Genomic DNA, 176,300 nt, shown 5'->3' with positions numbered 1-176,300 from the left:
TCGCAATAGCTCCTGCACAAACCCTACCTATAGTTTCTCTTGATGACGATCTACCACCACCTCTATAATCCCTTATCCCATACTTTTTGTAATAGGTAAAATCTGCATGACCAGGTCTAAATTTGTCCTTTATATAAGAATAATCTTTTGACCTAAAATCGCTATTATAAACCAACATACAAATAGGTGTGCCAGTAGTTTTCCCTTCAAAAACACCACTTAAAATTTCTACTTCATCTTTTTCTGCTCTAGGAGTGGTAATTTCACTCTGCCCAGGCCTTCTTCGATCCAATTCTCTTTGGATATCCTCTTTTGATATTTCAATATTTGGAGGGCATCCATCAACCACTACACCAACAGCTTTACCATGGCTTTCGCCAAAAGTTGTGATTTTAAAAATTCTACCAAAACTATTTCCTGCCATTTAAAACTCCGTAACCTCACCACCATTAATTCTTCTATGCTGTTTACTATTTATGTCGAGCACTATTGTCGGTTCTATCAATCCCCTATCATCATATCCATACCCTTCCCAGAAGCCAACAATATATTCATCAATAAATGAGATATTTTTAATCCATTTACAACTCTTATACCCCCATAAATTGGGTATGACCATCCTTACAGGGCCGCCATAATCAAACTCAATCTCATCATCATCAACATGAATGGCTAATAAAATCCTTGGATTAGTCAAATCCTCTGCAAAAACAGTAGTGTTATATCCGCCATAACTTTCGAAATAAACAAATTTAAAATCATGAACACCAAGATATTTAATAAAATCACTCCAAAGTACTCCTCCCCAGTTTGCTCTTACAGACCATCTACTTACTGATGTAAGTCTACAATTAATATATTTTTTCTCAAAAATATTATACAAATCTAAATAGTTAAAAGTTAACCTGTTATCTTTGAACGTTACATCAAAAGTATAATTTTCCTTTTCAGGAACCGACTTTAAACGCTCTGCATTAAAAATTGGCGTTCCAATATCTTTTAAAAAGCTCATAACTTACTCATACTTAATAACATGTGCTAATTCTAAAGTAATTAAACCATGGCCAACCATTTTTTCAATTTCAGGTAATATCTCATCAATCTTTTCAGGCGTATCCACAACCTCTACAATTATAGGCAAATCATTTGAAAGTGCCAGAGTCCTTGAAGAGTGAATAATTGAACTTCTACCATATCCATAAATCCCTCTAATGACAGTTGCTCCAGAGATCCCCTTTTCTCTACATAAACCTACAATCTCTTTGTATAGAGGTTTCCCTTCGTATTTATCATCCTCTCCTATAAAAATCCTCATTAATTTTTGTGTGCCTTCCAGTTTCTTAGTCATAACTCACCTCAGAACAATCTTGATACATATATACCAAAAAATGCAGCAAATAGCGATAAAAATAAATTTAAAAACATATTTAATAACCCGAGGATGAAAGCCCCATCTTCAAACAAGTGTATTGTCTCTACAGAAAAGGTGGAAAACGTTGTAAAAGCACCTAATAACCCAACCCCTATAAAAAATCTAACATTATCACCTAAAACAAGCTTTTCAACTGACAAAGTGTGAACAAAACCTAAAATAAAAGAACCAGTTACATTAACAAACAAAGTCCCAAAAGGGATCATATTTCCCAAAACTATTGTAAAAAACTTTGAAAACAGATATCTAAGAATGGCTCCTACAAACCCACCTACACCTATTAGAAGAATTTTCATTTGATTCCTCCTAAAAATTGGACTATATAAAATCTATGACAACTAATCAACTTGTTTTTATAATAACAATTGTAGCCTTTATCTTAAATTTACCTTTTGGAATTTTAAGAAAAAATTATAAAAAGTTTAGTGTAGGATGGTTTGTATGTATCCATGCACCAATCCCAATCGTTGCAATATTAAGAATCTCAACGCACACTAATTGGAGATATATTCCCATCTTTCTAATATCTTCTATTTTAGGACAAATAATAGGTGCAAGGTTACCAATAAATTTTAAATCAAAAAACACCAATATTACTTAATAAAATTTTTTAGTATATCTATTAATAAGCTGCCTATAATTATAAAGGCAAATATGTTTCTAAGATAAATAAGAACTCTTTTAGCCTTTTCACTACTTTTGTATCTATTAATAAAATAAATCATAGTAACAAGGATAAAAAATGAACCTGATGTTATACCAAAAGAGAATAAAAACTGATATTTGATTTTCGATAATTCATGGAATTTCCCTATCATAAAAACTGTAAAATTTATTAAAAATATTGGCAAACTAGGGTTAAATAAATAGTTTGATAAAATAAATAAAAAGTCAAAAAATTTCTTATTACGCTCTTTTATAATAAATTTAAATTTTTTATTGAAAAATAGTACAAATACTAGCAGCAAGATCGCAAATATTTGTAAAGGAACTCTAAGTTTAGGATTTATTGCAAAAGGTGAAATACCATAAAAAACAATAGCTACATATAATCCATCTAAAAAAGAAGTGAAAAAAGCTAAGAGTATACTATAACCTAACCCCTTATGGATTGCTCTGTCATAAATATAAAGACCTACAACACCAATTGGGAAATAAAAAATTAAACCAGATAATATTCCAAGTAGATAAAACTTCATTTTGTAAATGATAAAATATATTTTCTGATGGCTTTATAGGCTAATTCTCTATGTTTATAAATAGTATTAATAATTTGATAAGCTTCTAACAAATAATCTTTTATCGCATTTATAAAAGAGGTTTTTTGTAATTTAATTGGATGTTTGAGTTTATAAAGAATTACGTATTTTATAATTTTACCAGTTGCGCGATAATAAAGATTCATTAATGTCTCAACACCAAATCTTGATTCTCTCATTTCATCTAAAATTGGTAAAACATCTCTTCTAAATACCGCTCTTTCCCCAGCTAACGGTTTAAAAGGGTTGAACATTGCATCAAACCTATTTTCAGCAGGATGACCAATGACCATATCAGCTTCATTATTTAAAATGGGCTTAACTAGCTGTTTAATATATTTATATGAAAAATTGCACAAATCTGCATCTACAAATACTATAATTTCATTACTGGCTTTTGAAACCCCTTCTGCCATGCAATAGCCTTTTCCCATATTCTGAGGTAAATCTATAAATAAAAGCTTTTCATCATTTATAAATTGTCTAATTAACTCTGAAGTCTTATCTTGAGAGCCATCATTAACAACAATCAACTCACCAACAATTTCACAATTTAAAATCGCTTTAATAACAGAGGATATAGTTCTCTCCTCATTATAAGCACAAACAATAGCTGTAACTTTTTTAATCATATGCTCTTCTCCAAAACAAATAAACTATGATGATATGATTAATTTCTTAAATAAAAATTCATATACTATTTATTTTTTGTTATTTTTCTTGCTTTAACAATAAAAGCACTATGATTATAAATCCACATTTCAGGTCTCACTGATAAGCCATCCACTTTCCAAGGTCTTTTCATTACCTCAAAAGTCTCGATCAAATCAAACATTGAAGAGTTTTTAAGCTCATCAACAAAATTCTTAACCTGCAAAATTGTAGGAAGATAAGCTACAATTATCCCTCCTGAAACTAACCCATTATCACAATGCTTAATTACATGCCAAGGCTCTGGTAAATCAAGGATTATTCTATCATAAACACCGTCAAAACCATCATATACATTGCCATGAATAATTCTATGATTAGCAGTATATTGCAAAAATTCTCTTATTGTCTCTTTTGCCATATCGATAAAATCTTCTCTTACTTCATAAGTACACAGCTCACCTTTATCTGCAAGCGCTCTCAAAATAGCAATAGATAAAGCTCCCTGTCCTATTCCAGCTTCTAAAACCTTTAGACCAGGATATACATCAGCCCACATCAAAATCATTGCACTATCTTTTGGGTAAACTATTTGTGCTTTTCTTTTAAGATGCATAACATAATCGATATAAGTAGGGGAAAAAACCTTGTACTTAAAACCTTTGTTAGTTTCAACTATTGAGCCATCAGTTATATCTACAATACTACTATGGTCAATAAAACCGTATTGAGACGAATATCTCCCACCTACCTTTAACTTTATCATTTTGGATCTATCTTTTTCATCAATTAAAATAACAAAATCACCATATTCAAACTTATTATTTTTCATCCCTCACCAATCTACAAAAAGAGCATACTTCATGGAAAGATTCCATACCGCATATTTTACAATTTTTTAGCTCAATATCACCCTTTTCGTTATTCTTATTTTTCAATCTTTTCATAAGTTTTTTAACATATTGTAAATAAAAGAACTGCTTCGTCCCCACAATTTTCTCTTCTATAAGATTTAACGCATCTTTATAAACCAAGCTTGTGGCACCCACACTTAAAGGGCATTCGTCCAATATATAATCAACTTTATTTAAAAAAGCAAAAGAAGCGATTTCTTGCTCTGTCAATCTAATAAGAGGCTTAACCTTCTTCTTCAACATTTTACCTTCAGCTGGTAAAACAGGTAGCTGCTTTTCCAAATATTCATCATTCCAGTGTAAAATATTACCCAACAACCTTGATGCCTCATCATCTAAATTATGCCCTGTTGCTACCACATCAAAATTATAATCATATGCAATTTTGTTAAAATAGTACCTTTTTACAGTCCCACAAACTGAACATTCTGGTCGTCTGCTTTTTTTAGAAAGCTCTGGGATTGGATAACCCAACTCATTTAAATCAACTATAGTATATTTTAAATTATTTTTCTCTGCAAAATTTATAACTTTAGTTTTTGATTTTTCGGAATATTCATCTATGCCAAGATTTATATACATCCCTGTTACATTATACCCAAGCTTACTTAAAACTAACCATAAAACAAGACTATCTTTACCTCCTGAAACACAAACAAGAATTTTATCTTTTCTACTAAACATTCTGAATTCTTTTATCGCCTTTTCAACCTGTCTAATAAAAAATTCATTAAAATGTTCTTTACAAAGTTTTATATTGTGTCTTTTTAATTTAATTACAGCTTTGCCCTTACATATTTTACATTTCATTTAACCACCACTCACAACAGAAATAATCTTTATTTTATCTCCATCATTTAATATGTCGTCTTCGGTAAGAAGTTCATCATTTCTCACAACAATCACACTATTTTCTTTTAAATTTAGCTCTTTGAAAAGTTGCTTAACTTTTTTTACCTGCACCTCTGTTGTTTCCCCATTACTAAACTCAACAGTTATCATTTTCACCCTCTACTGCTTAAAATATTCATTTCGATTGTCGCTTATAGAGTATAAGATTGAGAATGTCAATTTTTATCAATTGAAGATATAGCCTTTATAAAATCATTGTAAAACTGCTTATCAGAGTAAACTCTCACACTTTTATTATGATTCAAAATCTTCTCTACCAATTTTTCAACATTATTAGCTGGATATATATTCTCTTTTGGAATAATTTCTGGTAATACTCCCACATCAGATGAAACAACTGGAACACCCACTGCCATTAATTCAAAAGCTACTCTACAAATAGCTTCTGACCCGAGTGAAGCCACAACTCCTAAATCAAGTGCAGACATACAATCAACAATATCCTCTCTAAAGCCAGAAATCCGAGAAATATCCTCTATATTATAATTTCTAATCATATTCTTTATATCATCAGTTTTAATGTTTGTATCAAAACCTATCAAAAATAACCTTATGTTTTTTATCCCTTTCTCAAGATATATAATAGATATTGCTTTTATTAAATTCTCGTGCCCTTTTACATAATCAAATCTTCCAACAATTCCAACTACATAATCATTATCACTAAAACCAAATTCCTCTCTTACCCTTTTCCTCCCTTCCTCAGAATAACGAAATTTCAAAGTATCTACTCCTCCATAAATTGTCTTTACTTTATTTTCTGTCAGCTTCATTTCTTTAATATAAACACTTTTTAAGAAATCTCCCGAGGTAACAACCAAATCTGTGCATTTATCATGCAAAAACTTATTTATAAAATCTGTTTTAGGTTTTCTTCTATCACCTCTTACCCTAATTAAACGATAACCATTTGAAAGAAGCCTTTTTAAAGCACAGTACCAAAAAAATTCACCTCTATGGCAAACAACCCAGTCAGGCTTGAATTCTTTTATAAAACTATTAAATTTACCAATATTTTTTATTATCTGCATAGGATTATTTGAATTAAACGGTAACTCAAATATTTTTAAACCATATTCTTTAGCTTTTAAAAGTGGGGGTGAGCCTGGTAAACCCGCAACTATAACATCATGATTGTTCTCTACAAGAACTCTTGACAAATTAACGGCATACCAGGCTGTAGCATTATACCATCTAACATTTATTAGCTGTAAAAACTTCATCAAAAAATTTTAATCTGCCTGCTTTCTTAAATAAGTTGGTATTTCCAACTCCTCTTCATCAAAATCACCAATACTTCTTAAACTTTTATCCATGCTTTTTATAGTTTTAACTCTTTTCATAATATTAGTAACTTCTTGACTACCCTTTTTGATATATTCATCAATATTAACGGTTTTTTCCTCGCGAACTTTTCCAAGCCCAGTAGCTACAACTGTAACTCTACATTTCCCTTCTAGCTCAGGATCTATTACAACCCCTTTAAAGATATTGGACGTTTCACCAGCAGTTTCATAGACAAGTTGAGCAATATTTTGCACTTCAAACATTGTAATATCAGCACCACCAGTAATATTGATTAATATACCCTCAGCTCCTTTAATATTTGCATCAGCAAGTAAAGGACTGTTTAAAGCTCTTCTAGCTGCTTCAACATCCCTATTTTCACCACTTGCTTCACCAATACCCATTAAAGCCATCCCTTTTGAACTCATAATAGATTTTACATCAGCAAAATCTACATTTATATAGCCACTACTATTTATAGTATCTGAAATCCCTTGAACCCCTTGCCTTAAAACATCATCTGCTATTCTAAAAGCCTCTACAAAAGGAGTATTTTTATCAATAACATCAAGTAGTCTATCATTTGGAACAACAATATAAGTATCAACATGATCCTTTAAAAATTTAATCCCCTGCTCAGCATATTCATTCCTTTTGCGCCCTTCCCAGTAAAAAGGTTTTGATACAACTGCAACAGTTAAAGCTCCTAAATCTTTTGCAATACTTGCAATAACTGGTGCAGCTCCGGTACCTGTACCACCACCCATACCAGCAGTTATAAAAACCATATCAGCACCACGCAGCGCTTCTTCAATTGCTTCTGCATCCTCCACAGCAGCTTTTCTACCTATTTCAGGATTCCCGCCTGCACCAAGACCTCGCGTAAGCTTAGTCCCAAGCTGAATCTTAACAGGTGCAAGATTATTCCTCAAAACTTGCTCATCAGTATTAGCCGCAATGAATTCCACACCTTCAATCCCTGCTCTTATCATATTGTTGATTGCATTACCACCTGCACCACCTACACCAATTACCTTGATAACTGCTCCACTTTTGATTTCTTCAAATTCAAACATAAGCTCACCCCCATATTTTTTTTAAAAAAACTCTGAAAACCAATTTTTCATTCTTTCTAAAACTTTATTAAAAACTCTTTCATCATTCCCTTTAGATATTTTCTCCCCTTTAAAATCATTTTTTGCTGAATAAATAGCCAACCCTACACCAGTTGCGTATATTGGATCATCAACTATATCAACTAACCCACCTATATTTTGAGGTTTACCAACTCTAACTGGCATTTCAAAAATTGTAGATGCTAATTCTTCTATACCTTCAAAATTTGAAATCCCACCTGTTAAAACTACTCCACCACCAATCATTTCCACTAAATCATTCTTTTGTAATTCCCCTAAAAACATTTGAAAAATTTCTTCTGCTCTAGCTTGCAATATCTGAGTTAAAACAGCTCGAGATATTTTGCGAGGTGGTCTTCCGCCAACAGAAGGAACTTCCACATAATCATCGTCCATTATTTTATCCAACCAAACACACCCATGAAGTTTTTTTATCCTTTCAGCTTCAGATTCTGGCGTATTCAAACCTATTGAAAGATCTCTTGTAAAATTGTTCCCACCCAACTGCAATACCGCGGTATGATGAATCGCACCCTTTTTAAATACAACCATATCCGTTGTACCGCCACCACCATCAATTAAACAAACTCCAATCTCTTTTTCATCATCACTTAAAACTGCTTCACTAGAAGCAAGTTGCTCTAACACTATGTCGTTTACAGAAATACCAGCTCTTTCACAGCTCTTCATAATATTTTGTGCACTGGTAACAGCACCTGTCACAATATGCACATCAACTTCCAACCTAACACCACTCATCCCTATTGGATCCTTTATTTCAGACTGCCCATCCAATATAAACTGTTGAGGAATAACATGTAAAACTTCACTACCAATAGGGATATCCACTGCAGAAGCAGACTCAATAACCCTTTCCACATCCTTTTTCGTAACTTCCCTATTTTTTACAGCAATTATCCCTCTCGAGTTAAAACTTTTGATATGGCCACCAGCAATACCAACTGTTGCATTTCTTATCTGCAAACCACACATCTTTTCTGCTTCTTTTACAGCTTGTTTTATAGACTCCACCGTAGCATCAATATTGATTACTACCCCTTTCCTCAAACCTGTACTTGGAGCTGTACCTACTCCTATTATATCGACACTTCCATTTTCATTTTTTTGTCCAACAACAACACAAATCTTAGTAGTTCCAATATCAAGCCCAACAACTATATTTTCAGCTTTCACGTTTCACCCCGCTAATGTAAATTCTATTTCTCAAACGTATATCTGCATAATCAAAATCTTTGTAACCCTTATCCAATATCTTTTGTAGATAATTGAAGTTAGCTACAAAAACATTATCTTCATAAAACCCCTTAACTGGTTTCCCATTGTATTCAACGACAAAATAAGATGGATAAAGTAAATACTTGTAATTTTTATCAACTTTAGAAAATATATTAGCGAATTCATCAAAATAAATATTATCTACATTACCAATAACTTTTACCCTGTTATTATCACAATTAGTTCTTAAATTTGAACCATCTGAAAGGTAGAAATAACATTTTCCATTTTTTGAGAATTTAAAGATAGCTTTCTTTTCATATATTTTAACAACGATAGTTGAAGGGTATCTTTTGGTTATTAAACATTTGGTAACCCAAGGATCTGACTCAACAAATTGAACATCTTCAATATCAAAAATATTTTTATCTAATAATCTCTTAAGTTCTTTTTTAACGACCTTTGTATTACTGTTAATTGCTCCAATAACTTCAATTTTACGAACTTTGAAGAAACTACTATTTGTAAATTTATTTACTCCTATAACTAATATTACAACTAAAATTGTAAAAAATATCAGCTTAACTAACTTTTTCATTAATCCCCTTTTATAATTTTATCTATCAGCTTCTCAAAATCATAACCCGCTTTTTTAGCTGCCTTTGGTAATAAACTTGTTTCAGTCATACCTGGTATAGTATTCACTTCCAACAGGAAAAACTCTTTTCCATCATATATATAATCTATACGGCACAATGACGAACAACCAATCAAATCAGCTACTTTTAATGAAATATTGTTTAATTTATCTGTTTCATCTACATTAAGCCCAGTTTCAAAAATGTATTCAGTCATCCCTTTGGTATATTTTGATTCGTAATCATAGAAACCCTTTATAGGCTTTATATAAATAGTGGGAAGAACTTCGTTATTTATAATTCCTACTGTAAGCTCTTTCCCTTCTATAAACCTTTCAATTAAAACTCTAGAATCATATTTTTTTGCCTCACTGAATGCTTTTGAAAATTCATCTTTACTTTTAACAATTGAAATTCCTATTGTGGAGCCTTCTCTAGCAGGCTTTACAACAGCTGGTAAAAATCTTATATCTTTATCATTTTCACAAAGATAATAATCTGGCGTTTTAATCCCAACCGACTGAACTAAGACTTTTGTTAAATGTTTATCATAGGCAATAGCACTTGCAGCTACACCTGCACCATTATATGGAATACCCAAAACTTCAAGCAAACCTTGAATTGATCCATCCTCACCATATTTACCATGCAAAGCGATAAAACAATAATCGGGTTGTGTTTCCCTAATTTTTTTATCAACATTATTATCAACATCGATTAAAAAAGCATCATACCCCAAATTATCAAGAGCCTGTTTCACTGCTTCTCCAGTTTTTAATGAAACCTCTCTCTCACTTGATAACCCACCACACAAAACAGCAATTTTTCTATACATTCTCTTTACTCCTGAAATAATCTGCAATTTTGTAAGATAATTCTGTTATATTCCCTGCTCCAAGAGTAATAAAAACAACCTTTTCATCATTAAATATTTCTAAATCAAAAATTTTATCGAAATCAGCAATGTAATATACATCCTTTAAACCTTGCATTTTTATTTTTTCCACTAAAATGTCTGAACTTACACCTTCTATTGGTGCTTCACTGGCTGCATAAATATCTGTAACAATGAGAATATCTGTATCATAAAATGATGATGCAAATTCATTAAGCAAAGCTTTGGTTCTTGTGTATCTATGAGGTTGAAATATTGTAACAATTTTATAGTCTGGATATAGAGAACGAACACTTTGCAAAGTTGCTTTTATTTCGGTAGGATGATGTCCATAATCATCAATGACAACACGTCTTTCATCTTTGTATCTTATGGATAATCTTCTTTCAACACCTTGAAAATTCTTAAGAGCCTCTTTTATTACGTCAAAGGTTATACCACATTCTATAGCAACTCCAATGGCACCCAATGAATTTAAAACATTATGAATACCAGGAGTATTTAAGTGAATTCTTCCTAACTTCTCACTAAAATAGTAAACATCAAAAGTAGAAATATAACCATCTTGAATAATATTATCAGCTCTTATATCAGCAGATTTCTTAAATCCATAGGTTTGAAATCTCTTTTCGATACTTGGTATAATATCAGTCACATTCTGATTTTCTATACAGAGGAGATTAAGACCATAAAACGGAATCTTATTACAATATTCTATAAATGCTGATTTTATATCCTCTAAATCTTGATATACATCCAGATGTTCCAAATCTATATTTGTAACTACATTAATTGTAGGATACAAAAGTAAAAATGATCTATCACTTTCATCACTTTCACAGATAAAGTAATCCCCTTTTCCTAATACAGCATTTTGTCCAGAACTATTTAATCTTCCACCAATTACTATCGTTGGATCTAATTTTGCTTCTATGAAAATATGCGCAATCATCGATGTTGTGGTAGTTTTACCGTGACTACCTGAAACCGTAATAGACCTTTTTAACCTTGTTAATTCTGCAAGCATCTCACCACGTTTTATTACAGGGATATGACGATCTTTAGCTGAAATTAATTCTGGATTATCTTCTTTTATTGCAGATGAATATACTACCACATCAACATCTTTCACATTCTCAGGGTTATGCCCAATAAATACCTTTACGCCTAAATTCTTTAATCTTTTAACATTTTTATTCATAGATATATCTGATCCTGAAATTTCAAAGCCAAGATTATGCAAAACCTCGGCTATACCACTCATCCCTATGCCGCCAATACCTATGAAATGAATCTTGTTGACTTTACCAAACATCTTATGCACTTAAGATCTCCTCACATATAATTTCAGCACTCTTTAACCTTTTTATAGAGAGTAAGTTTTCTCTGTATGTTGAGTAGTCTTTTTCTATTTTATCAATAGTTTTAATCATTGATTCTTTAGACAAATCGTCCTCGGTAATAATCTCCGCAACACCCTTTTCCTTTGCATGTAAGGCATTGTAAAATTGATGGTTATCCGCTGCAATTTTTAAAGGGATAAAAATCCCAATTCTTTTTGAATACATCAATTCAAAAACTGCCCCAGCTCCTGCTCTACTAATAACAATATCAGACCATTTATACGCATCCACCATATTATCTATAAAAGGTTCTATCTTTATATTATCACCTTGATCAACTCCGTTTTCTTTATAAAAATTGACAGTCTCATTGTAGAGTTTTTCTCCAGTTTGGTGATAAATAGAATACCCTTTATTCAATAAGTCTTTTGCTATTTCTGAGACAAATTTATTAATGATTCTGCTTCCTTGACTACCACCAACAATCAAAAGATGTTTTTCAAAATTCTCTTTTGCTTCAATTTCATAAAACTCTTTTCTAATGGGATTACCCACAACTATAGCATTTTTAGGAGCAAATTTAGTCTTCTCAAAACTTAAAAATACTTTTTTTGCAAACTTACTAAAAAACCTATTTGCTATACCCATTACAGAATTTTGTTCATGAATATACAAAGGATTTCTTTTCAATATAGAAACAATACCAGTAGGCACTGATGCAAATCCACCTAACAGAATAACAATATCTCTTTTATCTATTTCTTTAAAGACTTTAATACTCTCTTTAATTATTGATAATAATGTTTTAATTTTCCATGTAATGTTTTTTCCTTTAAAAGCATAAATGTTTTGCTCATAAAACTTATATCCAAATTTACTCAAAATTGATCTATCTATACCTCTATTTGAAACCATAAAAAGGAATTCTACACCTTTATCAGTCAGGACATTCGCCAACGATATACCTGGAAACAGATGCCCGCCTGTACCACCACCAGCAATAACTACTTTCATAGCTGCTCCTTTTTACACCTTAGCACAATTCCAATCATAAAAAGTGACATCATAACAGAAGATCCTCCATAACTTATAAACGGCAATGCAATCCCTTTTGTTGGAAATAAGCCAGTAGACACAAAAAGATGTATAAGTGCCTGCAACATAAACATCAATCCAATCCCAAAACAGAGCAATCTTTTAAATTTATCACTTTCACTATCAGCAACCCTTTTTATTTCTAAAAACAACATCAAAATTATAAAGAGCAATATTAGACTACCCAAAAATCCAAGTTCTTCAGAGATTATTGAAAAGATAAAATCTGTATGAGCTTCGGGTAAAAAGTAAAGTTTCTGGCTACTATTACCAAAACCTTTTCCAAAAAATCCACCACTACCAATCGCTATTAAAGATTGAATCAACTGATATCCAGGTCCATGATAATAGCTCCAAGGGTCAAGAAAGCTTAACAACCTTTCTCTGTGATAACCACTAAATAACAATACTATTGCTGGTGGTACTGAAAAAGCTACAATTCCTAAGATATGTTTTATACTAGCACCACCGATAAACATCAGTATAATAGAAATTGCCATTATTAGAAAAGATGTACCATAATCAGGCTCAACCAAGATTAAAGCAGATAATATACCCAGCAAAATCATTGCTGGTAAAAATCCCTTAAAAAAGTCTGAGATTTTATCAGATTTTTTATCTAAGTAATGTGCAAGATAAACTATTGAAACAAATTTAGCCAATTCACTTGGTTGGAAATTTATAAAAGGCAGTTTTATCCATCTATGAGAACCATTTACTGCACTAAAAAAGAATACAGACATAAGTAAAAACAAAGTAACAAAATACAAAACTGGGACTACTTTTCTATAAAAATTTATAGGGATATTATATGCTAAAATCATCAAAACCATACCAAGTAAAACTGCTATAAACTGTCTAACTAAATAATAATAATCTGGTTTATCCCACCTTTGAGCCTGAATTGAACCAACATTATAAATATAAAGGCAACCTATAATTATCAAAATGATTGTTAACACAAAAACATATATCCTTTCGTCGTATTCTCTGTTTAATCTATTTGCTGGCATATTCATCCACCAACTTTTTAAAATATTCACCTCTTTCTTCAAAGTTGTTAAACTCATCAAAACTTGCACAACCTGGAGAAAGTAAAACAATATCGCCACTTTTTGCTAGTTCAGTACTTGTATCAAAGGCTTCTTTAAGCTTATTAACCAATATTTTTTTCTCAAAATCTATCTGATCATAAATATTTTTTGCATCTCTACCAAAGCAAACCACAGCCTTACATTTCTTTTTAATGTCATCGTTTAATTCACTAAAGTCACCATCTTTGTCCAAGCCACCAAGCAATAAAATTATTTTACCATCCAGCCCTTTTAGTGCTGTTTTAGTGGAATCAACATTTGTCCCTTTAGAATCATTTACAAATAAAATACCATCAATTTCTCTAACAATTTCACATCTATGAGGTAAACCCTTTAAATCTTCAATTAAGTGGGTAACATCCCCTTTTAGCTCATAAAAATTATTTACAATTTCTAATGCAAAGCTGAGATTCACCAGATTATGTTTTCCAACTAAAGGGAAATGATTAACATTTATATAAAAATTTTCAAAATATAGGACATCACCTTTTAATTTTGGATAATCATTAAAATCAGTATCAATGCATAAATCATAATTTGCAATATAGCTTGTTATATCTTTACCAACTACGAAGAATCCATCATCTTTTAAAAGCTCAGACAACCTTACTTTTGATTTGAGATAATTTTCAAATGTTTTATACCTATCTAAATGGTCAGGTGTAATATTTATTATTACTCCTGCATCTAAAAATTCCCCTTTTCTCATCAAATCAATTTGAAAACTTGAAAATTCCACAACAAAATAATCAAAATCATCAAATATTGCATAGCCAAGTGGATATCCTATATTTCCACAAGCAACACTTTTGAGCCCAATTTTGTTTAAAATCTGTGATGTTAGAAATGTGGTAGTCGATTTACCATTGCTACCTGTAATTCCTATAAATGTTTTGTCTTTAACCAAATTAAATACAAGTTCATATTCACTTATAACTTTAGATTTATTATTGACATTTAGTTTTTCTATATTTAATCCTGGACTTACAACAACCAAATCAAAATTTTCATCATCAAAATCAGCAGTTGGCTTAAAACCATCTTGTTTATCATCAAATATAGCTATATTATCAACTTTTAAAATTTCTCTCAGTATTTTCTCAGCACTTTTACCGCTTAAACCATAACCTACTATCGCTGCTCTCATTTATCACCTTAGTTTTAATGTACTTAATGCAAGCAAAGCCAACAAAAATGAAACAATCCAAAATCTCACTATAATCTTAGGTTCAGACCACCCTTTAAGTTCATAATGATGATGAATAGGTGCCATTCTAAATAATCTTTTACCTTTTGTAGCCTTAAAAAAACCTACTTGCAGAATGACAGACAACGTTTCAATTACAAATACACCACCAACAATAGCTAACACGATTTCCTGCTTTACAATAATTGCCACTGTACCAAGAGCAGAGCCTATTGATAAGCTTCCAACATCACCCATAAAAACAGACGCAGGAAATGCATTAAACCATAAAAATCCAAGTCCAGCACCAACCATACTCCCACAAAAAATAGCTAGCTCACCTGATCCAGCTACATAAGGGATATGCAAGTAATTTGAAAACTTAATATGTCCAGCCAAATATGTAAAAAGTATAAAGGTACCAAATGAAATTACAGTTGGCATAATTGCCAACCCATCCAAACCATCTGTTAGATTTACAGCATTAGAAGTACCCACAATTATGAATACTGCAAACAAAATATAAAAATATGATAAGTCTATTATTAAATGCTTAAAAAATGGGAAATATAGCTTTGTAGCAATATTTGACTTATCTACCCAAATAATCAGAATTGTAGTTGTTACTGCAACTACTACCTGAGCTAAAAATTTGCTCTTAGGGGATAACCCCTCTGGGTTTTTCTTAATAGTTTTTATATAGTCATCAAAAAGGCCTATTGCTGCAGTGCAAATAAAGACATACAACACAATCCATACGTAATAATTCCTAAGATCTGCCCACAACAACGTTGACACAACACAGCTTAATATTATCAATAATCCTCCCATGGTGGGTGTGCCTTCTTTCTCCTTATGCCTTTCAGGCTCATACCCTTTAGTTTTTTGGGAAATCTGCAGTGTCTTCAATTGTTTAATAATTTTTGGTCCAAATACAATGGCTATTATAAAAGAGGTAATTATTGCATAAATTGTACGAAACGTTATGTACTTAAAAACATTAAACAGTATAAAATGCTCACTTAATGGATACAACAAATTATACAGCATATTTACCTCTACCTTTGGTAATCAAATAATCTACAATTTCTTCAAACTTTTTACTTCTTGAAGCTTTAACCAAGAAACAACCAGAGTTGATGTTATTTAAATATTTATAGAGCTTTTGCTTATTGTTGAAAAACTTAATATTTTCAAAATCTTCGTATTTATCAAAATAATCACCACAAAAAATAACAGTAACACCGGATAACTTTTTAGCAAATTCTATTAGCTTTTCATAAATTTCATCCTCAAAACCTTCTATTTCAGCAATTTCTCCAATTATTGCAATTTTGTCCTTATTAAAACACTTATATTTATCCAAACTCTTTAACGCCGCTGTTATAGAATCAATGCTTGCATTGTATGTATCATCGATAATGGCAATATTTTCATAATTATAAACTACCCCTCTTTTCTCCTCAGGCAAAAACTCTTTAATAGCTTGATAAATATAATCATACTCTATCCCTTCTCTTAACGCTACTCCTGCAGCCATCGATGCGTTTAAAATAAAATGATAGTAAAAATGATTAATCTGAAATTTAAATTTATCTCTATTGAATTTTACATAAAACTCATACCCTCCATCTAAGCTCTTTATATCAATAATTCTAAAATCAGCCTTTTCACTAAATCCAACTGTGAAAATCTTTTTGTTTTTTACAATTTCATCTTTCAAATAAACTGTATCATTTTCGTTTAACCACAATTCTTTTACTGAATCAGTCTCTGCTATACTAAATTTTTCCGCTGCTATCTCATTTAAATCTCCAAATCTACCAATATGGGAGGAAGCTATTTTTGTTATTACAGCAACCTCTGGTCTGATATAATCTGTATATTTTTTTATTTCACCTTTACTGTTTGTCCCTATTTCAAAAAATGCATAATCCACTTCATCAGGAATATTTGCACAAGATATTGCAATCCCAAGCTCATTATTATAGTTTTTGTAGCTCATATAAGATTGGTATTGCTTTGAAAAAATCTCATATAAAAGCTTTTTAGTTGTTGTTTTGCCAACACTTCCTGTTATTGCTACTCTTTTCGCAAAGTTATTCTTAAGTTTCCAAATACCAAACGATTTTATTGCATTAAAACTATCTTCAACCAGCACTTTATTTATTGATGCTTTATTATAAAAATAAGGGTTATCGAAAACAGTTAAGATAGCACCTCGCTCATAAGCCTCTTTAAAAAATGAGTTTCCATCTACATTAGTACCTTTTAGAGCTAAAAAAATATCACCTTTTTTTACCTCTTTGCTATTTATTACAACATTATTATATTCAACTATTGTTGGCGAAATATAATCAATCAAATTTTTAAAAGCCTCTTTAATATTTAGTGTCTTCATTTTCCCTCAAAAAAATTTATCACTTCTTCTTTATCATCAAAATGATACTTAACACCTTTAATTAGCTGATAATCCTCATGCCCTTTTCCAGCAATAAGCACAATATCTTCAGGCTCAGCTTCTTTTAATGCAAGCTTGATAGCTTCTCTTCTATCAGGTTCAACGACCACTTTTGATTTATCACCAAAACCTTTCAATATACCATCGATAATCTTTTCAGGATCCTCATTTCTTGGATTATCACTGGTTACCATTACTAAATCAGAATATTTTTCAGCTACTTTTGCCATTCTAGGTCGTTTACTTTTATCTCTATCTCCGCCACAACCAAAAAGTGTGATTATTCTTCTTTTTCTAAAAGGTCTTAAACTCGACAACACATTCTCTAAAGCATCATCTGTATGTGCATAATCAATAAAAATATAAATATTATTATAAATAAGTTTTTCCAATCTACCAGGTACATTACTAAACGTCTTAATAGCTCTTGTTATCCTATCATGATCAATACCAAGATGATGTGCTGTCAATATCGCCGCCATTAAATTATAAATATTGTGTTTTCCAACAAGACTTGTTTCAAAGTGAATTTTTTCTCCTAATAGATTCAATACGATATCAGTTTTATCTAAGTTCATATCAAAGTGCTCTACAAAGCAATTGGCTTTATTGTTGTTGAATGAATAAGTCAAAATTTCATTATCTTTTATTAAATAAAGTAATTTCTTACCATACTCATCATCAATATTTACAATACCGCATCCATTTAAATATTCTGTAAAAAGTTTACTTTTTGAATTGAAATAATCATCTAAATCTTTGTGATAATCTAAATGGTCACCACTTAAATTTGTGTATATTGCATAATTAAAATTTATTCCATAAACTCTATCCTGATCGAGTGCATGAGATGATACTTCCATCACTACAAATTCACAATTTGCTTTTTCTGCTACACCAAGCATTTTATAAAACTCATAAGTTGATGGTGTTGTAGTTGTAGAAGGATATAGTTCTTTATCAATTTTGTAGTTTATTGTGCCAAATCTTGCTGTCTTATACCCTGTAAACTCTACAATATGATTTATTAAATATGCGGTTGTAGTTTTCCCGTTTGTCCCTGTAACACCAATATAGTTTGGTTCATAATTTTTTATAAAAAAGTTTTTGCTAATTATAGAAAGGGCTCTCCTGCCATTTTTAACAACAATAGTTGGGAAATCAAACTCTTTTTCTGTAACTAAAACTTTAATTCTCGAATCGTTAATAAGTTTATTTATATCATTATGTGTATCATACGAAACACCTTTGTATGCAACAAAGATAGAATTTTCTTTGATATCACGATTATCAAAAGAAATATCTGCAACTTCATATTCTAATAAACTTTTATCTTTACAAAAATACTCTACCCCTTTAAGCAGATCTTTTACTTTCATCACTCACCCTATATATTTGTAACCCTTTTTTTAAATAGATCATCATCTGTTCTGCTATCTTTCTGAACGTCACTGCAGCAGTGGAACCTCCATAAATACTTGATCTTGGGCTATCATAAATAACAATCATAGCATATTGTGGGTTTTCAGCTGGGAAAAATCCTGCGAAACTGGCTATGTAATTTCTGCTTGAATATCTTCCAATTTTAAAATCAAACTTTTGAGCAGTCCCTGTTTTGCCAGCAATTGAAACAAAATCCGAATCTGCATTTTGACCTGTCCCATCAGTCACCACTTTTCTCAGTAAATACTGCAATGTCTTAGCTACATCTTTATCTAACACCTGTATTTCCTTCTTTTCAGGAACAATTAATTTATTTTGATAACTAATTGATTTAATATAAGAAGGTGTTATTATCTTACCATCATTGGCTATCATAGCATAAAATCTTAGCATCTGTATTGGTGTCACATACAATTCTTGCCCTATGGAAAGGGAATATTTTGACAATTTTGACCAATGTCTTGGGTCTCTCAACAAACCGGTTTCCTCAGAACTTCCTAAAATTCCTGTAGGCTGTCCAAATCCTGCTTTTTTAATAAATCTATAAAAATCGTTAGATTTAGCAGAATCTATAAGTTTTACAGTGCCAATATTGCTTGAATGAATAAGGACCTCTGACAATTTCAGTTTCTTGTATTTATGAACATCATTAAATATATGGCCATGAACCAGATAAGCACCATTTTCACAATTTATACTTTTATCTAAATTTAATTTTTTGCTTGAAAGTAGATAAGCAAAAGTAACCGGTTTAAAAATTGAACCCGGCTCAAATGTAAAATGTGTAACTGGGTTTTTCCATCTCTGTTTGTCGTAACTTCTAAATCTATTCGGATCAAAATCTGGTTTAGAAACTGATACGAGTATATCTCCACTTTTTACATCCATAATAGCTACAATCGCTTTAGAAGCCTTAAATTTTTCAAAATCTTCGATTAATATTGACTCCGCTATTTTTTGCAATCCTGAATCAACTGTTAATACTAGTTTATTATTATTTATAATATTTGGCATACTATCTTGATGGGTAATCAATTGCCCTCTGCTATCTTTCAAAACTGAATACAAAATTTCTTCTCCAGTCAATTTTCTTTCATATACACCTTCAACACCATACAACCCTTGATTATCTACACCTGTGAAACCTAAAATTTGCGAAAAAGTATTTAAATAGGGGTAAAATCGCTTACTATTTACAAAATAATCGATGCTATCAGACAATCTCTTTAACTTTTCGGCCTCTTCTACATCTACGTTCCTTTTGAGCCAGTGAAATCCAGGAGCAATATCCTTTTTGTAAATACCAAATCTTCTCAACTTTCTTTTCAAATATTTTTCTTCACTTTTATTTAAGCCATAAATAAACACAGAAGCCTTTTTAATATCTTTGGCAATCACAACACCATTTCTATCAAAAATTTTTGCTCTATCTGATCTTATTCTAACTTCCTCTATTGACTGTTTTTTAGATAGTTTTGCATAGTATTCATGCTTATAAAGTTGAAGATAGGCCAACCTGCCTATTACTACGGTAAACATGACTAAAACAATAAATGTTACAAATCCTATTTTACCTCTTTCACTTAACATAATAAACCCTTTTAGGATCAGGTATAGCAAGACCAAATTGCTTAGATTTTTCAAGCAATCTTTCTGTGCTTTTCAAATATGCTAATTTTTTCTCAAACTTCTCCAATTCTATCTGCTTAGAAAATGTAACCTTTTTTAAATCTTCTATCTCATAACCCAGCTCTAAACTTTTTACTTTCACAACAACAATGGAAAAAACAATAGCAATAATCAATACAACCAATAAAATCTTTTTTAGGATAATAGTTTCAACACTTTTAAGTGTTAAGGCAATAATCTTACTCATACCCTTACCCCTACCCTCATTTTTGCACTTCTGCTCAAAGGGTTTTCAGTTATCTCTTTTTCTGTTGGGGTAATTGGTTTTTTTGTTAAAATCTTAAACTGTTTCTCTTTATCACAATTACACACAGGATAGTCAGGTGGGCAAATACAACTCTTTTCATAATATTGTAGATACTCTTTTACAAGACGATCTTCAAGGGAATGAAAGGATATAAAAGCAACAATTCCCCCTTTATCAACAATTGTAGGGAGTTTTTTTAACAAAGATTCGATACTTTCCAGTTCATTATTTATAAATATTCTCAACGCCATAAAAACTTTTGTTGCAGGATGAACACCCGGTTTATGAAATCTCTCTGGAATAGCGTTTTTAACTATTTCTGCAAGTTCAAGTGTTGTTGTAATCCTTTTACTTTTCCTTGTTTTGACAATAGCATCTGCAATCTTTGATGCAAACCGCTCTTCCCCAAATTTTCTAAAAATATTCTTTAAAGTCTCAGCAGAATATTCATTTACAACTTTTTCTGCTGTAAGATATAAACTTTTATCCATCCTCATGTCCAAGGGACCATTCCTTCTAAAAGAAAACCCTCTTTTCGAGTCCAAAAGATGAAAGTTTGAAACTCCAAAATCTGCATACAAGCCATTTACTTTCTCTATTTTTAAACTTTGCAAAACACTATCTATCTCAGAAAAATTACTTTTATAAATCTCAACATTCTCCATACCTTTAAATTTCTCATTTAATCTTTTGATAGCATCCTCATCTCTATCCAAAATAATCAACCTCTCAGGTTTAATCTCTTTTAAAATACCTTCTGCATGTCCTCCTCCACCACCAGTACAATCCACTATCACTCCATTTTTTAATCCCTTAAAAAAAGATATCAGCTCGTTATACAAAACTGGCTTATGCATTTTACAAAGTTATTTCTGGGTAGATATCGTTAATCTCTTCCATGAGAGTACTCATATCCGTATCTTCAACTTCAGACTCCCAAACATCTTTAGGCCATATTTCAATTTTATTCATCATACCGACAATCACGCATTCGCCATTTAGACCAACACCATTTCTTAAATGGGGAGGAATAAGTATCCTACCCAATCTATCTAAACTACAATCTTCTGCTGTGGAAAATAGTTTTCTCATCAATTTTGCAGCCTGTTTGTTTTTTGGAGGATTTTCTTCAAATTTGGATTCAACTTTTTCCCACTCTTTTACTGGATAGGCTGCTAAATATTTCCCAAGATTAACTAAAACAAGTGAATCTTCATTATACTTTGTTTTCAATACATCTCTAAATTTCGCAGGGATACTGATTCTACCAGACTCATTTATAGTATGAACTGATTTCCCTTTAAAACTACTCGTGATTTTCATAACATTTTATTCCATTTTATTCCATTTCATAACAAATAATACATGATACATGCCATAGGTGTCAAGGGAATTTACTTAAAAAACTTTAAAATAATTTTGAATAATTAAGACAAAAATCTCACAATGAAATTAGCTTTTAACTACAATAAGTTATAACAAGATAATTTTTATTGAAATTTGTTTTTATTTTTCCAATTGTATGTTATAATGATGATATGAAGAAATTTGTTTTTATATTTGTATTTTTCCTTTCAACAATAATGGCTCACAGTAATGAAATTAAAATATATTATGCGGAATATGAGCCTTTTATTTATAGAGATATGTATGGTGAGTTAAGAGGTTTTGATTATGATATTATCAGCTCATTTTGCACTAAATATAAATTAGATTGCGATTTTATCCAAACTACTTTTCCTGGATTATTAGACGCAGTAAAGCATGAAAAATGTGATATTGCAGTGGGTTCAATTTATGTTACAGAAGAGAGAAAAAAATTTGGGCTGTTTACTATCCCATATTTACATTCAGGTTTAGTAGCTGTTATTCCTTACAATAAAAATTATTCATTTGAAGACTTATTTAAACTTAGAGTAGGTGTAAAAAGAAAAGCAACAGGCCATAAATACATTGTAGAACAAATGGATAAATATAATGATCTAAATGTAAACATCTTTGATAGTACTCTTGATTCTTTCAAAGCATTGGAATACGGCTATATAGATTGGCTTATAAACGACTATTACAATTCTCTTAATCTCATTTACACAAAATTTAGAGGAAAATATAAGATATTATCAATCAAAAAGAGACCACTCTTTTTAGCAGAATCAGATATTGCATATCTTTTGCCTAAAAAAAATTCAGCACTACAAAAAATGTTAAATCAACATATAGTGGAATTGAAAAAGTCAAACAAATTAAACGAATTAGTCAACAAATGGTTTTATATTACCAAACCGATTACTCTCCAGGATTATTTAACCTACATAATTATTTTTACAGTTATTACGGTTTCATTAATATTTTTAACAATAATATTTCTTTTATCACTAAGGTCGAACAGAAGATTAAGAGACTATAACTCTTTTCTGAGCGCAGTTATCAACATCCCTTCATTTGTAGTTTTTACAATAAATAAAAATGGAAACATTATTTTCTGGAATAAAGGGGCCGAGTTAATTACAGGGATTGAAAAACCAAAACACTTAAAAGAAATTTTTGATGAATATGAAAAAATTAGAGAAAAATGTATGATCGAAAAAACAAAAATTGAAAATTTTATAACAACTATTAAAAGCAATAAAACAAAAACCTTACTACTTGATATTTATCCGTTAAATAGTAGTAATTCGCAATGTGTATTTTTTGGACAAGATTTGACAGAATTACTTGATACAATCAACTCAAGAATTTTATACGAAAACCTCTTTTATGCAATAATCGAAAATTCACCAAATGGAATAATCTTAATAGATAACGAGCTGGTTTTTATAAACAAAAAATCAAAAATTATTTTTAAAATCAACGATTCCAATATTTATTTAAGCAATTTAAATGAAAATATTCTTGATTATTTGAACAAATTTAAAAAAATGAATGAAGAAGAGTTTATATTTTATGATATAAGAGATGTTGCAGAAGGTTATATTTTCGATTTATATATTAAAAAAATAATAACTGCAGAAAAAGTATATTATCTGATAATCTTGATTGACAATACAGAAAAAATCAAACAACAAAAAATCATACAAGAAATACAAAGGGATGAAATCATTTCAAACATTGTAACAAGTGTTGTTCACGATATAAATAATATTTTGAGTGTAATTGTAAATTATACTACATTACTTAAGTTAGATAGTTCATTAAATGAAAAAAACAAAAATATTCTTGATAAAATCCTAAATATCACTGAAGAATCTTCTAATTATCTAAAATCTTTATTAAACCTTTCAAATATTGGGAATGAAACAAAAGTCGTTTTTATAGATAATTTTTTAAGATCTAAAGAAGAGTTTTTTAGACAATTACTTGGTAGTGAAATAAAATTTGAAATGATTTTAGAAGGAGAAGGTGTAACTCTAGAAATAAATGATAACAAACTAACCCAAACATTATTAAATCTTCTTTTAAATGCCAAAGATGCTGTAATGGGCAATGATGGAAAAGTTGTTTTGAAAAAATCTGTTGAGAACAACAACTTGATTATCGAAGTAATAGACAATGGACAAGGTATCCCAAAAGAGATTAAAGACAAAATTTTCGAACCATTTTTCACCACAAAAAAAGAGAAAGGAACAGGGATAGGGTTATATGCGGTTAAAATTTTTGTGGATGAATTAAACGGTAAAATTGAAGTTGATTCAGAACCAGGCAAATACACAAAATTTAAAATTACAATCCCAATTAACCATAAAAAATCAAATTAAAATTTTTAATTATTTATCAATACATAGACAAAAACGATTTTATAACACCAACAATATCTCTAACATCATCTTTAATCTGAATTAAATTTAAATCCTCAGGTGATATGAACCCCTCGGTCAACATGGTATTTTTAATCCAGCTTATTAAACCGCCCCAATATTCGCTATCCACCAGGATTAAAGGGAAAGGTAATATTTTTCTTGTTTGAATCAGCGTCAAAGCTTCAAAAAACTCATCCATAGTGCCAAAGCCACCAGGAAAAATAACAAAAGCACTCGCATATTTTACCAACATAACCTTTCTAACAAAGAAATAGTTGAAAGTAATTACTTTATTTGCATAGGGGTTTGGCTTCTGCTCAAAAGGGAGTTCAATATTTATCCCGATTGACCTTCCACCAGCCTCAGCCGCACCTCTATTTGCAGCTTCCATAATCCCTGGTCCACCACCAGTAATAACTGTAATACCTTCATCTGCCAACAAGTTGCCAAGCTCCCTGGCTTTACGATAATCTCTATGCCCCTCTTTTACTCTTGCAGAGCCAAATATACTTACTGCAGGCTCAACACCTGACAAATGCTCAAACCCCTCCACAAATTCTGATAATATCTTAAATATTCGCCAAGTATCACCAGCTTTTATTTCATCTATTAGATACTGTTTACTTTTCAAATTATTACCATTTTTCATTATCAACCCTTTAACTATAATATTTCTTTAATTTCTCTTTTTTATTAGTTTTCTGAATCCCAGATTTTATTTCTGCTTGAGCTTTTTTCAATCTTTCCAATAAAGCGTTATTTTTATCATTAATTTCCATTAGAATAGATTTAGATTCTTCATCCATACTATCAAACTTATTTACAATTTGTAAAAGCTGATTTAAAAAGTTTTGATACATCTCTATCTTTAAATAAAAATCTTCGTTCATTTCCATAACTAAAAGTTCATCTAAAAATTTTAAAAGATTTTCTGCAACTATTAAAAAGCTATTTTTTGGCATAAAAATACTGTATAGATTTTTTTGTAATTATCAAGGAAAAATAGGGTATTAAATAATTTTTATTCAAAAGGGTAAAACTTTAATACCTTGTCAGCATTTGCATTATCATGGGCAAGTAAAGCTTTTTTACTGTCTTTTTCAAATAGATTCTGCAAATCTTCCACTACCCTTTTTGCTTCTTCCTCACTCTTCACATCAATATTAGCTGCCAACCAGTTTTCATTCTTTATTTTAACAATATCCACAATCTGAGTTTTTGTAGTCGTAGATTCAGCCCTCTTTTCATTAACCGGAGAACCCCTTTTTCGCCCTAACTCTTGAATCTTCTGTTTAAAATTAATTATGTTACCATCAAAATTAATGGTCATAGTTAACCCGATATATTTATTTTTTTCTTAACAACCTCACTAGTATCAGCTTTTTCTTCTTTTTCTACAATCTGTTTCCACCCTTCTCTCAAAACCATCATCAACTTTATAACTGACTCAATCTTACTTTTATCCTTATCTTTATTTGCCATAATCAGTTGATAAACCATAAAATCATAAAGTTTTAATAAATTTTCAGCTATTTCACCACCCTCTTCCATATTGAGAGTAGACATCAGCTCATAAATAATATTCTCTGCTTTTACAATATTCATATGAGCTTCAGGAATATTTTTTTCATCGATATACTTGCAAGCCAACTTCATATACTTTATAGTACCATCATACAAAAGTAAAACCAGCTTCCCTTTTGTAGCACCTTCAATCTCATTTTTTAAATATGTTTTAATAGGATTTTTCATAACACCCCCTTTAAGACCCTTGTTTTGCTAAAAGCTGGGTTATATAAGTACCCTGCTCTTGCAAATTTGCAATTATTTGCTCCATATTAGAAAACTTTTGCCACAACCTGTTTAAATAAGATTCCACATATCTTTCTTTAGTATCAATCTGTTTTGCAAGTGTGTACAACTCTCTATCAATACTTCCAAAAGGTTTAATTTTTAAGTCTATCACCCCATTTGTGGAAACATATTGATTAATTATAGATTCGTACCTTCTTGCCCACCCTTGCACATTATCATCATTTGCCGCAAAAAGCTTATACACATCATCTGGATTGTTTTTCAACGCATCCAAAAACTGAGTATTTTCCTGAAGTTTCTTTTTGATAGTATCAAAATCTGAACTATCCACCAATAAATACCCTTTCTTTTCAATTTCAATATTTCCATCACCAGCAATATCAATACCGATATCAACCAATGAATCATATTTACCATTTAAACCTATAATATTGCTTAAGAGGTTGGATCTCAAATTTTGCTTTAAACTACGCAATTCAGAGCTTTTTCTAATAATCTCGTAAGTATTAAATTTTTTCCAATTTTCTTCGTACTGTTTCACCTCCTCTTCGCTCATTTTGGATTTTTCATCATCTGTTAAAGCATCTAAATATTTTTTATCTTCATCATCAAGCTCTGGTGGATTAAGTTTCTCCACCAAAGCATTATAATGACTGATAAAGGTAGCCACTGCATCTACTGCCTTTTCAGTATCAACAGAAACATTTAAAGTAACTGTTTCAGTGGATGCATTTAATAGATTTAATGTTACACCAGGTATTATATCATCTATTTTATTACTTTTTCTAATATAATCAATACCATCAACATTTACCGAAGCATACTCACCTTCATACCCCATAGATTTTTCCACATTCGTGTCATCAGTAAGATTTAACACTTCCAAAAGATTACTTGTATCATTCACTGATCCAAAGGTTATTTTATCCACATCCCTTGACTTCACAAAAACCTTATCAGATGTTGAATCATAACTTAAAGTTACTCCAGCACCAGAATTATTTATTTTATAAATCACATCATTCAAGCTATCATTTAATGCATCTACATAGATAGAAACTCCATTTACTGTGACTATCCCTGAAGTTACTGTATCATTTAAGCCAGCACTATTAAGTTTTTCTGTTGGGTCTATATTTCCGTTAGTGGAGCCTTGAGAAATTGTTGCACCTTCTGCAACAGATAACCTTAATACAGTTAAAGCATTACTAGTATCAGATATATCACCTAAAGATATATTACTTGAGCCTTCCTCATTGGACTCTAAAACAATTCTATCATTAGAGCTGTCATAATATGCAGTCACACCAGCACCAGAGCTATTTATCTTTGCAAGTAAATCGTTTACAGAAATACTGGTATAATCATCAATTGTAATTTGAACCCCATTAATCGTAAAAGTTCCATTTATGCTTGAATCTACTGTATTTAAAAAACCTGCATTTTGTAAACCAACCACTGAGGTATCTAAGCCAGAGCCAGAGCTAACTGTATTTCCTAATACTTTTGTCTTTGTTGCATAATTAGTATTTAATGTCGCATCTTGAACTATTTTTAATGAACCAACAGCCAAACCACTATCAGCACTTAAAGTAACTCCATCTATTAAAGCACCATTAGTGTCATTTATCTTGGTCAATAAAGAACCCAAGTCATTTGCAGCCATATAATTGTCTATATATTTCGCTGTAGTTTTAGTCACAGAAGATAAACCTAAACCTGCTCCATCAGAAGAGATTGAAAAACTTTTATCATCTGCTTTCAATTTATATACTGCTAAAGACCAGTTTGAACCATCATAATTAGCTTTAACTGACACATACTGGATTCCAGATGTATTTTCTAAATTATTAATCTGACTATTTAATTGATCTTGAATACTTTTAGCTACACTATTTAAACTATCACCACTATTAGCTGATACTGAAACATTTACGCTATTACCATTATAATCAAAAGATATTGTCCCAGATTTATTTACAGTTAGGTTGCCCTCTGCGTCAGCATCAGCAATTGAAGAACCATTATATTTTGTGACATAAGGCTGATTTAACAATTCAATTTTATCATGAGCTACATATACAGAACCATTTTGATAAATATCTATATTGTGCAACCCCTCTATCTGTTCAGATGGCTTACCTGAAATAGAGGTAATACCTGCACCACTTTCAACAAGCTTTGCATGAGTAAAATTACTAAACCAATAAGAATTTTGAGCAATTGAATTAATCTTTATTGTATGAGTACCTACAGAAGCTTCACTTGTAGCTGTTGCTGATAAAATGGAAGTATTGGATGAAGAAGCTGTCATATTTTTAAAAGTTGCTTGAAGTTTTAATGATAATAAATCGGTTTTTAAATTAACCAAATCTGTGCTGATATCCTGATAAACATTTTTTTCCAACGTTTTTAAATCATATTTTGCTTGTAAATTATCTATAGGGATTCTTGCCTGCTTCACCAGTGTATCAACGATGCTATTTGTATCTAAACCACTCATTATGCCGCCAATCCTTAGCGCATCCATAGATCCAACCTCCATGTCTTGATTTATTTATCGACATAATGTATAAAATCTTTAGAACTTTTTCGGAGGATCCAATGAAAAAAATAGTGTTAATTTTATTATTTTCTATCTTTTTAACAACATTAGTATATTCCATGTCTGATGAAGATATTTTTTACACAAAATGCACAAACTGTCACGGAACAGAGATTATTTTTAAAAAGAAATTAAATAAAAAAGGATGGAAAAAAATTATTAAAAAGATGAACAGCTATGGTGCAAATGTAAACAGTTCCGAAAGAAATGCCATTATCAGATTCCTAACGAATAACAAAAAATAGCAAAACCATGAATATTGCTTCAGCTTTTATCATTGATTTACTGTTCACAATAATCTAATTAGTTTAGTTTAGCGAACACTGGAGGTAGAAAGTGGGTTTAAAAGATTTTCTTTTTGATAAGATAAAAAAAGTAAAAACACTTGGTAGTAAAAAAGATATAAAAGAAAACATTTGGCTAAAATGCCCTGAATGCGGTGAAATAAACTATAAAAAAGAGATAGAAAGAAACTTTCATACATGTCCAAACTGTGACTACCATTTTAGAATTAGTGCAATGGATAAAATAAAAATTATTATTGATGAAGGTTCCTTCGTAGAAATAGATAAAAATCTAATATCAAAAGACCCGTTAAAATTTAAAGATACAAAAAGATATCCCGATAGACTAAAATCAGCAATTAAAAAAACTGGTATCAATGAAGCTTTTATAAGCGGTATTGCTACTATAAACAAAAAAAGTGTGCATATTGGCGCAATGGAATTTTACTTTTTAGGCGGCTCAATGGGTAGTGTCGTGGGAGAAAAAATTACCAGATTAATAGAATCAGCTATTGTCAACAAAAATCACGTTATCACTATCAGTTGCTCAGGTGGAGCAAGAATGCAGGAAAGTATCTTATCACTTATGCAGATGGCTAAAACTTCTGCAGCTTTAAAAAAGTTGGAGAAAGCCGGACTTGCTCATATCTCAATTTTAACCGACCCAACAACAGGTGGTGTAACAGCAAGTTATGCAATGCTAGGTGATGTAATTATTGCTGAGCCAAAAGCTTTGATAGGCTTTGCCGGTCCAAGAGTTATCGAACAGACAATAAGACAAAAACTACCCGAAGGGTTTCAAAGGTCAGAATTTCTACTTGAACATGGAATGGTGGATATGGTATTACATAGAAAAGACTGGAAAAACACTATATCCAAATTGTTGGAGTATTTTGGCTGATAACAGCATTTGAAAAGTTTTTTCAAAATATTTCAGAATATAAATCTATTGATTTAACTCTTAATAGGATAAATTTTGCCCTTAGAGATTTAGGCTTTAATGAAAAAAAGTTAGGTACAATAATTCATATAGCAGGAACAAATGGAAAAGGGACAACAGCTCATACTCTATATCAAATTTTAATAAATAACGGATACAATGTTGCCTTATACACCTCACCACACCTTAAAAATATAACTGAAAGAATCATATATAATTCTAAACAAATAGATATAGATACTTTTAACAACTATTTTTATGATTTATTAAGCTTTATAAAGAAATACAATCTCACATACTTTGAAGCTTTAACATTGATAGCACTTATATATTTTTCTGAATTATCGCCAGATTTTTCAATTATTGAAACAGGTATGGGTGGTAAATTTGATGCAACCAACATTTTAAATAATAAAATACCTGTAATCACCACAATCGCTCTAGATCATGAACAGTTTTTAGGAAGCAGGCTAGAAGATATTGCTAATGAAAAAATAGCAATAATAAAGAACAATGAAAAAGTTTTTTTAGGGCATAACAACTCTAAAATTTTAGATTTGATAAAAAATAACTTTCCAACAATAGATATTATCACACCAGACGAAAATACATATAACTTATATAAAAAATATTTTCCTAACCCCTATTATAAAAATATTTCTTTAGTCTGTTTAATAGTAAACTATCTAAACCTAAAATATGATATCTCGAGTATTTCATTACCAAATTGTAGATTTGAGAAATATAAAAATTTTATTTTTGATGGAGCCCACAATTTTAACGGTATTGTGGAGCTTTTAAAAAATTTTAAAGAGAAAATAACAATCCTATATTCATGCACAAAGGATAGAAATTTTACTAAAATCATTAATTACATGGTAAATAAAAAAAACATCGTAATTGTAACCGAAATGAACAACGAAAGAACTCTTGTTATCAATGAAGTAAGAATCGAGCACAAAAACCTCTTTAAAATCAAAAACAAGAAAGATGCACTCAGAAAAGCTATTGAGTTATCAAAAAATAATGATATACTTGTTTGCGGTTCGTTATTCTTTTGCCAGGAGATAAAAGACATTGTTAAAGAAGTATAACATATTTTTTTTAGTACTTTTTTTAACTTTTTCATACATTGCTTTTGCACAGGAAAATGTAATACTTGAAGCAAAATCTGTAACCAATCAGGATAAAAACACAACAATAGCTAAAGGTGATGTTATCCTTCTTTATAAAGGGGTTACACTGACTGCTGACAAAATAATATATTATAAAAACTCTAACTTAGTCGAAGCTTTTGATAATATTACTTTCACAGACAGTAATGAAAACTATTTAAATGCTAAATATTTAAAAATTTATCTAGATAATCAAACTGGCATAATAAAAGAAGCTAAAGGGTTTTATGCGCCTTACCACTATTTTTCAGCAAAAGAGATAAACAAAATTGCTGAAAAAAGTTTTATCTTAAAAAATGCTAAATTAACAACCTGTAAAGGGGATAACCCTGACTGGTCTTTTACAAGTAAACACGCAAGAATAGATTATGGTGAGTATTTTTATAGTAAATCTGCTTTTGCAAATATAAAAGATATACCTATTCTTTATATCCCTTATTTTCTATGGCCAATCAAAGAGAAGAGGGAATCAGGATTCTTAGTCCCAGATATTGGTTATAGTTCAAACAAAGGTTTTTTTATTACACCTAAATACTTTTTAAACATTGATGTTGATAAAGATTTAACAGCTGGAATCAACTATTTTGCTCAAAAAGGGTTTCAGTATAATTTAGAATTTAGATATAAACCATCATTGGATGAAAATGTTTATATTTATGCTGATTATTTAAAAGACAAGGACATTCAGTTCATAAAAGATGAACGTTGGAGAATATTCACAGAAATAAACAAAAATATATTTGATAACTTAAATTTGAAAGCTAATATAGATTACGTAAGCGATTTTGAATACTTAAACGACTTTCAAGAGTACTCATTAAATAATTTCATACAACAAAATGATGATAACAAATTTAAAGCTGATGCAAGACTGGTTTATAACACCAAATACTCAAATATATCTTTTATTTTAAGAGATGATATGCAATTTTATGATATTACTGACGGCTACCAAAAAGAACATATCTACCGCAAGCCACAAATAATTTTCGAAAAAAACAGTTTAAACTTAAACCTTCTGAAAATTGACTATTACTTTGACTATAATGATATCAGATATACATCTTTCATCAACACAATCCAAAATAATTATTATCAATCAATAAAGCAATACAAAAGAGAACATCTAAAAATAAAACTATATAAACCTATAAATATAAAAATTGCTACATTCACACCAAGCTATACGCAATATTTTACAAGATGGCATGATTTTAATTATCAATTTTCAGATATCGATGATAATGAAAACTCTCTCTTAAAACTATCTGCAAACAGCGATTCGATAAACAGAAACTTTTACAACATTTCTCTTAAATTGGAATTAAACGAAATATATAAAAATTACAAAAATTTTAAACACTCCATATACAACAGTTTCGAATTTAGTCAAACACCTTACTTAGATCAAACTGCAACACCAGATTTAATAGAATATGATAGAATATCAGAAGAAAACTACTATAAATATACACAAACAAATTATTTTAAGGCTGCAAGCTGGTCTTTGAAACTTGAATTTTCTCAAAAATACAATTTGGCCAAAACTGATAGCAGATTCGAACCATTAACTTATCTTTTAGATTATAAATACAAAAAATCTATCGAACAAACTTTTTCTTATTATAAAAAAGCCGATTTTGATTATTATGAAAAAGAACCTTTTTATAATAAAGACCAGATTAAATTAACAATAAACAAATTTTACTTAAGCATTGAGTATATATTTGACAAAAATATAACCACTGAAGAAAATACTTCATGGACTAATACCATTGGTTATTCAACAAAAAAAATTGACCTTTCATTTTCTCTCAAAAAATCAGGAATTAATAGTAAATTAAAATATTTTAATAATTCATTATCAACAAACGAAATGGTTACCACATTAATATACAATAAAGATTGTTGGTCAATAGGGGTTAAATACACCAGAAAATCTATAACAGATATAAGTAACTCAAATATTAGTGACAAATATGAAAACATATTTTACATTATCATAGGGTTAAAAGGGCTAGGAAATACAAGCAGGGAGATTTACAAAAAGTGAAAAACATATTAATAAGTGGCGCTCTTGGTTATTTAGGTTGTCACTTATCAGTTTTTTTAGCTAACAATTTTCCAATGTACAACATCTTGGCTGTTGATAATGAATCTGATAAAAAATATATTTCTAATAAGAAAGTTTTAGAAAACTACAGTAATATAAACTATTTAAAAAAGGATATAACCGATATTCACTTTTTAGAGTCTATTTTAAATGAAAAAAAAGGGTTCTTCTCCACCTATCTATCAGGCAAAATTGATATTATTTATGCTTTTGCATTTGATAGCAATTTGGATCTATTTAGTAATAAAAGTCATAATCTAACAGACAACTTAAAAACATGTATATCAATTGCTACACAAGCTATAAAATCCTGGAATAATCTAAAAGATAAAAAAATCATATATATAAGCTCAGCAGATGTTTATGGAAATAAAGATAAAAATTTTTCAGAGCAAGATTGTCTCAACCCAGAAAATTTAAAAGGGAGCTTACACGCTTCCAATGAAATGATATTAAAAACAATGAGTTTAAATTATGGGTTGCCTGTAACAGTATTTAGAGCTTCAAGTTATTTTGGACCGGGCTGCAAACATAACAATATACCTACACACATTTTATCAAAGCTTGCTATAAATGAACCTATTAATCTACCTATCTCTATAAAATCACAGATTAATATTATTTATTATGATGATTTAATATATGGATTAGAAACAGGGATAAAAACTGAAAAGACTTTCGATATTTATAATTTAGGTGGTTTCAATATCTCAGTTGGTGATTTTATTGACATATCAAAACAGATATTGCAAAAAAGGTTTGGTTTAAACTACAACCAAAAAATTGATTATCCAATTGACAAAATTTTATATTCAACTATTTCTTTAGACAAGGTATACAATGACTTAGGTTGGAAAAATTATACAGAATTAGAGGATTCAATTGAAAAAACTATTGCTTATTATATTTCTAACGATTCTTAGCATAATAAATATATGCAATGCAGCAATTTATGAAAGCATTGGAAATGCAGTAATTGAAAATAATGACCTTAAAACTGCAGATAGAAAAGCTCTTGACAATGCCTTAATCGAAGCAATCAAAAAACATTTTGAAAACGTAACTCTTGATAAAAATAAAATACCTGAAATCACTAATGAATATATTCGATTTGTAAAATCTTATAAGATTTTAGATAGATATGTTAAGGATTATACCGTTTATTATCATATGATAGTTGATGTTGACGAAATTACTGTTGACGATCTCCCATTATTTTTTAACACACTCAAACAATCCGTTGTATATTACTTTGAAAATACCCCAGAAAATATAAGTCCTGACGATTTAAATAAACTGTTTAACCACTATAACTTATCACTCAAATACCAAGATAGTTTTACTTTTAATCTCCCACCTAACCCCTCTTATGATGATATTTTAAATGAGTTTGCAAAAAACGATGCTAGATATCTCATTATTTTTACTTATAAAAAGTTACAAAACTCATTAAACAATATTGGATGTAAAACAGAGCTAAAAGTTGAAACCTATACTAAAACTAAAAAATTTAAAACAATCAAAATTATATCCACAAAATCACTTCCTGATATGACTGAATGTATTAAAGATTCGCTTATGTCATCAATAGATAAAGCACTCAATTATATTAAAACAAATTATATCGAACTACCAAAAATTGAAAAAGTACAACAAAACATAACAATCACATTTATTAATTTTAAGGATTTTAACACTATTCAAAAGTTTTTAGAAGAATTAACAAACAGACATTATATAGATGAAGTTAAAATAAAATCATTTTCAATGGATGAAGCAGTTTATGATGTTACTACCGTTTTGAGCTTAGAAAATCTTATAGCAAAGTTAAAACTCTTGAAAAATAATAGTAATTACAATATTATAAATTTTGCTGAAGGGCAACTTATAATAGATTTTTCAAAATGATAGATAAAATATTAGAGCTGGTAAAACCAGCAAGAAAGATACTTATATTAACCCACAACAACCCTGATCCAGATACAATCGCATCAGCAAACGGTTTAAAATACATTTTGCATTCAATTTACAAAAAAAGATGCACAATCGCATATGATGGACTTATAGGCAGAGCTGAAAACCGAGAGCTAGTAAAAGAATGTAAAATAGATATGCACAAATCAAAAAAGTTAAACTTCTCTCGTTATGACGTACTCATTTTGGTAGATTCACAACCTACCGCAGGAAATGTTTACATCCCAAAAGGTTATTTTCCACATATTGTCATTGATCATCACAACTTTAGAAAAGCAACTTCAAAAGCAAAAATATACGATGTTAGAAGCGAAGTTGGATCAACATCAACAATTATAACAGAATATATAAAAAGCTTAGATTTGAACCCTGACAGATATGTATCTACTGCTTTATACTATGGGATAAAAACTGACACAATTGGCTCAGCAAGAAGTAACTCTAAGATAGATCTTGAAATGATGAGCTTTTTACTACCAAAGATTTCACTAAACAAACTTTCAAAGATTGAGTCCCCAGAACTACCAAAATATTATTTTAAAAATATGAAAAAAGCTATAGAAAACAGTGAAATAATTGATGACCTTATTTTTTGCAATTTGGATGAGGTAAGAAATGCTGATTTGATTGCAGAAACCTCAGACTTTTTATTAAGAATGCGTGATATAAAATGGACGTTTGTAATAGGGTATATTGATGATATGTGCTATTTTTCATTGCGTTGCAAATCAATGAGAAAAAAAGTGGGAACAATTGCTTTACAAATTGTACGCAATTTAGGTACTGGAGGGGGGCATATGAAATCAGCAGGAGGACAAATCCCATTAAAAGATAGAGATTATAAAAATATTTTAGATATACTAAAAAAACGTCTATTGAAAAAATTGGGCATCGATTTATCTAATACAGAAATAAAAAGTATTTGACAAAATATACGCTGTAATTTATAATAATTCTAAAATAGGAGGTGAAAGATGAAATACGTTTGTACAATATGCGGTTGGATTTATGATCCAGAAATTGGTGATCCTGATAATGGAGTAGAGCCAGGTACTGCATTTGAAGATATACCAGAAGATTGGGTATGTCCAGAGTGTGGAGCTAGCAAAGAGGCTTTTGAGCCACAAGATTAATTAAAACAAGGGGCTTTAAGCCCCTTTTCTTTTTGAGGAGGTGGAAATGGGTGCAGTAAAAATAAAAGATAATATCTACTGGGTAGGTGTTTTTGATCCAGAACTTGAAATATTTGACATAGTGATCCCAACAGAACATGGAACTACTTATAATAGCTACTTAGTAATAGGTGAAAAGAAAAAAGCCTTAATAGAAGCTAACAAGAAAAATTTTACTGAAGAATATATAAAGACCATAGAAGAAGTTTGCCCAGTTAGTGAAATAGATTACATTATTTTAAACCATAACGAGCCTGATCACTCAGGTGCTTTACCAGCAATTGTCGAAAGAAACCCTAATATCGAGGTAATCTATTCAAAAACTGCTAAGTCCTTTGTAGATAATATAATAAATAAAGAATATAATGGTAGAGCTGTAACTGACGGTGATTCTATAGATCTTGGCGGTAAAACATTAACATTTTATCACACACCTTTCTTACACTGGCCAGATACCATGTTTACCTATCTTATAGAAGACCATATCCTGTTTCCATGTGATTTCCTTGGTGCTCATTACTGCGATTATAATCTTTTTAATGATAAATTAGAAAATAAAGAAGAAGCAAAAGCTGCTTTTAGATTCTACTATAGCATGATAATGAGACCATACAAAGAGCATATTTTAAAGGCATTTAAAAAAATTGAAGGGATTCAAATAGATATGGTTTGCCCTTCTCATGGACCTGTTTTAAGAGAAGATATTGACTATTATCTAAATTTCTATAAAGAACAGGCAGATAGATATTACCTAAACAACCCTTATACACAAATTACCATTGTTTATGGCACCGCTTATGGTAATACAAAAATGCTAGCTGACAAAATAAAAGAAGGGATTGAGGAAACCAGTGTAAAAGTAAAAATGTTTGATGCAGCTACTGATAATATGAACGATATCATTGATGAAATTGAAATTTCTCACGGATTATTAATCGGCTCACCAACATTAAATGCAAAAGCTGCAAAACCTATATTTACACTCTTTGCTAATCTCGTTGTATTAAATGTTGCTAACAGAAAAGCTGGAGCATTTGGTTCTTATGGTTGGAGTGGTGAAGGTATAAAAATGACTGAAGATGTTTTAAAAACAATGAGGATGAAACTACCACTACCTGCTTTTAAGGTTAAAATGACTCCATCAGAAGAAGAGTTAGAAAAAGCAAAAGAATGGGGTCGAGAATTTGCATTAAAAGTTTTAGAAGGTAACTAAATTTATGGGCCGTTGTGAATAGTCTCACAATGGCCCAACATTTTATTTTGAAAAAACCTTTTTTATTGAATCTTCTTCACCTGCAACAACTAATTCATCACCTTTTTCCAATTTTAAAGAGGCATCTTTTATAAGTTTAGCTCTACCATCTCTAATTAAAATAATTGCTGTAATATTATGTTTCCTTCTCAAATCAATCTCTGCTAAACTTTTATTATAAAATTTTTCGGGTACTTTTATTGTAGCCACAGCCGTTTCATCACCTAATTCAAAAAAGTCCAATATATTCGGTCTTGCAATCTTTTCTGCAAGCTTTGTGGCAATCTCTTTTTCTGGTAAAATAACCTCATCTGCACCAATTTTGAGTAAAATCTCCTTTTGTATATTTGTGCTTGCTTTTGCTATAATATTTTTTGCTCCCAATTTTCTTAAATAAGTAATACACAATATTAAACTCTCAAAATTGCTACTTAGACCCAAAATTATTTTATCAAACTTATCCACCGATAACTCTTTTAAGGCATCTTCATTTGCAGCATCAGCAACAAGGGCATCTGTAACTTCATCCTTGATTTGATTAATAATTTTAGTGTTTTTATCAACAGCTAATACATTTAAACCCTCTTTGGCCAATTTAACAGCTAACTCATAACCAAAAATACCTAAACCAATAACCAAAACATCCTTTGCTTTTTCAAACATAAATCACCCCAACACTACCTTTTCTTCTGGATATTGTACAAAAGTTCTCTTTTCTTTCCCCAACATAGCCATTACAAGAGCTGCAGGCCCAACTCTTCCCAAAAACATACAACAAATTATAACGATCTTCCCTGCCATAGTTAACTTTGTTGTTATACCTAAACTTAAACCAACAGTACTAAGTGCAGATGTTACCTCAAATAACATCTCTAAAAAATCGTAATTGTAAAAATACAATAAAATCAATGTTGAAACAACATCAACAGCCAAATAAAGAAAAATTAATGCAAACGCTCTAAGAATCGTTTGATAAGGTATCTGTCTTTTAAAAATTATTATTTTATTCTCCCCTTTTATAACACGCAAAATTGATACAAACGCAATGAAAAAAGTTGTTGTTTTCACACCACCACCAGTTGAACCAGGTGAAGCTCCAATTATCATTAAAATAATCAACATAAACTTACTAATATTATGCAACTGACCTAAATCAACAGAATTAAACCCAGCTGTTCTTGCAGTAACTGATTGAAAAAAACCATCCACAATTCCCATCTCTTTTTCTATTATACTAAAAACTAAAAAACCAACTATTATTAATAAAAATGTTGTCATTAATACAACTTTAGTATGCAACTTCAGTCTTACTTTTTTTTGAAAACTTTTTTGTAGATCATATATAACGTAATAACCTATACCTCCTAATATAATCAGACACATTGTTGTAATTTTAACTATAGCATTAGAATTAATTAGACTATCATCAAAAGTTGAGAAACCAGCATTACAAAAAGCAGAGATAGAATGAAAGATCCCATAATAAACAGCACTTGATAAATGAAACCCCTGCAATAAAAAACCAACACTTAACAAGATTGCTCCTATCAACTCTATGATAAATGTGTACTTGATTATATACACTAAAATATTTTCAACTTCATGAAGTGCAAAAACATCTGTTATTTTTGCAACCATTATCCTTTGATCAAGCCCTAGTTCGCCACGGAGAAAAATATATAAAGATGAGCTCAATGTCATTATCCCAAGAGCTCCTAATTGAATTAATAGTAAAATAATAGATTGTCCAAATAGAGTAAAATTAGACGTATTTGTTACAATTAAACCTGTTACACATACTGCCGAAGTAGAAGTAAACAATGCATCTATGTAGCTTAAATTACCATTATAAGTCCCTTTTAATTTTAAAAGTATTGAACCAACAAAAATTAATATCAAAAAAGTCAAAATAAGATAAGTCCAAGGACTTAATTTTATTTTTTTCATGCGCGAATAATATTACTTTTTAGATTAATGTCAACTTTAATAATCAATAGAGTTGTTCATTAATAGATGCTTCAATAAACCAAATTGCTTCATTATAGCACAATAACCAATTTATTAGTCATTTCGACCCCGCCATTCAGTATGGGAGATGCTTAGTGTAAAATTTTTTAATATATTGAGGTTATTGCACAAAAATAGATACTAAATATGCTAGATTGATTCACTAACGCTCGCAATGACAAATTTCCCAGTCATTGCGAGGAGCAAATGCGACGAAGCAATCTTATCTTTATTATTATTAACACTTTAGACTATTGCACAACAGTCTAATTTTTTAAAAATATTGGCAACATTCCACTATTTATTCAGCACTGGTTCTAAATTTAGTTTATCTATCGCCATCTCACGTAATTTATATTTTTGAATCTTACCACTTGCTGTCATAGGATATTCATCAACAAACTCTATATATTTTGGTATTTTATAATCAGCAATTTTACCTTTGCAAAATGCTCTAATATCATCAGGAGTTACTTTACCTCTGTATTTCGGTTTCAATTTTATAAAAGCCATAACTTCTTCACCATATTTTTTATCAGGAACACCTACAATCTGCACATCTTCAATAGCATCATAAGTATAAAGAAAATCTTCTATCTCTTTAGGATAAATATTTTCCCCACCCCTTATTATCATATCTTTTATTCTTCCAGTAATCACATAATAACCATCTTCAGTTTTTAGAGCTAAATCACCTGTGTGTAACCAACCATCTTCATCTATAGCTTTTTTGGTGGCTTCTTCCATTTTATAATACCCTTTCATCACATTATATCCTCTAGCACACAGCTCACCAGCAACATTAGGTGGACACTCTTTGCCTGTCGTTGGGTCTACAATTTTTACTTCCACTCCCGGAAGCTCTTTACCAACCGTTGCAACCCGCTTTTCAATATCATCATCAACTCTCGTTTGTGTTATTCCTGGAGAAGCTTCTGTCTGTCCATAAACAATCGTTATTTCACTCATATTCATAACTTCCATCACTTTCCTCATGACCTCTACAGGGCATGGTGATCCAGCCATTATACCTGTACGAAGTGAAGATATATCAAATTTTTCGTGCTCTAAAACTTGAAGCTCAGAAATAAACATTGTAGGGACACCGTGCAATGCTGTACATCTTTCTTTTTCCACAGTTTTTAAAACCTCTATCGGATTAAAATTTTCAACCGGCACCATTGTTGCACCATGTGTCAAACATACTAGAATACTTAAAACCAATCCAAAACAGTGGAAAAAAGGCACTGGAATACATAATCTATCTTTATCTGTAAAATTCATTACATGGCCTATAGCATAAGCATTGTTTAAAATATTATAATGCGTAAGCATTACACCCTTTGGGAAACCAGTAGTTCCTGATGTGTACTGCATATTGATAACATCATCAAAGTGCAAAGAATTCATAACTTCATTTAACTTTTTATAATCAATATCATCTCCCATTTTAACCAAATCAGAAAATTTCATTATACCATCAAATTGTCTCTCATCAAATATGATTACCTTTTCCAACAAAGGGAATTTATCTGATTTTTTAGACTCTTTAAGTTCTGGATAAATGTTATAAAGAGTCTCAACATAATTTAACGTTTTATATTTTTCCACCAAAAACAAAAATTTACTGTCCGATTGTTTCAACAAATATTCCAACTCTCTTTCTCGATAAAGAGTATTAACTGTTACAAGGACTGCTCCAATTTTAGCTGTAGCAAATAAAAGGTAAATCCACTCTGGAATATTATTAGCCCAGATTGCTACATGATCCCCCTTTTTAACACCTAACTTTAATAAAGCATAAGCTAATTTATCTGTATATTCATCAAGTTCTCTATAAGTCATCCTTAAATTTCTAAATGGATAAACTACTGCTTCATTATCTGAATACTCTTTTGCTATATATTTTAAATAATCACCAATCGTTTGTTCAATAAAACTAAAATCTTTCATATATCACCCCATCTTGTTTAATTTTACTAAATTTTATAAAGCTTCAGCAAACTTATATCATTACAATCTTTTTTTTGCAAGAATTTTTATAAAAATTTGACCATAACTTTAAAACGAAATTCTATATTTAGTGAGTTTTAAATACTGAAAAATCAATGAAAATTGTTTGACTGAAGCCTATTAAGGTGCTATAAAATTTTATCTTTGATAAATTTCAATAAGGAGGTTTTTGATGTCTCAAAGAAAATACGTAAACGTAGATGGTAATACTGCAGCCGCTTACGTGGCTCACGCAACAAACGAGGTAATAGCAATTTATCCAATTACACCTTCCTCAGTTATGGGTGAATTGGCCGATGAAATGAGCGCAAAAGGACAAAAGAATATATGGGGTACTGTACCTAAAGTAATAGAAATGCAATCAGAAGGTGGTGCAGCAGGTGCATGCCACGGTTCACTTTCAGCTGGTGCTTTGACCACAACATTTACCGCATCTCAGGGTCTTCTATTAATGATCCCAAATATGTATAAAATTGCCGGAGAGCTAACTCCGACAGTTTTCCATGTAAGTGCAAGGGCTGTTGCTACACATGCATTATCAATTTTTGGTGATCATTCAGACGTAATGGCATGTAGACAAACTGGCTGGGCATTACTTGCATCTAACAATCCACAAGAAGTAATGGATTTTGCTTTAATTGCACAGGCTTCTACTTTGGAATCAAGAGTACCTTTCTTACATTTCTTTGATGGCTTTAGAACATCTCACGAAATTCAAAAAATAGAGCAGCTTTCTCACGATGATATGAGAGTAATGATTGATGATGAGTTAGTTAGAAAACACAAAGAAAGAGCATTGAATCCAGAAAAACCAGTTATTAAAGGGACCTCACAAAACCCAGATGTTTTCTTCCAAAGTAGAGAAGCTGTAAATAAATATTACGAAAAAGTGCCTGAAATTGTTCAAAAACAGATGGACAAATTTTTTGAGCTTACAGGAAGAAGATACAATCTTGTAGATTATGTTGGCGCTCCTGATGCAGAAAAAGTTATTGTAATTATGGGTTCTGGCGCTGATGTAACACACGAAACAGTCGAATATTTAAACTCTCAAGGGGAAAAAGTAGGCGTAATAAAAATAAGGCTTTATAGACCATTCCCTCTTGAAGCTTTTATAAATGCACTTCCAAAAACTGTTAAGAAGATAGCTGTTCTTGATAGGACAAAAGAGCCAGGTTCTCTTGGCGAACCACTTTATTTAGATGTTAGAACTGCAATTGGCGAAGCAATGCAGAAAAAGATGGTTAACTTCGATAGATACCCTGTAATCGTTGGAGGAAGATACGGCTTAGGTTCAAAAGACTTCACACCTGCTATGGTTAAGGCAGTATTTGACAATCTCGATAAAGATGAACCAATCAACGGTTTCTCTGTTGGTATCAAAGATGATGTTACCTTTAAAAGTCTTGATTATGATCCAAATTGGCTTACACCTCAGGATGATGTTTTCAACGGTATGTTTTATGGCCTAGGCTCAGATGGTACAGTTGGAGCAAACAAAAACTCTGCAAAAATTATTGGTGAATTGACAGATAACTTTGTTCAGGCTTACTTTGTGTATGACTCTAAGAAATCTGGTTCAATGACTGTTTCCCATGTAAGATTCGGTAAAAAACCAATTAGAAGTTCTTACCTAATACAAGAAGCTGACTTTGTTGCATGTCACAATTTCTCATTCTTAGAGCAGTATGAAATTTTAAAACCACTCAAAAAGGGTGGAATATTCTTGCTCAACAGTATCTATACAAAAGATGAAGTATGGGATAAACTTCCAAAAGAGGTTCAAGAACAAATTATTGAAAAAGAAGCTAAATTTTATGTAATAAATGCAAACAAAATAGCAGAAGAAATAGGCCTTGGTGGAAGAGTAAATGTAATTCTTCAAACTGCATTCTTTAAAATATCAAATGTTATCCCATTTGATAAAGCAGTTGATGCTATTAAAGACGCTATCAAGAAAACTTATGGAAAATACGGTGATGAAGTAGTTAATATGAACATTAAAGCTGTAGAAGCTGGAATGAATGAAGTTTACGAAGTAAACTATCCAAAACAGATCACATCCAATACAAAAATGCATAAGTATATAGACAATCCAGATGCACCAGAAATAGTTAGAAAAGCTATTAGCAAAATGATTGCGATGGAAGGGGATGATGTACCTGTTTCATGGCTTCCAGATGATGGAACTTATCCAACAGGCACATCAAAATATGAAAAGAGAAATATTGCTCTAAATGTTCCTGAATGGGATCCAGAGGTTTGTATTCAGTGTGGTATCTGCTCATTTGTATGTCCGCACGCTACAATTAGGATGAAGGTTTATGATCCAAAATATTTAGAAAATGCACCAGAAACATTTAAAGCAGTAGATGCAAAAGGCAAAGAGTTTGCAGGTATGAAATTTACTATCCAGGTATCAGTTGAAGATTGTACAGGTTGTGGTGCTTGCGTTTACAACTGTCCTGCTAAAAGTAAAACTGATCCAACTAAAAAAGCAATCAATATGGTTCCTCAACCACCTATTAGAGAACAAGAAAGTAAAAATTGGGAATTTTTCTTAACAATCCCTGATTTAGATTACTCAAAATACAATAAAGCCACATTAAAAGGTAGTCAGCTTGCTCCACATCTGTTTGAATTTTCTGGAGCCTGTGCTGGTTGTGGTGAAACACCATATGTAAGACTTGTTACACATCTTTTTGGAGATAGAGCAATTATTGCCAATGCTACAGGTTGTTCATCAATCTATGGTGGTAACCTCCCAACAACACCTTACACAAAAAGAGCTGATGGCAGAGGCCCAGCTTGGTCAAATTCACTTTTTGAAGATAATGCAGAATTTGGTCTTGGAATGAGTTTGGCTGTAGAAAAATTTAAACAACAAGCTACTGAGTTATTAACCGAATTAAAAGATAAAGTTGGAGCAGATTTAGCTGAAGAAATCCTTAATGCAGATCAATCTGACCAAGTTGGAGTTGAAAAACAGAGAGAAAGAGTTGCTAAACTTAAAGAAATACTCAAAGGGCTTGATGATGATAAAGCTAAATTACTTTATGATGTTGCTGATTATCTAATCAAAAAATCTGTATGGATTATTGGTGGAGATGGGTGGGCTTATGACATAGGTTATGGTGGCTTAGACCATGTGTTAGCTCAAAAAAATAACGTAAACATCCTTGTCCTTGATACAGAGGTTTACTCAAACACTGGTGGACAGTCATCAAAAGCTACTAACATCGGTGCATTTGCTAAATTTGCATTTAGTGGTAAAGAAAACCCTAAAAAAGATCTTGGTATGATGGCTATGAGTTATGGCCATGTTTATGTTGCTCAGGTATCACTTTCTAATCCTGCACAGTGTATAAAAGCTTTTGTTGAAGCAGAAAGCTATGATGGTCCATCTATCATTATAGCAAATTGCCACTGTATAGCTCACGGTATTGATATGAGTAAAGGGGTTGAGCATCAAAGGTTAGCAGTTCAATCTGGATACTGGCTACTTTATAGATTTGACCCAAGACTTACAGAACAGGGTAAAAATCCACTTCAACTTGATACAAAAGAGTTGAAAAAATCTGTTTCTGAATTCCTAAAAGCTGAAAACAGATTTAGAGCTGTTGCTAAGATGTTCCCAGAAAGGGCAAAAATGCTTGCCGAATTTCTTGACGAAACCATTAAAAGAAGATTTAGCATTTACAAACAATTATCAACAAAGATGGAGTGTTCTGAAGAAAATTAATAGGCGGGGTAAATCCCCGCTTTTTTTATGTTTAGGGGGAGATATGAAACCAGAGATAATAGTTGCTCTTGATTTTTCAGATTTTGATGATGGAAAAAATATTGTAGAAACATTAGATAAAGAAATAACATTTTATAAAATTGGATTAGAAGCATATTTATCAATCGGAGAAAAACTGATTGATTATTTAGTATCAAAAAATAAAAAAGTTTTTCTTGATCTAAAATTTCACGACATTCCAAATACTGTCAAAAAAGCTGCTCTGGCCGCAGCCAAAAAAGGTGTTTTTATGTTTAACCTGCACATACAGGGTGGCTATGACATGATTAAAGAAACAGTAGCCGCTGTAAAATCTATAAATAGTGATGTTTTAATAATTGGTGTTACATTATTAACTTCTCTTGATGAAAATTATTTAAATCAATATAATATAAACTTCAATAATTCTGCTGACTATGTTTTACATTTAGCAAAAATTGGAAGAGAGGCAGGTCTTGATGGAGTGGTTTCTTCAGCAAAAGAAACACCTCTTATAAAGAAACATCTTGGTGAAGAATTTCTTACTATAACCCCAGGGATTAGGCTTGCTACTAATAATATTGATGACCAAAAAAGGGTTGTTACCCCAAAAGATGCTAAAAAGATGGGTACAGATTTTATGGTAATTGGCAGACCAATAACTCAATCACAAGATCCAAAATACACAGTAAAACTGATTAAGGAGGAGCTTAATGGATAAAAATGAAATCTTAGAAATTTACAAAAGACACAACGCACTATTAAAAGGGCACTTTTTATTATCCTCAGGTCTTCACAGTGATACATATTTACAATCAGCCCTTGTAATGCAATACCCAGTAATTGCAGAAGAGATTATTAAAGAGCTCGTAAAGGATATATACCATCTGAATTTTGTAACAGTTGTTAGTCCTGCCATTGGTGGGATTAGGTTTGGATACGAATTAGCAAGACTTTTGAAAAAAAGAGCAATTTTCACTGAAAGAGTAGATGGTAAAATGACTCTCAGGAGAGGGTTTACTTTAGAAAAAGGGGAAAAAGTCATTATTGCCGAAGATGTGGTAACAACAGGGAAGTCCACAAAAGAGTGTATAGATGCTGTTTTAGAACATGGCGCTGAAGTGGTTGCTATATGCAGTCTGATTGATAGAAGCAATGGTAACGCAAAATTTGACTACGAATTTTACCCTCTACTTAGAATAAATGTAGAAACTTATGAGCCAGAGAATTGTCCTCTTTGTAAACAAGGTGTACCTATTGAAAAACCTGGAAGTCGTTTTCTAAAGAAGTAAACAAAAAGCCATTTCCTCAGATTGCTTCGCTAATGCTTGCAATAACTTTATTCCTCTGTCTTTGCGAGGGGCGAATGCCCCTAAGCAATCTTATTATTATAAATTGTGACCGCCTTTAGTCAGCTTTTTATTTTAAATATTTCTTTAAAGTATCTTTAATGTTTTTTGGCTCAAATTGAAGTAATTTATAAATTTCCATATTTTCGCAAGTATTACCCTCTCTAAGCATTTCAAATTGATCTCTTGTTAGAGGAAACCATTGAAACTTTCCAAACAATGTAATCATAAAGCTTATTATAAATTCTGGGACTGGGATAAACAGCCTTTTTCTATTAGTAACTTCACAAATCAATCTTAACAATTCTTTATAACTTAAAACTTCTGGCCCGCACACAGTAAATGTTTTATTGAATGTATCACTATTTTCAATAGCATCTACAAATATTTTAGCAACATCAGCGACATATACAGGCTGCATAGAATAACTTCCATCCCCAAAATAGCTAAAAACTGGGGTTTTCTTCAAAAAATCGTTTAACATATTTATAAAAGAATCACCTGGTCCATAGATCACAGAAGGCTTAAAAATAGTATACGTCAAACCAGAATTTCTAACATACTCTTCAGCCAAATATTTTGTTTTGTGATAATCTGTAATAGCTTCGCTTCTTGCTCCATTAGCAGACATGTGAATAAATCGTTTTACATCACCCTCTTTAGCAGCATCCACAATCATTTTAGTAGCTTCAAAATGATATCTTTGAAACGTTACACCTTCTTTTGGAATTTCTCTAATAATTCCCACAAGATGAACAACACAATCAACATTATTTAGTTTATCAAGGTAAGTCTTAGGTTTTAAAACATCACCAACAACTATATCTATTCTATCATTTTTAACCTTTACCTTATCAGGGTTTCGAACAAGCAGAGTAACTTCATAATCTTTTGATAGAGCATATTTTAAAATTTCTGTACCAACAAAACCTGTACCACCAGTTAAAAATATTTTCATACGAACCTCAATAAGTTATTTCGACATCTTTATCATATAAGATAGTAAAAGTAACCTTTATATCAATCGATTTGTTTGGTGGCAGTACTATATTACATTCTACTTTCCCCTCACTGTTGATTGAGCATTTATCTTCGCTAACCTTTACATCTTTAACTTCAATCTTTTCATTTTTAGAAACTGGAACTCTATCAACTACTTTTAGTGAGTAACTGTTTATATTTGAAATATTAGTAAGTGTAATAATATAACCATCATTAATCCTCTTTTTATTACCAAAAAAACCAGCGCTTTCTTCAAAATCCAAAATTCTCTTTCTTTCTACTTTAACATCGTATAATTTACCTGCTAAAAGCTTATATCTATTTTTAACCTGTTTTCCTGTAATATTAGAAAACTGTTCATCACCTATACTGACAGTCCAACTATTGCTTTCCAAATCAAAAGGGAGCTCAAAACTAATTTCCCTAAAAACGTTTTTATTTAAATAAGGATATGTAATTAATTCATAATCCCCTATTTTCACAGCACTATTTAAAATAAAATCTTTTTCTTTACCATTTGCGGGCAAAACAAAGTTTTTGATTAAATATTCACGATTACCCTTATCTACAATCTCCTCTTTTGATTCAAAGACATCACTCTTTTGTACAGATTTTGATTTTAAAAATCTTTTAAAGGGTTCAAAAATATTTACAACCCAAGGATTAAAACTTAATTCACCCTGAAATGAACTACTGCTTTTAAACATTAATTTTGCTTCATCAGCAACTATATCAACCCCACTTTTATTGACTATCTTTGCTTTTTTAATAATCCTCAATTTAGCTTTATCCCCTGCAATATTTTCCACATTCAACTGATTTACAATGTTAAAACTAACACCTGAGAATTTCATTTTAACTAATGAGCAATTTTCATCTTGAACAAAATATGGGACATTATCCGGTGCAGATTTTGAAAAAAGATTATTTATTTTATTAATTTCATACAACAAATCCTGCTGTTTACTCTTTATATTACTTATCTCATCAGCAACTTTTATATTAAACTGTAAAAACTCATTAGAATTAAGCTTTACATTTTTTATTGTGCTATCAATGAGTTTTAACTCTGAACTTAATTTTTCTGATTCCTTTGTTAATTCATTTTTTTTATTATATAAATCACACAAAAAACATTTTAATTTTAACGTGTTTTCAGTAACCAAATTTACACTTTTACCATTACACCTGACATCCACATCTTTATTAAAGCCAATAAATCCATTTTTTAATGTCGTTTCATAAAAAACGAAATCTCTGTAGATATCCACTTTTGCAGCAAACAAATTCGTCGCAAATAATATTAACATTAAACAAACTACAAACAACCTATTCATAATAGCTCCTCCTGTTTAAAAGATAAAAATCCATTTTTTGTTACAATTATATGATCAACTAATGCAATATCAACTAATTCAAGCGCATTTTTTACATTTTTAGTATATCTGATGTCACTCTGAGATGGTTTTAAATTACCAGATGGATGATTATGAGCAAGGATAACTGCCACAGCATCTCTTACCAGAGCTTGCTTTGCAAGTTCTTTAGGTGGGAAATAAGATTCATTAACACTTCCACTACTTAAAACTTTATATTCTTTTATACGCCCTTTGGAATCTAAAAAAACAGCAATTAATTTTTCAACATCATCAAATCCAACCTCAAACTTTAAAAACTTAAATACTGCAGTAGGGGAATTTAAGATAGTTTCATTTTCTCTAAGATTTGAATATTCACATCTTCTAAACAAATCTTTAATAATATTAAAAAATAAAACGGTTTCACTCCCTACCCCTTCAATATCATCAGATATTTTAAAAATATTCTGGATGCCACCTACATGTGCTAAGATATTTTTTGCCTGAGGTTTAACATCTTTACCTCTTACTACATATCCCAGCAACAACTCAACTATCTCATAATCAGCAAGTGATGATGGATTATTTACAAATCGCTCTTTCAACCTTTTTCTGTGTCCTAGATAATGAGGTTTCTCTTTCTTCATAGTCACATTATAATTGCAAACAAACATTAATTCAAGAAAGTTGAAAACAATCTTGAATAATTAATTCTATTAACTTCAATATATTTTACAATATGCTAATTCATTTATATATTGAAACATCTTTTTATTTTTGATATATAAATTTCATGGTTAAATCATTAACTATCATTTTTTTATACCTTTTTATCGGTGATACAATTTCAACTCTCTTAAATATCCCTATTCCTGGTAATGTCATCGGTATGATTCTTTTAACAATTTCATTAAAAACAAATCTAATTAAATTAGAAAGTGTAAAGCCTGCAGCAGATGTCCTTGTAAAAAATATGGCTTTTTTATTTGTCCCGCCCGGTGTAGGGATAATGATATATTTTGATTTGATAAAAAAAGAGTTTATCCCTATTGTTATTTCCTATTTTTTTAGCACATTGGCCGTTCTTTTCATAGTAGGCAAAGTACAACAAATAATGGACAAAAAAAATGAAAGCAATAATTGAAAATCCAATCTTTTCTGTAATGATAACATTCTTAGTGTTCTATTTAGCTTCCAAATTATACAATAAATACAGATTTATACTTTTTAATCCAGTTTTAATATCAATAACATCACTTATTTTGTTATTAAAACTGATAAACCTTGATTATCATACATATTTCAAAGGTGCTAAAATTATCAGCTTTTTCCTTGGGCCATCAGTAGTAGCTCTCGGTGTACCACTTTATTTACAATTTGAAGAGATCAAAAAAAGAGGTATATCAATTATAATTAGTATAATAATCGGTAGTATTGTTGGTATATTATCCGCTGCACTAACTGCAAAATTACTTGGAGCTTCAAAAGTGGTGGTTGCTTCAATTGCTCCTAAATCTGTAACAACACCAATAGCAATGGGGATTTCAAAAAAGATTGGAGGGATTCCATCTTTAACTGCTGCGATAGTTATTGCTACAGGAGTGCTTGGTGCTGTAATCGGGCCAGCTTTTCTGAAATTAACTGGTATAAAAAACAAAGTTGCTGTGGGTCTTGCAATTGGTAGCGCTTCACACGGTATAGGAACAGCAAGAGCCTTTGAAGAAGGAGAATTAGAAGGAGCATCAAGCTCACTTGCAATATGTTTAAATGGCATTGCAACAGCTATATTTACACCAATAATTTTTTATATTATATACAAATTATTATGAAATTAGTTGATTATCTCTCACAACAATTCAATATTTCAAAAAGATTAGCTAAAAAATATATAAAAGAGAAAAAAGTATTAATTGATGGTAAATTCGCAAAAGAAAATCTAGAAATAACAAATATTGAAAACCATCACATAAGCCTCAACATTGATATAAAAAAAATAGAATATAATTTAGACGAATTTATTATTTCAAATTATGAAAATGTAATATTTCTCTACAAACCACCTTTTATGCATACAGAAAGACACAAATTAGAAGACTCTTTAACGATTTCAGACATTGTTTCAGAACATTTTAAAGAATATAAACTTATTTCAAGGCTTGACTTTGAAACGGATGGAGTTATTGCAGCAATAAAAGATGGATATAAACCAGAGAATGTTTTGAAAAAATATCTAGCTGTTGTAATTGGCAATTTCCCAGAGGATACAATTGTTTTTAACAAAATCGTTTACAAAAAAAGAAAAAAAGTAAAAGTGTTAGAAGAGATTGACCTTGAACACCTTTCAAATATAAAGGTCATTAATTCAGATAAAAATTACTCACTACTTGAAATCACTATTTTTAAAGCAACAAGACATCAGATAAGAGCACATCTATCATTTTTGGGATTTCCAATTTTGGGAGATACACTTTACGGTGATAAACAATACAAAAGACTTATGCTCTCCTGTATTTATACAAAAATAGATAATTTTGAAGCCCACTCCCCAAAAAAAGAAAACTTTATAAAAGAGTATCAAAATCTCATTTCAGTTTAAGTATTTTGGTCTTTGCAAATTGATGATATGCAATATCTAAAAAGTTATTTTTAACTGCCTAACACTTAAATTAGTCAATCTCGCAATTTTTAATGTTTTTTAAGGAAATTTTTTTTATTAGAAAACCATAAAAATCTTATATTTAATTATAGGTATCAATTAATTGTCGATCTCCAGGTTTTTTTACAAGATTACAGGTCGACTAAAAATTGCTTTAAATTTGACATACTTTTCAAAATTTTGTATAATAAAATTAATAGATTTATCAAAGATGTTTGACAATTCGATACTTCATAGGGATAAGGGGTTTTTAGAGTGCCTATGAGGAATTGAAACGAAAACCCGATGACATTAATAATGGCGTCGGGTTTTGTTTTTAGAGTGCCTATGAGGAATTGAAACAAAAAAGTGTCCATTATGTCCATAGAGTCCAGAAATGTTTTTAGAGTGCCTATGAGGAATTGAAACGGGTTTAAAAGATGTCCATAGATATGAGCGCGTTCGTTTTTAGAGTGCCTATGAGGAATTGAAACGACTTTGCTGTTAATAGCGGACCAAGAAGAGCTATTAGTTTTTAGAGTGCCTATGAGGAATTGAAACGAAAACTCTTTTATTATTCCACGCTTTGAGCCCCTTGTTTTTAGAGTGCCTATGAGGAATTGAAACTTTCGCTTTGAACAAAGTTCAAAGCATGAAGGGTTGCAAGTTTTTAGAGTGCCTATGAGGAATTGAAACTTTTCCTGCTTCTTCCAACCCCACAAGTTTTTTGGAAGTTTTTAGAGTGCCTATGAGGAATTGAAACAATAATTTCGTTCGCAAGGTTTTGAAGGTCAAACCATCGTTTTTAGAGTGCCTATGAGGAATTGAAACAACCATCTATAATGCTCCATAAAACCGTCGTTGAGTCTGTTTTTAGAGTGCCTATGAGGAATTGAAACCAGATTTGCACAATTACATTAGTTATTTATTTGACAAGTTTTTAGAGTGCCTATGAGGAATTGAAACCTAAACAACAAAAAGAAAATTACAGATTTGTACAATTGTTTTTAGAGTGCCTATGAGGAATTGAAACGTTGCGCAAATTGCACAACTGTAATATTTGGATTGACAAGTTTTTAGAGTGCCTATGAGGAATTGAAACAAAAAGCACGCTTTTTAGCGTGCTTTTCCTAATTTTTCGTTTTTAGAGTGCCTATGAGGAATTGAAACTTTTAACTACTTTATTTATTACAGTAATGCCTATTATGTTTTTAGAGTGCCTATGAGGAATTGAAACATCATTTGTAAACTGAATCTGATTCACTATTTGTTAGTTTTTAGAGTGCCTATGAGGAATTGAAACATCATTTGTAAACTGAATCTGATTCACTATTTGTTAGTTTTTAGAGTGCCTATGAGGAATTGAAACTAAAATTTCCTATCGAATATTTTTTGAGCTTCATCAAGTTTTTAGAGTGCCTATGAGGAATTGAAACAATAGGCGTTTTGCGATTGCCTTATCTTTTGTTTTTGTTTTTAGAGTGCCTATGAGGAATTGAAACGATCATCAGGCGAAATTGGTATTTCCTCATTCATCAGTTTTTAGAGTGCCTATGAGGAATTGAAACTCAAATGAATATAATTCGGACTAATATAGATTGGTTGAGTTTTTAGAGTGCCTAAAAGGATTTGAAACAAGGTAGATCAATATAAACTTCCTTCTCAAGTTCTTTGTTTTTAAAGTGCCTTAAAGGATTTGAAGTTAATTAAATAAAAGCTTTTACTAATATCCATTAATTTTATATTAATAATATGGATACAGTTAATATCAACGGAACTCTTATTTGGTATTATTATATCTGTCCACGAGAAGTATGGTTTATTGGTCATTCCATAGAAGCAGATCAGGAAAACGACTTTTTAGCTTTAGGAAGGCATATTCATGATTTCTACTACAAAAAGCAAAAAAAAGAATTTATTATCGATAATACAATAAAAATAGATATCTTGCCTGGTAAAAAAGTTATTGGTGAAATCAAAAAATCTTCAAAATACTTAAAAAGTGCAACTATGCAAATTGCTTTTTACTTATATTTTTTAAAGCAAAAGGGAATAAATTTATCGGGTGAGCTTTTGTTCCCTGAAGAGAGAAAAAAGAAAAAAATATTTTTGACAAAAGAAATCGAAAATGAACTTAAAAATGCAATAAGTAATATTAATAAAATACTAAATATGGATAAGCCTCCAAAAGCAACAAAAATCCATTATTGTAAAAATTGCGCTTATAAAGAGATGTGCTGGAGTTAGAACATCATGAAGAAACCAATATATATATTTAATGACGGCGAATTAAAAAGAAAAGATAACACCTTATTTTTCATCAAGGATAACGAAAAAAAGACAATACCAATAAATGCAGTATCTGAAATACATGTTTTTGGTGAAATCGATATAAATAAAAGAGCGCTTGAATTTTTAACAAAAAACAAAATACCTTTATACTTTTACAACTACTATGGATATTACATTGGAAGTTATTATCCAAGAGAATACTTAAATGCCGGCATCATAATTTTGAAACAAGCAGAATTTTATTTAAATAAAGAAGAACGACTATTTTTAGCAAAAAGTTTTGTAAGTGGAGGATTATCAAACATTTTAAAAAATCTCAATTACTATAAAAAAACAAAATTAGAAAAAATAACACCATATATTGAACAAATAGAAGAAAAATCAAAAAAAATAAACAATAAATCAAGTATCTCATCTTTAATGGCTCTCGAGGGTGAAATAAGAAAAATATATTATGATGCCTTTAATGTAATCTTAAACTTTGAAGATTTTTATTTCGATAAAAGGACTAAAAGACCACCCGAAAACCCAATAAATGCCCTAATAAGTTTTGGCAACTCACTGATATATACTACAATTCTATCTCAAATTTATAGAACACATCTTGACCCTAGAATCGGCTATCTCCACGAAACCAACCAACGCAGTTTTAGTTTAAATTTGGATTTAGCTGAAGTTTTCAAACCAATAATAGTTGATAGAGTAATTTTTAGCCTCATTAACAAAAAGCAAATACAGCTAAAACATTTTGAACAAGAAATTGATTTTACTTATTTAAACGAAAAAGGAAGACAAATCTTTATAAAATTATTTGAAGAAAAATTAGCTACAACAATAAATTATAAAAATATAGGAAAAGTTTCTTATAGAAAACTTATCAGATTAGAGTGTTACAAACTTTATAAACACTTTTTAAAAGAAGATATTTACAAACCATTTATAACTAATTGGTGATAAATGTTTATAATATTAGTATATGATGCAAATGAAAAAAGGGTGCAAAAATTTCATAAAACTTGCAAAAAATATTTAACTTGGGTTCAAAATAGCGTTTTCGAAGGAGAAATAACAGAAGCAAATCTCCGTATACTTACTGACGAATTAAAAGATATAATGGATGAAAATGAAGACTCTGTATTGATTTATAAATTCAGAACAAAAAAATATTATGAAAGAGATTCTATCGGTATATCAAAGCCTTCACATGAAGATTTATTTTTTTAATCAACTATTGTTGAAAAGTTAAAAGTATATGTTAAAATATTATTATGAAAATAAAGCTTTTATTTAATTCTGATAACGAATATATAATTTTGCCTATTCATCACAATTATTTACTTCAAAGTATGTTTTATAATAATCTTCCTACTCCACTTGCAAATTTTCTTCATGAAATTGGCTTTTTTTATTACAAAAGGCAGTTTAAACTATTTACTTTCTCAAAAATTCAATCCAAATATTTTGAGCTTATCAGAGAAAAAAGTAAAATCACAAAAATTAAATATAAAACTCCAATAACTATTTTTATTTCTTCGGCTATAAATGACTTTACAAAAAATTGGGGGGAAACATTTTTGAAAAAAGAAAATATTTTTTTAGGTAAAAATCCACTTTATCTTGAAAGTATAGAAGTTCTCCAAAACCCATACTTTGAAGAAGATTTTATAATAAAAACATTATCTCCAATAACTGCTTATAAAACTTTTGAAAATGGAAAAAAATATTATAGATACTACTCACCAAGTGAACCTGAATTCCAATATTTAATAAAAGAAAATCTAAGAAAAAAATTTGAAATCATTACAGGTGAAGAGATTTCAGAGTTTCCAATTGAAATACAGCCAATAAAAACAAAAAAAGTATTATTCAAATACAAAGATTTTCCAATAGAAGCCTATGAAGGAACTTTTAAGATAAAAACAATCCCTGAACTTTTTAAAACTGTTTATGACGCAGGTCTTGGAGCGAAAAACTCCCAAGGTTTTGGAATGGTAGAAATATTAAATAATACAATAAAAAGGGAAAAATATGTTGACAGCTATTAAAGATTTAGGAGAGATACTTTTAGAAAAGGAAAATAAAACTCCGATTGATATTCTTATAGAAAATCCTGATAGCAGCGGAACATACAAAGTAGTCTGGGCATTAGAGTTTGATAAGGATTTGAATTTTCAAAAACTTTCAGTAGAAGAGTTTAAAGCTGAATCTCCTTATATTTACCTTTATAAAAGAGCTTCTGGCTCAAACGCACCTGATTTTTCCCCAACTTCAAGAGTTACAGAACCAGAAAAAACATTTACAAAAAAACTTCTGAAATGGCTTGAAGGTCACAACAACATCATAGAAATTAAAAACATTTATAATGAACTTGTAAAAAACAAAGATGAAATTATTAAAAAATTAGAAGAACTAAATCAACAAACAAAAGATAACAAAATTTTAACTATTAAAATTGATGGAAAATATCTCTATGAAATAGAAAATCCAGACTTTAAGAAAATTTTACTTGAAGATTATTTAAATAAAATAAAAGAGATTTCAAAAAAAGATGCAGTTTGCAGCGTCTGTGGAGAGAAAAAAGAAGAAGTGTTTACAACTTCACAAATTTACAAATTTTACACCCTTGATAAAGAATGCTACATCACAGGCGGATTTAACAAAAAAGAGGCTTGGAAGAATTTCCCTATTTGTGAGAAGTGCTTTTTAAAAGTGGATTTTGCCAAAAAATTTGTAGAAGAACACCTCAAATATAACTTTTACAGTAAAACCTATTATCTCATTCCAAAAATGATTCTTAATGTTCCTGAGGCTCTTGATGAAATAAATGAGATTTTAACCTCAGAAGAAAAAATCCAAAAACTGACAAATGAGCAAAGAAAAACAATAACTGGAGACAAAGAAGAAATCCTTGATATTATCAAAGATTATAAAGATGTTGTGAGCTTTTATTTTCTGTTCCTAAAAAAAGATAATGCAGCAGAGAGAATTTTGCTTTTAATAGAAGATGTTTTTCCCTCAAGAATTCATTTCATATATGAGACAAAAACCAAAATTGACAGAATTTTTGAGCAAAATTACACTTTTGCTAAACTTAATGAATTTTTAAAAGAGTTTGATAAGCTTTTTTTTGAAGTAATAGATAAAATTTTTAGAAGTGGTAAGCTCAATTTTAAAACTCTTATTCAAATATTTAACAGAAAAATAAGAAGTGATTTTTTAAATAATAAAAATTTCAACTATACAGTAATAGATGCTCTAATGAATATTAATTTTTTTGAAGAGCTTTGTTTAATAAACTGTGAGGAGAATAAAATGGAAAAGACAAAATTCGATAAGATTTTCGAAAAAGTAGGAAAATCTTTAAATACTCCTGCTAAAAGAGGTATTTTCTTACTTGGAGCTTTAACTCAGATGCTTTTAAACATTCAAGGACAGGAAAGAGAAAGCACACCTTTTTTTAAAAATCTTAAAGGTCTAAAAATGAATGAAGAGAATATAAAAGGTTTACTACCTAAAGTGATTAACAAGCTTATGGAATATGAAAGATTTGATAAAGGTAAACAAGAATTAACAAAGGAAATATCAAAAGAATTTTTAGCTCAAGAAAAATTTGGTTTAACAATAGATGAAATAAATTTCTATTTTGCTTCTGGAATGGCACTATCAAAAGAAGTTGCAAATATTATTTATGAAAAAGAAGAATGAAATAATTTTTATAGTAAAATTATAAAAAAAAGGAGTAAGGTCATGAGTGAAATTATTAAAAATCGAAGAGAATATCTATTTTTATATGATGTTAGCTTTGCTAACCCAAACGGAGATCCAAATGATGAAAACAAACCACGAATTGATGAAGAAACTGGGAAAAATATCGTTACAGATGTAAGACTGAAAAGAACTATAAGGGACTATTTAAAAGATTTTGAGGGACTGGAAATTTTTGTTAGAGAAATTGCTGATGAAAATGGTAAAATCCAAGATGCAAAAGCAAGAGCAAAAGATTTTGAAAATAATCCTGAAAAAATATTAAATGAGTGTATCGATGTCAGACTGTTTGGTGGTACAATCCCTATTACAACTGGGAAAAACAAAGATAGTTCAATTACCTATACAGGTGCAGTTCAGTTTAATATGGGACAATCACTTCATAGAGTAAAGCTAGAATATATCAAAGGGACAGGTGCTTTTGCCTCAACAGCTGGGAAAGAACAAAAAACATTCAGAGAAGAATGGATTTTGCCCTATTCTCTAATAGCATTTCATGGAGTTGCAAACGAAAATGCTGCAAAAACAACAAAATTAACAGATACAGACTTAGAATATCTAAAAAAAGGGATGTGGGAAGGAACAAAAAATCTTATCACCCGCTCAAAAAACGAACAAATACCAAGACTCCTAATAGAAGTTATTTATAAAAATGAGGTTCATTCACATATTGGAGAATTACACAGATATATAAAACTCGAATCTGAAAAAGCAGATGAAGAGCTTAGAAGCACTGATGACTTTATTCTGAATATTGATGAACTCATATATGCATTAGAAGAAGAAGCAGATAAAATTGAAAAAGTTTTATATAAAATTGACAGAAATTTAAGACTGAATAAAGATTTTTCTTCAGAGAAAATAAACTTTGAAAAAATAGAAATTTAGATTTATTTTAAACTATGAAGACATTAGAAGATATTAAACAGCTTTTGAAGAAGCATAAAAAAGAGATAAAAGAAAGGTTTGGAGTTAAGAATTTATATATTTTTGGCTCTTATGTTAGAGGAGAACAAACTCCAGATAGCGATATTGATATATTAGTAGAGTTTGAAAAAGGGAAGAAAACATTTTATAAACTATATGGGATTGAAATTTTATTTGGAAGAATTGTTTGGAAAGAAAGTAGATTTAGTAATAAAAGAAGCTGTAAGAAAAGAATTGAAAAAATATATATATGGAGAGGCAATAAATGTCTGAACGAGAATATAAATTTTTTTCTAAAAAGGAATTTGATAAATGAAAGTATTAGTCTTTGATATTTGGGGAGATTTTGGACATTTTAAAAAGTTTTATACAACATCTTCACCATTGACATTTTCTGTTCCACCACCTACAGCAGTTTATGGAATGTTAGGAGCGATTTTAGGATTTGGAAAAAATGAGTATCTTCAATATCTAAATGTTAAAACTACTAAAATAGCCATTCAAATATTAAATCCTATAAAGAAAACAAGAATGACAATAAACCTAATTGATACTAAAAACTCTAACAGTTTTCATTTAATAAAGTCAAGAACGCAGATAAAAACAGAATTTCTAAGAAATCCAGCGTACAGATTTTATGTAAACATCAATAATGAAGATTTGTTTAATAAACTAATTCAGAGAGTTAAAAATAAAGAAACTTACTACACTTTATCTTTAGGACTTGCAAATTTGCTTGCAAATTTCAAATATATAGGAGCTTTTAAAGCAGAACCTACTGGTAATGCTGACTTTGTAAATTCGGCAATTCTTTCAAAAAATGTTGAAAATATAGAAGTTGAAGAAGGGAAAAAATATTTTAAAGAAAAACTCCCAATAGATATGAACCAAAATAGAGAGGTTTTAAAATATGAAGATGTAATCATGGAGCTTAACGGTCAAAAGTTAGAAGGTAATTTCAAAAATTGCTATAAAATTGAAGATAAAATCGTTTCTTTCTTTTAAATTATAAACTTTACAAAGTAATAAGAAAATACTATATTTAGTATTAATGTAAATGCTATAAAGAGGTTTTTATGATATTATCAGCTAATGATTTAAAAACAAAAGGAATTTCATTCGTTGAAAAACTTATAAAAAAATATAACGAAGTTTTCATTACTGTAAGAGGAAAAAAGAAATTTGTAATCCTTCCCGTTGAAGAATATGAGAAATTAAAAGAAGCAGAACTTGATAAGATTATTAAAGAAGCAGAAGAAGATTATAAAAAAGGAAGATATATAAAAGAAACTGCAGAAGAACATTTCCAGAGGTTAGGTATTTAGTTGTATTCCCTCGTTTTTACAGAAATCTATCTAAAAAGAGAAAAAGAATTTTTAAAAAAGCATAAAGATTTAATACCAAGATATAAAAAAGTTTTGAAACTTTTAGAGTTAGACCCACATCATCCATCTTTAAGACTTCATAAGTTAAAAGGAAAATTTAAAGATAAATATTCAGTTTCAATCACTATGAGCTATAGAATTATTTTAACTTTTGTAATTGTAAAAAAAGAAATAGTTTTAATAGATATAGGACATCACGATGAAGTATATTAATTCAAAACTCCATTCCCATCCTGACAGGCTGTTAGAAAAGCATACTTCACAAGTTATAGAATTAGCCAATAAATATTATTCAGAAATTTCTATTAATGACAAAATTTTAAAAGATATATTAACAATCATAACCTTTTCCCATGACATAGGAAAATCTACACAATTTTTTCAAGATTATATTCTTGGTGATAAAGAATTAAAAAATAAATTAGAGACAAAACATGCCCATTTGGGTGGAATAGCTGGACTTTTTTTAACTGATAGATATTTAAAGTCTAAAAATATAGATAACCCTTTTCTCCTTTCATTGTCATACATTTTACCTAAACGCCATCATTCAAACCTTAAAGACTTTTTAAATGATTTAGTTATTGAAGAAGAAGATATAAAAATTTTACAAACTCAGATAAACTCAATCGATAAAGAAAAATTTAAAAATTTTCTACAAAATGTGGAAACTTGCGATAAAAACTTAATCAATTTTTCTTTCGAAGAAATAGATTTTCAGCAAATAAAGCAAACTTTAAGAAAAATAAGAAGATTTATTAGAAAACTCAAAGATGAAAAATCAATTGATTACTACATAAATACAGTTTTTATGTTTTCTCTAATTCTTGATGCAGACAAATCAGATGTAGGTATAAAAACAGATAAAAATATACTTTTTAAAGACATTCAAATAAAACCGGAAATCGTTGATAATTTCGTAAAAAATCTTTCTTTTGAAGAAACAGAGATTATAAACCTCAGGAAAAAAGCCTACAAAGAAGTTGCAGAAAAAGAAATAGATATAAATCAGAAAATTTATACCTTAACCCTTCCAACAGGACTTGGAAAAACACTTATCTCATTTAAAACAGCTTTAAAAATAGCAGAAAAATTAAAAAAAGAAAAAGGAATAAACCTAAAGATTATCTACTGCTTGCCTTTCCTTTCTATTATTGAACAAAATTTTAGTGTTTTTGAAAATGTTTTAAAAGAAAACGACATAAATCTAGACAGCTCAATTCTTTTAAAACATCACCATTTGACTGGTTTTAGCTATAAATCAAAAGTTGATGAGTTTGATTATAATACTTCAAGGCTTTTAATTGAAGGTTGGAATTCTAAAATAATTACTACAACATTTTTACAGTTTTTTTACTCACTCATAGGAAATAAAAATAAAATGCTCAGAAAATTTCATAGATTAGCAAACTCTGTAGCCATTTTAGATGAAATTCAGTCTATTCCCCATAAGTATTGGTTACTAATAAAAGAAGTATTATGCCGAATGGCAGAAAAATTTAATTTTTATATTATCTTTTCAACAGCTACTCAGCCAATGATTTTTGAAAAAAAGAAATATATTGAGCTTGCAAGCAAAGATTATTTTGAACATATAGATCGATACGATGTTTTTATAAATAAAACACAGCAGACTATTGAGCTGTTCTACTCAAATTTAAATATAGAAGATAACAAAACTTATCTTTTTATAATGAATACTGTAAGTTCTGCTAAAATGCTTTTTGAATTTCTTAAAAAAGATTTCAAAGATGAAATAATATTTTTATCGACTCATATTATTCCAAAAGAAAGACTAAAAAGAATTAAAGAGTTGAAAAACCATAATAAAAGAATTGCAGTTTCAACACAACTCGTAGAAGCAGGCGTAGATATTGATTTTGACATTGTTTACAGAGATTTTGCACCTTTTGACAGTTTAAATCAATCTGCTGGTAGGTGTAACAGAGAAGGAAAAAAAGAAAAAGGTAAATTTTATATAGTAAAACTTTTTGATGATAAAAATAACAGATCTTATAGTTCATACATATATGATTCTGTTTTGATAAATGCTACAGATGAAATTCTTGAAAAAGAAATTTATTCAGAGAAAGAGTTTATAGGTTTAGTAAATAAGTATTTTGAAAAAATAAAGCAAATAAAATCTGACAAAGTCTCCTTAGATATGCTAGAAATGCTATACACACTAAAGTTTTCAGCAGAAAAAGAAAAAGACAAGATTAAATCTATTGAAGATTTTGTTTTAATAAAAGAAGACTACTATAAGGAAGATGTTTTTATTGAAATTGATAATGAAGCCAAAAAAGTATGGGAAGAATATACAAAAATATGGCAGTTACAGGATTTATTTGAAAGAAAAAAGGCATTTGACAGTATAAAATCAGACTTTTATAAATTTGTTGTATCAGTTCCAATTAAAGACAATCCACCACCAATTGAAAACAATTTTTATTTTGTTCCGTATGAAAACATACATGAGTATTATGATTTAGAAACTGGTTTTAAAGTAAAAGGCGGGCTATTTTTTAGTTTTTAGTCGACCCCCATTATTTTTGATATTTTTCTAAAAATTTTTTTATTAGAAAACCATAGAAATATTGTATTCATTTATATGTATCAATCAGTTGTCGATCTCCAGGTTTTTTTACAAGATTAGAGGTCGACTAAAAATCACTTTAAATTTGACACATTTTTCAAAATTTTGTATAATAAAATTAGTAGATTTATCAAAGATGTTTGACAATTTGATATTTCGTAGGGATAAGGGTTTTTAGAGTGCCTAAGAGGAATTGAAACTATCTACAAGGATGGTCTGTTTTCTTTATATAATATAGTTTTTAGAGTGCCTAAGAGGAATTGAAACTTTTCCGCGTTGGTTTAAAGATTCTGATGTTATATATGTTTTTAGAGTGCCTAAGAGGAATTGAAACAGACTTGTATCACTTCCTTGTTCAACTTCTATGTCAAGTTTTTAGAGTGCCTAAGAGGAATTGAAACGAATACCATTCACAATGTTCATTTCTGAATGTTTTCGTTTTTAGAGTGCCTAAGAGGAATTGAAACGTATCTTGTTCAGACCAACCTTGCAGAATTTGTTCAAGTTTTTAGAGTGCCTAAGAGGAATTGAAACGCCATTGAAGACCAATATGGTGGATACAATTTTAAAAGTTTTTAGAGTGCCTAAGAGGAATTGAAACAATTGAACAGTAACCCCAAATTGATTAATCTTTTCTGTTTTTAGAGTGCCTAAGAGGAATTGAAACAACAATTGAAAAACAACGGGAGATTGAACTGATGTAGTTTTTAGAGTGCCTAAGAGGAATTGAAACAGAGACTGTAATATAACTATTTATGGAAAAGGGTTGGGTTTTTAGAGTGCCTAAGAGGAATTGAAACAAAATAGATATGCTTTTATGGCAACAAAAGCCCATGTTTTTAGAGTGCCTAAGAGGAATTGAAACCATTTCCATCATTATTTTCGTTTATGCAATAAATATGTTTTTAGAGTGCCTAAGAGGAATTGAAACTTATATTTCATAACTACCCCCTTCATTAGTTTTCTTTGTTTTTAGAGTGCCTAAGAGGAATTGAAACAATGGTTTCCTATTCGTAAAGTAACTTTAGATATTTGTTTTTAGAGTGCCTAAGAGGAATTGAAACTTCCCTAATGAAAGACAAGGATGAAATTGCTATAGGTTTTTAGAGTGCCTAAGAGGAATTGAAACCCCTGTTCGCCGAGCCTGATAACAAGCTTTGTGCAGAGGTTTTTAGAGTGCCTAAGAGGAATTGAAACTATCTTTCCCCGTTTTGACAGCTGCAGCGATAAGCGGGTTTTTAGAGTGCCTAAGAGGAATTGAAACACAATATCGAACAACGAGCTAATCAATGGTATAAAAAGTTTTTAGAGTGCCTAAGAGGAATTGAAACCCATTTTTTAAGCTTCTAATTTCTAAAACACAGTGAGGTTTTTAGAGTGCCTATGAGGAATTGAAACTTGTTATCTTTTGATTCAATGATTTCATATAAATATTGTTTTTAGAGTGCCTATGAGGAATTGAAACCATCTTCAGTTAGAATTATCTTTTTATTCTCTTTGAAAGTTTTTAGAGTGCCTATGAGGAATTGAAACAGCACATCTGCAACATCAAGTATAAACGATTTAATAGTTTTTAGAGTGCCTAAGAGGAATTGAAACTCTTTTATTTCCTCTTTATCCCCGAGATGGATTTTCACGTTTTTAGAGTGCCTAAGAGGAATTGAAACTGACTGCAAGAAACCTTTCGAGTCCCTTCTCAAGCTCTTGTTTTTAGAGTGCCTAAGAGGAATTGAAACATGGTCGTCAAATTGTCAAGATGAGTCTTGAGGAGCGTTTTTAGAGTGCCTAAGAGAAATTGAAACCATCACCCACCTCACAAGCTACTGCATCAATACTTGGTTTTTAGAGTGCCTAAGAGGAATTGAAACTCCTATCCACTAACAAATAAACAAAACCTGGGACATGTTTTTAGAGTGCCTAAGAGGAATTGAAACTGTAGTAGATACAACATACTCAGCTTTTGATTTGATTGGTTTTTAGAGTGCCTAAGAGGAATTGAAACAGTACCTTGAACAAGAGTACAACAAAAAATTAACTCTGTTTTTAGAGTGCCTAAGAGGAATTGAAACTTTCTATCATATACTTTGATTGAACCTGTTATTTCTGGTTTTTAGAGTGCCTAAGAGGAATTGAATTATTTGTATTATTTTCCTATTTATCCTGCGTCGAAAGGTTCTCATTTTTAGGATGATAAGAGGCTGTTGCACAAGGGAACAATTTTCTGATATTATTAAAGTTTTGAGATTGCTTCGGCAACTAATGTTGCCTCGCAATGACCCAAAAAAGCAGTCATTGCGAGCGTTAGCGAAGCAATCTGAGGTGTTTAAGCAATTATTATTTGCAACGGGTATATTTTAGTTTTAATTCTGCTTGCTAAAAAATTCTTTGTAAAATTGATCCGCTTGTTCCGCCTTTTTCCTTAAAGATTCTATTTCTGAGTCCGTCAAGAGTCTTGAACCGAAAAAGGTAATCGGCTTGTCCTTTTCTGAGTCCAGCGAAAGTTTCTCTGATATTTTTTTATCCAATAATTTTTTCCTAGTCATATTTTCCACCAAACTAATTGTTTATTAAGAACAATTTTATATATCCAGCTCATAACCCTTTGTCAATTTCTACTTAAATAAAAAGAGGTGTAGAACAACGCAAAATTACATTCAACTTCTCCTAATAACAATTTGCAACATTTAAGCAAAAACATAGATCATAAAGAAAAAAATTCAGTCCTCTCTAATACCTTTAAAATTATATTCACTTATCTAAATCTAACCTTTCTGCCTCTTTTGTAACTCCAAAAGCTCCTTTAAGTTTTGATTAATTTCTTCAAGCAATTGCAATCTTTTATTAATCTTCCAATACCAACAGTTAAATTCTCTAGCTATTATAAAAATAATGATTGCTACAATGATCATCCCTATAACATAAAAAAATGAATCCCCAGAATACATCACAAAACCCCCTTTAATAAATTTTAACATAACTAAAAATAATAGCAAACAAATTATCAGCTGAAATTTATTGCAACAGCTTTTTAAGATTACTTCGCTGGCCTCTTAATGACAAAATATCCAGTAATTACCAGGAGTGAATTTCTAATAATTGTTAATTTACAATAACTTATATTCGAGAGTTAGGGTAAAATTTACTTCATAAGGTGGTTTTTCTTTTAATGTTAGTTTAGTTAAAAAATACTTAGTGTTTTTATCAAGCAGTTTAAAACCTGAGGATTGCAACAGTTCCACTTTAACAACTTTTCCAGCCTCATTAATCCAAATTTTTACCTTTACACTACCTTCTATCCCTCTTTTTCTAGCAAGATAAGGATAAGGCAAATTATCTCTAATATAATTGAGTACATAATTAAAATATTTATTACTATCAAAAAATTTCTGTTCATTTTTATAATTTTTTTTATCCTGTAATAACGATACATCTTGTTTAACTACTTTATTGCTTTCCTCTGTAAAATCTTTATTTATATGATTATTAGACGCTAAACCCTGTTTATCAATTTTAACATCATCTATTTTTTGAACAGAACTCTTTTTTACTTCAATCTGCTTGTCAGGAATAAAAGCTACAGTTTTTTGGATATTATTCTTTATTTTCTTTTTTATAATTTCTTTATGTTTTTTCACTAAATCAGGCTTTTTAAATATTTTATTTTTATGAGAATTATTATTTTGAAAATTTAAATTATTAATTTTAGCAGCTTTTTTACCCTCAGGAACATCATTTTTTACTTTTTCTGCTCTCTTAAATTCAAAATTAATAGTAATACTTTTATCATTATCGAAAAAGTTTATATGAAAAACTTTATATTTTATTAAAATTACCCCATGCAATGTCAATGATATAAAAATAGAGATAATTAAAAACCTATTTTGTGAATAATTATTCATTTTTATATTTATCCATCAACAGCTTTGATACTGGTAATACAAATGGTTTATTAGATATAGGATTTTTCATAGAAACTACAACCATATCATATACTTTTTCTATAGTCTTATAATTTAATACATCTTCTGGACTCCCACTTGCTGCTATATGACCATTCTTTAACAACACTAAATTATCACAATACTCCGCAGCTAAATTTAAATCATGCAAAACTATAACTATTGATACCCCCTTTTCTTGATTTAATATTTTTAAAATATCCATAATTTGTATTTGATGATTTATATCAAGATGAGCAGTTGGCTCGTCTAATAACAATAGAGTTGGCTCCTGAATTAAAGCTGATGCTATTGATACTATCTGCTGTTCTCCACCGCTTAGTTGAAACAAGTACTTATCAATTAAATTTTCTATTTGAAAAAAACTTATATAGTAATTTATTACATCTAAGTCTTTTTTGCTTTCAAAAAACTGAAAATTATCAAAATATGGCAATCTGCCAAGCTTTAAATAATCAATAACAGTTATCTCAACATTTTCAATCTTTTGAGGGACATAAGCAATTAATCTACTCAACTCTTTTCTTGAATATGATTCTATTTTTTTATCTTGTATAAAAATTTCACCAGAATATTTTTTCAATGTGCCAATTAGTGTCTTTAAAAATGTCGATTTTCCTGAACCATTTGGCCCAATAAGTCCTAAAAATTCTGATTTTTTCATAGAAAAATTGATGTCTTTCAAACTAAAACCATTTTCATAACCAGCACATAAATTCTTTACTTTTAAAATATAACTCATTTAAGCCTTTTCCTGTAAATATTTATAAAGATAATTCCACCTATAATACCTGTAATAACACCAACTGGAAGCTCATTTGGTGAAATAATTATTTTTGCTACAAGATCTGCAAACAACATAAACGCAGCACCTGAAATAAATGATGCTGGTACTAAAAACCTAAAATCATTGCCATAAATTGCCTTTAAAATATGTGGGACAACAATCCCAACAAATGGGATAATACCACTTGAAGAAACTGCAAAAGCACATGAAAAACACGCAAGAAAAACTGTAAGCTTTGTAAGCCCCACAATATCTATACCAAGACTACTCCCCTTTTCTACCCCCAATAAAAACCCATTTAAGCGGTTTGAAATTAGTCCAAATACAATCAAAATTATAAAAGATACAATTAATGTTAAAAAAATTACAAAATAGTCAGATTCATCTAACGAACCCATCAACCAGTAAATTACATTATTTATACTCTCAGTTTTAGATAGCGATAAAATTAGCATAAGCAAAGCTGATGAAATAAAACTTATCATCACACCTATCATTAATACTTTGTCCACTTCAAAAAATCTTTTCCTCAAAGCAAATTGATAAATCAGCCAAAAGACAGCTAAAGCGCCCAAAAATCCAAAAAAAGGGAGTGCATAATAACCAAAAATTTTATTTAAACCCAAAGAAATAGCTAAAGCTACACCTATACCAGCTCCACCAGAAATTCCCAAAGTATATGTTTCTACAAGTGGATTTCTAAACACTCCTTGTAAAACTGCTGCTGACACAGACAAAATGCCACCAACAGATATTGCGAGTAATGCTCTAGGTAGTCTAATTACTTGTAAAATTTTCAAATCAACTTTTTTTAAATCATAATTATAGAAAACATTTAACAAAAATAATAATCCGAGAAAAATCAACAATATGCCAATTTTCTTTAAAAAGGTTTTTTTATCCATTATTATCTTTCTATACCATCTCTTGCTTTAACACCACTATTATAATAATGTTTAACCTCTTTCATTTCAGTAACCAAATCAGCAAAATCGATTAGCTCTTTTTTTGCATATCTACCTGTAATTACAACTTCCATCTCTTGATTTCTATTTTTTAATTGCTCAATTAATTCTGCACAATCAATCATCCCATAATAAATAGCAATATTTATTTCATCCAAAATCAAAATATCTATGTCTTTTCTCTTTAAAAGCTCTTTTACTCTTTCAAATCCTTTTTTAGCTTCTAAAATATCCTCTTTTTCTGGTTTATTAATAATAAAACAACCTCTACCAAACTGCTCTATTGGTACAAAAGGGAAATATTTTTTAAATGCCTTTATTTCAGAATATTCCATAGACTTTATAAATTGAATAATATACACACTTTTTCCAGCTCCTATCCCCCTTAATGCTAATCCAAAAGCTGCAGTAGTCTTCCCTTTTCCATTTCCTGTATAAACATGTACCATCCCTTTCATTTGCACATCCTATATAAAATTTTTTTAAAATATTCAAAAAACTCTGGCAAAGCTGGACTAGCTACCTTATCTGCTTCTAATAAAAGTATTTTATTATTTTTTACAGCATTTAAAAATTTGAATTTATGCCAATAAGATATCTCCTCCTTTGCTTTGTATCCCATATCCATAATCATTATAATATCAGGATTTTCTTTAATTACATACTCTCTATTTATGATCCCATCTTTTAATTTCCCTGTAATATTAATTAAACCAAGCCTCAATAAAAAATCATTTAAATAAGTATCCTTTGGGACAGAATAAAGGGGTTTTACACCTATTTCCATAAAAACTTTTTTCCCTTTTAATGCATTACATCTATTTGATAGCTCTGCAAACAACTTTTTAGAAATATTAATCGCTTTATTTGCTGCTTTTTGATAACCAGTTAATTTCCCTATTTCTTTTACCTGTGTAAAAAACTCCTCAATAGATTTTGGATAGCTAAATACAGCTGCCTTTATACCAAGTTTTTTTAGTTTTTCCACATCCCTAACATCCGTCATATTACTCACAAAGACAATATCAGGTTTCAATGAATATATTTTTTCAACATTTATATTTATAATATTACCAACAATCTGCACATTTGTATCTTTTGCTAATTTACAATAAGATGAACAACCAACAATCGTTTCTTGTGCTTTAAAATATATCAACTGTTTTGTAATAGATGGGACAACAGACACAACTCTATTTATTTCTGCAAATAAGCTATTTAAAAATAGAAAAAAGAAAAAGAGCTGCACAAAAGCAGCTCTAAAAAGTACCTTTCTCATTAAAACTTAACCTTTACCCCTGCCATATAATTTCTTTCTGGTGCAGGATAATAATTATTCCCATAACCATAATTATTTACATAACTATAATACTGTTCATTAAACAGATTGTTTACCTTGAAATAAATTTCATAATTTTTCTTTTTATACTCGAGCTTTAAATCACTAATTGCGTATCCATCCATTTTGTCATAAGTGTTTTTATAATCATTACCAACATAATAATCACTGTAATACCTTACAAAGTAGTAAACCCCAAACCCAGCTTTTGTTCTATAACCAGCTGTTGCTTTTATAGTATGTTTTGAAACCAGAGGCACAAAAGAGTCATCATAACCATCTTCAGTTATCACAGAGTCTATATAGTTGTAGGACAACATCAGCAAAATATTATTATCATCATAGCCTGTATTCATATTGAATACTTTCTTTTCAGTATCAAAATTTGTATTAGCGTATGGAACATATGTAGGATTTGTAAAAATTTCACTATTTGAAACCTGCTTATACACTGATAAATGAACAAAGTATTTTTTATAATCTGATTTAAAACCAATTTCATAAGTTTTATCGACCTGAGTATCAAGAGAATCATTTAAAACATAATCATATTGAACAAAAGAATATTCAATCATTTCATCAGTTGTAGGAAATCTAAAACTTCTATCATACTTAATGTATATTTTATGATTTTTAGTTATGTTATAACCAATTACACCTGTATAAGCTTTTTCAGAAGTATCTTTTGACTTGTCATAAGTATCATAATCATCATTAAGTTTTGAATATCTATAACCATATTCACCAAATATTTTACTTATAGAAAAAGTATCATAAAAATAAACAGCCTTTCTTTTTCTATCAAGTTTAGAACTTGACCATGTACTCTCAGTTTCCAAATTATCCTTTTCATATTCAACACCAACCTGTAAATGATTAGAATAATTTTTCTTGTTTAATTTGAAATCATAATAAAGTTGATATATTTTTGTTTTTAATTCATCATTTGTTTTTACATATAAATAGTAAGATCTATTCCTTTGCCTTATATTGCTATCAAATACAATTTTACTATTTTCGCTCAAATCATATGAAAGTTTTAATCCAAAACTTTTGCTATAATCATCTCCACCATCAAGTGGCGTATTAGAATGTTTACGCCCATAATTTGCAATATCACTTTCAGTTAAAGAACCTGGTAATCCATATCTTTGATCATTATACAGCGTATCAAAAGTTATTTCCAATTTATCTAAATAATAACTAAATTGACCACTTACTGTTCCAGAATAAAATTCTGAATTATCACGATAGCCTTCCATCCCAAGCTTATCTGCGTTTATAATAAAAGAGTATCTTTCATTTGCAAAAACACCCTCTGCATAAATATTATAATAACCATAAGAGCCACCATCAGCTTTTACAGTGAAACTATTTTTATAAGGCTTCTTAGTTACTATATTTATTGCCCCACCTGTAGCTCTATCACCAAAAAGTACGCTCCCACCACCTAAATAAACTTCTACTCTTTCTATCATATCAACCGGTATCAAAGACAAATCAGGAGTGCTCATATCAGGATTTGTAATTCTTCTACCATTTAACATTATTACATTATTTAAACCACCTTTTTCACCATCAAAACCACCCATAATTACTAAGCTGTGTTTTAAATCATAAGATTTTACACTTACTCCTGGAATAGTTTCTAAAATATCATAAACGGTTTGAGGATTTATTTTATCAATATCCTCTTTTGTAATAACTATGACATTTGCTTTGTTTTCTACCTCACTTTCGGTGATTTTTTCACCAAAAATTACTATTTTTTTGTCATTAGCAAAAACGAAATTAACTATACTAAAACTTATCAAAAGAAACAAAACAACTATTTTTCTATTCATTTTTCCCCCTTATTTGTTTTTTATGGAAATAATAGATTGATGGATTTTAAGTTGTTAAATTAAACAGGATCTCTTATCATATCGGCCTCCTTATCCTCGTAAGGTTTTGCCGCTGACTTCTGGCTGGGTCTCCTGGCTCGCCTTCATCCTACTCGCCCGCCTTCCCACCGAGCACCTAAATATATTAGGTTCTCGGCAGTGGCTTAATGGGCTTTCGTCCAGCTCACAGTTGCGGGACAGCGCCGGATTTTCACCGGACTTCCCCTACACCAGAAGCATCGACACTAAAAAGCTAACAAAAAATTTTAAAAAAGTAAAATTGTTTTTATTTTCGTTAAAATTTAAGTTAATAAAGTTCTTGCTCTCGACCGTAAATACAGCTGATTATTTCTCTAGCTGTTTCCTCGACAGATTTGTTAGTGGTATCAACGATATGCCACTGTCTATTCTTTTTAACAAGGTCATATACAAACTCTAACTCTTCAAATATCCTTTTTAAATCAGTGTAGTTACTTGTAGTTTTATAATGTTTCATCCTTTCCATCCTTACCTTTTGCAACACCTCTGGATCCATAACAAGACAAACAATCTTTTTCTGATCAATTTCAAATAGCTCTTTTGGTAATGGGATTTCAGGAACAATTGGGATATTAACCACTTTATAACCAAGTTGTGCAAGGAAAAAAGATGTAGGTGTCTTTGAAACCCTTGATAAACCTAAAATTACAATATCGGCTTCTTTCAGCCCTTTTAGATTTTTACCATCATCATGGTTTATAGTAAACTCGATTGCCTCTATCCTCTTAAAATATTTATCATCAACCCTTCTAAGCAAATTAGGATTTTCTAAAGGCTTAGCACCAAGAAAATTTGAAAGCTTTTCCACAGGCGGTCCCAAAATATCGTGGTGTATTATCTCATAGTCATGACACAATTTATGCATATATCTTCTAAGCTCTTTTTTTACGAGAGTAAATGCAACAAAAGCCTTCTGTTCTCTTGCCTGATTTAAAATACTTTCAATCTGCTCTTTTGTGTTTACCTTCGAAAAAACTGTTAATCTCACATGTTGCTCTTCAAATTGTATTAAACAGGCCCTCATTAAATTGATCGCACTCTGACCCGTACCATCAGAAATTATAAATATCCTTTTCAAATCATCACCTTTCTTCCCAAGAAAAACATCAATATTTTTCATCCGTTCCACCTATAAGTTTATAAAATTCTTCTTCATTTATAGTTTTTACACCTAAAGATATCGCTTTATTATATTTACTACCTGGATCTTCCCCTACAATCACATAATCAGTTTTTTTGCTCACTGATGAAGAAACCTCACCACCAAGCTTTTCAATCAACTCAACATAATAGTTTCTTGGTTTTGATAAAGTGCCAGTGATAACAAATTTTAAACCTTTCAACTTTTCACTTTTATTTTCTTTATCATCTTCCATAGAAAACTTTAAACCATAACTTTTTAATCTCTCAATCAATTTCAAAAAGTTTTCATCCCTTAATGTATAATAAACAGACTTAGCAATAATTTCCCCAACTTCATCTATACTCACTAATTCTTCAATGGTTGCTTTTTGTAGTTTTTCAATATTTTTAAAATGGTTAGTAAGAATCCTTGCAGTCTTTATCCCCACATGCCTAATACCAAGTGCATACAACACTCTATCAAAACTTCTATTTTTACTATCTTCTATACTTTTTTTAAGATTTTCTGCAGACTTTTTACCAAACCCATCTAACAAAGCAATCTTTTCAAAATCCAAAGTATAAATATCTGCAATCGATTTCAAAAAACCTAAATCAACAAACCTCTCAACAATAGCCTCACCCAAACCTTTTATATCCATCGCATCCCTTGAGGCAAAATGTATTATGGATGCTTTCAATTTTGCACTACAATCTGGATTTAAGCATACATAATAAGCGTTTTCTTTTCTTACCAAGCCATTACACACAGGACATTTTTCAGGAAAAACTATTTCTTTTTCTTTACCTGTTCTTTTTTCTTTAACAACTTTTATAATCTTAGGGATAATCTCACCACTCTTTTCAACAAAAACCGTATCTCCAATTTTAACGTCCAACCTTCTGATTTCATCCTCATTATGCAATGTAGCTCTTTTCACAACAGACCCAGAAATATGTACAGGCTCCAATACTGCAACAGGAGTAATAATCCCCGTCCTACCCACCTGAAAAATAACATCTTTTAAAACAGTTGTTTTTAGCTCTGGTGGATATTTAAAAGCTACAGCCCATCTTGGATACTTTATCGTTTCTCCAAGCTGCTCTTGATAAGAATATTCATTTACCTTTATCACAGCTCCATCAATTTCATAATCTAACTCATCTCTCATTTTTCCTAAATTCTCTATATGAGAAATAATATCTTCAAAACTTTCTACTTTTTTTATTAATGGATTAACTTTAAAACCTAACCCTTTTAAATAGTTTAAATCATCAAAATGAGTATCGTGCTTTCTTCCAATATCAACAGAATAAATAAAAATGTCCAAGTTTCTCTGAGCAGCAATCCTGGGATCAAGTAGTTTCAATGTCCCCGCAGCAGCATTCCTTGGATTTGCAAAAGGCTCTAAACCATTCTTTACCCTCTCATCATTTATCCTTTCAAACTCACTTTTAGGTAAAAATACTTCACCTCTTACAACCAACTTTCCTTTTACAGCAATTTTTAAAGGTATAGATTTTATCGTTTTCACATTGTGAGTGACATCCTCACCTGTCACTCCATCCCCTCTTGTTGCCCCTATCTGTAAAATCCCATCTTCATAGGTAAGAGAAACAGCTGCTCCATCAATTTTGGGCTCCACAACAAAAGAGGGAACACTTTCAAGGTTTTTCAATACTCTATTGTAAAAATCCTTTAACTCACCTTCATTGTATGTATTATCAAGAGATAACATTTTAACTTCATGTTTTACAGTTTTTAAATTTGATACTGGTGCATAACCAACTCTCTGTGTCGGAGAATATGGTGATATAATTTCTGGATATTTACTCTCTATCTCTTTTAATCTTTTATAAAGCTGGTCATATTCATAATCAGAAATAACTGGGTCATTTAAAACATAGTATCTATAATCGTGATAATTTATTTCATCCACAAGCTTTTGATATTCTTTTAAAATACTCTCATCCATATTACACCTTATACCTTCTGATTATCGATCCACTACCAAAAGCTTTATCTGTCAGAATATAATACTCTTTATTTGGTTTTGTAAATTCAACCAAGTTCCCATCAACATCAAATATTTTATCAAAAACTATAGTTTCTTCTTTCATATTTCTATTTAAAATGGATAGGGCTTCATTTGCTAAGATTTTCCCTCTGCTATCAAAAAACAGCTTCCCATCCTTATAATTGTTTACCACACCTAAAAAATCTGTATTTCTTACATAGCTTGATGTTTTATAATTCATCGAATCTCTATCAGCATTACCGAGATAAAATCCTGTGGTATATTCTCTGTTACTCACACTCATCAAAAGGTTCATCAAATAATCATAATCTGGTTCTTTACCATTTTTTAAATCATCAATAACTTTTCTATAAACTCCTGTTACTACAGAAACATACATCACACTTTTCATTCGACCTTCTATTTTTAAACTGTGCACACCCATATCCATCAATTCTTTTACATATTTTAATAGGCAAAGGTCTTTAGAATTATAAATATATGTACCTCTTTCATCCTCAAAGATAGGGAAATATTCACCCTCTCTTGTTTCTTCCATCAAATAATAATTCCATCTGCAAGGGTGCGTACATTCACCTCTATTTGCATCTCTGCCAGTCATATAATTGCTCAAAACGCATCTACCAGAATGGGAAATGCACATAGCACCGTGCACAAACACCTCAATCTCCATATCACAATTTTTACAAATATATTCTATTTCACTCTTTGATAACTCCCTAGCCAATACTACTCTGCTTGCACCAAGCTTTTTCCACATATTTACAGCGTAATAATTTGTAGTATTAGCTTGTGTGCTTATATGAACTGGCAAATCAATCTTTTCATCCTTAATCAGCTTTAAAACACCTAAATCACTTATGATAATACCATCTAGTTTTATTTCATTTAGTTGATGTAAATATCTTTTTAACTCTTCAAAGTCATAATTTCTCGCATAAATATTTACAGTGACATACCCTTTCTTCCCTCTTTCATGGAGATATTTCAAAGCTTCTTCCATTTCATAAAGGGAAAAATTACCAGCTTTTGCACGCAAACCAAAATCTTTGCCTGAAAAATAAACAGCATCAGCACCAAAGTTTATGGCTGCTTTTAATTTTTCAAAATTTCCAGCAGGACTTAATAATTCAACACTCATAATTCAACAATAAAAGCCCATTCCCAATGGGTAAAATATTACAATTGTCTTTATATTTTGTGGTCATTTCAAAAATAAATTCTCTTAACATCTCAACAGTTTTCCTATATTTAAAAGGTATCTCACAATCTTCATCCAAAACCATACCATAAAACAGCACATCATCAAAAATTAAAAATGCTCCATCATTTAGATGAGGTTTTAATAGAAAAAAATACTCCAAATAATCCCTTTTTACCCCATCTACAAATACAAAATCAAATTTATCATTACACTTTTTCAAATATTCTTTAGCATTTTCATAAATAAAGGTAATATTGTCAAAATCTTTTAAGAAATCTTTCGCTTTTTCAAGTCTCTCAGGATTGTACTCAACTGTTGTAACCTCTTTCCCATATAATGCAAGGTGAGCAGTAGCATAACCAGCACCAGTTCCAATCTCTAAAATTTTATTTGGGTTCTTTAACTTAACCATAAATTTTAAAAACTCTGCCACGCATTTCTCAACAGCTGGTATCATTTTTTCAACTGAATAGGATTTTATCTCATCAAACTCATCAGACGCAAATTCCGATAAAAATTTCACAACATGAGTCATCATAACAGATGATTTCATTTCACTTCCCCTATATCTATTTTCTTAGGTGTCATAGCCTCACTTATTTTAGATGCTTTATCAGGATCTATTTTCCCCATCTGGCTTAAAATACCACCTGCAGCCATAGGGCTCATTCTTTTAAAAAGCTGTACCGCTTTATTCAAGTCCATTTTAGCAATAATTTTTGCTGCTGATTTAGGATTAGTAGAAGCATAATATTTTGCCAACCTATCCAAATCTTCATCTTCAATCTTTTTTATTTCATCATACAACTTTTGCAACTTTGCTAACTTTTTATCAATTTCATCGCTCTTTTTATTAAGTATTTCTTCGAGCATTTTAAGCTCTTCTTCCTTCTTTTTAAGCTCTTCCTCTTTAAGTTGGAGCTGTTTCTCTTTTTCTTTCAGATGCTTTGATATCCTATTTATATCAGCTAAATTTGTTTCTGAAAAGGTAATGCCCAAAAAAGTAAAAAAAATAACTAAAATTAAACTAAATCTCATTATCATTTTTAAACCTCGTAATTACCAATTCATCTATCATCTTCAGCTCTTCCTTCTTTAAAAAATTTCTGTAATCAATTATATGTTTTTCCTTCAATTTTTCCATCACTTTCTTATCATTCAAAGCTTTTACTACTTCCTCTTTTTTTTGTTCTATCTCATCATTTTTATCTTTTAATCTTTTCTTGGTATTGTTTATTGCATTTTCGACTCTCAACAAGTATTTATCATACAACGGTTTCATAAGTAAACTTTCATTTTTTAAATTTAAAACATCATTACTTATTCTTTTATACTCTGCTTCTAAAATAGTTAATTCATTTTCTATATTTGATAATTCCATTTTAAGCTTTTCCAATTCCTGCAACTTAATTTCATAAATCCTATTTCTATGCTCAAGAACTTTCTGGAGTGGAAACTTTTTATTCATTTAGCTTATTTGACCCCAGCTAATTGAAAAAGCTGTTTTTTTGTCTCTTCAAAAGGAGATGTTTCATCTATTTTCTGTTTCAAAAAGTTGTTAATCAAATCTATCTTTAAAATAGCTTCATCAATCTTTTTATTGCTCCCTTTTACATAAGCTCCAATATTTATCAAATCTTCAGCTTCTCTATATGTTGCTATCAAATCTCTAAGTCTTCCGGCAGCTTCAAAATGCCTCTCATCTACTATTTCTTTCATTAATCTACTAGCACTCATCATCACATCAATTGCTGGAAAGTGATTTTTAGCAGCCAAATTTCTATCAAGTACGATGTGACCATCTATAATAGACCTTACAGAATCTGCAATAGGATCATTGAGATCGTCACCTTCAACCAAAACTGTGTATAGACCGGTTATTGTCCCTTCCCCTTTTTTTGTCCCAGCTCGCTCAAGTAACTTTGGCAATAAAGCAAAAACTGACGGGGTATAACCTTTGGTTGTCGGAGGCTCACCTACAGTCAATCCAATTTCTCTTTGAGCCATAGCAAATCTTGTAACAGAATCCATCATAAACATCACATCTTTGCCAAGACTTCTAAAATATTCTGCAATTGTTGTTGCCACAAAAGCCCCCATTTTTCGCACAAGAGGGGATTGATCACTTGTTGCAACAACTACAACCGATTTTTTGAGCCCCTCCTCTCCAAGATCCCTTTCTATAAACTCCCTAACCTCTCTTCCTCTTTCACCTATTAATGCAATAACATTTACATCCGCACTACTATTTCTTGCAATCATCCCAAGCAATACACTTTTTCCTACACCACTTCCAGCAAAAATACCAACCCTCTGCCCTTTACCAATAGTAATTAAAGCATCAATAGCTTTAACACCTGTATGAATTGCATCTTTTATAATTTCCCTCTCCAAAGGGGAAGGTGGCTCTGTATAAACACTTTTTAATTCATAATTTGTAATCACTCTATTACTATCTATCGGCCTTCCCAAACCATCCAAAACCCTACCCAATAATTCTTCACTTACTTTTACCACATTCCCATAGGCTACATTTCTAACAATACTTCCAGGAGCAATACCTTCACTTTCTGCATAGGGCATCAAAATAACTCTATCATCTTTAAATCCAACAATCTCAGCTAAAATATTTTTCCCACCAACACCCTCAATTTCACACCTTGTACCAATACTTAATAAAGGGCCATCTGCTTCAATAGTAAGGCCTACAATCTTTGTAACTTTACCAGTGACAACAACAGAATTATCAAAATTTATATTTTTAAGAAGTTTCAATTTCTTCATAAAGCGTCTTTTCAAAATTTTTCATTAAAGTTTCTATTGTAAAATCAAACTCACCTATATTTGTTTTTACTCTAAAGCCACCCTTGTTTACATTTTCATCAGGTACAAAATCAAAATCATTAAACTCTGATTTCAAAATATCCAAATCATCTGGATTTACATATATTATCACATTTGTAGCATTCTTTATTTTTTCCATATGTTTTTTGAAAACAGAAACTATAAGCTCATCATTTAATTTTCTCTCAACACCTATAATCTCTTTGATATAATTTAGTACAATATTTGGAAGCTCCTCATCTAAACTCAAAACAGCTTTTTTAACTTCATCAATTTTAGTAATAGCTTCTCTAACACCATTTTTTAAAACTTCCAAATAATCATCTTTTTTTGCTTCATACTCTTTTTTATACTCTTCAGCCTTTTTTAGCCCATTCTGAAGCCCTTTTTCATAACCTTCATTGTAACCCTCTTCTCGTGCTTTCGACTTAACCTCTTCAATATCAATGGGTTCTGAGTTTTGCGGTTTGTAATTATCTTTATCTATTGCAATTTGGTCTTTTTTAGTATCTTCTATAACTTCTTCTATTTTGTCATTTTTGCCTGAAATAGTTGAATCATCTTCTAAATTAGAATCACTATCAAATGACTTGAAAACATATTGGGTTACCCCTCTTTGAACAGAGCGAAAAACCTTAAAATTGAAACTTTCAATTTTATAATTTTCTTCTGCTCTTATTATTTTTTTTGGCATCATTATCCTAAAAGTTTATAGTTTAGTAAATAACAAATATGTAACAATCTGTTATACGTATTGCTCTTCTTCTCCACCAGAAATACTTATTACACCTTCTTCATCCAACTCTCTTACTATTTGGACTATTTCATGCTGAGCTTTTTCTACCTCTTTAAGTTTGACAGGCCCCATATACTCCATCTCTTCTTTCATAGTCTCAACGGCTCTTTTAGACATATTAGAAAAGAATTTATTTTGAAGCTCCTCATCTGCACCCTTTAGTGCTAAAGTTAAAGTATTTTTATCCGCACGCTTCAAAATCTCTTGGATAGCAGTATTATCGAGTCTTCTGATATCATCAAATGTAAACATCATATCTCTTATCTGACTCACGAGTTCTGGAGCATCTTTCTCCAATCTCTCTAATGTTGTTTTAGCTGTAGTTCTATCCATTCTATTTAATATCTCAGCAACAGATTTAACACCACCAACATCAACTTTATATGAGCTAATAGATTCAAATCTCTCTTCCAAAGTTTTGGATAATGTTTTTATTACAGCAGGAGAAATATCTTGTAAATTAGCTATACGTAAAGCCACATCAGCTTTCAAATCTTCTGGCAGCTCAGCTAAAGCTTCAGCTGCTTGAGATGGATCTAAGTGAGCTAAAATGAGTGCTATTGTTTGTGGGTGCTCATTTTGTATAAATTTTGCAAGTTGCTTTGGATCTATCTTAGTTAAAAATTCAAAACCCGTTGACTGCTCAAGGAGTTTAGTCAATCTATCTATAATTTTTCTTGCACGCTCAGGCCCAAGAGATTTAGTCAAAACTGATTTTGCATAATCAAGACCACCCTTAGAAATAAACTTTTTGGCCAAATACATATTATAAAACTCTTCAACAACATCATCAGCAACAGCTGGATCAACTATTTTTGTAAGAGCTATCTCTTTTGAAATATCTGCTACTTCTTCATCATCAAGCTCTGCCATTATCTTACTAGATACTTCTTCCCCAAGCGTAATTAATAGGATTGCTGCTTTTTTTATACCGCTAAGCTGCTCTCTCTCTTCTGCCATCAACTACCACCTTTAATCCATACTTTTATCAAATTAGCTATTGTTTCTGGATCTTCATTTGCAGCTTCTTCAAGTTTTTTCAACATAACTTTAGTTTTTACGGTATCAACATCAACTGGAGCACTTTCCTCTAACTCATTTTCTATCTCTTTTTCTAATTCCTCTATAGTCTTAGGAAATTTAATCTCTTCACCAATGCTAATATCTACCGATTCACCTTTTCCTGTAGCACCGGCAGCAACAAAAGTCCCCTCTTCTGTTTCCCTTACTGTTTCAAGTCGTTTCAAAATAGGTCTTACAACAAGGAAGTAGAACAAGACTACTATCAATAGCGCTAAAACATATTTTGCAATTGTAAATATAAGACTCATCTTTTCCTGCTTATTATAAAAAGAAGCCACTTCTAAATCGTGAGTTGTATCAAATGATATATTTGTTACCTCAATCCTATCACCCCTATTAACATCAATACCAGCTGCAGACTCAACTAATTTTTTAATCTTTTCTATTTCTTCAGGCGTCCATTTGACATACTCTATTTTACTCTTTTTCCCTTCTTCTTTTACCACTTTTTTATCATTTAACAAAACTGCAACTGTTATCTTTTTTACTACGCCTATTGGCTTTTCCTCTTTAGTAACAGTTTTGCCCACTTCAAAATTCTGGGTAGTCTCAGCTTTTGAATACTCAGAGTTAGAGCCATTATTTATGTTGTTTGGTTCTGCTAAATTGGAAGATACTCCCGGTGTCCCCCCTGGAGCATTTGGAGTATTTTTACTTTCAATTTCTACTGTTTGCTGAGATCTCAAAACAGGATTTGGATCATATTCTTCTTTAGAAACAACTTTTTTAGTAAAATCTATATCAGCTGTAACTTTAGCAACAGCATTATCTGGACCTAATACTCTAGACAAAATCGAATTTATTTTACTTTCAAGATTCTTTTCTATATGCTTTTGATATTCCAACTGAGTTTGGGTTAATAAAAGAGGCTCATAATCCTTAGATAAAAATTCACTCAAAAGCCTCCCTTTTGTATCCACAACCTGCACATTATCAATTGTAAGCCCTTTTACTGCCCCAGCAACCAAAGAAGCAATCGCTTTTATATTTTCACGACTAATATTTGCACCATTTCTAAACTTTAGTACTACCGTCGCCTTAGGTGAACTCTCCTCAGATACAAATATCCTCTCTTTTGGTAAAGTTAAATGGACTCTTGCATCTTCTACTTCATCTAAACTTTTAATTGTCCTTGCTAATTCACCTTGTAATGCTCGCTGATAATTAACATTTTGAGCAAATTCTGAGATACCAAATGAAGATTTATCAAACAATTCAAAACCTGCACCACCACCAGAAGGCAAACCCTTTTGTGCAAGATTTAACCTTAGTTCATAAACATTTTTTTCTGGGACTAAAATAGTTTTCCCATTATCTTTAAGTTCATAAGGAATTTTATTTGCTTTTAATTCTTCAACAATTTTTGCTGCATCATCTGATGATAAATTTGAATACAAAGTTTTATACACAGGCTTGTTAGCCCATATAACTAACACAATAATAGTTAAAAATACTGCAACAGTCGCGGTAACTATAGAAACTTTTTGAATTAAACTCAAACTGTTAAAAACTGCTTTAAACTGATTGATAAAATCCTTCAATGCCATAAATTATCCATAAGATTATACTTGTGTTCTCATTATTTCTTGATAAGCCTCTATAAGTTTATTTCTCACTTCTAACATCAACTTTAAAGAAACATCAGCTTTTTGTAACGCAATCATAGTTTCATGAATATCTTTTGTTTCACCACTCAATACTTTTTTAACAGCTTCATCAGCTTGTAACTGAGCATTATTTACATCTTTAATTGCATTTTTCAGAAGCTCTGAAAAATCTACGTTTTTCGATTCTTTTGATTCAGTCTTTTTATCTGGCTCTAACTTATTTGGTAAAAGAAAATTAACTTTATTTATACCAGACATAAGCACCTCATATAATAGTATACATTCATTTTATTTATCTATCAATACTAAAATTTATGCTCTTCCAATCTCTAAAGCCTTTAAAGCAAGCTGCTTTGCTGTATTTAAAACTGTGACATTTGCTTCATAACTTCTTGATGCTTCAAGCATATTAACCATTTCTTCAATTGGATTGATATTTGGATAAGCAACATAACCTTCTTCGTTAGCATCAGGATGCCCTGGTTCATACTTCAAGATAGGTGGTTTTTCATCTCTTACCACTTTTTCAACTCTTACACCACCTCTTAACTCTCCATCCAAAATAGTCCTAAAAATTACTTCCCTTTTCTGATAAGGTGTTCCATCCTCTGTCCTTGTTGTATTCGCATTTGCCAAATTTGAAGATATCACATTTATACGTATCCTTTGTGCAGAAAGACCTGTACTCGCTATTTTCAAAATATCAAAATAACTCATAAACTACCTCCCTATCGACCCTGGATTGATGTTTTAAGTCTGGTAAACTCATATCCAGTAATTTGAGATAACATGTTAAACAAAATCCCATTTGCAGCCAATTCACTCATCTCATAATCAAGGTTTACGTCATTTCCATCATTTCTAACAGACATATTATTTTGATATTTCACATAATTTGACACAGAAAAATTTTCACTACTACCAGAGATATGATATTTATTTGTCACTTTCAGAGGAAGTTTTTTCCCAGTTCCCATAACATCCTGCATGGCATCTTTAAAATCCAACTTTTTGGCTTTATAAAATGGGGTGTCCACATTTGCTATATTTTCAGAAATAACCTTATTTTTATAGGAAGTTACATCTAATGCATAAGATAGCTTATCAATATTTACAGCCTTAAATAGATCCATTTAAACCTCCTTTTATAAACTAACATAACAAACTCCATGCCATAAATTAAATAAACTAATCTATACTTACTTCAATGTATGTTAGATTTCAGCAACTTTTATTAATATAAATTTAGATTCTTTAACATATTATAAACAAAAGAAGTTAATGTATTGGGATTACTTTTCTTAAGCTTTCAATAATTATATCTTGAAACCATTTTTAAAAGCATAAATCTACCAACAACCCTATAATTTAATACTATAAAATAGTTATAATTGAGAACAATACCATAAAACAATCTCACTTCTTATTATAAAACTTTTTTATTTTTCCTAAAAACTTTTTTTTGCACCACAAATACTGCACATCTCTTTTTTTAATAATTATTAATTTTTAGATTTTATAAAGATTACATATTAATAAAATATATGTATATCTTTTTGTCGGTTTGTAAATTCATGATTAAATATTCATTTTTTAGTAAAACGATTTTATACAACAAAGTAATATTTTAATTAAAATTTAACTCAATATGTTTTATTGGTTTATTATTAAGAAATTGTATACATTTTATATATAATTTAATTTTATTTTAAACAAACATAAATTAACTTTTGACATACTTTTTAATCTTTATAAAACAATTTTTTGTTTTTAACTACATTAAGGAGGTCACTATGTCAAAAACAATTAATGTTTATGTTGATGAAACAGGTAAGTCAAAAGTTCAAAAAACAATTTCGGAATCAGCAGCTATTGCAGAAACTATTATCAAAGACACAACTGCTAATCCAGCTCCTTTAGGTTTGATGGGATTCGGTTTAACAACAATTTTACTTAATATGCACAACATCGGTCTTTTTGGTTTAAGTAGTATGATATTGGCAATGGGAATTTTTTACGGAGGTTTAGCTCAAATAATTGCAGGTATTATGGAGTGGAAGAAAAAGAATACTTTTGGAACTGTAGCTTTTACATCATACGGTCTATTCTGGATAAGCTTAGTTTTTATTATCATGATGCCAAAACTTGGTATTGCAAAAGCTCCAAGTGCTACTGAAATGTCTGCTTATTTGTTTATGTGGGGAGTTTTTACCACTATATTATGGTTTGGTACTTTTAAAGCCAACAAGGCATTAATGATCGTTTTTTCATTACTTGTAGTATTGTTTATGTTATTAGCTTATGCAGATGCTTCTGGAAATGCATCTATTAAAACGATTGCAGGATATGAAGGGATATTGTGTGGATTAAGTGCTATCTATGCAGGTGCTGCTCAAATAATTAATGAAGCATATGGTAAAACTGTTTTGCCATTGGGCGAATTTTAATAAAGTAGGGGAATACCCCTACTTTTTCTCTTTAACCAATAATACCGAACAGGCCGCTCTTCTAACAACTTTTTCAGTAGTACTTCCATAAAAGAATTTTTCTAATCCACTTCTTCCATGAGATGCAATAACCACCAAGTCAAAATCCTCTTTCTCTGTCAAATCAACAATCACATCATATGGAACACCAAAAACAATTCTTTTTTCAATATACACTGTTTTACCTGTGCCAACCTTAGCTATTAGTTCATCCATTTGTTTTTCAGCAAACTCTTTAATATCACTGTTTATTTTCTCCAACTGCTCTTTAGATAAATACATACTAATTAAATCATTATCTTTTTTTTCTATTACATGAACAATTACGACTTTAGAACCCACATTTTCAGCTATCTCCAATGCCTTAGCTAAGCTAATTTCAGACCTATCAGAAAAATCAACAGGTACTAAAATCTTTTTTGGTTTAAACATAATACACCCCCTTTATTTTCTCAGTGCCTTTTGGGCACAAGTTAAAACCGGATCCCAAACTGGTGCAAAAGGTGGTGAATAAGATAAATCTACCCATGCAAACTCATCAATTTTCATATTATTAGAAATAGCAGTAGCAATAATGTCTATTCTTTTAGCAACTACATCTTCGCCAACCATTTGAGCGCCTAAAATCTTTCTGTTTTTCTTATCATGATACATCACAACTGTAACTTTACCCCCACCAGGGTAAGCACCTCTTGTGTGAGTAGTAACAACAGTTTTTTCAAAATCGATACCTAAATTTTCCATTTGATATTCACTTAAACCAGTTGTAGCAACAGTATACTCAAACAATTTAAATGTAGCAGTTTGAACAATACCATAAAACTCAAGCCTGTTACCATTTACAATGTTGTAAGCTGCAACTCGTCCCTGCTTATTAGCTGTTGTGCCTAAAGGGAAATATACAAAATCATCTATGACTCTATTATAAGCAAGAGTTACATCTCCAACAGCATATACATCTTTTCTTGATGTTTGCATATAACGGTCAGTAACAATTGCACCTTTTGCACCCTTTTTGATATCAAAAAGCTCACTGTTTGGTGTAACACCAGCAGATATGATAAACATATCTGCATTAAAATCTCCCTTATTAGTCCTTACAACACCCTTCTCTTTAGCTGTAATGTCAACTCCTAAAAAAAGATCAATACCCTTCTCTTTTAGCTTGGAATAAACCTTTTCCCTCACCTCATCACAAAACTGCGGCAATATATAATCCATTTTTTCTAAGATAAAAACATCTACCCCTTTTTCCTTCAATACTTCAGCAACTTCTAAGTTTACATAACCAGCACCTACTAAACAAACTTTTTTCACATCATTTTCTTTTAAGTAAGATTTAACTTTTCTTAGATCCTCTAAAGTCTTAAAATAAAAGCTATCATCGTTACCTTCAAATATAGGTATCTTGTTTCCTCTAGCTCCTGTTGCAATCACCAAAACATCGTAATTTTCTTCAAACTCCTTATCACCATTTCTAACTGTTACAGATTTATTATCAAAATCCACGCCTATCACTTCATGCTTCAATCTATAATCTATCCCTCTTTTCTCCCTAATTTCTTGAAGACTCAAAGCGTATAAAGATTCCACCGGTTTTTCTAAATCTAACAAATTATAAGGCATCCCACATGCCCCGTAAGAGACATCCACACCTTTTTCAAAAACTACTACTTCAATATCCTTATTCATACGTTTAATATTGCTTGCACAAGTTAGACCGCCAGCAACACCCCCAACAACAACAACTTTCATACCATCCCCCTGTTAGTTAATATTTATAAGACTAAAATAAGATTAAAATTTTATTTTACAATACTGGAGATAATGTTCTGCAGACACCTTCAAAAATTCTTACTGTAAAGTGTCTCTTTGCAACTTTGTCATAGTTAATCTCTTTAGATAAAGATAGATAATATTTAAATAGCTTTGTTACTTCGTAAGCAAACTCACTTGAATAAACAATAACATTTAATTCAAAATTTAACCTAAAACTTCTTATATCAAGATTTGCTGAACCAACTGTAACCCACTGATCATCAACTTTAATAATTTTCGCATGAATCATAACATCTTTCATTTCAAATATTTTAACCCCAGCAAGAAGTAACTCTTCATAATAGGATCTTCCAGCCATCGCAACCATTGGATGATTATTTTTACCTGGTAAAATTAGTTTTACATCCACCCCTCTTTTTGCAGCATTCTTTAATGACTCCATAATAGGAGCATCTGGTACTAGATAAGGGGTAACCACCTCAATCGATTTTTCAGCTTTATTAAACACTGTAAACAACGTATCATATATGTAAGGTGATTCCTGATCAGGTCCAGATGGAACTATATGAACAGTAGTGTCTCCAGCCTCTGCTTCTCTCTTTTTTAGAAATGGGGTGATATCTTCACCTGTGGTAAAATACCAATCCTCTGCAAAAACCTCTTCTACAAAACCTACCCCATTCCCTTTAAACCTTATATGTGCATCATACCATTTTTGTTTATTAAACAAATCACCAATATATTCATTCCCTATATTTATCCCGCCTGTGTAGCAAATTTCTCCGTCTATAATAGCAATCTTTCTATGATTTCTAAAATTCACTCGAGAAAACGTTTTTAGATTTAAAGGAGATAAAAACGCAGCACATTTCCCCCCTGCATTAACCAATGGATCTAAAATTTTTCTTATAGATAAACCAATCGCACCGATACCATCATACAGCAAATAGATTTTGACACCTTCTCTAGCCTTTTTAGTAAGTAATTTTACTAAAAATTTACCCACATCATCCTGACGAAACACATAATATTCAAGCAATATGTATTTTTGTGCACTATTAATATCTTGAAAAAGTTTTGAATACTTTTCTATTGCACTAGGCAGCAACTCCAAATCCTTAATTAAAAATGGTTCAAGCCCTGTTACTTTTTCTACAAGTTTACCAAATCTGTTTTTCTCATATTCCAAGATGCAGCTATGATACTGAGTAAGATGTATTTTTCTTGATTCTCTTCTTTTCTTTTCTACAATTCTTTTTAACTTATAATTACCAAATATTAAATAAGCTATTGCCCCAAGATAAGGGAAAAAGATAACAAAAAGCAACCATGCTAAAGTAGCTCTAGCTTCTTTCCTACCAGAAAGAATTATTAAAACAAAAACCATTGTAATGATTAAACTTGTGTATTGTAAAAGCAATTCAATTATTATTTTCATTTATAAACTTACCCTGGTATAAGTTGTTTTGTATCATATAGTTATTAAGTTTATTTAAAAACTCCGATTTATTTTCAGGCCAATGAGGAGCAACTAATAAATCTTTAGGAGCATCACCAACTACCCTTGCAATAACAGTTTCATTTGGAAGCATAGAAATACTATTTGCCAATATATCAATATATTCATTTTCACTTAAAAGTTTTATATCACCATTTAGAAATTCTTTATGCATCTTAGTGCCTTTTACAACATGTAAATGGTGAAACTTTATAAAATCGATTTTATTATCAGCTAAATATTTAACCGTTTCAAACATCATATCTCTATTCTCACCTGGTAAACCAAATATTATATGCGCACATACAGGCAAACCATAACTTTTTGTTAATTTTAGAGCAAAGTCAAACTCTTCAAACGTACTTCCCCTATTTATTATCTCTAAAGTTGTGTTATGTATAGATTGAAGTCCATACTCCAAAACTACGTCGATTTTTTCACTTAATTCTTTAAAATACTTAATCTTATCTTCATCAATACAATCTGGTCTTGTCCCAACATAAATAGCAACTATCCTTTCGTCAACTAAACTTGCCTCAATTTTTCTCTTTATCATATCAATCGGGCCATAGGTATTCGAATATGACTGAAAATAAACTATAAAATTCTTTATTTTTCGTTTTTCTAAAAACTTAATCCTATCTGAGACCTGTTTTGAAATATCTTTTTCATTAATATTAGAAAATGATTTCACATTGCAATAAGTACACCCTCCAAAGCCTTTATATCCATCTCTATTTGGGCAAGTAAAGCCAGCATCAATACTAATCTTCCAAACTTTGCCACCATACTTATTTTTTAAAAAATTACTAAAGGTATTGTAAAGCATCTTAACCTAATGCATTATCCAAAATTAACATAACTATAAAACCAATAATTATACCAAAAGTAGCAAGTCTTTCATAACCACCTTTGTGCGTTTCAGGAATAATCTCATCACTAATAACAAAAAACATTGCACCAGCTGCAAAAGAGAGGAAAAACGGCAACATGGGCAACATAATAGAAACAATTGCAGCACCAAGTAATCCACCTATTGGCTCAACAATTCCAGACAAAAACGCTATACCTGTGCCATAACGCACAGATTTCCCTTCAGAAATTAAAGCAGCAGCGACTGCTAGACCCTCAGGTATATTTTGCAAACCAATAGCTGTAGTAATTGTTATACCATCTTGTATGTGTCCTCCACCAAAAGATACCCCAACAGCCATCCCCTCTGGAAAATTATGAAGTGTAATTGCTAAAACAAAAAGCCATATTTTTCTCATTCTTGAAGGTGGTCCCTCATAACCTATTTCTGTGTGATAATGAGGAATCACTTTATCCATTCTATCCAAAAAAAGTGCACCCGCGGCAAAACCTATAACTGCAATTAAAATTCCCCCCATATCCATCGCTGGAATTAAAAGACTGAAAATAGTAGCTGCCAACATTATACCAGCAGATATCCCAAGCATAAAATCTAAAGCACCCCTTGAAGGATTCCTGTAAAAAAACAAAGGGATTGCTCCTAAAGTAGTAGCCAAACCAGCTGTTAAACTTCCTAAAAAACCCCAACCTATTGTAGACATTACTCACCTCACTAATTGCAACATTAAGGATTTTTCACAACAATTAAGTAACTTTTAGAGATTGCTTCGCTAACGCTCGCAATGACCACAAAATTTGTCATTGCGAGGCAACTTAAGTTACGGAAGCAATCTCAAAACTATATTAACTTTCAACAAGTTAACCTATTTTTCAACACCCTAACAATTTATAGTATAATTTTTAAAAATCGAAAAATAAACAATAACTTAATTATATTAAAAATTTCTTGATAAAAAAAACAGTAGAATTTATAGTCAGATTATACCAACAGAAGGAGGATAACATGTCAATAGATAAAGAATTGTTAGAAATTTTGGCTTGTCCAAAATGTAGAGGTGATATTAGATTAAGCAAAGATGAAAAATACATAGTATGTGATAACTGCAAACTTTTATACGAAATTAGAGAAGATATACCGGTTATGCTCATAGATGAAGCTAAGCAGGTGGAAAACACCGATGAATACTGATTTAAACAGATTAACCTCTTATATCAATAAATTTGATAAATTAAAGATACTGGTTATCGGCGATTTAATGCTGGATATTTTTATTTACGGTTCTGTAGATAGGATTTCGCCAGAAGCACCTGTCCCTGTTGTTGAAATAAAAAAAGAGGTAATGATGCCTGGAGGAGCTGCAAATGTTGCAGCCAATCTAAAAGCACTTGGCGTCACTCCAATTTTAGCTGGAATTATTGGAAATGATAACAATGGCTCACTTTTAAAAAATCTACTAAACGAGATGCAAATAGATAATCAATTTATAATAGATGATGGCAGGACTACTTCTACTAAAACAAGAGTTGTTGCTCACAGCCAGCAGGTTGTAAGAATAGATAAAGAAGAAAAACATAAAATTAAAAAGAAAGATACAGATAAATTATTATCTTTCATAGAAGATATAAAAAACAGTATAGACGCTATTATAATTTCAGATTATGGGAAAGGGATGATAACGAAATATTTGATTGAACAACTAGTTGCAAACTTTTCTGAAAAAATTATTACTGTTGATCCAAAAATAGAAAATTTTTATTACTATAAAAACGTCACTTCACTAACACCAAATAATAAAGAAGCATCTACTGCTACAAATATTAAAATTACTGATGAAGAATCGCTAACAAAATGTGGTAAACATATTCTTGAAAAATTAAAGAGTAAATCCCTTGTTATTACAAGGGGAGAAGAAGGGATGACAATTTTTACAGAAGAAAATATTACTCACATACCTGCTGTAGCTAAAGAGGTATTCGATGTGACTGGAGCCGGTGATACAGTTATAAGTGTTTTTACTTCAGCATTAGCTGTCGGTGCAAGTTATACAGACGCTGCAATTATTGCAAATGCTGCAGCTGGAATAGTTGTAGGAAAAGTTGGAACAGCAACAACAGATAGAGATGAATTGCTCAAACAAATTCCAAATTTAATAAATAGTACCAAGGAGATATAACATGGAAGTACTCAATTCTAAACAAATGGCAAACGCTGATAAATATACAATAGAAATATTAGGTACCCCTTCCATTGTTCTAATGGAAAATGCTGCAAGAGGAATATTTGAAGAGTTTGAAAAACTTTCAATCCCCAAAAACAAAATAGCAGTATTAGTTGGCAAAGGTAATAATGGCGGTGATGGATTAGCATTAGCAAGACATCTGTTTAACAGAGGATATAAAGTTGACATAATCTTTATTTATCCACCTGAAGAGCTAAAAGGTGACGCCAAAACAAACCTTGAAATATTAAAGAAATACCCAATCCAAATGTTTAATTATAACGATGAAATAAATTTTGATAATTACGATGTTATTTTTGATGCAATATTTGGGACTGGTTTAACTAGGCCTGTTGAAGGTATTGCTAAAGATGTAATAATAAATGCTAACCTTTCAAAAGCATTTAAAATAGCAATTGATATCCCTAGCGGTTTACCAGGTAGTAATCACAATATACTTGGCGAATGTTTAAAAGCAGACATCACAATTACCCTTGCAAGGCCTAAAATACCACATGTTTTTTATCCAGCAAAAAAGTTCTGCGGCAAAGTAATAGTTAAAGACATTTCAATACCTGATTTTTCTATTCAAACAGTTTCTCCCTATATTTTTGAACTTACATTAGATAATTTGCCATTAATTTATAAAAGAGAGGAAGATTCTCACAAAGGGCATTTTGGCCATAATGTAGTGATAGGTGGATCAGCAGGCAAAATGGGTGCTCCAATAATGGCATCCTATGCATCCGTTATGTCTGGAGCTGGGCTAACAACATGTGCAATTTTTGAGCAATATTACTACTTTTTATCAAAGTACCCTGAAATAATGGCTTTTATTATCAAAGGTAAAAGTTTCTATACCAGCAGTGAATTGGACGAATTACTAAAATTTATTAGTGACAAAAATGTTATCACACTAGGGTGTGGTTTAGGAAGAAATCATCAAACCAAAGAGTTTGTAAAAGGCCTTATCGAAGAGTGTGACAAAAGCTTTGTAATTGATGCAGATGGATTATATCATCTTGATGATTCGCTTTTAAATCAGCTCAGCTTTAGGGCAGTGTTAACACCACATATTGGTGAATTTGCAAGATTAACAGGCCTGAATAAAGATGAGATTCTACAAAATAAAATTTCATTAGCCAAGGATTTTGCTTTGAAATATCAGGTTGTTTTAGTTCTTAAAAGTGCTGATACTATCATTGCTACACCTGAAGGAAACCTGTTTGTTTTATCAAATGGTACTCCTGCTCTCTCAAAAGGTGGTAGTGGAGATTGCCTGGCAGGATTGATTGGTGGATTAATTGCACAAAATTATTCTCTTTTAGATGCGGCAAAGCTTGGGTGCTTTACTATGAACTTAACTGCATCTATTTTAACAAAAGAAAAAAATGAGAAATGCCTTAAAACAACTGAAATAATAGAAAATCTTTATAGAGGTTTTAATGAAATCGAAGCATATCAGCAACAGTCCAAATGATACAGTAGAAATAGCAAAGAATTTTGCAAAAAATTTACAAGGTAGCGAAACAATATTATTACAAGGGGAACTTGGAGCAGGAAAAACACTATTTGTAAAGTCCGTTGCAAAATCATTAGGGTGCAACGATGCCGTATCAAGTCCAACTTTTACAATAATGCAAACTTATTCTGATGGCAAATTCCCTTTGTATCACTTTGACCTTTATAGAATCAAGAATATTTTAGAACTTGATAACATAGGCTTTTTTGACTATATTGAAGAAACAGGGATAAAGTTTATTGAATGGCCTGAAATAATTTTAGAAACAATAACTAAAATTAGTCACATTATTATAACTATAAAAAAGCTGGATAAAGATAAGAGAGAAATTATTATAGAAGAAAATGAAGGTGAATAATGGAACCTATTTTTTGCCCTTATTGCGGTAAACAGAGATTAGAAGAACTAAACCCAACAGAAATAGTCGTTGATAATGATATTTGGATAATTTTTCATTATGAATGCCAAGAATGTGGAGAAGTCTTTGATAAAATTTTTTTAAAAGACGAAGATGTAGATTTAGAGGGGTTAAATGAAGAAAACGGATGGAATTGATATCTTGAAAGAACTTAAGAAGAAAGAGCTTGATGCGGTTGCTTTAGCAAAAGAAGGTTTGGAGGATATGGCACTTTTTATAGCTGAAATGGAAAAGATTTATAAGTTATTAAACGACCCATCTACCCCTTATGACGAAAAAGCTTATTTAAAATATAAACTTTTTGTCATAGAACAATATATCAATAAATTAAACGCATTAATTACTAACCTACTGCCTATAGAAGCTAAAAATAACACTTTAAACTAAACATTGGTAAGATTACTTTGACAGTTTACACTGCACCCAAGAACTGGTATGCCCGTCTTTGCGAGCTTTAGGGAAACAATCTGAGGTGTTTAAGCAATTATTATTTGCAACACCCTCAAACATATTCAAATCTAATATTTTTCCTCGAGCACTTACTCAACATAACTAAAAAGCGCGTAATTTTAGAAAAACCCCTTCAGTTTTTTTAAAACTTATGTTATTTTGTAGCGCTATTTTTGTAAAAATCTATATATTGAGGAGAAAAGATGAAAGAAGAATTACCAATTCGAATTGACCCTGCTGATTTTGAAGAGAAATTATACAACGAATGGTTAGAAAAAAAATATTTTCATGCAAACGAAAATTCTGATAAACCACCTTATTCTATAGTAATTCCTCCCCCTAATGTTACAGGTTCACTCCATATGGGGCATGCATTAAATAATACATTACAGGATATATTAATTAGATATCATAGGATGAAAGGTTTTGAAGTCCTATGGCTACCAGGTACTGATCATGCAGGGATAGCCACCCAAAATGTTGTTGAGCGTATGTTAGCTCAAGAAGGTTTATCAAGACACGATCTTGGCAGAGAAAAATTCATTGAAAGAGTTTGGCAGTGGAGAGAAGAATCTGGTGGACAGATAATAAATCAGCTCAAAAGATTAGGAGCAAGCTGCGATTGGAATAGAGAAAGATTTACAATGGATGAAGGGCTCTCAAATGCCGTAAGAACTGTTTTTGTAACCCTTTATAAAGAAGGTTTAATATATAGATCAAATTATATTATTAACTGGTGTCCAAGATGTCACACAGCTTTAAGCGACCTTGAAGTAGAACACGAAGATAAAGAAGGAGCTCTTTATTACATATATTATCCCATAGAAAATAGTGATGAGAAATTATTAATTGCAACCACAAGACCTGAAACAATGCTTGGAGATACAGCAGTAGCAGTAAATCCAAACGATGAAAGGTATAAACATCTTATCGGTAAATATGCAATTTTACCAATTTTAAACAGACGCCTACCTATAATAGCTGATGAATATGTGGATATGGAATTTGGAACAGGTGCGTTAAAAGTAACCCCTGCACATGACCCAAACGATTTTGAGCTTGGTAAAAAATACGGGCTTGAAGAAATAAATGTAATGGATGATTCTGGTATTATCAATGAAAACGGTGGTAAATATAAAGGGTTAGATCGTTTCGAAGCAAGGAAACAGATAGTAGAAGAGCTTAAAAACTTGGGCTATTTAGAAAAAATTGAAAAACATGACCATTCTGTAGGTCATTGTTATAGATGTAAAACTGTTGTTGAACCAAGAATCTCTATGCAATGGTTCGTAAAAATAAAACCTCTTGCAGAAAAAGCAATAGAAGCTGTTGAACAAGGTAAAATAAAGATATTCCCTGAAATGTGGACTAAAACATATTTTGAATGGATGTACAATATAAGAGACTGGTGTATTTCAAGACAAATCTGGTGGGGGCACAGGATCCCAGCCTGGTATTGTGAAAAATGTGGACATATCAACGTAGATTTTAAAGACCCAGAAAAATGTGAAAAATGTGGCTCTACTGAGCTAACACAAGAAACTGATGTCCTTGATACATGGTTTTCTTCAGCTTTATGGCCATTTTCCACAATGGGTTGGCCTGAGAAAACTAAAACCCTCGAAAAATTTTACCCTACAAGCTGTTTAGTTACTGGCTTTGATATCCTTTTCTTCTGGGTTGCAAGAATGATTATGATGGGACTAAAATTTATGAACGATGTCCCATTCTATCACGTGTATATACATGCCCTTGTAAGAGATCAATATGGTCAAAAAATGAGTAAATCTAAAGGGAATGTAATAGACCCATTGATTATGATAGAAAAATATGGAGCTGATGCTTTTAGATTTACCTTAGCTGCTTTTGCGGCTCAGGGAAGAGATATAAAATTATCTGAAGATAGAATCGTAGGTTATAAAAACTTTGTTAACAAAATTTGGAATGCATCAAGGTTCTTAATGATGAACCTCGATGAAAATATAAGTGAAATTGATTTTGATAACCTTGAAATGGAAGATAAATGGATTTTACACAACCTTTATCAAACAGCAAAAAATGTGGAAAAGTTTATCAAATCTTACGACTTTAACGAAGCAGCAAATGAAATCTATCAATTTTTCTGGCACATATTCTGTGATTGGTATATAGAGTTTATAAAACACAGAATTTATAATAACATAAACAAAACCAATGCTCTGGCAGTTGCTAAATATACATTAGAAGAATCATTAAAAATACTACACCCATTTATGCCATTTATCACTGAATTTATTTACAAAAAACTTTCTGGTAAAGAAACTATAAACTTTGGGCCATATCCTGAAAAAGAGTTCCTTTTTGATGCTGATTATAAAAATATAGAAAAAGTTATAACACTAATTTCTAATGTGAGAACAGTTAGAGGAGAATACAACATCCCTCCAGCAAAAAATATTAACATTTTCATTAAAACTTCTGATGAAATGAAATCTTTAATTGAACAAAAATCAGATATAATTAAAAAATTAGCAAAAATAGAAAATATTAACTTTACAGATAAAGAAATTGAAAAATCTGCTGTACAAATTGAAAAAGATTTTACTGTTTTTGTCCCATTAGAAGGGTTAATAGACTTTGAAGCTGAAATTAAAAGACTCGAAAAAGAGAAAAAAGGTTATTTAAAAGATATCAATATTTACGGCAAAAAATTAAATAATGAAGAATATCTAAAAAAAGCACCAGAGCATATAATAGAAAAGGATAAAGCTAAATATGAAGAAGCAAAACTTAAACTTGAAGAGATAGATAAATCAATAGAAAGGTTAAAGAGTTTATGTTAAACTCCCCTTTGCTTAATAAAATAATAGATTTAGCGCTTTTAGAAGATATCGGTTCTGGAGATTTAACGACAAAGTCAATATCCCCTTATCTTAAAAAAAGTAAGTACTATTTGATTGCAAAAGAATCTTTTATTTTGTGTGGGATGCCAGTAGTTAACGAGATTTTTTACAAAACAGATAGAAATATAAAAATAAATTTTTTAAAAAATGATGGTGAGTTAGTAAATGCAGGTGATAAATTAGCAGAAATAATCGGAGATACTGCCATAATTCTCATGTTAGAACGAACCGTTTTAAATTTTCTACAAAGATTATCTGGTATAGCTACCAATACAAACAAATATATCAAAGAATTAGACGGAACTAACATAAAAATTTTGGATACAAGAAAAACAACTCCGGGGTTAAGGATTTTGGAAAAATATGCAGTAAAAATAGGAGGGGGCACAAATCATAGAATTGGACTTTTTGATGGTGTAATGTTGAAAGATACTCATATAGATGCTGTAGGCTCTATAAAAAAAGCTGTAGAATTAGTCAGAAGCAATATCCCAGTAACTGTAAAAATAGAAGTAGAAACAAGAAATTTAAAAGAAGTGGAAGAAGCCGTCGAAGCTGGTGCTGATATAATTATGCTTGATAATTTTGATATAAATTCCATCAATGAAGCTTGCCAACTGATAAACAAACGTGCTAAAATAGAAGTATCAGGGGGTATTACACTCGATAAGTTACATATGTACAAAAAATACCCCATAGATTTTATATCTGTAGGTGCTTTGACAAATAGTTTTAAATCAGTTGATATAAGTATGAAGTTTGGAGAGATTATATGATTACAGATATCGAAAGAGCTAAAAGGTTGGCAAGAACAATAATTGGAGATATAGTTTTATACAATAAGGAAAAAGTCATTGAGGGGATAAAAAACGATAATGTTTTTGATGTTCTGGAAGAAGAAATAAACCTAGGACGTAAACTTTTTGAAGAGAAAGTAGATACATCTATAATTAGTCCAAAAATCTTTGATAAAACTTTAATCGACATTTTGATTGCCAAATATGGCAAAGATATAAATTCTAAAATCTGGTAATGTGGAAAAGAAACTATTTCTCTGGAAAGAATTTTTTAATTTATATACTAGTTGCTTACGCTTTCTATTACCTTTACAAATATAGACAAAATGACCCACCACCTTTATACACAAAAGTGCCAAACTTCGAATTAAAAACATTAAATGGCAAGACATTTACTCTTTATGATATTAAATTAAAAAAAGTAATAATCTTTTTAAATAAAAACAATATTTACTCTGTATTTTATAAAAAAAATTTATCAAAGATTAAACATATCACGGATAAAAAAAGTGCCTACCTTATAATTTTTGTCAAAACTAAACAAACACCACGATCGGCATTAAATTACATATCAAATAAACACTACAAACCTATTGAAAAAGATTTGTATTTAGTTAATATAAGTGAGGTTGAGGGTATTTTTGGAATTAATAGTTGGCCCTTTTTGGTGATATTAGATGAACATAATAAGATTATATATGCATCTAAAATACCCGCATTAAAAGAAATAGAAAAAATATTATAGAGGGGTAAAATGGAAGATTTTTTTAATTTTGATAATTTAAAAGAGGAATATGATGTTGTTATAATTGGTGGTGGCCCTGCAGGTTTAACAGCAGGGATATATGCAGCAAGAGACGACCTTAATACTTTAATTTTAGAGAAAAACTTCCCTGGTGGACAAGTTGCGATTACAGAAATTATAGAAAATTACCCAGGTTTTTTAGAAGGGATTTCAGGTGGAGAACTCACAGAAAAACTTTTCCAACACGCAAAACAGTTTGGCGTTGAAATAAAGAACGGAATGTGTAAAGGGATAGAATTTTGCGATGGTTATAAATATGTGTCTTTACAGTACAAAGACATCAAGATTAAAACAAAAACTGTTATAATTGCCTCTGGTGCTAAGCCAAAACACTTAGAAGTGCCTGGTGAAAACAAATTCCTTGGTAGAGGTATATCTTTTTGTGCTACTTGTGATGGTGCTTTTTACAAAGATAAAGTTGTTGCTGTAATTGGTGGAGGTGATTCAGCTGTTGAAGAAGGACATTATCTCACAAAATTTGCAAAAAAAGTATATATTGTGCACAGAAGAGATAAATTAAGAGCAGCAAAAATACTTCAAGATAGAGCTTTTGCAAATCCAAAAATAGAATTTATATGGAACAGTGTGGTAAAAAAGGTAAATGGTGAGGATAAAATAGAATCAATTACCCTCTATGATAAAAAATTAGGCAAAACTCATGATCTTAAAGTTGATGGTGTTTTTGTCTTTATAGGATGGAATGCTGATACAGAGGCTTTTAAGGGGCTGTTAGAGTTAGATGAGTCTGGATTTATTATTGCTGATGAAACTACACATACAAATGTCCCAGGAATTTTTGCTGCTGGTGACGTAAGAAAAAAAGAGTTAAGACAAATTGTCACTGCTGTTGCAGATGGTGCTGTAGCTGCTAAAATGGCTGAAAGATATATAGAAGAAAATTTCCCTCAGGAGGGCTAAGTGAAAAAACTTTCTATTTTAACAATATTTTTTCTTATCATTTTTTCTGCAAATCTTTTCGCTGACACAGTAGTTAGCAGAAAAGCTATTGCCCGAAAAATCGAAAATAGAGAGCCTGTAGGTGTGAGCACTACTTTTTCATCTGATATAGGTAAAGTTTACTGTTTTACCGAAATCACAACAGATAAGTTTCCAACTAAAGTGATCCATATTTGGATTTATAAAGATAATATTATGGCTGAAGTCCCTCTTGCAGTTAATTCAAATAAGTGGAGAACCTACAGCTCTAAAAAAATACTTCCAAAATGGAAAGGGGATTGGAAAGTAGAAATCTATTCTGAAGATGGAAAAATGATAGACTCAATAAGCTTCAAAATTGAATGACAGATTCGCAATTTTACGTAGTCCCAACCCCTATAGGAAATTTAAAAGATATCACATTAAGAGCACTTGATGTCTTAAATAAAGTTGACGAGATTTTAGCAGAAGACACGAGAAAAGCACTCTCTCTATTAAACCACTACAATATAAATAAAAAGATTACATCTTATCATAGAGATAATGAAAAAAAACATATTGATGCAGTGTTAAAAAAACTGCAAAATGGTGTAAAAATTGCCCTTATCAGCGAAGCTGGAACACCATGCATATCTGACCCAGGTTACTTTTTAGTTAACGAATTAATAAAAAATAATATTAAATTTGAGGTGCTGCCAGGCGCTACAGCATTTGTGCCAGCATTGATACTATCTGGTTTTCCATCCAATCATTTCTTTTTCTACGGATTTTTACCTCACAAAAAGGAACAAAAACGTAAAGAGTTAGAAAAATTGACAATATATAAAACAACTATCATCTTTTATGAATCACCTCATAGAATCGAAGAAACTTTAAATTTATTATTTGATTTCTTTTCCCCTCCTTTTGCTGTTGTTAGAGAAATCACAAAATTATATGAAGAAACAATTTTTATAAACGATACTCAGGACGTAATTAATTTAACAAAAAAAGGGGAATTTGTAGTAATCGTGAATAATAATGAAAAAGATAATAACACCCTTCAAAATTTTGATTTTCATAAAATTTGCAAAAACCTCTTTAATGAAAATTTCAATAAAAAAGATATTTTAAAAATATTAAAAATATTAGGTATGAACAGAAATGATGCTTACAAACTAATTGAAACCTTTGGAAATATTAAAAAGTAATTCGAGATTTTCTTTATTACCCTCTACCGTTAACTTAACCTTTTCACCCAAAAACTGATTATCAATTAACGATAAATTATATTTTTTTATAAAATACATAAAATGGTCATATTTTCTAATATCAATTTCAAAATTTCTCTTCTCTTTTGATAACAAATCTATCAGTTCTGCATTTTTAACGACTCTTGCAGCAGATTCAGTATACGCTTTTACAAGGCCACCAACCCCAAGCTTAATACCACCAAAATATCTGACCGTTAATATTGCAACATTAACAAGATTATTCCCTTGGAGTACTCTCAATGTGGGTTTACCAGAGCTATTTTTTGGCTCACCATCATCAGTCTCCCGTTCTTCTATAATACCGTTTCCATTGAGGCGTCTATACGCCCAAACAATATGATTTGCCTTTTGATGTTCATCTCTTAATATTTTCAGATATTCTTTAAACTGGTTAATTGGTACCAAATGAGAAATAAATTTCGATTTTTTTACTTCATATGTTTCAATATAACTCTTTAATACTGTAAGCATGAGATAACTCTAAATCAAATCGCAAAAAATTTCAAATCGTAAAAAAGTAGTTGAATTTATACAGGATATGAGCTATCAATAAAAAGCAAACATTTGTTTGCTGGAGGTAAATATGTTGGTAATGTTAAACGAAAAAATAAAAGTTGGTGCAATATTTGGAACAAATGGGCAGATAAAACCTGTATGGTTTAAATACAAAAACAGCAAAATATTAATCAAAGAGCGGATTTATCAATGGAAAGAAAGGAAAGGGAGCGATACCATATTTAAATTCACGGTAACTGAAGGGGTGAATATATACGAAATATCCTACAGCAAAAATAACCTCGAATGGAAATTGATAGCTATCGATGAGAAATAAGTGTTGACAAAATATAGACATTACCAATCTTAAAATCATGAATAGAAGAACATTTTTAAAACAAACATTTTTAACAGGATTATTTATTGTATCCTCAAAAATAACCAGTTTTGCAAAAATTACTGATATAATTAGCAGATGGAAGATAAGAACTGTTGAGGATAAAACACCAGATATTGATATTCAAAAATTTCATCTAAAAATTACAGGTCTTATCGAAAACAAATTAACATTAGTATATAATGATCTTTTAAATTTAATAAACACTTCATACACAAGCGATTTCAATTGTGTCGAAGGGTGGACAGTTCCAGGTGTAAAGTGGGATGGGATTAGCCTAAACACCTTAATTAAAATAACTAAGCCTTTTTACTCTGCAAAATATATAAACTTTTACTGCTATGGAAACAAATACACAGAGTCAATTCCAATAAAAGAAATCCGAGATTCCTACATATTGGCTTTAAAAATTAACGATAAACCTTTAGATCAAAAACACGGGTTCCCCTTAAGACTTTTCTATCCCGACAGGTATGGATACAAAAGTGCTAAATGGATTAAAAAAATAGTATTTTCAAATCAAAGAGAGATCGGTTTCTGGTCAAAATACGGCTACCCAGAAGATGGTATAATAATAAAATAACGCGCCCAGGAGGAGTCGAACCCCCAACCTTCTGATCCGTAGTCAGACGCTCTATCCAGTTGAGCTATGGGCGCATCGGTTAATGGCTCAATTTTTATAGTGATAATAGTAACCTTTGTCAAGGTATAAAAAACAGAAAAGTTACTGATCTAAGTTTTCCTCAATTAAAGAATAAATATGTTTTGGGACAGATATTTTATTAGGATCAATTGGACCAATAATTTTCCTCAGCATTGTTGTTTGTTTTCCCAAATCAACAGACAAAGGAGGGATATCTTGCCCTTTAGAATTTTTAAAAATAATTACCAAAGGCTGCGTAAGCTTTGAATAATTGACCTTTCCAACAATCCCAATCTCATTAGTATTAAGAAGAACAATCGTTCCAACAGGATAAATCCCAGTATTCGCAACAAAAAACTCAAAAATTTTCCTGTTTAAATGTTTATCTACCCACCCCATCATCATTTTTAAAGCTGTGGCTGGTGAAATCTTTGGTTTATAAATCCGCTGACTCGTTAACGCATCATAAATATCAACTACAGCACCAATTTTCCCTTCTATAGAAATTTCTTCATCTTTTAAACCGTTAGGATAACCGGAACCATCTGCTCTTTCATGATGCTCTAAGCATATTTTAATATCACTTTCTTTCATACCAACTTTTAATAAATACTCGTATCCATAAGTTACATGCTTCTTCATTAATTCAAACTCTTCATCAGTTAGTTTTCCAGGTTTATTTAATATCTCATTTGGTATAAACATTTTACCCACATCATGTAGCAGAGCAGAAAGAGTAATATTTTCAATAAACTTTTTATCCTTATTCAATTTAGCAGCAAGACTTGCAGCAAAGATACTCACATTTAGAGAGTGCTGGAATGTATAATCATCATAATCTCTTAATTTCGTAACGCTCGAAAGCAAATTACCCCTTGTTATCGCCTGCGCTGTAATTTCTTTTGTTATGTTTTCGATTTCTGAAACATCTATCAGTTTACCTGCTCTCACATCGTTTAACAATGATTTGGTTACAACTATTGCTTCTTTATATAAAGTTGAAACACTTTTTAATGATTTTTTATCAATAAAATCTTCTTCTTTTACCTCAGGAAGCAAAGCCTCTATTTTTTTATCTTCTAATACTTCCCTTTCTACTATAAGTTCTTTAATTCCATTATTTTTTATTTTTTTCAGTACCTTATCAAGATGCTCTTTATCTTTAATCACAAATTTATGCTTTAAAAAAGTGGTATCTAACCAACTTACCCCAACAAAATCAATTACTTTATCATAAACTTTTAAATCTTGTGGTAAAATCTTTATCCGGACTTTCATAGTTATTAATCTTTAACACAAAACATAAAATAATCAACATATATTAATAAAAATCTAATATTGAACAAAATCTGGTTTTTATTATCATATAGTTGTGGTATAGTAAGATGTCTTATGGGGTGAAAAATGAAATTTTTTATAAAATTGATGATTATATTATTATGTTTTGGAGGGGTTAGTTTGGCTACAACTGAGTTTAAACTAAAAAATGGTGTAAATGTGGTTTTTAAACAGGTAGATGGTGTGAAAATTGTGTCTATTCAACTATGGATGAAAACAGGCTCAAGAAATGAAAACGAAAAAAACAATGGTATAGCTCATTTCTTAGAACACATGGTTTTTAAAGGTACAGAAAAATATAAACCTTCACAAATTGATGAAATCGTAGAGTCAAATGGTGGCCAGATGAATGCAGCTACAAGCAAAGATTACACCTTTTATTACATTACTATCCCATCAAAAAACGCTGAAGTAGCTTTTGATGTAATAAGTGAAATGGTTTTTAAGGCAAAATTTTTACCTGAAGAGATAGAAAAGGAAAAACCTGTTGTAATACAGGAAATTAAAAGAAAATACGACTCACCAACTTATGATATGTGGGTTGAATTATCTAAAAATCTCTACAAAAACACAACTTATGCTATGGAAGTTATCGGGACAGAAGACAATGTAAAAAGTTTTACAAGAGAAACCCTCTTTGATTATTACAACCATTTTTATCATCCTGAAAATATGACATTAGTTGTTGTTGGTGATTTAAGTCAAGCTGAAGTAAAAAAATTAGCAGAAAAATATTTTAATAAAACAAAAGAGGTAAAATCAGGGAAACAAATTATTTTTAAACCAACTATTTTACAAAAAAATATAGAAAAAACATTCTACAAAAATGTCAATCAAGCCTATGTAGCAATAAGCTACAAAGCTTTCCCTCTAACAAGTGATAAAATTTATGCTGCAGAAGTCCTTACAGAAATCCTCTCTGGTGGAGAATTTTCATTATTAAACCAAAAGCTTAAATATGAAAAATCATTGGTAACATCTGTTTTTGGTGGATATATGGGGTTAAAATACGATGGAAGTTTTACTTTTTATTTCACCTCAGCACCCAACAAGCAAAAAGAAGCAGAAAAAGAGTTATTTTCTTTAATAAAAGAATTAAAAGATGGGAACCTAATAACCAAAAATGATATTGAAAAGGCAAAAAACAGATTGATTTCCCAATTTCTATTCCAGCATGAAAAAGTGAGCTCTGAAGCAAACGATATAGGGTATTCTTATACCCACGATATTAAAAACTATTACAAAGATTACGAGAAAAATATAGAGAGAATAACATTGCATGATATAAAGGAATTAGCAAAACATATTTTTAGCGGGCATTATGTTCTTGTAAAAACATTACCAGAAGAAAGTAAATAATGTGTGTTTACGCCTTTGCCATAAACCCAAATGAAAAGTACAAATTTGTTTTAATTGGTAATCGCGATGAGTTTTATGAAAGAGAATCAATACCAGCTCATTTTTGGAAAGACTTCCCTGATATTTTAGCGGGTAAAGATAAAAAAGCTGGTGGCACATGGCTTGGTATTAACAAAAACAATGGTAAGATAGCTTTTTTAACCAACTATCGAGACCCTAAAAAATTTGACTCACAAAAAGCTTCCCGTGGTCTAATTGTCAGAAATTTTTTAACTTCACCTGCCTCAATTCAAAGATTCTTGATAGATTTTTATGCTATGCAAAGTGCTTATAACCCATTTAATTTAATTTTTGGTACAGTTGATAATCTTTTTTACTACTCAAATGTTATAGGGGGGCTTAAAAATCTAACAAAAGGGGTATATACTTTGAGTAATGCCTTTTTAGATACCAATTGGTATAAAACAGAAAAGTTAAAATCATACCTTTTGAAAATACTACAAAACCAAAATATCGATATTAATGAAGTATTTAGATGTTTGGAAGACAAAGAAAAGGCTGATGACAGCTTATTACCTGATACAGGTGTAGGTTATGAAAAGGAAAAACTTCTTTCATCAATATTTATTGAATCAGAAACTTACGGTACTGTTTTTTCATATTTTATCTTAATTGATTCAAAAAGCAATGTATCATTTTATGAAAAAGACCAACTAAATAATAAAATTTCTGAGTTCAAATTTCAAATTAAGATTTCCAAGGATAATAAATCTTAAAACCTTTTGATTTTAGATGCTCCTCAACTTTATGTTTAAATAAACCATCAAATCTAATTGATACAATCCTTTTTTTATCCCCCGTATTTGAAACAATCACTGATATTATATTTATATCAAGCTCTTTAAACTCTTTTGCAAGCAACTCAAGCATACCAGGTCTATCCTCTAAAACAACATCAACCCTGCTACCTGGCTCTTCCAACCCCATAATAGCCACCATCGCTTTTAAAATATCGTATCTTGAAATAATACCAACAACTCTGTTTACGTCATCCACCACTGGCAATGCACCTATTCTCCCCTGATAAATAAATAACAATGCATCTTCCAATGTATCATTTTCATTTATTGATACTACTTCATTAGACATAATATCTTTTACAAAGACAGGTTTTTTATCACTTAAATCTTCCTTTTTATCTATAGTTGACTCTGGCATAACTTCCCTAATATCACTTTTCACTACAATCCCAAGCAACTCTTTTTCACTATTTACAACTGGTAAATGTTTAATATTTTTAGACAACATTATATAAGCAGCCGTATCAATTTTTGTATCTGGAAAAACTGTTATTACATTTTTAGTCATCCAATCCTTTACAAACATATTTTTCTCCTACTTAAAATATACCAAACATTTCATCTGTTAGAAATAAATCATAAACATCTATCTGCTTATCATCATTTAAAGCATCCAAAAAGTTTACAACCGATTCTGCTAAAACCTCTGGTTTATAGCCACCTTCTAAAGATATAAGTAAATGCCCTTCACAAAATTTATTGCTCAAATATTTTAAAGCATACCCTAATTTTCTATAAAGTTCTGTAGTAAAATTCAAGTCCCCAATCATATCTTCTTTATGCCCATCAAAACCAGCTGATACAAGTAAAATTTCAGGTTCAAACTTATAAAATATTGGAACTACTTTTTCTAAAAATACCTTGCCAAACTCATTATCATCCGCTTCTGGCTTAAGTGGTATATTTAAAGTATAACCTTTCCCTAACCCCTTACCTGTTTCAAAATACCTCCCGGTACCTGGGAACAAAAAAGTTGGGTGTTCATGTATACTAACATAATACACAGTATTATCTTCATAAAAAATATTTTGTGTACCATTTCCATGATGTACATCAAAATCAAAAATCAAAATCTTTTCTTTACCATGGTATTTCTGGATATATCTTGCAGTTATGGCAATATTATTAAAAAAACAAAAACCTAACGCTTTATTTTTATCCGCATGATGTCCCGGTGGTCTTACTGCCACAAATATTTTTTTAGGTTCGTTACTCATAATATAATCTGCAGCAAATAAATGAGCATAAACAGCTTTTAATGCCACATCAAAAGAATCTTCACAAATAGAGTTATCTTTATGTTGAAAAAAAGTTTCTGATTTTGCTGTATCCTTAAACTCTTGAATATAAGATTTTGAATGTACAAATTCTATTACTTTCTCACCATAATCTTCGAATAAGGGTTTTATAATATTTGATTTTAATGTAGAATTTTCTAAGTAATTTATTACAGTTTTTAATCTTTCAGGCGATTCAGGATGCCCTTGAAATGTTTTATGTTTCAAAAATACTTCATCATAAACAATCTTAACCAATAATCTATTCCCTACAACTTAATAATAGCTTTTGTAGGACATACCTCTTCACATTTTCCACAGTTTATACATTTTTCTGCGTGAATATAAGCTAAATTATTTTCAACGGTTATTGCGTCCTCAGGACAATTTTTTGCACACAATCTACAACCAATACACCCCACACTACACACTTTCTTTGTTTCAACACCTTTATCTTTTGATGAGCAAGAAACTATAAACTTTTTTTCTACATCAATTAGCTCAATTAAATTTCTAGGACAGGCTTTTACACACAAGCCACATGCAGTGCATTTTTCTTCATCTACAACAGGGATACCATTATCCCCCATTTTAAGCGCATCAAAATTACAAGCCTTTACACAACTTCCTCCACCAACACAACCATATATACACCCTTTATTACCTCCACCTAGCATAACAATTGCGTGACAATCAGCAGGGCCATAATACTCATATTTTGGCGGACATTTTTCTTTATCTCCATGGCATTTAATCTTTGCCACTTTTCTAACTGAGGTATCAACTTCTAACCCTAATAATTTACCAATCTTTTCTGCAAGTTCAGCACCACCAACTGGGCAGGCGTTTGCAGGAGCATCCCCTTTAACAATGGCTTCAGCCAAAGCAGAGCATCCAGGATAGCCACATCCACCACAATTTGCTCCAGGTAAAATCTCATTTACTTCTTCTATTCTAGGATCTTTTTCAACAGAAAACTTCTTAGAAGCAGCATACAAACCAAATCCTGCAACAAAACTTGATAAACCAACAACTACTACAGCTTCTATCATCTAAAACCCCATAATTAAATTTTTACAAGTCCAGAGAACCCTAAAAATGCAAGCGCCAAAATCCCTGCAGTTATAAATGCGATAGGTACACCTCTAAAAAAATAAGGGATATTTGAAAGCTCTATTCTTTCCCTGATACCAGCAAAAAGAACAAGAGCCAATCCAAAACCTATGGACGAACCCACAGTAAAAACTAACATTTCTAAAAAGTTAAATTTAAATTGAATATTCAAAATAGCTGCACCTAAAATCGCACAATTAGTTGTAATTAATGGCAAAAATATTCCAAGACTCTTATAAAGTGCAGGAGATGTTTTTTCTATAACCATCTCAACAAATTGTACTAAAGAAGCAATAACAAGAATGAAAACTATAGTCTGTAAATACTCTAAATGTAAAGGATTCAAAACTGCATATTGTAAAATCCATGTGATAATCCCAGCAATTGTCATAACAAATGTTACAGCTAAAGACATACCGATAGCAGTATCCAGTTTTTTAGAAACACCAAAAAATGGGCATATCCCTAAAAATCTACTCAATACAAAATTGTTTACCAAAACAGCACTTATAAAAATAAGTATCAGCTCTTTCATACCAATCCCCTAATTTTACTCATTTACAGTGCAACATTCTTCTTTAATTTTATTTCTATTTTCAATCCAGTTTATAATAAACAATAAAAATCCAAGCGCTAAAAATGCTCCGGGTGGTAAAATCATAACAATAGCTGGGCTATAACCGCTCCCAAAAATATTGAAGCCAAGTATAGAACCAGCTCCTAACAACTCCCTAACAGATCCCAATACAAACAGAGCAAAAGTAAAACCAAGTCCAGAAGCAATCCCATCTATTAAAGAATCAATAGTACTGTTTTTTGATGCAAAGCTTTCAGCTCTTCCTAAAATCAAGCAGTTTACAACTATCAATGGGATAAAAAGACCAAGACTTTTGTGTAAACTGTGAGCATATGCATTCATCAACAAATCGATTACAGTTACAAAACTTGCAATAATAACAATAAAAGCAGGTATTCTAACTTTTGAAGGGATAAAATTTTTCACCAATGAAACAACAATATTTGAGCAAATCAGTACTACAGTAGTTGCAAGTCCCATACCTATTCCATTTTCAGCAGAAGTGGTAACTGCAAGGGTAGGACACATACCAAGAACCTGTTTGAAAACTGCGTTATTATTCCAAAATCCGTCTTTAAATATCTGGAGCTTCATTTGCTGCCCCCTTCAATAACATTTGTGATTACAAAATCTAATCCATTTTTAACCGCCTCAGCAACAGCTCTTGGGCTGATTGTTGCTCCACTAAATTGGTCAATCACACCACCATCTTTTTTTACTGCTATCTTATCCTTTATAGTCAAACCTTTAAATTCATCTTTAAACCACTTATCCTCAATATGTGAGCCAAGACCAGGAGTTTCTGCATGACGCAATATTTCAACACCTGTAATTTTTCCATCAGTTGAAACACCAAGTAAAACTGTTATACTTCCCCCATACCCTTTTTCAGATACTGATTGAATAGCATAACCAACTATTTTCCCATCCTTTTTAGCAACATAAACTGTTTTATCTTTAGTTTTTAAAGTGTCTTTGTCCGGCTCGTTATTATATTCAGGTAAAACAACCTTTAATGCTCTTAAAAGCTCCAATCTATACTCATACTCTATTTTTTCCTTAGTAAAAGAGTAAACTGCAGCAAGAACCAAAGCAGAAACAGCACCAATTATTGTCAGAACAACAAACATTTTATAGTTATTATCGTTACCCTTACTCACTTTCAACCTCACCAAAACTTTTTGGTCTGATATAATAATCTATTAGAGGAACTGTAGCGTTCATTAACAATATGGCGAAAGATACCCCTTCTGGATAACCACCAAAAAGCCTAATAACAGCAGTTAAAATCCCACAACCAGCTCCAAAAATAAGTTGTCCTCTCTTTGTAACTGGGCTCGTCACCATATCAGTGGCCATAAAAAATGCACCAAGCATTAAGCCACCTGAAAAAAGATGGGCAATAGGATCCAATGTTTTTTCTGGGGCAAAAAACCAATAAGGAACAACTATTATTAAAAATGCAGCAATATAACTAAAAGGGATATGCCAAGAAATAATCCTTTTATATAGTAGAAACAATCCACCTATTATTATTGCCAGCGCTGATATTTCACCTAATGACCCACCAACATTTCCTAAAAACAAACTAGAAGTATTTACAAGATTTTCTGAAACTATTTTGCCATAAGTCAATACCTCTGTTTTAGAAGCACCAAGAGGTGTAGCTGTACTAACCGCATCAAAAATAAAACTCTTTGTAATAGGATTAGGTTTCATCCAGTTTGTCATCTGTGCAGGCCAAGAAATGAGTAGGAAAACTCTCGCAACCAAAGCTGGGTTAAAAGGGTTTTGTCCAAGACCACCAAAAACCTGTTTCCCAATAATGATTGCGACAAAACTACCTACACAAATTAACCACCATGGGCTATTAGGTGGCAAATTCATTGCAAGAAGTATTGCCGTTACAAGAGCAGAATTATCATTTAGACTGACAGGTCTTTTAGCAATCTTCTGAAAAAGGTATTCAAAACCAAGTGTAAAAATTATTGTGAGAAGATATGTTTTAATAGCATAAAAACCAAAATAGTAAATAGATACACCCATTGCAGGAATAAGTGCATAAATGACATAGAGCATTACTTTGTCTGTTCTTAAATCATCTCTTTCATGTGGTGAAAAAGTAACTAATAACTTATTTCCCTGCATTTTTCTTCTGCCTCATTATATTCATTATTTCTCTTTTCGCTGTTTTAAAATATCCAACAAGAGGTCTTCTTGATGGACATACATAACTACAACAACCACACTCAATACAATTTAATACATGCCATTCATTTAGCCTTTCATACATTTCATTTAAGGCAAATTGCTCCATTATTGCAGGAACAAGCCCCATTGGGCATGCCTCCACACATCTGCCACATCTAATACAGTTATGCATATTAAGATTTGGCAAGTCTGAATCTCTATAAAGAATAATCCCACTAGTACCTTTCATAACAGGGGTATTTAAATCAAAAAGAGAAAAACCCATCATTGGCCCACCCATAACAACCTTTTTAATATCACCAAGAGGGCCTCCACAAAACTCTATTAATTTAGACACAGGAACACCGATAGGAACCAACAAATTTTTAGGCTCTTTAACAGCGCCTGTAACAGTAACCACTCTTTCAATCAAAGGTTTTTTAAACTCTAAAGCTTCATATATCGATAAAGCAGTACCAACATTGTGCACAATAACACCAACTTCTAAAGGCAATTTCCCTTCAGGAACTACTCTATTTACAGTCGCTTTTATAAGCTGTTTTTCACCACCTTGTGGATATTTCACTTCAAGAGGGATTAATTCAAACTCATACTTATTTTCAAACTTTCTAAAAGATTCTATTGCGTCTGGCTTATTTTTTTCTATCCCAATTACAAGATTATCTATTTCTAATTCTTTCTGTATTATCTTAGCTCCCTTTATTATCTCTTCAGTTTTTTCCACCATCAACCTGTGATCGCAGGTTAGATAAGGTTCACACTCTGCACCATTTATAATTAAATAGTCTATTTTTCTTGGTGGTGATAACTTTACATGAGAAGGAAATGTTGCTCCACCAAGTCCAACAATTCCTGCTGATAAGACATTTTCTTGAAATTTATCCGCTAATTCAATTGGGGTATACTCCTCAGTAACCTCAGTTACCTTTATAATTACAGCAGGGATAGAACCCATTATAGGGTGAGGAACATTTTGAATATTTATAACCTCGCCTGTGACAGATGAATGAATATTTGAGCTAACAAAACCTTTCGATTTCCCTATCAAATCACCACGCTTTACCACATCTTTCTTTTTAACTACAGCTTCAGCTGGAGCACCGATATGCTGAGATAAAGGGATGGCAACCTCATCACCAATATTTACACTATATCTCTCAATGCTTTTACTTGCTGTTTTCTCTTTATTATACCTTGGATGAATACCACCACGAAATCCATAATACGGCATAGCACACCCTTATCTATCTATTTTTATACACTCAACTGTTATATCTGTCTCTTTCAAAAGTTCATCTGCTAAATCATCGTTATAATATTCTTCAAAAACAATTCTTTTAATCCCTGCATTTATAATCATCTTTGTACAAATAGAACAAGGCTTGGCATTTGTATAAATAGTCGCACCCTTTATTGAAACCCCGTGATAAGCAGCTTGTATAATTGCATTTTGTTCTGCATGCAATCCTCTACAAAGCTCATGTCTTTGACCAGAGGGAACATTTAACTTTTGTCTTAAACAACCAGTTTCACTACAATGAGTAATCCCTCTTGGCACGCCATTATAACCTGTAGCCAAAATTTGCCTATCTTTCACAATAACTGCCCCTACCTGCCTTCTCAAGCAGGTAGATCTACTTTTAACAACATTTACAATTTCTAAAAAATACCTATCCCAATCAGGTCTCAATACAATACACCTTTGTATAATGGATATTTATTACATAATTTAATAACTTTTTCTTTTACTGTATTTATAACACTTTCATTGTTTATATTATATAACACTTCAGCAATATAATTTCCTATATCTTCCATCGCATCCTCTTTCATACCTCGAGTAGTTACAGCTGGTGTACCAATTCTAATACCACTTGTGATAAACGGACTTCTTGTCTCAAAAGGGATAGTGTTTTTATTTACTGTTATATTAGCTTTCCCAAGTGATTCTTCTGCATCTTTACCTGTAATATCTTTGTCAGTTAAATCAACAAGCATCAAATGATTATCTGTTCCGTTAGACACGAGTCTAAAACCTTTATCTTTAAGAGTGTCGGCCAAAGCTTTTGCATTTTTCACAATTTGCTTCTGATACTCTTTAAATTCGTCAGTCATTGCCTCTTTTAAAGCTACTGCCTTAGCGGCAATAACATGCATTAATGGGCCACCCTGTGTCCCAGGGAAAATCATAGAGTTAACTTTTTTTGCATACTCCTCTTTACAAAGGATTAAGCCACCTCTTGGTCCCCTCAATGTTTTATGAGTGGTTGTTGTCACAAAATCTGCATAAGGAACAGGGTTTGGATGAACCCCCGCAGCAACAAGCCCCGCAATATGAGCCATATCCACCATCACATAAGCTCCAACTTTATCTGCAATCTCCCTGAATTTAGCAAAATCTATAACTCTCGGATATGCGCTTGCTCCAACAACAATCATCTTTGGTTTGTGCTCTAATGCCAGTCTTTCCACTTCATCAAAATCTATAGTTTCAGTATCCTTATTTACACCATAAGGTACAACATTAAAAAATTTACCAGAAAAATTTACTGGGCTACCGTGTGTTAAGTGCCCTCCATGAGATAAATTCATCCCCAAGATTGTATCACCTGGTTGCAAAACTGAAAAATAGACAGCCATATTTGCCTGACTTCCAGAGTGTGGTTGCACATTAGCATGCTCTGCACCAAACAGCTCTTTTGCCCTATCTATAGCAAGCTGCTCAGCAATATCCACAAACTCACAGCCACCATAATACCTTTTACCTGGATACCCTTCTGCATATTTATTTGTCATTATTGAACCTTGTGCCTCTAACACTGCTTTTGAAACAAAGTTTTCACTAGCAATCAACTCTATATGAGTCTCCTGCCTATTTAACTCTTTCATCAAAGCATCATACACTTGTGGATCGATATTTTTTACTGCTTCATATAGACTCATTTATCCCCCCTAAGATATTCTTCCCAAAATATTTTTGCCAATTCATCTATTTTATTAATTCTTCTTTCATGCCTTCCACCCTCAAACTCTGTAGAAAGCCATGTATCTACGATATCTTTTGCTAACTCTACACCTATGATTCTGCCACCCATGGCAAGCAAATTTGAATTGTTATGAAGTCTACTCATCTTAGCTGTGAAAGAATCCCAACATAGTGCAGCCCTTATACCAGGAAATCTATTAGCAGTAATAGATATCCCTATCCCTGTTCCACACATAATAATCCCTTTTTCCACATCACCATTTATAATAGCCTTTACCACTTTAAAAGCAAAATCAGGATAATCTACAGATGATTCACTTTCTGTTCCAAAGTCAATGGCTTCGAACCCCTTAGATTCAAGATAATTTTTGATTTCTTCTTTTAGTCTAAACCCACCATGATCAGAACCCAATGCTATTTTTTTATCTGGCATTTATTTCCTCGTTTTATTTTTGATGAGCTATTATTCTTTAATTTAAAAAAACAAATATGTCAATTTGTTTAAAAATTCCTAGGGATATCTAACATCCTTTTTATAGATTTTAAAGCTTTTTCCCTGATTACCTCATCAACTGTAATAACATACTGTTCTTTTATTAAAGCATCATATATTTTTTTAAGAGTTGTCTTTTTCATATTTTTACACTGAAAACCTTTATAGGCAAAAATAAATTCTTTATCAGGATTCTCTTTTTTCAATCTATAACCTACCCCTTCTTCAGTTCCAATTATAAAACGCTTGTTGTCACTTTCCTTTACATATTTATAAACACCTGAGGTTGAACACACATGATCTGCAAGATCAACTACCTCTGGAGGACATTCTGGATGAGCAACAAAAATAGCATCAGGGTATTTTTCTTTAAGTTCAAGAATCTCCTTTTTTGTTACCCTGTTGTGAATAGGGCAGTAACCTTCCCATAGAATAATTTCTTTATCTACAAACCTTGAAACATAATGTCCCAAATTCTTATCAGGTACAAAAATAACCTTATCAGTGTCAAGAGATTTTACCACATTAACAGCGTTAGCTGAAGTACAACAGATGTCACTTTCAGCTTTAACTTCTGCAGAAGAATTTACATAGCATACAACTGGGACTCCAGGATATTTCTTCTTCATCTCCCTTAGCCCTTCAGCAGTTACCATATCAGCCATTGGACACCCAGCATCAATCTCAGGAAGCAAAACTTTTTTATCTGGCGAAAGGATATATGCAGTCTCAGCCATAAAATGAACACCGCAAAAAACAATAGTTTTGTTTTTTACTTTAGATGCTTCAATACTCAAACCAAGCGAATCTCCAGTAAAATCTGCAATCTCCTGGATATCATCAATTTGATAATTATGTGCCAACAAAACAGCATCTTTTTCTTTTAGCAATCTTCTTATCTCTTTTTTAATATCCATTTTTACCCCTCAAATACTTTAAAAATTTTTTTATACCTTTTAACCTTGTATGTATTCTCATCTATTTCAAAAAACAGTGCATTAAATACCAATTTCCCTTTATTTTCAACATCAAATTTATGTGGTATCCCTGTTAAAAATCGTTTAATTGGGGCATCCTTATTCATTCCTATCACTGAATCAAGAGAACCACACATCCCAACATCTGTCATAAAAAGGGTACCTTCTGGCAATATTCTATCATCATTTGTTTGAACATGTGTATGAGTACCTACAACAACACTTGCCCTACCGTCAACATAAAACCCAAATGCTGCTTTTTCACTGGTAGCTTCTGCATGGAAATCTACTATAACTACAGTATCTTTAACCTTTCGATATATCTCATCAAATTTCCTAAAGGGGCAATCAATAGGATTCATAAATACTCTTCCAAGTAAATTAATTACTGTTACTTCTGTAACACCTATTGATAAAGTGATATAACCATTGCCAGGGACATCTTCTGGATAATTTGCAGGTCTAATAAGATACTCCATATTATCAAGTTGATTTGCTGTTTCTTTCTTGTCCCAAATATGATTTCCACTCGTTATTACGTCAGCACCTTTGCTTCTTAACTCTTTATAGATTTTTTCATTTATTCCAAAACCGCCAGCAGAGTTTTCACCATTAACAATGACTAAATCCAAACCATATTCATATTTTACATCATCAATAGAGCGGGAAAATACTTTTCTACCCGCTCTACCAATAATATCGCCTACAAATAATATATTCATTTCATTTATTTCGCATATTCTACAGCTCTTGATTCTCTAATAACAACAACTTTTATCATACCAGGATATGTCAGCTCTTCCTCAATCTTCTTACTAATTTCTCTAGACAATGTTACAATTTCAGCGTCATCAATTCTATCAGGCTCCACAATAATTCTTACTTCTCTACCTGCCTGTATTGCAAAACTTTTTTGAACACCCTCAAAAGATGAAGCAATTTCTTCTAATTTTTCTAACCTTTTAATGTAAGATTCCAAAACCTCTCTTCTAGCTCCTGGTCTTGAAGCTGAAATTGCATCTGCAGCCTGAATCAAAACAGATTCAACAAACTTAAACTCCTCTTCTCCATGATGGGATAATATTGCATTTAACACCATAGGGTGTTCATTATATTTTTTTGCAATTTCAACACCAATCTCAGTATGGGAACCTTCACTCTCCTGATCTATAGCTTTTCCTATATCATGAAGTAAACCTGCTCTTTTTGCCAACTTTTCATCCAAACCAAGTTCAGCAGCCATAATACCAGCAATTTTAGCCACTTCAATAGAGTGTGCCAGTACATTCTGTCCATAACTTGTTCTATATTTTAACCTACCAATCAGTTTTAATAGATCAGGGTGTATGTTGTGCAGTCCAAGATTAAAAGCAGTTTCTTCACCAACTTCTAAAATGTATTTTTCAAGCTCTGCTTTACTCTTCTCATAAGCCTCTTCAATTCTTGCAGGATGAATCCTTCCGTCAGAAATGAGTTTTTCCAATGTTAGCTTAGCAATTTCTCTTCTAAATGGATCATAAGATGATAAAATAACGGCCTCTGGAGTATCATCCACAATAATATCAACTCCTGTAATGCTTTCAAAAGTTCTAATATTTCTACCCTCTCTACCAATAATCCTACCTTTCATCTCATCACTAGGGAGATTAACAACAGATACTGCCACCTCACCCACATATTCTGGAGCACACCTTTGAATAGCTGTCGCAATTATACTTTGAGCTTTCTTTTCAGCTAAATGCTTGGTTTCCTCTTCCAATTCTTTCAAAGTTCTTGCAGCTTCTTTTTTAGCCTCAGTAACCATTTCATTAATCAACATCTCTTTCGCTTCTTCTCTAGTCATACCGGCAACTTTCTCAACTTCACTTAATAATTTAACCTTTAACTGTTCGACCTCTTCCATCTGACTCTTCAAATTATTAAGCTTCTCTTCAAGCTCTTGTTCTCTTTTAGAAATAAGTTCTTCTTTTTTATCCACTAATTCTAACTTTTTATCGATATTTTCTTCTTTAGAGATTAAACGCTTTTCTTGAAGTTGAAGCTCTTTTCTCTTCTCCTTAACTTCTTTTTCAAGCTCTTGTTTCCCTTTAAAAATAATATCTTTTGCTTCCAGTTTTGCTTCTTTAACTATTTCATCAGCTTCCCTTTTTGCTCTGTTAATTATTTCATCAGCTGTTTTATTCAGCCTTATGTTTTCACTTTCATTTTTCTTTTTCTGGATAATTATACCTAATAAAAGTCCTACAATTAAACCAACAACAGCTAGTAAAATATACAACCAAATCATCAATAACCTCCTATTTCTCTTTTTTCAGTTAATACAGCATCAAGCTTTACGTCATGTTTTTCAACAGGTAATTTTTCAATAACCTGAAAGTCATAAGCAAAACCAACACAAACCTTTTTCTGAATCTTTTTTAAAAATCTGTCATAATAACCTTTTCCAAAACCTAACCTGTAACATTCAATATCAAAAACTACACCTGGTGCCACCACAACATCAAAATAATCCTCGCTTGTAACCTTAATAGGTTCTAAAACTCCAAACCTATTTTTTTTCATACTTTCAAAATCTTCAAAATAACCAGCCAATATTTCATCATTTACCAATATTGGTAAAAAAACCTCTTTCCCCATGTTCTTAAGATGAGTAATTAGCTCAATTGTTCTTACCTCATTATCAAAACTAACATACAAAAAATACCTATCAAAACCACCATATCTTGATAAAAAATTATCTGTAATAACCTTACTTGTTTTTTCTACAAAGTTTCTATCAAGATTTTTGCGTTTCTCTTTAAATTGCTGCCTAAGCATATTCTTATTCATAATGCTCTTTGCCCCATAACTTAACAAGCCTATCGTAAAGTTTAGACTCAAACCCGCTTTTAGATGGTTTATAAAAAACTTTTTTCTCAGGCATATATTGTTGCTCTACAAATTCGCCATAATCAAAAGGGTACTTATAATTTTCACTATCACTTCTTAAATGTTTTGGTGGTAATGGGTTATTGTTTTTTAAATAATTTTTACAACTTTTAAGTGCCATATACGAGCAATTACTTTTTGGAACAGAAGCAAGATAGGTTACCACTTGGGCAAGTATTATTTCCCCTTCTGGCAACCCTACTTTTTCAAAAGCTTCATACCCGGCATTCACTATGCTCAGTGCATTAGGCATTGCATTACCAATATCTTCAGAAGCAGAAATGAGCAATCTTCTGAATATTATTTTAGGATCAACACCACTTTTTAATAACTTCAAAGCCCACATAAGTGCAGCATCAGGGTCACTCCCCCTAATACTTTTAATCATAGCTGACAACAAATGATAATACTCATCTGTTGAAAAAGTAATTTCAAAAGGTAGCAATGTGATATCTTCATGATTTAAGTACAGCTTATTATCAACTTTCTTTGAAATTTTTGCTAAAGACTCCATCATAATATAAAACTTTCTTACATCACCATTTGCATTTTGAATCAGCAAATCAACAACATTATCATCATATACAATATCACTAACTTCAAACTCTTCCTTTAGCCAGTTTTCAACCCTTTTAAATAATTTTTCAAAATCACTTCTTCTCGGCTGATTAAGCTCAAATAATATACTTCTTGATCTAAGCGGTGGGATTAAACTATAATAAGGGTTTTCTGTAGAAGCACCTACAAGTTTTACATAACCTTCATCAATAATATTCAATAATAAATTTTGTTGAGACTTGTTAAAATGATGAATTTCATCGATAAAAATAATTGACGTTTTACCATACCCTTTTGTTTCTTCTACAATTTTTCTAATATCACTAGAACTACAATTAGCAGCATGCAAACGGTAAAAAATCATAGAATGCTGCTTACCAATTAACTTAGCAATTGTAGTTTTTCCACAGCCAGGGGGGCCTATGAGTATTATAGATTGAAAGTCGCAACTTAAAACAATATTCCTAAACAGAGCATTACTGCTTAATAAATGTTCTTGACCAACGATCTCATCAAATGTTTTAGGTTCTAAAGCCTCTAATATTTTCATCTTATATACATCTTATATACATAAAAAAAGCCCCCGCGAGTGCCGACCGTGTAGTCCATTTGCAGCCCTGGCTAACCAGGTTGAGGGAATCACGGCTGCTTTAGGCTTCCCACTCAAAGGTGGGCCTGCTCACCACAGCCAGTATCATCCCTCTTATAAGAGGTGTTGGCTCCAAATTTCCTACACTGAATCGAACACCGCAGGGGCTATTCTTTAAACACCCTCTACGATATCTAACTTTTTTTCTAACTCATCAACTTTATTTTCTAAAAAATTCAACTCTCTTTTTGCTTTTAAATACTCAGTTGCAATATCAAAAGCTGCCATAATAGCTACTTTAGAAGTAGTCAACACTCTGTAAGTATCCTCTATTTCTTTCATTCTATCTTCAACCATTTTAGCAGCTTCTTGCAAAAAAACCTCATCAAATTCTGATCTTACTCTATATTTATTCCCATAAATTGATACTTCTAAAACTTTCAAAACGCCACACCTCTTAAATCCTGCTTAGCAGGTTCTCAATTTTAGCTGCTATCAACTCTCTTTCCTCTTCATACTCCTTAACTTTTAATTCTAAATTTTCTTTTTCTTTCTTTAACTGCTCGTTTTCTTCCAACAAGTTATTATATTTTTCAAGCAGTAAATCTATTTTTCTTTCTAGTTCTTCTATCTTTTCTCTTGTCTCAACCATAGAAATAAATTACAATAAGACAAACCCAATGTCAATCACAAGTTATATTACAGTATCATCCCATTTCTATACAAATTTATATTATATCTTATGTAATACAGCACCTCTTTTCAAATATCTATTTCACATTGACATTGCGTATACCATCAGGTTTCCAGGCTGGAGAAATGGTAAGGGCACCTTTTCTTCTACATTTTAAAATAGATGCATAAGAGATAGAAAAACTACCATATTTCTTATTTATTTTATCCATCGCACGATAAAGCTTACTTTTCCTTTCATCTTCAAATATATTTTGCAAACAAACAGCATCATGAACCAACTTACCAAGAGATACCCCCACCAATCTGACCCCTTTTGAAATATCAAAATCTTCAATTATTTTTTTGGCAAAATCGTAAATATGATGTGTGGCTGAAGTAAAAAAAGGTAATGTATAACTTTTTCCAAAAGATTTCATATCTGTATCTCTAATCACCACAAATAACCTTTTCCCAGAGACTCTGTTTTGCCTTGCTCTTTCCGAAACCATTTCACACAACTGAAGTAAATATGGTGATAACTCATCCATATTAAATATATCCATCGGTAAAGTCATACTATGTCCAATGGATTTAACAGGCTCTTCATTTGTATTTACCCCTTCAAAATATTCACCATTTGCCATAGCATAAAGCTTATACCCATTTTTCCCAAACATCTCTACAAGACTATCAACTCCAAAATCCCTTAAATCCTTCGTAGAAAAAATTCCTAAATTTTCAAACCTTTTTGCAAGTCTTCTACCTACCCCCCAAATCTTAGAAATGGGAAAACTATCTATAAAATCTTTATTTTTCTCCCTTGGAACATAACAGAAACCATCTGGTTTATTTATTCCACTTGCCATTTTCGCAATAAGTTTATTAGAACCGACCCCTATAGAGCAGGTAATCCCAAATTTGCTCTTTATAAAACTTTTGATCATAAAAGCCACATCTTCAGGGGGCAAATTAACAGAAGAAAGATCCAGAAAGGCTTCATCCACAGAATACATCTCAACATCAGAAGTAATAGTAAGCAAAAAATTGTATATCTGCTTTGACACATAAGTATATTTGCGATTGTTTCCTACCACTAAAACTATACGAGGACACAACCTCATAGCCTCAAACTTACTCATACCTGTCTTAACACCATACTTTCTAGCCTCATAAGAGGCTGTAGTCACCACAGTGCGCTCTTTGGCACCTATCACAGCAACAGGCTTTCCTCTTAAAAGTGGATTTGATGCTTGCTCCACAGAAGCAAAAAATGCATCCATATCTATACACATTATCATAAAAATCCCCTTGATTTTTACTGACAATCAGATTATAAACAAACAAATGTTTGCTTTCAAGGGAAATTTAAACAAATACAGGTTGCTACACAGAAAAAATCATCAAATTTTCCAGATTGCTTCACTAACGCTCGCAATGACCACAAAATTTGTCATTGCGAAGCAACAAAAGTTGCTGAAGCAATCTCATAAATTATTAAATTTTATCAATTTAGATAATTGTGCAACAGCTTCAAGTAAATCATAAAAAGAAAAAAGAGGTAGCTATGCTTACGAAAAAACAAGAACAAATGCTCAATTTTCTTATAAGTTTTAAAAACAGATACGGTTATTACCCAACCATAAGAGAAATTTGTACACATTTAAAACTATCATCCACCGCATCAGCAAAAAAAATGCTCGATAGGCTGGAAGAAAAAGGGGTAATAAGAAGAGGGCATGGAAAGGCAAGATTAATAGAAATAGTCAATCACACCCACAAAAAAGGTATCCCTGTTTTAGGAAAAGTTGCAGCAGGATATCCAATTCTTTCTGAAGAAAATATTCTTACTTACATCAACTTAGAAAAATTTTTAGACACAGATAAATATTTCTTTTTAAAAGTTACAGGCGACAGTATGATCGAAAAGAAAATTTTTGACGAAGATTTAGTCTTAGTAGAACTCACCAAAGAGCTTAAAAATGGTGATATCGGCGTTTTTAGATTAAATGGAGAAGTAACAGTTAAAACTTATTATTATAATAGAAACTCAATCATACTGAAACCTGAAAACCCTTTTTATGAAAATATAATAGTGGAAGAGACCGACGATTTCGAAATAATTGGTAAAGTAGTTTTTATAATGCGAAATATTTAATAGAAAATTTAATTTTTTATGATCTTAACTTCTGGTTCTAATAAAATGTTAAATTTTTTATAAACCTCGTTTTGCACAAACTCTATCAAGTCCAAAATATCTTTTGCTTTGGCATTACCAAGATTTACTATGAAATTTGCATGTTTTTCAGATACCATCGCTCCACCTATCCTATACCCTTTTAGTCCACACTCTTCAATAAGTCTTCCTGCATAATCCCCTTTTGGCCTTTTAAAAACTGAACCGCAGGATGGATACTCTAAAGGTTGTTTACTATCTCTTTTTTTCAATATTTCATCTACTTTAGACTTAAGATATTTTTTATCACCATACATTTTCTTAAATTTTGCAAACAAAACAATTCTATTTTTCAACCCTTCTGCTATACGATAACCAAACTTGCAATCAGCATTTGATAAATTTATTATCTTCTTTCTAGGCATATCATAGGCAACACATTCCGTTAAAACATCCTTTATTTCAGTATTAAAAGCTCCAGCATTCATATTTACAGCACCACCAACAGAGCCAGGTATCCCAGCAAGCTCTTCAAAACCAGAAACCCCTCTTTCAACAGAAAACTCAACCAACTCAGAAAGCTTAACACCAGCTCCAACCAAAATATAATCATCTTTTTCTATCATCCATCTATTCAGTAACCCAGTGTAAATCACAACTCCATTAAAACCTTCATCCATAAACAACACATTAGAACCAGCTCCCAACAAAACATAATTCATAGAAAGTCTTTCAGCAAAATTGATAGCAACCCCAACATCATCATTATTGATAACTTTAATAAAATATTTTGCCTTTCCACCAACTCTATAGGATGTATAATTTGCAAGAATCTCATCTTTTAATATTATCATTTGTCAATACGAGTCCCTTTTAAAGCATTTTTGCATTCACAGTCATTTTTGACTATATTTATAAAATCAGGTATCTTTTGTATCACTTTCTTAATATTTTCATTATTTTTTTTCATAGTATCAATAACTTCATCCACAGTTAATTTAGTTTTACTAATACCAGCGGCATAATTTGTCACAATACTCATATTTGCATAGCAAATTTCCAACTCTCTTGCCAATGGTGCTTCTGGAAAAAGGGTCATACCCACGATATCAGCATCAATCTGTTTATAAAATTTTATTTCTGCAGCAGTTTCAAGTCTTGGACCATTTGTGCAAATGTAAGTTCCAACATCAAAAAACCTTAAATTTTGTGCCATACAACTTTTAATAAGAATATTTCTTAAATTAGTGCAAAATGGATTTGTAAAGTCGATGTGGTATTTCTCTTCCAGCTCATCATAAAAAGTGGAATTTCTACTATATGTCATATCTATCGCATTATCTGGAATAACAATATCTGCAGGTTTTAATAACTTATTTATCCCACCAACTGCAGTAAAAGAAAATATATGTTTTACACCAAGTTCATAAAAACCATAGATATTGGCTCTGTAATTTACATTATGTGGTAAAATCTTGTGATTTTTACCGTGCCTATTTAAAAAGTAAAACTTACAATCTTTATAATCAAATACTTTATAGCTATCAGATGGGCTACCAAATCTATTATCCAGTTTTATTTCTTCAATAAATTCAAGTCCATCGATTTCATACAATCCACTCCCACCAATTATCCCTATTTTCATTTCAACCTCCAGACCGATTAATTTACACTTTAGGTTTTGGTAAATTCCAATTTTTAAAAATCGATATAAGTCTTATAGAAAAGACAACTATTACAGCCAAAGTTACACTAAAAGTTTCACTCAGCCCCATCTTATGAGCAAGAATATAGAAAAATCCACCCACTATGCAAGCAGAAGCATATATCTCTCTTTGAAGCACTAGTGGCACCTCTTGTTGTAAAACATCCCTTATCATTCCACCAAAGGTACCTGTCATTACACCTAAAAATACCGAGCCTATCATCCCAATATTATATTCCATCCCGATCGATGTGCCAATTACAGTAAATATTCCAAGCCCTAAAGCATCCATAATAAGCAAAAATTTAAATCTTCTCTCTATTAATCTATGAAAATAAAAAGTCATCAGTGATATCAATATAGAAATAATCAAATAATTATAATCTCTAAAAATAAAAGGCGGAATTCTTCCCACAACAATATCTCTTAAAGTACCGCCACCAACAGCGGTTACTACTCCAAGAAAAGTTATTCCATACAAATCCATCTTCTTTCTAACACCTGCAACAGCACCACTTGCTGCAAAAGCGGCAGTACCTACAAGATCAAATAGATAGATAAACTTTGGTAACATTATGCTTTTTCTAATCGCAAAATTTTCTTTGCCTGAGAGGCAATATGCTCGTCATGTGTAACCATCAAAATGGTTATCCCTTGCTCATTCAATCTTTTAAACTCATCAATAACAATTTTACTATTTTCTTTATCTAAATTCCCTGTGGGCTCATCAGCAAATATTATCAGTGGATCATTTATCAAAGCTCTTGCTATGGCAACTCTTTGTTGTTCTCCACCTGATAGCTCATTTGGGAAATGATTTAATCTATTAATTAAACCCATTTTCTCCAATATAGCTTTTGCCTTATTAAAAGCTTCATCTTTTTTACCAGTTATCATAGCAGGCAAAGCTACATTCTCTATTGCGGTAAAATCGTCCAAAAGATAATGAAATTGAAAAACAAACCCAAAATACTGATTTCTAATATTATCAAGCTCTTTTTCATCTTTATATATATTTTCACCATTTAATAAAACAAACCCGTTATCAGGTTTTTCTAAACCACCAAGGATATGCAAAAGTGTAGATTTCCCAGCTCCAGAAGGGCCTACAATTGCTATAAAATCACCTTTATCCACTTCAAAGTTAAAATTATCCAAGACCTTTATAAAATAATCACCTTTTTTAAAGGTTTTAGATAGATTTTTGGCTTCTAACAACATTATTCATTCCTCAACAGTTCTACAGGATCAAGTTTTGCTGCTTGTTTTGCAGGATATATGGAAGAAAAATAAGTAATTATCACAGCACAAATAGATACAATAATAAACACCTCTGGCATAATCTTTACTGGTATTCTATCCATATAATAGATATCCTCTGGTAAGCTGATGATTTTATACTTTTCCAATATAAAACAGATTAGATAGCCAAGGATATCACCAATTATTGTTCCAACAATACCAATAAATAACCCCTGCTTCACAAATATTTTTCTTATCAATTTCTGATTAGCTCCAAAAGATCTCAAAATTGCTATATCCTTTCTTTTGTCTTTTACCGTCATCGTAATAAGGCTTATAATATTAAACGATGCCACAACCACTATCAATGTAAGTATGACAAACATAGCAGCTTTTTCCAGTTTTAATGCACTAAAAAGATTCCTATTCATACTGAGCCAATCCCTAGCCCAATAAGGGAATCCAAGCTTTGCTTGAATGTTTACTGCTATTTCACCGCTTTTATTAAAATCAATAGTCTTTACAGATAGTCCAGAAACCCCTTCCCTTTTTATTTTAAAAAAATTTTTTAACACATTTAAATCTACAAAGATTAATGAATTATTGTATTCATACATACCTGTATCAAAAATAGCTCCTACTCTAAAATGTTTCATTATTGGAGTAAATCCAAAAGGCCCTTTCTTCCCAAAAGGGGAAATCAAAACGACATCGTCACCGACAACAACACCCAAAGTATTTGCAAGCTCCTTTCCAATGGCAATATAAGGTTTTGTAGAGTTATCACTTAAAGATTTTAAATCCCCCTGTTTTATAAATTTACCCAGATTTGTGGCCTTTACTTCCAATTCGGGTATTATCCCTTTTACAGCAACTCCATTAACCACATCCTTGGTGCTAACCAAAACCTGACTCATGATAAATGGAGCAACAGCTACCACTCCATCAACTTTTTCGACCTTTTTTGAAATTTTTTTCCAATTTTCAATCGGAGTTCCATCTAATTTATTTATTACTATATGAGAATTTGCTCCAACTATTTTCTCTTTTAAATTTTCTGAAAACCCAGTTAAAACGCTCGTTACTACAATCAAAGTAGCAACACCAAGAACAATACCAACAATGGAGATAAAAGAAATAAATGATAAAACTTTTGATGATTTCTTCGATTTTAAATATCTAAAGGCTATAAACCCATCTATTTTAGCCACATTTACTCCCACTCAATAGTTGCTGGTGGCTTTGAACTAATATCATAAACCACTCTGTTAATCCCTTTAACTTCATTTATTATTCTATTGGAAATCCTTGCAAGCACATCATAGGGGATTTTAGCCCAGTCTGCAGTCATTCCATCAAGGCTTGTAACAGCTCTAAAAGCGAGTACATGCTCATAGGTTCTTTCATCCCCCATAACACCAACACTTTTCACAGGCAAAAGCACAGTAAAAGCCTGCCAAATTTCTCTATAAAGTCCTGCTTTTTTTATCTCTTCAATAGCGATAGAGTCTGCTTCTCTTAAAATATCCAATCTTTCTTTTGTAATATCTCCAATCACTCTAATGGCTAACCCAGGGCCAGGAAAAGGGTGTCTGTATACTATATCCTCGGGCAAACCCAACTCTAAACCTACTTGCCTTACTTCATCTTTAAAAAGTTCTCTTAAAGGCTCAATCAGTTTGAAATTCATCTTTTCTGGCAAACCACCCACATTATGATGGGTTTTAATTGTTGCAGAAGGGCCTTTAAAGGAAACAGACTCTATTACATCAGGATAAAGTGTTCCTTGAGCTAAAAAATCAAACCTACCAAGCTTTTCAGCTTCTCTTTCAAAGATTTTTATAAAGAGATTTCCTATTATCTTTCTCTTTTTCTCAGGGTCAGTTACCCCTCTTAGAGCCTTTAAAAATTCCTCTTCTGCATCCACAAAAATAAGATTTATATTAAAATTATCTCTAAATGTTTTAACTACTTGCTCAGCCTCATTTTTTCTCAATAAACCATTATTTACAAAAACACATGTTAAATTTTTCCCAATAGCTTCATTTAATAAAACAGCAACAACAGATGAATCAACTCCACCACTAAGTGCACATAAAACCTTTTTATCACCAACCTGTTCTCTAATCTTTTCTATTTCATTGTGAATAAAATTACCCGCAGTCCAAACAGGCAAGCAACCACAAATTTTAATAGCAAAATTTGCTAAGATGCTGCTACCATAATCGGTATGAGCAACCTCAGGGTGAAACTGAAGCGCATAAAACGGTTTCTCTTTGTGTTTCATAGCTGCTACAGGTGAATTATCAGTTTTTCCTATTACGATAAAATCTTCAGGCATTTTTTCCAATCTATCCCCATGACTCATCCATACTTTTAACTTCCCATTCTCCAATGGTATATCATCAAAAAGTATCTCCTTTTGATTAACAATGAGTTCAGCATAGCCATATTCTCTCTTTTCAGCTCTACCAACAACACCATTAAAATGTTTACACATCAACTGCATCCCATAACATATACCAAGAACAGGGATACCAAGCTCATATATCTCTTCACTTACAAAAGGAGCATCTTCATCATATACACTTTTAGGACCACCTGAGAGGATCATACCTTTAGGATTAAACTCTTTTATCCTTTCCAATTCAACATTATACGGAAAAATTTCGCAATAAACCCTATTTTCCCTTATTCTTCTAGCTATAAGCTGCGTATATTGAGACCCAAAATCTAAAATCAATATTTTATTGTGCAAATAATCCATTATTCACCCCTATATCAATTATCTGTAATCCTATAAAATTATGTTGATATCCAATAGTTTGGTGCTTCTTTTGTGATAATCACATCATGCACATGACTTTCTCTAAGACCAGAGTTTGTAATTTTTACAAATTTTGCATTTTTTCTTAATTCTTCAATGGTAGCACATCCACAATACCCCATACCTGCTCTAAGACCACCAACAAGCTGATATATCGTATGACTTAAATCCCCTTTGTAATGCACTCTACCTTCGATCCCTTCTGGTACAAACTTGCTCTCCACATCCATTTCATCTTGGAAATATCTATCTTTACTACCTTTTTTCATCGCACCAACAGAGCCCATACCTCTATAAACTTTATAGCTTCTCCCTTGATAAAGCTCTATTTCACCAGGTGATTCTGTTGTTCCAGCTAAAAGTGAACCGATCATAACCACAGACGCACCAGCGCCTATCGCTTTAACAATATCTCCAGAAAATTTTATCCCACCATCAGCAATAATTGGTATATTATATTTATCAGCAACTTGTGCACAATCCATGATAGCCGTAATTTGAGGCACCCCAACACCTGCTACAACTCTAGTTGTACAAATAGAACCAGGTCCGATCCCCACCTTTACACAATCAGCACCAGCTTTTATTAAATCTTCACAGGCTTCAGCTGTTGCCACATTTCCAGCCACTAAATCCAAATCAGGATATTTTTTCTTTATAGCCTTTACCGTTTCAATTACTTTTACAGAATGCCCATGAGCTGTATCCACTACAATAACATCAACCCCTTTTTCCACTAAAGCATCTACTCTTTCATAAGTATCTGGCCCCACTCCAACAGCTGCACCAACCCTTAGCCTGCCAAGCTCATCTTTAGTTGCATTAGGATATTTCAATTTCTTATTTATATCCTTGATAGTAATGAGCCCTTTTAATTCAAAGTTATCATCCACCACCAATAATTTTTCAATTCTATGTTTTTGAAGATGTTCTTTAGCCTCTTCTAATGATGTACCCACAGGAACTGTTACAAGATTTTCCTTTGTCATGTATTTTTCAACCTTGCCAGTATAATCTGTAACAAAACGCAAATCTCTATTAGTAATAATCCCCACAAGTTTATGCCCTTTAACCACAGGAATACCACTAATCTTGTATTTAGCCATAAGATCCAAAGCATCCTGTACAGTTTTTTCAGGCTCTATGGTGATAGGATCCACTATCATACCACTTTCAGAACGCTTAACTTTATCAACCTCTTCAGCTTGCTCTTCTATACTCATATTTTTATGAATAAATCCAAGTCCACCTTCTTGAGCAATAGCAATAGCCATCCTCGCCTCAGTTACTGTATCCATCGCAGCACTAACAATGGGGATGTTTAATACAATTTTTGAAGTCAAATAAGTAGTCGTTGAAACATCTTTTGGTAACACTTCACTTTTTTGAGGCACAAGTAAAACATCATCAAAAGTTAAAGCTTCTTTAATTATTTTTCCATTCATCTATAACCTCACTTTTTTAATATCCCCAATCTCTACTATATCTGAAATCTTTATCAATTGTTCTATTACTAATTTTTGCTATTATTGGTAATTGCCTTTTAAACTGATTTTTTCTAATTCTTTCTTTAATGTTGTTAATAAAATTTTCACTAAAACCCATTCTGATAAGTTCTACACTATCTTTTCTATCGTCAATCATAGCTTTTAGTAATCTATCAACCTCTTTATAAGTAAAACCCAACTCATCTTCGTCACTTTGGCCTTCCCATAAATCTGCTGTTGGCTTCTTCTCTATAACTCTTTTTGGAATATTTAAATATACTGCAAGCTCCCATACTTGAGTTTTATATAAATCACCAATTGGATTAATAGCAGAAGCAAGATCACCATACCAGGTTCCATAGCCAAGTAACAACTCAGTCTTATTGCTTGTTCCTAAAACAAGTCCGCCGACCTCTGCCGATTTATCAAAAAGAACTATCATCCGCATCCTTGCCATCACATTCCCTTTTCTCAACTTAGAAATATCTGGATTCTTATCAAAATATGGATCAACAAAATCTGTTATCTCAATTATTTCGAAATTAACTCCCAAAAAATCTGCAACTAACTTTGCATCATCAAGACTCTCTTTACTACTTGTTTTATAAGGTAAAGCATAAGCATAAACCCTATCTTTACCCAACGCTAATGTGGCCAATGTGGCACTTAAAGCAGAATCAATACCACCACTTAAACCAACAACTACATTTTTAATTCCAACTTTTTCAGTCTCATTTTTTATAAAATCAGTCAAAACCTTTGTAACTAGTCTATAATCCAAATTAAGTTCACTTTTACCCATTTATATCTCCATCTTTTTAATTGTATGCAATATAATCTGTGCTTTATCATCCTTTAAAAATGGTGATATAACTCTTGCTCTTTTTAATTCACTTTTTTCAATATTAACCATAACATCTGCATTATCAAAAAGAGGTAACTCTGTAATTATTTCTCCCATAGGTGAAAAAATTGTTGAGCCGCCCCAAAAGGTTACACCCTCTTCTACACCAACTCTATTAACAAAAACTACATAAGCATTACAACTTAAGGCCATATATTTTAAAGCAGTATACCAAAAATCTTTCGAATAAAATTTATTTTCATATAAACCCCTGGCAGGGCTATTAGAAATCACATAAATAATCTCAACTTTTTGTAATTTCATTGCATATATGGAACTTACCTGTAAAGCATCTTCACAAATCAATAACCCACTTCTAAAATGCTTAGTATTAAAGACTGTAAATCTATTTCCCGCTGTAAAATATCTACCTTCTTCAAACATTGTATAATCAGGTAAATAAACTTTTCTATGAATATATTTCAATTCTTCATCTTCAAAATAAAATGCAGAATTATATAAAAGATAATCCTCATCCTCTAAAACTCCACCAATAATTATAGAGATATATTTCGATAATTCTTTTATCTTTTTTAAAATTGGAGATTTCAAACTGAGACCTGCATCAACAACGAGATCTCTTAAAAAATAACCACTTAATGAAAGCTCTGGGAAAACAATAATATCCGCTTTTGATTCTATACCCTTTTCTATCAAACCTATATGTAAATCAAGATTTTTGTTGATATCCCCCAAATAAGGGCTTATTTGTGCTAAAGTTATTTTGGCCATTATCAACTCCCGAAAAAATATACTATACTTTTCTCACAAATGTCCCACTTTTGCCACCTGTTTTTTTAATCAACATTATATCAGAAATAATCATTTCTTTATCAACAGCTTTACACATATCGTAAATTGTCAGTGCAGCAACAGAAACACCTGTTAATGCTTCCATTTCAACACCAGTTTTTCCTGTTAATCTAACTTTGCAGTCAATTTTTATTCTATTCTTATCTGGTTCAGGAGTAAAATGTATTTCTGCACCTGTTATATTTAATGGGTGACACATTGGAATCAAATCTGATGTTTTTTTCAAAGCCATTATACCTGCAACTCTAGCAACCTCAAAAACATTCCCCTTTTCAATCTTCTTGTTTAAAATCAAATCAAGCGTTTCTTGTTTCATATAAATAAAGCCTGATGCATGTGCCTCTCTAAAAGTATCACTCTTTTCGCTCACATCCACCATTTTACTTCTACCTTCTTCATCAAAATGAGTAAATTTCATACATCCCCCTTTACAGGTAAATATTTAAACAGTGTATCCGGATCTACAGTACTTTCGATATAATCCCATATTTTACCATCATAATTTTTAATTTCAAAAAACCTTTTTTCATCAGCGACATATCTAAGTTTTGCATACTCATTTTTACTTTTTCCATCCTGTGTAAAAATAACAATTTGATAATTTTTAGCTTTTTCTATAAACATTTTAAAGAAAATAACCTCTATAAACTTTTGTAAGATATCTGCAAAAGGGTTATTCTTATCCAATACTTTTACACCTTTCTTCACCTCAATATCATATAAAAGAGAAACTGTAACAGTATCACCTGATTTTTTTACTGAATGTAATTTAAATACAGGGACATAGCCGGTATCCATAAAAAATCTTGATTCTTTCATATAAAAATTATACCTTTTTATCATACTATCTAAATCAATTTCTAATTTTTTTAATTGGTACGGTACCCTTTTAACTTCCTTTTTTAATGTATATCTCAATTCTATATATTTCTTTAAAACATAACCAGTCCTGACATTATTGTATTTAACTAAATACCAGTCAGCGTTTACATCTTGAATTACTATAATTTTTGAACCTTTATAAATTTTTCTCAGTTTTTTTGATTTTGTATCAGGTTGTTTATAGACATATGTAGTGTTTTTTACTTTAGCGAGAAGTTCTACATATTTGTTTGACGCAGTTTTATTATCTGAAAAGCCTAAAGTAGGTAAAATTAAAATTATTAGATAAACTAAATACCTAAACATTAAACCTAAAATATATTATATCTCCGTCTTTTACAATATACTCTTTCCCTTCTAACCTGAGTTTACCCAATTCTTTAATTTTCTGCATCGATTTGTACTCTTTAAATGTGCTGTAATCAACAACCTCTGCCCTAATAAAACCTCTTTCAATATCTGAGTGAATTTTTCCAGCAGCTTTAACAGCCGTTGTTCCATTCTTTATAGTCCAAGCTTTTACCTCTTTTTCCCCTGCTGTAAAAAAAGTTATTAAATCTAATAACTTATAACCTTCTATAATTAATGTTTCCAAACCAGATCTTTCAACACCTAGCTCTTCTAAATACTGTTTAGCTTCATCTTCTTCAAGCTCAGCGAGTTCCGCTTCCATCTTCCCACTAATTTTAATAACTTTTGCATTTTCTCTCTCAGCTATTTCTTTAACCTGTTTAACATAATCATTATCTTCGAATAATCCATCTTCATCAACATTTAATACATACATCATTGGCTTTAATGTAAGTAGATTATATTCTTTAAGAAGTACCTTTTCCTCTTCGGATAAAAGATTTCTTAATAATATGCCCTCTGATGCTTTTGAATAAATACTTTTTAAAACTGCAACTCTCTCTTTTAATTCTTTATTCCCACTTTTAGCATTTTTTTCCAATTTTAATATAGCCTTATCCAAAACTTCTAAATCAGCTAACAGTAACTCTGTATTTATAATCTCAATATCGTTTGCAGGATCAACTTTCCCATGGACATGAACTACATTTTCATCATCAAAACATCTCACAACATGAGCAATAGCGTCAACCTGTCTAATATTAGATAAAAATTGGTTACCAAGCCCTTCACCTTTGCTGGCACCTTTTACTAAACCTGCAATATCAACAAACTCAATTACTGTTGGTGTAACCTTTTTAGGTTTTATACAATCAGCTATAAAATAAAGTCTTTCGTCAGGTACATTAACAATACCCACATTCGGATCAATAGTACAAAATGGATAGTTTGCACTTTCAGCTTTTGCTCTCGTTAATGCATTAAATATAGTAGATTTCCCAACATTTGGTAATCCTATAATACCGCAATTAAATCCCATCTAAACCTCACTCTTTCAAATTTATAACAAAAAAGGCCGCTAAAAGCGGCCTTTTTTATAACAATGGAGCTATAATCAGAGAAACAATACTCATCAATTTTATTAAGATATTCATTGCTGGTCCGCTTGTATCTTTAAATGGGTCACCAACTGTATCTCCCACAACTGCAGCTTTATGAGCTTCACTACCTTTTTTCTCCCCTGGAATTTCACCCTTTTCTATTGCCTTTTTAGCATTATCCCAAGCACCACCAGCATTAGCCATAAGTAATGCAAGTAGAACACCAGTAACAGTTGCACCAGCAAGCATACCACCAAGAGCTTCTTTACCTATACCAAATCCTACAATAATAGGTGCAATAACAGCTATCACACCAGGTAAAACCATTTCTCTTAAAGCAGCTTTAGTAGAAATATCCACACATGTTTTTGGATCAGGCTTAACACCAGGTTTACCTTCAAGAAGACCAGGGATTTCTCTAAACTGTCTTCTGATTTCTTCAACCATTTGCCCAGCAGCTTTACCAACAGATGTCATTGTTAAAGCTGCAATCAAAAATGGTAGGAAACCACCTATTAACATACCAATAACAACGTTTGGATGAGTAATATCTATAATATCAATTTTAGCACTACTACTATAAGCGGCAAAAAGAGCCAAAGCAGTTAACGCAGCAGAACCAATAGCAAACCCTTTACCAACAGCAGCAGTAGTATTACCAAGAGCATCTAAACTGTCTGTAATTTTTCTAACTTCTGGTCCAAGTTCTGCCATTTCAGAAATACCACCTGCGTTATCAGCAATTGGACCATAAGCATCAACTGTCATAGTTACACCAACAGTAGCAAGCATACCCACAGCAGCTATCCCTATACCGTAAAGTCCAGCTGTGCTGTTTGCAACAAAAATGGCAATACATATCATTACAATTGGTAAAACTGTACTTTCCAAACCAACCGCAAATCCGTGAATAATATTTGTAGCAGGTCCAGTTTTAGAAGCTTCTGCAATTCTACGAACTGGTCCAGCAGAAGTGTAATATTCTGTAATTAAACCTATTGCAATCCCTGCTATTGTACCAAGAAATAAAGCCCAGAAAACACCAGTACTTATTCCAAATGATTTAATCGCAACATAAGCACCCACTATAAAAAGTATAGCACCTATAAATGTAGAATATCTCAAAGCTTTTTGAGGATCTGTATTTTTAAGAACTTTCATAGAGAAAACACCAATTAATGAAGCTGCCAATCCAATAACAGCCAAAAAAACAGGTAGGTACATTAAATATGGCTGAAGATTTGCTCCACCAAGCTTAGCAAGTAATGCCTCATTTGCTGTAGCAGCAATTGCAACTGTTGCGATAATAGAACCAACGTATGATTCAAAGATATCAGCACCCATTCCTGCGATATCACCAACATTATCACCCACGTTATCAGCAATAACACCAGGGTTTCTTGGGTCATCCTCAGGGATTCCTGCTTCTACTTTACCAACTAAGTCAGCACCAACGTCAGCAGCCTTTGTATAAATACCACCACCAACTCTAGCAAAAAGGGCAATTGAAGATGCACCCATTGCAAATCCGTTTATATACTTAGCATTCTCTGGATCGCCAAAAAGTGCAAAGTATATACCAACACCTAATAACCCAAGACTTGCCACTGCAAGCCCCATAACCGCACCACCGTTATAGGAAACAAAAAGTGCAGCATCCATCCCTTTGCTTCTTGCAGCTTCACTTGTCCTTACATTAGCTCTGGTAGCAGATTTCATACCAAAAAATCCTGCTAATACTGAACAAATAGCACCACTTAAGAAAGCAATAGCTGTTTTAAAGCCTAAATCTTTAGAAAACAGCATCAATAAGAAAACAATTATTACAAAGATAGAAAGTACCCTGTACTCCCTACCTAAAAAAGCCATTGCTCCATCATGGATCATCTCAGATATCTCTTTCATCTTCTCATTACCGACAGGCTGACTTTTGATGTAGTTATAAATCAGAAAAGCGATTATCAGCCCAGCTACCCCCATAATAGGAGCAAGATACATTAAGGTTGACGACATTGGTTATCCTCCTTTTCTATTTTTTTATTGTTGAAATTATTCATTGCTGCCTTTGCCCCACTCTCAATAAAACATTGGATAGCATTTCTACATAAAACTAACAAATCTGGCAACACTTTTTTCTCAAAACTATTAAATTCGGCTAAAACATACTTAGATGTGTATTCTGAGCGCAACGGTTTTGATATACCTATTTTAAACCTATAAAAATCAGTACTGTCTAAATGATTTATAATAGAACGGATACCATTATGCCCACCGTCACTGCCACCTTTTTTAAATTTTATCTTACCAAAATCCATATCAAGATCATCATGTATAACGAGTATATCCTCAACATTTATTTTATAAAAATCAACTATTTCCTTAACAGACTCACCACTTCTATTCATATAAGTAAAAGGTTTTAAAAACAGCCAATTCTTATATTCACCATAAACACCTTTAAACCCACTTTTAAAGTTTACGTTAAAGTAAGATGCAACTTCATCTAATACCATAAATCCAATATTATGCCTAGTTTTAGCATATTCTTTGCCTGGATTTCCCAGGCCTACGATCAACTTTTTACTCATCAACTTGTAAATAAAGAACTAATACTCTCTTTCTTATGAATCCTTTTTATAGCCTCAGAAAAAATATCTGCAACTGATAAAACCTTTATTTTGGAAATAGATATTTTATCCTTTGATAGTTCAATTGTATTCGTAACAACAACTTCTTCTAAGGCGCTATTTACTATACGCTCTATTGCAGGACCGCTTAAAACAGCATGGGTTGCACAAGCCCTAACACTTTTTGCTCCCATTTCCAAAACAGCATTTGCAGCCTCTGTCAATGTACCTGCAGTATCAATCATATCATCCACTATAATAACATGCTTATTTTTAACATCACCGATAACATGCATAGCTTTTGCTTCATTTGGAGCTGTTCTTCTTTTATCAATAATAGCCAAAGAAGTGTTCAATATTTTTGCGTAAGCTCTAGCTCTTGGAACACCACCAGCATCTGGAGAAACTATAACGTAATCATTACCCTGAGCACCATTATCTATCAAATATTTTGTTATAATCGGTGAAGCATATAGGTTGTCAACTGGAATATCAAAAAATCCCTGAATTTGTCCAGCATGCAAGTCCATTGTAACCATTCTATTTATACCAGATGTGGTCAAAAGATTTGCCACAAGCTTTGCGGTAATTGGAACCCTTGGTTCAACAGTTCTATCCTGTCTTGCATACCCAAAATAAGGGATGACAGCTGTTACAGAATTAGCTGAAGCTCTCCTTAGAGCATCTACCATTATCATCAATTCCATAAGATGCTTTTCTGCAGGATTATTTGAAGATTGAATAACAAAAACGTCTCTACCCCTAACACTCTCATTAATCCTTACAAATATTTCACCATCACTAAATTGAGTTACTGTAGCATCACTAAGTCTCATACCAAGTTTTTTAACTATCTCTTCAGCAAGCTGTTTATTTGAATTTCCACAAAAAACTAAAAAATCCATATCTTTACCCATTTTTTATTCTCCTACAATATATTAGTTTTTAAAACAAAATATCCTTTATTGGAAATCTTCTTAAAAAAGTTATAGGCGTTATTTAACTGATTTTTAGAATCAAAAAGACCAAAAATAGTTGAGCCACTACCAGACATTAAAGATTTTAATGCGCCAAGGTTTTCCATGGTATTTTTTATAAAATACAACTCCTTATAATCTTTAAACACTGCAGTCTCTAAACTATTGCACATCAATTTGCTTAATTCGTTTAAATTTGAAAGCGAATGAATATTAGTAATATGTGGTTTAGTTGTCAACTTCAAATTTTTACTACTATATGCATCTTTCGTGCTAACTCCAAATTGTGGTTTAACTAATAAAACATAACACTTTGGTAAATCTACTTCATACAATATTTCATCACCAATCCCTTCTGCAACAACTGCTTTATCAAATAAAAAAATTGGAGCATCGGCACTAACTCTTTTTAATACATTTATCATTTCATCCTTTGACATATTCAAATTAAAATACTCATTAATCATTCTTAAAAAAACAGCACAGTTGCTGCTTCCTCCACCTAACCCTGCTTCAATGGGAATATTTTTAAATAGCGTAACTTTTATATTTAAATCCAAACCGTACTCTTTTTTTAGTATTTCATACACTTTGAATATAAAATTTCTTTTATCAGTTGGTATCATTTTGTTATTACAGTAAATTTGAAATTTTTTATTCCTTTCAATTTTAATCACATCGTAAAAGTTTAATTTACCAAATAATGAAAAAATATTATGATATCCATCTTCCCTTTTGCCAGTAACATATAAAAAAAGATTAATCTTCGCATAACTTTTAGATAACATATAACTCATATGAAACCTCTATTTTAAATAAATGTGACTAACAGATGTGTTTCTTTGCCTTTAAATTCAATAGAGTTTATCGTTTTACCAGAATAATTATACTTTATTTCATTTTCACCCTTTTTGATTGATATAATTTTATAATTTCTATCTACGGTAAAAATAACACCTTTATTATCAACTAAAATAAGGTTCTCACCTTGCACCTTTTTATCTTTAACATCAAAAGGGGTTTTGTACGGAATATTTAATAAACCGATTAGAGATGAGGCATTTACATTATTTAAAAAATTCCTTAAATCTGACGATACATCCTCTTTTGCCTTTTTAACAATAACCTTTCCATCCTCAATATCAATTTCAGCCGCAATACTATTTAACACCCCTAGAATATAAAACTTAGCATCCCTATCACATTTTTTATTAAACAATGATTTAAACTTAACTTTATATAACCTATCTTCATAATTTATAACTGCTTTACCTTTAAAATTACACGGATAAAGATTTGCTTCTTTTATTTTTTTTATTAAAAGATTATTGGATGATTCAAATTTGAAAACAACCTTTTTAGCACAACCAGAGAAAATTAATAAACTTAGAAGAATATATACTATTATATTTTTATTCATTTTTATGAATTAAAAAATCTTCAACCTTTTTATCAGGATACAGTTTTTTAATAACCTTGATATAATGCTCCTTTATTTCCTCTTCCTGTGGAGCAAGAAGATAAGCTCTTTTTAAATATTCAAAAGATTTTGAATATAACCCTTTTTGATAAAATACCCACCCTATACTATCTATATATGCAGGATTATCAGGCTCAATTTCTAATGCTTTTTTTATCAATTTGTATGCATCATCAAGTTTAATCCCTTTTTCAGCATACATATAACCCAAAAAATTTAAAGCAGATGCGTTTCTAGGATTTATTTCGATAACTTTCAGCAAATACTTCTCTGCATTTTTAACATCTTTTAATTTTTCATAATTTATTGCCAAATCAAAATATATTTCCTCATCATCATTTCCAGCTTTTACTCCCTCTTTTAAAACGGATATTGCTTTTTCATACTCCCCCTTATCATAAAAAATAGCTGCTTTCAGTCTATAATAGTCAACATCTCTCATAGATTTATCGATACTATCTAGCAACTCCAATGACTTACCATATTCCCCTCGTTTTGAAAAAATAACAACCAATCTCTTTTTAGCTTCTGTATAATCAGAATCAATTTTTAAAGCTCCCTTATAAAATTTAATAGCTTCATCATAATTTTTTAAAATTTCGGATAGATAGCCTGCAAAATAATAAGACTGAACGTCATCATTTTTAATCTCTATTATCTTTTTAAAATAACTAAGAGCTCTATCATACACTTTTTTGTCAAAATAAATGCTTGCGAGCTGTTTCATAGCTGTGGTTTTAAGCAATTCATTATCACTTTTCTCAAGTTCCTCAAAAATCTCCACAGCCTTATCGTACTCTTTTAAATCCATATATAATCTGCCTAGTTGAAACTTAAGGCTTGCCTGCTCAGGATGTTTATTTACAACGCTTGATAAATACTTAACAGCTTTCTCTTTATCACCCTTTTTAAGGTAATAATCAGCAAGCTTGTATAGAGCCAAAGGATATTTATCATTCTTGTATGCTTGTTCTAAATCTTTTAAACCTTTTTTCTCCAAGCCAAGTTTGAGATAAAGGGTACCTCTTTGATAATAATATGCGGAAGAAGGGTTTAAACCAATCAACTCGTCCAACACACCAATAGCTTTAGCATAATCACCTTTTAGCTCATAAAGTTTCATTAGCTCCAACAAATAACCTTCTCTTTTCTCAATTTTTATCAGTTTAGATAGATATTTAATTGCTGAATCGTAATCTTTATAATATGTTTTATAAATATTTGCTAAATTATATAAAATACCTGGATAATCCTCTTTTTCTAAAAATTTCAGATATAAATCCCTTGCTTCATCATACCTTTTTAAACGGATTAGGTACTCCCCTTTTTTTAATACCAAATAAGGATCATTGTCATAGTTTAATAAATCGTCTATCAACTTCAATGCCTTATCATAATTACCTGTTTCTTCATATTTTAAGATATTGACATATTTGTCGTATAATATAGCAGGATTACTAATTTTTGCCTGATTAACAACAGAACATCCAAACAAAAAGAGAAAAAGAAAAAAAATTCTTATCATTTAAAGTATTTCTCCAAAAAATCTGTACTTACATCACCTTCAATAAATTTATAATGATCCATTATCTTTAAATGTAAAGGTATAGTTGTTTTTACACCTTCAATAATAAATTCATTTAAAGCCACTTTCATTTTTGAAATAGCTCCCTTTCTTGACTCAGAGTGCACTATTAATTTTGCAATCATCGAATCATAATATGGCAATACTGTATACTCCTGATAAGCAGCCGAATCAACCCTAACTCCGAAACCACCAGGAGCATAGTACGCATTTATCAAACCAGGTGAAGGCATAAAATTATCAGGGTCTTCCGCATTTATTCTACACTCTATGGCATGACCATTAATTTTAATATCTTCCTGTTTGTATGGTATCTCATAACCTGAGGCCACTAAAAGTTGCAGTTTTACTAGATCTACCCCCGTAATCATCTCAGTAACTGGATGCTCCACCTGAATTCTTGTGTTCATCTCCATAAAATAAAAGTTTCCAGAGCTATCCACAATATACTCGATAGTCCCAGCATTTTCATAACCTAGATTTTTTACAGCATTTACTGAAATCTCCCCCATTTTATATCTCATTCTTTCTGTTAAAAATGGGCTTGGTGCTTCCTCAATAAGCTTTTGATGTCTTCGTTGAATTGAACACTCTCTTTCAAAAAAGTGCACAGCGTTCCCTTTTGAATCGCCAAAAACCTGTATCTCGATATGTCTTGGAGATTCAATATATTTCTCTATATAAACATCTCCACAACCAAAAGCTTTTTCACTCTCATTTTTAGCCGTTTCAAATTGAGTTAAAAAGCTCATCTCGTTATGGGCAACACGCATCCCTTTCCCACCACCACCAGCAGAAGCCTTAATGATAACAGGAAATCCAATCTCTTTGGCTATTTTTAAAGCTTCATCAGGATCAGCCACAGCACCTTCACTACCAGGCACTACAGGGACACCATACTTTTTCATTGTCTCTTTTGCTTTTGCTTTGTTACCCATCAATTCAATATGCTCTGATTTTGGGCCAATAAATTTAAAACCGCAATCTTCACATATCTTTGCAAAATCAGCATTTTCAGCCAAAAAGCCGTAACCTGGGTGAATTCCATCAACATCTGCTACTTCTGCTGCAGCAATTATGTTTTTTATATTCAGATAACTATCTGAAGCGGTATGAGGCCCTATACAAATAGCCTCATCAGCAAATGCCACATGTAACGATTCCTTATCAGCGGTGGAATAAACTGCTACAGTTTCAATACCCAATTCTTTACAAGCTCTAATAATTCTTAATGCAATTTCACCTCTATTAGCGATTAGAACCCTTTTTAACATTTCATTCTCCTAGTTTCTAATTATAAAGGCTCAACAATAAAAATCGTCTCACCATACTCTACAGGTTTTGCGTTTTGTCCTACTTTTTTTATAATTTTACAATCAAATTCAGCTTCTATCTCATTCATAATCTTCATAGCTTCAATAATACATAATGTTTGCCCTTTTTTCACAGTATCCCCTTCTTTTACAAAGGGTTCTGCACCTGGAGCTGGTGCTTCATAAAAGGTACCCACTATAGGAGACTTTATCTCAACATAGTTAGAATCTTTTGTTGATTCTGCATTATCACTGCTGATTTGCTCTCCGCTATCACTTTCTTGTTTAGTGTTAATTTCACTCGGTTGCATTACCACTGGCTGCGAGGCACTCTGATTTGGTACAACATTAACCTCAACATTTTTTGAAAGGTAAATCCTTTCCGTATCGCTTTCATACTCAAACTCAGTAATATTACTTTTATCAATCAACTTAACTAACTCTTTAATAACTTTTAAATCCATCTCTAACTCCTTTTGTAAATTTTAAAATACTACTTAGCACTTTTAACTCTTTCTATATATTTGCCATCCCTCGTATCTATTTTTATCACATCACCCTCTGAAATAAATAACGGCACCTGAACTGTACCACCAGTAACAACTTTTGCAGGTTTTGAGCCTCCGCTTACCGTGTCACCTTTAACTCCAGGCTCAGTTTCAGCCACTTCTAATTCTACAAAAGTGGGTAATTCGATACCCACAGGTTTACCATTATATATCAAAACTGTAACATTTAAATTCTCTGGCATAAACAACGCAGCATCACCAACATCACTACTACTTATTGTTACCTGCTCATATGTTTCATTATCCATAAAATAATAGTTTTCCCCATCATTATAAAGATACTGCATCTCTTTTTCTTCAAAGTCCGGTTGTTTCAATTTTTCATCAGATTTAAAGTTTTTCTCGATAACATTCCCTGTTAACAAACTTTTTAATTTTGTTCTAACATTTGCTCCACCACGACCCATCTTAACATGAAGATATTCTACCACAACATAAGGTTCACCATCTACTTCAACCTTTGTGCCTCTTTTAAATTGATTAGGAGTAATCATTCTTCACCTCTCATTATTTTTGTATTTGATAAACATATCTATTAAGTTTTTCATTAAGTGTATTACAGCCATCTGATGTTACAACAATTGTATCCTCTAATCTTATCCCAAAATCATTTTCGAAATAAATACCTGGTTCTATAGTTAACACCATCCCTTCTTGCAAAACAGTTTGATCCCTCAAATTAAATGCAGGTTTCTCATGAACATCTATACCAATACCATGACCTAAGCCGTGATTGAAAAAGTTACCATAACCTTTTTTATCTATATAATCTCTAGCGACTTTATCCACATCTTTGCACTTCATACCAGGTTTTACACTCTCCTTTGCATACATTAACGCACTTTCTACAATTTCAATAATACTTAAAACATGTTTATCTCTTCCATCATAAATGACCCTGGTTATATCACTACAATAATTAACTTTGCATCCAAAATCTACGATTATCGGTTCATTTTTTAAAATTTTCTTATCACTAGCAACCCCATGAGGTAAAGCACCCCTAAACCCTGAAGCAACAATTGTATCAAAACTCGGTTTTCTTGCTCCATTAATTTTCATCATATTTTCCAGGTAAGCTGCAACTTTATTTTCCTCTTCGTTATATTTCATATTTTCTATCGTATTCAAAAAAGCCTTTTCAGCTATCAAGTAGGCTCCTTTTATTTCTTCAATCTCATTGCTATCTTTTATCATTCTCAAATCTTTAACATAATCATTTTCAGCTACTGAAACATCTATATTCAACTTTTGCAAAGACAATAAAACTGACAAATTGCTAGAAGGTTCAATGTAGGCTTTTTTATATTTGCAAAGAATTTTTTCAAAAAGCTCTTTATAATTATTCGCTATCTTTATCGTAAAATCTTCTATAACCTCTTTTTTTGACTGAATTTCGTATCTAAAATCAGTCAAAAATATATTATCATTTTCTGTTATAATTACAAAAGCAGTACTTCCAGTAAACCCTGTGAGATAAAAAATATTTGACATATCACTAATGAAATAAGGCAAATAACCATTTTTGCTCAAATAATCTCTTAATCTTGTAATTCTACTTTTGCGCATCAATATTACCTTTTGTCTTTTAGATAAAAAATTAGATAATCAATTGCATAGATATAAGAATTTACACCAAAACCGGATATAACTCCAATAGCTATATCCGAAAGAAATGAATGGTGTCTAAACTCTTCTCTTGCAAAGATATTACTTATATGTACTTCAATAAACGGTTTATCGACACCCAAAAGAGCATCTCTCAATGCAATACTTGTATGTGTATATGCTCCAGCATTTATGATAAAACCATCAACAATATTTGCAAGTTCATGAATTTTATCAATCAATTCCCCCTCATGATTTGACTGAAAAACATGTAGTTCAACATTTTTATTTTTTGCAAAGCTCTGTAATATATTTACCAAATCATCATAAGAGTTTTTACCATAAACGGAAGGTTCCCTCTTTCCCAATAAATTTAAATTTGGTCCATTCAAAACAGCAAGCTTAATCAATGTCAAACTCTCTTTTAAAATCTCTCTCAAAATATTTAATATAAAATTTCAGTTTTCCTATAATGGCATTCCTATCAAGAAGTGCCACTATATAATAAAAATTATTCAGTTTGTGAAGATAAAAAATCTCCTCACCACAATCTATTAACATTTTTTGCATCTTTCCAGTAACCAGATACGTTGTAACTTTATCTATATATCTAAGCACAGAAGAAAACTCAGCTGCTAGCTCTTCTGCTGTCCTGTCAGAAACTTCAACCTTATCAACAATAATTCCATCTTTATCAAATATAGCAAACAGTTTTAATCCATCAACAGCTTCAAAGATTCTGTTTATAATCTTTTTAAACACTTCTTTCCGCCTTTACTTTCTTGATATTTTCAAGCCATTTTTCAAGCTCATCTATAATCTTTTGATTTTTCTCATCAATTACTACATATTGAGTTTCTTCTGCAACTTGCTCAGTTAAAACTGTTTCTTCACCAGACTCATCAGTCTCTATATTCTGTACAAATTCCTCATCACCCTCCGTAATAGATGATTCCACATTTAATTCTTGTTTCTCAGTATCAATAGTTTCTTCTTCTATATTTTCAGTTTCAAGTTTTAAACCTGATTCATCATCAATACCTTTTTCTTCCTCTTTGCTAACACTTAAATCTTCCAATTCAAATTCAGGTTCTAACTTTTCACTTTCTTCTACTTCTTTCTCCAATTCATCAACTTCAAGTGAAGCTTCCTTTTCTTCTTCAACACCCTCATTTGACTCAACTAATAACTCACCCAACTCAGATTCAGAAATTTCATCTTTACCCTCTTTAAACTCAGTTTTAACTTTTTCCTCTTCACCCATTTCATCTATATCTGATAAACTTTTTTCAAGCTCTTCTTGTTTAACAACTTCAAACTCACTTTCAACCTTTAAATCTTCTGATAACTCCTCACCAACTTCCTCAGCAATCTCTTTAGCAGTCTCAGCTAATTTCTCTATTTCTTCTATCTCTTCCTCAGTTTTTGGAACAGCATCAATTTTTTCAGCTAACTCTTCTATCAGTTCTTTCAAATTATTATCTTCAGGGCTTGTCAAATGAGCTGTTCTATAATGAAAAAGAGCCTTTTCCAAATTACCCTCTGACCTATAAATATCACCAAGCAGTTTATTTGCTCGATAATTACTTTTCTCTAAAGTAGCAACCTCCACCAAAAGAACCTTTGCCTCATTTATCATCCCTTTTTCCAAATATGCTTGAGCTAAAATAGTCTTAGCTGCAAGGTAGTTTGGATTTTTATCTAACCCCTTTATACACACATCTATCACTTCATCATATTTTCCAAGTTTTAAATAAGCTATCGCAAGCGGCATAAACACTTTTGAACCTGGTTCCTCTTCTAATTTTTTTGAAAAATATTCGATATCTTTTAGATATCTTGCTCTGGTTTTCTCATCCATTTAAAACTCCATACTTTTTAAGTATTTTCATTACAAAATCAATACTTACTCCTTTAATTATTTTACCAGCCCCAATAGGGTTAGTCAAGGAAAGTACAATACCATAACTTTCAGCTTTTTTATCACCAGTTAAAGCATCCAAAAACCTGAAACTATCTTTAATTTTATAATCTATATCAAAATTATATCTTAAAAGTAGCTTTTTTACATAATACACGGTATCTTCATCAAGCTCACCTAATTCCATACCAATTAAAGACTCTAAATACATACCGATAGCAACAGCGTAACCATGCTTTATTTTGTGATCAGAGTCCACTTCTATTGCATGTCCTATTGTATGTCCAAAATTAAGAAATTTCCTAATACCTTGCTCAAACTCATCCTCTTTAACAACCTCCCCCTTTATTTTGCAACATTTATAAATCATATCAGCAATTACATTATCATTAGTTTTATTTAGAATGGAATCATAATTATCATTAAGGAAATCTGCAAACTGCTTATCAAACATTAAACCATATTTTAATACTTCAGCCAAACCATTTTGATATTCTACTTCTGGCAACGTATCTAAAAAAGAGGTGTCTATCACAACCTCTATCGGCTGTTTAAATGCTCCAATCAAGTTTTTTGTATCATGGAAATTTATCCCTGTTTTACCACCTACGCTACTATCAACCATTGACAAAAGAGTTGTTGGAACTTGGACAAAATTTATCCCTCTCATATAAATCGAAGCAGCAAAACCGCCCAAATCACCTACAATACCACCACCTACAACTACAAGAGTATCATGTCTCTTACATCTATTCTCTCTTAACCATGAAAGGACCTTCTGAACATTATCAAAATTTTTATTTTTTTCTGACGATTCAAAAATAAAAACATTCTCTAGCGAATTAAATCTATATTTATGAAAATGATAAACGTTTGAATCAATTAAAAAATAAGCATTTTCATAATCAGGGACAAAGGGTCTAAAATAAATGAAATATGAATAATCTACAGTTTTTTTTAAATCAACCATCAACTTTTTATTCATTTAAATACTCTACAATTTCATTTACAATCTCATCAATTGGACGCTCTGTAGTATCAACAATATAATCCGCCTTTATATATAATGGAGCCCTTTCAAACATTAATCTTTTAATCTCATCTATCACATTATCCACCATTAAAAGAGGTCTTGTTTCATCATTTCTAAGCCTTTCATAAATAGCCTCAGGGCTTGCAGCCAAGGTAATAATTACCCCATTACTTTTCATAATTTCATAATTACCTTCAGTGGTTAAAACACCACCTCCTGTTGCCACAACAAAATTATCTTTCTCGTTAATATCTTTTAATACTTCTGTTTCAATTTTTCTAAATTCTTCTTCGCCATCCTCTCTAAAAATCTCCACAATCTGCTTCCCTGTTTTTTCAACGATTAAATCATCCAAATCACTAAATTTTTTATTTAATTTTAATGCTAATGCTTTGCCAACTGTTGTTTTCCCGGTTCCCATAAAACCAATTAAGTAGATATTCATGCTTACTCCCTTTCAACTGTATTTATCCTATCACATCTTTTAGGTAAATTGTTCAACTTTAACATTTCATAATAATATCTTCCACAACCATCACTATACAACATATCTTCATTTTTCACAACCTTTCTTAACACTACACCTTTTGGAACATCAAAACTCACCCGCTTAACTTTTTTTAATGAATATTTCTCTATTTTAGCAACAATTGGAGCTGCTACTTTTCCACCTGTAGCGTCTTCATCAATGGTCTTATAATTATCATAACCAACCCATTGGACGACTACATAAGGTGGGAAAATTCCAACAAACCAGCAATCTTTACTATCATTACTTGTCCCTGTTTTACCAGCTGTTCCTGGTATTAAATTAGCTCCTCTTGCAGTTCCATATTGAACTACTTTTTTCATCAAATATATTGTCTGGTAAGCCGACTTTTCATCAACAACCTTTTGGCATTTTTCATCAGCTATATCGAGCTCTTTATCATCTATTTCGATCCTGTTAATAAATTTCATTTTACATCTATGCCCATAATTTGCTATTGCGCTAAAAGCATTAGCAACTGTAAAAGGTGTCTGAGGAATAGAGCCAAGAGGCATGGCATAAAAAGGTTTTACGTTCTCAAAACCCAGTTGATTAGCCATTTTAGACACCCTTTTTAACCCAACAGTTTCAGCAAGCTTGATTGTTAAATTGTTTAAAGAATAAATCAGCCCATTTCTTATATTTGTTCTACCCATATAAAAATCTTTAAAATTTTTAGGCTTATAAATAAAGCTCCCCTCTTTAAAAGCATAAGATTTATCTTCTAATACAAATGATGGTCTTAATCCATATGAAAAAGCCGTTAAATAAGTAACAGGCTTAAAAACTGAACCAACCTCTCTTTTAGCATAAAGAGCCCTGTTTAAAGCATAATCCCCATTGATAGTTCCAAGCACAGCCAAGACCTTTTTAGTTTTATAATTCAATATAACAGTTGAACCTTCCACCCCATCATATTTCTTTAATGAAGAAGTAACTACTCTTTTCATAACCTTGTAAAGTGTTTCATCTAAATTAGAATAAACCACAATGTTAGTTTTTTTATAATCCAGTTTATACTCTTTTAGCTCTTTTAAAACACCTTCTACATAATCGTTATACTTCACAAATGTTTTGGGATAGTTAAATCTTATGGGAGTTTCATCATCTGTAAATAGACTTGCAAGCTTTTCAAAATAGGCAAAATTATTATGTGCATCAACATTGTTAAATAACACTAGTAGTATTAAAAAAGTTTTCTCTTTTAATTTCAATTTTTCAAAATCAGTCCCAAAAAGATAAAAAGAATAACCATTTATCCCTTTTATACTTTGTTGAAAAACAAAATTGTTAGCAATAATAGTGTAAAAATCAGAATAACTATATTTTTTCCAAAATGCCTTATAAAATTGCTCTTTTAAAAATTCCTTATATGACAACCCAAAAACTTTATTTTTATATTTCTTATAAAATTTTTTAAAAAGTTGCTCCAAATAGATATCTTTCCCATTTGTTTTTAGAAAAAAATTATAGAGCTCATCAAAATTCTCAAAATCATTTTTTAAATTAACCAAACCACCAAAGTTATTGTACTGATGAAAAATAAGATTTCCGTTTTTCGAGTAAATTTTTAAAAAAGTTGTTCTTTCGCTATTTTCAATCTTTAATTTAGGAATTTCAATTAAAGATATTAGGTATTTTTTATAAAAATCGTTTAACTGAAATAAAAAAATAAGGGCAATCGCCACCAAAAAAATAAATAACAAAAAACCTTTAATTATTTTTAGAAACATTATCCAAGAACTTTTTTAATTTAGCTAAAGCCTCTCTTCTATGACTGATTCTATTTTTTTCATCACTTGACAACTCTGCCATAGTTCTTCCATTATCAAGGACAAAAAGCGGATCGTACCCAAACCCATTTTCCCCTTTAAGCTCAAAACCTATTTTCCCTTTACATTCCCCATAGAAAGTTTCTATGGTCTTACCATCTTTACACAGCGCTATAACACAGACAAATTTTGCATCTCTATTTTCAAAAGGGGTACCTTCTAACTCCTTTAAAAGCTTAAGATTATTTTCCATATCTGTAGCATTTTCTCCGGCATATCTTGCAGAATAAATACCAGGTTTACCGTTCAAAACTTCAACAACTAGACCAGAATCATCTGCTATAACATAACCCTCTACAAATCTAGACAATTCCTCACCTTTTTTTCTTGCATTTTCTTCAAAAGTAGAGCCATCCTCTACAATATCTACTGGATTTTCTACAACTTCATAAACGGATATCACCTCTATCGGTTTTAAAATTTCAGAGATTTCTTTAAGTTTCCCTTTATTTTTTGTAGCTACATAAACTTTATCTATCATAAACCAAGCGCTTTTTTCTGAGCCTCAATAATGTTGTTTATCCCGATAAAAGCATAATCTATCATTTTGTTTAATACATCTCTACTAAAAGGGCTTTCTTCACCTGTACCCTGAATTTCAATTATTTCACCACTATCAGTTGCTACTACGTTCATATCCACCCTAGCAGTGGAGTCCTCTTCATAATTTAAATCTAAAATCACATCATCGTTTAAAACGCCCACACTAACAGCTGCAACAAAATTTTTAATCGGATTTTTTTCTAACTCACCACTTTTAACAAGTTTTTCAAAAGCAGAATATAATGCAACGAAACCACCTGAAATGGAAGCCGTTCTTGTACCTCCATCTGCCTGTATAACATCACAATCAATAACCACTGTTCTTTCACCCAAAACACTCATATCAACAACAGATCTAAGAGCTCTGCCTATGAGCCTTGATATTTCTTGAGTTCTTCCAGAAAGTTTCCCTTTTACAGATTCTCTAACATTTCTTGTATGTGTAGCCCTTGGTAACATCGAATATTCAGCAGTAATCCACCCAGTCCCCGTTCCTTTCAAAAAAGGTGGTACACCTTCAGTAATAGAAGCATTACAAATAACCTTTGTCTCCCCAAATTCTATTAAAACAGAGCCTTCAGGATATTTGATATAATCCGTTGTTATTTTTATTAAACGCATTTCATCATTTTTTCTTCCATCACTTCTCATTGCAACTCCCTTCAACTATTTTTATTTCATCGTTTTCTATAGTCATAGCACAATTATAATCCATCTGTAACTCTACATCACTACTTAAGATATTAATTTTAAATAGTTTTATACTATTGTCAAAAGATTTCAAAGTTTTCAAAATAGATTTTACAAGTAAATACTCATTATTACTACTATTAACAAACCCTTTATGTATTCTTAAATCCACAACACAGTAATCATTTTTTATTCTAACATTTTCAAAACTCACATATTTTCCTACAGGGGATATTTGATTACCTTTATCAATCTTGAGTTTATTTAAAAGTAAATAAGCATATACATCTTTTCTATAAAAAGGGTTAATAACAATAACTTTTTTGGGAACAAGCTCATTGGAAACGGTGTCTATATAAAAAACGTCATATCTCTTTATTGAACTAAAAAAGATAACAATAACAGCTAATCCAATAATAACAAAAAAATAATTCCTCATAGCATTAGATTAACACATTATAAAAATTTTATCAAAACGTATTTTTGATAAAACTCTTGAATTTTTCAAAATCTTTTTGTCTTTTTACTATTTCTGTTCCTACCACTACACCGTCAGAAAATTTTAAAATATCATATATATCATCTCTTGTCTTAATGCCAAATCCGTAAACTACTTTTTTATTCACCAACTTTTTTATATCACTAATCTTATTTTCATTAAAATTTAAGTCACCCATAACCCCAGTTGTCCCCTTTGTCCCAACATAGTATACAAAATCACCTTTCAAATTGTTAATTGATAAAATATCTTCCTTTCTACTCGTTGGTGTTAAAAAGGGAATAATCTCTACAGATAAACCTTTTTGATAAAAAAAGTCATGCATCCTATTTGGCAAATCGGCAATTATAAGACCATCTAGTAAAAAACCAAAATCATCAGAAAACTGTTTTAATCCATAGCTATAAACAATATTTGAATATGTCATTACATATACTTTTTTTCTTTTATTTATTATCCTCAATACCTCTTTTAAATCTTCAAAAGTAACTTTATCATAAACCTGATTGATTGCATCCATTATAACCGGCCCATCAGCAACTGGATCATTAAAAGGGTAACCTATCTCTATAAAATCTATACCGTCATAGTTCGATATAAAATTTATTACTTCAAGAAATGTTTCTTTATCTGGATAGCTTAGAACAATATAAACACCTTTCATATTCCCCTCACATAATCTTCTATAATATGCAAATCCTTATCCCCTCTCCCCGACAAATTGATTAACACATTTTTACCAATAAACTCTTTATGATGCTTCATCACATACCCTATTGCATGACTAGATTCTAAAGCTGGTAAAATCCCTTCTAACCTTGTAAGTTCAAAGAAACCATCTACTGCTTCTTTATCATTTATTGGATAATATTCTGCTCTACCTATATCAAATAGATAGGCATGCTCAGGCCCAACGCCTGGATAATCAAGTCCAGCAGATACAGAATGGACACTTGCAATCTGCCCAAATTCTGTTTGCAATACCTTTGAAAGACTCCCCTGAAAAACCCCTTTTTTGCCATAAGAGATACTACTTGCGTGCTCCCCAACCTTTTCTGATAAACCACCCGCTTCTACACCAATCAATCTTACATCTTCATCCTCTAAAAAACCTCTAAAAATACCTATCGCATTACTTCCTCCGCCAACACAGGCAACAACAACATCAGGCAATTTACCAACCTCTTCAATGAAAAACTTTCTTGCTTCTAATCCAATTACTGACTGAAAATGTGCCACGATTTCTGGAAAAGGGTATGGCCCAACTGCAGAGCCAATGAGATAATGAGTAGTATCAACATTGGTTACCCAATCTTTTATTGCTGCACTTACAGCATCTTTCAAAGTTTGACTACCAAAATCTACCACTTCCACTTTTGCACCAAGCATCTTCATCCGCTCTACATTTATTCTCTGTCTTTTAGCATCAAGACTCCCCATATACACTGTACATTCAATCCCAAGTAAAGCACAAACTGTTGCAGTGGCAACTCCATGCTGTCCAGCTCCTGTCTCAGCAATAATACGCTTTTTCCCCATGTATTTTGCAAGCAACGCCTGCCCTAAAGTGTTATTTATTTTATGAGCTCCTGTATGAAGTAAATCTTCCCTTTTTAGATAAATATTAACTCCATACTTTTCAGATAATCTCTTTGCAAAATAAACAGGTGTTGGTCTGCCTGCATAATTTTTTAACAAATAATCTAATTCATCATTAAAATTTTTATTATCTTTGTATTTAATAAAATTTTCTTCAAGTTCATCGAGGAGCGGTATAAGAGTTTCCGCTACAAATTGGCCACCATACTCCCCATAAAAATATCTATTATAATTCATAAAACACCTCAGATATGTTGTTTAATTTTCTCTATAAATAACTTCATCTTTTCAAAACTTTTCACACCATAATCCACTTCCACACCACTTGATACATCAACACCAGCTGGTATAATCTTTTCAAAAACGTTACCCACATTTTCAGGTGTCAAACCACCAGATACTAGCAATCTATCTGTATAGTCGTAAACCCATTCAGGATAATCACATTCAAAAACCCCTTTCCCCATACTTCTATCAAAAATAAGATATTTAAACTTTTCGTTATCTGGTTTATCAGCAGTCCCATAAATTAGATTATCAAGCTCTCTATAGTTATAAAGCTGTACATAATCAAAATTATCATACACATCTTTTACTTCATCAAAATCTATACCAACACACACTGTTAAAATTTTATTTTTTGCATAATCTGCAAGTTTGATACCTTTTGTATAGCCCACATACCTTTTACTCTTAGGGTGAAAAACTATACCTACTGCACTGTATCCAAGCTCAATAGCCCATTCTATCTGCTCAAAAGTGGTTATCCCACATACTTTGATAAACATATTACACCTGATTAAATTTCCTGATCAATTCTTCAGGACTTTCTGACTTCATAAGGGTAGTCCCTATTAAAAACATCTCAGCTCCTACATTTCTAAACATCATTACATCATCAATAGTCTCAATTCCACTTTCAGCTACCTTTACAAATTCACCATCTATATTTTTTAACACATTTAAGGCATAGCTTTTATCAATTTTTAAAGTTTTCAAATTTCTGCTATTTACCCCTAAAAATTTAATACCCATATTTTCAACTCTCTTAAATTCTTCAAATTCATGAATTTCCACTAATACTTCTAATCCAAGGCTTTTTGCGTATTCATAAAGATTAAACAACGATTTATCATCAAGAAGACTAACTATCAAAAGGATAACATCAGCACCATTCATATAGGCCATATCCACCTGTTTTTTATCGATGATAAAATCTTTACACAATATGGGAAGGCTCACTTCCTTGCTAATTCTGTTTAAAAATTCAAAACTTCCATTAAAGTAATATTTATCAGTAAGAACACTTATAGCTGCTGCACCACCTTTTTCATATCTTTTTGCCTGTAAACAAACATCTACATTTTTTATAAGGCCTAAAGATGGAGAAGCCTGCTTAACTTCAGCTATAACCCTCTTCTCTGGAAGGTTAATACCAAAAGGTATAATCCTTTTATTTCTAACACCTTCTACTTTTAGACCTTTAACCTCTTCAATTTTTTTCAGATAAACCTCTTCTAAAAACATTAAGCACTTACCCCTTTTAAACTTTCTAATTTTTCAATTACTTTGCCTGATTTCAGATGTTGCAGCACTTTTTCAAAACCGTCATCAATTGAACTATTATCAATTAAATGCAAAGCAAGTGCAGTATTGATTGCAAAAAGTATGGAAATTTTTTCATTTTCTCCAATAATGCCCTCTAAAAACAGTCTTTTAGCCTCTTCTTTTGATGAAACAGAAGGCATATCAAAAGGTTCAAAGAAATCTTCAGGCTTTAATACAAATTCTGATATTTGCCCATCAATAATCTTATAGCACCTTGTTGGCTCTTTTGTTGAAACCTCATCATATCCATCTAAGGACGAATAAACTATAAACTTTTTATTTTTAAATTTACTAGCAGCTTCTGCGTAAACCTCGAGTTTATCTTTACTACCTACCCCAATGATTTGATATTCTGGATCAGCAGGGTTTACCAGCGGCCCCAAAAGATTGAAGATAGTAGGAACACCAAGTTTTTTTCTGATCTGAGCCACATTTTTCATCGCAGGATGAAACATCGGTGCAAGCAAAAACACAAAACCATTTCTTTCATAAAATTCACGCATTTCATCAACTGATAACTTAACAGGAATACCTAACATATCCAAAATATCAGCAGATCCCACTTTTCCACTTATAGCAACATTACCATGTTTAACCACATTATGACCAAGAGACGACAAAATAATAGACACAGCAGTAGATACATTGACGCAGCTTTTACCATCACCACCAGTACCACAAGTATCAATACATGGCCTTTTAGAGTGTTCAAATCTAAACTTAAGGTCATTAAGAACTTTTGCTGCAACGTATATCTCTGTTGCAGTTTCCCCTTTCATTTTTAGAGCAATTAAAACAGCACTGACTATATCATCATCAAACTCACCTTTCATTATCCCCTCGAAAACTTTTAAAGACTCAGCTAAACTCATATCTTTTCCATTAAAAAGTTTTTTTACAGCATCATACATGACACCCTCCACAAATTTTTATAAAATTTTGAACGATTTTGTCCCCATATTCACTTTTTATCGATTCTGGATGAAATTGAACACCAAAGAGCAATTCATCTCTAAATTCAATAGCCATAATTTCACCATCACTCTCCCCTCTTGCAACAACAAACTCTTCAGCTACATTGACTGCCAGAGAGTGATAACGAACAGCTTCAAACTTGTTAGGCAACCCTTCTAAAATTAATGAATCTTTTGATTTGATAATTTTGTCTATTTTGCCATGTTTAATGCTCTTAGCCTGTCTGTAAGTCCCTGTTTTGTAATAGGCTATACATTGCATCCCAAGGCAAACACCAAAAATGGGGAGTTTCCCTTTATATTCTTCAATATATTTTAAAGAATTACCTGAGTTTTCCGGATTTGAAGGCCCCGGAGAAATTATTAACCCATGATATTTTGATGCATCCACAAACTCATCATTTTTAATTATATCAACATCCACACCAGCATTATCAAAAAGTGCGTATAGGTTGTAAGTAAATGAGTCGTAATTATCTATCAGTAAAAACATACCTTTCCTCCATATTCTTAGTTACCTCAATTGCTTTAAAAAGAGCTCCCAGCTTATTTTCCACTTCAAAATATTCCCTTTCAGGATCGCTGTCATAGACAATACCTGCTCCTGCTCTTAAAATCATTTTCCCATTTTTAAAAGCGGCGCTTCTAATTGTGATACATGTATCCATATCCCCTGCAAAAGAGAAATAACCAGCACATCCTGCATAAAAACCTCGAGGACTTTTTTCATACTGATTTATCAACTCCATAGCTCTCACCTTTGGAGCACCTGAAACAGTCCCTGCAGGAAATGTCATTGCAAATAAATCTAAATTTGAAATGCCCTCTTTTTTTTCCCCCTCCACCTCCGACACAATATGCACTACATGTGAATAAACTTCCGGAACAAACGCCTCATTGACTTTTACCGTTTTAGGTTTACACCCTCTATAAAGGTCATTTCTTGCAAGGTCTAAAAGCATTAAATGCTCAGAAATCTCCTTTTCATCAGATATTAATTTTCTTTTCACATCCTCGATATCTTTTTCTACTGGGTATGTGCCGGCAATAGGTTTTAAAGTGGCTTTATTATCCTTGATTTTTAAATGAATTTCAGGGGATGAACCACACACAATAAAATCATCAAATTTAAAATAAAACATATAAGGGGATGGATTAATATTTCTTAACGCTCTATAGAAACTCACAGGGTTTACAAATCCATCCACTTCAAATTTATTGGAAATGACAATTTGAATTGCTTCGCCTCTAATTATTTCATCTTTAACCTTTTTTACAGTTTCAATAAAATCATCTTTTTCAAAATCTTTTTTAATATTTATAAAACTGTCAGATTTCGTGAGGTCAAAATTAACAACATGTAACTCATCTACCATCTCAAGGGTTCTTTTTACACATCTTCTAAACTCATCCTCTAAAGAATTTGAGGTATCTGCAATGCAAACCGAATAAAATTTACCTAACTTGTTATCAAAAACATAAAACTCATCAATGTATCCAAGTCCAAGTTGAGATTCATCACCTTCATACAATTTCTCTCTTAAAATCCCCATATAATTTGCCATTTCATAACCAAAAAAGCCCACATATCCACCACAAAAATCACCAATACTTTCAAATTTTGCACCTTTAAACTCGTTCATTTCACTGTTTAAATAATCAATAGGATTTACAAGTAGTTCTGTTTTCTTCCCATCTTTATCAATTAAATAAAGTTTCCCTTTTTTGAAAATTAGTGTCTTCTTCGCAGTCTTTGCAAAATAGGTAAACCTTGAAAAACTCTTATCAATATTTGCACTTTCAAGCAAAAATAGAAATTTTTCATTGGAAAAATTTCTGAGCAAACTAATAGGGGTATAAATATCCCCCACGATTTCTCGTATTATAGGGATTTGTCTAAATTCTTTTGATAATTTTTCAAATTCCTTAAAATTTACATTTAACATTTTAAACCTCCAAATTCATAAAAAAAAGGCCGTGAGTTAAATCCCACGGCCTTCGAATAGTTATAAAAAAAGGCCGTGTGGCTGTTCCGCCACACGGCCCAAATATATTTTAATGGTGGCAGAACAGCACTATATTGCTATCAACTGCCACCACCAATTTCTTAATGATTTTAAAATGTTAAAAATTATTGAACCCTTCATGCAAGTACATATAATTTAAAAATAATAAAATGTAAAGCTTTTTTATTAAAGAAATCAGAAAAAATCTTGACAAATACAAAAGTTAGATATATCTAACTTTTCACTTATTGGAGGTATTAATGCATAAGAAAGAATATAAAGTGCTTTTAGTAGGTAATCCAAACGTTGGTAAAAGTGCGCTTTTTTATAACCTAACGAAAAAATATGCCTCTGTATCAAACTATCCTGGAACAACTGTTTCAATATTTAAAGGTAAAACTAACATCGGTCCACACCACGAGGTGGAATTTATAGATACCCCAGGTTTTTACAATTTTAACACGATTACTGAAGAAGAAAAAGTCACAAAGGATATTATCTTACAAAATGATTATGATTGTATTCTTCATGTTGTAGACGCAAAGAATATAGCAAGGATGCTTCCACTTACATTCCAATTTATCGAAGCGGGTCTACCCACAATACTTGTATTAAATATGTATGATGAGCTCGAATGCCAAGGGATGGAGATTAATATTACCCATTTAGAGCATGACCTTGGAATCCCTGTAGTTAAAACTGCCGCTATTAAAAACAAAGGGACAGAAAATTTGATGGCTAGGATTTTGAGTGTAGTTGAAGGAAGATATAATTTTCAGCCGATAAACATTAAATACAGCAATAATATAGAGCAACTGATAGAAAAAATAATTAAGCAATTAAATAGTAGCTATCCAATCTCAAAGAGGAGTATAGCTCTTCTTTTAATTCAAAAAGATAAAGATACAATACAGTTTGTAAAAGAAAGGGAAACTAACTTTGATAAAATAAAAGAAATAATTGATAGTTTATCAGATAATCTCCACATAGAAATAGCTTCAAAAAGATTAGAACTTTCACAAGAACTCTGTGCAGAACATTTTTATTCAAACGGCTCAAAAAAACAGTCAAAAATAAGTTCCTTTTTTGATAAAATAACCTTGCACCCAACTTTTGGTTTTTTAGCTGTTTTATTGATTCTGTATTTTGGATTTTACAAGTTTGTTGGGCAATTTGGCGCTGGAACTCTTGTGGATTTCATAGAAACAAAAATTTTTGAAGAAAGTTTAAACCCCTACATAAATCAGCTTTTCCATAAGTTTTTAGGAGATACCATATTTTTCAATCTTTTTGCTGGTGACTACGGAATTATAACTTTAGGCTTAAGATATGCAATCGCAATCGTTTTACCTGTAGTTTCAACCTTTTTCTTTATGTTTTCTTTATTAGAAGATTCAGGCTATTTAGTAAGACTCTCCATCATTCTTGATAAATCAATGAAAAAGATTGGATTAAGTGGGAGGTCTGTAATCCCTCTAATTTTAGGATTAGGTTGTGGTACAATGGCCACAGTTGTAACAAGAACCCTTGAAACAAAAAGGGAAAGATTGCTTGTTACATTTTTGCTTGCTTTGACAATACCATGCTCTGCTCAACTGGGTGTAATTCTTGGACTTTTTGATAAAAGTTTTTCAGCACTTATAATTTGGTTTATAACTATCTTAGTAGTTTTCTTAATAAGTGGCTTCATTTTAAATAAATATACAAAAGGGGGTAGTGCCAGCTTTTTCATGGAAGTTCCACCAATTAGAATGCCAAGTATTAAGAATGTATTTCTAAAAACTTTTTCAAGATTAAAATGGTATGCAATTGAAGTTATTCCACTTTTTATACTTGCATCAGTTCTGATATGGATAGGAAAACTTACCAAACTATTCGATGTATTATCTTTTATACTTTCATTTCCAGCAAAAATGGCAGGACTCCCAAAACAGATGGGAGATATTTTTATCTACGGATTCTTTAGAAGGGATTTTGGTGCTGCAGGATTGTACGATATTCAGAATACATTAACAGTAAAAAATTTGATTGTTGCTAGTGTAATATTAACTCTGTTTGTCCCCTGTATTGCACAGTTTTCAATGATGATAAAAGAAAGAGGTTTTAAAACAGCTATGGTTATATTTTTGACTGTTATACCATTTGCATTTTTCACCGGAATAATACTAAATCTCATCTTGACTGCTGTGGGGTATTAAATGAAAATTGCATCAGCCAAACTAAATAAAGAATACATTGTTATTGATATTGAAAAAAATGATACCCAAGCTTTAAAAAAAATATGTTCTTTAGGTATCCTACCAGGTCTCAAAATAAAAATAGTACAAAAACAGCCAATGATTATTTTTGAAGTCTTTAACTCAAGATTTGCGATAGATAATGAACTTGCAGACAAAATAATCGTAAAAGAAACAAATTAACATAATAAAGTGTTTAATGTATAATCTCCAAGGACGTTGCAGATAGCTTCGTCAGCTTACGCTTCCTCGCGATGACTGCCTAGCTGTCATTGCAAACGAAGTGAAGGAATCTGAGGTGCTTAAGTAATTATTATTTGCGCAACATCCTCAATCATCTATATTATAATTTCAAAGCGCCCTATTGATGAATAAAGCTTATCATCAATATTAAACTCTTTATCAATATCCTCAACATTTAATGCTGCCCAGACCAAATCAATATCATCAACACTCAATTTATCAAAAAAACTTTTATACTTTTCATCTGTAAAAATTTTACCTTTAATCTCACCGTTTTTATAATGTACAAGCTTTACCAAAACATCACCAATTTCTGAAAGGTTCACATGAAATGAAACATAAAAATTCCCATCCTTACTTTTTATTTTAATGGCACCATCACTCACATCATACTTTTCAGCCTTAAAAGGTAAAATTAATTCACCATTAATCAAATAATTTATCTGCAATTTTGTTATATTATCTTCCCCTCCCCCTTTTTTTAATAATAGCAATTTAGTATCATCTGATACATCTTCATTTTTTATAATTTTCCTTTCTAAAAAGATACCTGAATCTTTAATAAGTTTTTTTATCTCTTCTTTATCAATCTTTTTAATGTTAAAATTGTCTAACTCCTTTAATGAATTAAATATCTCACTTTTACTAAGTTTATAAATTATCTGCTTCAATTTCAGGCTATCCATACTCTGCAAAGGATCTTTGACCATTTTTAGCTCTAATATAGGCTCTAATTTTACCACTTCTGCACGAAATTTGGATAAAGCAAGCCTGGAGTTTAAAATAGCTTTTAATATTTTCCCTTTTATACTTACTAAATAAACATTATTTTCTAACAATCTTACAAGTTTGACATTGACAGTCTCGCCAATTTTAAGTTTTGGAGGTTCTTTACTGATAATATTAGATAATTTTGTATTATCTATTTTCATTTAATAACTTTATCACAAGATTTACTTCGGTAACAGAAACATCTAGCTCCTTAGCTATTTCACTCATAGATTTACCACTTTTATGAAGTTGTAAAATTTTATCTTTTAAACTCTTCTCTTTTTCCAAATTAGACTCCAACATCTCATACCTATTTAGCTTTGCATCCACTAAATCCACAAGATCTTCAAGCAAACTCTCTTTTTCACGAATACCGTTATCCAGTTTTTCAGATACCCTTTCACTCTCTATAATTAGCTCCCTCAATTCATTCACAAGTAAATTTACCTCATCATAAGAAATATCAACTAATTTTTGTTCGATTTGCTTAATTTTTAAAAACAAGACCAAACAAAAGAGATAAAGTATACCAATCAATACAAATGCTATAATTAATATTAAACTAAAATTCATATTATTACCTTTAGATTAACTCTGAATAGATTTCTTTATCAATTCTCTATCCTTTTCAAAAACATATTTTATGATATCTTCTCTCAATTCATTATCAATGTATTTAAACTCAACCCCATAAATATAACCTCTTGGGGTTTTAAACTCAGAAACTATTTTTCCAATTGCATAAAATTTTACTCTGGTTAACGATTCTCTGATATCACCTTCTATGTAAAGAAAAAGCTCCTTATCTATCTCTTCTGGTGAAAAAAAACTTAATCCTCCTCCGCTTATATCTATTGCATCAACTTCCATAAACTCTAAATCAATTTCCTTATTACTCAAAGATTCTAATACCAAATCAAGTTTTGTATCAATCTCTAATAAAAATCGTAAAACATACTGCATACTACTTGTTTCTTTCTGGATGATGTTTTTAATTTTGTTGGCCATTGTGGATTTAGCTTGAATGCTCTTTCTATCAATGATTCTTTTAAAATCTGATAAGGAGTCAACATCTATCAACTTTATCTTATATTTCCCTTTGTAATCGATTCGATAATGTTCTCTACGGAGCCCTTTTTCAACATTGGATATAATTTTTAAATAATAAACATCCCCATCTCTTCTCAAAAACTCCACATCAGCACCAACCAGATCATCACCTTCATACCATAAAGCGTGTATCTTTAAAGAATCTGAAAAAAGATCTTCACTTAATCCATTTGACTTAATACCAAAGTTTTTTTGATCAACAAATACTGCATAAATTGTCCTTATATCATCTTTTTGATAAATTTTTAAAACAACCTTATTCATATTAACCCTCTGTATCTATTATCTTACCAGCTTCTTCTTCTAAAACAGAAATCTTCTTTTTTTTAGACCTTTTCTTAATCTTTTTCAATTTTCTTAAAAGTTCTTCCCTCTTTTTAGGGTCAATTATTAGCATTTTTGAATCTTCGACATTGATTACTGTTACTAAATTATTTAGATTTTGCTCAACAAACTCCTTTGAAACATAACCATATCTATTATAACTATTTTTATCAACTACATCCTGAATTTTCTCAGGATAATTTATTTTACCAATAATATGTTGTAAATCTTTTGGACCAATGCCCGTCAAATATTACTCCTTTTTATAAACGATACCCGTTTTAAAATTCTCCATTACAAATTTATCATTCAAACGATTAATTGTTTCTGAGTGCCCTAAAAATAAAAAACCTGGAGTATTAAGAGCATTATAAAAGTGCTCAATAACCAATTTTTTTGTATCAACATCAAAATAAATCAACACATTCCGGCAAAAAATCACATCACATTTGCCAACCTTAAGATACAACATTTTATCTGTAAGGTTCCCCTGCATAAACCTTACCATTCTTTTAATTTCATCAGAAATAAAATAATTAAGATCTTCTTTCTTAAAATATTTAGAAATAATTTTAGGATCCACTCCACGAAAAGAAACAGACCGATAGATCCCTTCTTGTGCTGTTTTTATCACTTCTGTATTGATATCTACACCGATTAAATCAAACCTTGCTTTACCAATAAGATTCTTCTCTTTCAATGCAATAGCTATACTGTAAGGTTCTTCACCTGTAGAACATGCCGCAGATAATATTTTAATTGTTCTTTTACCCTTAGAAATCAAAAAAGGGACAACCTTATCGGTAAGGTAATCGATTTGACCTCTTTCCCTAAAAAAATACGTTTCATTAATTGTAACCAGATTTATTAATTTCTGAAGTTCAAATTTTCCTTTAATATTATACTTTAAATAATAAATATAATCTTTAAATGAAGTAAAGTTTAGCTCATGAAGCAGTCTTGATAATCTATTTTCTAACAAATATTTTTTATTTGATGTAAAAGTAATCCCTGCATGCTTATAAATGAGTTCTGCTAATTCTATAAACTCATCATCTTTAATTTTTATAATACCTGTGTTTATCATAACTCTCCCAGCACCTGATAAATTTTCTCTTTCACAAATCTATTATCCTCTTTTTCAAGATGCATTCTTAAAGTGGTTTCCATATCATCACCATTAATATTCGATAATATCTCTACAGTTTTATACCTAACAATCCAACTTTTATCATTTAAGCATTTCAAAGCTATATCTTTTACCTCGTTACCTTTTAATAAATAAAGAGAATTGATTGCTTCTTTTCTAATATCTTCATTCTCCTCTGATAAACATTGAATTAGAAAATCATCAGCATTTGCACCAATCTTTCCCAAAGCCTCAATAATGGCAAGTTTAACATTTTCAGCCACTTCATGATAAATATTCATTAAATAATCTGCACATTTCTGCTCTTCACATAACTCACCTATAGCTTTTACAGCAAAATAGGCAACCATACTATCAGAGTCTTTTGTCAACTTTAATATCTCATCGATTTTATGAACAGCATTAATTCTAATAAGTGAAGCAGCAGCAGATTCCCTGACAATATTAGATCTATGAGATAAGTAACTTAAAATAATATCAGCAACCTCATCCTTTTTAAAAAAAGATAACATCTTTACCAAATACGCTAAAAGATATTCATCTTTCTCTTTTTCTAACTCACTTTTCAAAATCTCATAGGATTTATCATCATTTATTAAAGTAAGTGCTTGAATTGCAATCTTCTTTAACCTTTCATCATCACTTTTTAAAAGTTCTGATATCCTATCAGCATCACTTTCATCAGATAGCAGGGCTACTGTCGCTGCAGCAGATTCAGCAACATCTATAAATTCACTTTTCAAAAATTCATAAATCTTCTCTTTACTTTCAAAATCCTGAAACCACCCTAAAACAGTAATTGCTGCTTTTACAACATTACCAACTTCATCATTCAATGCGTCCCTGATATCATCTAAACACTCAAAATCCCCTGCTTTTCCTATTGTCAATATGGCATACTCTTTCAATACTGGGTCATCAGATTTTAATAATTTGCGCATTAATTCTTTATATTGTTCATTGTAATTTTCACCTATAAAATCGGAAACTTTATCAGCAAGTTCTATATCTTCGAAAAATTTCAACAACTCTTCAGGTTTATATGAACTGAAATCCATATCAATCTTAAAAACAGATCTCAAATTGGTAAGCTCAAACAATTGAATAATGCTCTCATTAGCATTTACAATTAAAAAATCTAATCCATTTTCATTGCAAAACTTATTTAGCTGTATAAAACCAGCAAGAGCTTTGCTCTGTACATATTCAACTCTGCTAAGATCCAACTTCACAGTTTTAACATTTTTCTCATTAGCAATTTTATCGATTATCTCTTTAAAAATTGTTACATTCAAATCAGGCAGTAAGTATATTTTTAATTCATCACCCGATTTTTCAATTTTGTAAGACATAAATTACCTCAAAGCTTCATTTTCTGTAGCAAATATTTTAAATACTTTATCTAATCCAGTAAAAGAAAACATCTCTTTTAAGTCATTGGATAATTCGCATAATCTAAGATTCTTTTTATTTTTGTTAGTTTTTTTATACAGATCTATGATTTCCCTTAAACCGGAACTATTCATATAAACAACACCTTTGAATGACAGTACAACAGTATCTGTGGATTCAAAAAGTTTTAAAACCTCTTCTTTCATACTTTGCCCAGTCTGCGCATTAATTTCCCCACTTAAATAAACAACTTTTTTCCCATTCACATCTTTTACATCCATTTTAACCTCCACTCTCTTTTTTTATTACAAAGATAGTAATATCATCTTCAAAAGGTCTACCTTCTGTAAACTCTTTTACATCTTCCATTATATAATTTATTATATCACTACATTTCTCATTTTGAAACATAATTATTTTATTAATCAGTAGATCATAACCATACTGCTCATCACTTTTATTCATTGCCTCAACCAATCCATCGGTATACATAAAAGCGATATCTCCACTATCCATAACAAAGCTACCTTCTTCATAATCAACTTCTTCAAAAGCGCCTAAAAATAGACCAGATGCTGTTATCTTTCTCACAACCATCTCAGATTTATCGAAATAGAGAAGCGGATTATGACCAGCACTTGCAAAATTACACTCACCTGTCAAGCTGTTCATAACGAGATAAAACATTGTAACAAAATCATTTGTATAAATATTATCACACAGGATTTCGTTTACCATACTCAAAGCTTCTGCTGCAGAAATTACATCATAAGTATAAGATCTCATAATTGCTCTAGTAATAGCCATAATTACTGCAGCTGGAATCCCATGACCACTTACATCGGCAACAGTAAAACCCCAGTAACCGTTACTCATTTCTATACAATCGTAATAGTCCCCACCAGCTTGCTCTGCAGGTGTATAAAAAGCACCAAAATCATAACCTTCTAGTTGTGGTAATTCATCAGGGAGTAAACTTGACTGAATCTCACCAACCTGTCTCAGCTCTTCATTTATTATTTCCTGAGCTTTTTTAAGCTTTTCATTCATTTTGAGAAGATCTTCGTTGAGCTTCATCATCTGATACTGCTTCTCTTTAAGCTCAGCTTGCTGCCTTTTTATCTCATCAAGCAGGTAAATCTCTTTGGTCGTATCCCTTACACTTTCTACAATATAGTTTTCAAATTTATTGAAATATACGGTCAATTTTCGATCATTTACTTCTCTAACACTTTTTGTAACTTTAGGATTTTTTAGAGGACAATCACTGCAAGGCTCCTCAAATCCATAAACTTGAAAACATTTCCCACTTTTTAGGCTGTCATAATTTTTATTTACAAAATCAGCTATTTTATAATTTAATAAATCTATCTTGTAGTCTTGTTCAACTACCAACAAACCATCACTTATACTGTTAACAACCTTTGTTAAAAACCTATGTTTTCTTTCAACCTCTTGCCTCTTCAAACTAAGAATTACATTGTTGGCCTTTAGCTCTTTAGCTTGGTGAGTAAGTTTATCTACCAAAACTTTCTCTTCCGTAATATCCTTTAGCACTTCCAAAAACAGATTATCTTCATCTAAGCACTCAAATCTACTTCTAAGAATTTTTCTAAACCCTCTAAAATTTAGAGTATCGTGCACAATATCTTTTGCAAAACATTTATTTTTTAAAGTGGAAAGTTGACAGTTTTCACAAGGTTCACTTCTTTTAAAAAGTGTTGAATAACATTTTTTCCCAATAACGCTTTCAGGCTTTTTATCAGAAAGTATTTTTATCTGCTTATTTACATATTGAATCTTATAATTTTTATCAACAATTAAAACCAACTCTTCAATATTATTGATGACTTCATCAAATTTAATATTTTCCATTTAACACCACATATGCAATAATTATTGTAAACAGAATTAATATAATTACAACAGATGAAACAATCAAATTTTTTGTCAATTTTTTATTTTCTTCGATATAATCTTTTTTGTACTCTTCAATTTCTTTATCTATATTATTAAATTTCTCCAACAATTTTTCTATCTCACTTTTATACTTTTCTACATCCTCCATCGGTTCATATTCTATTATAGCACCAATATACATAATCAAAAGTTTCACAAAATTAAATAAATCAACTTTTAAATACTGAAACCTATCTAAAAAAGTATACGTTGAAACAACTAACAAGTTTGGTAAAAGCTTAAACTGCTCTTTCTTCAAAGTTTCCCTTATATCATCGGGTATATCATCAAAATTTTCAATTTTATCCACAATACTTTTTACAGGTTCATAAAATGATGAATATCTTTCTACCACACTCTTTATAAGATTTATTCTAATTACATTTTTTTCTTTAGGAACTTCTCGATTTCTCAAATAATTTCTTATTAAAATAAAACCTGACGGTGTTTTAACTTTTTTTCTAACAACTTTCTTTTTTGGTTCTTTTTTCTTATCTATTGCGATTAATGTTTCTATAATCTCATCTGTGGTAAAGATAAAATAACCTTCTTCATCTATTATCTGTTTATCCTCATCATTTAAATGTCCGTTTGTAAAAAAGAATAACGTTGTCAAATTGTTTTCGTTCATTACTCTCAATACTTCTACCGGCACTTCAGAATCCACATCTCCTCCATCTTGAACTACCTCTACCCAAATCAACGCTTCGTCATCACTTCCTTTATGCTTCCAAATCTCACAACGGGTTTTATTAGGCACCTCTTTTAATGCTCTATGAAATGAATAATTAAAATCATCCATTATCTCAGCGACATAATCATAAAAATTGGCTATCGAAATGTTGTAGAGATCTTTTGGGTTTAAATCGCTAAAACGACTCATAAAGTTCTACCCTTCTATTTTTTTCAGCACCTTGAAGTCCATTTGAAACTAATGGGAAAAATGCTCCAAATCCAACTATCTTAGCATTACTATCTATACCAGAATATTTTCTAATAAGCTCTTTTATGAACTCTGCCCTTAAGATTGATAATTCATAATTATTTCTATACTTATTATTTGGCTTTACTGGTAAAGAGTCAGTATGACCGTAGATATAATATACCTTATCCCTATTTAGATTTCTAAAAAAAGATATAGTCTCGTTATCTAGATTAAATCGATATTCACCTTTTTTAAAATAAAATGTCTTGATAAGTTTTAAGTTGCCAAAACCACTAATATTCTTAATTGATTTATAATCTTTACCATTACTAACTTCTTCAATTTGTAAAACTTTCCACCCATTTAATGCAATATTCTCTTTTGCACTATCAACAGACAAATCATATACATAAATAACTGTTGAAATAGAACCAGGCTTTTGTACTAAAGCTTTAAATAATCTTTTATTAGCGCCACCAGATATACCTGTAATGAAAATTATTATTAGTAAGGATAGGTAAAAGCTTCTTATAATTTTTGTCCTCAATTTTAAAGTCCTTTAAAGCCTTTTTAAAATCTGAATCGTCATAAACTCTAACAACTTTAAGACTTTTAATAACATCAGCTCCGCCATTATAGTAAAAAAACGATTTATAATCTAACTTACTAACTGTTTGAAATCTGGTCGCACCAGTATTTACTTCATAAACAAACACAAGCAAAACAAATAAGATACTATTTTTTATAAACAGCTTTAAGCTCATCGATTGTTTTCAATAACTCCTCTAAACTTACAGGTTTTACAATAAATGAGTCTATACCATATAATGAGTATTTTTTACTATCCTTTGCCTCACTTCTTGAAGAAACTGCAATTATTGGTCCATTATACCCTGATTCCCTCAATGATTTAGCCAACTCATAACCATCCATATCAGGCATAAAGACATCTGTAATTACAAAATCAATCTGAAGATTCTTTATAGCAGCAAGTGCATCTTTGCCGTTCGTAATCTCTACAACATTTAGCCAACCTGTATTATTTAAAAGTCTCTTCATAATTTTTCTATCAGTAGCTGAATCATCTACCACCATTACATTCATCTTGTTTGTAAATTCGTTTGTTTGAACAACAGATGTAGTTTTTCTCCTATTAACCCTTGGCATTTTGGATGCAATATCCATAATTCCAGCCACATCCAGAATAAGTCTTACAGCACCATCCCCCATAATTGTAGCGCCAGCAATACCAACAGTACCACCTAAATACTCACCCAAAGACTTGATAACAATCTCTTCTTGCCCAATCAATCTATCAACAATCAGTCCCACCCTCTTCTCAGCTAAAGCTACAACAACCACATACATCTCATTACTAAAAGTGGGTTCTAACTCAAATACTTCGTTCAATCTTATCAAAGATAAAACAGATTCTCTAAGTTTTAAAACCTCTCTTCCTTCAAAACTATGAATTTCATTTTCATCTATTTTTACCGTTTCAACAACAGAAACAATAGGGATAGCAAATATCTCCCCTGAAACTTCCACTAACAAAGCTTGAATTATTGCAAGTGTAAGAGGTAACTTCAATTTAAAGGTTGTACCTTTATCCAATTCTGAATCTATCTGAATAATCCCATTAAGTTTCTCAATGTTTGTTTTAACCACGTCCATACCAACGCCACGCCCTGAGACATCAGATACCTTTTCCGCTGTGGAAAAACCTGGTCTAAAAATTAGGCCAAAAGCTTCTTCTTTACTCAATGATTTAGCCTCTTCTGGAGTGATGACACCTTTTTCTATCGCCTTCTTTTTCAACTTTTCTGGATCCATACCGCGGCCGTCATCTTTTATCTCTACAACGATATGGTTCCCCTCATAATAAGCATTTAATGCTACAAGCCCCTTTTCAGGTTTACCTTTTTTAACCCTCTCTTCTGGTGGCTCGATCCCGTGATCAACGGCATTCCTTATCATATGGATGAGAGGATCACCTATTTCTTCAACAACAGATTTATCAAGCTCTGTATCTTCACCAGTGATGACAAGCTCTATATCCTTATTTAGCTCTCTACATAAGTCTCTAACCATTCTTGGAAATTTATTAAACACTTTCCCTATCGGAACCATCCTTGTTTTCATTACAGCTAGTTGCAATTCAGTGGTAATCAATCCCAAATGTGATGTGGTTTCTAAAAGTTGCTCAACCAAAAATTCACCTTCAAACTTCTTTTCAAATTCTGCAGAAATTTGAGCTATCCTGTTTCTGCTTAAAACAAGCTCTCCAACTAAATTCATCAATACATCTAATCTATTAACATCAACCCTTATTGTCTGCTCTATAGCTTTTGTAACCTTTGCAATCTGTTTAGGCTCATTCTTTTTTGTCTCTTTTTTCTCAGGTTTTGCCTTCTCCTCTTTTGGAGCCCCTACTGATTTTCCTTCATTTACAAGCTTAAGCTTTTTCACAATATCAGTAATATCAACAGTATCTGTACCATTTTTTATATCATCAATTAATTTCTTTAAATAATCAACAAACTCCAACAATACATCCATAACATCAGTGGTAACTACCATCTCACCTTTACGAAGTTTATTTAAAATCTCTTCTGCAATGTGAGTAAGATCTGTCAGCTTTTCAAAACCAAGAAATGAAGATGAACCCTTAATTGTATGTGCAGCTCTAAAAATTTTATTTAACAGATCCAAATCATCTTTTCGATGTTCGAGTTCTACTAAATCCTGATCCAATTGCTCTATCAATTCCTCTGCTTCGATTAAAAAATCCTGGATTAAATCGTTCATTTCATTATTCATAGAAAACTCCTATAAACCAAATTCTTCTAATAATTTATCCACTAACTCCTGATCTTCTAACACTTCAGTTTTATCTTTTACCTCTGAAAGCTTTTCAGGATCAATTTTATTCGATTTTAAACCGAGCTTTATAATCAAATCTGCTATCTTATCTTCAATCTCTTTTATAATCATTAACAACTTATCGATCTTTTGTTTAGTGATATCTTGAAATTCTAAAGCTGCAATAATATCAAAGCAGATATCCTCACCTTCTCTGATATTATCTTTTAAACCATTTATATATATTTTAACCTGCTCAAAATCCTTGTTTTGCGCAGCATTTTTTATACTTGCTAATGTTTCTTTTATAGAATCAATATTAAAATTTATTTTATCTATTTCATTAAGAATAGATTCAGAAGCATTTTTCATATCATCAATAATATCTTTTAAGACTTTTTCAAATACTGGTAACTCTTCATAAGTATCTGAAAAAGTTTCATCTACAATTTTTAATTTTTTTACAGCATCATTGAAATATTCTGCAATATGAAAAAGTTCACTTTCAGGATTCAAACTAATATCGATTAAATCATAGTCACCACTATTTATTTTCTTAGCTATTTCAATTAACTCATTCAAATCTTTAAGATACTCTTCCATTTTAATAACCTAAAAGTTTAAAAACCTTCTCTTTTAATGTATCAGGGGTAAACGGTTTAACAATATAATTGTTAACACCACTTTTTAATGCCATCAAAATATCCTCTTTAGCAGCTTCAGTGGTAACCATCAAAATGGGAATTTCATCATATTCAGAATTTGACCTAATTGTTTTAACAAAGGTTAGGCCATCCATCTCAGGCATATTCCAGTCAGTAATAATAAGGTCTACTTTATTTTTAGAGATAACATCCAAAGCTTCGACACCATTTGAAGCCTCAAGAATATTATTAAACCCAATCTTAATAAGAGTATTTTTTATAATCCTTCTCATTGTAGAAGAATCATCAACAGTAATAATTACATCATCGTAAGCCATCTAAAGCCTCCAAATATGTTTTATATCTATATTAAACTCTATTTTCATAATAATCAATCTTTAAGTTTCTTAATTCTTTCTGCTTTACTCACTATTTCCTGAATTCTCAAACCGAAATATCCATCAACTACAACAACCTCTCCACGAGCAATAACTTTATTATTTACCAACAATTCTACAGGCTCATCAGCATACTCTTCTAACTCTATAATTTTACCAGGTCCAAGTTCCAAAATATCCTTTAAATACATCTTAGTAGAACCTATTTTTACCGACACAGGGATCTCAACATCCAATAATAAATCTATATTACCTCCTGAATCATAACTACTGTTCTGCTCAAAACCTTCTTCAAATGGGACAAAATCAGGTACATCATCCGTTTTTTCAGAAGAGGTTTCGATTATACTATTAAAAGCAGAATCTATAAAAAAGATAAATTCAGAATCTATTTTATCTGCTTTTATTGAAAATTTATAAGCAGCATACTCTTTTTCATCCTCTTCTGACATCTCAGTAAAAATATCCACCACTGTAAAATTAAACTTTTTATCATATTTCTCCTTTAAAGGAACATTTAAAGAGGATACAATCTGAGTTATCAGCTCTTTTGCCCCATCCTTTGTTTCATCATCAAGCTCATCTTTAGATTCCCCTTCCCCCATCATCATGTAATCGACAAGCGCTGTCAAATCTTTTATAGTGAAAAGTAATCCAAACTCATTCCCACTTTCAGTTTCAACCCCTTTTACACAAACAGGATTATCAAAATTTTCATAGACATCTGAGATAAACCCTGTGAAAAATTCAGTAATTTCTATTTCAACATCTCTATTTATCACAGTTTGCAAAGAACTACCAAAATTCTCTTTAACTAAATCGACAAACTCTTTATATCCCGGCATATCATCCAAATTAAATAAATTTTTCACTGTTCAACTCCCACGTGATCTTCTATAATTCTCTTTACTTTAACCGCTTTTTTGACTCCAGAGATACCTAGCTCCACTTCAAACTTCTTCAGATTATTTAAAATCAATACTGCAGGATGGGTTGATTTTTTATTGAGTAATATTGTATCTCCTGCTTTTAAAGAGAGTATTTCATCAACTGTAAATATATTCTCACCTAACACAGCTTCAACATCTACAAATATATCTTCAAGCAGCAAAAATATTTGCTCCTCATAATTGCCAAACTTACCTTTTTTACCACCAATAATCCAATCTTGAGAGCTAATTTTACCAAGGACAGGCTCAAGAGTAATTGCTGGAAAACATAAATTTATCAATCCACTTGCTTCACCAAATTTGACCTCAAAAACAATCAAAACAACAACTTCATTTTGAGCAACTATCTGTATAACCTGTGGACTATTCTCACTTACCTCTTTTTTAAATTTTACATTTGGAATAACCTGTCTCCAGACATCTTCAAGCTCTTTCAGTAAAAGATTAATAACGCCATCAAGCAATTTCTGCTCTAAGTCTGTCAGCTCCCTAATTTTGTAAAGTGGTTGACCTGTGCCACCTAACAGTTTATCAACTATAGGGAAAACAATTGATGGGTTGATTTCCAAAACTAAATTCCCCTCTAAAGGTATCATACTTATAACATTAAAACTTGTTGGATCAGGTAAAGACATAAGAAACTCACCATAAGTCATCTGGTCAACGCTTACCAAATTTATATCAGTAATAGCTCTCAATACATTAGAAAGGGCAGAGCTAAAATTTCTAGCAAACTTATCATGTAAATTTCTAAGAGACCTTAACTGCTCTTTAGAAACCCTATCAGGCCTTCTAAAATCATAGACCGATACTTTTTTAGGAACAAACTCCAACGAATCTATTTTTTTCTCATCAATACCTTCTTCAGCTACTGTCGAAAGTAGGGCATCAATCTCTTCTTGACTTAAAATATCGGCCATTTTTTAAATTATCTCCTATTTACAGTATGCTGTAATTCTTTCAGCAAGTTTATCAAGAGGTACCACTTCATCAGCAAGGTTTGCTTCTACAACTGCTCTTGGCATCCCATAAACAACACAGCTATCTTTATCCTGAGCAATCACTATTCCACCTTTCTCTTTAAGCTTTTGCAATCCAATCTTTCCATCAGAACCCATTCCTGTCATAATCACTCCAAGGCCATTACCACCAATAGCCTCCACAGCTGATTCAACCATCACATCAACACTTGGTACATGCAAAACATTTTTCGGTTCTTCACTTACCTCTGTATAATAATTCGACCCAACTTTCCTAACCTTTAGATGAAATCCACCTTTTGCTATATAAACAACATTTGGCTCAATCTTTTCTTTCCCCTGAGCCTCTATTACTGTCAATTTGCTTAAATTATTTAATCTATCTGCAAGAGATTTTGTAAAATTAGGGGGCATATGCTGAACCACCAATACGGGCTTATTCAAATCAGCAGGTAATTTTGGTATAACTCTCTGTAAAGATTGAGGCCCACCTGTAGAAGTACCTATCAAAACCATCTTTAAAGGGACTTTTCTTGTAGGTTTGCTAATACCAGCTATCTGAGTTTTTTTCTCAACTGTTTTAGTTGTAACAGTTGGTCTTCTAATTATACCAGTAGATCTTTTTCTGGCAAAATACTTTATCTTTTCTATCAATTCTTTTTCTATTTTCATTATTGTCAATGTGGCAAAAGACTTATCTTTTGGGATAAAATCAACTGCACCAAGCTCCAATGCCTTTAAAGTTGCCTCAGCACCTTCTGTAGTTAAAGAACTAACCATTATGGTAGGTGTAGGGAATTTTTTCATGATTATTTCGAGAGCTTCTAAGCCATTCATTATAGGCATTTCTATATCTAAAGTAATGATATCTGGTTTTAGGCTTTCCACCATCTCAACTGCTTCTTTCCCGTTTCTTGCAAATCCAACTATTTCTATTTCAGGGTCTTTCTTTAACATCCCTTCAATGGCTTTCCTCATAAAAGCAGAATCATCAACAATTAATACCTTGATTTTACTCATACTTTCCACTCCATCCTTTTCTTTAGTTTTTTTACTGCACTATTATGCAGTTGACTTACTCTTGATTCTGATATCCCAAGTACACTACCTATCTCTTTCATCGTAAGATCTTCATAATAATATAATGTTATGACAAGTCTTTCCTTCTCATTCAACTTTTCAATCTCTTTACCCAAAACCTCTATCAACTCTTTTTTCTCAATTGACTCCTCAGGTGTTAAAATATCACTTTTTATAAAATTTATCAATGAACTACTATCATCCTCACCAAATGTAATATCTAAACTTACTTGATCAGAGTTTTCTAACAGCTCTAATAATTTATTAACCTCATCAATATCTAAATTATATTCTTTTGCAATTTCTGACGGATGCGGCTTTCTACCCAGTTTAGATGATAATCTTGCAATTTTATCCTCTAAATCTTTGATTTTTGTCCTTACATTTCTCGATAAAATATCCATTTTGCGCAAAACATCTAAAATTGCACCCTTCACACGCTTTTCTGCATAATATTTAAAATCTATATTCCTGCTTTTATCATATCGTTTTAGCGCCTCAACAAAACCGAAACAGGCTGCGGAGTAAATCTCATCCATATCCACGCTGTCAGGCAAATTCGAACAAGCTTTTAATACCCACAATTTTATCTTAGGGATAAACTCCTTTATTAATTCCTCTTCATTATAAAATTCTTCATTTAACTTATAATATTCATTCATTTTCATAATATCTTTCTATAGTTATTAAATATCATTTCGATGTTTTTAAAAAAATACTTTGCAATAAAATATACAACAAAAAAAACCATCAAATCTCTTAAAAACAGGCTAAAGAAATTTTCAATATCAATATAATCTAAATGAAAAACCTTATATCCAAATGATATCATAAATGACAAAGAAGCAATTAAAAGCGCCACATACCCGTATATCCCCTTCATATCAACCTCTCATATAAAGAAACTTCTCAATACTGATATTTCTATTTTTTTCATCAATACTTAACAATTTGTTTGCTATATTCTTAACTCCCAAAGCAAAATCACTATCTGGAAAAACCTCCGCAGCAATTTTTTGATTTGCAACTGCTTTTATAAGATTTTTATCGCGCTTTATACTACCAAGGTATCTAATCTCCTTTTTCAAAAAGTTTTTTACTACCTTTGACAAATTGTCAAAAACAAAATTTCCCTGCTTTTCACTGTTAACCATATTTACCACAACATAGGGGTTTAAATCCCCTATTTTCATATTAACAACCTTTATCAAAGCGTATGCATCAGTAATGGCTGTTGGTTCTGCCAATGTAATAACAACAAAAATATCTGAAAAAGTGATAAATCTCAAAACATTCTCTGCAATACCTGCAGCAGTATCAAAAATAATATAATCATAAATTTTATCCAAAGATAAAAACATATCTACTATCTTATCAAAATCATCACTACTCAAACTTGACAACTCCATAAATCCACTTGAAGCAGGGAAAACATCAAAACCTTTTACATTTGGAATCACTACATCATCAACCTTTGCATCACCATTTAGATAATCTTTGATAGTTCTTAATGGAGCAATATTTAAAATAATATCAACATTTGCAAGGCCTAAGTCAGCATCAAATAAAAGAACTTTTTTCCCAAATTTTGAGAGCATGTAGGCAAGATTTACCGAGAAATTCGTTTTACCAACCCCACCTTTACCGCTAGCAATAGAGATATATTTTGCTTTTCTATCTTTTAACCAAGCCATTTTTCTCAAAATGCTTGCCTGATCTCCCACTACTCTCTCCAAAGTTTTTGTATGTCACTTAACAATCTTATAGCAATCTTTTTGCCATCTGGTATTTCTATATCTTCAGGAACATTCTGACCTGTAGAAAGTAAAAGCAATGGGATTTTCTTTAACACAGGTAAATTTAATAAAGGTCCAAATCTCCTCGTTTCATCTAATTTTGTAAAAATTAGATATTCCGGTTTCAACAATCTATATCTATCAAAAGTATCATAAAGCTCTGCATGATTTGAACTCATAGATAATACCAATACAGGAGTTATAACAGGGCTTACCTCCATATACTTTGCAAGCTCTCTAATCTGGCTATCATCAAACTGACTCCTACCCATAGAATCCAAAAAGATATAATCAAAACCAGAAAGCTCTGCAATCTGCGACTTTAACTCTTCTGGATTAGAAGCCACTTTCAAAGGAATATCCACAATATCTGCATAAGTTCTAAGCTGTTCTACTGCTCCAATTCT

Annotated in this window: 190 protein-coding genes, 1 tRNA gene, 1 other RNA gene, 1 pseudogene, 2 CRISPR repeat arrays and 1 riboswitch (2 of these 196 cut by a window edge); of the genes and pseudogenes, 49 read left to right on the top strand and 144 right to left on the bottom strand. The window is 31.3% G+C overall.

Annotated elements, in window-relative coordinates; genetic code table 11:
- The 4 genes in view from aroC to crcB are tightly spaced (at most 8 nt apart) and all read right to left on the bottom strand, a layout consistent with a single transcriptional unit that may run on beyond the window.
- Positions 1-424: the 5' portion of a chorismate synthase gene (gene aroC / locus DEFDS_RS03035; RefSeq protein WP_013007342.1), read on the bottom strand. The gene continues 638 nt to the left of window position 1, outside the view; the window shows 424 of its 1,062 coding nt (coding positions 1-424); it begins with the start codon at positions 422-424; its stop codon lies off the left edge, out of view.
- On the bottom strand, positions 425-1,012 hold the full coding sequence (locus tag DEFDS_RS03030; RefSeq protein ID WP_013007341.1) for a molybdopterin-dependent oxidoreductase: 588 nt from the start codon (positions 1,010-1,012) through the stop codon (positions 425-427).
- Between the two features lie 3 nt (positions 1,013-1,015).
- Positions 1,016-1,348 carry a DUF190 domain-containing protein gene (locus tag DEFDS_RS03025; RefSeq protein ID WP_013007340.1) on the bottom strand — a complete coding sequence of 111 codons (333 nt, stop codon included), beginning with the start codon at positions 1,346-1,348 and terminating at the stop codon, positions 1,016-1,018.
- An 8-nt stretch (positions 1,349-1,356) separates the two neighbouring features.
- Positions 1,357-1,728: a fluoride efflux transporter CrcB gene (crcB, locus tag DEFDS_RS03020; RefSeq protein ID WP_013007339.1), complete on the bottom strand. Its 372-nt coding sequence runs from the start codon at positions 1,726-1,728 to the stop codon at positions 1,357-1,359.
- Positions 1,729-1,763: 35 nt separating this feature from the next.
- Between crcB and DEFDS_RS13050 the strand changes: the two genes are divergently transcribed.
- Positions 1,764-2,033, top strand: a complete 270-nt coding sequence (locus tag DEFDS_RS13050; protein WP_013007338.1) for a hypothetical protein — start codon at positions 1,764-1,766, stop codon at positions 2,031-2,033.
- Here DEFDS_RS13050 and DEFDS_RS03010 read toward each other — a convergent pair.
- The 21 genes from DEFDS_RS03010 to mraZ all read right to left on the bottom strand — a co-directional run bounded on the left by DEFDS_RS03010 (position 2,026) and on the right by mraZ (position 22,241).
- Positions 2,026-2,631: a hypothetical protein gene (locus tag DEFDS_RS03010; protein ID WP_013007337.1), complete on the bottom strand. Its 606-nt coding sequence runs from the start codon at positions 2,629-2,631 to the stop codon at positions 2,026-2,028. The genes DEFDS_RS13050 and DEFDS_RS03010 overlap by 8 nt on opposite strands.
- On the bottom strand, positions 2,628-3,323 hold the full coding sequence (locus tag DEFDS_RS03005) for a glycosyltransferase family 2 protein (RefSeq protein WP_013007336.1): 696 nt from the start codon (positions 3,321-3,323) through the stop codon (positions 2,628-2,630). Before DEFDS_RS03005 ends, DEFDS_RS03010 begins: the two co-directional genes overlap by 4 nt.
- A 65-nt stretch (positions 3,324-3,388) precedes the next feature.
- Positions 3,389-4,174, bottom strand: coding sequence for a tRNA (adenine-N1)-methyltransferase (locus tag DEFDS_RS03000; RefSeq protein WP_013007335.1), 786 nt, complete (start codon positions 4,172-4,174; stop codon positions 3,389-3,391).
- Complete coding sequence (locus DEFDS_RS02995) at positions 4,164-5,066, bottom strand: ATP-binding protein (protein WP_013007334.1); 903 nt, start codon at positions 5,064-5,066, stop codon at positions 4,164-4,166. The genes DEFDS_RS03000 and DEFDS_RS02995 overlap by 11 nt, the downstream gene beginning before the upstream one ends.
- Positions 5,067-5,258: a MoaD/ThiS family protein gene (locus tag DEFDS_RS02990; protein ID WP_013007333.1), complete on the bottom strand. Its 192-nt coding sequence runs from the start codon at positions 5,256-5,258 to the stop codon at positions 5,067-5,069.
- Between the two features lie 65 nt (positions 5,259-5,323).
- Entirely contained in the window at positions 5,324-6,391 is a 1,068-nt protein-coding gene (locus tag DEFDS_RS02985; RefSeq protein ID WP_013007332.1) for a glycosyltransferase, read from the bottom strand.
- A 9-nt stretch (positions 6,392-6,400) separates the two neighbouring features.
- Positions 6,401-7,531: a cell division protein FtsZ gene (gene ftsZ / locus DEFDS_RS02980; RefSeq protein WP_013007331.1), complete on the bottom strand. Its 1,131-nt coding sequence runs from the start codon at positions 7,529-7,531 to the stop codon at positions 6,401-6,403.
- A gap of 21 nt (positions 7,532-7,552) precedes the next feature.
- Positions 7,553-8,785: a cell division protein FtsA gene (ftsA, locus tag DEFDS_RS02975; protein WP_013007330.1), complete on the bottom strand. Its 1,233-nt coding sequence runs from the start codon at positions 8,783-8,785 to the stop codon at positions 7,553-7,555.
- Complete coding sequence (locus DEFDS_RS02970) at positions 8,775-9,425, bottom strand: cell division protein FtsQ/DivIB (RefSeq protein ID WP_013007329.1); 651 nt, start codon at positions 9,423-9,425, stop codon at positions 8,775-8,777. The genes ftsA and DEFDS_RS02970 overlap by 11 nt, the downstream gene beginning before the upstream one ends.
- Positions 9,425-10,300, bottom strand: a complete 876-nt coding sequence (locus tag DEFDS_RS02965; protein ID WP_013007328.1) for a D-alanine--D-alanine ligase — start codon at positions 10,298-10,300, stop codon at positions 9,425-9,427. The genes DEFDS_RS02970 and DEFDS_RS02965 overlap by 1 nt, the downstream gene beginning before the upstream one ends.
- Positions 10,293-11,675, bottom strand: coding sequence for a UDP-N-acetylmuramate--L-alanine ligase (murC, locus tag DEFDS_RS02960; RefSeq protein ID WP_013007327.1), 1,383 nt, complete (start codon positions 11,673-11,675; stop codon positions 10,293-10,295). Before murC ends, DEFDS_RS02965 begins: the two co-directional genes overlap by 8 nt.
- A gap of 1 nt (position 11,676) precedes the next feature.
- On the bottom strand, positions 11,677-12,717 hold the full coding sequence (murG, locus tag DEFDS_RS02955) for an undecaprenyldiphospho-muramoylpentapeptide beta-N-acetylglucosaminyltransferase (RefSeq protein WP_013007326.1): 1,041 nt from the start codon (positions 12,715-12,717) through the stop codon (positions 11,677-11,679).
- Complete coding sequence (ftsW, locus tag DEFDS_RS02950; protein WP_013007325.1) at positions 12,714-13,811, bottom strand: putative lipid II flippase FtsW; 1,098 nt, start codon at positions 13,809-13,811, stop codon at positions 12,714-12,716. Before ftsW ends, murG begins: the two co-directional genes overlap by 4 nt.
- Positions 13,798-15,039, bottom strand: a complete 1,242-nt coding sequence (gene murD, locus DEFDS_RS02945; protein ID WP_013007324.1) for a UDP-N-acetylmuramoyl-L-alanine--D-glutamate ligase — start codon at positions 15,037-15,039, stop codon at positions 13,798-13,800. The genes ftsW and murD overlap by 14 nt, the downstream gene beginning before the upstream one ends.
- 3 nt (positions 15,040-15,042) lie before the next feature.
- A complete protein-coding gene (gene mraY / locus DEFDS_RS02940) occupies positions 15,043-16,128 on the bottom strand; it encodes a phospho-N-acetylmuramoyl-pentapeptide-transferase (protein ID WP_013007323.1) in 1,086 nt (361 codons plus the stop codon).
- Positions 16,118-17,479 carry a UDP-N-acetylmuramoyl-tripeptide--D-alanyl-D-alanine ligase gene (gene murF, locus DEFDS_RS02935; protein WP_013007322.1) on the bottom strand — a complete coding sequence of 454 codons (1,362 nt, stop codon included), beginning with the start codon at positions 17,477-17,479 and terminating at the stop codon, positions 16,118-16,120. Before murF ends, mraY begins: the two co-directional genes overlap by 11 nt.
- Complete coding sequence (locus DEFDS_RS02930; RefSeq protein ID WP_013007321.1) at positions 17,476-18,918, bottom strand: UDP-N-acetylmuramoyl-L-alanyl-D-glutamate--2,6-diaminopimelate ligase; 1,443 nt, start codon at positions 18,916-18,918, stop codon at positions 17,476-17,478. Before DEFDS_RS02930 ends, murF begins: the two co-directional genes overlap by 4 nt.
- Positions 18,896-20,572: a peptidoglycan D,D-transpeptidase FtsI family protein gene (locus DEFDS_RS02925; RefSeq protein ID WP_013007320.1), complete on the bottom strand. Its 1,677-nt coding sequence runs from the start codon at positions 20,570-20,572 to the stop codon at positions 18,896-18,898. Before DEFDS_RS02925 ends, DEFDS_RS02930 begins: the two co-directional genes overlap by 23 nt.
- Positions 20,562-20,858: a hypothetical protein gene (locus DEFDS_RS02920; RefSeq protein ID WP_013007319.1), complete on the bottom strand. Its 297-nt coding sequence runs from the start codon at positions 20,856-20,858 to the stop codon at positions 20,562-20,564. The genes DEFDS_RS02925 and DEFDS_RS02920 overlap by 11 nt, the downstream gene beginning before the upstream one ends.
- The gene (gene rsmH / locus DEFDS_RS02915; protein ID WP_013007318.1) at positions 20,855-21,775 is read right to left on the bottom strand and encodes a 16S rRNA (cytosine(1402)-N(4))-methyltransferase RsmH; all 921 of its coding nucleotides are present in this window, start codon (positions 21,773-21,775) and stop codon (positions 20,855-20,857) included. The genes DEFDS_RS02920 and rsmH overlap by 4 nt, the downstream gene beginning before the upstream one ends.
- Position 21,776: 1 nt before the next feature.
- Entirely contained in the window at positions 21,777-22,241 is a 465-nt protein-coding gene (gene mraZ / locus DEFDS_RS02910; protein WP_013007317.1) for a division/cell wall cluster transcriptional repressor MraZ, read from the bottom strand.
- Positions 22,242-22,456: 215 nt separating this feature from the next.
- Between mraZ and DEFDS_RS02905 the strand changes: the two genes are divergently transcribed.
- Positions 22,457-24,673 (top strand): transporter substrate-binding domain-containing protein, encoded by a 2,217-nt coding sequence (locus tag DEFDS_RS02905; RefSeq protein ID WP_041223583.1) that lies wholly within the window; start codon positions 22,457-22,459, stop codon positions 24,671-24,673.
- A gap of 16 nt (positions 24,674-24,689) precedes the next feature.
- On the opposite strand, the gene DEFDS_RS02900 is transcribed toward DEFDS_RS02905, so the two are convergent.
- The 5 genes from DEFDS_RS02900 to fliD are packed head-to-tail and all read right to left on the bottom strand — an operon-like array spanning position 24,690 to position 29,060.
- A complete protein-coding gene (locus tag DEFDS_RS02900; RefSeq protein WP_041223582.1) occupies positions 24,690-25,364 on the bottom strand; it encodes a TIGR00730 family Rossman fold protein in 675 nt (224 codons plus the stop codon).
- 10 nt (positions 25,365-25,374) lie between these two features.
- Positions 25,375-25,677 carry a hypothetical protein gene (locus DEFDS_RS02895; protein ID WP_013007314.1) on the bottom strand — a complete coding sequence of 101 codons (303 nt, stop codon included), beginning with the start codon at positions 25,675-25,677 and terminating at the stop codon, positions 25,375-25,377.
- Positions 25,678-25,736: 59 nt separating this feature from the next.
- Positions 25,737-26,045: a hypothetical protein gene (locus tag DEFDS_RS02890; protein ID WP_013007313.1), complete on the bottom strand. Its 309-nt coding sequence runs from the start codon at positions 26,043-26,045 to the stop codon at positions 25,737-25,739.
- Positions 26,046-26,047: 2 nt separating this feature from the next.
- Positions 26,048-26,467 carry a flagellar export chaperone FliS gene (fliS, locus tag DEFDS_RS02885; protein WP_013007312.1) on the bottom strand — a complete coding sequence of 140 codons (420 nt, stop codon included), beginning with the start codon at positions 26,465-26,467 and terminating at the stop codon, positions 26,048-26,050.
- Positions 26,468-26,477: 10 nt separating this feature from the next.
- Entirely contained in the window at positions 26,478-29,060 is a 2,583-nt protein-coding gene (gene fliD, locus DEFDS_RS02880; RefSeq protein ID WP_013007311.1) for a flagellar filament capping protein FliD, read from the bottom strand.
- Between the two features lie 74 nt (positions 29,061-29,134).
- Between fliD and DEFDS_RS02875 the strand changes: the two genes are divergently transcribed.
- The 9 genes from DEFDS_RS02875 to DEFDS_RS02835 all read left to right on the top strand — a co-directional run bounded on the left by DEFDS_RS02875 (position 29,135) and on the right by DEFDS_RS02835 (position 38,006).
- Positions 29,135-29,380, top strand: coding sequence for a hypothetical protein (locus DEFDS_RS02875; RefSeq protein ID WP_013007310.1), 246 nt, complete (start codon positions 29,135-29,137; stop codon positions 29,378-29,380).
- A 91-nt stretch (positions 29,381-29,471) separates the two neighbouring features.
- Positions 29,472-30,320, top strand: a complete 849-nt coding sequence (accD, locus tag DEFDS_RS02870) for an acetyl-CoA carboxylase, carboxyltransferase subunit beta (protein ID WP_013007309.1) — start codon at positions 29,472-29,474, stop codon at positions 30,318-30,320.
- Positions 30,278-31,453: a bifunctional folylpolyglutamate synthase/dihydrofolate synthase gene (locus tag DEFDS_RS12520; protein ID WP_084742509.1), complete on the top strand. Its 1,176-nt coding sequence runs from the start codon at positions 30,278-30,280 to the stop codon at positions 31,451-31,453. Before accD ends, DEFDS_RS12520 begins: the two co-directional genes overlap by 43 nt.
- Positions 31,437-33,587 carry an LPS-assembly protein LptD gene (locus DEFDS_RS02860; protein WP_013007307.1) on the top strand — a complete coding sequence of 717 codons (2,151 nt, stop codon included), beginning with the start codon at positions 31,437-31,439 and terminating at the stop codon, positions 33,585-33,587. The genes DEFDS_RS12520 and DEFDS_RS02860 overlap by 17 nt, the downstream gene beginning before the upstream one ends.
- The gene (locus tag DEFDS_RS02855) at positions 33,584-34,570 is read left to right on the top strand and encodes an NAD-dependent epimerase/dehydratase family protein (protein ID WP_013007306.1); all 987 of its coding nucleotides are present in this window, start codon (positions 33,584-33,586) and stop codon (positions 34,568-34,570) included. The genes DEFDS_RS02860 and DEFDS_RS02855 overlap by 4 nt, the downstream gene beginning before the upstream one ends.
- Positions 34,530-35,555 (top strand): hypothetical protein, encoded by a 1,026-nt coding sequence (locus tag DEFDS_RS02850; RefSeq protein ID WP_013007305.1) that lies wholly within the window; start codon positions 34,530-34,532, stop codon positions 35,553-35,555. The genes DEFDS_RS02855 and DEFDS_RS02850 overlap by 41 nt, the downstream gene beginning before the upstream one ends.
- Positions 35,552-36,547 carry a DHH family phosphoesterase gene (locus DEFDS_RS02845; RefSeq protein ID WP_013007304.1) on the top strand — a complete coding sequence of 332 codons (996 nt, stop codon included), beginning with the start codon at positions 35,552-35,554 and terminating at the stop codon, positions 36,545-36,547. The genes DEFDS_RS02850 and DEFDS_RS02845 overlap by 4 nt, the downstream gene beginning before the upstream one ends.
- A gap of 48 nt (positions 36,548-36,595) precedes the next feature.
- Positions 36,596-36,754 carry a rubredoxin gene (gene rd, locus DEFDS_RS02840; RefSeq protein WP_013007303.1) on the top strand — a complete coding sequence of 53 codons (159 nt, stop codon included), beginning with the start codon at positions 36,596-36,598 and terminating at the stop codon, positions 36,752-36,754.
- A gap of 46 nt (positions 36,755-36,800) precedes the next feature.
- Positions 36,801-38,006 carry an FprA family A-type flavoprotein gene (locus DEFDS_RS02835; RefSeq protein WP_013007302.1) on the top strand — a complete coding sequence of 402 codons (1,206 nt, stop codon included), beginning with the start codon at positions 36,801-36,803 and terminating at the stop codon, positions 38,004-38,006.
- 42 nt (positions 38,007-38,048) lie between these two features.
- Here the strand turns inward: DEFDS_RS02835 and DEFDS_RS02830 are convergent, their stop codons facing one another.
- The 3 genes from DEFDS_RS02830 to DEFDS_RS02820 form a co-directional block, all read right to left on the bottom strand.
- Positions 38,049-38,708 carry a potassium channel family protein gene (locus tag DEFDS_RS02830; RefSeq protein ID WP_013007301.1) on the bottom strand — a complete coding sequence of 220 codons (660 nt, stop codon included), beginning with the start codon at positions 38,706-38,708 and terminating at the stop codon, positions 38,049-38,051.
- Positions 38,709-38,711: 3 nt separating this feature from the next.
- On the bottom strand, positions 38,712-39,992 hold the full coding sequence (locus DEFDS_RS02825; RefSeq protein WP_013007300.1) for a TrkH family potassium uptake protein: 1,281 nt from the start codon (positions 39,990-39,992) through the stop codon (positions 38,712-38,714).
- A gap of 357 nt (positions 39,993-40,349) precedes the next feature.
- A complete protein-coding gene (locus DEFDS_RS02820) occupies positions 40,350-42,005 on the bottom strand; it encodes an AMP-binding protein (RefSeq protein WP_013007299.1) in 1,656 nt (551 codons plus the stop codon).
- A 232-nt stretch (positions 42,006-42,237) separates the two neighbouring features.
- On the opposite strand from DEFDS_RS02820, the gene nifJ reads away from it, so the two are divergent.
- From nifJ to pyrE, 3 genes are read left to right on the top strand one after another with little or no spacing between them, the layout of a single operon-like run.
- A complete protein-coding gene (gene nifJ / locus DEFDS_RS02815; protein ID WP_013007298.1) occupies positions 42,238-45,807 on the top strand; it encodes a pyruvate:ferredoxin (flavodoxin) oxidoreductase in 3,570 nt (1,189 codons plus the stop codon).
- Positions 45,808-45,850: 43 nt separating this feature from the next.
- Positions 45,851-46,546, top strand: a complete 696-nt coding sequence (pyrF, locus tag DEFDS_RS02810) for an orotidine-5'-phosphate decarboxylase (protein WP_041223580.1) — start codon at positions 45,851-45,853, stop codon at positions 46,544-46,546.
- A complete protein-coding gene (pyrE, locus tag DEFDS_RS02805) occupies positions 46,539-47,117 on the top strand; it encodes an orotate phosphoribosyltransferase (protein WP_013007296.1) in 579 nt (192 codons plus the stop codon). Before pyrF ends, pyrE begins: the two co-directional genes overlap by 8 nt.
- Before the next feature lie 127 nt (positions 47,118-47,244).
- Here the strand turns inward: pyrE and DEFDS_RS02800 are convergent, their stop codons facing one another.
- The 3 genes from DEFDS_RS02800 to DEFDS_RS02790 are packed head-to-tail and all read right to left on the bottom strand — an operon-like array spanning position 47,245 to position 50,181.
- Entirely contained in the window at positions 47,245-48,132 is an 888-nt protein-coding gene (locus DEFDS_RS02800; protein WP_013007295.1) for a complex I NDUFA9 subunit family protein, read from the bottom strand.
- A gap of 7 nt (positions 48,133-48,139) precedes the next feature.
- The gene (locus DEFDS_RS02795; RefSeq protein ID WP_013007294.1) at positions 48,140-49,513 is read right to left on the bottom strand and encodes a DUF4139 domain-containing protein; all 1,374 of its coding nucleotides are present in this window, start codon (positions 49,511-49,513) and stop codon (positions 48,140-48,142) included.
- Positions 49,510-50,181 carry a JAB domain-containing protein gene (locus tag DEFDS_RS02790; protein ID WP_041223579.1) on the bottom strand — a complete coding sequence of 224 codons (672 nt, stop codon included), beginning with the start codon at positions 50,179-50,181 and terminating at the stop codon, positions 49,510-49,512. The genes DEFDS_RS02795 and DEFDS_RS02790 overlap by 4 nt, the downstream gene beginning before the upstream one ends.
- A gap of 146 nt (positions 50,182-50,327) precedes the next feature.
- Between DEFDS_RS02790 and DEFDS_RS02785 the strand changes: the two genes are divergently transcribed.
- The 14 genes and pseudogenes from DEFDS_RS02785 to DEFDS_RS02720 all read left to right on the top strand — a co-directional run bounded on the left by DEFDS_RS02785 (position 50,328) and on the right by DEFDS_RS02720 (position 63,074).
- Positions 50,328-50,678: a CidA/LrgA family protein gene (locus tag DEFDS_RS02785; RefSeq protein ID WP_013007292.1), complete on the top strand. Its 351-nt coding sequence runs from the start codon at positions 50,328-50,330 to the stop codon at positions 50,676-50,678.
- Positions 50,662-51,363, top strand: coding sequence for a CidB/LrgB family autolysis modulator (locus DEFDS_RS02780; protein ID WP_013007291.1), 702 nt, complete (start codon positions 50,662-50,664; stop codon positions 51,361-51,363). Before DEFDS_RS02785 ends, DEFDS_RS02780 begins: the two co-directional genes overlap by 17 nt.
- Positions 51,360-52,130 carry a pseudouridine synthase gene (locus DEFDS_RS02775; RefSeq protein WP_161595863.1) on the top strand — a complete coding sequence of 257 codons (771 nt, stop codon included), beginning with the start codon at positions 51,360-51,362 and terminating at the stop codon, positions 52,128-52,130. The genes DEFDS_RS02780 and DEFDS_RS02775 overlap by 4 nt, the downstream gene beginning before the upstream one ends.
- A 306-nt stretch (positions 52,131-52,436) precedes the next feature.
- A CRISPR array of direct repeats spans positions 52,437-53,805; the repeat unit is 30 nt; unit sequence GTTTTTAGAGTGCCTATGAGGAATTGAAAC.
- A gap of 116 nt (positions 53,806-53,921) precedes the next feature.
- A complete protein-coding gene (gene cas4 / locus DEFDS_RS02770) occupies positions 53,922-54,416 on the top strand; it encodes a CRISPR-associated protein Cas4 (RefSeq protein WP_013007289.1) in 495 nt (164 codons plus the stop codon).
- Between the two features lie 6 nt (positions 54,417-54,422).
- Positions 54,423-55,415 carry a type I-B CRISPR-associated endonuclease Cas1b gene (cas1b, locus tag DEFDS_RS02765; protein ID WP_013007288.1) on the top strand — a complete coding sequence of 331 codons (993 nt, stop codon included), beginning with the start codon at positions 54,423-54,425 and terminating at the stop codon, positions 55,413-55,415.
- A gap of 3 nt (positions 55,416-55,418) precedes the next feature.
- Complete coding sequence (cas2, locus tag DEFDS_RS02760) at positions 55,419-55,685, top strand: CRISPR-associated endonuclease Cas2 (RefSeq protein ID WP_013007287.1); 267 nt, start codon at positions 55,419-55,421, stop codon at positions 55,683-55,685.
- A gap of 44 nt (positions 55,686-55,729) precedes the next feature.
- Positions 55,730-56,506 carry a CRISPR-associated endoribonuclease Cas6 gene (gene cas6, locus DEFDS_RS02755; RefSeq protein WP_013007286.1) on the top strand — a complete coding sequence of 259 codons (777 nt, stop codon included), beginning with the start codon at positions 55,730-55,732 and terminating at the stop codon, positions 56,504-56,506.
- Positions 56,490-58,166, top strand: coding sequence for a TIGR02556 family CRISPR-associated protein (locus DEFDS_RS02750; RefSeq protein WP_013007285.1), 1,677 nt, complete (start codon positions 56,490-56,492; stop codon positions 58,164-58,166). The genes cas6 and DEFDS_RS02750 overlap by 17 nt, the downstream gene beginning before the upstream one ends.
- A 42-nt stretch (positions 58,167-58,208) precedes the next feature.
- Positions 58,209-59,114 carry a type I-B CRISPR-associated protein Cas7/Csh2 gene (gene cas7b / locus DEFDS_RS02745; RefSeq protein ID WP_013007284.1) on the top strand — a complete coding sequence of 302 codons (906 nt, stop codon included), beginning with the start codon at positions 58,209-58,211 and terminating at the stop codon, positions 59,112-59,114.
- 14 nt (positions 59,115-59,128) lie between these two features.
- Positions 59,129-59,426 (top strand): annotated as a pseudogene (locus tag DEFDS_RS02740) (nucleotidyltransferase family protein).
- A gap of 39 nt (positions 59,427-59,465) precedes the next feature.
- A complete protein-coding gene (gene cas5b, locus DEFDS_RS02735) occupies positions 59,466-60,158 on the top strand; it encodes a type I-B CRISPR-associated protein Cas5b (RefSeq protein ID WP_013007282.1) in 693 nt (230 codons plus the stop codon).
- A 71-nt stretch (positions 60,159-60,229) separates the two neighbouring features.
- Positions 60,230-60,478, top strand: a complete 249-nt coding sequence (locus DEFDS_RS02730) for a type II toxin-antitoxin system prevent-host-death family antitoxin (RefSeq protein ID WP_013007281.1) — start codon at positions 60,230-60,232, stop codon at positions 60,476-60,478.
- Complete coding sequence (locus DEFDS_RS02725) at positions 60,479-60,751, top strand: type II toxin-antitoxin system RelE/ParE family toxin (protein ID WP_013007280.1); 273 nt, start codon at positions 60,479-60,481, stop codon at positions 60,749-60,751.
- A complete protein-coding gene (locus DEFDS_RS02720; RefSeq protein WP_013007279.1) occupies positions 60,738-63,074 on the top strand; it encodes a CRISPR-associated helicase/endonuclease Cas3 in 2,337 nt (778 codons plus the stop codon). Before DEFDS_RS02725 ends, DEFDS_RS02720 begins: the two co-directional genes overlap by 14 nt.
- A 230-nt stretch (positions 63,075-63,304) precedes the next feature.
- Positions 63,305-65,270: a CRISPR direct-repeat array (repeat unit 30 nt; unit sequence GTTTTTAGAGTGCCTATGAGGAATTGAAAC).
- Positions 65,271-65,494: 224 nt separating this feature from the next.
- Here the strand turns inward: DEFDS_RS02720 and DEFDS_RS02710 are convergent.
- From DEFDS_RS02710 to flgB, 21 genes are all read right to left on the bottom strand, one after another.
- A complete protein-coding gene (locus DEFDS_RS02710; RefSeq protein WP_041223574.1) occupies positions 65,495-65,677 on the bottom strand; it encodes a hypothetical protein in 183 nt (60 codons plus the stop codon).
- A gap of 219 nt (positions 65,678-65,896) precedes the next feature.
- Complete coding sequence (locus DEFDS_RS02705) at positions 65,897-66,079, bottom strand: hypothetical protein (RefSeq protein ID WP_041223572.1); 183 nt, start codon at positions 66,077-66,079, stop codon at positions 65,897-65,899.
- 159 nt (positions 66,080-66,238) lie between these two features.
- A complete protein-coding gene (locus DEFDS_RS02700; protein ID WP_041223571.1) occupies positions 66,239-67,033 on the bottom strand; it encodes an energy transducer TonB in 795 nt (264 codons plus the stop codon).
- On the bottom strand, positions 67,026-67,835 hold the full coding sequence (locus DEFDS_RS02695) for an ABC transporter ATP-binding protein (RefSeq protein WP_013007278.1): 810 nt from the start codon (positions 67,833-67,835) through the stop codon (positions 67,026-67,028). The genes DEFDS_RS02700 and DEFDS_RS02695 overlap by 8 nt, the downstream gene beginning before the upstream one ends.
- On the bottom strand, positions 67,832-68,785 hold the full coding sequence (locus tag DEFDS_RS02690; RefSeq protein ID WP_013007277.1) for a FecCD family ABC transporter permease: 954 nt from the start codon (positions 68,783-68,785) through the stop codon (positions 67,832-67,834). The genes DEFDS_RS02695 and DEFDS_RS02690 overlap by 4 nt, the downstream gene beginning before the upstream one ends.
- A 2-nt stretch (positions 68,786-68,787) precedes the next feature.
- Positions 68,788-69,303 (bottom strand): cob(I)yrinic acid a,c-diamide adenosyltransferase, encoded by a 516-nt coding sequence (gene cobO / locus DEFDS_RS02685; RefSeq protein ID WP_013007276.1) that lies wholly within the window; start codon positions 69,301-69,303, stop codon positions 68,788-68,790.
- Complete coding sequence (locus DEFDS_RS02680; protein ID WP_013007275.1) at positions 69,300-70,124, bottom strand: ABC transporter substrate-binding protein; 825 nt, start codon at positions 70,122-70,124, stop codon at positions 69,300-69,302. The genes cobO and DEFDS_RS02680 overlap by 4 nt, the downstream gene beginning before the upstream one ends.
- Positions 70,124-72,028, bottom strand: coding sequence for a TonB-dependent receptor (locus tag DEFDS_RS02675; RefSeq protein ID WP_013007274.1), 1,905 nt, complete (start codon positions 72,026-72,028; stop codon positions 70,124-70,126). Before DEFDS_RS02675 ends, DEFDS_RS02680 begins: the two co-directional genes overlap by 1 nt.
- A gap of 103 nt (positions 72,029-72,131) precedes the next feature.
- A riboswitch (cobalamin riboswitch) is annotated at positions 72,132-72,332 on the bottom strand.
- A gap of 42 nt (positions 72,333-72,374) precedes the next feature.
- Complete coding sequence (locus DEFDS_RS02670) at positions 72,375-73,226, bottom strand: pyruvate, water dikinase regulatory protein (protein ID WP_013007273.1); 852 nt, start codon at positions 73,224-73,226, stop codon at positions 72,375-72,377.
- On the bottom strand, positions 73,213-75,204 hold the full coding sequence (gene ligA, locus DEFDS_RS02665; protein ID WP_013007272.1) for an NAD-dependent DNA ligase LigA: 1,992 nt from the start codon (positions 75,202-75,204) through the stop codon (positions 73,213-73,215). Before ligA ends, DEFDS_RS02670 begins: the two co-directional genes overlap by 14 nt.
- 1 nt (position 75,205) lies before the next feature.
- Positions 75,206-76,408, bottom strand: coding sequence for a peptidase U32 family protein (locus tag DEFDS_RS02660; protein WP_013007271.1), 1,203 nt, complete (start codon positions 76,406-76,408; stop codon positions 75,206-75,208).
- Positions 76,398-77,024: an O-methyltransferase gene (locus DEFDS_RS02655; RefSeq protein ID WP_013007270.1), complete on the bottom strand. Its 627-nt coding sequence runs from the start codon at positions 77,022-77,024 to the stop codon at positions 76,398-76,400. Before DEFDS_RS02655 ends, DEFDS_RS02660 begins: the two co-directional genes overlap by 11 nt.
- On the bottom strand, positions 77,021-77,515 hold the full coding sequence (locus tag DEFDS_RS02650; protein ID WP_013007269.1) for a MotE family protein: 495 nt from the start codon (positions 77,513-77,515) through the stop codon (positions 77,021-77,023). Before DEFDS_RS02650 ends, DEFDS_RS02655 begins: the two co-directional genes overlap by 4 nt.
- Complete coding sequence (locus DEFDS_RS02645) at positions 77,499-77,939, bottom strand: flagellar export protein FliJ (RefSeq protein ID WP_013007268.1); 441 nt, start codon at positions 77,937-77,939, stop codon at positions 77,499-77,501. The genes DEFDS_RS02650 and DEFDS_RS02645 overlap by 17 nt, the downstream gene beginning before the upstream one ends.
- A gap of 5 nt (positions 77,940-77,944) precedes the next feature.
- On the bottom strand, positions 77,945-79,255 hold the full coding sequence (fliI, locus tag DEFDS_RS02640) for a flagellar protein export ATPase FliI (RefSeq protein ID WP_013007267.1): 1,311 nt from the start codon (positions 79,253-79,255) through the stop codon (positions 77,945-77,947).
- Positions 79,233-80,009 (bottom strand): FliH/SctL family protein, encoded by a 777-nt coding sequence (locus DEFDS_RS02635; RefSeq protein ID WP_013007266.1) that lies wholly within the window; start codon positions 80,007-80,009, stop codon positions 79,233-79,235. Before DEFDS_RS02635 ends, fliI begins: the two co-directional genes overlap by 23 nt.
- 51 nt (positions 80,010-80,060) lie before the next feature.
- A complete protein-coding gene (gene fliG, locus DEFDS_RS02630) occupies positions 80,061-81,071 on the bottom strand; it encodes a flagellar motor switch protein FliG (protein ID WP_013007265.1) in 1,011 nt (336 codons plus the stop codon).
- Entirely contained in the window at positions 81,071-82,741 is a 1,671-nt protein-coding gene (gene fliF, locus DEFDS_RS02625; RefSeq protein ID WP_013007264.1) for a flagellar basal-body MS-ring/collar protein FliF, read from the bottom strand. The genes fliG and fliF overlap by 1 nt, the downstream gene beginning before the upstream one ends.
- 15 nt (positions 82,742-82,756) lie before the next feature.
- Positions 82,757-83,059, bottom strand: a complete 303-nt coding sequence (fliE, locus tag DEFDS_RS02620) for a flagellar hook-basal body complex protein FliE (protein WP_013007263.1) — start codon at positions 83,057-83,059, stop codon at positions 82,757-82,759.
- A 54-nt stretch (positions 83,060-83,113) separates the two neighbouring features.
- A complete protein-coding gene (gene flgC, locus DEFDS_RS02615) occupies positions 83,114-83,518 on the bottom strand; it encodes a flagellar basal body rod protein FlgC (RefSeq protein ID WP_013007262.1) in 405 nt (134 codons plus the stop codon).
- An 11-nt stretch (positions 83,519-83,529) separates the two neighbouring features.
- Positions 83,530-83,934: a flagellar basal body rod protein FlgB gene (flgB, locus tag DEFDS_RS02610; RefSeq protein WP_013007261.1), complete on the bottom strand. Its 405-nt coding sequence runs from the start codon at positions 83,932-83,934 to the stop codon at positions 83,530-83,532.
- A 660-nt stretch (positions 83,935-84,594) separates the two neighbouring features.
- On the opposite strand from flgB, the gene DEFDS_RS02605 reads away from it, so the two are divergent.
- Positions 84,595-85,248 carry an acetate uptake transporter gene (locus tag DEFDS_RS02605; RefSeq protein ID WP_013007260.1) on the top strand — a complete coding sequence of 218 codons (654 nt, stop codon included), beginning with the start codon at positions 84,595-84,597 and terminating at the stop codon, positions 85,246-85,248.
- Between the two features lie 18 nt (positions 85,249-85,266).
- Here DEFDS_RS02605 and DEFDS_RS02600 read toward each other — a convergent pair whose 3' ends face one another.
- The 5 genes from DEFDS_RS02600 to DEFDS_RS02580 are packed head-to-tail and all read right to left on the bottom strand — an operon-like array spanning position 85,267 to position 90,138.
- Positions 85,267-85,719, bottom strand: coding sequence for a universal stress protein (locus DEFDS_RS02600; RefSeq protein WP_013007259.1), 453 nt, complete (start codon positions 85,717-85,719; stop codon positions 85,267-85,269).
- A gap of 12 nt (positions 85,720-85,731) precedes the next feature.
- On the bottom strand, positions 85,732-87,042 hold the full coding sequence (locus tag DEFDS_RS02595; protein ID WP_013007258.1) for an FAD-dependent oxidoreductase: 1,311 nt from the start codon (positions 87,040-87,042) through the stop codon (positions 85,732-85,734).
- A gap of 55 nt (positions 87,043-87,097) precedes the next feature.
- Entirely contained in the window at positions 87,098-88,504 is a 1,407-nt protein-coding gene (gene cls, locus DEFDS_RS02590) for a cardiolipin synthase (protein ID WP_013007257.1), read from the bottom strand.
- Positions 88,488-89,393 carry a TIGR01212 family radical SAM protein gene (locus DEFDS_RS02585; RefSeq protein ID WP_013007256.1) on the bottom strand — a complete coding sequence of 302 codons (906 nt, stop codon included), beginning with the start codon at positions 89,391-89,393 and terminating at the stop codon, positions 88,488-88,490. Before DEFDS_RS02585 ends, cls begins: the two co-directional genes overlap by 17 nt.
- 1 nt (position 89,394) lies before the next feature.
- The gene (locus tag DEFDS_RS02580; protein ID WP_013007255.1) at positions 89,395-90,138 is read right to left on the bottom strand and encodes a ZIP family metal transporter; all 744 of its coding nucleotides are present in this window, start codon (positions 90,136-90,138) and stop codon (positions 89,395-89,397) included.
- Positions 90,139-90,440: 302 nt separating this feature from the next.
- Between DEFDS_RS02580 and DEFDS_RS02575 the strand changes: the two genes are divergently transcribed.
- The 13 genes from DEFDS_RS02575 to rsmI all read left to right on the top strand — a co-directional run bounded on the left by DEFDS_RS02575 (position 90,441) and on the right by rsmI (position 100,656).
- Positions 90,441-90,626 carry a Trm112 family protein gene (locus DEFDS_RS02575; protein WP_013007254.1) on the top strand — a complete coding sequence of 62 codons (186 nt, stop codon included), beginning with the start codon at positions 90,441-90,443 and terminating at the stop codon, positions 90,624-90,626.
- Complete coding sequence (gene rfaE1 / locus DEFDS_RS02570) at positions 90,616-91,611, top strand: D-glycero-beta-D-manno-heptose-7-phosphate kinase (protein ID WP_013007253.1); 996 nt, start codon at positions 90,616-90,618, stop codon at positions 91,609-91,611. Before DEFDS_RS02575 ends, rfaE1 begins: the two co-directional genes overlap by 11 nt.
- 1 nt (position 91,612) lies before the next feature.
- The gene (locus tag DEFDS_RS02565) at positions 91,613-93,136 is read left to right on the top strand and encodes a bifunctional ADP-dependent NAD(P)H-hydrate dehydratase/NAD(P)H-hydrate epimerase (RefSeq protein WP_013007252.1); all 1,524 of its coding nucleotides are present in this window, start codon (positions 91,613-91,615) and stop codon (positions 93,134-93,136) included.
- Positions 93,102-93,536 carry a tRNA (adenosine(37)-N6)-threonylcarbamoyltransferase complex ATPase subunit type 1 TsaE gene (gene tsaE, locus DEFDS_RS02560; protein WP_013007251.1) on the top strand — a complete coding sequence of 145 codons (435 nt, stop codon included), beginning with the start codon at positions 93,102-93,104 and terminating at the stop codon, positions 93,534-93,536. The genes DEFDS_RS02565 and tsaE overlap by 35 nt, the downstream gene beginning before the upstream one ends.
- Positions 93,536-93,733, top strand: coding sequence for a hypothetical protein (locus tag DEFDS_RS02555; RefSeq protein WP_041223569.1), 198 nt, complete (start codon positions 93,536-93,538; stop codon positions 93,731-93,733). The genes tsaE and DEFDS_RS02555 overlap by 1 nt, the downstream gene beginning before the upstream one ends.
- Positions 93,711-93,983 carry a hypothetical protein gene (locus tag DEFDS_RS02550; protein WP_013007250.1) on the top strand — a complete coding sequence of 91 codons (273 nt, stop codon included), beginning with the start codon at positions 93,711-93,713 and terminating at the stop codon, positions 93,981-93,983. Before DEFDS_RS02555 ends, DEFDS_RS02550 begins: the two co-directional genes overlap by 23 nt.
- Before the next feature lie 266 nt (positions 93,984-94,249).
- Entirely contained in the window at positions 94,250-96,868 is a 2,619-nt protein-coding gene (locus DEFDS_RS02545; protein ID WP_013007249.1) for a valine--tRNA ligase, read from the top strand.
- A complete protein-coding gene (gene nadC / locus DEFDS_RS02540; RefSeq protein WP_013007248.1) occupies positions 96,862-97,704 on the top strand; it encodes a carboxylating nicotinate-nucleotide diphosphorylase in 843 nt (280 codons plus the stop codon). Before DEFDS_RS02545 ends, nadC begins: the two co-directional genes overlap by 7 nt.
- Positions 97,701-97,961, top strand: coding sequence for a hypothetical protein (locus DEFDS_RS02535; protein WP_013007247.1), 261 nt, complete (start codon positions 97,701-97,703; stop codon positions 97,959-97,961). The genes nadC and DEFDS_RS02535 overlap by 4 nt, the downstream gene beginning before the upstream one ends.
- 116 nt (positions 97,962-98,077) lie before the next feature.
- Positions 98,078-98,470, top strand: coding sequence for a TlpA family protein disulfide reductase (locus tag DEFDS_RS02530; RefSeq protein ID WP_161595853.1), 393 nt, complete (start codon positions 98,078-98,080; stop codon positions 98,468-98,470).
- 9 nt (positions 98,471-98,479) lie between these two features.
- A complete protein-coding gene (gene trxB / locus DEFDS_RS02525; RefSeq protein WP_013007245.1) occupies positions 98,480-99,448 on the top strand; it encodes a thioredoxin-disulfide reductase in 969 nt (322 codons plus the stop codon).
- Positions 99,449-99,832 (top strand): DUF2914 domain-containing protein, encoded by a 384-nt coding sequence (locus DEFDS_RS02520; protein ID WP_013007244.1) that lies wholly within the window; start codon positions 99,449-99,451, stop codon positions 99,830-99,832.
- Entirely contained in the window at positions 99,829-100,656 is an 828-nt protein-coding gene (gene rsmI / locus DEFDS_RS02515) for a 16S rRNA (cytidine(1402)-2'-O)-methyltransferase (RefSeq protein WP_013007243.1), read from the top strand. The genes DEFDS_RS02520 and rsmI overlap by 4 nt, the downstream gene beginning before the upstream one ends.
- Here the strand turns inward: rsmI and DEFDS_RS02510 are convergent.
- The gene (locus tag DEFDS_RS02510; protein ID WP_013007242.1) at positions 100,624-101,190 is read right to left on the bottom strand and encodes an IMPACT family protein; all 567 of its coding nucleotides are present in this window, start codon (positions 101,188-101,190) and stop codon (positions 100,624-100,626) included. The genes rsmI and DEFDS_RS02510 overlap by 33 nt on opposite strands.
- Before the next feature lie 112 nt (positions 101,191-101,302).
- On the opposite strand from DEFDS_RS02510, the gene DEFDS_RS02505 reads away from it, so the two are divergent.
- Together DEFDS_RS02505 and DEFDS_RS02500 are read left to right on the top strand one after the other, a co-directional pair.
- Complete coding sequence (locus DEFDS_RS02505) at positions 101,303-101,551, top strand: hypothetical protein (protein WP_013007241.1); 249 nt, start codon at positions 101,303-101,305, stop codon at positions 101,549-101,551.
- A 37-nt stretch (positions 101,552-101,588) separates the two neighbouring features.
- Positions 101,589-102,194, top strand: coding sequence for a molybdopterin-dependent oxidoreductase (locus DEFDS_RS02500; RefSeq protein WP_013007240.1), 606 nt, complete (start codon positions 101,589-101,591; stop codon positions 102,192-102,194).
- Here DEFDS_RS02500 and DEFDS_RS02495 read toward each other — a convergent pair.
- Together DEFDS_RS02495 and DEFDS_RS02490 are read right to left on the bottom strand one after the other, a co-directional pair.
- Positions 102,195-102,268: transfer RNA gene (locus DEFDS_RS02495), tRNA-Arg, on the bottom strand.
- A gap of 67 nt (positions 102,269-102,335) precedes the next feature.
- On the bottom strand, positions 102,336-103,532 hold the full coding sequence (locus DEFDS_RS02490) for an HD-GYP domain-containing protein (RefSeq protein ID WP_013007239.1): 1,197 nt from the start codon (positions 103,530-103,532) through the stop codon (positions 102,336-102,338).
- A gap of 126 nt (positions 103,533-103,658) precedes the next feature.
- On the opposite strand from DEFDS_RS02490, the gene DEFDS_RS02485 reads away from it, so the two are divergent.
- Both DEFDS_RS02485 and DEFDS_RS02480 read left to right on the top strand, forming a co-directional pair.
- A complete protein-coding gene (locus DEFDS_RS02485) occupies positions 103,659-104,951 on the top strand; it encodes a M16 family metallopeptidase (RefSeq protein WP_013007238.1) in 1,293 nt (430 codons plus the stop codon).
- The gene (locus DEFDS_RS02480; protein ID WP_013007237.1) at positions 104,951-105,727 is read left to right on the top strand and encodes an NRDE family protein; all 777 of its coding nucleotides are present in this window, start codon (positions 104,951-104,953) and stop codon (positions 105,725-105,727) included. The genes DEFDS_RS02485 and DEFDS_RS02480 overlap by 1 nt, the downstream gene beginning before the upstream one ends.
- On the opposite strand, the gene DEFDS_RS02475 is transcribed toward DEFDS_RS02480, so the two are convergent.
- The 20 genes from DEFDS_RS02475 to dinB form a co-directional block, all read right to left on the bottom strand.
- Positions 105,699-106,337, bottom strand: a complete 639-nt coding sequence (locus DEFDS_RS02475) for a CBS and ACT domain-containing protein (protein WP_013007236.1) — start codon at positions 106,335-106,337, stop codon at positions 105,699-105,701. The genes DEFDS_RS02480 and DEFDS_RS02475 overlap by 29 nt on opposite strands.
- A 13-nt stretch (positions 106,338-106,350) precedes the next feature.
- Positions 106,351-107,346, bottom strand: a complete 996-nt coding sequence (locus DEFDS_RS02470; protein WP_013007235.1) for a histone deacetylase family protein — start codon at positions 107,344-107,346, stop codon at positions 106,351-106,353.
- A gap of 11 nt (positions 107,347-107,357) precedes the next feature.
- Entirely contained in the window at positions 107,358-108,140 is a 783-nt protein-coding gene (locus tag DEFDS_RS02465; protein ID WP_013007234.1) for an RnfABCDGE type electron transport complex subunit B, read from the bottom strand.
- Positions 108,141-108,154: 14 nt separating this feature from the next.
- A complete protein-coding gene (gene rsxA, locus DEFDS_RS02460; RefSeq protein WP_013007233.1) occupies positions 108,155-108,736 on the bottom strand; it encodes an electron transport complex subunit RsxA in 582 nt (193 codons plus the stop codon).
- 15 nt (positions 108,737-108,751) lie between these two features.
- A complete protein-coding gene (gene rsxE / locus DEFDS_RS02455; protein WP_013007232.1) occupies positions 108,752-109,372 on the bottom strand; it encodes an electron transport complex subunit RsxE in 621 nt (206 codons plus the stop codon).
- Entirely contained in the window at positions 109,369-109,938 is a 570-nt protein-coding gene (locus tag DEFDS_RS02450; protein WP_013007231.1) for an RnfABCDGE type electron transport complex subunit G, read from the bottom strand. Before DEFDS_RS02450 ends, rsxE begins: the two co-directional genes overlap by 4 nt.
- On the bottom strand, positions 109,931-110,926 hold the full coding sequence (locus tag DEFDS_RS02445; RefSeq protein ID WP_013007230.1) for an RnfABCDGE type electron transport complex subunit D: 996 nt from the start codon (positions 110,924-110,926) through the stop codon (positions 109,931-109,933). Before DEFDS_RS02445 ends, DEFDS_RS02450 begins: the two co-directional genes overlap by 8 nt.
- Entirely contained in the window at positions 110,913-112,220 is a 1,308-nt protein-coding gene (gene rsxC / locus DEFDS_RS02440) for an electron transport complex subunit RsxC (protein WP_013007229.1), read from the bottom strand. Before rsxC ends, DEFDS_RS02445 begins: the two co-directional genes overlap by 14 nt.
- 9 nt (positions 112,221-112,229) lie before the next feature.
- Complete coding sequence (locus DEFDS_RS02435; protein WP_013007228.1) at positions 112,230-112,679, bottom strand: deoxycytidylate deaminase; 450 nt, start codon at positions 112,677-112,679, stop codon at positions 112,230-112,232.
- Positions 112,676-113,932, bottom strand: a complete 1,257-nt coding sequence (glyA, locus tag DEFDS_RS02430; protein ID WP_013007227.1) for a serine hydroxymethyltransferase — start codon at positions 113,930-113,932, stop codon at positions 112,676-112,678. Before glyA ends, DEFDS_RS02435 begins: the two co-directional genes overlap by 4 nt.
- Positions 113,929-114,408: a ribose 5-phosphate isomerase B gene (gene rpiB, locus DEFDS_RS02425; RefSeq protein ID WP_013007226.1), complete on the bottom strand. Its 480-nt coding sequence runs from the start codon at positions 114,406-114,408 to the stop codon at positions 113,929-113,931. The genes glyA and rpiB overlap by 4 nt, the downstream gene beginning before the upstream one ends.
- A gap of 68 nt (positions 114,409-114,476) precedes the next feature.
- A complete protein-coding gene (nadA, locus tag DEFDS_RS02420; RefSeq protein ID WP_013007225.1) occupies positions 114,477-115,385 on the bottom strand; it encodes a quinolinate synthase NadA in 909 nt (302 codons plus the stop codon).
- A 2-nt stretch (positions 115,386-115,387) separates the two neighbouring features.
- A complete protein-coding gene (locus tag DEFDS_RS02415; RefSeq protein WP_013007224.1) occupies positions 115,388-116,167 on the bottom strand; it encodes a TIGR00282 family metallophosphoesterase in 780 nt (259 codons plus the stop codon).
- A 5-nt stretch (positions 116,168-116,172) separates the two neighbouring features.
- Complete coding sequence (gene rny / locus DEFDS_RS02410) at positions 116,173-117,732, bottom strand: ribonuclease Y (protein ID WP_013007223.1); 1,560 nt, start codon at positions 117,730-117,732, stop codon at positions 116,173-116,175.
- Positions 117,732-118,274 carry a 5-formyltetrahydrofolate cyclo-ligase gene (locus DEFDS_RS02405; protein ID WP_013007222.1) on the bottom strand — a complete coding sequence of 181 codons (543 nt, stop codon included), beginning with the start codon at positions 118,272-118,274 and terminating at the stop codon, positions 117,732-117,734. The genes rny and DEFDS_RS02405 overlap by 1 nt, the downstream gene beginning before the upstream one ends.
- Positions 118,267-119,481, bottom strand: coding sequence for an AAA family ATPase (locus DEFDS_RS02400; RefSeq protein ID WP_013007221.1), 1,215 nt, complete (start codon positions 119,479-119,481; stop codon positions 118,267-118,269). The genes DEFDS_RS02405 and DEFDS_RS02400 overlap by 8 nt, the downstream gene beginning before the upstream one ends.
- Before the next feature lie 26 nt (positions 119,482-119,507).
- Positions 119,508-119,690, bottom strand: a non-coding RNA gene (gene ssrS / locus DEFDS_RS12830) — 6S RNA.
- A 4-nt stretch (positions 119,691-119,694) separates the two neighbouring features.
- Entirely contained in the window at positions 119,695-119,964 is a 270-nt protein-coding gene (locus DEFDS_RS02395) for a cell division protein ZapA (protein ID WP_013007220.1), read from the bottom strand.
- 13 nt (positions 119,965-119,977) lie between these two features.
- Positions 119,978-120,172 carry a hypothetical protein gene (locus DEFDS_RS02390; RefSeq protein WP_041223567.1) on the bottom strand — a complete coding sequence of 65 codons (195 nt, stop codon included), beginning with the start codon at positions 120,170-120,172 and terminating at the stop codon, positions 119,978-119,980.
- A 118-nt stretch (positions 120,173-120,290) separates the two neighbouring features.
- Positions 120,291-121,493, bottom strand: coding sequence for a DNA polymerase IV (dinB, locus tag DEFDS_RS02385; RefSeq protein ID WP_013007219.1), 1,203 nt, complete (start codon positions 121,491-121,493; stop codon positions 120,291-120,293).
- A gap of 266 nt (positions 121,494-121,759) precedes the next feature.
- Between dinB and lexA the strand changes: the two genes are divergently transcribed.
- Positions 121,760-122,350, top strand: coding sequence for a transcriptional repressor LexA (lexA, locus tag DEFDS_RS02380; protein ID WP_013007218.1), 591 nt, complete (start codon positions 121,760-121,762; stop codon positions 122,348-122,350).
- A gap of 8 nt (positions 122,351-122,358) precedes the next feature.
- Here the strand turns inward: lexA and murB are convergent, their stop codons facing one another.
- From murB to DEFDS_RS02190, 38 genes are read right to left on the bottom strand one after another with little or no spacing between them, the layout of a single operon-like run.
- Positions 122,359-123,222 carry a UDP-N-acetylmuramate dehydrogenase gene (gene murB, locus DEFDS_RS02375; RefSeq protein WP_013007217.1) on the bottom strand — a complete coding sequence of 288 codons (864 nt, stop codon included), beginning with the start codon at positions 123,220-123,222 and terminating at the stop codon, positions 122,359-122,361.
- Entirely contained in the window at positions 123,219-124,013 is a 795-nt protein-coding gene (gene mtnP, locus DEFDS_RS02370) for an S-methyl-5'-thioadenosine phosphorylase (RefSeq protein ID WP_013007216.1), read from the bottom strand. The genes murB and mtnP overlap by 4 nt, the downstream gene beginning before the upstream one ends.
- 22 nt (positions 124,014-124,035) lie before the next feature.
- A complete protein-coding gene (locus tag DEFDS_RS02365; RefSeq protein WP_013007215.1) occupies positions 124,036-124,647 on the bottom strand; it encodes a trimeric intracellular cation channel family protein in 612 nt (203 codons plus the stop codon).
- A complete protein-coding gene (locus DEFDS_RS02360) occupies positions 124,647-125,294 on the bottom strand; it encodes an ABC transporter ATP-binding protein (RefSeq protein WP_013007214.1) in 648 nt (215 codons plus the stop codon). Before DEFDS_RS02360 ends, DEFDS_RS02365 begins: the two co-directional genes overlap by 1 nt.
- Positions 125,294-126,526 carry a lipoprotein-releasing ABC transporter permease subunit gene (locus DEFDS_RS02355; protein WP_013007213.1) on the bottom strand — a complete coding sequence of 411 codons (1,233 nt, stop codon included), beginning with the start codon at positions 126,524-126,526 and terminating at the stop codon, positions 125,294-125,296. The genes DEFDS_RS02360 and DEFDS_RS02355 overlap by 1 nt, the downstream gene beginning before the upstream one ends.
- 2 nt (positions 126,527-126,528) lie before the next feature.
- Positions 126,529-128,082 (bottom strand): glutamine-hydrolyzing GMP synthase, encoded by a 1,554-nt coding sequence (guaA, locus tag DEFDS_RS02350; RefSeq protein ID WP_013007212.1) that lies wholly within the window; start codon positions 128,080-128,082, stop codon positions 126,529-126,531.
- A 38-nt stretch (positions 128,083-128,120) separates the two neighbouring features.
- Complete coding sequence (gene guaB, locus DEFDS_RS02345; RefSeq protein WP_013007211.1) at positions 128,121-129,587, bottom strand: IMP dehydrogenase; 1,467 nt, start codon at positions 129,585-129,587, stop codon at positions 128,121-128,123.
- Between the two features lie 16 nt (positions 129,588-129,603).
- The gene (locus tag DEFDS_RS02340) at positions 129,604-130,431 is read right to left on the bottom strand and encodes an NAD+ synthase (RefSeq protein WP_013007210.1); all 828 of its coding nucleotides are present in this window, start codon (positions 130,429-130,431) and stop codon (positions 129,604-129,606) included.
- Entirely contained in the window at positions 130,432-131,265 is an 834-nt protein-coding gene (locus tag DEFDS_RS02335; RefSeq protein ID WP_013007209.1) for a nitrilase-related carbon-nitrogen hydrolase, read from the bottom strand.
- A gap of 22 nt (positions 131,266-131,287) precedes the next feature.
- Positions 131,288-131,764 (bottom strand): cyclic pyranopterin monophosphate synthase MoaC, encoded by a 477-nt coding sequence (gene moaC, locus DEFDS_RS02330; protein WP_013007208.1) that lies wholly within the window; start codon positions 131,762-131,764, stop codon positions 131,288-131,290.
- Positions 131,761-132,534 (bottom strand): SH3 domain-containing protein, encoded by a 774-nt coding sequence (locus DEFDS_RS02325; protein ID WP_013007207.1) that lies wholly within the window; start codon positions 132,532-132,534, stop codon positions 131,761-131,763. Before DEFDS_RS02325 ends, moaC begins: the two co-directional genes overlap by 4 nt.
- Positions 132,527-133,618: a redox-regulated ATPase YchF gene (gene ychF / locus DEFDS_RS02320; protein WP_013007206.1), complete on the bottom strand. Its 1,092-nt coding sequence runs from the start codon at positions 133,616-133,618 to the stop codon at positions 132,527-132,529. Before ychF ends, DEFDS_RS02325 begins: the two co-directional genes overlap by 8 nt.
- A 55-nt stretch (positions 133,619-133,673) precedes the next feature.
- Positions 133,674-135,692, bottom strand: a complete 2,019-nt coding sequence (locus DEFDS_RS02315; RefSeq protein ID WP_013007205.1) for a sodium-translocating pyrophosphatase — start codon at positions 135,690-135,692, stop codon at positions 133,674-133,676.
- On the bottom strand, positions 135,677-136,267 hold the full coding sequence (pth, locus tag DEFDS_RS02310) for an aminoacyl-tRNA hydrolase (protein WP_041223565.1): 591 nt from the start codon (positions 136,265-136,267) through the stop codon (positions 135,677-135,679). Before pth ends, DEFDS_RS02315 begins: the two co-directional genes overlap by 16 nt.
- The gene (locus DEFDS_RS02305; protein WP_013007203.1) at positions 136,267-137,223 is read right to left on the bottom strand and encodes a ribose-phosphate pyrophosphokinase; all 957 of its coding nucleotides are present in this window, start codon (positions 137,221-137,223) and stop codon (positions 136,267-136,269) included. Before DEFDS_RS02305 ends, pth begins: the two co-directional genes overlap by 1 nt.
- An 11-nt stretch (positions 137,224-137,234) precedes the next feature.
- Entirely contained in the window at positions 137,235-138,080 is an 846-nt protein-coding gene (gene ispE, locus DEFDS_RS02300; RefSeq protein ID WP_013007202.1) for a 4-(cytidine 5'-diphospho)-2-C-methyl-D-erythritol kinase, read from the bottom strand.
- Positions 138,081-138,094: 14 nt separating this feature from the next.
- A complete protein-coding gene (locus DEFDS_RS02295) occupies positions 138,095-138,703 on the bottom strand; it encodes a hypothetical protein (RefSeq protein WP_013007201.1) in 609 nt (202 codons plus the stop codon).
- A complete protein-coding gene (locus DEFDS_RS02290; RefSeq protein WP_013007200.1) occupies positions 138,696-140,288 on the bottom strand; it encodes a tetratricopeptide repeat protein in 1,593 nt (530 codons plus the stop codon). The genes DEFDS_RS02295 and DEFDS_RS02290 overlap by 8 nt, the downstream gene beginning before the upstream one ends.
- The gene (accC, locus tag DEFDS_RS02285) at positions 140,285-141,622 is read right to left on the bottom strand and encodes an acetyl-CoA carboxylase biotin carboxylase subunit (protein ID WP_013007199.1); all 1,338 of its coding nucleotides are present in this window, start codon (positions 141,620-141,622) and stop codon (positions 140,285-140,287) included. Before accC ends, DEFDS_RS02290 begins: the two co-directional genes overlap by 4 nt.
- Before the next feature lie 20 nt (positions 141,623-141,642).
- Complete coding sequence (gene accB, locus DEFDS_RS02280; protein WP_013007198.1) at positions 141,643-142,125, bottom strand: acetyl-CoA carboxylase biotin carboxyl carrier protein; 483 nt, start codon at positions 142,123-142,125, stop codon at positions 141,643-141,645.
- A gap of 29 nt (positions 142,126-142,154) precedes the next feature.
- Positions 142,155-142,724, bottom strand: a complete 570-nt coding sequence (gene efp, locus DEFDS_RS02275; protein ID WP_013007197.1) for an elongation factor P — start codon at positions 142,722-142,724, stop codon at positions 142,155-142,157.
- Positions 142,725-142,737: 13 nt separating this feature from the next.
- Entirely contained in the window at positions 142,738-143,799 is a 1,062-nt protein-coding gene (locus DEFDS_RS02270; protein WP_013007196.1) for a M24 family metallopeptidase, read from the bottom strand.
- Between the two features lie 5 nt (positions 143,800-143,804).
- The gene (gene aroQ, locus DEFDS_RS02265) at positions 143,805-144,248 is read right to left on the bottom strand and encodes a type II 3-dehydroquinate dehydratase (RefSeq protein ID WP_013007195.1); all 444 of its coding nucleotides are present in this window, start codon (positions 144,246-144,248) and stop codon (positions 143,805-143,807) included.
- Positions 144,241-144,600 carry a roadblock/LC7 domain-containing protein gene (locus DEFDS_RS02260; RefSeq protein ID WP_013007194.1) on the bottom strand — a complete coding sequence of 120 codons (360 nt, stop codon included), beginning with the start codon at positions 144,598-144,600 and terminating at the stop codon, positions 144,241-144,243. The genes aroQ and DEFDS_RS02260 overlap by 8 nt, the downstream gene beginning before the upstream one ends.
- Complete coding sequence (locus DEFDS_RS02255; protein WP_013007193.1) at positions 144,593-145,699, bottom strand: tetratricopeptide repeat protein; 1,107 nt, start codon at positions 145,697-145,699, stop codon at positions 144,593-144,595. The genes DEFDS_RS02260 and DEFDS_RS02255 overlap by 8 nt, the downstream gene beginning before the upstream one ends.
- On the bottom strand, positions 145,692-146,744 hold the full coding sequence (gene aroB, locus DEFDS_RS02250; protein WP_013007192.1) for a 3-dehydroquinate synthase: 1,053 nt from the start codon (positions 146,742-146,744) through the stop codon (positions 145,692-145,694). The genes DEFDS_RS02255 and aroB overlap by 8 nt, the downstream gene beginning before the upstream one ends.
- On the bottom strand, positions 146,737-147,237 hold the full coding sequence (locus DEFDS_RS02245) for a shikimate kinase (RefSeq protein ID WP_013007191.1): 501 nt from the start codon (positions 147,235-147,237) through the stop codon (positions 146,737-146,739). The genes aroB and DEFDS_RS02245 overlap by 8 nt, the downstream gene beginning before the upstream one ends.
- Before the next feature lie 2 nt (positions 147,238-147,239).
- Complete coding sequence (locus tag DEFDS_RS02240; protein ID WP_161595852.1) at positions 147,240-149,009, bottom strand: transglycosylase domain-containing protein; 1,770 nt, start codon at positions 149,007-149,009, stop codon at positions 147,240-147,242.
- Between the two features lie 25 nt (positions 149,010-149,034).
- Positions 149,035-149,634 carry an XTP/dITP diphosphatase gene (locus DEFDS_RS02235; protein WP_013007189.1) on the bottom strand — a complete coding sequence of 200 codons (600 nt, stop codon included), beginning with the start codon at positions 149,632-149,634 and terminating at the stop codon, positions 149,035-149,037.
- Complete coding sequence (gene rph, locus DEFDS_RS02230; RefSeq protein WP_013007188.1) at positions 149,631-150,347, bottom strand: ribonuclease PH; 717 nt, start codon at positions 150,345-150,347, stop codon at positions 149,631-149,633. The genes DEFDS_RS02235 and rph overlap by 4 nt, the downstream gene beginning before the upstream one ends.
- Positions 150,337-150,825, bottom strand: coding sequence for a GerMN domain-containing protein (locus tag DEFDS_RS02225; protein WP_013007187.1), 489 nt, complete (start codon positions 150,823-150,825; stop codon positions 150,337-150,339). Before DEFDS_RS02225 ends, rph begins: the two co-directional genes overlap by 11 nt.
- Before the next feature lie 31 nt (positions 150,826-150,856).
- Positions 150,857-151,549 (bottom strand): tryptophan synthase subunit alpha, encoded by a 693-nt coding sequence (trpA, locus tag DEFDS_RS02220; protein ID WP_013007186.1) that lies wholly within the window; start codon positions 151,547-151,549, stop codon positions 150,857-150,859.
- Positions 151,546-152,721: a tryptophan synthase subunit beta gene (trpB, locus tag DEFDS_RS02215; RefSeq protein WP_013007185.1), complete on the bottom strand. Its 1,176-nt coding sequence runs from the start codon at positions 152,719-152,721 to the stop codon at positions 151,546-151,548. Before trpB ends, trpA begins: the two co-directional genes overlap by 4 nt.
- An 8-nt stretch (positions 152,722-152,729) precedes the next feature.
- The gene (locus DEFDS_RS02210; RefSeq protein ID WP_013007184.1) at positions 152,730-153,272 is read right to left on the bottom strand and encodes a phosphoribosylanthranilate isomerase; all 543 of its coding nucleotides are present in this window, start codon (positions 153,270-153,272) and stop codon (positions 152,730-152,732) included.
- A 1-nt stretch (position 153,273) separates the two neighbouring features.
- Positions 153,274-154,011 carry an indole-3-glycerol phosphate synthase TrpC gene (locus tag DEFDS_RS02205; RefSeq protein WP_013007183.1) on the bottom strand — a complete coding sequence of 246 codons (738 nt, stop codon included), beginning with the start codon at positions 154,009-154,011 and terminating at the stop codon, positions 153,274-153,276.
- Positions 154,011-155,003: an anthranilate phosphoribosyltransferase gene (trpD, locus tag DEFDS_RS02200; RefSeq protein WP_013007182.1), complete on the bottom strand. Its 993-nt coding sequence runs from the start codon at positions 155,001-155,003 to the stop codon at positions 154,011-154,013. Before trpD ends, DEFDS_RS02205 begins: the two co-directional genes overlap by 1 nt.
- Positions 154,996-155,559 (bottom strand): anthranilate synthase component II, encoded by a 564-nt coding sequence (locus DEFDS_RS02195; protein ID WP_013007181.1) that lies wholly within the window; start codon positions 155,557-155,559, stop codon positions 154,996-154,998. Before DEFDS_RS02195 ends, trpD begins: the two co-directional genes overlap by 8 nt.
- On the bottom strand, positions 155,540-157,012 hold the full coding sequence (locus DEFDS_RS02190; RefSeq protein ID WP_013007180.1) for an anthranilate synthase component I family protein: 1,473 nt from the start codon (positions 157,010-157,012) through the stop codon (positions 155,540-155,542). The genes DEFDS_RS02195 and DEFDS_RS02190 overlap by 20 nt, the downstream gene beginning before the upstream one ends.
- Before the next feature lie 320 nt (positions 157,013-157,332).
- Between DEFDS_RS02190 and feoB the strand changes: the two genes are divergently transcribed.
- Entirely contained in the window at positions 157,333-159,270 is a 1,938-nt protein-coding gene (gene feoB / locus DEFDS_RS02185) for a ferrous iron transport protein B (protein WP_013007179.1), read from the top strand.
- Positions 159,271-159,492 carry a FeoA family protein gene (locus DEFDS_RS02180; RefSeq protein ID WP_013007178.1) on the top strand — a complete coding sequence of 74 codons (222 nt, stop codon included), beginning with the start codon at positions 159,271-159,273 and terminating at the stop codon, positions 159,490-159,492.
- A 155-nt stretch (positions 159,493-159,647) separates the two neighbouring features.
- Here the strand turns inward: DEFDS_RS02180 and DEFDS_RS02175 are convergent, their stop codons facing one another.
- The 21 genes in view from DEFDS_RS02175 to flhF are tightly spaced (at most 53 nt apart) and all read right to left on the bottom strand, a layout consistent with a single transcriptional unit that may run on beyond the window.
- Positions 159,648-160,484 (bottom strand): hypothetical protein, encoded by an 837-nt coding sequence (locus tag DEFDS_RS02175; protein ID WP_013007177.1) that lies wholly within the window; start codon positions 160,482-160,484, stop codon positions 159,648-159,650.
- Entirely contained in the window at positions 160,471-160,896 is a 426-nt protein-coding gene (locus DEFDS_RS02170) for a DUF6115 domain-containing protein (protein WP_013007176.1), read from the bottom strand. The genes DEFDS_RS02175 and DEFDS_RS02170 overlap by 14 nt, the downstream gene beginning before the upstream one ends.
- Before the next feature lie 15 nt (positions 160,897-160,911).
- Positions 160,912-161,697 (bottom strand): PilZ domain-containing protein, encoded by a 786-nt coding sequence (locus DEFDS_RS02165; protein WP_013007175.1) that lies wholly within the window; start codon positions 161,695-161,697, stop codon positions 160,912-160,914.
- Position 161,698: 1 nt separating this feature from the next.
- Positions 161,699-162,007 (bottom strand): hypothetical protein, encoded by a 309-nt coding sequence (locus DEFDS_RS02160; protein ID WP_013007174.1) that lies wholly within the window; start codon positions 162,005-162,007, stop codon positions 161,699-161,701.
- 3 nt (positions 162,008-162,010) lie between these two features.
- The gene (locus DEFDS_RS02155) at positions 162,011-162,844 is read right to left on the bottom strand and encodes a CheR family methyltransferase (protein WP_013007173.1); all 834 of its coding nucleotides are present in this window, start codon (positions 162,842-162,844) and stop codon (positions 162,011-162,013) included.
- A complete protein-coding gene (locus DEFDS_RS02150; protein ID WP_013007172.1) occupies positions 162,841-164,259 on the bottom strand; it encodes a HEAT repeat domain-containing protein in 1,419 nt (472 codons plus the stop codon). Before DEFDS_RS02150 ends, DEFDS_RS02155 begins: the two co-directional genes overlap by 4 nt.
- 3 nt (positions 164,260-164,262) lie before the next feature.
- The gene (locus tag DEFDS_RS02145; RefSeq protein WP_013007171.1) at positions 164,263-164,580 is read right to left on the bottom strand and encodes an STAS domain-containing protein; all 318 of its coding nucleotides are present in this window, start codon (positions 164,578-164,580) and stop codon (positions 164,263-164,265) included.
- Between the two features lies 1 nt (position 164,581).
- Positions 164,582-166,174, bottom strand: coding sequence for a SpoIIE family protein phosphatase (locus tag DEFDS_RS02140; protein ID WP_013007170.1), 1,593 nt, complete (start codon positions 166,172-166,174; stop codon positions 164,582-164,584).
- Entirely contained in the window at positions 166,161-167,141 is a 981-nt protein-coding gene (locus DEFDS_RS02135) for a hypothetical protein (protein ID WP_013007169.1), read from the bottom strand. Before DEFDS_RS02135 ends, DEFDS_RS02140 begins: the two co-directional genes overlap by 14 nt.
- Positions 167,128-167,730, bottom strand: coding sequence for an OmpA family protein (locus DEFDS_RS02130; RefSeq protein WP_013007168.1), 603 nt, complete (start codon positions 167,728-167,730; stop codon positions 167,128-167,130). Before DEFDS_RS02130 ends, DEFDS_RS02135 begins: the two co-directional genes overlap by 14 nt.
- A complete protein-coding gene (locus DEFDS_RS02125) occupies positions 167,651-167,947 on the bottom strand; it encodes a hypothetical protein (RefSeq protein ID WP_013007167.1) in 297 nt (98 codons plus the stop codon). Before DEFDS_RS02125 ends, DEFDS_RS02130 begins: the two co-directional genes overlap by 80 nt.
- On the bottom strand, positions 167,919-170,003 hold the full coding sequence (locus DEFDS_RS02120) for a hybrid sensor histidine kinase/response regulator (protein ID WP_013007166.1): 2,085 nt from the start codon (positions 170,001-170,003) through the stop codon (positions 167,919-167,921). The genes DEFDS_RS02125 and DEFDS_RS02120 overlap by 29 nt, the downstream gene beginning before the upstream one ends.
- 9 nt (positions 170,004-170,012) lie before the next feature.
- Entirely contained in the window at positions 170,013-170,648 is a 636-nt protein-coding gene (locus tag DEFDS_RS02115) for a protein phosphatase CheZ (RefSeq protein ID WP_013007165.1), read from the bottom strand.
- Position 170,649: 1 nt separating this feature from the next.
- The gene (locus DEFDS_RS02110) at positions 170,650-171,027 is read right to left on the bottom strand and encodes a response regulator (protein ID WP_013007164.1); all 378 of its coding nucleotides are present in this window, start codon (positions 171,025-171,027) and stop codon (positions 170,650-170,652) included.
- 53 nt (positions 171,028-171,080) lie between these two features.
- Positions 171,081-171,959, bottom strand: coding sequence for a flagellar motor switch protein FliN (gene fliN / locus DEFDS_RS02105; protein WP_013007163.1), 879 nt, complete (start codon positions 171,957-171,959; stop codon positions 171,081-171,083).
- Positions 171,956-172,957 (bottom strand): flagellar motor switch protein FliM, encoded by a 1,002-nt coding sequence (gene fliM / locus DEFDS_RS02100; RefSeq protein ID WP_013007162.1) that lies wholly within the window; start codon positions 172,955-172,957, stop codon positions 171,956-171,958. Before fliM ends, fliN begins: the two co-directional genes overlap by 4 nt.
- Positions 172,958-172,972: 15 nt before the next feature.
- Entirely contained in the window at positions 172,973-174,037 is a 1,065-nt protein-coding gene (locus tag DEFDS_RS02095; RefSeq protein ID WP_013007161.1) for a protein-glutamate methylesterase/protein-glutamine glutaminase, read from the bottom strand.
- A complete protein-coding gene (locus tag DEFDS_RS02090) occupies positions 174,034-174,759 on the bottom strand; it encodes a sigma-70 family RNA polymerase sigma factor (protein ID WP_231841027.1) in 726 nt (241 codons plus the stop codon). The genes DEFDS_RS02095 and DEFDS_RS02090 overlap by 4 nt, the downstream gene beginning before the upstream one ends.
- Before the next feature lie 2 nt (positions 174,760-174,761).
- Positions 174,762-174,980 (bottom strand): hypothetical protein, encoded by a 219-nt coding sequence (locus tag DEFDS_RS02085; RefSeq protein WP_013007159.1) that lies wholly within the window; start codon positions 174,978-174,980, stop codon positions 174,762-174,764.
- 1 nt (position 174,981) lies between these two features.
- The gene (locus DEFDS_RS02080; protein WP_269446357.1) at positions 174,982-175,833 is read right to left on the bottom strand and encodes a MinD/ParA family protein; all 852 of its coding nucleotides are present in this window, start codon (positions 175,831-175,833) and stop codon (positions 174,982-174,984) included.
- Positions 175,821-176,300, bottom strand: partial view of a flagellar biosynthesis protein FlhF gene (gene flhF, locus DEFDS_RS02075; protein ID WP_013007157.1) — the 3' portion only. The gene runs 681 nt beyond the window's last position; 480 of the gene's 1,161 nt are visible here — the last part of the coding sequence; its start codon lies off the right edge, out of view; the stop codon is at positions 175,821-175,823. The genes DEFDS_RS02080 and flhF overlap by 13 nt, the downstream gene beginning before the upstream one ends.

Source organism: Deferribacter desulfuricans SSM1, assembly GCF_000010985.1.
GTDB lineage: Bacteria > Chrysiogenota > Deferribacteres > Deferribacterales > Deferribacteraceae > Deferribacter > Deferribacter desulfuricans.
This window is presented reverse-complemented; position numbering and strand designations above follow the sequence as displayed.

What these genes read in the sequence shown, in the direction of transcription:
- rd (WP_013007303.1), top strand. Translation starts at nt 36,596, where the DNA reads ATGAAATACGTTTGTACAATATGCGGTTGGATTTATGATCCAGAAATT.
- ispE (WP_013007202.1), bottom strand. Translation starts at nt 138,080, where the DNA reads ATGAGTTATATGTTATCTAAAAGTTATGCGAAGATTAATCTTTTTTTA.
- DEFDS_RS02305 (WP_013007203.1), bottom strand. Translation starts at nt 137,223, where the DNA reads ATGGGTAAAGATATGGATTTTTTAGTTTTTTGTGGAAATTCAAATAAA.
- murG (WP_013007326.1), bottom strand. Translation starts at nt 12,717, where the DNA reads ATGAAAGTAGTTATTGCTGGTGGTGGTACAGGCGGGCATCTGTTTCCA.
- DEFDS_RS13050 (WP_013007338.1), top strand. Translation starts at nt 1,764, where the DNA reads ATGACAACTAATCAACTTGTTTTTATAATAACAATTGTAGCCTTTATC.
- rny (WP_013007223.1), bottom strand. Translation starts at nt 117,732, where the DNA reads ATGATTTGGTTGTATATTTTACTAGCTGTTGTTGGTTTAATTGTAGGA.
- fliG (WP_013007265.1), bottom strand. Translation starts at nt 81,071, where the DNA reads ATGGCAGAAGAGAGAGAGCAGCTTAGCGGTATAAAAAAAGCAGCAATC.
- DEFDS_RS02995 (WP_013007334.1), bottom strand. Translation starts at nt 5,066, where the DNA reads ATGAAATGTAAAATATGTAAGGGCAAAGCTGTAATTAAATTAAAAAGA.
- DEFDS_RS02670 (WP_013007273.1), bottom strand. Translation starts at nt 73,226, where the DNA reads ATGAAAAATATTGATGTTTTTCTTGGGAAGAAAGGTGATGATTTGAAA.
- DEFDS_RS02930 (WP_013007321.1), bottom strand. Translation starts at nt 18,918, where the DNA reads ATGAAAGTAAAAGATCTGCTTAAAGGGGTAGAGTATTTTTGTAAAGAT.
- cas2 (WP_013007287.1), top strand. Translation starts at nt 55,419, where the DNA reads ATGTTTATAATATTAGTATATGATGCAAATGAAAAAAGGGTGCAAAAA.
- DEFDS_RS02225 (WP_013007187.1), bottom strand. Translation starts at nt 150,825, where the DNA reads ATGAGGAATTATTTTTTTGTTATTATTGGATTAGCTGTTATTGTTATC.
- DEFDS_RS02920 (WP_013007319.1), bottom strand. Translation starts at nt 20,858, where the DNA reads ATGAGTAAGATTATTGCCTTAACACTTAAAAGTGTTGAAACTATTATC.
- DEFDS_RS03025 (WP_013007340.1), bottom strand. Translation starts at nt 1,348, where the DNA reads ATGACTAAGAAACTGGAAGGCACACAAAAATTAATGAGGATTTTTATA.
- DEFDS_RS02985 (WP_013007332.1), bottom strand. Translation starts at nt 6,391, where the DNA reads ATGAAGTTTTTACAGCTAATAAATGTTAGATGGTATAATGCTACAGCC.
- DEFDS_RS02635 (WP_013007266.1), bottom strand. Translation starts at nt 80,009, where the DNA reads ATGCCAAAAAAAATAATAAGAGCAGAAGAAAATTATAAAATTGAAAGT.
- tsaE (WP_013007251.1), top strand. Translation starts at nt 93,102, where the DNA reads ATGAAATCGAAGCATATCAGCAACAGTCCAAATGATACAGTAGAAATA.
- rfaE1 (WP_013007253.1), top strand. Translation starts at nt 90,616, where the DNA reads ATGAATACTGATTTAAACAGATTAACCTCTTATATCAATAAATTTGAT.
- efp (WP_013007197.1), bottom strand. Translation starts at nt 142,724, where the DNA reads ATGATTACTCCTAATCAATTTAAAAGAGGCACAAAGGTTGAAGTAGAT.
- ychF (WP_013007206.1), bottom strand. Translation starts at nt 133,618, where the DNA reads ATGGGATTTAATTGCGGTATTATAGGATTACCAAATGTTGGGAAATCT.
- DEFDS_RS02365 (WP_013007215.1), bottom strand. Translation starts at nt 124,647, where the DNA reads ATGTTACCAAAGTTTATCTATCTATTTGATCTTGTAGGTACTGCCGCT.
- DEFDS_RS02390 (WP_041223567.1), bottom strand. Translation starts at nt 120,172, where the DNA reads ATGGTTGAGACAAGAGAAAAGATAGAAGAACTAGAAAGAAAAATAGAT.
- ftsW (WP_013007325.1), bottom strand. Translation starts at nt 13,811, where the DNA reads ATGCCAGCAAATAGATTAAACAGAGAATACGACGAAAGGATATATGTT.
- DEFDS_RS02925 (WP_013007320.1), bottom strand. Translation starts at nt 20,572, where the DNA reads ATGTTAAGTGAAAGAGGTAAAATAGGATTTGTAACATTTATTGTTTTA.
- mtnP (WP_013007216.1), bottom strand. Translation starts at nt 124,013, where the DNA reads ATGAAAATAGGGATAATTGGTGGGAGTGGATTGTATGAAATCGATGGA.
- rsmI (WP_013007243.1), top strand. Translation starts at nt 99,829, where the DNA reads ATGACAGATTCGCAATTTTACGTAGTCCCAACCCCTATAGGAAATTTA.
- DEFDS_RS02110 (WP_013007164.1), bottom strand. Translation starts at nt 171,027, where the DNA reads ATGGCTTACGATGATGTAATTATTACTGTTGATGATTCTTCTACAATG.
- DEFDS_RS02245 (WP_013007191.1), bottom strand. Translation starts at nt 147,237, where the DNA reads ATGAATATCTACTTAATTGGTTTTATGGGAACCGGGAAAACAACAGTT.
- DEFDS_RS02700 (WP_041223571.1), bottom strand. Translation starts at nt 67,033, where the DNA reads ATGAATAATTATTCACAAAATAGGTTTTTAATTATCTCTATTTTTATA.
- DEFDS_RS02535 (WP_013007247.1), top strand. Translation starts at nt 97,701, where the DNA reads ATGATTACAGATATCGAAAGAGCTAAAAGGTTGGCAAGAACAATAATT.
- DEFDS_RS02445 (WP_013007230.1), bottom strand. Translation starts at nt 110,926, where the DNA reads ATGCAGGGAAATAAGTTATTAGTTACTTTTTCACCACATGAAAGAGAT.
- DEFDS_RS03005 (WP_013007336.1), bottom strand. Translation starts at nt 3,323, where the DNA reads ATGATTAAAAAAGTTACAGCTATTGTTTGTGCTTATAATGAGGAGAGA.
- DEFDS_RS02845 (WP_013007304.1), top strand. Translation starts at nt 35,552, where the DNA reads ATGATAGATAAAATATTAGAGCTGGTAAAACCAGCAAGAAAGATACTT.
- nadC (WP_013007248.1), top strand. Translation starts at nt 96,862, where the DNA reads ATGTTAAACTCCCCTTTGCTTAATAAAATAATAGATTTAGCGCTTTTA.
- DEFDS_RS02965 (WP_013007328.1), bottom strand. Translation starts at nt 10,300, where the DNA reads ATGTATAGAAAAATTGCTGTTTTGTGTGGTGGGTTATCAAGTGAGAGA.
- DEFDS_RS02270 (WP_013007196.1), bottom strand. Translation starts at nt 143,799, where the DNA reads ATGCGCAAAAGTAGAATTACAAGATTAAGAGATTATTTGAGCAAAAAT.
- DEFDS_RS02585 (WP_013007256.1), bottom strand. Translation starts at nt 89,393, where the DNA reads ATGCTTTACAATACCTTTAGTAATTTTTTAAAAAATAAGTATGGTGGC.
- DEFDS_RS02660 (WP_013007271.1), bottom strand. Translation starts at nt 76,408, where the DNA reads ATGAGTGTTGAATTATTAAGTCCTGCTGGAAATTTTGAAAAATTAAAA.
- DEFDS_RS02890 (WP_013007313.1), bottom strand. Translation starts at nt 26,045, where the DNA reads ATGACCATTAATTTTGATGGTAACATAATTAATTTTAAACAGAAGATT.
- trxB (WP_013007245.1), top strand. Translation starts at nt 98,480, where the DNA reads ATGGAAGATTTTTTTAATTTTGATAATTTAAAAGAGGAATATGATGTT.
- cas5b (WP_013007282.1), top strand. Translation starts at nt 59,466, where the DNA reads ATGAAAGTATTAGTCTTTGATATTTGGGGAGATTTTGGACATTTTAAA.
- feoB (WP_013007179.1), top strand. Translation starts at nt 157,333, where the DNA reads ATGCATAAGAAAGAATATAAAGTGCTTTTAGTAGGTAATCCAAACGTT.
- flgC (WP_013007262.1), bottom strand. Translation starts at nt 83,518, where the DNA reads ATGAGTTATTTTGATATTTTGAAAATAGCGAGTACAGGTCTTTCTGCA.
- DEFDS_RS02795 (WP_013007294.1), bottom strand. Translation starts at nt 49,513, where the DNA reads ATGAATAGGTTGTTTGTAGTTTGTTTAATGTTAATATTATTTGCGACG.
- rsxE (WP_013007232.1), bottom strand. Translation starts at nt 109,372, where the DNA reads ATGAAGCTCCAGATATTTAAAGACGGATTTTGGAATAATAACGCAGTT.
- DEFDS_RS03000 (WP_013007335.1), bottom strand. Translation starts at nt 4,174, where the DNA reads ATGAAAAATAATAAGTTTGAATATGGTGATTTTGTTATTTTAATTGAT.
- DEFDS_RS02290 (WP_013007200.1), bottom strand. Translation starts at nt 140,288, where the DNA reads ATGATAAGAATTTTTTTTCTTTTTCTCTTTTTGTTTGGATGTTCTGTT.
- cas4 (WP_013007289.1), top strand. Translation starts at nt 53,922, where the DNA reads ATGGATACAGTTAATATCAACGGAACTCTTATTTGGTATTATTATATC.
- DEFDS_RS02905 (WP_041223583.1), top strand. Translation starts at nt 22,457, where the DNA reads ATGAAGAAATTTGTTTTTATATTTGTATTTTTCCTTTCAACAATAATG.
- DEFDS_RS02595 (WP_013007258.1), bottom strand. Translation starts at nt 87,042, where the DNA reads ATGAAAGTTGTTGTTGTTGGGGGTGTTGCTGGCGGTCTAACTTGTGCA.
- DEFDS_RS02335 (WP_013007209.1), bottom strand. Translation starts at nt 131,265, where the DNA reads ATGGCCAAAATAACTTTAGCACAAATAAGCCCTTATTTGGGGGATATC.
- DEFDS_RS02990 (WP_013007333.1), bottom strand. Translation starts at nt 5,258, where the DNA reads ATGATAACTGTTGAGTTTAGTAATGGGGAAACAACAGAGGTGCAGGTA.
- ftsZ (WP_013007331.1), bottom strand. Translation starts at nt 7,531, where the DNA reads ATGTTTGAATTTGAAGAAATCAAAAGTGGAGCAGTTATCAAGGTAATT.
- DEFDS_RS02825 (WP_013007300.1), bottom strand. Translation starts at nt 39,992, where the DNA reads ATGAAAAAAATAAAATTAAGTCCTTGGACTTATCTTATTTTGACTTTT.
- DEFDS_RS02705 (WP_041223572.1), bottom strand. Translation starts at nt 66,079, where the DNA reads ATGTATTCTGGGGATTCATTTTTTTATGTTATAGGGATGATCATTGTA.
- rpiB (WP_013007226.1), bottom strand. Translation starts at nt 114,408, where the DNA reads ATGCCAGATAAAAAAATAGCATTGGGTTCTGATCATGGTGGGTTTAGA.
- guaA (WP_013007212.1), bottom strand. Translation starts at nt 128,082, where the DNA reads ATGGATTATTTGCACAATAAAATATTGATTTTAGATTTTGGGTCTCAA.
- DEFDS_RS02820 (WP_013007299.1), bottom strand. Translation starts at nt 42,005, where the DNA reads ATGAAAGATTTTAGTTTTATTGAACAAACGATTGGTGATTATTTAAAA.
- nadA (WP_013007225.1), bottom strand. Translation starts at nt 115,385, where the DNA reads ATGGATATTAAAAAAGAGATAAGAAGATTGCTAAAAGAAAAAGATGCT.
- DEFDS_RS02655 (WP_013007270.1), bottom strand. Translation starts at nt 77,024, where the DNA reads ATGAAATCATCTGTTATGATGACTCATGTTGTGAAATTTTTATCGGAA.
- DEFDS_RS02180 (WP_013007178.1), top strand. Translation starts at nt 159,271, where the DNA reads ATGAAAATTGCATCAGCCAAACTAAATAAAGAATACATTGTTATTGAT.
- murC (WP_013007327.1), bottom strand. Translation starts at nt 11,675, where the DNA reads ATGTTTGGTAAAGTCAACAAGATTCATTTCATAGGTATTGGCGGCATA.
- DEFDS_RS02325 (WP_013007207.1), bottom strand. Translation starts at nt 132,534, where the DNA reads ATGTTTAGGTATTTAGTTTATCTAATAATTTTAATTTTACCTACTTTA.
- murB (WP_013007217.1), bottom strand. Translation starts at nt 123,222, where the DNA reads ATGATAATATTAAAAGATGAGATTCTTGCAAATTATACATCCTATAGA.
- DEFDS_RS02710 (WP_041223574.1), bottom strand. Translation starts at nt 65,677, where the DNA reads ATGACTAGGAAAAAATTATTGGATAAAAAAATATCAGAGAAACTTTCG.
- DEFDS_RS02500 (WP_013007240.1), top strand. Translation starts at nt 101,589, where the DNA reads ATGAATAGAAGAACATTTTTAAAACAAACATTTTTAACAGGATTATTT.
- murF (WP_013007322.1), bottom strand. Translation starts at nt 17,479, where the DNA reads ATGAAGACACTAAATATTAAAGAGGCTTTTAAAAATTTGATTGATTAT.
- DEFDS_RS02790 (WP_041223579.1), bottom strand. Translation starts at nt 50,181, where the DNA reads ATGAAGAAAGAGAAACCTCATTATCTAGGACACAGAAAAAGGTTGAAA.
- lexA (WP_013007218.1), top strand. Translation starts at nt 121,760, where the DNA reads ATGCTTACGAAAAAACAAGAACAAATGCTCAATTTTCTTATAAGTTTT.
- fliM (WP_013007162.1), bottom strand. Translation starts at nt 172,957, where the DNA reads ATGGCCGATATTTTAAGTCAAGAAGAGATTGATGCCCTACTTTCGACA.
- crcB (WP_013007339.1), bottom strand. Translation starts at nt 1,728, where the DNA reads ATGAAAATTCTTCTAATAGGTGTAGGTGGGTTTGTAGGAGCCATTCTT.
- DEFDS_RS02875 (WP_013007310.1), top strand. Translation starts at nt 29,135, where the DNA reads ATGAAAAAAATAGTGTTAATTTTATTATTTTCTATCTTTTTAACAACA.
- DEFDS_RS02120 (WP_013007166.1), bottom strand. Translation starts at nt 170,003, where the DNA reads ATGAATAATGAAATGAACGATTTAATCCAGGATTTTTTAATCGAAGCA.
- DEFDS_RS02830 (WP_013007301.1), bottom strand. Translation starts at nt 38,708, where the DNA reads ATGTTTGAAAAAGCAAAGGATGTTTTGGTTATTGGTTTAGGTATTTTT.
- DEFDS_RS02235 (WP_013007189.1), bottom strand. Translation starts at nt 149,634, where the DNA reads ATGATAGATAAAGTTTATGTAGCTACAAAAAATAAAGGGAAACTTAAA.
- DEFDS_RS02155 (WP_013007173.1), bottom strand. Translation starts at nt 162,844, where the DNA reads ATGATAAACACAGGTATTATAAAAATTAAAGATGATGAGTTTATAGAA.
- DEFDS_RS02360 (WP_013007214.1), bottom strand. Translation starts at nt 125,294, where the DNA reads ATGTTGTTAGAAGCCAAAAATCTATCTAAAACCTTTAAAAAAGGTGAT.
- DEFDS_RS02085 (WP_013007159.1), bottom strand. Translation starts at nt 174,980, where the DNA reads ATGAAGGGGATATACGGGTATGTGGCGCTTTTAATTGCTTCTTTGTCA.
- DEFDS_RS02195 (WP_013007181.1), bottom strand. Translation starts at nt 155,559, where the DNA reads ATGTTTTTACTGATAGATAATTACGACTCATTTACTTACAACCTATAC.
- ligA (WP_013007272.1), bottom strand. Translation starts at nt 75,204, where the DNA reads ATGGATGAGAGTATTTTAAAAGAATATCAAAAGCTTGTGGATGAAATA.
- fliI (WP_013007267.1), bottom strand. Translation starts at nt 79,255, where the DNA reads ATGAAGAAATTGAAACTTCTTAAAAATATAAATTTTGATAATTCTGTT.
- DEFDS_RS02315 (WP_013007205.1), bottom strand. Translation starts at nt 135,692, where the DNA reads ATGTCGTCAACCTTAATGTATCTTGCTCCTATTATGGGGGTAGCTGGG.
- accC (WP_013007199.1), bottom strand. Translation starts at nt 141,622, where the DNA reads ATGTTAAAAAGGGTTCTAATCGCTAATAGAGGTGAAATTGCATTAAGA.
- DEFDS_RS02170 (WP_013007176.1), bottom strand. Translation starts at nt 160,896, where the DNA reads ATGAATTTTAGTTTAATATTAATTATAGCATTTGTATTGATTGGTATA.
- DEFDS_RS02465 (WP_013007234.1), bottom strand. Translation starts at nt 108,140, where the DNA reads ATGATAGAAGCTGTAGTAGTTGTTGGTTTATCAAGTTTTGTTGCAGGA.
- fliE (WP_013007263.1), bottom strand. Translation starts at nt 83,059, where the DNA reads ATGTCTGGTATAAATAAAGTTAATTTTCTTTTACCAAATAAGTTAGAG.
- DEFDS_RS02645 (WP_013007268.1), bottom strand. Translation starts at nt 77,939, where the DNA reads ATGAATAAAAAGTTTCCACTCCAGAAAGTTCTTGAGCATAGAAATAGG.
- trpD (WP_013007182.1), bottom strand. Translation starts at nt 155,003, where the DNA reads ATGTATGATGCTGTAAAAAAACTTTTTAATGGAAAAGATATGAGTTTA.
- DEFDS_RS02575 (WP_013007254.1), top strand. Translation starts at nt 90,441, where the DNA reads ATGTCAATAGATAAAGAATTGTTAGAAATTTTGGCTTGTCCAAAATGT.
- flgB (WP_013007261.1), bottom strand. Translation starts at nt 83,934, where the DNA reads ATGGATCTATTTAAGGCTGTAAATATTGATAAGCTATCTTATGCATTA.
- DEFDS_RS02400 (WP_013007221.1), bottom strand. Translation starts at nt 119,481, where the DNA reads ATGAAAATATTAGAGGCTTTAGAACCTAAAACATTTGATGAGATCGTT.
- fliD (WP_013007311.1), bottom strand. Translation starts at nt 29,060, where the DNA reads ATGGATGCGCTAAGGATTGGCGGCATAATGAGTGGTTTAGATACAAAT.
- DEFDS_RS02605 (WP_013007260.1), top strand. Translation starts at nt 84,595, where the DNA reads ATGTCAAAAACAATTAATGTTTATGTTGATGAAACAGGTAAGTCAAAA.
- DEFDS_RS02340 (WP_013007210.1), bottom strand. Translation starts at nt 130,431, where the DNA reads ATGGGTAAAAGTGAACTTAATTTGGATTATAGACTAGTTACAAAGGTT.
- DEFDS_RS02785 (WP_013007292.1), top strand. Translation starts at nt 50,328, where the DNA reads ATGGTTAAATCATTAACTATCATTTTTTTATACCTTTTTATCGGTGAT.
- DEFDS_RS02565 (WP_013007252.1), top strand. Translation starts at nt 91,613, where the DNA reads ATGGAAGTACTCAATTCTAAACAAATGGCAAACGCTGATAAATATACA.
- DEFDS_RS02090 (WP_231841027.1), bottom strand. Translation starts at nt 174,759, where the DNA reads ATGAATGAATATTATAAGTTAAATGAAGAATTTTATAATGAAGAGGAA.
- DEFDS_RS02895 (WP_013007314.1), bottom strand. Translation starts at nt 25,677, where the DNA reads ATGCCAAAAAATAGCTTTTTAATAGTTGCAGAAAATCTTTTAAAATTT.
- DEFDS_RS02175 (WP_013007177.1), bottom strand. Translation starts at nt 160,484, where the DNA reads ATGAAAATAGATAATACAAAATTATCTAATATTATCAGTAAAGAACCT.
- DEFDS_RS02415 (WP_013007224.1), bottom strand. Translation starts at nt 116,167, where the DNA reads ATGAATATATTATTTGTAGGCGATATTATTGGTAGAGCGGGTAGAAAA.
- DEFDS_RS02490 (WP_013007239.1), bottom strand. Translation starts at nt 103,532, where the DNA reads ATGAAAGTCCGGATAAAGATTTTACCACAAGATTTAAAAGTTTATGAT.
- pth (WP_041223565.1), bottom strand. Translation starts at nt 136,267, where the DNA reads ATGAGTAAAAAGTTGATCGTAGGCCTGGGAAATCCAGGCAAAGAATAT.
- rsxA (WP_013007233.1), bottom strand. Translation starts at nt 108,736, where the DNA reads ATGAAAGAGCTGATACTTATTTTTATAAGTGCTGTTTTGGTAAACAAT.
- DEFDS_RS02730 (WP_013007281.1), top strand. Translation starts at nt 60,230, where the DNA reads ATGATATTATCAGCTAATGATTTAAAAACAAAAGGAATTTCATTCGTT.
- DEFDS_RS02135 (WP_013007169.1), bottom strand. Translation starts at nt 167,141, where the DNA reads ATGAGTCGTTTTAGCGATTTAAACCCAAAAGATCTCTACAACATTTCG.
- DEFDS_RS02650 (WP_013007269.1), bottom strand. Translation starts at nt 77,515, where the DNA reads ATGATAATGAGATTTAGTTTAATTTTAGTTATTTTTTTTACTTTTTTG.
- DEFDS_RS02125 (WP_013007167.1), bottom strand. Translation starts at nt 167,947, where the DNA reads ATGAGCTTAAAGCTGTTTATAAAAAATAGTATCTTATTTGTTTTGCTT.
- DEFDS_RS03010 (WP_013007337.1), bottom strand. Translation starts at nt 2,631, where the DNA reads ATGAAGTTTTATCTACTTGGAATATTATCTGGTTTAATTTTTTATTTC.
- cas1b (WP_013007288.1), top strand. Translation starts at nt 54,423, where the DNA reads ATGAAGAAACCAATATATATATTTAATGACGGCGAATTAAAAAGAAAA.
- DEFDS_RS02145 (WP_013007171.1), bottom strand. Translation starts at nt 164,580, where the DNA reads ATGGATGTAAAAGATGTGAATGGGAAAAAAGTTGTTTATTTAAGTGGG.
- pyrF (WP_041223580.1), top strand. Translation starts at nt 45,851, where the DNA reads ATGAAACCAGAGATAATAGTTGCTCTTGATTTTTCAGATTTTGATGAT.
- DEFDS_RS02115 (WP_013007165.1), bottom strand. Translation starts at nt 170,648, where the DNA reads ATGGAAGAGTATCTTAAAGATTTGAATGAGTTAATTGAAATAGCTAAG.
- DEFDS_RS02750 (WP_013007285.1), top strand. Translation starts at nt 56,490, where the DNA reads ATGTTGACAGCTATTAAAGATTTAGGAGAGATACTTTTAGAAAAGGAA.
- pyrE (WP_013007296.1), top strand. Translation starts at nt 46,539, where the DNA reads ATGGATAAAAATGAAATCTTAGAAATTTACAAAAGACACAACGCACTA.
- trpA (WP_013007186.1), bottom strand. Translation starts at nt 151,549, where the DNA reads ATGAAAGGTGTTTATATTGTTCTAAGCTATCCAGATAAAGAAACATTT.
- accB (WP_013007198.1), bottom strand. Translation starts at nt 142,125, where the DNA reads ATGGATTTAAAAGTTATTAAAGAGTTAGTTAAGTTGATTGATAAAAGT.
- DEFDS_RS02580 (WP_013007255.1), bottom strand. Translation starts at nt 90,138, where the DNA reads ATGTCTACAATAGGTTGGGGTTTTTTAGGAAGTTTAACAGCTGGTTTG.
- DEFDS_RS02505 (WP_013007241.1), top strand. Translation starts at nt 101,303, where the DNA reads ATGTTGGTAATGTTAAACGAAAAAATAAAAGTTGGTGCAATATTTGGA.
- cas6 (WP_013007286.1), top strand. Translation starts at nt 55,730, where the DNA reads ATGAAAATAAAGCTTTTATTTAATTCTGATAACGAATATATAATTTTG.
- DEFDS_RS03030 (WP_013007341.1), bottom strand. Translation starts at nt 1,012, where the DNA reads ATGAGCTTTTTAAAAGATATTGGAACGCCAATTTTTAATGCAGAGCGT.
- DEFDS_RS02140 (WP_013007170.1), bottom strand. Translation starts at nt 166,174, where the DNA reads ATGGAAAATATTAAATTTGATGAAGTCATCAATAATATTGAAGAGTTG.
- DEFDS_RS02255 (WP_013007193.1), bottom strand. Translation starts at nt 145,699, where the DNA reads ATGGATGAGAAAACCAGAGCAAGATATCTAAAAGATATCGAATATTTT.
- DEFDS_RS02720 (WP_013007279.1), top strand. Translation starts at nt 60,738, where the DNA reads ATGAAGTATATTAATTCAAAACTCCATTCCCATCCTGACAGGCTGTTA.
- DEFDS_RS02150 (WP_013007172.1), bottom strand. Translation starts at nt 164,259, where the DNA reads ATGTCTTACAAAATTGAAAAATCGGGTGATGAATTAAAAATATACTTA.
- mraY (WP_013007323.1), bottom strand. Translation starts at nt 16,128, where the DNA reads ATGCTGTATAATTTGTTGTATCCATTAAGTGAGCATTTTATACTGTTT.
- fliS (WP_013007312.1), bottom strand. Translation starts at nt 26,467, where the DNA reads ATGAAAAATCCTATTAAAACATATTTAAAAAATGAGATTGAAGGTGCT.
- aroB (WP_013007192.1), bottom strand. Translation starts at nt 146,744, where the DNA reads ATGAATAAAAAGTTGATGGTTGATTTAAAAAAAACTGTAGATTATTCA.
- dinB (WP_013007219.1), bottom strand. Translation starts at nt 121,493, where the DNA reads ATGATAATGTGTATAGATATGGATGCATTTTTTGCTTCTGTGGAGCAA.
- DEFDS_RS02675 (WP_013007274.1), bottom strand. Translation starts at nt 72,028, where the DNA reads ATGAATAGAAAAATAGTTGTTTTGTTTCTTTTGATAAGTTTTAGTATA.
- DEFDS_RS02780 (WP_013007291.1), top strand. Translation starts at nt 50,662, where the DNA reads ATGAAAGCAATAATTGAAAATCCAATCTTTTCTGTAATGATAACATTC.
- fliF (WP_013007264.1), bottom strand. Translation starts at nt 82,741, where the DNA reads ATGGCATTGAAGGATTTTATCAATCAGTTTAAAGCAGTTTTTAACAGT.
- DEFDS_RS02555 (WP_041223569.1), top strand. Translation starts at nt 93,536, where the DNA reads ATGGAACCTATTTTTTGCCCTTATTGCGGTAAACAGAGATTAGAAGAA.
- DEFDS_RS02480 (WP_013007237.1), top strand. Translation starts at nt 104,951, where the DNA reads ATGTGTGTTTACGCCTTTGCCATAAACCCAAATGAAAAGTACAAATTT.
- cas7b (WP_013007284.1), top strand. Translation starts at nt 58,209, where the DNA reads ATGAGTGAAATTATTAAAAATCGAAGAGAATATCTATTTTTATATGAT.
- DEFDS_RS02205 (WP_013007183.1), bottom strand. Translation starts at nt 154,011, where the DNA reads ATGTTTTTAGAAGAGGTTTATCTGAAAAAAATTGAAGAGGTTAAAGGT.
- DEFDS_RS02545 (WP_013007249.1), top strand. Translation starts at nt 94,250, where the DNA reads ATGAAAGAAGAATTACCAATTCGAATTGACCCTGCTGATTTTGAAGAG.
- DEFDS_RS02095 (WP_013007161.1), bottom strand. Translation starts at nt 174,037, where the DNA reads ATGAGTAAAATCAAGGTATTAATTGTTGATGATTCTGCTTTTATGAGG.
- nifJ (WP_013007298.1), top strand. Translation starts at nt 42,238, where the DNA reads ATGTCTCAAAGAAAATACGTAAACGTAGATGGTAATACTGCAGCCGCT.
- cls (WP_013007257.1), bottom strand. Translation starts at nt 88,504, where the DNA reads ATGAAAATAATAATTGAATTGCTTTTACAATACACAAGTTTAATCATT.
- rsxC (WP_013007229.1), bottom strand. Translation starts at nt 112,220, where the DNA reads ATGCCGTATTATGGATTTCGTGGTGGTATTCATCCAAGGTATAATAAA.
- DEFDS_RS02600 (WP_013007259.1), bottom strand. Translation starts at nt 85,719, where the DNA reads ATGTTTAAACCAAAAAAGATTTTAGTACCTGTTGATTTTTCTGATAGG.
- DEFDS_RS02775 (WP_161595863.1), top strand. Translation starts at nt 51,360, where the DNA reads ATGAAATTAGTTGATTATCTCTCACAACAATTCAATATTTCAAAAAGA.
- moaC (WP_013007208.1), bottom strand. Translation starts at nt 131,764, where the DNA reads ATGAAATTTACTCATTTTGATGAAGAAGGTAGAAGTAAAATGGTGGAT.
- glyA (WP_013007227.1), bottom strand. Translation starts at nt 113,932, where the DNA reads ATGAGTCTATATGAAGCAGTAAAAAATATCGATCCACAAGTGTATGAT.
- DEFDS_RS02405 (WP_013007222.1), bottom strand. Translation starts at nt 118,274, where the DNA reads ATGAATAAGAATATGCTTAGGCAGCAATTTAAAGAGAAACGCAAAAAT.
- DEFDS_RS02695 (WP_013007278.1), bottom strand. Translation starts at nt 67,835, where the DNA reads ATGAGTTATATTTTAAAAGTAAAGAATTTATGTGCTGGTTATGAAAAT.
- DEFDS_RS02550 (WP_013007250.1), top strand. Translation starts at nt 93,711, where the DNA reads ATGAAGAAAACGGATGGAATTGATATCTTGAAAGAACTTAAGAAGAAA.
- DEFDS_RS02165 (WP_013007175.1), bottom strand. Translation starts at nt 161,697, where the DNA reads ATGAATAAGGTTGTTTTAAAAATTTATCAAAAAGATGATATAAGGACA.
- DEFDS_RS02690 (WP_013007277.1), bottom strand. Translation starts at nt 68,785, where the DNA reads ATGGATAAAAAAACCTTTTTAAAGAAAATTGGCATATTGTTGATTTTT.
- rph (WP_013007188.1), bottom strand. Translation starts at nt 150,347, where the DNA reads ATGAGAAGTGATGGAAGAAAAAATGATGAAATGCGTTTAATAAAAATA.
- trpB (WP_013007185.1), bottom strand. Translation starts at nt 152,721, where the DNA reads ATGAATTATAATAGATATTTTTATGGGGAGTATGGTGGCCAATTTGTA.
- DEFDS_RS02190 (WP_013007180.1), bottom strand. Translation starts at nt 157,012, where the DNA reads ATGTTAAATGTAAATTTTAAGGAATTTGAAAAATTATCAAAAGAATTT.
- DEFDS_RS02900 (WP_041223582.1), bottom strand. Translation starts at nt 25,364, where the DNA reads ATGAAAAATGGTAATAATTTGAAAAGTAAACAGTATCTAATAGATGAA.
- mraZ (WP_013007317.1), bottom strand. Translation starts at nt 22,241, where the DNA reads ATGAAAATCACGAGTAGTTTTAAAGGGAAATCAGTTCATACTATAAAT.
- DEFDS_RS02295 (WP_013007201.1), bottom strand. Translation starts at nt 138,703, where the DNA reads ATGAATAAAAATATAATAGTATATATTCTTCTAAGTTTATTAATTTTC.
- DEFDS_RS02800 (WP_013007295.1), bottom strand. Translation starts at nt 48,132, where the DNA reads ATGAAAATATTTTTAACTGGTGGTACAGGTTTTGTTGGTACAGAAATT.
- cobO (WP_013007276.1), bottom strand. Translation starts at nt 69,303, where the DNA reads ATGAAAGGGATGGTACATGTTTATACAGGAAATGGAAAAGGGAAGACT.
- rsmH (WP_013007318.1), bottom strand. Translation starts at nt 21,775, where the DNA reads ATGCATAAGCCAGTTTTGTATAACGAGCTGATATCTTTTTTTAAGGGA.
- DEFDS_RS02475 (WP_013007236.1), bottom strand. Translation starts at nt 106,337, where the DNA reads ATGTTTGTAAAGGATTGGATGACTAAAAATGTAATAACAGTTTTTCCA.
- DEFDS_RS02210 (WP_013007184.1), bottom strand. Translation starts at nt 153,272, where the DNA reads ATGTTTATCAAAGTATGTGGGATAACCACTTTTGAGCAGATAGAATGG.
- guaB (WP_013007211.1), bottom strand. Translation starts at nt 129,587, where the DNA reads ATGAATGGAAAAATAATTAAAGAAGCTTTAACTTTTGATGATGTTTTA.
- DEFDS_RS02835 (WP_013007302.1), top strand. Translation starts at nt 36,801, where the DNA reads ATGGGTGCAGTAAAAATAAAAGATAATATCTACTGGGTAGGTGTTTTT.
- murD (WP_013007324.1), bottom strand. Translation starts at nt 15,039, where the DNA reads ATGAGAGCAGCGATAGTAGGTTATGGTTTAAGCGGTAAAAGTGCTGAG.
- DEFDS_RS02510 (WP_013007242.1), bottom strand. Translation starts at nt 101,190, where the DNA reads ATGCTTACAGTATTAAAGAGTTATATTGAAACATATGAAGTAAAAAAA.
- DEFDS_RS02970 (WP_013007329.1), bottom strand. Translation starts at nt 9,425, where the DNA reads ATGAAAAAGTTAGTTAAGCTGATATTTTTTACAATTTTAGTTGTAATA.
- DEFDS_RS02485 (WP_013007238.1), top strand. Translation starts at nt 103,659, where the DNA reads ATGAAATTTTTTATAAAATTGATGATTATATTATTATGTTTTGGAGGG.
- DEFDS_RS02680 (WP_013007275.1), bottom strand. Translation starts at nt 70,124, where the DNA reads ATGAGAAAGGTACTTTTTAGAGCTGCTTTTGTGCAGCTCTTTTTCTTT.